The organism is Streptomyces sp. TRM70350 (assembly GCF_019219825.1).
GTDB lineage: Bacteria > Actinomycetota > Actinomycetes > Streptomycetales > Streptomycetaceae > Streptomyces.
Genome location: NZ_JAHUXH010000008.1, coordinates 113,735 through 294,125 on the forward strand (window position 1 = coordinate 113,735; position 180,391 = coordinate 294,125).

The following is a 180,391-nucleotide window of genomic DNA, read 5'->3' on the forward strand; positions in this document are numbered from 1 at the left end:
TCCAGATCCACCCGCTCGTGTGCACCGCGTTCAACGCGGACTTCGACGGTGACCAGATGGCCGTACACCTGCCGCTGTCCGCGGAGGCGCAGGCCGAGGCCCGCATCCTGATGCTGTCCTCGAACAACATCCTCAAGCCGGCCGACGGCCGTCCGGTGACGATGCCGACCCAGGACATGGTGCTGGGCCTGTACTTCCTCACCACGGACGACGAGGGCCGCGCCATCAAGGGCGCCGGCCGTCCGTTCTCCTCGGTCGCCGAGGCGATCATGGCGTTCGACGCCGGCGAGCTGTCGCTGCAGGCGCGGGTCGACATCCGCTTCCCGGTGGGCACCATCCCGCCGCGTGGCTGGGTGCCGCCGGTCCGTGAGGAGGGCGAGCCGGAGTGGCAGCAGGGTGACAGCTTCACGCTGAAGACCACGCTGGGTCGTGCGCTCTTCAACGAGCTGCTGCCCGAGGACTACCCGTTCGTCGACTACGAGGTCGGCAAGAAGCAGCTCTCGCAGATCGTCAACGACCTGGCCGAGCGCTACCCGAAGGTCATCGTGGCGGCCACGCTCGACAACCTGAAGGCGGCCGGCTTCTACTGGGCCACCCGTTCCGGTGTCACCGTCTCGATCTCCGACGTCGTCGTCCCCGAGGCGAAGAAGGAGATCGTCGCCAAGTGGGAGGCGGCGGACGAGAAGGTCCAGAAGCAGTACGAGCGCGGTCTGATCACCAAGGACGAGCGCACCCAGGAGCTCATCGGCATCTGGACCAACGCGACCAACGAGGTCGCCGAGGCCATGACGGGCAACTTCCCGAAGACCAACCCGATCTTCATGATGGTCAACTCGGGTGCCCGAGGAAACATGATGCAGATGCGTCAGATCGCCGGTATGCGCGGTCTGGTGTCCAACGCCAAGAACGAGACCATCCCGCGGCCCATCAAGGCGTCGTTCCGTGAGGGTCTGTCCGTGCTGGAGTACTTCATCTCCACGCACGGTGCCCGTAAGGGTCTGGCGGACACCGCTCTGCGTACCGCCGACTCGGGTTACCTCACCCGTCGTCTGGTCGACGTCTCGCAGGACGTCATCATCCGCGAGGAGGACTGCGGCACCGACCGCGGTCTGCGGCTGAAGATCGCCACGCGGGGCGCCGACGGTGCGCTGCTCAAGGCGGAGGACGTCGAGACGTCCGTGTACGCGCGCTGCCTCGCCGAGGACATCGTCGTGGACGGCAAGGTGCTGGCCCCGGCCGGTACCGACCTGGGCGACGTGCTCATCGACGAGCTGATCCTGCACGGGGTCTCCGAGGTCAAGACCCGCTCGGTCCTCACCTGCGAGTCCGCCGTCGGCACCTGCGCCATGTGCTACGGCCGCTCGCTGGCCACCGGCAAGCTGGTCGACATCGGTGAGGCGGTCGGCATCATCGCCGCCCAGTCCATCGGTGAGCCCGGTACGCAGCTGACGATGCGTACCTTCCACACCGGTGGTGTGGCCGGTGACGACATCACCCAGGGTCTGCCGCGTGTCGTCGAGCTCTTCGAGGCCCGTACCCCGAAGGGTGTCGCCCCGATCTCCGAGGCCACCGGCCGCGTCCGGATCGAGGAGACCGAGAAGACCAAGAAGATCGTCGTCACCCCGGACGACGGCAGCGACGAGACGGCGTACCCGATCTCGAAGCGCGCCCGGCTCCTGGTCAGCGAGGGCGAGCACGTGGAGGTGGGCCAGAAGCTCACCGTGGGTGCCACCAACCCGCACGACGTGCTGCGCATCCTGGGCCAGCGTGCCGTCCAGGTCCACCTGGTCGGCGAGGTCCAGAAGGTGTACAACTCGCAGGGTGTGTCGATCCACGACAAGCACATCGAGATCATCATCCGGCAGATGCTGCGCCGTGTGACGATCATCGAGTCCGGCGACGCCGAGCTGCTGCCCGGTGAGCTGGTCGAGCGTTCGCGCTTCGAGCACGAGAACCGTCGTGTGGTCCAGGAGGGCGGTCACCCGGCCTCCGGTCGTCCGCAGCTCATGGGTATCACCAAGGCCTCGCTGGCGACCGAGTCCTGGCTGTCGGCGGCGTCCTTCCAGGAGACGACCAGGGTCCTCACGGACGCGGCGATCAACGCCAAGTCCGACTCCCTGATCGGCCTCAAGGAGAACGTCATCATCGGTAAGCTCATCCCGGCCGGTACGGGTCTGTCCCGCTACCGCAACATCCGGGTCGAGCCGACCGAGGAGGCCAAGGCCGCGATGTACTCGGCCGTGGGCTACGACGACATCGACTACTCGCCGTTCGGCACGGGCTCCGGCCAGGCCGTGCCGCTGGAGGACTACGACTACGGTCCGTACAACCAGTAAGCGAGTCGCTCGAACCGAGGGGCGGTCCCTTTCCGGGGGCCGCCCCTCGGCGTGTGCTCAGCGACCGGTCAGCTCCACGACGGTCACGGCAGCGGTGGTGAGCGCGGCCACGGCGCCGATGCTGGCGAGGGGCCAGCGGGAGCGTTCCAACGAGTCGAGGCGCTGCTCGTGGTCGGCGAGCTGCTTGTCGGTCTGGTCGCTGCGTTGGACGAGGAGCGCGAGGGATCCGTCGACCCGGGCGAAGCCGGCCTCCAGGGAACCGCGCAGGCGTTCCAGTTCGAGGGCGATGGTGAGTGGGTCGTTCGGGTCAGGGTCGGTCATCGGCACCTCCAGTGCGCAGCCAGGCCGGGAGCAGGGCCTGTACGGCGGGCAGGGCCATGGCCCGCGCCAGCGCCCCGGCGGTGGTCAGGGCTCCGGCGGCCCAGGGGAGGGCCTGGGGGAGGTCGGACGCGTCGACGGTGGCGGGGAGCAGGACACCGAGGGCGGCGGCGGTCTGCACGACGGTGCGCAGGGTCCGCTTGGCAGCTTCCGACATGGGTGTTCCTCCTTTCGGGAGCTGTTCAGGAGCAGTTCAGGAGCTGTACGGGACTTTCAGCGCCGCCCACGACTTCTTGCCCGGCCAGCCGTCGGCGTCGGCGCCCGTGTAGCCGAGCCTGCGCTGCCACTTCGCGTAGCTGCGGCGGTCGGCCTCGGTCCACTGGGGGCCGGGGCCGGAGGCGTACGCGGAGCAGCCGACGGCGACCAGGCGTCTGCCCATGGCGGTGACGACGGGGGACTTGGGGTGCTTCTTGAACCAGGCCGTGCCCGGGAAGGGCTGGTAGCGGGGGGTCGAGGGCTTGGGGCTCGTGGGCTTGCTGCCGAGGCGGTCGGCTATCCGGGCGCGCAGCGAGGCCATGGTGAAGCCCCGGGGGTCGATCTTCGCGCTGGTCCACTCCTTGTGGCCGATGACCGAGGCCGCGCTCCAGCCGTGTGCTCGGCACAGCGCGGCCGACGCCCGGACGATGGCGTCGAGCTGGGCCTCGGGCCAGGGGTCCTTGCCGTCGCCGAGGTTGACGCACTCGAAGCCGTAGAAGCGGGCGTTGCCGTCGGTGGTGCGCTGGTCGGGGGCGGGGAGCCGGGTGCGTTCGGCGGTGACCGCGGCGAGGACGTCCGGGTCGCCGGCGCCCGCGTGGTTGGCGCGGCCGTGGCCGACGAGATGGACGGTGCCGTCCTTGGCGATGACGGCGTGGCAGAGCGGGCCGGGCAGGCCGGAGTGGCCCTTGAAGCAGAGGGCGACGGTGGCGGTGGTGCCGGTCGTGACGGTGTGGTGGATCATCACGCCGTTCACCGGGCCCCAGGCGCCCTTGCGGTTGCGGTTGTTGGTGCGCCAGCCGGGATGTTCGACGACGACGACGCCCTCGGCCCGCAGGGCGGACACGAGGGCGTCGGCGGTGAGGGGGTTGGCCATGGGCGGTGCCTTTCGGGGCCTGAGTCGGGGCATGAGAAAACCCCGGCCGGTGGTGGCGCGGGGTGCGGGGTGCGGGGTGCTGGATGGGTCGCGGATCAGCCGGGGGGCGTTTCCTCGCCGGGAACGGCGGGAACGGCGGGGTCAGCGGGGTTAGCAGGGTCTGCGTTTGGGGGGCGCCGGGAGCCGCGGGGTCACAGGTCGGCGGGGTCCGCGGGAACGGCGGGGTCGCCGGGAGTGGTGGGGTCCAGGGGGTCGGCAATGGCCGGGAGCCGTGGGGTCACGGGTCGGCGGGGTCGCCGGGAGTGGTGGGGTCCAGGGGGTCGGTAATGGCCGGGAGCCGCGGGGTCACAGGTCGGCGGGGTCCGCGGGAACGGCGGGGTCGCCGGGAGTGGTGGGGTCCAGGGGGTCGGCAATGGCCGGGAACCGCGGGGTCACGGGTCGGCGGGGTCCTCGGGAACGGCGGGGTCGGCGGGGGTCGGCGGTGTCGTCCAGGCCGCGCACAGGGCGGCGTACGCCGCTGTGTTCGCCTGGAAGTCGGCTGTCGCCGCGGCCACCGCCCGCTGGATGGCGGTCGCGTCCGGTGTGACCGGTTCGGTGCCGGTGGGCTGGACACCGACCTGCCCGTAGCCGCGCAGGACGACGTTGTTCTCGCCGGTTTCGGTGAACTGGGCGGTGACGTAGACGGTCGGGTAGCGGCCGGTGACCGAGTCGGGCTCGATGACTGTGCTGAGGCTGGTGTCGGTGATGTTGACGTGGATGATGTGGCCGTCCTCGACGACGGTGGCGCGGCCCGCGTAGTCGATCGCGGCGCCCCAGGGCTGGGTCGGGTCGATGTCCATGAGTGCGTTCCTTCCTCAGGACTTGTCAGGTCTGGCGGCCGTACATGAGGACCGGGTTCGCGTAGACGGTGCCGGAGCTGCTGGTCACCATGGCCTGAAGCTCGAACCTGACCGTGGTGCCCTGGATCGAGGCGAAGTCGGTGCTGATCAGGGCCGTGTGGTCCCAGTCCGAGCCGGCGGTGATGGTGCTGCCCCACTGGGCTCCGGCCACCAGGACCCGGACCTGGCCGGTGGCGCCGGAGCTGACGCGGGTGTTCAGCATGAGCCGCATCTTCGGCTGCCAGACCGGGTTGTGCGACACCGCGATCGTCGTCCACGAGGTCGCCGTGGTCTGCGGCCAGCGCGTCATCCCGGTGTCCTGCGGGGGCAGCATGACCAGCCAGGGCCGGGCCAGGCCGCCGGTGGAGATGTCGTCGGAGATGATCTCGCGGCCCTGCGGGTCGTAGATCCGCAGCGGCTGCTGCGAGGTGCTGGTGCCGTCGCCGTTGTAGAGGCTCATGGCGAGCGCACCGGTCTGCCGGCGGATGGCGAGGCCGTACTCCGCGCCCTCCCAGGCGCCGACCGCGAAGACCGCGGGGCCCCCGCCCGGCGGCCGGACGGCGAGGTACCCGCCGTCGGTGATCTCCACCCCGCCCCCGGACACCTTGTTCAGCGCGGGCCGGGAGTTGACGGCGGTGGACAGCTGCTGGATCCGGCGTTCCATGGCGGTCAGCCGGTCGATGATGTCCTCGGGGAGCTGGGGCATCAGGAGGCCTCCTCCAGATAGAGCTCGGCGGTGTCGGGGCGGCCGCGCTGCGCCGGGCTGACCTTCACGCCGATGATCCGGTAGCGGGCGTCCAGGCCCTCGGTCCACCACTCGTCGGTGATGCGCAGGCGGACGGTACGGCCGAGGAGCGCGGGCGGGACCAGGTCGTCGATGCGGATGCTGATCTCGGGGATCACCACCGCGCCGGTCGCCGCGGCGAGTTCGGCGGCGGCCAGCGAGTTCAGGGTGGCCTTGTCGGTGATCGAGTTGTGGTCCGAGGACAGGTCGATGCGCGGATAGCCGTCGGCGATCAGCCGGTCGGCCACCTGGACGTCGCTGCACTCCGGGCGGGACTCCGCCGCCTGGTTGTCGTTCTTCGACGCCCCGCGCGCCCGGGCGGTGGTGCCGCCGCGGGTGGCGTCGCGGGGGAAGGAGTACGCCAGGATGCTGCCCGGGCGGTCCAGCACCAGGTCGGTGGTGCCGGTGAGGATCTTCGGGCTGCCCAGGCGGAGCTGCCGGATCCGGGCGCCGGTGGCCGGGTCGCGGTAGACGGAGATGTGGTGCTCGAAGCCGTTGTCCATGGCGGCGAGGGTGTCGATGGCCTCGGAGTAGAGGGTCTCGTCGCCGTCCCGGTAGGCGATGGTGCGGGTCTGCGGGGAGCTCTCGGTCCCCTCACCGACCCGGATGTCGCCGCCGGGCAGGCTCTGCAGGTCGCGCCAGAGTTCCCGTACGACCTGAAGCTGGTCCTTGTTCGTGTACGTCAGGTCCGCCCGGATCCGGCGCCTGCCCGCGTACGAGTCGAAGGTCGCCGCCTGGATGCCGAGCGTGAGCACGCCGCGGTCGCTGCTGTGCAGGGTGCTGGTCCAGATGATGCCGCCCCACCACAGGTCGCCGCCGCGCTCCAGGTAGACGGCGGTGCGGCCCTCCTCGATGCGGCGGGCGCGGGCCGCCATCGCGGCGTCGGGGACGGGCACGGTGCCGGAGAGGGAGCCGGCCTTGCCTATGTAGTCGTCGACGGTGACGTCGCGCAGGGGGAGGATGTCGATGGTGCTGTCGGTGCGCAGATCGCAGAAGATCGCGCGGTACGGGGTGGTCGTGGTCATACGGCGGTCAGCTCCTTGTCGGACGGGACGTCACAGCACGTAGGTGCCACTGACGCGCAGCTGGCTGCCGGTGGCGATCACCCCGCCGGGCGTCCAGCTGCGCAGCTGGACCGAACCGTCGGGAAGGAGCCGGGCGCTGCCGTCGGCCGTGCCGTTGGCGGCGAGGGCGTCCATGTCGGCCGCCGGACGCCAGCCGGAGGGCAGGGTGCAGATCACCTCGTCGATGATGTTGCCCGCCGTGGCGGTGCCGCCGGTGAGGTCGGCGCCGGTGCGGGAGACGATCACGAGGAACGTGCAGACACCGTGGGCGCGCCGGGCGCTGAAGGACACCAGCGACCAGTTGGTGGCCGCGGCGGCCCCCGTGGTCGTGGTCTCCACGGCGACCGGCGGCTGGTAGGTGGACCAGGCGGAGCCGTTCCAGCGCTGGAGGGTGCCGTTGACGTCGCGGTACTGGCCGGGGTAGGCGCCGATCGAGGTGTCGGTGGTGACCGGCAGGATGCCGCCGATGGCGACCGTGGCGGTACGGCGGCCCGTGAGGGCGGTGTCCCAGTCGATACCGCCGGAGCCCGCGCCGGCTCCCGCCGGGACGCGGACCTCGTACAGCACGATGGCCAGGGCGGGGGTGGCGGGCACCGCCGGGGTCGCGGCCGGGGTGCCCTGGACGATCTCCAGCGCGGCCTCGGTGCGGCCGGAGCCGTCGTAGGCGTCGTCGTAGACCCGCAGGACGACCAGGTCGATCCGGTCGTACTGGGCGTCACCGTCGGCGAACGTGAGGGTGACGAGGTCGGACAGGGCGACCGGGTAGGCGCCCTGGGTGTCCGCGCCCTGGATGATGGCCCGGCCCGGGTACACGGTCGCGGTCATGGAACCCGGCGAGCCGGTGACCGTGAAGCCGGAGATGCGCCACTGGCCGTCGTCGGAGCCGGGCAGGATGCCGGAGCGGGTGGCGACGGGGGAGGTGGGGGTGAGCGCGCCGAGCGCGGTGAGGCGGGTGTCGGTGCGGGTCTGGCCGTCCGGGGACAGCCACCCGAAGTGCAGGGGCATGGGCAACTCCTTTCAGGAGGAGGAGTTCAGGCGCTCGCTTCGACCCGCACGAAGAGGTTGTCGAACGAGCAGGTCACCGCGGCGTCGCTGGAGCGGTGCATCGCGGTGACCGTGTAGCTCGCGCCCGCGGTCAGCCCGTACAGCCGCATCTGGGTCGACACGGACGCGGCCACCGCACCGCCGTAGACCACGGCGGTCTCGTCGCTCGGGGGCAGGATCACGGTGCCGCCCTGGGTGATCTGCGGGGACATGAACCCGCTGGCGGTGTTGCTGTTCCCGGTCTGAATGCGCGCGCCCATGCTGAGCAGGACCGCGCCCGTGGGCGGGGCGGTGAAGGCGAGGGTCAGGGCCGCGACGGCGGTGTCCGTCAGGGCGGCCGTGTACGTCGTCGACGCGGTCTTCCCGGCGTCGTTGGACTGGGTGAACGCCGGAGGTGTCGTCGCCGTCAGCCACGCCGTGCCGTTCCAGCGCTGGAGGATGCCGTTCACGTCGCGGTACTGGCCGGGGTACGCGCCGGGCGTGGTGTCGCCGGGCAGGGCGGGCAGGATGCCGCCGACCGCGACGGTGGTAGGGCGCAGGTCGGTGAGGGCCGAGCCCCAGGGGATGCCGCCGGTGCCGGCGGAGGTGGCCGCGGCGACGGCCACCCGGAACAGCGGGAGGGACACCTCCGGCGCGGCCGGCGCGGCCGGGGTCGCGGCGGGGGTGCCCTGGACGATCTCGACGGCGGCCTCGGCGCGGCCGGAGCCGTCGTAGGCGTCGTCGTAGACGCGCAGGACGACCAGGTCGATCCGGCCGTACTGGGGGTCGCCGTCCGCGAAGGTCAGCGGTACCCCGTCGGTGAGGGCGACCGGGTAGGCGCCGCGGGACTCGGCGGCCTGGACGACGGCGCGGCCGGAGCTGACCGTCGCCGTCATGGTGCCGTCGACGCCGGCCAGCCAGAAGCCGGAGACGCGGTACTGGCCGTCGTAGGAGCCGGGCAGGATGCCCGAGCGGGTGGCGACCGGTGAGGCGGGGGTGAGGGTGCCGAGCGGGGCGACCCGGGTGTCCTCCAGGGTCTGGCTGTCGGCGGACAGCCACACGGAGCGTGCGTTCATGGGGATCCTTCCGAGCTGATCAGGACGCGGACTCGTAGGTGCCGTGGACGGACAGCACGTCCCCGGTGGCCCAGGCGAACGGGTGGCCCTTGTCCCAGATGTCGTTGGTGAGGGCCATGCCGTCGCGCAGGGACACGGCCGTGCCGCCGTTGGCGGTCGACAGCAGCGCGCTGCCCTGGTAGCTGAGCGCCGCGGAGGCGTCGAAGGCGATCGCGGTCAGCACGCGCCCGTCCAGCTTCCAGCTCGTGGACACCGGCGGGACGGGCAGCGAGAACGACCAGTTGCCGTTGGCGGCCAGGGCCGCCAGGTTGGTCGTCGAGCCGATCCTGAGGTAGATCCGGACGTGGACGACGGTGCCCGTCTTCACGTACGAGCCCGCCAGCTGGCCGTTGCCGACGCTCGGCGCCGTACCCGTGTCGGTGCGCCAGACCGGCGTGTAGTCGGTCCAGGCGGGGACCTGCTGGTACGACACCCAGGCCGAGCCGTTCCAGCGCTGCAGGACACCGGCGGAACTGTCCCGGTACTGGCCCGTGTAGCTGGCGGTCGTCACCGTGCCCGCCGGGGCGATGCCGCCCAGCGCGCTCGGATAGGCGACCCACGCGGAGCCGTCCCAGCGCTGCAGGGAGCCGCCCGAGTCGCGGTACTGGCCGGGGTAGGCGCCGTTGCCGGTGTCGCCGTACGCCGGGAGGATGCCGCCGATCGCGACGACGGACGTGCGCAGGTCCTCGACGTCGTCGTTCCAGTTGATGCCGCCGGTGCCGGCGCTGGTGCCGGCCCGCACGGTGACCCGGTAGATCGGCAGCGCGATGTCCGGCAGCGCGGGGTCGGCGGGGGTGACGGCCGGGGTGCCCCGGATGATCTCGACGGCCGCCTTGGTGAAGCCGGAGTCGTCGTACAGGTCGTCGTAGACGCGCAGGACGACCAGGTCGACGCGGCTGTTCGAGGCGTCGCCGTCGGCGAAGGTGAGGCTCAGGGTCTCGGGCAGGGTGACCGGGTAGGCGCCCTGGTTGCTGTCGGCCTGGATGACCGCCCGGCCCTCGTGGACGGTGGCCTGCATGGTGCCGCCGGCGCCCTCCATCCAGAAGCCGGAGACGCGGTACTGGCCGTCGTAGGAGCCGGGCAGGATGCCGGAGCGGACCTGGATCGGGTTGCTCGGGGTGGTTGCGCCGAGCTGGGTGAGGCGGGTGTCCTCGCGGGTCTGGCCGGTCTCGGCCACCCAGGAGCTGCGCAGGTTCACGGGTGTTCTCCTCTTTCTGGCTCGGGCGTCGTCACCACTCGGCGTCGCGCCAGCGGACGGTCATCAGGGCGCCGGCCGCGTAGGTGTCCGGGCGGAACGCGAGCTGGGCGCGGCCCGGTTCGAAGGCGAACAGTTCCTCGGGGCCGGAGTCGGCGGCCGCGGTGTGGCGGCGGGAGGCGGTGCCGTTGAGGGTGACCGTGCCGGCCGCGGTGTCGACGACCAGCTCGTCACCGGCGGCGAGGGTGATCTCGTAGCGCAGGCGGCGGGCGGAGGTGCGGTCGGTGACGGTCGGGTTGGCGCACGGGCCGGTGAAGGTGAGCTGGGGGTGGGTGGGCGCCGAGCCGCCGTTGGTGGCGGTGACGTCGCCGGTGGAGGCCGCCTCGCCCCAGTACAGCGGCCAGGTCAGCGGCCAGGTGAGGCCGCTCTCCGGCTGCGGGGCGCCGGTGACCGCGGTGTGCTCGGTGACCGAGTAGCGGCGCGGGTCGGTGGCGTACCACTGCACGGACGCGCGGGAGACGCCCTGGGTGGCGTACGTCCGGTCGGCGGTCAGCACGCGCTGGCTGATCCGGGCCCGGACGGCCAGCGTCTCGCCGTGCAGCCGAACCGCGAGCCAGCGCTCCTCGTCGCCGAGCAGCAGGGCCTGGCGCAGGATCCTGGTCGCGGTGAGGGAGGCGTCGGCGCCGTTCGCCGACGGCACGGTGTGCACGGTGCCGCCGACCTTGCGGGGCTTGGCGTAGCGGGCGCCGGGCCAGGCGCCGTGCGCGGTCGGGTGGTCGGCGTCCCCGGTGTCGTACTCCGGCAGGTCCTCCCAGCCCGTCAGGCCGCCGCGGTCGATCTCGTAGGGCGTGCCGGGGCCCAGCAGCAGTCCGGCCCACTGCATCTGCCCGTCGCGGGTGATGAGTGAGCCGGGGGGAAGGTCCTCGGTGTATGCGGTTGTGGTCAGTTCGGCCATGGGGCCGTCACCTCACTCTCGGGTTCAGGTGCATGCGTGTGCCGACGCGAGGAAGAGCAGGTCCTCGGCGGTGCTGCGGGCGCCCGACGTCTCGTGGAACGCGCGGATGCGGTGCGGGTGCCGGGGGCGTTTGCTCGTCAGGGCCCGCTGCCGTTCGAGGGCGGTGAGCGGGAGCACCCTGCCCGCGCGGCGCGCGATGCCGGGGACGGCGACGCCGCCCTCCGCCAGCATCGGGATCTTGTCCAGGTCGACGCCGAACTTCTTGCCGAGGAGGGAGAAGCTGAGGCTGTTGAGCCCGTCGATGACCCAGTTGGCGAAGGCGATCAGGCCCTGGATCGGGCCCTTGACCACCCCGGCGACGGTCTGGGCGCCGGTGGTGACGAACTGGCCGATGCCGCGCAGGGTGCCCGCGGTCGCCTCCTTGATCCGGGTGAACATCCGCGGGATGTCCCGGGTGATCCACTGCACGACGGGCCGGACCGCGTCCTTGAACCCCCGCCACACCGCGGACACCCTGCCCCTCAGCGCCCGGGTGTCGCCGGTGGTGAGCGCCCTCAGGACGGCGAAGCCCGTGCTGACGACCGCGCCGATACCGGTGATCACCCCCTTGATCAGGGCGAGACAGCCCTTGAAGTACGTCGACACCACCGACCGCACGGTCTTCATCACCGGCCCGATGACCGCCAGGTAGCCCTCGACGTACTTCAGTACGAGGGTGGCGAGCTGCCGCATGAGGCGTTGCCCGGTCTCGGAGTTGAGGGCGAGGCCGAGCAGCCAGCCGGCGACGGGGAGGAGCAGGCCGAGGACGAAGCCGAGGGGGTTGGCGCGGGTGAGGACGTTGATGGTCGTCATCACGACGGCGCCGATGGTCATGGCGGTGCCAAAGGTGCCGAGGAGGGTGCCGACGACACCGGCGGCCGCGATGAATCCGCCGATCAGGGAGAGCAAGCCGTTGTTCTTCAGCCTGCCCAGGGCGCGGGAGGCGGCCCGTGCCTTGCCGCCGACGGACTTCACGCCGGTGGCGGTGCCCTGCCTCAGCTTTCCCACGGACCGGGCGGCGGCCTCGGCGTTCGCCTTGAGCTGCCGCAGGGCCGTGCCGCCCTGGGCGGCGGTGCGGATGCGGTCGGTGGCGCCGGCGGCGCCCTTGACGCGGGCGGTGAGGGACTGGAGCGCGCCGGCGCCCTGGCCGAGGCCGCTGCGGAAGGCGCGGAGGGCGGGGGCGACGCCGGCGAGCGGGTTGACTGCCGCTGCCGCACTCATCCGCGCCACCCACGTGCCTTGGCCAGGTACATCAGGGCGTCGGCGGTGCGCTGCGGGCTGCTGGACTCGGTGGCGTAGTAGTTCTCGATGTGCAGGGCGCCGCCGGCGAAGGCGGGCGTCGGCCCGTACGCCGAGCCGCGTGCCGCCGCGCTGCGCAGCAGCCGGTCGAGCTTGCTGAGCGGCAGTACGGCCTCCGCCTCACCGGCCTCGGCGAGGATCGCGGGGACACCGCCGGAGCGGGGCATCACGACACCGCCGGCCGCGAGGGCGGGGATACGGGGCAGGTTGACGCCGAAGGACTTGCCGCCGACGCGGGGGACCCAGCCGGGGATGGACACCTTGATGCCGTTCAGGGCGCCGATCGCGCGGTTGATGATGCCGATGACGCCGTTGATCGGGCCCCTCACCGCGCTCTTGATGCCGTTGAAGGCACGACCGGCGATGCCCTTCAGGCCGCCCCAGATGCTGGACAGCCTGTCCTTCACGGCACGGAAGGCGTTGGGGATCGCCGACTTGACCCAGTTGACGACGGGTGAGATGACGGCCTTGATGCCCCGCCACACGCTGCTGACGACGCTCTTGATGGCCTTCAGCGCGGTGGTGATGACCTTCTTCCAGAGGTTGACGTAGGTCCGGATGACGGTGGCCACGGCCTTCACCACGGCGGAGATCGCGCTCTTGATGCCGTTCCAGACGGACCTGATGAGCTTGGCCGCGTTCTTCATGATCGGCCCGATGGCCTTCATGACCTTGCTGATCACGGACTTGATGGCGTTGAAGGCCGTCTTGAGGACCTTCTGCATCGTCTTCGACCTGGTCGCCATCTCGACGACTTTCTCGATGAGCGGCGCGAGCAGGTCCATGAGCATGCCGAAGAAGTTGCCCTTCATCGACTTGTTCATCTTGTTCTGGCCCTTGGCGGCCTTGGTGGCGCCGGACTCGTACTTGCCGAGGTTCTTGCCGGCGGTGGAGGCGGTCCTGCCGGTTTTACCGATGGACTTCTCGGCCTGGCCGGATGCGGTCTTGAGGTCTTTCAGTTCTTTTTCCGCGTCCTGAGCGGCGCTCTTGAGGCGCTTGACCTCACCCGCGCTGGAACCGGCCTTGCTCTTCAGGGCGTCGACCCCGCGGCCGGCTCCGTCCGCCTGGTCCTTGAATCTCTTGAGTGCCGAGGACGTGTTCTGCAGTGAACTGGAGAGGGACATGAATACGAAACTCCCTGCTGTCGGCGGTCAGATGGTGGCGATCGGACGAGGGACCGGGGCTATCCGAGGGTGCGCACCAGGGCCTGGACGCGCAGTTGGAGCCGTCGCACATCGGCATCCGCGCCGGAGAGGCCCCCGAGGGACGTCGAGCGGGCCGAACCGTCGTTGGTCCGTAGCGCGCGTCGGGTCTCGGCCGCCTTCCGCTGGAGTTCGTCGATCCGCTTGTTGGTGTTGCTGATCCGGACGTGCGCGTCGTTGGCCCGGTTCTGCAGATGACCCGCGGCGGTGTCGAGGCGGCCGAGCCGGGTCTCGATGCGCACGAGCCGCCGTTCGGCGTCGCCCTCGGGGTTGTTCCACCCGCGCCGGTCCTGCAGCCGGCCGATGGCCTCGTTGACCCGGTCGACCCACCGCGGGGTGAACAGCGGCTTGAACTCGATCTTGAACAGACTCCAGGACAACTCGACCGCGACGAGTGACGCGGCGATGACGTTGACGGCCGCGTTGAGGCCGTTGATTTCCTCCTTGGCGATGTTCCATTCCGACTTCTGACCGGAGCCCGCCGTCGGGGAGTACCAGTCGGGATCGTCGAATACCTTCCCGTTCTTCTCGCTCTGCTCCTTGTCCTGGGCCGCCTTCAACTGCTTTTCGAAGTCGCCGGCCGACAGCTTCGTTCTGATGTCCGCGGTCAGGGAGTCGATCTGCTTCTGCTGGTCTGTCTGTGTTTCTTTGAGCTGAGCGATCTGCTCGGCCGGTGTGGTCACGGAGTTCTCCTCGTTTCGATTCCGGACTGAACCCGGGGCCCCACCAACTCGGTGTTGTCCCAGGGGGGTTGTGGAATGCTGTGGAGTGAGCGCCGCAGCCCGCAGACGTCCGGAAAGAGGTAGTCATGCCCCGTGGGTCCGAGTCGTCCCCGCTTCCGTCGATCACGCTCCGGGGATACGGCGACAGCATCTGGCTGGAAGGCAGGGCCCTCCTGCTGGAGCAGAAGGGGTCACGTCGGCGGATACCGATCGCGGCGGTCGAGGAGGCCCGGGTCACGGGCCGCGGCGGCCGGTCGGTCGAGGTGGTGCTGTGGGGCGAAGGCGGGGTTCCCGGGCCGGTGTTCGCGGTGCAGGGGCGGGACGCGGAGGCCGCCCTGCGGCTCGTGGAGGTGGTCAACCGGGCGCGGCCGGAGACGGGGCCCCCGCAGGGCGGGGCGGCTCTGGTCGACGTGCTGGCGGTGGGACCGGCGGAGGCCAGGCGCGGCAACCGGCGCAGGCGCGCCCTCGATTTCGCCGTTCTCGCGGTCTACCTCGGCGGTATCGCCGGGCTGGCCATGGCGGGGAGACCGTTTCGGGCCCTGCTGTGGGCGACCGGGGTGCTGCCCCTCGCCCTCGGCCTCCTCCTCGTCGGGCCGGCCCTCGTCGCGGCGCGCCGGCGGTGGGTGCTGAGGAAGCGGGGGGTCGCGGTCGTGGCGGTGTTCGCCCACGGCGGCGGCCAGAAGAAGTACTACCGGTACAACGATCTGGCGGGCGGTGTGCACGAGATCCGGGCCGACTACGCGGCGCGGGGGATCGGCGGCGACTCCGGGCGTATCGAAGTCGTCTACGACCCGGAGGACCCCGGCACGGCCGTCTGTTCGCTGGCTGTCGCGACCCTGGTCTTCAGGACGGCGGGGGTGGTCCTGCTCGGGGTACCGCTGGTGCTGCTCGGGATCGCCATGACCGTGGGCCAGGCGCTGGGCCTGCTCTTCTGACGACTCCGGTCGCGCCTGGCGCCCTCGCTCGGAAAGCCGCGTGGCCGTGCCGGGCCCGGGCCCTACGGCCGTCGTGGGCGGCCGGCGACCCGTCCGGCCTCCGTCAGGGCGTCGGCCCAGCCGGCCGCGTAGGCGCGGGACTCGCGGGTGAGGAGTTCCTCGTACAGCCGGTCCAGCAGTGCCTCGCGGTTGGGGGCGGGGGTGTGCAGGAGGCTGGCGAGGCGGGTGTAGGAGTCGGTCGGCTGCTGCGGGGAGTCACTCGTGCGAGTCGCCATGTCGGCCTGCTTTCCGGGATCCATCGGGCTGGTGGTACAGGTGGCGCCTGCGGGGGTGTTCGGTGCCTCTGTTCGAACAAGTGTACGAGTAATCCTGTGGAGCCCGTCGGTGTTTGTCGAGAGCTTTCGGTCGTGTACTGGTCCGGACCTGCGGGGACGTGCGTGTGTGATGGAGGGCGGGTGAAGGTGTCGGCAGGTCGCTCGACTAAGATCCCGCTTCGTACTGCCGTCGTGACGCACAAGTGAACAGGCGGGCGCCCACCAGTGACCACGGGCCCTGGCCGGCGACGGTGGACGGCTACGGCGGCCGTCCTCGCGCGGGGGGCGCGCAAGGGCAGGGGACGAGAGCAAGGCCAATGGGGTGGAAGCGGACGCTGGTAACGCGCGGCATGAACATGAACATGAACGTGATCGTGATCGTGCTCGGCTGATCGACTGGCTCGAACAGTCACCCGACCTGCCCCATCTCATCGCCCGCGTCTCCGAGATCGTCCACCGGCTCGGCTACGCGCCCGAGGACCTGGTCGTCCTGCCCCGGCGCGAACTCGACCGGCGCGAGCTCGCCGCCTACAGCGCCGGCTGGGCCGACGTCGTCGCCGAGCAACTCCCTCCGATACGGAAGGCGTACGAGGAGCGGATCACCGCTGCCTACCTCCAGGGCCAGGAGGACGCCCGCACCGGCCGCCGCCCTCGACGGGCCCGGCGAGCCGAGGGCGTGGGGGGTGGCGAGGGTGACGTCATACCGCTCCCGTATGTTCCGCTGCTCGATCCGCCCCGCGTGATGACGCGAGTAGAGGAACGGGGGGAGCGGGAACGGACGTTGGCCGAGGGCGGGGACCGGATCGAGGGCGGGCGTGGCGCCGAAGGAGGGCGTGGCGCCGGTGACAGGGACCGGACCGGGGCCGGGCGTGGCGCCGAGGGCGGGGACCGGATCGGGGCCGGGCGTGGCGCCGACGGCGGGGTCCCAGCCGAAGGAGGGCGTGGCGCCGAGGGCGGGGACCGGATCGGGGCCGGGCGTGGCGCCGAGGGCGGGGACCGGATCGGGGCCGGGCGTGGCGCCGAGGGCGGGGGCCGGATCGAGGGCGGGCGTGGCGCCGAGGGCGGGGACCGGATCGGGGCCGGGCGTGGCGCCGACGGCGGGGTCCCAGCCGAAGGAGGGCGTGGCGCCGAGGGCGGGGACCGGATCGGGGCCGGGCGTGGCGCCGACGGCGGGGTCCCAGCCGAAGGAGGGCGTGGCGCCGAGGGCGAGGACCGGATCGAGGGCGGGCGTGGCGCCGACGGCGGGGGCCGAGCCGAAGGAGGGCGTGGCGCCGACGGCGCCGGTTCCGGTAAGGGACCCGAGGCCGACATCCTCGTCTCGGCCCGCGATGTGCGGGACCGGCAGCAGCCGGTCAGGCCCGATCGGCGCAAGGTCGTACGGCGGAACGGGCGGCCGAGTGTGCCTCCGCTCGCCAGGCCCGGCGAACCGGCCAGTGGTGCGCGCGAGCGGGTGCGGACGGAGGGGCCGGAGCCACAGGACCCCGACCGGCCGCGGCTGTCGGAGAAGGCGCGTGCTCTCGCCGACGAATTCGAAGGCAGGGCCGCGGCGACGGCGCGGGGCAAGGACGAGAAGCCTGGAGCAGATCCCGGCTCGCGTTGAGCCCGACCAGGTCCCAGGTGGCGGCGGGTGTGTGGCCGTACGGTGCGCGGATGACCGTACGGCCCACCCCCGGCCGGCGCTGCTCAGCCGAAGAACCGGGCGAGCTGAGCCGGTGACGGCGCCGCTGCCGTGCTGTCCTCCCGGCCCGCTCCGGACTCCTGACCCTCCGTCGGCGCGTCGTCGCCCGGACGCGGCACCGGCACCGGAGGATCGGGCAGGTCGCCCTCCTCCGCCGTGTTGACGCAGGCGAACATCCAGTTGGCGGCGGCCAGATGGTCCACGACGGCGGCGAGGAGATGGTCGGTCACCGACCACTCCGCGGCCTCGCCGTGCAGCTCGCGGTTGAGCGCGCTGTCGCGCGGCAGGTGCTTGATGAGCACCGCGAGCCGCCGGGAGGAGAGTCGTTCGCGGTGCCAGTCGAGCAGGTCGGTGCCGTAGTAGCGGAGCAGGTCCGCTTCGAGGGCCTCGGCGTGTTCGTCGACGAACCCGACGAGGCTCAGCCTTCCCCCAGGCCGAGCCCGGTCTCCTTGCCGTAGGCCTCCAGGATGGCGGCGATGTCCTGCATGGTGACCTCGTGCTGCTCGAAGCGGGCGAACTGCTGCTCACCCATGAGCAGCCGGAGCAGCCCGTCCACGTCGTTGTCGTCGAGGCCCCGCAGGGCGCGGGCGGTGGCGCGGGTCAGCTCGGTGGGCAGGGTGAAGGTCTCGTCGTCCAGGTCGAAGGACCAGGTGCGGCCGAGGGCTTCGAGGCGCTGGGCGCGGGCGGCGTTGACGTCGAAACGGGTCATGTGGGGCGTACTCCTCTGCGACAGGGAACGATGGGGAACGCGGGAAGTGGTACGGGGCGGGGCGGCGGGTCGCCGCCCCGCCCTTGGGGGATCAGCCCGCCGCGTAGGAGCTGTCCTTCATGACGAAGCTCGCCAGCGGGGAGCCGTCCGGGGTGGCCATGGCCGTGAAGGTGATGCCGAGCTGGGCCGGCGCCTTGCGGGCCAGCTTGATGTCGTCGGCCGCGGTGACCTGGCCGCGCGGGATGCCGAAGCGGTACGTCACGTCGGTGCTGCCCGACTTGTCGGTGAACTCCAGGCCGAGGGCGCGGGCGTCGGCGTACGGGCGGTCCGCGATGTCGTACTTGTAGACACCGGTGGGCGTGGTACCGCCCAGGGCGCTGACGGCGCCGCCGCCCATGAAGAACGGCAGCGTGTCCTCGTTGAACTGCAGCAGGGAGAACTTCAGCGTCAGGTCCCGGTCGGAGTAGACGAAGTGCACCGGGCTGACCGCCTGCCAGACGTCGACCGGCTCCAGCTTGTCCTTCTTGCTGAAGGTGACGCCCTCGCCGGAGGTGTAGCCGAGGTCCTTCCAGTCGGCGCCCCAGTCGGCGGCGGTGTTGCCGTCGGTGACGGTCTCCGGTACGGCGGTCCCGGCGGCGGCGACGTAGAGCCGGCCGACGCCGGCGAGGCGGATCTCGGAGGTGTTGGTGCCTGCCATGGTTCGTGCTCCTTGTGGAGAGAGGGTGGTGAGGTGCCGTGCGCGGGGGCCTTGGCCGTTTCCGGGCACGACGAAGGCCCCGCCGGGTGACGGGGCCTTCGGTCTCTGGGGTGGTGCGGTGTGGTGCGGTCGCGGTCAGTGGACGGTGACCGCGACCTTGAGGACGCAGACGTAACGGTTGGCCGCTGCGTACAGGTAGTCGGGCAGCCAGCGCGGGCCGTCCTGCTCGACCACGTCGGTGATGAGGTTCGTGCCGTACGTCCGGCCGGCCGCGGCCAGCAGCGCGCGCCGGCCGGCGTTGGCCAGGGTGTGTGCGGTGGCCTTGTCCGGGCCGTACACCTCCAGCTCGATCAGCGGCTCGTCGACGTGCAGCTCACCGACCCAGGCACCGCCGCGCCGGTTGACCAGCACGGCGGCGGTGGTGCCGTTGAAGTCGGAGGGCGGTTCCACCGCGACGAGCGCGGTGGACAGGGCCGAGTCGGCCTCCAGGATGTCGACGACCAGCCTCTCGACTTCGAGGAAGGCGCTCGGGGGAGGTACGGGTGTGGTCATGCCGGTTCACCTCGTAGGCGGCGGGGCGCACGGGGCGCCGGGATGCAGACGTCGGCGGAGCCGCCGCCCGCCCTGCGGGCACAGCTCCGCCGCTGCACCAACTGTGACAGATATCGTGCGCGCACGCAACTAATGAGGTGGGCGGGCTTCGGGATTCCGCTGGGGTAGAGGTGTCCGCAGGCGCCCTGCCCGCCGTACGCCGACCCTGGCGCCGCACGGGGGAGACGCCGGGCGCCGCATGCAGAAGGGGCGCCCCGCGATGTCGATGGGCGCCGCATGCAGAAGGGGCGCCCCGCGATGTCGATGGGCGCCGCATGCAGAAGAGGCGCCCCGCGATGTCGCTGGCGCCCTGGTGGTACCGGCGGTCGGCCCGCCGCCGCATCCGCTGAGGGTCCGCTCCGGGTCAGCCGGAGACGAGTGACGGCTCCTCGGCGGTGGCGTTCTCGGTCGCGGGCGTCCGGCGTCGCCGCCCGCCGCCCTGTCCGCCCTGCCCGGCCTCCGGCGTCTCCTCGTCCCCCTCCGCCGGCAGGAACTGCTCCACCACCCGCACGAACATCTCCCGCCGGTCCGCCGGCACCCCCAGCAGTTCGGCGACCTCCTCCAGGGTGGGCCTGCGCCCCGGGTCGGGCCGGACGGGGTCGGAGGTCAGGTAGGCGTGCGGGTCGGCCAGTTCCTCCGCGGTCAGCCGGCCGGAGCGGATCAGCATGTCGCGGACGGGCACGCCGAGCACGCGGGCGAGCCGGCGGGTGGTCTCCAGGTCGGGCATGCTCTGCCGCTGCAACAGCCGGGTGACGGCGGCGCGGTGCACGCCCGCCTCGTCCGCGATGCGCGACTTGCCGCCGCCGCGCGGGCTGTCGATGTCGTAACCGCGGCTGCGCATCAGGTCCTCGACCCATGCTGCGAACGCATCCAGTTCGGGGGTGGTCATGTCTGCTCTCGCTCTCTGTGGGTGACGGAAAGTTTAGCGTGCTTGCGCACGCGGAATTACGTGCTTTCGTGCAAGCAATGAGGGGGTTCGGTGCTGACGTGCGACGGGGAGGCCGCCGCTGATCGTTTTTAGTTGCGGGCGCGCACGCAATCTGTCAGGGTGTGAGCCCCGTTCGTGAAACGACCTTGGAGGCTCCCTTGCCCGACCGGCCGACCGCACAAGCGGCCCTGTGGATCGGCGTGCTGGCCCAGCAGTTCCCGGAACTGTCCGAGGAACTGGCCCCCGGCCGCACCTCGGCGGCACACGCCCCGACCCCACCGCCCGCCGACCTCGGCGCCCGGCTCCGCCAGGAGCGCGAGGAGGCGCTGCTGCTGCAACAGCGGCACGGCCTCACCGCCCCCGGCCACAGCGCGGCCCCGCTCCGCCTGCATGTCTCCGACGCCATCCGGGACATCACGGACGGCGTGGTGGAGCTGGAGGAGGCGGTACGGGACCGGCTCGGCCTGCCCCGGGCACGGCGTGCCCCGGTGCCGGAACGGCTGCGGCGCATCGCGGCCCTGCTCGACGACATCGCGGGGGACGCCGTACTCGCCGCGCACGTACGGGACGAGACCCGCCGTATGGCACGGCGGTGCGCCCGTGCGCTGGGCGACACCGAGACGGTCGTACGCGTCCTTGGCCGCTGCCCCTGGTGCGACTCGGTCTCGCTGCGTGCCTTCCCCGACCGCCGCGCGGTGCTGTGCATCAACCCGGCCTGCCGCTGCGCCGACCCCGACTGCGGCTGCCGCGACGACCCCGCCTACCGGCACATGTGGGACGAGACGGAGTGGTCCCGCACGCAGCAGGAGGCGGGCCGATGAGCATCCCGGAACGCCCGACCCTCATTCCCGGCCCGCTGGCCGCCCGTGAGGTCGGTGTGGCCCCGGCGACCATCCGCAAGTGGGTCCAGCTCGGACACCTCAGACCGGCGGGCAGGGCCGGGCGTGCCCAGCTCTTCCGCCTGGAGGACGTGTTCGCGGCGGAACGCGCGGCACGCGGCGCGACGGACGACGGCAGGGCCCGGCGCACCACCCGCCGGGCGGCCGACGGCGACGTCTACGGAACGCCCAGCTCGAACAGCACGTAGTGCGCGTACCACCCCGACGCCGGTGCCGCGATCGCGAAGAAGACCGTCAGGGTCGGCCACCCGAGCCTGCTCATCGCGGCGGCCGGGGCGAGGAGGAGCGGGAAGCAGGGGAGCAGGTAGCGGGAGGTGTTGCCGAAGATCTGCTGGGTGCCCAGGACGCTGACGATGCTCGCCAGCGTGTAGGCGACCAGCACCAGCGGCGGCCGCTTGCGCAGCATCAGCGCGATCAGGAACGGCAGTGCCAGCACCAGCTGGACGGCGAGCAGGTCGGGGACGGAGAAGGCGAAGGCGTAGCCGTGCTCCCCGACGGCGGTGTTGGCCAGCACGTCGAGGGTGTAGGAGCCGAAGTCGAAGAAGTGCGCCCACCCCTCGCGCTGGAGCGTGAAGTACGCCGTCAGCTCGCCCATGCTGAGCCCGACCCAGACGACGTAGGTGAGCAGGCCGAGCGGCGCGGTGATCATGGCGTAGACCGGCCCCGCCACGCCGTGCTTGCGCCGGCTCTCCCGCCGCGCCAGCGTGACCAGCGCTGCGAGCCCCACGGCGCCGATGAGCGCGGCGGACGTGGGCCGGTTGAGGCCGGCCACGAAGGCGAGCAGCCCGGCGGCCACCCAGCGGCCCTTCATCACGCAGTAGCAGCACCAGGCGGCGATCGCCACGAACACGGACTCCGAGTACACCGCCCACTCGACGCCCGCACCCGGCGCCACCGCCCACAGCCCGGCGGCGATGGTGCCCGCGCGGGCGCCCGCGAGCAGCGAGATCACAGCGTAGATACCGGCGGCCGCGACGAAGGACGCGATCACCGAGACAAGGATCCCGGACCCGTACAGCCCGAGCCCGGTCACCTCGGAGGTGCCCCGGATCAGGCCGGGATAGAGCGGGAAGAACGCGACGGAGTTCTGTTCGACCGTGAACATGCCGCCGGGATCGAGCCGCCGCAGCGGCCCGGGTTCGTACCCCTTCTCCGCGATCTGGAGGTACCACCAGCCGTCCCAGGTCGCGAGGACGTCCCACCAGTGCGCGCCGCCGCCGAAGCGGGGGTTCTTCTCCCGGTAGCTCCCGGAGGCCATCAGCAGGGCGGCGAAGACGACGGTCCCGACGAGCTTGACGGCGCCGTAGAGGAGCAGGGGATCGGCGTACGGCCGCAGCCCGTCCGGCACCCTGGGGCGCCGTACCCAGCGGGGCCGCTCCGCGCCCTGGTCGTCGGACACGGCGGAATCCGTCGCCGTGGAACTGGCAGCCGTACCCATGCCTGTGGTCCCCCCTCGGCCCGATCACCGGGGCCCGGGCGGGGCATCACAGTCCGGGTGATCGTGAAACATCTGTCATAAGATCCCCACAGCGTCGCACATGTGTGCAAGGCTGCGGGGGCGGGGTCCGGCCGGGATCGGCCGAACAGGAGATTTTGACGCGGCAGGCGCCGCCCGGTCGGCGCCGGGCATTTGTTTTGACCGCAGCGTATGCGGTAGGTACGCTCAGACCTTGTGCCTGGGGTGTGCCCTGGCTCTCGTGCGTGCCTTCGACCGCATGGGGAGTCCGAGAGCGGCCACCGTAATCTGCGCTTCTTTCTGCCTTGCGGCGGGAGTCCGCGGGATTCGACACACCCGACCGCGTGGGTCGGCGACGTTCCAGGTTAGCTGTACCCATCGGCACACAGAAACCGGAGAAGTAGTGCCTACGATCCAGCAGCTGGTCCGCAAGGGCCGGCAGGACAAGGTCGAGAAGAACAAGACGCCCGCACTCGAGGGTTCCCCTCAGCGTCGCGGCGTCTGCACGCGTGTGTTCACGACCACCCCGAAGAAGCCGAACTCGGCCCTGCGTAAGGTCGCGCGTGTGCGTCTGACCAGCGGGATCGAGGTCACCGCTTACATTCCGGGTGAGGGACACAACCTGCAGGAGCACTCCATCGTGCTCGTGCGCGGCGGCCGTGTGAAGGACCTGCCGGGTGTTCGCTACAAGATCATCCGTGGCTCGCTCGACACCCAGGGTGTCAAGAACCGCAAGCAGGCCCGCAGCCGCTACGGCGCCAAGAAGGAGAAGTAAGAATGCCTCGTAAGGGCCCCGCCCCGAAGCGCCCGGTCATCATCGACCCGGTTTACGGCTCCCCCCTGGTGACCTCCCTGATCAACAAGGTGCTGCTGAACGGCAAGCGCTCCACCGCCGAGCGCATCGTCTACGGCGCCATGGAGGGCCTGCGCGAGAAGACCGGCAACGACCCGGTCATCACGCTCAAGCGCGCTCTGGAGAACATCAAGCCGACCCTCGAGGTCAAGTCCCGCCGTGTCGGTGGCGCCACCTACCAGGTCCCGGTCGAGGTCAAGCCCGGCCGTGCCAACACCCTGGCGCTGCGCTGGCTGGTCGGTTACTCCCGCGCCCGTCGCGAGAAGACCATGACCGAGCGTCTGCTCAACGAGCTCCTCGACGCGTCCAACGGCCTCGGTGCCGCTGTGAAGAAGCGCGAGGACACGCACAAGATGGCCGAGTCCAACAAGGCCTTCGCGCACTACCGCTGGTAGTCGCTACCCCATCGAGAACCGAGAGAAGACTGAAGCCTTATGGCTACCACTTCGCTTGACCTGGCCAGGGTGCGCAACATCGGCATCATGGCCCACATCGACGCGGGCAAGACGACCACCACCGAGCGGATCCTGTTCTACACCGGTGTGTCCTACAAGATCGGTGAGGTCCACGACGGCGCTGCCACCATGGACTGGATGGAGCAGGAGCAGGAGCGTGGCATCACGATCACCTCGGCTGCCACCACCTGCCACTGGCCGCTGGAGAACGTCGACCACACCATCAACATCATCGACACCCCGGGGCACGTCGACTTCACCGTTGAGGTGGAGCGCTCCCTGCGTGTGCTCGACGGTGCCGTGACGGTGTTCGACGGCGTTGCCGGCGTCGAGCCCCAGTCCGAGACGGTGTGGCGTCAGGCGGACCGCTACGGCGTTCCGCGCATCTGCTTCGTCAACAAGCTCGACCGCACCGGTGCCGAGTTCCACCGCTGTGTCGACATGATCTCCGACCGCCTGGGCGCGCAGCCGCTGGTCATGCAGCTGCCGATCGGTGCCGAGGCGGACTTCAAGGGCGTCGTCGACCTGGTGAAGATGAAGGCCCTGGTGTGGTCCGCCGAGGCCACCAAGGGCGAGATGTACGACATCGTCGACATCCCGGCCACGCACACCGAGGCCGCCGAGGAGTGGCGCGGCAAGCTCCTTGAGGCCGTCGCGGAGAACGACGAGGAGATGATGGAGCTGTACCTGGAGGGCGAGGAGCCCTCCGAGGAGCAGCTGTACGCGGCGATCCGCCGTATCACCATCGCCTCCGGCAAGGGCCAGGGCACCACGGTGACCCCCGTGTTCTGCGGCACCGCCTTCAAGAACAAGGGTGTCCAGCCGCTGCTCGACGCGGTCGTGCGCTACCTGCCGTCCCCGGTCGACATCGAGGCCATCGAGGGCCACGACGTCAAGGACCCGGAGACGGTCATCAAGCGCAAGCCGTCCGACGAGGAGCCCCTCGCCGCGCTGGCGTTCAAGATCATGAGCGACCCGCACCTCGGCAAGCTCACCTTCGTCCGCGTGTACTCCGGCCGCCTGGAGTCCGGCACCGCCGTGCTGAACTCCGTCAAGGGCAAGAAGGAGCGCATCGGCAAGATCTACCGCATGCACGCCAACAAGCGTGAGGAGATCGAGTCGGTGGGCGCCGGCGACATCGTCGCGGTCATGGGTCTGAAGCAGACCACGACCGGTGAGACGCTGTGCGACGACAAGGACCCGGTCATCCTGGAGTCCATGGACTTCCCGGCGCCGGTGATCGAGGTCGCCATCGAGCCGAAGTCGAAGGGCGACCAGGAGAAGCTGGGCGTCGCGATCCAGCGCCTGGCCGAGGAGGACCCGTCCTTCAAGGTCTACTCGGACGAGGAGACCGGCCAGACCATCATCGGTGGCATGGGCGAGCTTCACCTCGAAGTGCTCGTGGACCGCATGAAGCGCGAGTTCAAGGTCGAGGCCAACGTCGGCAAGCCGCAGGTCGCGTACCGCGAGACGATCCGCAAGTCGGTCGAGAAGGTCGAGTACACCCACAAGAAGCAGACCGGTGGTACCGGTCAGTTCGGTAGGGTCATCATCTCGGTCGAGCCGATCGAGGGCGGCGACGCGTCCTACGAGTTCGTCAACCAGGTCACCGGTGGTCGTATCCCGAAGGAGTACATCCCCTCGGTCGACGCCGGCTGCCAGGAGGCCATGCAGTTCGGCATCCTCGCCGGTTACGAGATGACCGGTGTGCGTGTGACGCTGCTCGACGGTGCCTACCACGAGGTCGACTCCTCCGAGCTCGCGTTCAAGATCGCCGGTTCGCAGGCCTTCAAGGAGGCCGCGCGCAAGGCTTCGCCCGTGCTCCTCGAACCGATGATGGCCGTCGAGGTCACCACGCCCGAGGACTACATGGGTGAGGTCATCGGCGACATCAACTCCCGCCGTGGCCAGATCCAGGCCATGGAGGAGCGGGCCGGTGCCCGCGTCGTGAAGGGCCTCGTGCCCCTGTCGGAGATGTTCGGCTACGTCGGAGACCTCCGCAGCAAGACGTCGGGTCGCGCAAGCTACTCGATGCAGTTCGACTCCTACGCCGAGGTTCCGCGGAACGTCGCCGAGGAGATCATCGCGAAGGCCAAGGGCGAGTAACGCACCGCGTTCACACGCCGTAGGCTTGACTCCGGAGCCTCACGGGGCATTCCCCCGCATTCCCGGGTGAATGCCCCGGGTTCCGGGTTTTGACAGCAAAGATCACCTGGCGCCGATGAAGTAAGGCGTACAGAACCACTCCACAGGAGGACCCCAGTGGCGAAGGCGAAGTTCGAGCGGACTAAGCCGCACGTCAACATCGGCACCATCGGTCACATCGACCACGGTAAGACCACCCTCACGGCGGCCATTACCAAGGTGCTGCACGACGCGTACCCGGACCTGAACGAGGCCACCCCGTTCGACAACATCGACAAGGCGCCGGAAGAGCGTCAGCGCGGTATCACCATCTCCATCGCGCACGTCGAGTACCAGACCGAGGCGCGTCACTACGCCCACGTCGACTGCCCGGGTCACGCGGACTACATCAAGAACATGATCACCGGTGCCGCCCAGATGGACGGCGCGATCCTGGTGGTCGCCGCCACCGACGGCCCGATGCCGCAGACCAAGGAGCACGTGCTCCTGGCCCGCCAGGTCGGCGTGCCGTACATCGTGGTCGCCCTGAACAAGGCCGACATGGTGGACGACGAGGAGATCATGGAGCTCGTCGAGCTGGAGGTCCGTGAGCTCCTCTCCGAGTACGAGTTCCCGGGCGACGACCTGCCGGTCGTCCGCGTCTCCGCGCTCAAGGCCCTGGAGGGCGAGCAGGAGTGGGTCGACTCGGTCCTCAACCTGATGAAGGCTGTCGACGAGTCCATCCCGCAGCCGGAGCGTGACGTCGACAAGCCGTTCCTGATGCCGATCGAGGACGTCTTCACGATCACCGGTCGCGGTACGGTCGTCACCGGCCGTATCGAGCGTGGTGTCCTCAAGGTCAACGAGAACGTCGACATCATCGGCATCAAGCCGGAGAAGACCTCCACCACGGTCACCGGCATCGAGATGTTCCGCAAGCTGCTCGACGAGGGCCAGGCCGGTGAGAACGTCGGTCTGCTGCTCCGCGGCATCAAGCGCGAGGACGTCGAGCGCGGCCAGTGCATCATCAAGCCGGGCTCGGTCACCCCGCACACCGAGTTCGAGGCGCAGGCCTACATCCTCTCCAAGGACGAGGGTGGCCGCCACACGCCGTTCTTCAACAACTACCGTCCGCAGTTCTACTTCCGTACGACTGACGTGACCGGTGTCGTGCACCTCCCCGAGGGCACCGAGATGGTCATGCCGGGCGACAACACCGAGATGCGCGTCGAGCTGATCCAGCCCGTCGCCATGGAGGAGGGCCTGAAGTTCGCCATCCGTGAGGGTGGCCGGACCGTGGGCGCCGGCCAGGTCACCAAGATCCTCAAGTAAGTGACCTGGTAGCTCCAGCCGTGAGCTCCTGAAGGGGCCCGTACGACTTCGGTCGTACGGGCCCCTTCGCCATACCCGGCGGCATTCGAAAACACTGGTGGTTGTGTCGATCCCAAGTGAAAACTGGTCGAACGTTGTGCGGCGGATTGGCGAGAGTTGCGTCAACATTCCTGTGCGTGCGGGGGGATTGTTCTTGTCTGTCCTCGTGGGGCGGAACGTGTCGACGTAGCGTGAACCGTCGATCAGTGGCCGTCGGGCCCCGAGTCTCTCCCGAGGATGGCTAGGTCTCCTGATGCAGGGTGTGCGCAGCGGATTGTCGATACCCATGCCGGTCGCGGTGGCCGAACGCCCACCGCAGCCGCTGGGTGCACCGAAGGCCGCCACCTCTGCCCGCGCCTCCCGGCAGCGTCCGCGGCTGTACGTCGTCGACGGCATCCGCCTCGTCGCCGCCCTGATGGTCGTCCTGCACCACTTCGTCGGCACCCGCCGGGCCAATGAGCCGGGCAACATCATCTGGGACCGCCCGGTGTCGGAGATCATGCCGACGGTGTTCCGTGTCGCCTCCTTCGGCTGGATCGGCGTCGAGATCTTCTTCGTGATCAGCGGCTTCGTGATCTGTATGTCGTGCTGGGGGCGTACGCCGAAGGACTTCTTCGTCTCGCGGGTGATCCGCCTCTACCCCGCGTACTGGTTCGCCGTCTTCTTCACCACGGCCGTGCTGGTGCTGCTGCCGGGTGTGCAGGAGCGGCTGCGGCTGCGGGAGATCCTGTTCAACCTGACGATGCTGCAGGCCGGCTCCGACGTCCCGAACGTCGACCCCGTGTACTGGACGCTCTGGTCGGAGCTCCGCTTCTACCTGCTCTTCCTGGTCGTGGTCGCCATGGGGCTGACATACCGTCGGGTGATCGTCTTCTGCTGTATCTGGGGTGCGGCGGCGATGCTGGCGCCGATCTCCAAGTTCCCGCTGCTGACGCTGGTCGCCGATCCGAGTGCCGCCTGGTACTTCATCGCCGGTCTCGCCCTCTACCTCATGCACCGCTTCGGCCAGGACCTGCTGCTGTGGGGCATCCTCGCGATGTCCTGGCTGATGGGGCAGCTGGAGCTGGGGGAGCGGGTCGAGTACGAGCAGGTCAGCAGCTGGCGTGGCGCGGTCGTCATCTTCACCGCCTTCATGCTGCTGATGGTCGCCATCGCCCTCGGCCACACCGACCGCATCCGCTGGAAGTGGCTGGTGACGGCGGGCTGCCTGACGTATCCGCTCTACCTGATGCACTACCTCGCCGGCATCGTCTTCATCCACCACCTCCGCGGCACCATGGACCCCCGCCTCCTGGTCGCGCTGCTGGTCGCCGGGTTCCTGGCGCTGAGCTGGCTGGTGCACCGGTTTGTGGAACGGCCGGTGGCGCGGGCGCTGAAGGAGGGGCTGGAGTCGTCGTTCGTGCGGTTGCGGAGGTTTCAGCGGGCGGTCTGATGAGCTCAAAAGCGGCTACAGCGGCGGCAATGACGGCACCTGGCAGGCCCCCGCCCCTGACGCGTCGCTCAGTGCGGCAGCGCGATGCCGAAGGCGTCGCCGTTGCCCCCGGTTCCACCGCCCAGGCTGCTCTGCGAGACGGCCGTCGCCGACTCGAGCGTTGCGGGTTTGACCTTGAGAATGGTGACCGTTCCGGTGCCGTAGCCGGGCGCGCCCACCAGAGGTTCCACGCGGCCGTCGCCGTTGGTGTCGAGGGCGCCGACGGTCCAGCCGAAGTGGTTGCCGATGGCCACGGCGCCCGGCACTCCCTCAACGTCCTGATGGACCGTCACGAGTCCGGTTGTCGTGATGCCCTTGCCGCTGCTGCCGAACAGCACCGCCGAGGAGCCGGAGCCGGTCGCCGATCCGAGGGCCTCGCTGCGCATGCCGACGATCAGGTCGTCGATTCCGTCTCCGTCGAAGTCACCAGTGGCGAGTGACCCCGCGAAGTAGTCCTCCGGTTCGGGGGTGGCGTTGATGCCGGGAGTCATCTGGTCGAACACCTTGACGCGGTCGTAGGACAGGCCGTCCTCGTCCGCGTAGAGCACGGCGAGTCGGCCTGCCGCACCGTCGTCTCCGACAAGCTGGTCGGAGACGCCGACCGCGACGTCCAGGTAGGGGTCGCCGTTGAAGTCCCCTACGGCCAGGGACGTACCAGAGAACTCGCTCACGCCATCCACGTAGGTGGAGCCGATGTACTCGCCCCCGGAAGGGCTGTCACCGAACGGGCCGAAGAGGACGATGATCGAGCCTCGGTCCGAGCTGCCGGTTATCTGCTCGCCGACACTCGACACGACGAGGTCGTTGTCACCGTCGCCGTTGATGTCGCCGATCGCGACCTGCTCCCCGAAGCGGTCGCCCACCTCCGGGCCTCCGGGCACGTGGGGGCTGTCCTGGTCGAGCCACACCGCGGAGTCGGCGGTGAGGCCGGCGGCGGAGCCGAACAGCAGGCGGACGGAACCGGCCGCCGAACGTCCGCCGGCGGAGTCCAAAGGCTGTCCGACCGCGAGGTCGGCATAGCCGTCACCGTTGAGGTCGCCGGATGCCAGGGCGTATCCGAAGATGCGATCTATTCCGGCCTCACCGGGAATTCCCGGAACGTCCTCATGGAAGACGTCCGTCTCCGAGCCGGAGAGCCCGCCGGACGCACCGTAGTGCACGGTGATCGACCCGGCGCCCGTCATGGTGCCGAGCGCCTCCATCGGAGTACTGACGGCAAGGTCGGCGTAGCCGTCCTTGTCGAAGTCCGCGCTGGTGAAGGTCTGGCCGAAGTTGTCGTCGGCCTCCGCCGCGCCGGACAACCCCGCCGCGTTCTGGCTCAGCTGCACGGAGCTGGTCGCGGGGCCGGTGGTGGTGCCGTTGGCGACGGTGACCGAGCCGGCGCGCGGGTTCCCGTCGATGGTGTCGCCCGGAACGCCGACGGTGAGGTCCGGCTTGCCGTCGCCGTTGAAGTCGTACGGCTTGGCGGAGGTACCGGATCCGGCCACGAGGGCGACGGTGGTCACCAAGCCGGCACAGACCACCAGGGCCACGGCGGCGTGCCAGGCCCTCAGCCGACGCTTGGTTGCCTTCTCTGCGGCCATGACCGTCCTTCGCTCATCAGACCTGGTCAGCGTGATTGACGAGGCACATTAGCCAGATGATCGTCTCGAATTGATCACGGCCTGTGAGTTCCTCTGTGGTCCGCCTGGAAGGTGGCTGAAAATGATTGGCGCTGGTCAGTGGGGGTGGCGGGACCTGTGCAGGCGCCGTGACAAGCCTGTGTGGGGTGGTCATACTGCATGATCTCGTTACCAACCTGTTGTCATGGGCACGATCTCGTGCGTCTCTGATCATCTACGGTGTACGCCCATCCGGGTTATGCCGTGCCCAGGCGTTCGGCGTACCTGGCTTCTCTGCTTCCGGCCGGTCGCCCCGCGCGTATGTCCGTGCGGGCGATCGGCTTTGTGGTGTGAAGGAGTTCCGTGTCCAGCCGCCCCCGTCACCGCTCGTTCGCGGGTCTCCTACGACACCGCTCCGGGCATTCCGCGCGTGCCGTCGCGCTGACGTCCGGCAGTGTGCTGCTGGCCCTGTGCGCCACCCTGCTGCCGATGCCCGCGCTGACGCCGTTCGTCCAGGAGGCCCAGGCCGCTTCCTGGTCCGACAGCACTCCGCCCGAGCAGCAAGCCGGCACTGCGGCCGGCCGGGAGCACGAGGTCGACACCGCACTCACGGACGCCAATGGGGACAACAACGCCGACCCTGCCGACCTGCCTGGGGGCCAGGGCGCCCTGCCGCTGTACGACGCCGGTACCGGTTTCACGACTGTCGAACCCGAGTTGCAGACGACAGAAATCCAGTCGCAGACGACCGAAGGCGGGGGTCACGGCGGCTACGACCCCGAGCTGAGTACCGAGCTTCCCGGTGAACGCACAGCCACCACCAAGGAGTTCAGCAACCCCGACGGCACACGCACCACTCGCGTCTACAGCGAGCCGGTGCACTTCCAGGACGCCTCCGGCGCGTGGAAAAACGTCGACACCTCGCTGGTCCCGGCCGACTCCACCGGCGACAGATTGGCACCCGCGGCCGACGACACCGACCTCACGCTGGCCCTGCGCGGAGACGATCCTGTCCTGGCCGAGCTGAGTGTCGACGACGGCCGCCACGAGGTCGGCTTCGGTATCGCCGGGGCCGCGAGCGCCGCCGCCGAGGTCAACGGCGATGCCGCTCGCTACCAGGATGTACGCCCTGACTCCGACGTGGTCCTGCAGGCCGTGCATGGCGCGGTCAAGGAGACCATCGTCCTCAACTCGCCCGACGCGCCGCGCGAGTGGACCTTCCCGCTCGATCTCGGCGAGCTCACCCCGTCGCTCGACGCGCACGGGGCCGTCGTGCTGAAGGACGCGGCGGGCACGGTGCAGGCCGTCATCCCCAAGGGATGGATGGAGGACTCCTCCCATGACCCCACGACTGGCGGTCCGGCGCTCTCCGGCGGCGTCGACTACCGGCTCACGCACAGCAGTGACCGCTGGTCGCTGACAGTGGTGCTCGACGATGCCTGGCTGTCCGCACCGGAGCGCGTGTATCCGGTGAAGGTCGATCCCAGCGTCACCGACGTGGACACCAACGGCGACTCGTTCGTCCAGGACTCCTGGCCTGACAGCAACTTCTCCAGTGACGACGAGCTGAAGATCGGCAGCTACGACGCCGGCGTCAACCGAGCGATCAGCTACCTACGATTCGACAACGTCACCAGTCAGCTGAAGAACCGTTACGTCCTCAACGCCGACCTGGGCCTGTACAACGTCTGGTCCTCCAGCTGCACGGCGCAGGAGATGCTGGTCAAACAGGTCACCGGCTCGTGGAGTTCCAGCACCGTCACCTGGAACAACCGTCCGGCGAGCTCCACCGACGTGATCGCCGGCGACTCCTTCGCATACGGCGAGAACTGCGGTGGTTCCAAGTGGCGTGTGATTGACCTCGGCAAGAAGGGCACCGACCTCGTCGAGGGCTGGGTCAACGGTTCGGTCGCCAACCACGGCCTGTCCATCTGGGCCGACTTCGCTTCCTCCGGCCCCTGGAAGCGGTTCGGCAGCAACAACTCGGTCAACAAGCCGTACCTGGCCGTCACCCACAGCGCATACGGCGCGCAGTACACCGTCGGCGAGCAGACCGAGCCGCTGACCGGAGGACAGGGCGGCGAGGTCACCCTCACCGTGAAGAACCTCGGCGACTTCACCTGGGAGCCGCTCGGCTGGAATGACGTCCGCCTGGGCGCCCGGGTGCGCAACCACAGCATCGGCGCGCTGATGAACCAGGTCGCCTTCACTCGACTCAACGAGCGCGTCACGCCCGGCGACGACACCGTCCTGAGCGCCCGCATACCCTCGCTGCCGCCGGGCCAATACAAGATCAACTTCGACATGCAGCTGCTGCGTGATCAGAGGTGGTTCTCCAGCCAGGACGTTCCCGTCGCCACGGTCACCGTCACCTCGCAGGACATCGGCCCTCGCATTACCAGCGTCTACCCGCACCCAGGCGGCCAGGTCGGCAGCCTGACCCCGGCCCTGTTCATGGCCACCGAGTCCATCGACCGCTACCCGGCCGGCGCGGCGATCGACTCCTACTTCCAGGTCTGCGAGGGCACCTCCGCCGCGCCCGTGAACTGCGTCAGCTCCGGCTGGCAGAGCAAGCGCATCTGGAACGTCCCCGCCGGCAAGCTCGCCTGGGGCAAGCAGTACATCTGGCGAGTGATGGCCCGTGAGAACGGCCTGGCGACCCCGCTCAGCCCCTTCTACACCTTCACCACCGCTGTCGAGCAGCCCGCGATCACCTCGCACCTCGGCGGTCAGGGCCTGGACGGCACCGGCCGCGAGATCGACCCCGGCATCGGCAACTACACCACCACCGACACCGACGCGAGCGTCGCCACGGTCGGCCCCGGCCTGACCGTCACCCGCACCTACAACAGCCGCGACCCGCGTTCCGACAACGCCTTCGGTTCCGGCTGGTCCACCCGATACGACATGCGGATCACGCCGGACGGCGACGGCACCGGCAACGTCGTGGCCACCCTGGCGACGGGCCGTCAGGTCCGCTTCGGCAAGAACCCCGACGGCAGCTACGCACCCCCGTACGGCAGCTTCTCCACCCTCACCGCCGTCACCGGCGGCGGCTGGAAGCTGACCGACAAGGAACAGACGACCTACGTCTTCGACGCAAGCGGTCGCCTCACCCAGGTCACCGACTACCGGGGCCGCGCCCAGACGCTCACGTACGACGCGACGACGGGCAAGCTGACCACGGCCACCGCCACGGGCGGTCGCACCCTGCACTTCACCTGGTCCGGCGGCCACGTCACCTCCGTCACCACCGACGCCCCCAAGACCGGCACCGACCCTCTCACCTGGACCTACACCTACTCCGGAGACCGGCTCACCCAGGTCTGCGGCCCCGAGGACGCCCCCGGCGCGTGCACCGCATACGGCTACGGCGACGGCTCCCACTACCGCACCGTCGTCCGGGACGCCGGGCCGTTCTCCTACTGGCGGCTGGACGAGGCGGCCGGTGCCGACGATGCGGTGAGTGACCTGCCTCTGGACCGGAAGGACCACTACGGCGGCTACCACGGTGTCCAGCTCGGCACCGTCGGCGCCCTGCCCGGCAGCACGGACACCGCGGCGACTTTCAACGGCAGTTCGGCGTACATGGACCTGCCCGACCAGCTGCTGACCGACAGCCCGTTCCTCACTGTCGAGATGTGGTTCAGGACAACCGAGCCAGGCGTCCTCGCCACGCTGCAGAACACCACCGTGGGTACCCAGCCCACGCAGTTCAGCCCGTTCCTGAACGTCGACGCGAACGGAAAACTGCGCGGGCAGTTCTACACGTCCGAGTACTACGGGACCAAGCCGATCGTCTCAAGCCAGGCCGTCACCGACGGCGCCTGGCACCACGTCGCCCTGACCGGTGCCGGCAACACCCAGACCCTCTACCTGGACGGCACCGCCGTCGGCAGCCTCACCGGCACGATCGTGATGCGCGACGGCCAGTCCGCCTTCGTCGGCGGCGGCTGGAGCAGCCCAGGCTGGATGGGCGTCACCGCAGGCACCCACTACTTCGCCGGCGACATCGACGAGGTCGCCGTCTACACCCGCCCGCTCGGCGCTCGAACCATTGCCGAGCACCACGCCGCCGGCACGATCGCCCAGCAGCTGACCAAGGTGACGCTGCCCAGCGGCCGGGTGCACGCCGAGGTCGCCTACGACACCGTGCACGACCGTGTTTCGTCGTACACCGACGCCAACGGCGGCACCTACCAGCTCTCCGACCTCGCCGTGACCGGCACCGCCGACCAGCCCGCCGGTGACAACGAACCGGCCGTCGCCGGCACAACCACCCTCACGGTCACGGTCACCGACCCCGACCAGCGCAAGTCGAGCTACACCTACGACCCGCTGCAGGGCAACCGGCTCATCAGCCAGACCGACGCGGCGGGCCACACCGGCACCTTCGACTACGACACCGGCGGCTACCTGGCGGCCACAACCGGCCCCGACGGCACGGTCACCCGCTTCGGCAACGACGCACGCGGCAACAAGATCTCCCAGACCACGTGCCGCGACACGGCGAACAGCGCCACCTGCCACACCGCGCACTACAGCTACTACCTGAACGCCGCCGACCCGCTCGACCCGCGCAACGACCAGCTCACCGCCGTACGCGACGCCCGCTCGGCGAGCGCGACCGACGACACGTACAAGACGTCGTACGGCTACAACACCTACGGCGACCGGACTTCCACCACCTCCCCGGCCACCGCGGACTTCCCGTCCGGCCGCACCGAGTCCTTCACCTTCACCGACGGCACGGAAGCCGCGGTCGGCGGCGGCACCACCCCGGCGGGCCTGCTCGCCACCAGCACAGACACACGCGGCGCCGTGACCGCACGGCAGTACACCGCGGTCGGCGACCTCGCGAAGGTCACCGACCCGGCGGGTGTCGTCACCGAGTACACCTACGACGCGCTCGGCCGCGAGACCGGCAGCAAGGTCGTCTCCGACGCACACGCCGACGGCGTCACGACCACCACCACCTACGACGGCGAGTCCCGCCCGCTGACGGTCACCGGCCCGGTCACCACCAACGAGGTCACCGGCACCGACCACCAGGCGCGCACCACGTACACGTACGACGTCGACGGCAAGGTCCTGACCGAGTCCGTCGCCGACCTCCTCGGAAGCGACACCACCCGCACCACCCGGCGCACCTACGACACGCACGGCCGCCTGGCCACGCTCACCGACCCCGAGGGCGGGCAGGAGACGTACACCCACGACGTCCACGGCCGCCAGACCAGCCGCACCCTGCCCGGCCGGGGCACCTTCCGCTACGCCTACACGGCGCTCGGCCACCTCGCGACGGTGACGCTCACCGGCTACACCGGCGACCCGAACAACCCGTCCACCGCCGAGGACGTGGTGCTGGACTCCTACGCGTACGACCCGGCCGGCCGCCTGGCCGAGCACACCGACGCGATGGGCCGCACCACCCGAAACACCTACTACGACGACGGCCTGAAGGCCCAGGAGATCCTCGCCGGCTTCCGTGACCCGGACGGCTCCACCCGCGACCTGGTACTGAGCGACCGCACCTACGACGCCACGGGGCATCTCGTCCGCAAGACCACCGGCAACGGCAAGGTCACCACCGCCTACGAGGTGGACGCCGCCGGCCGCACCACCGCCGAGGTCCTGGACCCGACGGGCCTGGCCCGCCGTACCGCCTACACCTACGACGCGGGCGGCGCCGTCATCGCCGTGACCGCCACGGGCGCGGGCGGCACCCGTACCGAGAAGGTCAGCTACCAGCGCAACGCCACCGGTGACATCACCCGCGAGACGGTGGAGAACGGCACCGACGACCTCGTCACCACCTACGAGGTCGACGACCGCGGCCTGGTCGTCGCCGTGACATCCCCGCGCGGCAACGCCACCGGCGCCGACCCGGCCGCCCACACCACCGACCACCGCTACGACGCGCTCGGCCGCCTGGTCGAGACCCACCAGGCCCCGGTGACGGCCCAGACCCGGCAGTCCCCGGCGGCCACCGTCCGCCCGACCGTCACCGTCGGCTACAACACCTTCGGCGAGGCGACCGACGTCCGCGACCCCAACGGCCACGTCACGCGCACCGTGTACGACCGCCTGGGCCGGGCGACGAGCACGACGCTGCCCGACTACACCTCGCCCGGCGCCACGGCCCCGCTGACGTCGAAGGCCACCCGGACCTACGACGCGGCCGGCAACCTGGCGAGCGAGACCGACGCTCTCGGCCGGACCACGACCTACGGCTACGACCAGCTCGGCAACCTGGCCAGGGTGACGCTGCCGGCGCCCGAGGACGGCGCCGCCGCCCCGGTGTCGACGTTCACCCACGACCTGCTGGGCGAGCGCCTGTCGGCCACCGGTCCGACCGGCGCCCGCACCGAGGCGACGTACGACGACCTGGGCCGCCAGATCACCTCGACGGTCCTCGAACGCCGCCCGGCGCAGGGCGCGTTCACCACCACGTACGCCTACGACGACGCGGGCAACCTGCTGTCGACGACTAGCCCGACCGGTCTGACGGCCTCCGGCACCTTCAACGCCGCGGGCGACCCGCTCACCAGGACGGACTCGGCGGGCGGCGTCACGACGTACACCTACGGGCCCACCGGCCTGCCCGCGTCGGTGACGACCCCGCAGGGCCGCACCACCCGCACCGTCCACGACCTGGCGGGCCGGGTCACCGAGGTTCGGGACGAGGACCGCGCGGGCACGGTGCTACGCACCACGTCCTCAGCCCACGACGCGGACGGCAACCCGGTCGCGGTCACCGACGCGCTGGGCCACACGGTCCGGCAGACGTTCGACGCGCTGGGCCGCCTGACCGAGCTGGCCGAGCCGGTCGACGCGGACGCGTCAATCACTACCACGTACGGCTACGACGCGGCGGGCCACCGCACCCGCCTGACGGACGGCAGGGGCAACACCACCTGGTACGACTTCACCGGCCGCGGCAGCCTGGAGTCGGTGGTGGAGCCCTCCACCCAGGCCCACCCGGACGCGGCGGACCGCACCTGGACGACGGTGTACGACGCGGCCGGGCACCCGGTGAGGGAACTCCAGCCGGGCGGCGTGACCGTCGAGCGCACCTTCGACGCGCTGGGCCGCATCACGCGGGCCGCAGGCTCGGGCGCCGAGGCGGCCACGGTCCCCGACACCTTCGGCTACGACGCGGTGGGCCGCCTCACCTCGGCGAGCGCGCCGGGCGGCACCAACACCTACACCTACGACGACCGCGGCAACCTGCTGTCGTCCGACGGGCCGTCCGGCACGGCCTCCTTCTCCTACGACGAGGAGGGCCGCCTCACCGCACGCACGGACGCGGCGGGCCGGGCCACCTTCGGCTACGACGGCGCCGGCCGGCTGCGGACGGCGGCCGACCCGCTGACGCAGGCGACCCTGACGTACGGCTACGACACGGCCTCCCGACTGACGTCGGTGGCCTACGGCGGCACCGGTGCGACCCGCACGCTGGGCTACGACGCCCTGGACCGGCCGACCTCGGACGCCCTGAAGGCACCGGGCGGCACGACGACGGCATCGGTCGCGTACGGCTACGACAAGGCCTCCAACCTGGTCGAGAAGACGACGACCGGCACGGCGGGCGCGGGCACCCAGACCTACGGCTACGACCGGGCGGGCCGCCTGACCAGCTGGACCGGCGCCGACGGCACGGTCACCGGCTACACCTGGGACGCGGCGGGCAACCGCACGGGCTCGGGCGGCGAGGCGGCGACGTACGACGCGCGCAACCGCCTGCTGACGTCCGGGGACGTGACGTACACGTACTCGGCGCGCGGCACCCGCACGGGCAGCGGCGACGCGAGCGGCAGCCACGCCTACGCCTTCGACGCGCTGGGCCGGATGGTGTCGGCGGACGGGACGGCGTACGGGTACGACGCGCTGGGGCGCCTGGTACGGCAGGGCGACGACACGCTGACGTACGCGGACGAGTCCAACAACCCGGTCGCCACGGCCGCCGGCCTGATCGTCCGCGACCCCTCCGGCGAGGCCCTGTCCTCGGCGAACCCGGACGGCACCAACCCGACGGCGCTGCTGTCGGACCTGCACGGCGACGTCATCGGCGCCTTCACCGCGGCCACCGGCACGGTCTCCGGCTCGACGGGCTACTCGCCCTTCGGCAAGCCGACGGCGACCTCGGGCAGCACCGGCCCGCTGGGCTACCAGGGCGAGTACACCGACCCGGCCACCGGCCAGGTCAACATGCACGCCCGCTGGTACGACCCGACGACGGGCGGCTTCTCCTCCCGGGACTCCTGGAACCTGGAGCCGGTCCCGTCGATCCGGGCGAACCGGTACGGATACGCGGGCGGCAGCCCGCTGGTGAACACGGACCCGACCGGCCACTGCTTCTGGGACGCCTGCGTCCTGGAGGTGACGGGAGCCGTCATCGTGGCCGTCGCGGTGGGCGCCGCGGCCCAGGCCGCCATCGACAACAGCTCCTCCTGGAACTGGGACTGGGACTGGAGCTGGGGAGGCAGTTCGTCCTCCTCCTCTTCCTCCGGTGGGTACAGCTCCGGCTGGGGCAACTCGCTGTCGCAGTCGGGCAAGTCGGCGGCCGCCGCGCTCGCCGCCTACGCCGCGGCTCTGTCGGCGTCGGCCGCGGACACCAACGTGTCGAGCGGTTGCCGCGGCGGCTGCCGGGGCCGGGGCGGCGACGGCAGCCCGAACAAGGGCAGCGGCCCGGGCGGCGGCAACAACCCGTGGTACCCGCGCGTGGACCCGCCCCGCGGCGGCCCGAACGGGCCGTGGAAGCCCCCGCCCCCGCCGCCGTGGCCGCTGCTCATCAAGCAGGCCCTCAGCGACACCGCGCCGCGCGCGGCCTCGGAGGCCGAGACCGACACCGAGCACCAGCGGTTCGTGGACGACGCCTTCACCAAGGCGCAGAAGGACCTGAAGTTCGACCTGGCGGAACTGCGCGGCTACTTCAAGGCGTTCCCGAACCAGGTGCCCGGGGAGAACGCGACCGCGCTGCCCTCTCCCGCCCCGAGCCCCTCGGGCACGGGAGGCGGGGGCGACGACACCGATGACAACCCGTGCGACCGTCCGCGCTCGCAGCGGTTCCGATACGGTCCGACCGTCGGCGGCGCGCCGACCGGTGCCTCGGCGCTGATCTGCCCCCAGGACCTGAAGAAGAACAACCGCACGCCACGCCCGAGGGACTTCCCGGATCCGCCGCACTGGAAGTCCGAGCGCGACGGAAAGGCCTGGAAGTACCACCGCACCCACATCATCGGTGACCGATTCGGTGGTGAGTGGGTGGCCGGTAACGTATTCACCGGATATCGACAGATGAACGACCCGGGTATGAAGCGGTGTGAGAACCGGATGGCAGCGGCCCTGGAGAAGAAGCAACCCGTTCTGTACTCTGGCGTGCTGGAATACGGAAATGGGCCCGGCAAGATGCCGACCGGCATCACGATGACCGCCAGGACGCCGACGGGCCCGCTCTTCACGTCCGTTTATGTGGCGAACAAGTCAGGAACGCAGGTGACCTGTTGACACTGCGAGACCTTGAAGCGGCCCTGCCCGCGCTTCGTGAGTTCCGGTTGCCGGTGCCGCGAGGGATCGACTGGTCGCGGATCGAGCGAGAACTGGGATTGCGCCCGCCGGCGGATTTCATGGAACTCTCCGAGCACTACTCCCTGCTCGTGCTCGATGAATTCCTCTCGGTGCACATCCCCGACCCGGGGACGGAAGAGGAATTCATCTCGGTCGCCGGAGAATTCCTGTCCGACCTCGACAGCCTCCGTGCGGCCGGCATGTCGCACGGCTACGTCCCGCACCCCGCCGACGGCGGCCTCTTCCCCTGGGCGGACTCCGTCGAGGGCGACACCTGGTACTGGAAGACCGGTGGCCCGGACCCGGACACCTGGCCCGTCGTCGTCAGCGGTCACAATGACGACTGGTTCGAGGTCGACGCGGGCCTGACGGCGTATCTGGCGGGCCTGGTGCGCGGCACGATCCCCCCGGACGGCCTCCCGCCGGACTTCCCCGGCCGAACCCCCACCGTGGAGGCACAGCTGTGAGACCCTCCGATCACCGATGAGAGCGAGCCCGTGAGTACTGCCCCGCCCCCCGAGCACCCGGACGACGCGTCCGGCGGATCATCCTCCTCCTCTTCCTCCTCCATCCGACGAGCAGCTGGAGTCGTTCCTGCGCGAGGCCGCCGAAGGCGGCGGCGCGCCGGCGCCCAAGGAGCCGTCGGCGCGGGCGCGGATGGTGGCTCGGCGGTTGCGGGAGTAGGACGAGGCGGCGCGGCGTGCGCCGGGCGGGGGGCGCCGGCGGTGGTCGCGCCGCAAGCGGGAGACGCCGCCGGGCACGCCGCCCGGTTGGCGCACCGGCCCGGCGTGGCAGGAGATGAACGGCACCCGCAGCCGCCGCCGCAAGGCCGGCGCGGTCCTCGGCGTGACCCTGGCCGTGGCGCTCGCCGTGGTCGCCGTACGCCCCTCGCTGGTGCTGGACCGGATACCCGGGCGGGAAGCCGAAGCAGCCGCATCCCGACGCCGCTGCCCGCCGAGACGGCGCTGCCCACCAGCGCCCCCGGCCAGGTCGACGCCGCACTGCCCACCCGCGAGCATCCGTTCCGCGGCTCGCCCGCCGAGCGTTGGGCCGACGGCGCCGATGCCATCGAGTTGCCGGAGGCGAAGGCCGTCGCCGGGCTGACCGAGGCGGACGTGGAGCTGGCGCTGCGGAACACCAAGGAGTTCCTGGTGGCCAGCAACCTGGACCCGGCCGTGCTGCGCGGCGAGCAGCCCGAACGGGCACTGGACCTGCTGGAGCCCAAGCAGTCGGCCCTGCTGTCCGAGCTGCGCCGGGCGCTGCGCGAGCCGACCCGGAAGAACGATCCCCTCAGGCTCTTCACCCGCTTCGACCCGGACGAGGTGCGCCTGGCCGGTGACGTGATCAAGGTGCGCGGCCACATGACCTTCGCCGCCTCGCGGCCGGGCGAGCTGAAGGTGCACGCGGACTACACGTTCGTCTACCCGCTGGTCCGCGCGCACGGGGACGGGGACCAGGTGGCCCGCACGATCGTCCGCCGCGACCTGACGCTGACGATGGCCGACCCGGGCCGGTGGGCGGCCACCAAGGGCAAACTCCTGCCCGAGAGCTACACGGCCGACTACGCCAACTCCGACTGCGACGCCCACGACGGCTACCTGCACCCGGCCTTCCCGGACGAACTCCAGGGGCCCGCGCCGACCGGCCCCGCCGAGGACCCCTACGACCGGAGCCGTCCGTTGACCGACGGTGAACGTGACGTGGAGGTCTGCGGGGTGGCCATGCGCACCTGACCGGGCTGGCCTGGCCGGGGCAGCACGCACGGCGACGGCCCGCGCGTGACGAGCACGCCGTGTGCCTGACGAGTCCGGGGCGTGGCAGGAATTCAATGTGAGGCGTCGGTCCTGCCACTGTCGCGGGCAGCGGCGCGCGGCGAGGCTGAGTGCATGAACAGCACCTTCGACACGGCCGTCCAGGTCGTCATCGCTCTCGCCGTGCTCACTGTCGCGGTGGTCCCCGCGGTCGCCGGTGCCTTCCGGGACCGCCGTATCGACGTCCAGTTGAGGGACGCGGCGGAAGGCCGGGACCGGCGCACCGGCGTCCTCGTCGTCTTCGACCTCGCCTACGGGCCGCACGAGGAGCGGGTGTTCCGCGCCCACGCGAGTCGTGAGCACGCCTGAACCCCGGGGACGGCATGGCCGGGCCCGGGTGCCGGTCGGCGCACACCCGGGCCCGGCCCCACACCCCCGTCGGGTGGTCAGTGGGTCACAAGCGCTGCCACAGCGCCGGGACGTTCGGCGGCTCCCAGCCGACCTGGGCCTGGTGGCCCTGGAGGCAGCGGTAGGTGGCGCCGCCGTAGGTGACGGTGTCGCCCGCCTGGTAGACGGTGCCGGGCGCCCAGGTGCCGCCCGGGTCACCGGGGTCGCCCGGGTCGCCGGGGTCCGTGGTCGTCCTCAGGGCGAGGCCGTAGTTCTGGAGCAGCGGGTTGATCGGCTGGTAGAACGTCGTACCGCCGCTGCGGCAGTTGCCCGAGCCGCCCGACGTCACGCCCTGCGCCTGGCTGCCGGAGATGTACGAGCCGCCGGAGTCGCCGGGCTCGGCGCACACCGTGGTGCGGGTGACGCCGGTGATGGTGCCCTCGGGGTAGGTGACGCTGGTGTTGTGCTGCTGGATGGTGCCGCAGTGCCAGCCGGTGGTCGAGCCGGAGCGGCACACGGACGCGCCGACGGGCGCCTGGGCGGACCCGGTGACCTGGACGTTCTTGCCGCCGGCGCCCCGGACGTACGGCGTCGCCGTCCACTGGGAGTTGGTCGCCACCCACGCCATGTCGCGGCCCGGGAAGATCGAGCCCTGGAAGGTGCCCTGCGCGACGCGGTTGTAGCCGCTGGTGCTCGCCCCGGTCCGGCCGCAGTGCCCGGCCGTGGCGTAGCCCTCCTGGCCGCCCCGGGTGACCGGGAAGCCGATCGAGCAGCGCCCGCTGTTGTTGATGTAGTACGCCTCGCCGCCGCGCAGGTCGTACAGCGCGCGGGGCCTCTCGGCGGTCCTCTCCACCCGGGCGAGGGAGGCGTCGACACCGGCCGCGTCCAGCAGGGCGCGGGCGGCGGACGGGCGTACCGCCTGCACCACGACGCGGTTCGTGGTGACGTCGACGTACCAGACCGGCGCGTCGGTGGTGTCCTCGTGCGCCGCCGCCCGGTCCAGGCGGGCCTTGGCGGCGTCCAGGTCGGCGAGGGAGTGGCGGACGATCGTGGCCTTCGCGCCCTGCGCCTCGATCGCGCGTACGTCCGTGGCGTCCGTGGTCGCAACGGTGAGGGTGCCGGAGTCGGCGCCGCGCACCCAGGCGCCCGCGAAGTCGCCGCCGAGCGCGGCCCGCAGGCGGCCCGCGGTGGCCCCGGCCTCCGCCTCGTTGGCCAGGCGCCGCTCCGCCTGCCGCCGGTCCAGGCCGAGGTCGCGCTCCATGGCGCGGAGCAGGGCGGGGGGAGCGGTGTCGGTGCGGAGGGTCTCGGCGGCCGAGGGGACGGTGGGGGCCGTGGGGGAGGCGGGTACGTCGGTGGCGGCCGCCCGCGCGCTCGTGGCGCCGCTGAGCCCGGCCACGAGCAGGGCGGCCGTCGCCGCCACGGCGGCACCCGCGGCTCTGGCTCGGGTGTGTCGCTGGGGCATGGGGATCTCCTCGGTCTCGGTCTCGCTCGGTGGGGAGTGCCGAAACCGTAGGGAGGGACAACAGGCGTACATAAGACGTCGGTTGACCCTCTCCCCGGCGTTATGGAAGGCGGTGTGGAGGGCGGTGTGGAAGACGTTGTGGCACACGCGTCAGGGCACGCGCCGCGACGCCAGCCACTCGGTGTAGCTCTCGCTGCGCGCCGCCACGCCCGCGTGCGCCCTGCGGGCCTGCGCGAGAACGGTGGCGGCGGTGGCGGCGTTGTCTGCGTCATCCCTGTTATCCGTGTACTGCGCCACCGCATGCCGGCCGAGCAGGTGCCGCCAGGTCAGCGGCGTGCCGCGCAGCGGTCGGGTGACGATCCCCGGCGTGGTCGGGAACGTCGCCCGGCACAACCCCACCGCCCGTCCCACCTGCACCAGATGGACGAGGGACGAGGTGTCCGTCTCGTACATCCGGCGCGGTGCGAACCCGGCACGCGCGCAGGAGGCCGTGAAGCAGTCCCCGAAACACCCGTCGCCGGGCACGCACGCCCACTCCTCGTCGGCCAGTTCGGTCAGCGCGACCTCGTGCGCGGCGGCGACGGCATGCCCCTCGGGGACCATGACGAACACCGGGTCCACGGCGACTTCCTGCCAGAGCAGTTCCTCGGCGCCGGGCGGGGCCGCCGACCCGCAGGTCCCGGCGAGCGCGAAGTCCAGCCGCCCCTCGGTGAGCAGTTCGGCCAACTGCCGCTCGGACCAGGAGGTACAGGTCGTCACGCGGGTGTCGGGCACCACGTCCGCCAGCCGGTCCACCAGCGCGCCGAGCAGCGGACCGTGGGTGCCGCCCAGCCGTAAGCAGGCCGTGGGGCGCGGGGAGCGGGCGAACCGCGCCGCCTCCTGCTGCAGTCCGGTCACCGCGGGCAGCACGACACGGGCGCGCTCCAGTACCAGCTCGCCGAGCGCCGTGGCCCGCACTCCATGCCGACCACGCTCGAACAACTCACCCCCCAGGGCCCGTTCGATGCGCTTGAGCTGTGCGCTCAACGCAGGCTGTGCAAGCCCGAGCGCCGTCGCCGCCCTGGTGAGACTCCCGGCGTCGGCAATGGCCCGGACCGTCTTGAGATGCCGCAACTCCAGCTCCATGAGCCGAGCTTGCGGCGGGGGAGGGGCGGGAGCAAGGGGTTGGTACAGACCAGTTGGGGCCGACCGTGCGCCCGCAGGGTCAGATGCGGTGGACCGTGTGCAGCGTGGTGGCGTAGAGGCCCGTGCCGTCCAGAAGTGACGCGCCGCCCAGGTCGGACATGGTCGGGCCGTTGACCGTCTTGCGGCTGGAGAGGAAGCGGCGTCTGCCTGTTGTGTCCTTGCCGAGGTAGATGCCGACGTGGTCCACCGTGACCGTCGCGTTGTCGTCGCCCGAGTCGGCGTTGAAGAGGACCAGGTCGCCGGGCTGGAGCAGGGGTGCGGCGGGCGGGTTCGTGCCGTCGGTGCGGGCGATGCGTACGCCGGGGGCGTACTCGGCCATGTCGCGGGACTTGCGGGGTATCCGCGTGCCGGAGGTGTCCTGGCCCGCGGCCATCGGTACGCCCATGTGGTAGCCGTACACCATCCGCGTGTAGCCCGAGCAGTCCAGGTTGCCGACCTGCTTGCTGGACGGGCCCGTGTAGGCGCCGTCGGGGAAGGTCCAGCCGAGGTTCATGTACTCGTGGAAGTCGGCGCCCTCGTAGCGGTAGCCCTGCGGGTCCAGGTAGCCGTACCCGGACTCGCCCAGGACCTGCTTGTCCTCGGCCGGTCCGGAACCGGCGACGACGGCGGGCGCACCGGCGAGGAACATCGCCGCGTGGGCGAGGACGTCCGGCGCGGTGGAGCCGGACCAGCCGCGCACGATCCCTTCGAGCTCCGGGGTCCAGGTGCCGTCGAAGGGCTCCGGCAGTACGCGCACCCAGTCGCCGTGGGTGACGGTGGGCGGCGTCGCCCAGTTCGCGGCGCTCACCTCGAAGTGACTGACGAGCAGTCTGACCGGCAGGTTGGTGCAGCCGTCGTTGGCGAGCGCGCGCAGGCCGACGCGTCCCTTGCCGAAGGCGGTGTCGGTGACGTCGACGGCCCAGGCGGACGGTTCCGTGGTGGCCGAGCGCCAGGCCTTGACCCGGATACGGGTGCCCTCGCGGCGGACCCGGATCGTCCAGTCGGTGCCCGCCGGCACGTCGGTGGCGAGGGTGGTGGCGGACGTCAGCTGGGTGACCGCGTCGGCGACCTCCTTCTCCACCCGCAGCTGGACGTCGCCGCCGGTGGTGAAGGACAGCCGGGCCCGGTAGTTGTTGTGGGTGTCCTGGTAGCCGAAGGACAGCGCGTAGGAGCAGGCCTGCCCGGTGGGCACCTTGTCGAACCGGGCCACGGACCGGACGTCCACGTCCGTGATCTCCCCGTCCCGGACGCTGGCGTGGCGGCTGGCGTAGTCGGTGGTGAGGGCGATGACGCCGGTGCCGGGCGCTACCGAGTAGTCCGTGTCGGCGGGCCCGAGGGTGGACCAGCTTCCGCCGCCGGGGGAGCTGCCCCAGGTGTCCGCCAGCGTGCGCTGGAAGTCGTCGGCGAAGGGCTTCTTGTTCTCCGTGAAGGTCCGCTCCGGGCCGGGCAGTACGACGGTCCGGGCCCCGTGGGTCAGCAGGGCGACGCGGCGGCCGCCCGAGGTGACCTCGGTGCGGGCCGGGGTGCCCGGCAGCACGGTCGCGGTGAGCGGTGTGCTCAGGGTCACCTGCGTGAAGTAGGAGGCGTTCAGCGGCGGCAGCGTCACCGAGGAGCGGGCCGAGGTGAGACCGGCGGAAGCGGCGAACGGCTCGACGGCGTGCACCGACCCGGCGGCGCGCGCCGGAGCGGCGGCCAGGCCACTGAAGGGGACGGAGGCGGCGGAGGCCGCGAAGACGGCGAGCAGGCTGCGCCGGGAGGTGATCGACATGCCGACCATGATCGGGGCAGGCGGGCGGCGGAAGATAGCCGTCCGCTGAGGGGCGGGGGCGAGGGCGGGGGCGGGAGCTGGTGGGGCGGGCGGCGGCCGGTGGGTGTGGGGCCCGGGGTGGGGTGGTGTCTTGTGGCTGGGGGTGTGGGCTGGCGGTGTTTGTGGCTGTGGGGCCGGTGTGAGTGGCGGTGCCTGGTGGCTGTGGGCCGGGGCGGTTGGGGCGCCGGGGCTGTGGGCCGGGGTGGTCGGTGGCGTCAGGGGTGCTGGCCGGGGAGCTGGGGTGTGTGGTGGCTGTGGGGTCGGTGGGTAGCGGTGCCTGGCGGATGTTGCTGCCCGGGCGGTTCACCGGGGCTCCCGGCACCGGGCGGCTGGTGGCGTGAGGGGTGCTGGCCCGGGGACTGGGGTGTGGTGGCTCTGGGGTGGGTGTGGGTAGCGGTGCCGGGTGGATGTTGCTGCCGGGGCCGTTGGGGGTCGCCGGGGCTGTGGGCTGAGGCGGTTGGTGGGGTCAGGGGTGCGGGCCAGGGGATCGGCGTACCTGGTGGTTGGGCGGCCGGGGCGGTTGGGGGTCGCCGGAGCTGTGGGGCGAGGTGGTCGGTGGCGTCAGGGGTGCGTCCCCGGGGCTGGAGTGCGTGGTGGCTGTGGGGCGGCTGTGGGTAGCGGTGCCTGGCGGATGTTGCTGCCGGGGCCGTTGGGGGTCGCCGGGGTTGTGGGCGGGGCGGTTGGTGGGGTCAGGGGTGCTGGCCAGGGGATCGGCGTGCCTGGTGGCTGTGGGCCGGGGCGGGCAATGGTGCCTGGCGGATGCTGTGCGGGCGCCGTACCTGATCGGCGTAGTGGCGCGCGGCAGTGGCGGGTGGGCGGATCGGTCGCGGTTTAGGGTCCCCGTTATGAAGAGGGTCCCCGCATGAAGCCCAGGGCGGGCGTCGCCCTCACCTCGGTCATGGTGGTGCTCACGCTGACGACCGGCGTGATCGAGGCCGTCAGCTTTCTCGTGCTGGGCCCGGTGTTCACGGCGGTGCAGACCGGGAACCTCCTCTTCCTCGGCTTCGCGCTCACCGGCGCGCCCGGCCTCTCCCCGGTCGCGGCCGGGATCTCCTGCGCCGCTTTCGCGGTGGGCGCGCTGTTCGGCTCCCGGTTCGAGTCGATCGTGGACACCCACGGCCGCCGCTGGTTCGTGCCCGGCCTGATCGTCGAGGCGCTGCTGCTGGGACTCGGCGCTCTGGTCGCCTGGCGCACCGGCGTCGACGAACCGGACGTAGCCCCCACCGGTCACCACTTCGCCGTGATCGCCCTGGTGGCCGCGGCCATGGGCGTACGCAACGTCACCACCCTGCGGGTGCCGGTCCCGGACGTGCCCACCACCCTGTCCACCCGTGCCCTGACCGCCCTCCTCAGCGGCCTGTCCCCGGTCCCCGACACCCGCATCGGCTCGGGCCTTCTCCGCGAGGGCCGCCGCCTCGCCTCGGTCGGCGCGATGTTCGCGGGCGGCCTTCTGGGGGGCTGGCTGCTCCATGAGGCGGTGCGTCCGGCGGTGGTCCTGCTGGTGCCCGCCGCGCTGGTGCTGCTGCTGGGCCTGGTGTTCTGGGCGGCGCCGCGGGAGCGGACGTCGGAGCCGGGGTGAGGTGCTCCGGCTTTCGTGGCCTGCTGCATCCGCGGCCTGCTCCAGCAGGGCGCGGGCCTTGGCCGTCCCTGGGGCAAGGCGTCGGCGGCACCGCCGAGTTCGTGGCGTACCGGATCAGTGACCGACGTCGTGGTCGCCCGCTTCGACGAGGCCGCTCTCGTAGGCGAAGATCACGATCTGGATGCGGTCGCGCAGCCCGAGCTTGGTGAGGATGTTCGACACATGCGACTTGACCGTGGCGGCGCCGATGACGAGTTGCTCGGCGATCTCCGCGTTGCTCGCGCCTCGGGCGACGGCGGTCATGATCTCGCGCTCGCGGCCCGTGAGCCGTTCCAGCCGGCCCGCGACGGCGGTGTTGGCGACCTGGCGCGGGGCGAAGCGGTCGATGAAGCGCCGGGTGATCGACGGGGCCAGCAGCGTCCCGCCCTCGGCCACGGTACGTACGGCGGTGGCCAGTTGCTCGGGCGGAATGTCCTTCAGGACGAACGCGCTGGCGCCGGAGCGCAGCGCCTTGTAGACGTACTCGTCCGGGTCGAACGTGGTCAGGATCAGCACTCGGGGGCCCCAGTCGGCCTCCTGAAGGATTCGCGACGTCGCTTCGAGGCCGTCCATCTCGGGCATGCGGATGTCCATGAGGATGACGTCCGGGCGGTGCAGGCGCGCCGCGTCGACCGCCTCCACGCCGGTGCCCGCCTCGGCCACCACCTCGATGTCCGGGTGGACCCGGAGGATCATCGCGAAGCCCCGCCGTACCAGCGCCTGGTCGTCGGCCACGACGACACGGATGCTCACCGGGGCTCTCCCTTGGGCTCTCCCCTGGGTGTCCCCGTGACGGGCTCTCCCGTGACAGGCTCTCCCGTGACGGGAAGCCGGGCGGTGAGCCGAAATCCGCCGCCGGGACGGGGCCCGGCGTCGAGGCCGCCGCCGAGCAGGACTGCTCTCTCCCGCATACCGACGATGCCATGGCCGGGCATGCCCCCGTGGGCGCCCGACATCGACCGGACTGCGGCGCCGCGGCCGTCGTCCAGGATCTCGATGGTGAGGCCGTCGCCCTCGCCGCGCAGACGCACCTCGGTGCGGGTGCCCGGTCCGCTGTGCTTGAGCACGTTGGTCAGCGCCTCCTGGACGATGCGGTACGCCGAGAGATCCACGCGGGCCGGCAGCGGCGCCCGGACGCCGTCCGTGACCGTGACGTCCAGACCCGCCTCGCGGACCTCGGCCACGAGCCGGGGCAGATCGGCCAGGCCCGGCTGGGGGCCCAGACCGTCGCCCTCCGCCTCCGGCCGCAACACTCCCAGCAGGTGCCGCAGTTCGTCCAGTGCCTGGCGTCCCGCTTCCTCCACCGCCGCCATCGCCTCCAGGGCGCCCCGCGGATCCTCGGCGGCCACCATCCGGGCCGCCCCGGCCTGCACGGTCATCATGCTCACCCGGTGGGCGACCACGTCGTGCAGCTCCCGGGCGATGTGAGAGCGCTCCTCGGTCACGATCCGCCGTGCCTCGGCGACCTGCTCCTGGCGCAGCCGGGCGGCACGCCCCGCCCGTAGCCGCAGCCGGCGACCGAGGTACCAGGCCCCGGACATGACGACGGCGCCGAAGCCGATGTCCCCCCACGGGACGGGGCGCAGCAGGCCGTCGACGGTGACCGCGGCGACGGCGGCGACGACGCCGAGCGGTCCCCACCGGGTGTCGTCGGTGTGCCGCCCGACGGCGTACAGCGCGACGATCACGATGCCGCCCATCGTGGAGTAGCTGCTGCCCAGCGTCGGGGCCCATGCGGCGAGCGTCACCCACAGGACCGCGACGGGGCTGCGCCGACGCCGGTAGAGCGCCGCGCCCGCCACCACGAAGAGCGGCAGGGCGGGGGAGAGGACGCGGGTGAGCGGGCGTACGGCCATCGCGTCCCCGGGAGCGTCCTCCAGGACCACCGCCGCCAGGAACATCGCGGTCGCGAGGACGGCGTCCGCGGTGCGCGGCCAGCGGGTGAACGGGCCGCGGAACCGGCCCGGCACACGGCGGCCCGGAGTCTCGGCATGCGGCACCGTGCGGTTCATCGTCGCTCCCACCAGAGGCGTCCGGTGCCCAGGCGCGGGCCGTCGGGGCGCACCGGGCACGTCATCGTAAGTCCGGCTCCGAGACACCGTCACCCGCCTGCGGACGGACGTGGTCCTCCGTCGCCGGGCGGAGCAGGCGTCCTGTTCCTCCCGCCGCGCGGGGGAGCTTCGAACCCATCGGGCGGCGGGAGACCGCGCCGGTGCCGGCGCCCACGATGGAACCGCTCAAGCCTCTTGCCGACGGAACCGCTCAAGCCTCGTGCCGGTCGCCGCCGGTCGCCGACCAGCGCCGCCGGTCGGCCGCCCACCCGCGCCCGACCGAACCCCCCCCGCTGGTCGGCACCCGTCCCAGCCCCCGTCCCACAGGAGCCTCAGCCATGAAGCGACTCACACGCCGTATCGGCGACGCGAGCGCCCGCCGACCGTGGGTGACCATCGCCGCCTGGGTGGCCGCCCTGGCCCTCGTACTGCCGCTGGCCGGGGTGGCCGGCGGCGCGTTCGCCGACGATCTCGTCGCCCCCGGCAGTCAGAGCGAGGAGGCGATGGAACTCCTGGAGGAGCGCTTCCCCGAAGCGTCCGGTGGCACGGCCATGGCCGTTTTCGCCGCCCCGGAGGGGGACCGGATAGAGCGCCACCGGCCCGCCGTCGAGGCGGCGGTGGCCCGGATCGCCGACGTGGAGCACGTCGCCACGGTCACCGACCCCTTCCGCGCGGGCACGGTCTCGCAGGACGGGCGGATCGGCTTCGCCCACGTCGCCTTCGCCCTACCGCCGATGGACGTGAACCCCGAGCAGATCGACGCACTGGACGGCGCGATCGAGCCCGCACGCGACGCCGGTCTCGTCGCCGAACTCGGCGGCGACACCGTCTTCATCAACGCCGAGACACCGACCTCGGGCGCCGAGGCGGCGGGCCTGCTGGCCGCGCTGGTCGTCCTGGTGGTCGCGTTCGGCACGATCGTCGTCGCGCTGGTCCCGATCGCGCTCGCGCTGGTCGCCGTCGCCGCCGGCCTGGGCAGCATCACGCTGCTGGCCCACGCCATGGACGTCTCCACCGCCGCCCCCACGATCGGCGCGATGATCGGCCTCGGCGTCGGCATCGACTACGCCCTGTTCATCGTCGCCCGCTGCCGGGAGAACCGTACGGCCGGACAGGACGCCGCCACCGCGCTGTCGAACGCCATGGCGTCGTCCGGCGCGGCCGTCCTGTTCGCCGGCAGCACCGTCGTCGTGGCGATGGCCGCGCTGGCACTGACCGGTCTGGGCTTTCTGACCTCGATCGGCCTGAGCACCTCGCTGGTCGTGCTGTTCGCCGTCGCGACCGCCCTGACGCTGCTGCCCGCGCTGCTGTCCCTGCTGGGCGACCGCATCCACCACAGGCGCCGCCGGGTCTCCCGGACCCGTCGCACGAAGAACCCTGAGAACACGGTGTGGTGGCGGTTCGCGCACCGCGTCTCCGCCCGGCCGTGGCGCCACCTGATCGCCGCGTCCGCGGTGCTGCTCGCCCTGGCCGCCCCCGCGCTGCGCATGGAGACCGGCTTCCCCGACGCGGGCGACGACGCGACCACCACCACGCACCGCCGCGCCTACGACCTGCTGGCCGAGGGCTTCGGGCCCGGCTTCAACGCCCCGCTGCTGATCGTCGCCGACCTGCGCGGCCCCGGCGTGGACGCCGAAGGCATCCCCGAGCTGTCCCGGAGCCTGGCCGCCGACCCCGGCATCGCGTCGGTCGGCGAGCCCCGGACGTCCGCGGCGGGGGACACCGTCGTCCTGCCCGCCCTCCCCACCACGGCCCCGGCGGACGCCGCGACCTCCGCCACCCTCGCACGCGTCCGCGACGCGGTGCCCGACAACGTCGCCGTCTCCGGCCTCACCGCCATGACCGACGACCTCACCCGCCAGCTCACCCACACCCTGCCGCTGTTCATCGCCGCGATCATCCTGGTGTCGTGCCTGCTGCTGATGCTGGTGTTCCGCTCCGTCGCGGTGCCGCTGAAGGCGGCCGTGATGAACCTGCTGTCCATCGGTGGCGCGTACGGGGTCGTGGTGGCCGTCTTCCAGTGGGGCTGGCTCGGGGGCCTGTTCCACCTCGACGAGACCCTGCCGATCGCCTCGCCCCTGCCGACGATCTTCTTCGCGGTCCTCTTCGGCCTCTCCATGGACTACGAGGTGTTCCTGCTGTCCCGGGTGCGGGAGGAGTACGACGCCACGGGCGACCCGGCCGAGTCGGTGGCGCGCGGCATGGCGGTCACCGGCCGCGTGATCACCTCCGCCGCGCTGATCATGACGGTGGTCTTCCTCAGCTTCGTCGCCAACCCGTCGCCGCTGGTCAAGATGATGGGCCTGGGCCTGGCGACCGCTATCGTGCTCGACGCCACGATCGTCCGCATGGTGCTGGTCCCCGCGGCCATGGCCCTGCTGGGCCGCGCCGCCTGGTGGCTCCCCCGCGCCCTCGACCGGCGGCTGCCCCGCATCGGCACGGAGGGCCCGGCTGCCCCACCGCCACCGGCCGAGACCGCGCTCGCTCCCACCGGTCCCCGGAGCGGCTGAGGTCCACCGCGGGCCCGTGGCCGGTCACCGCGTCAAGTGGCGGCCGGCCAGCTCCCGGATCCGGTCCACGTCGGCGGCGTCCCGCACGGCCCGCTTCGGCAGCACGCACATGCCGCCCACCGTGTCGTCGAGCGACAGCACGAACAGGCCGGGGGTCTCCCGACAGTCCCGGAAACCGTGCCAGTGGTGGGTGGCCGTCGAGACGGGCGTCCGGGTGTGTATGCCCTCGTCGTCCATGCGGATCGTGTACGGCCGCTGCGACTCGTCCCAGCGAAGGAGCATCCCCGCCCGGCGGCGCAGGCGCATCCTGTCGTAGAGCGAGCCCAGCAGCGTTCCCACCAGCGGGGCCAGCAGCATCCACGCCACCGGCCGCAGCCCGGACGGAAGGACCACCGCCAGGCAGACCACCACCGCGGACGTTCCCAGAAGGGGCTTCCACCAGGCGTCGCTGTTCCAGCGCGAGCGCAGGCGCAGCGCTTCCACCAGGTCCGCCAGAGTCGTCTCGCCCCGCAGTTCGACCGCCTGGTCCGCGGGGCTCTGTCTCGGGGTGTCGTCCATGGCAGGAGCGTAGTCGCCATCGGAGTTTGACCTGCGTCACCCCCGGGGTATTCTCTCCGGCTCGATTGGCCAGCCCCCCGCCCCATATGGCAGACTGTCCGAGTTGCTCGGTCGAGTGTTGATGCTGCGCGCCTCCCGCCGGGAGGACCGGAAGCGAGTCCCACAGTACTCGTCGTCCCTGATCAGGGGCGGACGTACGGGAATCTTCCGGGAAGCGTGGGCGCGGCACCGGCCAGGCGCCCGGTGGGCTTCTCGCCCCCGGTTCACGGTTCGGCAGGGCCGTGTGCAATCCCGCGGGGATGTTCGGACAAGGGACATCCGTGTCAGCGGGAGTGCGACACGCCCGACCGCGTGGGTCGGAGGAGAGCAAGGGAACACCGGGTTCCAGAGCTGTAGAGAGACAGGACTACGAAGTAGCCATGGCGGGACAGAAGATCCGCATCCGGCTCAAGGCCTACGACCACGAGGTCATCGACTCCTCGGCGAAGAAGATCGTCGAGACGGTGACCCGTACCGGTGCGTCGGTCGCGGGCCCGGTGCCGCTGCCCACTGAGAAGAACGTGTACTGCGTCATCAAGTCGCCGCACAAGTACAAGGACTCGCGCGAGCACTTCGAGATGCGCACGCACAAGCGCCTGATCGACATCCTCGACCCGACCCCCAAGACCGTTGACTCTCTGATGCGACTCGACCTCCCGGCCGGCGTCGACATCGAGATCAAGCTCTGAGGCCGGTGATCTGAAGATGGCTAAGCAGATCAAGGGCATCCTGGGCGAGAAGCTCGGTATGACGCAGGTGTGGGACGAGAACAACCGTGTTGTTCCGGTCACCGTCGTCAAGGCCGGGCCCAACGTCGTCACCCAGGTCCGCACGAACGACGTCGACGGCTACGAGTCCGTCCAGATCGCCTTCGGCGAGATCGACCCGCGCAAGGTGAACAAGCCCCTCAAGGGCCACTTCGCCAAGGCCGACGTCACCCCCCGTCGTCACCTCGTCGAGATCCGCACGTCGGACGCCTCCGAGTACACGCTCGGCCAGGAGATCACCGCTGAGGTGTTCGAGGCCGGCGTCAAGGTCGACGTGACCGGCAAGAGCAAGGGCAAGGGCTTCGCCGGTGTCATGAAGCGCCACAACTTCGGTGGCCTCGGCGCCGGACACGGCACCCAGCGCAAGCACCGCTCCCCCGGTTCCATCGGTGGCTGCGCCACCCCGGGCCGTGTGTTCAAGGGCCTCCGCATGGCGGGTCGCATGGGCAACGAGCGGGTCACCACCCAGAACCTGACCGTCCACGCCGTTGACGCGGAGAAGGGTCTGCTGCTCATCAAGGGCGCGGTTCCCGGTCCGAACGGCGGCCTCGTCCTGGTCCGCACCGCGGCCAAGGGGGCCTGAGGTAACCGATGAGCACTGTTGACATCCTTTCGCCGGCGGGCGACAAGGCCGGTACCGTCGAGCTCCCCGCGGAGATCTTCGACGTTGAGAAGGTCAGCATTCCGCTGATCCACCAGGTCGTCGTCGCACAGCTGGCCGCCGCCCGTCAGGGCACGCACAAGACCAAGACCCGTGGCGAGGTCCGCGGCGGTGGCAAGAAGCCGTACCGCCAGAAGGGCACCGGTCGCGCCCGTCAGGGTTCGACCCGCGCGCCGCAGTTCGCCGGTGGTGGCGTCGTGCACGGTCCCGTGCCGCGCGACTACTCGCAGCGGACCCCGAAGAAGATGAAGGCGGCCGCCCTGCGGCACGCCCTCACCGACCGGGCCCGCCACAACCGCATCCACGTCGTCTCCGGCGTCGTCGAGGGCGAGACCCCGTCGACGAAGGCCGCCAGGACGCTGTTCGGCAAGATCTCGGAGCGCAAGAACCTGCTCCTGGTCGTCGACCGCGCCGACGAGGCCGCGTGGCTGTCCGCCCGCAACCTGCCCCAGGTCCACATCCTGGAGCCGGGCCAGCTGAACACGTACGACGTTCTCGTCTCGGACGACGTGGTCTTCACCAAGGCCGCTTTCGAGTCCTTCGTGTCCGGCGCGCCTTCCGCCGAGCGGAGCAATGACACCGAAGGGAGCGAGGCCTGATGGCTATCCGTCACCCCGCCATTGCCTCGAAGGCCGCCAAGGCCGCCAAGGCCGCTCGCGTCGCCAAGGCGCGTCGCCACGCCACCGAGGGCAAGAACACCGTCGAGACGCCGCTGAGCAAGTCGTACACGGACCCCCGTGACGTCCTGCTGAAGCCGGTCGTCTCCGAGAAGAGCTACGCGCTGCTCGACGAGAACAAGTACACGTTCGTCGTCGACCCGCGGGCCAACAAGACCCAGATCAAGGAGGCCGTGCAGTCGGTCTTCCAGGTCAAGGTCACCGGGGTCAACACGATCAACCGCCAGGGCAAGCGCAAGCGGACCCGCACCGGCTTCGGCCAGCGCGCCGCCACCAAGCGCGCGATCGTGACCCTCGCCGAGGGCGACCGTATCGACATCTTCGGCGGTCCGACCTCCTGACCGGAGGTCCGGATCGTTCGATATCGGACGAGGACTGAGAAATGGGTATCCGCAAGTACAAGCCGACGACTCCTGGCCGTCGTGGCGCCAGCGTCGCCGACTTCGTCGAGGTCACGCGGTCCACGCCGGAGAAGTCGCTGGTCCGTCCCCTGCACAGCAAGGGCGGCCGTAACAATTCCGGTCGTGTGACCGTTCGCCACCAGGGTGGCGGACACAAGCGCGCCTACCGCGTGATCGACTTCCGTCGTCACGACAAGGACGGCGTGCCGGCGAAGGTCGCGCACATCGAGTACGACCCCAACCGCACCGCGCGTATCGCGCTGCTGCACTACGCCGACGGCGAGAAGCGCTACATCCTCGCGCCGCGCGGCCTGCAGCAGGGCGACCGCATCGAGAACGGTCCCGGGGCCGACATCAAGCCGGGCAACAACCTGGCCCTCCGCAACATCCCGGTCGGTACCACGATCCACGCGATCGAGCTCCGTCCCGGTGGCGGTGCCAAGTTCGCCCGCTCCGCCGGTGCCTCCGTGCAGCTGCTCGCGAAGGAGGGCTCCATGGCCCACCTGCGCATGCCGTCCGGAGAGATCCGCCTGGTCGACGTGCGCTGCCGCGCCACCGTCGGCGAGGTCGGCAACGCCGAGCAGTCGAACATCAACTGGGGTAAGGCCGGCCGCAAGCGCTGGCTGGGCGTTCGCCCGACCGTGCGTGGTGTGGTCATGAACCCGGTCGACCACCCGCACGGTGGTGGTGAGGGCCGTACCTCCGGTGGCCGCCACCCGGTTTCCCCGTGGGGCAAGAAGGAAGGCCGTACTCGTTCGCCCAAGAAGGCGTCGAACAAGTACATCGTCCGCCGCCGCAAGACGAACAAGAAGCGCTAAGGACGGGTTGAGATGCCTCGTAGCTTGAAGAAGGGGCCCTTCGTCGACGACCACCTGATGAAGAAGGTGGACGCCCAGAACGAAGCCGGCACCAAGAACGTCATCAAGACCTGGTCCCGTCGCTCGATGATCGTGCCGGCCATGCTCGGCCACACGCTCGCGGTGCACAACGGCAAGACCCACATCCCGGTGTTCGTCACCGAGTCGATGGTCGGCCACAAGCTCGGCGAGTTCTCGCCGACGCGCACCTTCCGGGGCCACGTCAAGGAAGACCGGAAGTCGAAGCGCCGCTAGGCGCGGATCGCAACAGACAGTAAGTAACTGAAGGGACAACCATGGAAGCCAGGGCCCAGGCGCGGTACATCCGCGTCACGCCCATGAAGGCCCGCCGCGTGGTGGACCTCATCCGTGGCATGGACGCCACGGAGGCCCAGGCGGTCCTGCGATTCGCTCCGCAGGCTGCCTCGGTTCCGGTGGGCAAGGTGCTCGACAGCGCCATCGCCAACGCCGCGCACAACTACGACCACACCGATGTCGACAGCCTCTTCATCTCCGAGGCCTACGTCGACGAGGGCCCGACCCTGAAGCGGTTCCGTCCGCGCGCCCAGGGCCGTGCCTACCGGATCCGCAAGCGGACCAGCCACATCACCGTGGTCGTCAGCAGCAAGGAAGGAACCCGGTAATGGGCCAGAAGGTAAACCCGCACGGGTTCCGGCTCGGTGTCACCACCGACTTCAAGTCGCGCTGGTACGCCGACAAGCTGTACAAGGACTACGTCAAGGAAGACGTCGCCATCCGTCGGATGATGACGTCCGGCATGGAGCGCGCCGGTATTTCCAAGGTGGAGATCGAGCGCACCCGTGACCGCGTCCGCGTCGACATCCACACCGCTCGCCCGGGCATCGTCATCGGCCGCCGCGGCGCCGAGGCCGACCGCATCCGCGGTGACCTGGAGAAGCTGACCGGCAAGCAGGTCCAGCTGAACATCCTCGAGGTCAAGAACCCGGAGACGGACGCTCAGCTGGTGGCCCAGGCCGTCGCCGAGCAGCTGTCCTCCCGCGTCTCCTTCCGCCGTGCCATGCGCAAGAGCATGCAGTCGGCGATGAAGGCGGGCGCCAAGGGCATCAAGATCCAGTGCGGTGGCCGTCTCGGCGGCGCCGAGATGTCCCGCTCGGAGTTCTACCGCGAGGGCCGGGTGCCCCTGCACACGCTCCGCGCGAACGTGGACTACGGCTTCTTCGAGGCCAAGACGACCTTCGGCCGCATCGGTGTGAAGGTCTGGATCTACAAGGGCGACGTCAAGAACATCGCCGAGGTCCGCGCCGAGAACGCCGCCGCCCGTGCGGGCAACCGCCCGGCCCGCGGTGGCGGTTCCGACCGCCCGGCCCGTGGTGGCCGCGGTGGCGAGCGGCGCGGTCGCAAGCCGCAGCAGTCCGCCGCGGCGGCCGAGGCCCAGACGGCCGAGACGCCCGCGGGTGCCGCCGCCGAGCCCAGCGCTGCTGGAAAGGAGAGCTGACCCATGCTGATCCCCCGTAGGGTCAAGCACCGCAAGCAGCACCACCCGAAGCGCAGCGGTATGTCCAAGGGTGGGACGCAGGTTGCGTTCGGCGAGTACGGCATCCAGGCGCTGACCCCGGCGTACGTGACGAACCGCCAGATCGAGGCGGCTCGTATCGCCATGACCCGTCACATCAAGCGTGGCGGCAAGGTCTGGATCAACATCTACCCCGACCGCCCGCTCACCAAGAAGCCGGCCGAGACCCGCATGGGTTCCGGTAAGGGTTCGCCGGAGTGGTGGGTCGCCAACGTCAAGCCCGGACGCGTGATGTTCGAGCTGTCGTACCCCAACGAGAAGATCGCCCGTGAGGCGCTGACGCGTGCGGCCCACAAGCTGCCGATGAAGTGCCGGATCGTCAAGCGCGAGGCAGGTGAAGCGTGATGTCGGCCGGTACCAAGGCGTCCGAGCTGCGCGAGCTGGGCAACGAGGAGCTTCTGGCGAAGCTTCGCGAGGCCAAGGAAGAGCTGTTCAACCTCCGCTTCCAGGCGGCGACGGGCCAGCTCGAGAACCACGGCCGTCTGAAGGCGGTCCGCAAGGACATCGCCCGGATCTACACCCTCATGCGTGAGCGTGAGCTCGGCATTGAGACGGTGGAGAACGCCTGATGAGCGAGAACAACGTGACTGACCAGAACACTGAGGCGCGCGGCTTCCGCAAGACCCGTGAGGGCTACGTCGTCAGCGACAAGATGGACAAGACCGTCGTCGTCGCCGTCGAGGACCGCGTCAAGCACGCCCTGTACGGCAAGGTCATCCGCCGTACGAACAAGCTCAAGGCGCACGACGAGCAGAACGCCGCGGGTGTCGGCGACCGCGTCCTCCTGATGGAGACCCGGCCGCTGTCCGCGACCAAGCGCTGGCGCGTCGTCGAGATCCTCGAGAAGGCCAAGTAATCCCTGCGGGGCTTCCCGCAGGACAGAACCGCCGCCTCGGCTGGGGTCCGTGAAACGACGTGCGGACCCCAGACGGGAAACCGGCTGAGCTGCGTACATCACCAGCGCGAGAAGCGCGAGTGTTTTACGGAGCCCGCTGGGCGGCCCCGTAATTCCTGCGGGATTCGCTCGCAGGACAGTTCCGCCAGGCTCGGGGCGGAGTCACCTGTGTAAGTGTGACTGCGCCCCGGGAACCGGCAGACAACCAGGAGATAGACGTGATCCAGCAGGAGTCGCGACTGCGTGTCGCCGACAACACTGGTGCGAAGGAGATCCTTTGCATCCGTGTGCTCGGTGGCTCCGGTCGCCGCTACGCGGGTATCGGTGACGTCATCGTCGCCACCGTCAAGGACGCGATCCCCGGTGGCAACGTGAAGAAGGGTGACGTCGTCAAGGCGGTCATCGTTCGCACCGTCAAGGAGCGCCGCCGTCCGGACGGCTCGTACATCCGCTTCGACGAGAACGCCGCCGTCATTCTGAAGAACGACGGCGACCCTCGCGGCACCCGTATCTTCGGCCCCGTCGGCCGTGAGCTGCGCGAGAAGAAGTTCATGAAGATCATCTCCCTCGCGCCGGAGGTGCTGTGAGCATGAAGATCAAGAAGGGCGACCTGGTCCAGGTCATCACCGGCAAGGACAAGGGCAAGCAGGGCAAGGTCATTGCCGCTTACCCGCGCGAGGAGCGCGTCCTGGTCGAGGGTGTCAACCGGGTCAAGAAGCACACCAAGGCCGGTCCCACGGCTCGCGGCTCGCAGGCCGGTGGCATCGTCACGACCGAGGCGCCGATCCACGTCTCCAACGTCCAGCTGATCGTGGAGAAGGACGGCAAGAAGGTCGTGACCCGCGTCGGCTACCGCTTCGACGAAGAGGGCAACAAGATCCGCGTTGCCAAGCGGACGGGTGAGGACATCTGATGACGACCACCACCACTCCGCGCCTGAAGACGAAGTACCGCGAGGAGATCGTCGGCAAGCTGCGTGACGAGTTCAAGTACGAGAACGTCATGCAGGTTCCGGGCCTCGTCAAGATCGTGGTCAACATGGGTGTGGGCGACGCCGCCCGCGACTCCAAGCTGATCGAGGGCGCCATCCGCGACCTCACCACGATCACCGGTCAGAAGCCGGCCGTCACCAAGGCCCGCAAGTCCATCGCGCAGTTCAAGCTGCGTGAGGGCCAGCCGATCGGTGCCCACGTCACGCTCCGTGGCGACCGCATGTGGGAGTTTTTGGACCGCACCCTGTCGCTCGCGCTGCCGCGCATCCGCGACTTCCGCGGCCTGTCCCCCAAGCAGTTCGACGGCCGTGGCAACTACACCTTCGGTCTCACGGAGCAGGTCATGTTCCACGAGATCGACCAGGACAAGATCGACCGCGTCCGGGGTATGGACATCACCGTGGTCACCACGGCGACCAACGACGCTGAGGGCCGCGCGCTCCTTCGTCACCTCGGCTTCCCCTTCAAGGAGGCGTGAGCGAGATGGCGAAGAAGGCTCTGATTGCCAAGGCTGCTCGCAAGCCCAAGTTCGGTGTGCGCGCGTACACCCGCTGCCAGCGCTGCGGCCGTCCGCACTCCGTGTACCGCAAGTTCGGCCTGTGCCGCGTGTGCCTTCGTGAGATGGCTCACCGTGGCGAGCTGCCGGGCGTGACCAAGAGCTCCTGGTAATCCCGGTAATCAGGGATTCCCAAGGCTCTCGGTAAGCATCTAGGGGCGGTCAGACGCCCAGCTCACATACCTTAGGCTTGTGGGGTTGGGCGTCTGTCGCCGCCCGTACGACTTACTACGCCGTAGGTCCACCGCGCCGCACCCGTCCCGTCTCGGATCGGGGAGAGGGATGGCGCACCAGGAAACCCCGGCGAGAGAGGCCGAAGGCCAATTCATGACCATGACTGATCCGATCGCAGACATGCTTACGCGTCTGCGGAACGCGAACTCGGCGTACCACGACACCGTGGCGATGCCGCACTCGAAGATCAAGTCGCACATCGCGGAGATCCTCCAGCAGGAGGGCTTCATCACGGGCTGGCGCGTCGAGGACGCCGAGGTCGGCAAGAACCTCGTCCTGGAGCTGAAGTTCGGCCCCAACCGTGAGCGCTCCATCGCGGGCATCAAGCGGATCTCCAAGCCCGGTCTCCGGGTGTACGCGAAGTCCACCAACCTGCCGAAGGTGCTCGGCGGCCTCGGCGTGGCGATCATCTCCACGTCCCACGGGCTCCTCACCGACAAGCAGGCCGGCAAGAAGGGCGTAGGCGGAGAAGTTCTCGCCTACGTCTGGTAACGGAAGGGAACGGAGGAAACAGCTATGTCGCGCATCGGCAAGCTCCCCATCGCGGTTCCCGCCGGCGTGGACGTCACCATCGACGGCCGTACGGTCAAGGTCAAGGGCCCCAAGGGCGAGCTGACCCACACCGTCTCGGCACCGATCGAGGTCGTCAAGGGCGAGGACAGCACCCTGCAGGTGACCCGCCCGAACGACGAGCGTCAGAACAAGGCCCTGCACGGCCTGTCCCGCACGCTGGTGGCGAACATGATCACCGGCGTGACCCAGGGTTACGTGAAGAAGCTCGAAATCAGCGGTGTCGGTTACCGCGTGCAGGCCAAGGGCTCGAACCTGGAGTTCGCGCTCGGCTACAGCCACCCGATCACCGTCGAGGCGCCCGAGGGCATCACCTTCAAGGTGGAGACCCCGACCCGTTTCTCGGTCGAGGGCATCGACAAGCAGAAGGTCGGCGAGGTCGCGGCCAACATCCGCAAGCTGCGCAAGCCCGACCCGTACAAGGCCAAGGGCGTCAAGTACGAGGGCGAAGTCATCCGCCGCAAGGTCGGAAAGGCGGGTAAGTAAGCCATGGCATACGGGCAGAAGATCCTGAAGGGCGACGCCTACAAGCGCGCCGCGATCAAGCGCCGTCACATCCGGATCCGCAAGCGGATCAACGGTACGGCGGAGCGTCCCCGTCTGGTCGTGACCCGCTCCAACCGTCACATCGTGGCGCAGGTGATCGACGACCTGAAGGGCCACACCCTGGCGTCGGCGTCCACCCTGGACGCCTCGATCCGCGGTGGCGAGGGCGACAAGTCCGCGCAGGCCAAGCAGGTCGGTGCCCTGGTCGCCGAGCGCGCCAAGGCCGCCGGTGTCGAGGCCGTCGTGTTCGACCGTGGTGGTAACCAGTACGCGGGGCGCATCGCCGCCCTGGCGGACGCCGCCCGCGAGGCCGGACTCAAGTTCTGAGTCGGTTCCGTAGCTAGCGGAAACAGAGAGAGGTAATTCCAATGGCTGGACCCCAGCGCCGCGGTGGCGGTGCCGGTGGCGGCGAGCGGCGGGACCGGAAGGGCCGTGACGGCGGCGCTGCTGCCGCCGAGAAGACCGCGTACGTTGAGCGCGTCGTCGCGATCAACCGCGTCGCCAAGGTTGTGAAGGGTGGTCGTCGCTTCAGCTTCACCGCGCTGGTCGTGGTGGGCGACGGTGACGGCACCGTGGGTGTCGGATACGGCAAGGCCAAGGAGGTGCCGGCCGCCATCGCCAAGGGCGTTGAGGAGGCCAAGAAGCACTTCTTCAAGGTCCCCCGGATCCAGGGCACCATCCCGCACCCGATCCAGGGTGAGAAGGCTGCCGGTGTCGTGCTCCTGAAGCCGGCGTCGCCGGGTACCGGTGTGATCGCCGGTGGTCCGGTGCGTGCCGTGCTGGAGTGCGCCGGTATCCACGACGTGCTGTCGAAGTCGCTCGGCTCCGACAACGCCATCAACATCGTGCACGCGACCGTGGAGGCCCTGAAGGGCCTGCAGCGTCCCGAGGAGATCGCGGCCCGCCGCGGTCTGCCGCTGGAGGACGTCGCCCCCGCGGCTCTGCTGCGTGCGCGTGCCGGGGTGGGTGCGTAATCATGGCGCAGCTCAAGATCACGCAGGTCAAGTCCTACATCGGCAGCAAGCAGAACCACCGTGACACTCTGCGGTCGCTTGGTCTCAAGGGGATCAACACCGTGGTCGTCAAGGAGGACCGCCCCGAGTTCCGCGGCATGGTGCACACCGTCCGCCACCTCGTGACGGTCGAGGAGGTCGACTGATCATGGCGGAGAACAACCCGCTCAAGATCCACAACCTCCGTCCCGCCCCGGGCGCCAAGACCGCCAAGACCCGTGTCGGTCGTGGTGAGGCGTCGAAGGGTAAGACGGCCGGTCGTGGTACCAAGGGCACCAAGGCCCGCTACCAGGTTCCGGAGCGCTTCGAGGGTGGCCAGATGCCGCTGCACATGCGCCTCCCGAAGCTGAAGGGCTTCAAGAACCCGTTCAAGACCGAGTACCAGGTCGTGAACCTCGACAAGCTGGCCGCGCTCTACCCGGAGGGTGGCGAGGTCACCGTCGAGTCGCTGGTGGCCAAGGGTGCCGTTCGCAAGAACAGCCTCGTCAAGGTCCTCGGCCAGGGCGAGATCTCCGTGGCGCTGCAGGTGACGGTCGACGCCGTCTCCGGCTCCGCCAAGGAGAAGATCACCGCCGCCGGCGGTACCGTCACCGAGCTGGTCTGAACACTTCAGGCGTCTCGATGACTTGAGCGATCCCGACCGGGGATGCCCCACAAATGGGGTATCCCCGGTTGGTCGTTCCAAGGGGGGCAGTCCCGCGGGTAAGGTGGCCTGCACTGCCAACTTTCACAGCTGCCGCACCTCGGGCACTTTGAGCGGCAGTTGACCGTTACCCATGTCGTTGTTCTATTGGAACCTCAAGACCGTCACCCTTGACGCAGATGCGCGGGGGTCGCAGGAGGCACCGTGCTCACCGCGTTCGCCCGGGCGTTCAAGACGCCCGACCTGCGCAAGAAGCTGCTCTTCACGCTCGGCATCATCGTGGTGTACCGGATCGGCACGCACATCCCGATTCCGGGCGTCGACTACCAGAACGTCCAGACCTGCATCGACGTAGCCAAGGGCAACCAGGGTCTGTTCGGTCTGGTCAACATGTTCAGCGGCGGCGCCCTGCTGCAGATCACGATCTTCGCGCTCGGCATCATGCCGTACATCACCGCGAGCATCATCCTGCAACTGCTGACGGTGGTGATCCCCCGCCTCGAAGCCCTCAAGAAGGAGGGCCAGGCCGGTACGGCGAAGATCACGCAGTACACCCGCTACCTGACCGTGGCGCTCGCCGTCCTGCAGGGCACCGGCCTGGTCGCCACCGCCCGCAGCGGCGCCCTCTTCTCCGGCTGCCCGGTCGCCAACCAGATCGTCCCCGACCAGTCGATCTTCGTCACGATCACCATGGTCATCGTGATGACCGCCGGTACGGCCGTCGTGATGTGGCTCGGTGAGCTCATCACCGACCGCGGCATCGGCAACGGCATGTCGATCCTGATGTTCATCTCGATCGCCGCCACCTTCCCGGCCGCCCTGTGGGCCATCAAGCAGCAGGGCTCGCTGGCCGACGGCTGGATCGAGTTCGGCACGGTCATCCTCGTCGGCCTGTTCATGGTCGGCCTGGTGGTCTTCGTCGAGCAGGCCCAGCGCCGTATCCCGGTGCAGTACGCCAAGCGCATGATCGGCCGCCGGGCCTACGGCGGTACGTCCACATACATCCCGCTCAAGGTGAACCAGGCGGGTGTGATTCCCGTCATCTTCGCCTCGTCGCTGCTCTACATCCCGGCGCTGATCGCGCAGTTCTCCAGCGGCAACTCGGGCTGGAAGACCTGGATCGAGGCTCACCTCGTCCAGGGCGATCACCCGATTTACATCAGTCTGTACTTCTTGCTGATTGTTTTCTTCGCGTTCTTCTACGTGGCGATCTCCTTCAACCCCGAGGAAGTCGCCGACAACATGAAGAAGTATGGTGGCTTCATCCCGGGCATCCGGGCTGGCCGACCGACCGCTGAGTACCTGAGCTACGTACTCAACCGGATCACCTGGCCGGGTTCGCTGTATCTGGGTCTGATCGCTCTCGTTCCGACAATGGCGTTGGTTGGTTTCGGGGCAAACCAGAACTTCCCGTTCGGCGGTACCAGCATCCTGATCATCGTGGGTGTCGGTCTGGAGACGGTGAAGCAGATTGAGAGCCAGCTCCAGCAGCGCAATTACGAAGGGTTCCTCCGCTGATGCGAATCGTCCTCGTCGGGCCGCCGGGTGCCGGTAAGGGTACGCAGGCCACGCGCCTTGCCGAGAAGCTGTCGATCCCGCACATCTCCACGGGCGACCTGTTCCGCGCCAACATCAGTCGGCAGACGGAGCTCGGCAAGCTGGCGAAGTCGTACATGGACGCCGGCAACCTGGTGCCGGACGAGGTCACCATCGCCATGGCGAAGGACCGCATGGAGCAGCCGGACGCCGAGAACGGCTTCCTGCTGGACGGCTTCCCGCGCAATGTCTCGCAGGCCGAGGCGCTGGACGAACTGCTCCGGTCCGAGGGCATCGAGCTGGACGCGGTGCTGGACCTGGAGGCCCCCGAGGACGAGGTCGTCAAGCGGATCGCCGGACGGCGGATCTGCCGCAAGGACTCCGCGCACGTGTTCCACGTGACGTACAGCGCGCCGAAGAAGGAGGGCGTCTGCGACGTCTGCGGCGGTGAGCTGTACCAGCGGGACGACGACTCCGAGGAGACGGTGCGCAAGCGGCTGGAGGTCTACCACACGCAGACCGAGCCGATCATCGACTACTACAAGGCGCAGGGGCTGGTCGTCACCATCTCGGCGATGGGTGCGGTCGACGAGGTCACGGGCCGGGCGCTGGAGGCGCTCAAGCGCGAGGACGACGCCCAGTAGTCGTTTGTACGTAGTCGGCGGCCGCGGTCCCTGGTGAAGGGGCCGCGGCCGCTGCGTGGGTGGGCCGGTGTGGCGGCCCCGTATCGTGGAAGCAGTCCGTCCCCTCCCGGTCCAAGAAAGGCCGTCGTCCTCATGGTGCAGATCAAGAGTCCCGAGCAGATCGCCAAGATGCGTGAGGCCGGGTTGGTCGTCGCCGCCATCCACGCGGCCACGCGTGCGGCCGCGGTGCCCGGGGCCAGTACGAAGGATCTGGACGAGGTCGCGCGCAAGGTGCTCGCGGAGCACGGTGCGAAGTCGAACTTCCTGGGGTACGGGGGCTTCCCCGCGACCATCTGCACCTCGGTGAACGAGGTCGTCGTCCATGGCATCCCGTCCGAGGACGTCGTGCTCAAGGACGGGGACATCATCTCCATCGACTGCGGCGCGATCGTCGACGGCTGGCACGGTGACGCCGCCTACACGGCCTTCGTCGGCTCCGGGCACGCTCCGGAGCTGGTCGAGCTCTCGCGGGTGACCGAGGAGTCGATGTGGGCCGGTATCGCGGCCATGAAGCCGGGCAACCGGCTGGTCGACATCTCCCGGGCCATCGAGACGTACATCCGCCGCCAGCCGAAGCCGGGCGGTGGCCGCTACGGCATCATCGAGGACTACGGCGGCCACGGCATCGGCTCCGAGATGCACATGGACCCGCACCTGCTGAACTACGTCGACCGGCGCCGCGGCAAGGGCCCGAAGCTGGTCCCCGGCTTCTGCCTCGCCATCGAGCCGATGGTCTCCCTGGGCACCCCCAAGACGGAGGTCCTGGAGGACAACTGGACGGTCATCACGACCGACGGCACCTGGTCCTCGCACTGGGAGCACTCGGTGGCGCTGACCGAGCGGGGCCCGCTGGTCCTGACGGCTCCGGACGGGGGCAGGGCGAAGCTGGCCGAGTACGGGGTCACGGCCGCACCGGATCCGCTCGCATAGTGATCTTCAGGGTGGGGCAGACTGCCTCGATTCGTGTTTCCGGGTGCGCTGACGTAGACTGACTCGTCGGCTCTTGTGTACCCGCATGTCTGCATGCGCTCGCAATGAGTCGATCAAGGTAGTCGATTCCGAAGGGCGAAGCGTGGCCAAGAAGCAAGGTGCCATCGAGATCGAGGGCACTGTCGTCGAGTCTCTGCCGAACGCCATGTTCAAGGTCGAGCTCCAGAACGGCCACCAGGTCCTGGCACACATCAGCGGCAAGATGCGTATGCACTACATCCGCATCCTCCCTGACGACCGGGTCGTGGTGGAGCTGTCTCCGTACGACCTGACGCGTGGCCGGATCGTCTACCGGTACAAGTAGATCTTGCCCGCGCCCCGGGCCTCCCCGAGGCGATGGCACTGACCCGGAGAACCTCACCCCATGAAGGTCAAGCCGAGCGTCAAGAAGATCTGCGACAAGTGCAGGGTGATCCGCCGTCACGGCCGGGTCATGGTCATCTGCGAGAACCCGCGCCACAAGCAGCGCCAGGGCTGACCGTACGACCTTCCCTCCGCACCGCCATCGCAGAGATTCGCGCGACGCGAGCTGAATTTGTTCATACGCAGGGCCCGAGCCGCGCGACGGCTTGACACCCCCGGTCGGAGGCCGGGGACCCAGTCCGTACCTGATACGGCGGCTGGGAACCGGTCCTGTGGAAGACCTCCGAAGATCACCAGGAGCCATTGAATGGCACGCGTTTCCGGTGTCGACATCCCGCGCGAAAAGCGCGTGGAGGTCGCCCTCACCTACGTGTTCGGCATCGGCCGGACCCTTTCGCAGCAGACGCTGGCTGCCACCGGCGTCGACCCGAACACCCGCGTTCGCGACCTCTCCGAGGAGCAGCTCGTCGCGATCCGCGAGTACGTCGACAACAACATCAAGACCGAGGGTGACCTCCGTCGCGAGATCCAGGCCGACATCCGCCGCAAGGTCGAGATCGGCTGCTACCAGGGTCTGCGGCACCGCCGTGGCCTGCCCGTCCGCGGTCAGCGCACCAGCACCAACGCCCGCACCCGCAAGGGCCCGCGTCGCGCCATCGCCGGCAAGAAGAAGCCGGGCAAGAAGTAGTCCGCAGCGGACCACCGTCCACGGTCTTCGCTGTAGGACCGACCACCTCCGTAGGAGTTAAGAGATGCCCCCCAAGGGACGTCAGGGCGCTGCCAAGAAGGTGCGCCGCAAGGAAAAGAAGAACGTCGCTCACGGCCACGCGCACATCAAGAGCACGTTCAACAACACGATCGTCTCCATCACGGACCCGTCCGGCAACGTGATCTCCTGGGCCTCCGCCGGCCACGTCGGCTTCAAGGGCTCCCGGAAGTCCACGCCGTTCGCCGCGCAGATGGCCGCCGAGTCGGCCGCCCGCCGCGCCCAGGAGCACGGCATGCGCAAGGTCGACGTGTTCGTCAAGGGCCCGGGTTCCGGTCGTGAGACCGCCATCCGTTCGCTCCAGGCGACCGGTCTTGAGGTCGGCTCCATCCAGGACGTCACCCCGACCCCGCACAACGGCTGCCGTCCGCCCAAGCGCCGCCGCGTCTGACGCACGGCCGCTTGGTCCGAGGTTTTCGGGCGGTACGGCTCCTTACCGGGGTCGTATCGCCCGTACCCTTGCAGTACCCGTGTCGTGCATGCGGCGCGGTTTGGTCGGGCGTCATATAGCGGGCGCCCACGACTGAAGGATCTGATCCACACATGCTGATCGCTCAGCGTCCCTCGTTGACCGAAGAGGTCGTCGACGAGTTCCGCTCCCGGTTCGTGATCGAGCCGCTGGAGCCGGGCTTCGGCTACACCCTCGGCAACTCCCTCCGCCGTACGCTCCTGTCGTCGATCCCCGGTGCCGCGGTCACCAGCATCCGGATCGACGGTGTCCTGCACGAGTTCACCACCGTGCCGGGCGTCAAGGAGGACGTCACCGACCTGATCCTCAACATCAAGCAGCTGGTCGTGAGCAGTGAGCACGACGAGCCGGTCGTGATGTACCTGCGCAAGCAGGGTCCGGGTCTGGTCACCGCCGCCGACATCGCGCCCCCGGCCGGTGTCGAGGTGCACAACCCCGACCTCGTCCTCGCCACGCTCAACGGCAAGGGCAAGCTGGAGATGGAGCTGACGGTCGAGCGTGGCCGCGGTTACGTCTCCGCCGTGCAGAACAAGCAGGTGGGCCAGGAGATCGGTCGTATCCCGGTCGACTCCATCTACTCGCCGGTGCTCAAGGTCACGTACAAGGTCGAGGCCACGCGTGTCGAGCAGCGCACCGACTTCGACAAGCTGATCGTCGACGTCGAGACCAAGCAGGCCATGCGGCCGCGCGACGCCATGGCGTCCGCCGGTAAGACGCTGGTCGAGCTGTTCGGTCTCGCCCGTGAGCTGAACATCGACGCCGAGGGCATCGACATGGGTCCGTCCCCGACGGACGCCGCCCTCGCCGCCGACCTGGCGCTGCCGATCGAGGAGCTGGAGCTCACGGTCCGCTCCTACAACTGCCTCAAGCGCGAGGGCATCCACAGCGTGGGTGAGCTCGTGGCTCGTTCCGAGGCCGACCTCCTCGACATCCGTAACTTCGGTGCGAAGTCGATCGACGAGGTCAAGGCGAAGCTGGCCGGGATGGGTCTCGCCCTGAAGGACAGCCCGCCCGGATTCGACCCGACCGCCGCCGCGGACGCCTTCGGCGCCGACGACGACGCGGACGCGGGTTTCGTGGAGACCGAGCAGTACTGATCGGTCGTTGCCGGTGAGCATCCGCTCATCGGGTTCCTGACCCCGGTACCTGATACGGCCGGGGCAGACACACAGGAGAAGAACCATGCCGAAGCCCACCAAGGGTGCCCGTCTGGGCGGCAGTGCCGCGCACGAGAAGCTGATGCTCGCGAACCTCGCGAAGTCGCTGTTCGAGCACGGCCGTATCACCACAACCGAGGCGAAGGCCCGCCGCCTGCGCCCGTACGCCGAGCGTCTGATCACCAAGGCGAAGAAGGGCGACCTTCACAACCGCCGTCAGGTGCTCCAGGTCATCACGGACAAGAGCATCGTCCACACGCTCTTCACCGAGATCGGCCCGCGCTACGAGAACCGCCCGGGTGGCTACACCCGTATCACCAAGATCGGTAACCGCCGTGGCGACAACGCGCCCATGGCTGTCATCGAGCTGGTCGAGGCGCTGACCGTTGCGCAGCAGGCCACGGGTGAGGCCGAGGCCGCCACCAAGCGTGCGGTCAAGGAGGCCGAGGCCGCGGAGGCTACGGAGGCTGCCGAGTCCAAGGTCGACGTGACCAAGGCCGAGGACGCCGCCGAGGAGTCGAAGGACGCGTAAGCGTTCTGCAGAGGGCTGTTCGGTTGCGGGTGCGGCTTTCGCCGTGGCTTGTCGCGCCCACGCGGCGGAGCCGCATATCGATGCAGTCCCGCGCCCCTTGAAGGCGTTGCGGGCCCGTTCCTTTTCAAGGAGCGGGCCCGCTCTTGTGTTGCTGAGAGGATCTGTACGTGAGTGATGAAGCAGCGCCCGGTTACGTGCGTGTCCGCCTCGACCTGTCGTACGACGGGAGCGCCTTCCACGGCTGGGCCAAGCAGGCCGGTGGGAAGCGGACCGTGCAGGGGGAGGTCGAGGACGCGCTGCGTACGGTCACCCGGTCCCGGGAGACGTACGAGCTGACCGTGGCCGGGCGGACCGACGCCGGGGTGCACGCGCGGGGGCAGGTCGCGCATGTCGATCTGCCGCGGGAGGTGTGGGCGGAGCACCACCAGAAGCTGCTCAAGCGGCTCGCCGGGCGGCTGCCCAAGGATGTGCGGGTGTGGGCCCTGCGGGAGGCCCCGGCCGGTTTCAACGCCCGCTTCTCGGCGGTCTGGCGCCGGTACGCCTACCGCGTCACCGACAACCCGGGCGGCGTGGACCCGCTGCTGCGGGGCCACGTTCTCTGGCACGACTGGCCGCTCGACGTCGACGCGATGAACGAGGCGGCTCGGGGGCTGCTGGGGGAGCACGACTTCGCCGCCTACTGCAAGCGGCGGGAGGGGGCCACGACCATCCGGACGTTGCAGGAACTGAGCCTCGTGCGCGGCGGCGACGGGATCATCACCGCGACCGTGCGGGCCGACGCCTTCTGTCACAACATGGTGCGCTCGCTGATCGGCGCCCTGCTGTTCGTGGGCGACGGGCACCGCCCGCCGGACTGGCCGGGCAAGGTGCTCGCGGCCGGCGTACGGGATTCGGCCGTGCACGTCGTACGACCGCACGGCCTGACGCTGGAGGAGGTCGGCTACCCGGCGGACGATCTGCTGGCCGCGCGCAACAAGGAGGCGCGCAACAAGCGGTCGCTGCCGGGTACCGCGGGGTGCTGCTGACCCGTCCTACTCGTTCGCCGCAGCCGACGCCTGGGCCTCGCCGCGCCTGCGGATCTGGCGGAAGGTGAACTCGGCCAGGTCGTCGCCGGTGGCGAAGACCGCCGTGTCCTTGGTGGTCACGTCGTTGCCGTTGGTGAAGCCGGCGAGGGTGAAGTAGGCGTAGCGCCCGTAGGAGTTGGTCGTGGAGCGGCACACGGCGGCGTTGCAGAAGGCCTTGACGCCACCGCCGGACAGGGACTCCACGATGCTCTTGCTGTCGGCCTGTTGCTTGGCCTTGGCGGCCTGCGCCTCGGTGTCGAAGACGGCCACGCCGACCGTCACCGCTATGCCGTCCCTGGTGTAGGTGACGCGCATCATGCGGGTGCAGTCGTTGTCGGTGAGGACCTTGGGGAGGGTGCCCGCGGCGGCCGTGGCGCAGCTCCTGGTGTCGGCCGTCGGGCCCTTCTTGTAGACCGTCTCGCCCATGGTCAGCTGGGTGCCGGGGAAGAGGCCGGTCACGCTGAGCGGGGCGGTGTCCTTGGTCTTGCTGGAGATGAAGTCCATCGGGTCCAGCGGCGGCGGGGCGCTGGTCGGCGCGAAGGACGGCGTCGGGGCGGTGGACTCGCTCGGGATGTCGGCGGTCGCGGGCAGCTGGGAGGTCGGGTTGTTCGACGCCTGGCTGTTGCCGTTCGCGGAGACGACGGCCACCGCGACGGCCGTGCCGACCGCGACGGTCGCGAGCGCGCCGCCGCCGATGAACAGCAACCGGCGCCGCTTGTTGCGCGCCTCGGACGCCTCGGCGAGCGCGGCCCAGTCCGGCGTCCGGTCGTTGCCGCCGCTGTTCCAGGGCTGCTGCGAATGCGGTTTCCAGGGATCCCACTGGGACTGGGGTCCCCCCTGCCCATAGCTCATGGGGCGCAGTTTAGACGGGCCGAGGGGTGTGCTGGTCCCTCTCAACCGGCCCTGGAACCCCTAGCGTTCGCTCCATGAGCGCGGGCAAATACGGCATCTGTGGGTGGTTGGTACGAAGGGTCGCGGGCGGCCTGTGGGGAGTGCTCGCCGAGATCGCGGTGGGCATGGTGCTCTCGGGCACGCGGGTCGTGGGTCCGTCGTACGACCTTCTGCTGCTGGTCGTGCCGCGTTGCTGCTCGGTGCGGGTGCGCCGGCGGGCGCGGCGGGCGCTCGCGTTCTGTGTGGCGGCCGTGACCGTGCGGGGTGGGCGGGCGAGGCTGTGAAGGTGAGCCGTGCGGCGGCTCTGAAAGTGAGCCGTAAAATGGGGCGGGCAGCGGGTTCCCCGCCGTAGTCCACCCGTTTTGACCGTGTGGACACGCCGCGGGTATCCTGCTTCTTCGTTGTGTATTGGCTTGCTCATTCTCACGGGACGGGCCCTTACACCGGTCCACCGGGCCGATGACCAGCGACCAGCACGCGGTTTGCGTCACCGCTGTGCGGTCAAGGCTGTCGTGATCGTTTCGGTGACCTTGTCTAGGACCATTCACTCGAAGCGAAGGCTACGAACCGTGCGTACGTACAGCCCCAAGCCCGGCGATGTGACGCGCCAGTGGCACGTCATTGACGCTCAGGACGTCGTCCTGGGCCGACTCGCCACCACTGCCGCCACCCTCCTCCGGGGCAAGCACAAGCCGATCTACGCGCCGCACGTCGACGCTGGTGACTTCGTCATCATCATCAACGCCGACAAGGTGCACCTCTCCGGCAACAAGCGGACCCAGAAGATGGCGTACCGCCACTCCGGCTACCCGGGTGGTCTGCGCTCCGTCCGTTACGACGAGCTGCTCGACAAGAACCCGGAGAAGGCCATCGAGAAGGCCGTCAAGGGCATGCTCCCCAAGAACACCCTGGGCCGTCAGATGCTCTCCAAGCTGAAGGTCTACCGCGGCGAGAACCACCCCCACGCTGCCCAGCAGCCGGTTCCGTTCGAGATCACCCAGGTCGCGCAGTAAGTCCGGCCACCCCCTAAGACTGAAGAGAATCTGAGGAGAATCGTGGCCGAGACCACTGCCGAGCAGCCGCTCGAAGAGCTTGACATCGACAGCTACACCACCGAGTCCGAGGTCCCCGTCGAGGGCGAGTACACCTCGGAGTCCATGGCCTCCCGCTTCGGCGAGCCGCAGCCGGCCGCCGGCCTGGGCCGCCGCAAGAACGCCATTGCCCGCGTCCGGATCGTTCCGGGCTCCGGCAAGTGGAAGATCAACGGTCGCACCCTTGAGGACTACTTCCCGAACAAGGTGCACCAGCAGGAGGTCAACGAGCCCTTCAAGGTGCTGGAGCTCGAAGGCCGCTACGACGTCATCGCCCGTATCGCCGGTGGCGGTGTCTCCGGTCAGGCCGGTGCGCTCCGTCTCGGTGTCGCCCGCGCGCTGAACGAGGCCGACGTCGACAACAACCGCGGTCCGCTGAAGAAGGCGGGCTTCCTGCGCCGCGACGACCGTGCGGTCGAGCGCAAGAAGGCCGGTCTGAAGAAGGCCCGCAAGGCTCCGCAGTACAGCAAGCGCTAATCGAGGGCTGTACTCCGAACGCCCCGACGGCACGCCACTGTGCCGCCGGGGCGTTCGTTTATCAACAGACACAGGCGTATAACGGCACAAGACGCTCAAAGTTTTGTGTGATCGGATGGTCAGGCATCGTATGCCTGGGACACCGGAGCCGCATGCGCGGGCCGCGCCCGTACGGCTACCGGACTGACGTTTCCTCAGGAGGACAAGTGGGACGACTCTTCGGCACGGACGGCGTGCGTGGTGTCGCCAACGCGGATCTGACGGCCGAGATGGCGCTCGGTCTGTCCGTCGCGGCGGCCCACGTGCTGGCCGAGGCGGGCACCTTCGCGGGCCACCGGCCGACGGCGGTGGTCGGGCGTGACCCGCGCGCGTCCGGGGAGTTCCTGGAGGCCGCGGTGGTCGCCGGCCTCGCCAGCGCGGGCGTGGACGTCCTGCGCGTCGGTGTGCTGCCGACGCCGGCGGTGGCGCATCTCACCGGCGCGCTCGGGGCCGACCTCGGCGTCATGCTCTCCGCCAGCCACAACGCCATGCCGGACAACGGCATCAAGTTCTTCGCGCGCGGTGGGCACAAGCTGCCGGACGACATCGAGGACCGGATCGAGTCCGTCTACGAGGAGCACCGGCGCGGTGAGCCCTGGGAGCGGCCGACCGGCGCCGGGGTGGGGCGGGTGCGGGAGTACGAGGAGGGCTTCGACCAGTACGTTGCGCATCTGCTGGGCGTTCTCCCGAACCGGCTGGACGGGCTGAAGATCGTCCTTGACGAGGCGCACGGAGCCGCGTCACGGGTGTCGCCGGAGGCCTTCACCCGGGCCGGGGCCGAGGTCGTCACGATCGGGGCCGAGCCGGACGGTCTGAACATCAACGACGGGTGCGGCTCGACGCACCTGGAGCAGCTGAAGGCCGCGGTGGTCGAACACGGGGCGGACCTCGGTGTCGCGCACGACGGTGACGCGGACCGGTGCCTCGCCGTGGACCACACCGGTGAGGAGGTGGACGGCGACCAGATCCTGGCCGTGCTCGCGCTGGCGATGCGGGAGCGTTCCGCACTGCGCTCCGGCACCGTTGTCGCGACCGTGATGTCGAATCTGGGCTTCAAGCTGGCCATGGAGCGCGAGGGCATCCGGCTGGTCCAGACCGCGGTGGGGGACCGGTACGTCCTGGAGGAGATGAAGGAGCACGGCTACGCCCTCGGCGGTGAGCAGTCCGGGCACGTGATCGTCCTCGACCACGCGACGACCGGGGACGGCACGCTCACCGGGCTGCTGCTGGCGGCGCGGGTCGCGGAGAGCGGGCGGTCCCTGCGGGAGCTGGCCGGTGTGATGGAGCGGCTGCCGCAGGTGCTGATCAATGTGCCGGACGTGGACAAGTCCCGGGTCGGGAACTCGGCCGAGCTTGCTGTTGCCGTTGCTGAGGCGGAGCGGGAGCTTGGGGCTACGGGGCGGGTGTTGCTGCGGCCTTCGGGGACCGAGCCGTTGGTGCGGGTGATGGTTGAGGCCGCTGATATTGATCAGGCTCGGTCTGTGGCGGGGCGGTTGGCTGATGCGGTGAAGTCGGCGTTGGGCTGAGAGCGGGGCGGGTTCGGGGTGGGGGGTTCTGCATGGTGCGGGCTGCGGCGCCGTCGTGGCTTGTCGCGCAGTTCCCCGCGCCCCTAAGGGGTCCTTGCACTATGAGCGTCCGACCCGGGCGGGCATAGTGCAAGGACCCCTAATCGGCGTTGCTCCGACGGCGTCGTTGGGTTGACCAGAGCCATTTCTGGGCCAGCAGGGTGAGGGTGCCTGCCAGCAGGATGCCGAGCAGGTTGAGCAGGAGTTGCTCGATGGAGCCCACGGTCTGCTCGGTGTCGCCGTAGCTCAGGGCCACGGCCGCGTTCGCCGCGGCCGGGATCGTGGTCACGGAGATCGCGACACCGACCAGGGCGCCCGACTTCGACGACGTCAGCGAGAGGGTGCCCGCGGTGCCCGCCAGGACCGCTACGACGAAGGAGAACCAGTCGGGAGCCCAGACGAACCCGGTCTGCGGCCGGGGACCCTCCAACCGGCCCTCGGTGAACAGGCCGACCGCGTCCATGAAGAGGCTGAAGAGCACCGTCGCCGCCATCGCCACCGCGAAGCCCACGAGCAGCGCGATCAGTGAGCGCAGCGCCAGACGGGGGTGGCGCTGCACCACCGCCGTGGAGATGCCCGTCAGCGGGCCGAACTCCGGGCCGACCGCCATCGCGCCCACGATCAGGATCGCGTTGTCGAGGACGACACCGCAGGCCGCGATCATGGTGGCGAGTGTGATGAACGCGAGGTAGGTGACCGAGAGGGTCGACTCGTCGTGCGTGGCGTCGGTCAGGTGTTCCCACAGGACCGCGTCGGCGGCCTCGCCCGGGGCCTCCCTCTCGGCTTTCCGGGCGCGCTCGGACAGTGACAGGTCGATGTCCTCCACGGCGATCGAGCCGCTCTTTTCCAGGTCCAACTCCTGGAGCGCGCTGATGAGTTCGTCACCCGCCTCGCGCGCCACGTCGCACATCACGACGTCCCCCGAGGGGTTGCGGGCGGCACCCGGTATGACGACGAGGTGCGCGGTGCCGACCGTCCTCTCGATCAGTCGCACCACGGCGTCCGTCGTGTCGGCCGGGGTGATCAGGCGCAGATGCAGCATGACGCCCTTTTTAACAGCCCCGTTCAACAGCCCCGCGTTACAGCTTGCGCAGGCGCAGGCGCTGGACCTTGTGGTCCGGGCCCTTGCGGAGGATGAGGGTGGCGCGGCCGCGGGTGGGGGCGACGTTCTCCATGAGGTTGGGGCGGTTGATCGTGCGCCAGGTGGTGCGGGCGTAGTCGAGGGCCTCCTCCTCGGAGACCTGGGTGTACTTGCGGAAGTACGAGGACGGGTTCTGGAAGGCCGTTGCGCGCAGTTTCCGGAAGCGGTTCAGGTACCAGCGCTCGATGTCCTCGGGGCGGGCGTCGACGTACACGCTGAAGTCGAAGTAGTCGGCGAGGCCGACCCGGGTGCGGCCGTCCTTGCCGGGGAGGGCGGGCTGGAGGACGTTCAGGCCCTCGACGATGAGGATGTCGGGGCGGCGTACGACGAGCCGTTCGCCGGGGACGATGTCGTAGATGAGGTGGGAGTAGACGGGGGCGGTGACCTCGTCCTTGCCCGCCTTGATGTCGGCGACGAAGCGGGTGAGCGCGCGGCGGTCGTACGACTCGGGGAAACCTTTCCGCGACATCAGGCCGCGGGCTTCCAGTTCCTTGGTGGGGAGCAGGAAGCCGTCGGTGGTGACCAGCTCGACGCGCGGGTGCTCGGGCCAGCGGGAGAGCAGGGCCTGGAGGAGGCGGGCGACGGTGGACTTGCCGACCGCCACCGAGCCGGCGACGCCTATGACGAAGGGGGTGCCGGACTGGGAGCCCTGTTCGCCGAGGAAGGTGTTGAGCGCGCCTCTGAGGCCGTCGGTGGCGGCGACGTAGAGATTGAGCAGCCGGGAGAGCGGGAGGTAGATGTCCCGCACCTCGTCGAGGTCGATGACGTCACCGAGGCCGCGCAGCCTCTCGACCTCCTCCGCCGTCAGCGGCAGCGGGGTCTTGTTGCGCAGCGCGCTCCACTCGGCGCGGGTGAGGTCGACGTAGGGAGTCGCCTCCGGCCGGGGCCGGTGGGCGCTCCGCATCGGGGAGACCGGAGAGATCACAGTCCATTGTTACGGGAGTCTGAAGGGGTGGTGGGGTGGGATGCGTCACGCGGCTGATTCTGGGGCGAACTTGAGTGAAAGGGACGTACAGGAACGGCCGGTGGCCGACCGGAGGGTGAGGGCCGTGGAAGTCCCGGCCGGTACGTTCGTACCCTCGTGGGAATTTCCGATTTCGGGCACGCGGAAGCCTTTTCGGGTCGCTGTCGGGCCGTAGGCTGCCGGTCATGTGCGGAATCGTGGGATACGTGGGGTCGCAGTCGGCGCTCGGAGTCGTGATGGCCGGGCTGAAGCGGCTGGAGTACCGGGGGTACGACTCGGCGGGCGTCGCCGTGCTCGCGGACGGTGGGCTGGCGGCGGCGAAGCGGGCCGGGAAGCTGGTCAACCTGGAGAAGGAGCTGGCGGAGCGGCCGCTGCCGACCGGTTCGACGGGGATCGGGCACACGCGGTGGGCCACGCACGGCGGTCCCACGGATGCGAACGCGCATCCGCATCTGGACAACGCCGGGCGGGTCGCCGTCGTCCACAACGGGATCATCGAGAACTTCGCGTGCCTGCGCGCCGAACTGGCGGAGCGGGGCCACGACCTGGCGTCCGAGACCGACACCGAGGTCGTCGCTCATCTGCTCGCCGAGGAGTTCTCGTCGTGCGCGGACCTCGCGGAGGCGATGCGGCTGGTGTGCCGACGGCTGGAGGGGGCGTTCACGCTGGTCGCGGTGCACGCGGACGAGCCGGATGTGGTCGTGGGGGCGCGGCGGAACTCGCCGCTCGTGGTGGGCGTTGGAGAGGGCGAGGCCTTTCTCGCCTCGGACGTCGCCGCGTTCATCGCCCACACGCGGTCGGCGATCGAGCTGGGTCAGGACCAGGTGGTGGAGCTGCGCCGGGACGGCGTGACGGTGACCGGCTTCGACGGCCGGCCGGCGGACGTGCGCTCGTACCACATCGACTGGGACGCGTCGGCCGCGGAAAAGGGGGGTTATGACTACTTCATGCTCAAGGAGATCGCCGAGCAGCCCAAGGCGGTCGCCGATACGTTGCTGGGGCGCATCGACGCGTCCGGCTCGCTGACGCTGGACGAGGTGCGGATCCCCGCGGGAGCGTTGCGGGAGGTCGACAAGGTCGTCATCGTCGCGTGCGGTACGGCCTTCCACGCGGGGTTGATCGCGAAGTACGCCATCGAGCACTGGACGCGGATCCCGTGCGAGGTGGAGCTGGCGAGCGAGTTCCGGTACCGGGATCCGATCCTGGACCCGCAGACGCTGGTCATCGCCATCTCCCAGTCCGGCGAGACCATGGACACCCTGATGGCGCTGCGGCACGCCCGTGAGCAGGGCTCCAGGGTGCTGGCGATCTGCAACACCAACGGCTCGACGATCCCGCGCGAGTCCGACGCGGTGCTGTACACGCACGCCGGGCCGGAGGTCGCGGTGGCGTCCACGAAGGCGTTCCTGACGCAGCTCGTGGCCTGCTACCTCGTCGCGCTGTATCTGGGCCAGGTGCGGGGCACCAAGTGGGGGGACGAGATCCAGGCCGTGATCCGGGATCTGTCGCACATCTCCGGTGCGGTGGAGCGGGTCCTGGAGACCATGGAGCCGGTACGGGAGCTGGCGCGCACGCTCGCCGACAAGAAGACGGTGCTCTTCCTGGGGCGGCATGTGGGTTACCCGGTGGCTCTGGAGGGCGCGCTCAAGCTGAAGGAGCTCGCCTACATGCACGCCGAGGGCTTCGCGGCGGGTGAGCTCAAGCACGGGCCGATCGCGCTGATCGAGGAGGATCTGCCGGTGGTGGTCGTCGTGCCCTCGCCGCGGGGGCGGTCCGTGATCCACGACAAGATCGTGTCCAACATCCAGGAGATCCGGGCCCGGGGCGCGCGGACGATCGTGATCGCGGAGGAGGGGGACGAGGCGGTGGTGCCGTACGCGGACCATCTCGTGCGGATCCCGGCGACGCCGACGCTGCTGCAGCCGCTGGTGGCGACGGTGCCGTTGCAGGTGTTCGCCTGCGAGTTGGCGACGGCGCGGGGGAATGAGGTGGATCAGCCTCGGAATTTGGCGAAATCCGTGACGGTGGAGTGAGGTGAGGACGGGCGGCGGTGAACGGCGTGGCGACGCGCCCCAACTGGCCGACCCAGGCAGCGTTTCATCGCGCCGCGGGGGCTGTCGTAATCTTCGTGACTTCGTGACCTGTGCGGCTGGGGGAAGGGGGAACCACGGGTGATTCACGTGGTTGTTGTGGATGACGAGCCGTTGGTCCGATCCGGTCTGCGGGCGATCCTCGGCTCCGCCACGGACATCGGCGTGGTGGCCGACTGCGGGGGAGCCGAGGCGGTCATGACAGTCGCGAGGCATCGCCCGGAGGTGGTGCTGCTCGACATCCGCATGCCCGATGTGGACGGCCTGACCGTACTGACGGGCCTTGCCGCCATGACACCGCCCCCGGCGGTCGCGATGCTGACGACGTTCGACGCGGGGGAGTACGTCGACCGGGCACTGCGCGCGGGAGCGGCGGGCTTCCTGATGAAGAACGCGTCCCCTGAGCAGTTGCTGCATGCGGTACGGGTACTTGCCGGTGGGGGCAAGGTTCTCGCGCCCGAGGCCGCGGGCCCTGTCATCGGGGCCTATCTGACCTCGGCACCGGCGGATGACGCGGCCCGACTGGTGTCGGCCCTGACCGAGCGGGAACGGCATGTGCTGGCTCTGGTGGGCCGGGGCATGTCCAACCGGGCCATCGCCGGGCGGCTGCACCTGGCCCACGGCACCGTCAAAGACCACGTCAGCGCGCTGCTGGCGAAGCTTGGCGGTATCAACCGGGTCCAGGCGGCGGTGATCGCCGAACGCGCCGGGATGCTCGACCCGTCTCCCGGGGCCCGGCGGTGACGGGCCCCGGGACGGCACGGACACCGCGGACCGCCCCGCATGCGGGGAAGAGGCCCGTCGCCGCCGTCGGACGGCCTCGGTCCGCTGCCCTCGCCGGTGCCGTTGCCGAGCGGCTGCGGCGCCTGGGTCCGGCCACCCTTCCGGTGTGCGTCGCCGCAGCGGACGGACTGGTCGTCAACGGCCCCCACGCCGGGCCCGCGCTGTGGCTCGCGCTCGCCGCCGCGGCCGCTCTCGTGCTGCGCCACCGCCTGCCCGAGGCGGCGCTGGCCATCGGACTCCCGGGTCTCTACCTCGGCCACCTCGCCTTCGCGCCGCTGATCGCCCTGTACTGCCTGGCCGCGAAGCGCCGTAGCGCACTGGTGGGAGGCGTCGGCGCGACCCTGGTCGCGCTGGCGCAGTTTCTCCCCCACCCGCCCGGCGACGTGGCCCTGCTCGGCCTCGACCAGGAGACGCTGCTGACCGCGCTCGACTCCTGCGCGCTCGGCGCCGGAGCCTTCGTCCTCGGACGGTCGACCCGTCAGCGGCGTGACCGGCTGCGCGAGGTCGCCGAGAGCCGGGAACGCGAGCACCGGCTGCTGGCGGAGCGCACCCTGGCCACCGAAAGGGCCCGGCTGGCACGGGAGATGCATGACGTCGTCGCCCACAAGGTCAGCCTCATCAGCCTGCAGGCGGGGGCGTTGCAGGTCACCGAGCCGGACGCGTCCGAGGTCCGGGAGACCGCGGGCTTGATCCGCGAACTGTCGGTCACCACTCTGACCGAACTCCAGCACCTCGTGGGGGTGCTGCGCGCAGGCGGCGGCACGGTCGGCGAACTCGCCCCACAACCCCGTATCGCCGACCTGCACACGCTGGTCGACGGCAGCGCCCTGCCGGTCGGACTCCGCCTCGGGGACCTCCCGGCCGACCTGCCCGAGACCGTCGAACGCGCCGCCTATCGCACGGTCCAGGAGGCGCTCACCAACGTCCGCAAGCATGCTCCCGGAGCCGACACCGACGTGCGCGTGTGGTTCGACGCCGGGACCTTGCACGTCGAGGTGCGCAACACGGCCGCCGACCGGACGACCGCTCCCCTCGGGCTGCCCGACGGCGGGCACGGCCTGGTCGGTCTGCGGGAACGGGCAGAGCTGCTCGGCGGCTCGTTCAGCGCGGCCCCGCTGCCCGACGGAGGATTCCTGGTCCGCGCCGGGTTCCCCGTCCGGCCGCGCGGTGCCACGGAGTGCGTACCCGTGGCCGCTGCGCCGGACGGGGAACCCGGCGGCCCCGCCACACGGCGCCCGCCCATCGAGGCCGGGGCCGAAGCCGGGGCGGAGGCCGGTGCCGGGCCATGGCCCCGGAGCGGGGGCACGGCCGGAGTCCGGACGAAAACCTAGGCGCGGGGCGCCTCCCGGCTGAGGAGTTCGGCCGGGAGGGCGGCCCGGGCGCCGATGACCTCGATGCCGAGCAGACGCCCCGACTGGTCGAAGTCGAGGGTCAGATCCGCCTCTCCACCCGGTGTCTCGACCGCGACCTGCCGGACGGCGGCCCCGTCCGCGATGCGCGCGACGAGGCAGACGTACGCGGTGTCGTTCTCCTGGTCGTACTCGATGTGCATGGCTTCGCTCCCCGGGAGTTCCAGTCAGTTGCGGCCGACGGAGACGACGTTCCCGGCCTTGTTGATCACGACCCAGATCTTTCCGCTGGTGTACTTCCAGGTGCCGGCCGTCTTGCCCCTGGACTTCTTCCCATTCTTCACGGCATTCGCGACCATCTCCTGGCTGATGCCCCGCTGCGCCATCCGCTGCGCCGCGTGCCGGGAGATGCTCTTCACGCCGGTGGACAGCAGCAGGCGCCCGGCGACGATGGCCAGGGGGATGAACCACGCCGGGTCGGCCACCACCGGGAAGGCGGTGTTCGGCCCGGTGCGCACCGTCTGCACCAGAGCGCCGCCCTCGATCCGGTAGTCGGTCGGCACGGCCTCGCCGTTCGCGTCCTTCGCCCACGGCGCGTCGAAGGTCCCCAGGTACTCGTCGCCTCGGCTGACCAGGACGCTGCCGTCCTCCAACTGCTCGGTCACCGCGTCGGCGGGCAGGCCGAGTGGGAAGCGGTACTCGGTCGGGGCGTCCGCGTCCCTGAGCGTGATCAGGGTACGCACGCCGTCCCGGTTGGGCTGGACGGCGAGGTCGTAGCCGTCGGCCGCGTCGGCGTACACCACGGTGCCACTGGCGCTGGCCGAAGCAGGGGCGTGGGCGGTGCCGGGCAGACCGAGCCGGACGACGTCGTCGCCGTAGGAGGACTCCACCGCACCGGCCGCGGTGGCGGGCGCGGTGATCCGCGCGGTGTGCAGGTCGGTGGGCACCTCGGCGCGGGTGGCGCCGTTACCCAGTGCGGTCCCCGCGACGAGGTCCGCGGTGCCGGTGACGCGTTCCACCACCTCGGCCGCCTGCGTGACGCGGCCGACGGGCGCGGTGCGAGTGTCTGCTTGGGCGACCGCGGCGGTGAGCAGTACGGATCCGGCGGTGCATCCCGCGACGAGTATCCGGGCCGTGACCCGGTGACGTCGGGGGAATCGGTTCATGGTGCGAGGCATGTGCGTCCTTGCTGACGGCCCGGAACGGGCCCGTGGTGAACAACAACGCCCGCAAGCCTGGCGATCGCCGCGCGCCACGGGTATCCGTCCGTCGGCGTGAAGTACCCCCGCCGATCAGCGGGTCAGGGCGTGGGGGTGTTCTTGAGGGCGCGTATGAAGGTGGCGAAGGCTTCGGTCGGGAAGGTGAGGGTTGCCCTGGTCGGGGCCTTGGAGTCGCGGATGGCTGTGCGGGTGGGGGAGTTTGCGATCTCCACGCAGGCGTTGCCGTCGCCCTCGCCCGAGTAGGACGACTTCCGCCAGTTGTCGGGGGTGGTCATGGAGTGCCTCACAGCTCTTTCGCCAGCTCGTGGATGAAGTCACGCGACCGTTCGGGATCGAGTGATACAGCTTCTACCTTACGGAAGCGCGTTCGATAGGCGTTGAGTTGAGCCTCGGAATCGAGGAAGACCGAGCCGTGGGGCGCGTCGCGTACCACTGTGTCCAGCCTGAGATGGGGGCCACCCACGTATGTCATCGTGCTTGAGGCTGTTGCGAAGCCATCCAGGTCGAAGGGGATGACGCGCACGGTGATGTTGTCCGCGTCGGAGAGTTCCAGGACCTTGGCCAGCTGAGCTTGGGAGGCGGTGCGGTCGCTGACCCTGAACCGTAGGGCCGACTCGTGGATCACAAACTCGTACGGGCGGGTGACCTGCTGGCGCCTCAGTCGGTGGCAAACGCGCAACTCAAGTTCCTCGTGGGTGAGTTCGGGGATTCTTGAAGAGAAGACCGCCCGGGCGTAATCCTCCGTCTGCAGCAGGCCCGGTACGTACAGGATCGCCACCTCGTGCAGGAAGGTGGCGTGGTATTCGAGTTCGGCGAGGTCCAGGAACGGCGTCGGCAACAGACCCCGGTACTCCTCCCACCAGCCGCGTGTCCGGTCGGTGGCCTTGGCGACCAAGGCGTCGATGAACTTCTCGTCCGTGCACGCGTAGTGGGACGCGAGGCGGCGGAGCCGCTCCTCGCTCACGCCCGTGAGTCCGGATTCGATGTGGCTGATCTGCACACGGCCCGTCCCGAGCAGTGCTGCCGCCTCGCGGGCGGTGAGTCCTGCTGCCTCACGGAGTTTGCGCAACTCGACACCCAGGCGCACCTGGCGTGCCGTTGGTTCACGCCTCAGGACCATCGATTGCTCCTCGGGTTCAACCCGCTTGACACTGTGGCTCGTTCGGCGTCAGGTTACGCGATCAGGTTGCTTGGGATGACAGGTTAGCCCTACCGTCAGTGGCGCGGCGCACACACTGCGGAACGCCGGGGTGCCGGAAGCGCACCGCTTCGTCCTGCCATGACGGACGCGGCAATGACACCGCCCCCCACGACGACCCCTCTCCCGCCGAACGGAGTTGACTCATGCCCGAAAACGAGTCCTGGGAGTACTCCCTCCACATCCCGAACGACCTGCGTGCGGTCACCGTCAGCCGACGTACCCTTCGGCTGATCCTCACCCTGCACGGCCTGATCCGGCTCGTCGACGTCGCCGAGCTGCTGGCGACCGAGCTGGTCTCCAACGCCGTACGTCACACCAAGGGGCCCGCTGCCCTACGGGTGCGCTGGTCGGACGGTGTGCTGTGGATCGGGGCGTGGGACGCCGACCCTGAACCGCCCGAACCCCCGCGGCCCTTCGAAGAGGTCGCCGAGTTGGAGGACGGCCGGGGGCTGGCGCTCGTCCGGGCCTGTGCCGATGTGTGGGGGTGGCAGCCGCTGGCCAGGGACGGGAACCGGGGCAAGTTCGTGTGGTGCGAGCTGGCCTCGGCGGCGTGAACGTCTTGTCGCTGCCCGAAAGGGTGAACGATCCCGATCGCCCGGCAATCCGCTCCTTCGGCCCAGCAAGGTTGCGCACATGGTCACATCAGCTCACGAGGGCATGCACCGCATCTTCCAGGAGCGGCCCGAGATCCTCACGCCCATCTTTCAGCTGCTCGGCATCGAGTTACCCGAGAAGCCGACGGTGGACGCGATCGTCTCCGACGTGACGGAGGCCAAGCCGATGGCCCGCTACGTCGACACGGTGCTGCGGGTCAGCCCCGCCGACGGGGACGCCTTCCTCCTGGCTATCGAGTCCCAGGAAAAGCGCAACCCCAAGAAGGAGCTGAGCTGGCCGTACTACGTCGCGTACCTCCAGTCCAAGTACGGACTGCCGGTACTGCTGATCGTGGCCTGCCGGGACCGGGCCACGGCGAAGTGGGCTGCGGGCCCGTTCGACTGCGCGGCCCGTGGCTGGACCGTCCAGCGGACGTATCCCTTGGTCGTGGGCCCGGACAACGTTCCGGTGATCACGGACGAGAGAACGGCCGCAGAGAAGCCTGCCATGGCGGCGTTCTCCGCGCTGACACACGCCAACAGCCCTCATGTCGAGGCCATACTGGAGGCACTGGCCCGTGGCTCCAAGGGGCTGTCTCCTGAGGACTCGGACTTCATCGTCCAGTTCATGGACGCTGTCCTGGCTGGTACTCCCGCCGGAGAAAAATGGAGGAAAATCATCATGACGTTCGTCAACTACTTTCCTGGCCGGGGCACCGTCATGGAGCGGGCCTACCTCGACGGCAAAGCCGAGGGCGAGGCCAAGGGCGAGGCCAAGGGAATTCTGCGCGTGCTGGAAGTGCGCGGGCTCGCTGTCTCCGATGAGGTTCGCGAACGCATCAGCACCTGTACCGACCTCGACCGCCTCAACGACTGGCTCGACCGGGCCGGCACCGTGGAGCATGCGGAAGACCTGTTCGACGCGGCCCCGGAGGCTCCCCCGAGCGCTCCTGAACGTGGTTGACCAGTGGACGGTTCCCAGCCGGTGAGGCCCGGGACGCGCAGTCGGGTCCGATCCTGCGGGTGTCGAACGGGTCGTAGGGTGCCCAGGTGAGCATTATCGGGGTCGGTATTGATGTCGCGGAGATCGACCGGTTCCAGGCGGCGTTGGAGCGTACGCCCGGGCTGGCCGATCGGCTGTTTCTGGAGAGCGAGTTGTTGCTGCCCAGCGGGGAGCGGCGCGGGATCGCCTCCCTCGCCGTGCGGTTCGCGGCCAAGGAGGCCCTCGCCAAGGCGCTCGGCGCTCCGGCCGGGCTGCACTGGACCGACGCCGAGGTCTATGTCGAGGGCAGCGGGCAGCCGCGGCTCCGGGTGACCGGGACCGTGGCCGCCCGCGCGGCCGAGCTGGGTGTGCGGTCATGGCATGTGTCGCTCAGCCATGACGCCGGGGTGGCTTCGGCTGTCGTCATCGCCGAGGGGTGAAACGGCCCTCGGCGGCAGGCGTCAGCAGATCGACTGGCTGCTGTTCACCAGTCTGTTGTTGCGGAAGGTCGTGTTCTGGCCGCAGGGGCTTTCCCGTATCGCCGAGTTGGTCACCGTCAGGTTCTGGATGGTGATGTCCCTGTTGTTCGGGAACTCCGAGCGGGCGGCCAGGCGGATCTCGCCGCCGCCCGTGACGCTGCCGCTCCGGGCCGCGAGGTTGACGTTGTAGCAGTTCTCGATCAGGACCGAGTTGTTGCCGGTGTTGGAGATCGTGACCCGGTCGATCACCGCGCCGCCGCTCTCCGAGACGCAGAAGACGCCGCGGCCGCCGCCTCGGGCCACGACTTCGCCCACGCGGATGTTCGTGGGGTAGCCGCTGCCCACGCGGCCGTTGCGGTTGGCCATGCGGAAGGCCGCGTAGCCGGTGCCGGTGCCCGCGTTCTCCGCGTCGACCTTGGTGACGGTGGCGTTGATCGTCTGGTTGAGGAGGAGGCCCGACTCGCCGACGTTGCGGGCGGTGACCGTGCCGATGGTGAGGCCGTCGACGCCGTACGTCTCCACCGCGTGACTGGACGCGCCGGAGACGTACACGTTGTCGATGCGGACGTTGCGCGTCCATTGGGACGTGTTGCCGCGGTTGTCGATGCGGATGCCCAGGCCGCGCGACAGGCGCATGTCGATCTGACCGAGGATCACGTTCTGCACATTGCGCATGAAGACGCCGTAGAGGGGAGTGCCGGTGACGTTGAGGTGCTGGACCTCCACGTCCCTGGTGCCGCGGGAGTAGATCGGGGCCTGGTCGCCGCTGCCGCTGCCGGTGACGTTGATGGTGCCGCAGACGTCGAGGGTCGTGTAGCTCGGGAGCGAGATGCGGGAACCGGCCGACATCGTGCCCGAGCCGCGTACCACTACGCGCTCCTTGCTCGTGCGGCCGGCCCTCAGGCTGTTGACGGCCGCCTGGACCGCGGAGCGCAGGTCGGTGCCGGTGTAGACCGTCGTGCTGCCTCGGCGGGCGGTCCAGGTGCTGCCGTTCCGGACGGCCTCGGCGTGGTACGAGCCCTCGCCGCACGCGGCTGCGGGGGCGGTTGTGGCGGCCTTTGCCGGGGCCGTCAGGGCGCCTGCGGTGGTGAGGAGGGCGATGGCGGCCGCGGCGGTGGCTATCGCTGCGGGCCTTCGTGTGAGGAGTGCGGGGAGTGCGGCTCTGCGTCCCATGGGGGGTTGGTCCTCCGCTCGTGTGGGGTTGCTGAAGCGATTCGGGTGTCGAGAGTGGGTGCCTTCAGGTCAACAGGTCGTTGTCGAAGGCGTTCGACTGAATCGATTCATCCTGTGGGGGTGGTGAGTTTGGCAATGGGGTGGCAAAGCGTCAATGGGTGCGACGGTGTCTTGGGGTGTGCGGGAGACTCGGGCGTATGCGTACTGCGTACAACGTGGAGACGGTCCGGGCAGCTGAGCGGGAGTTGATGGCGCGGCTTCCGGAGGGGGCGTTGATGCAGCGGGCCGCGGCCGGGCTCGCCGCTGCCTGCGCGGAGTTGCTGGGGCGGGTGTACGGCAGCCGGGTGGTGCTGCTGGTCGGGAGCGGCGACAACGGGGGCGACGCGCTCTACGCCGGGGCGCGGTTGGCTCGGCGGGGGGCGGGGGTGACGGCTGTGCTGCTGTCGCCGGAGCGGGCTCATGGGGGTGGGCTCGGTGCGCTGCGGCGGGCGGGGGGCTCCGTTGTGGGGGCGGCGGGTGCTGAGGGGTTGATTGCGCGGGCTGATCTGGTCGTTGACGGGATCGTGGGGATCGGGGGGAAGGGCGGGCTGCGGGCCGAGGCCGTGCCGTTGGCGGAGGCTGCTGCTCGGGCGCGGGCGGCTGTGGTCGCGGTCGATCTGCCGAGTGGTGTCGATGTCGATACGGGGGAAGTGCGGGGGGCGGCTGTCCGGGCGGATCTGACGGTGACGTTCGGGACGCACAAGCCGGGGTTGCTGGTGGATCCTGCGCGGGAGTACGCCGGGTCGGTGCGGCTTGTCGACATCGGGCTGGAGTTGCCGGGTGGGGGCGCCGAGTTGGAGGCCCTGCAGCATGCGGATGTGGCCGCGCTGTTGCCGGTGCCCGCTCCTGAGAGTGACAAGTATCGGCGGGGGGTGGTCGGGATCGCCGCCGGGTCGGCTCGGTATCCGGGGGCCGCTGTACTGGCCGTTGCGGGGGCGTTGCGGGGTGGGGCGGGGGCCGTGCGGTACGTGGGGCCCGCCGGGGATGCGGTGATCGCGCGGTTTCCCGAGACGCTGGTGTCGGATCAGGGGCCTCGGCGGGCGGGGCGTGTGCAGGCGTGGGTCGTGGGGCCGGGGGCCGGGGACGACGCGGGCACGGTGGGCGAGGTGTTGCGGGCCGATGTGCCGGTGCTGGTGGACGCGGACGGGTTGCGGTTGGCGGAGGTCGGGGCTGTGCGGGGGCGGAGTGCGCCGACGTTGATGACTCCGCACGCGGGGGAGGCCGCGGCGTTGCTGGGGGTGAGCCGGGAGGAGGTCGAGGGCGCTCGGCTCGCTGCGGTGCGGGAGTTGGCGGGGCGGTATGGGGCGACCGTGCTGCTGAAGGGGTCTACAACGTTGGTGGCTGAGGCGGGGGGTGGGGTGCCCGTACGGGTGAATGCGACCGGGACGGGGTGGCTGGCCACGGCCGGGAGTGGGGACGTGTTGTCGGGGCTTGCGGGGTCGTTGCTGGCGGCGGGGCTTTCGGCTCGGGATGCGGGGAGCGTGGGGGCGTATCTGCACGGGCTGGCCGGGAGGTTCGCCGCGGACGGGGCGCCGGTGGGGGCGCTGGATGTGGCGGGGGCGATTCCGGGGGCGTGGCGGGATGCCGTGAGCGTGTAAGCGTGTAGGTGCCGGGCCGGTGGGGGTGCGGGGCCGTTGGGCGTGCGCGGATGCGGTGCGGGTGCGGGTGCGGTGGGGATGCGGGTCTGAGGGGTTCGCCCCCGCCGCCCCTATCCGTCCCGTCCCTGGGGGTGCCGCCCCCAGACCCCCGCTTCGGCCTGGACGGCCTCGTCCTCAAGCGCCGGACGGGCTGATTGCGTCGGCCGGTACCGCGCGGCACCGAAGGCGGTGGGGAGGAGGCGGCGCTGACTGCGAGGGGGTCGGTGTCGAAGGGATGTCCGACCCCTCTGAGACACTGTGCGCGATGAGTACCACTGCACCGCTGCCGAGCACCAACCCGCTGCGCGCTCGCGCCGAGATCGATCTTGCCGCGCTGCGCGCCAATGTGCGGACGCTGCGTGCCCATGCGCCCGGCGCGGCCCTGATGGCCGTGGTGAAGTCCGAGGCGTACGGCCACGGGGCGCTGCCGTGCGCGCGTGCGGCCGTGGAGGCGGGGGCCGACTGGTTGGGCACCGCCACGCCCGAGGAGGCCCTGGCGCTGCGCGGGGCCGAGGGGATTCCGGCGGATGTCCGGATCATGTGCTGGCTGTGGACGCCCGGCGGGCCCTGGCGGGAGGCCATCGAGGCCGATCTCGATGTCTCCGTGAGCGGTATGTGGGCCCTGCGTGAGGTCGCCGAGGCCGCCCGGCGGGCGGGGCGGCCCGCGCGCGTGCAGCTCAAGGCCGACACCGGGCTCGGGCGCAACGGCTGCCAGCCCGGCGACGACTGGGCCGAGCTCGTGGCGCAGGCGGCGCGGGCGGAGGGCGAGGGGCTGGTCCGGGTCACGGGGCTGTGGTCGCACTTCGCCTGCGCCGACGAGCCGGGGCATCCGTCCATCGCCGTGCAGCTCGGCCGCTTCCGGGAGATGGTGTCGTATGCCGAGGGGGAGGGCCTCAGCCCCGAGGTGCGGCACATCGCCAACTCGCCCGCCACCCTCACCCTCCCCGAGGCCCACTTCGATCTCGTACGTACGGGAATCGCGCTCTACGGGATCTCGCCCAGCCCCGAGATCGGCACCCCGGCCGACTTCGGGCTGCGGCCGGTGATGACGTTGTCGGCGTCGTTGGCGCTGGTCAAGCATGTGCCCGGGGGGCACGGCGTCAGTTACGGCCATCGGTACACCACCGCCGGGGAGACCACCCTCGGCCTCGTCCCGCTCGGTTACGCCGACGGCGTCCCGCGGCACGCCTCGGGGACCGGGCCGGTGCTGATCGGCGGGAAGTGGCGGACCGTGGCCGGGCGGATCGCGATGGACCAGTTCGTCGTCGACCTGGGGGGAGACGAGCCGCCGCCGGGAGCGGAGGCCGTGCTCTTCGGGCCCGGTGACCGGGGGGAGCCCACCGCCGAGGACTGGGCGCAGGCGGCGGGGACGATCGCGTACGAAATCGTGACCCGGATCGGAACGCGCGTTCCGCGCGTCTATGTCGATGAGGAGTCGATGAGGAGCGGGCCGGCGGCCGGGGGACCGAGGTCGGCCGGGAACCGCCCCTCGGGGGATAGGTGAACGGGGAACAAGACGGGTAACCCGCCCCGGGGATCCGGGACCCGACAGCACCGACTGATCCCATCCGGGAACAGCAGAGACCGCAGAAACCGCAGAAACCGTAGAAACAGCAGCACCCGCAGCACCAGCTGACCCACCGACGAACGACAACAATCCGGCGAAGAGGAGCGGTACGTGAGCGAGAGCAGTGCGGAGGGCGTCGTCAGCGCCGCCGCGGCCGTCGCTTCCGCCACGGGGGTGGCCGGAAACTGGCGCAAGGTGACCGGTATCGCCGGCGCCGCCATAGGGGTGATCGCCGCGGGCGCGGCCGCCGGGGTCGCGATAGAGCGGATGACCGTCGGCCGGGGGATGCGCAAAAAGGCCCGGCTCGCCCTCGACTCGACGGGGCCGTACGGCGCGCTGCGCGGCACGCCCGGGCGGGCGTCCGCCGACGACGGCACGGAGCTGTACTACGAGGTCGACGAGGTCGAGACCGAGGCGGGCGTGTCGCCGCGGCGGCGCCGGTTGTTCGGCCGCAAGGCGCCCGCGCCGGTCACCGTCGTCTTCAGCCACGGCTACTGCCTCAGCCAGGACTCCTGGCACTTCCAGCGGGCGGCGCTGCGCGGTGTCGTACGGACCGTGCACTGGGACCAGCGCAGCCACGGCCGGTCCGAGCGCGGGATGGCGCAGGTCCAGGAGGGTGCGCCGATCACCATCGACCAGCTCGGCCGGGATCTGAAGGCGGTGATCGACGCGGCCGTGCCCGAGGGACCGATCGTGCTGGTCGGGCACTCCATGGGCGGCATGACGATGATGGCGCTGGCCGCGCAGTATCCGGAGCTGATCCGGGAGCGGGTGGTCGCGGTCGCGCTCGTCGGTACGTCGTCGGGGCGGCTCGGCGAGGTCAACTTCGGGTTGCCCGTCGCCGGTGTCAACGCGGTGCGGCGGGTGCTGCCCGGCGTGCTGTGGGCGCTGGGGCAGCAGGCGGAGCTGGTGGAGAAGGGGCGGCGGGCGGTCGCCGATCTGTTCGCCGGGATCATCAAGCGGTACTCGTTCGCCTCCTGGGACATCGACCCGGCCGTCGCGCGGTTCGCCGAGCGGATGATCGAGGGCACGCCGATCGACGTGGTCGCCGAGTTCTATCCGGCGTTCACCGACCACGACAAGACCGAGGCGCTCGCCCACTTCGCGGGGATGCCGGTGCTGGTGCTGGCCGGGCTGAAGGACCTCGTCACGCCGAGCGAGCACAGTGAGGCCATCGCCGATCTGCTGCCGGACGCGGAACTGGTCCTCGTACCCGACGCGGGGCATCTGGTGATGCTGGAGCACCCGGAAGTGGTCACCGACCGGCTCGCCGACCTGCTCACCCGCGCCGGTGCCGTGCCGGCAGGAGCTACCGTGGGTGGCTATGGAAGCACCAGCGGCACCGCACAACCCGGCTGAGACCGAGCTGATCGTCCACTCGCCCGAGCAGATGCGTGACCTCGGCCGCCGGATCGCCAAACTGCTGCGCGCCGGCGACCTGGTCATGCTCAGTGGCGAGCTCGGCGCGGGCAAGACCACACTGACCCGGGGGCTCGGCGAGGGGCTCGGCGTGCGCGGGGCGGTCACCTCGCCGACGTTCGTGATCGCCCGCGTCCATCCGTCCCTCGGGGACGGGCCGCCGCTCCTCCATGTCGACGCCTACCGCCTGGACGGCGGGCTGGACGAGATGGAGGACCTCGACCTCGACGTCTCGCTGCCCGAGTCGGTGGTCGTGGTGGAGTGGGGCGAGGGCAAGATCGAGGAGCTGACCGAGGACCGGCTGCACGTCACGATCCACCGGGCCGTGGGGGACACGACGGACGAGGTACGGCACGTGACGCTCACCGGCGTCGGCGAGCGCTGGTCGGCGGTGGATCTGGGCTCGCTGTCGGCGTGAAGCGGGTGCCCGGTCGGAGAGGTGGACAGACCGGCCCGGTTTTCGACGAACGTTCCGACATGACGTCGGCAAGATATTGCGTCCGCGCGTCGGACGTGGTCACATGGTATCCAGCCGGTAGTTAGGTGTACCTAAGTGACGCCCGACCACCTCCGCCCCGGCCCTCAGGAGGCGTCCATGTCGACCACGGACCGCACGCCGCAGCCGCGGCCCAGCGCGCCCGCCGGGGTGTCCATGCGCGATCTGCTGGCGTCCTGCGCCGCCGCGAAGGTGATCTCCACCCCGCCGCGCCCGCCGGAGCCCCCGGCTCCCGAACAGCGCGTCGACCACCGCGAGGCCGCCTAGTAGGCGTAGTGATCACGAGCGTTGTTGCGCCTGTCCGGCGGATCATGCCCGCGTCGCGGACAGGCCCTGGCACGGGCTAGCGGATGACGACGACCTTCTGCCCGATCGTCGCGAACTGCCACATCGCGTTCCCGTCCTCCCGTGTCTCCCGGATGCCGCCCGTGCGTACCGCCGGGTCGGGCGGCGGGGCCGAGCCGTCCACCGCCGCGCTGAAGCCGATGACCACGCCGTCCACGCTGGTGAAGCGGACGACATGCTCCACGGGTGTGCCGTCCGAGCCGGTGGTCGTGCCCGAGCGGGACGTCACCGCGTAGGTGCCCGGCGCCGGGTCGACCGGGCTGGGCATGACCTTGAAGGTGCGCAGGACCCTGTTGCGCGGGCCGACCAGCCACACCCGGTCGTCGTCGAGCGAGTACACGACCCGTTCGCCGGTGCCGGAGCCGCTGGGCAGGGCGGTGGGGTGCCGTTTGTCGCGGGGGGCCTTGGACGCGGTCGCCGCGGGGGAGCCGCCGGGGCTGTTCGGCGACGCGCTCAGCTCGGCCGGCACGGTCGCCGCCGCCTGGTAGGCGAGGAACCCGACCGCCGCGAGGGCGGCCGCCGTCAGCCCGGTCACGATTCCGGCGCTGGTGCTGGCCACGGCGCCCACCTCCGCGTCGTATGTCTTGTATGTCCTGGCATGCGGTTACGGTAGGTGACGGTAGCAGCACGGGAGGCGGGGACCCGGGCGGCTGTGCCCGCCGTCGGGCACCGTGTCGGAGCTTCCGAGGCCCACGGGCGCCACGGCGTCCGCCACCGGCCATCAGGAGCCGTACGCTGTTTGCGTGCTCTTGCTCGCTCTGGATACCGCCACCCCCGCCGTGACCGTCGCCCTGCACGACGGCACGGACGTCATCGCCTCGTCCAGCCAGCTGGACGCCCGTCGGCACGGTGAGCTGCTGCTTCCGGCCGTCGACCGCCTCCTGACGGACGCCGGGCTGAAACTGGACGCCGTCACCGGGATCGTCGTAGGGACCGGCCCGGGGCCCTACACCGGGCTGCGCGTCGGGCTGATGACCGCCGACACCTTCGGGCTCGCCCTCGGTGTGCCCGTGCACGGCGTGTGCACGCTGGACGGCCTCGCCTACGCGGCCGACATGGAGGGCCCCTTCGTCGTGGCGACCGACGCCCGGCGCAAGGAGGTCTACTGGGCGCGGTACGCCGACTCCCGCACCCGCGTCACCGACCCGGCAGTCGACCGGCCCGCCGACATCGCCGAGCAGGTCAAGGACCTGCCCGCGATCGGCGCGGGCGCGCTGCTGTACCCGGACACCTTCCCGGTCGCGCACGAGCCCGAGCACGTGTCCGCCGCCGCACTCGCCCGGCTGGCCGTCGAGCGGCTGGACAAGGGCGAGGAGCTGCCGCCCGCGCGGCCGCTGTATCTGCGCCGCCCGGACGCCCAGGTGCCCAAGAACTACAAGGTGGTCACCCCGAAGTGACCGAGCCCGTGACGCCCGTGCTGCGCGAGATGCGCTGGTGGGACATCGATCCCGTGGTGGAACTGGAGCGGGACCTGTTCCCCGACGACGCCTGGTCGCGAGGCATGTTCTGGTCCGAGCTCGCCCACGCACGCGGCCCCGGGGCGACCCGGCGGTACGTCGTCGCCCAGGACGGCGACCGGATCGCCGGGTACGCCGGGCTCGCCGCCGCCGGTGACATCGCCGACGTCCAGACGATCGCCGTCGCCCGCGACTACTGGGGCACCGGCCTCGGCGGGCGGCTGCTGACCGAACTGCTGCGGGCGGCGACCGCGTTCGAGTGCACCGAGGTGATGCTCGAATGCCGGGTCGACAACGTCCGCGCCCAGAAGCTCTACGAGCGCTTCGGCTTCGAGGCCATCGGCTTCCGGCGTGGCTACTACCAGCCCGGCAACGTGGACGCCCTGGTGATGCGCCTGACCGACCCAGCAACCTCTGTACAAGGAACCGAGATCCAACATGGCTGACGAACCCCTGGTCCTGGGGATCGAGACCTCCTGCGACGAGACCGGTGTCGGCGTGGTCCGCGGCACCACGCTGCTGGCGGACGCCGTCGCCTCCAGCGTCGACGAGCACGCCCGCTTCGGCGGTGTGGTGCCGGAGGTCGCGTCCCGCGCGCACCTGGAGGCGATGATCCCGACCATCGACCGGGCGCTGAAGGAGGCCGGGGTCGGCGCGAAGGACCTCGACGGCATCGCGGTGACGGCCGGTCCGGGACTGGCGGGCGCGCTGCTGGTCGGCGTCTCGGCGGCGAAGGCGTACGCGTACGCGCTCGGCAAGCCGCTCTACGGCGTCAACCACCTCGCCTCGCACATCTGCGTCGACCAGCTGGAACACGGGGCGCTGCCCGAGCCGACCATGGCGCTGCTGGTGTCCGGCGGCCACTCGTCGTTGCTCCTGTCCTCCGACATCACCTCCGACGTACGGCCCATGGGCGCCACCATCGACGACGCGGCCGGCGAGGCCTTCGACAAGATCGCCCGGGTGCTGAACCTGGGCTTCCCCGGCGGTCCGGTCATCGACCGGTACGCGCGCGAGGGCGACCCGGAGGCGATCGCGTTCCCGCGCGGCCTGACCGGGCCGCGGGACCCGGCGTACGACTTCTCCTTCTCGGGCCTGAAGACGGCCGTGGCCCGCTGGATCGAGGCCAAGCGGGCGGCCGGGGAGGAGGTGCCGGTGCGGGACGTGGCGGCGTCCTTCCAGGAGGCGGTCGTGGACGTCCTCACTCGGAAGGCCGTACGGGCCTGTCGCGACGAGGGCGTCGACCACCTGATGATCGGCGGTGGCGTCGCCGCCAACTCCCGGCTGCGCGCCCTCGCCCAGGAGCGCTGCGAGGCGGCCGGCATCCGGCTGCGGGTGCCCCGGCCCAAGCTGTGCACCGACAACGGGGCGATGGTCGCGGCGCTGGGCGCGGAGATGGTGGCGCGGGGGCGCGCGGCGTCGAGCTGGGACCTGTCCGCGGACTCGTCGCTGCCGGTGACGGACCCGCACGTGCCCGGGCACTCCCACGACCATGTGCACGAGGTCAGCAAGGGGAACCTGTCCTCGTGACGGTCGCGTTGATGTGGGAGGCGCGGGCGGTGCCGGGGCGGGGGGAGGAACTGCTGGCGTGGGCGCGCGAGCAGCGGCTGGAGCCCGGCCCGCTGCGCCGGGAGACCTTTCGCGCGCCGCAGGACCGGGTGCTGGTCATCACGTGGTGGGACGCGGCGTATGACGCCGTACTGCCGGAACTGCCGGAGCCGCAGGGGGAGTTGGTGACTCGGGCGGTGCATCGGTGGCGGTTCGAGTCGGTGGGGGCCGCATAGCCGCCCGTCGCCACGGCTACGGCTGCGGCTGTGGTGCCGAGAGGGTCCAGGCCGACGCGGACAGCGTTCCGAGGGCCAGGGCGAAACCGACGACGGAGGTCGGGGTGCCCTCGGCCACGAGAAAGGCCAGGACGACGCCGGTCCCGGTGCCGTACGCGGCGGCCAGCGCGCCCGGACGCCATCCGGGGCGGGCCGGGCGCGGGACGGCACCGGCGGGGAGGACGAAGTAGTCCCCGGGGCCGGGGCGTACGGCCTCGTCGGCGTCGAGGAGTTCACCGGCCGGCCGGTGGTCGCGCAGTCGGCCGAGGGGGACCAGCCGGGTGCCGTCGGCGAGTTCCACCACGACCGGACGGCGGCGACGACCGTACCCGCGGACGGTCACCGGGACCGGACCGGAGCAGTCGTCCAGCGCCGGATGCCACATGACGCGCTGCCAGCGGGTCGCCGTCCCGCCCGCGCCGTCGGGTCCGGTCAGGACCAGCCAGGTAGTGGTCGTCTCGCGGGCGAGTGCCACAAGGCGCTCCACGGTCCGCACGGTCGCCGTCATGGCATGCCCCGGACGCCGTGTCGTCAGCCGGAAGCGCAGGCCGCGCCAGGCCCACACGCACACGAGCGACAGGGCGACGACGCCGGCGAGGAAGACGGGGACCAGCAGGTCGTCCTCGGCCGCGGTTTCCTCGGGATCGGCCGGGAAGCCCCGGGGGGCCGACGTGGCGGGGTCGTAGGCGACCGGGAACCGCTCGCCCTCGACGTAACGGTCGGTGTCGTAGATCCCGAAGCGCTGCACGTGCACGTGGCCGGCCGCGTCGCTCCACCGCACGCGGATGTCGCCCTCGTCGCCGATGCCGTCCTCGACGACGACACCGGAGGCCGTCGCCGTGGCCCGGTCGCGGGCGGTGACGTAGCCGTGGGCGTGCACACCGAGCCAGCCGGCGAACAGGGTGTAGCCGAGCAGCGTCACGGCCACGCCCAGCAGGGCGACGCGAAGGGCGGGGCGAGGCGCCGGGTTCATGCGGCCGCCTCCTTCCGCGTCTTCGCGGCCGCCGTCAGCAGCGCCCGCAGCGGCGCCGGATCGCCGGCGCGTACGGCCTGCGCGGCCAGCTCGTGGAGGTCGGTCACCGTGCCGTCGGGCGTGGTGAGCACGGTGGCCAGCCAGCGGTGCGCGCGGGTCCAGCCGGCCGGGCGCAGCACGGCGTGCAGCGTCTGGGCGAGCGCGGCGGTCAGTACCGCGTGGGCGACCGTCGTGCGGGCGGCGGCGGGCATCCGGCGCAGACCGGGCTCCAGCAGCCCGGCCAGCCGCGGCCAGGTGCCGTCGGCGAGGGCGTCCAGGGCGGCGGACAGCGCCCGCTCGGGGGATTCCTCGCCGGTTGCGAGCAGCAGGAGGTCCTTGCCTGTTTCGTCGCCGAGGTCGTGGAGCTGGTCCGGTGCCATGTCGAGGAGCCGTACGGGGCGCGGTTCGTCGTCGAGGTCGGGGTCGTCCAGCCCGGCCAGTCGGCCGAGGCACCAGCGCTCGATCGACGCGGCGGCGCGCAACGTGACGGGTTCGGCGCCGTACGCGGCGGCAGCCACGGCGTCGGGCGGCAGCGCGGCGAGGCGCTGTTCGGCGGGCGGGTGGTCGGCCGTGGCGTACGGGTCGACGGCGTCGTCCTCGGCCACGCCACGGGCGGCGCGGGCCGCGACGTAAGGGTCGCGCACGGCGGTTTCGAGGGCGTCGTAGAAGTCCACGGGGTACGTGTCCTCCTCGGCGAGTGCGGACCACCACGTGCTGCCGAGCCCCTCGAACGCCTCGTGCAGGAGCCCGGTCCGCCGCAGCGCCTGAGCGGTCGCCGCGCTTCCGGTGACCCGGGCGGCGTCGGCGTCGGCGGCCAGCTCCGCCTGCCACATCGGCGGCTGGGAGGCCCGCAGCAGTGGTGCGGCCAGTGCGGCGAGCGGGCGGAAACGGCGGTCCATGCGGTCCGCGAGCACGTGGCGCGCGAGGCGCAGCGCGGCGGTACGGCGGTCGCGTAGATGCTGTGCGTGCGCCAGCTCGTGCGCCACCACCGACGCCAGCTGGTCCGCGCTCAGCATGCGCAGCAGCGGGTGGCCGAGGAGCAGGGTGTAGGCGCGTCCCCCGGCGGCCCTGGTGGGCGCGAGCGACGCGTCGACGGTCGGAACGACCCGGACGAGGAGCGGTTCCCGGAAGCCGACCCGCCCCGCCACGCCCCGCACCAGTGCCGCCAACTCCGGCTCGTCATCGGGGCGGAGGGCCTTCCCCGGGAGCCGTTCGCGCCGCATGGCCCCGCTGACGAACCCGGCCACGAACAGCGTCAGCGGCACCAGCACGACCGCGTGCGGCGCCCACGCCAGCCCGGCGAGGACCAGCGCCACGCCGACGACGGCCGTCGGCAGCCAGGCCACGACCAGCATGGCGGCGGCGAGCATCCACGCACGCAGGGGTGACGTTCGTATGTCCATGCTGGTCCCGTGAAGTTCGCGCCAGGTGGGGCTGAGGTGTCGAGGGATTGTGTCACGGGGGACGGATGTGAGGAGGGGGTGGACAGGATGTTGCGGATGTGTTCGTCAGCCCTCCGCCGAAGTGGGGCACAGCAACCGCCGGTCCCGCCCCAGCACCCGTGCCGGACCCGTCAGTCGCACCAGCGCCGTGTGCCGTACGTCCGCGCTGGACGCCGCCAACCGCAGCTCCAGTGCGCCCGGTTCGACGACCCGGCGGCCCGTGCGGTCGGTGAACGACGACAGGTCGGCGTGGAAGTGGAAGGTCACCCGGCGGGATTCGCCAGGCTCCAGTTCCAGTCGCTCGTAGCCGATCAGGCGGACGTCCGGGCGCGTGACCGACGCCACCGGGTCGTGGAGGTACAGCTGGACGACCTCCGCGCCCGCGCGGGCGCCCGTGTTGCGGACGGTGACGGAGAGGTCGTAGGTGCCGTCCGTGGGGATCTCCGGGGTGCCGTCGGTCATGCCCTCCCACGCGAACGTCGTGTACGAGCGCCCGTGCCCGAAGGGATACAGCGGCGTCGGATCCAGGTTGCTGACCTCGCCCGCCAGGCCCAGTGGCGGCTGGAGGTACGTCCACGGCTGGCCGCCGGGTGCCTGCGGCACGCTCACCGGGAGGCGGCCCGACGGGTTGACGCGGCCGGAGAGGACGCCCGCGACCGCCGGGCCGCCCTCCTCACCGGGGAAGAACGCCTGCACCACCGCTCCCAGGCGGCCGTGCCAGCGGCCCAGCGCGTACGGGCGGCCGGTGAGCAGGACCAGGACCACCGGGACGCCCGTCGCCACCAGGGCGTCCAGCAGGTCGGGCTGGACCCCGGGGAGTTGCAGGTCCGTCGCGTCGCAGCCCTCGCCCGACGTGCCGCGGCCGAAGAGGCCCGCCCGGTCGCCCAGCACCGCCACGCACACATCCGCCTCCGCCGCCCGCGCCACCGCCTCCTCGATGCCGGACGGGTCCGGGTCCGCGACCCCGCAGCCCTCCGCGAACGTCACCTTCGCGTCCGGGAGTTCCGTGCGCAGGGCATCGAGGAGCGGGGGGATCTCGATGCCGGTCGGCGTCCCGGGGTGGCGGGGGAGGACGTGGGAAGGGAAGGAGTAGCAGCCGAGCATCGCCAGCGGGTCCGCCGCGCGGGGGCCCACCACGGCGATTCGGGTGTCGGGGGCGAGGGGCAGTACGCCGTCCCGGTTGTCCAGCAGGACCACCGACTCCTCCGCCAGGCGGCGGGCCAGGGCTCGGCTCGCCGTCGAGTCCAGGTCGATCCGCCGCTCCGTCGGCTCCGGCTGCCAGTCCTCGTCCAGCAGGCCCAGTTCACACTTCTGGAGCAGGACCCTCCGCGCCGCCCGGTCCACCAGCGACTCCGGTACCTCGCCCGCCCTCACCGCTTCCACCAGCGGCTGTCCGTAGCACTTCAGGGTCGGCAGCTCCACGTCGATCCCGGCCGCCAGCGCCGCGTGCGCGGCCTCGGCGGGGGTGCCCGCCACGCGGTGCAGGGTCTGGAGGAAGCCGATGCCGAAGTAGTCCGAGACGACCGTGCCGCTGAAGTTCCATTCGGTGCGGAGGAGTTCGGTCAGCAATGCCGGGTCCGCCGAGGCCGGGACTCCGTCCGTCTCCGTGTACGCCGCCATCACCGAGCGGGCGCCGCCCTCGCGCAGCGCCAGTTCGAAGGGGGGCAGGGTGACGTCCGCGAGCTCGCGGGTCCCGGCTCGTACGGGAGCGAGGTTGCGGGCGCCGACGGAAGAGGCGTAACCGGCGAAGTGCTTCAGCGTCGCCACGATCCCGGCCGACTCCAGGCCCCGTACGTACGCCGCGCCGATCGTGCCCACCAGGTACGGGTCCTCGCCGATCGTCTCCTCGACCCGTCCCCACCGCGGGTCGCGGACCACGTCCAGCACGGGCGCCAGGCCCTGGTGCACACCGACCGAGCGCAGGTCGGCGCCGATCCGCCGGGCCATCTCCTCCACCAGCGCCGGATCGAAGGTGGCGCCCCAGGCGAGCGGGACCGGGTACGCCGTCGCCCGCCACGCCGTGAAGCCGGCGAGGCACTCCTCGTGGGCGATCGCCGGGATGCCGAAGCGGCCGGACGCGGCGATCCGGCGCTGGGCGCGGGCCAGGGAGCGGGCGCCGGACTCCGGGTCGACGGGGGCGGTGCCGAAGGGGCGGGTGAGCTGGCCGAGGCCGTGCCGGATCAGCTCGTCGAAGTCGTGGTCGGCGGTCATGTCGTGCTGGTGGGGGGCCACTCCGTCGCCGTCCGCGGTGGCGCCCACCCACACGCCGTACAGCTGGGCGGTCTTCTCTTCGAGGGTCATCCGGGAGAGCAGGTCCGTGACGCGGACGTCTGCGGGGAGGCTGCGGTCACGCCAAGGGGCGGTGGTCATGGAACTCCTGTCGTTGAACGCCTACGAAGAGCGCTACTTGCCGCCGACGCCCATCAGGCCGCCCACCAGCGCCCGCCGCGCCACCAGGTAGACGGCGAAGATCGGGACGCCCGAGAGGACGACCGAGGCGAGCAGGGCGGGGATGTTCACGCCGAACTGGCTGACGTAGTTGAACAGGCCGAGCGTGAGGACGCGCGGGCCGTCGGACTGGGTGAAGATCAGCGGGAAGAGGAAGCCGTTCCAGGCCTGCAGGGCGGCGTAGATGACGACCGTGCTGATGCCGCCCTTGGCCAGCGGGATCGTCAGCTGGAACAGCATCCGCAGCGGGGAGGCGCCGTCCAGCGCCATCGCCTCGTACAAATCCTCCGACACATCCCGCAGGGTGCCGACCAGCACCAGCACGGAGACGGGCATCGTGAAGGCCGCCGTGGGGAGGATGACGGCGAGCAGGGTGTCGTACAGATCGAGCTGGGCGATCAGCAGATAGAGCGGCACGACGACCGCCTGGGCCGGGATCGCCACGCCGAGCAGGAACAGCCGGAACGCGGCGCCGGACCAGCGGTCGCGGGTGCGGACGGCCACGTAGGCGAGGGGGATCGAGAGGACCAGGACGATGGCGACGACCGCCACCGCCACGATGGCCGTGTTGCTGAGCAGATGGCCGAAGCCGGTGTTCAGGACGGTGTTGTAGTTGTCGAGGGTGGGGTCGGTGGGCGGGCTCAGGGGGTTGCCGGTGAGGGCGCGGTCCTGCGGGGTGAGGGAGGCCGACAGCATCGCGTAGACGGGGATGATGACGATCGCCAGCCAGAGGACCGAGCCGAGGCCCGCCACCGGGTTGGCGCGTTTCGTCCAGTGCCGTCGGCGGCGCTTCGGTGGCGGGGGCGGGGTCGTACGGCTGCTCGTCGTCCTCGTCGGGTGGGGCAGGGTGTCGTGGGTCATGAGAGCCGTCACATCCCTTCCCGCGTGCTGCGCATGGCGCCGAAGCCGGACAGCCGCACGAGGAGGAGGGACAGACCCGTCGCCGCCAGGACCAGGAAGGACGCGATGGCGCTGGCGTAGCCGAAGTCGTAGGTCTTGAAGCCCGCCTCGTACATCAGGTACGGCAGGATCGCCGTGTCCGTGCCGGGGCCGCCCTTGGTGAGGATCAGAACCGTCTCGAAGTACGTCAGTGAGCCGACGACGATCAGCACGGTGGACGTGATGACGGTGTTGCGCAGTTGCGGCAGGGTGATCGAGAAGAACCGGCGGTAGCGGCCGGCGCCGTCGATGGCCGCCGCCTGGTAGAGGACCTGCGGGATCTGGCGGGCCCCGCCCTGGTAGATGAGGGTGTGGAAGGGGATGAACTGCCAGCCGCCGACGAAGACGATCGCGAGGAACGCGCCGCTGGACGAGCCGAGGACGTCCTTCTGGATGATGCCGAAGTTCGGGTCGAGGAGGGCGTAGAAGAGCAGGGCGACGGCGGTGGAGGAGAGCAGGAGCGGGACGAAGAAGATCGCGGAGAGGACGGCGCGGTTGCGTTGCGGGCCCGCGGCCCAGACGCCGAGGAGCAGCGCCACGACCGTCTGGAAGGCCCAGCTCGCGGCGGTGAGAAGGATCGTCAGCCACAGGGACTGGGTCATGCGTGGGTCGTCGAGGAGCTTCTGCCAGTTGGCCAGGCCCACGGGCTGCGGGTCGCCCAGGCCGTCCCAGGTCGTGAAGGAGAGGTAGAAGGCGAGGGCCATCGGGACGACCGCGAAGAAGGCGAAGAAGAGGACGCCGGGCAGGGCCCAGACGGCGTGCGGGCGGCCCACCCTGGTCCGGGTGCTCACTTCTTCAGCTCCTTGCAGGCCGCCACGAACTCGGTCGGCGACGACTTCCCCGCGAACAGCTTCCCGATCTCCGTGTGCATCGGGGTGCCCAGCTCGCCGAGCGCCTGGTCCCAGGAGAGCGTGAACGCGGGGGCCTGCTGCACCATGTCGTACTGGAACCTGGCGTACTGCGGGTTGGGGGCCGAGTCGAGGAGCTGGGCCGCGTTCGAGGTCGTCGGGACGTCTCCGAGGTCGATCAGGTCCTTGGCGTACGCCTCCGAGGCGGCCTCCTTGAGGAACGCGATCGCCAGGTCCTTGTTGCGGGTACGGGCGTTGACGGACCAGTAGTTGGTCGGGTTGCCGACGACGTTGCGCACGTCACCGCTGCCGCCCTCGATCTCCGGGAAGGCCGCCCAGCCCAGGTGCCGCTTGGCGAAGTCGGGGAACTTGCCGAGCTGCGTCGAGTACTCCCAGGAGCCCATCAGGTGCATCGCGGCCCTGCCCTTGGCGAAGACCGCGGGGGCGCCGCCGTTGACGTAGGACACGGACGTGAACTTGTCGCCGAAGGCGCCGTCGTCGACCAGTTCCTTCACCATCTCGGCCGCCTTCAGGACCGCCGGGTCGCCCCAGCCCTCCGCGTCGCCGTCCTGGATGCGCTGGAAGACCTCGGGGCCGCCGATGCGGTCGACCAGGTACTCCAGCCACATCAGCTCGGGCCAGATGTCGGAGCCGCCGAGCGCGAAGGGCGTGATGTTCGCCTTCTTCAGCTTGGCGTTGACGTCGAGGAGCTGGTCCCAGGTGGTGGGCGGTTGCAGCTTGTGCTCGGCGAAGACGGACTTGTTGTAGAAGAGGATCACGGGCTGCATGCCGCGCATCGGGATGCCGTAGTGGCGGCCCTTGAGGTCGCCGGCCGCGAGGACGGAGGGCAGGAAACCGTCCTTGAGCACGGGGTCGTTGTTGATCGTGTCGGTGAGGTCGAGAAGCTTGCCCGCCTCCTCGTACGCCCGGATGGAGCCGCCGCCCCAGTTGAAGAAGACGTCCGGGGCGCTGGGCGAGCCCATGGCCGTCCGCAGCTTGGGGGAGTAGTCGGAGCCGGGGACCTTCTCCAGCTTCACCGTGCCGCCCGCCTCCTTGGCGGCCGCCGACTTGTTGAAGCGCTCCACGGCCGCCTGCTGGACCTTCACCGCGTCGTCGCCGTACACGAAGGCGGTGATCGCGCCGCCGTCGCCGCCGCCCGCGCCGCCTCCGGAGCCGCAGGCGGTGAGGCCGGGGAGGCCGGTGGTGAGCAGGGTGGTGGCGCCGGCGCCGAGTATCCAGCGCCTGCTGAACGTGCGCCCGCCGGTGGACGACGTGGTGGACCCCATGAGACAGCACCTCTCGGGAGGACGTGCGTGTGGACAGGCCGGTCGGTAGGTCGGTCGGCGAATGTTTCGGGGAGTAACTCGAATGTTCCGGGAACGTAGAGTGCCGCAAGGGGTCCGTCAAGAGGTCGCGCAGGGATACGATCGCCGCCATGACTCCCCCGGAACGCCCGCAAACCCAGACGGCACGGCGGTCCGCGCAGACCGCGACCCTCGCCGAGATCGCCCGCGAGGCCGGGGTCTCCGCGCCGACTGTTTCGAAGGTGCTCAACGGCCGGGCCGATGTCGCCCCGGCCACCCGCAACCGCGTCGAGGAGCTGCTGCGCACCCACGGCTACCGGCGGCGCCGGGCCGAGGCCACCCGCTCGCCCTTGATCGACCTGGTCTTCCACGAGCTGGAGAGCGCCTGGGCGCTGGAGGTCATCCGGGGCGTGGAGAACGTGGCGCGGCAGTCCGGGCTGAGCGTCGTGCTCTCCGAGAGCGCGGGGCGGCTGACGCCCGGGCGGACCTGGGCCGACCAGGTCGCCGCCCGCCGTCCGCACGGTGTGATCCTGGTGCTGAGCGAGCTCGACGAGGCCCAGCGGGCGCTGCTGACCAGCCGGTCCATCCCGTTCGTGGTGATGGACCCGGCCGGTGACCCGGGCACCGACGTGCCCTCGATCGGCGCCACCAACTGGCAGGGGGGCCTCGCCGCCACCCGGCATCTGGTCGAGCTGGGACACACCCGCATCGGCGCGATCACCGGGCCGTCGCGGATGCTGTGCAGCCGCGCCCGGGTGGACGGCTACCGGGCGGCGCTGGAGACCGCCGGGCTGCCGGTGGACGACGGGTTGATCAAGGCCGGGGACTTCCACCACGAGTCCGGCTACCGGCTCGGCCTTCAGCTCCTGCGCCGCCCGGACCGGCCGACCGCCGTCTTCGCCGGCAACGACCTCCAGGCGCTCGGGCTGTACGAGGCGGCACGCGAGCTGGGGCTGCGGGTGCCGGACGACGTGAGCGTGGTGGGGTTCGACGATCTGCCGGTGGCGCGCTGGGTGGGGCCGCCGCTGACGACCGTACGGCAGCCGCTGACGGAGATGGCGGAGGCGGCGGCCCGGCTGGTGCTGGAGCTGGGGCGCGGCGACGGGGCCGCCGCCGCGACGCGGGTGGAGCTGGCCACGAGCCTGGTGGTGCGCAGCAGTACGGCGGCGCCGGGGGTGGCCGAAAGCTGACGTATTGACGGGTGGGCCCGGCGCCTCAACACTCCTCCGAAGTCAATCGGATGCACCACCGAAACTTTCGGAGGCACCCGCACATGATCCCGTACACGAGATCCACGCGAGGGGCGTCGGGGTTCACCGGCGTCGCCGCCCTCGGCGCCCTGCTGCTCGCCGCCCTCGCCGCCCTGCTGCTCGCCGCCCCCTCCGCGCACGCCGCCGACCCGCCGCTGCGCGACCTCGCCGCCGCCAAGGGGAAGATCATCGGCACCGCGGTCACCGGAGGCAAGCTCACCGGCACCTACGGCGACATCGCGGGCCGGGAGTTCAACTCCCTCACGCCCGGCAACGCCATGAAGTGGGAGTCGGTCGAGCCGAGCCGGGGCACGTACAACTGGGCCGAGGCCGACCGGATCGTCGACTTCGCCGAGGCGCACGGCCAGCAGGTACGCGGCCACACCCTGGTCTGGCACAGCCAGAACCCGGGCTGGCTGACAGGCGGGTCCTGGACCCCGGCCCAGTTCAGCGCGATCGTCCAGGACCACATCACCACCGAGGTCGGCCGCTACCGGGGTCGCGTCGACGCCTGGGACGTGGTCAACGAGCCCTTCAACGAGGACGGCACCTACCGCCAGAGCCTCTTCTACAACCACCTCGGCCAGGACTACATCGCCCAGGCCCTGACCTGGGCACGGGCCGCCGACCCGGCCGCCAAGCTCTACATCAACGACTACAACGTCGAGGGCGTCAACGCGAAGAGCACCGCTCTCTACGACCTGGTCAAGTCCCTGAAGGAGCGCGGGGTCCCGATCGACGGCGTCGGTCTGCAGGCCCACTTCATCCTCGGCCAGGTCCCGTCGACGCTCCAGCAGAACATCCAGCGCTTCGCCGACCTCGGGGTCGACGTCGCGATCACGGAGCTGGACATCCGCATGCAGGTCCCGGCCACCGACGCCAAGCTCTCCCAGCAGGCCGCCGACTACAGGGCCGTCATGAACGCCTGCCTGGCCGTCAGCCGCTGCACCGGCGTCACCGTCTGGGGCTTCACCGACTCCGACTCCTGGATCCCGGACTTCTTCGAGGGATACGGGGCGGCGACACCGTACGACGAGAACTTCGCGCCGAAACCGGCGTACTACGCGATCGCGCAGTCGCTGGGCGGCACGGGTGACGGCGGCGGTGGCGGCGAGCCCACGGACGGCTGTACGGCGACGTATCGCGTCGTGAACCAGTGGAACACCGGCTTCACCGGCGAGGTCAGGGTCTCCTGCGCGGGCGCCTCGCTCTCGTCGTGGAAGGTCGACTGGACGTACAGCGCGGGTCAGCGGATCACCCAGGCCTGGAACGCGCACTGCACGCAGACCGGTGCGGCGGTCAGCTGCTCCAACGCCTCCTACAACGGGGCGGTGCCGGAGGGAAGTTCGGTGACCTTCGGCTTCAACGGCTCATGGAGCGGCAGCAATCCGGTACCAACGGTGACGCTGGGTTGAGAAGTCTTAGATTTTCGGAAGAAAACCGGGTTCGCGCCCCCGCTCGTAATAATTCGGACGTACGTTCCTGTCCGTGACGGGACACATAACGGACCACAACGGGAGTGGGGACGAGGGCCCAAGAGGGGGAGGCCGGCGGCCGGGAGCGCTCAAGGTCACCGGTCTCACCCTCGCCGCCGTCCTGGCGCTCGGCGGCGCCGGGGCGGGCTGGGTCTACTGGCAGCTGAACGACAACATCAACAGCGTCGACATCAACAGCGCCCTCGGCGACGACCGCCCGGCGAAACCGACGCCCTCCACCGCCGCGTCCGCCTCGACGCCGCCCGGAGAGGCGTTGAACATCCTGGTGCTGGGCTCGGACTCACGCAGCGGCGCCGAGAACCGGGCCCTCGGGGGCGGCGACAGCGCCGGCGCCCGGTCCGACACGGCGATGGTGGTGCACCTGAACGCCGGGCGCACCGAGGCCACCGTGGTCAGCATCCCGCGCGACACCCTCGTCACCCGCCCGTCCTGTCCGCTGGAGTCGGGGGGCGAGTCGGCCGAGGCCTACAACGTCATGTTCAACAGCGCCTACTCGGTGGGCGGCCCGGTGTGCGCGGTGAAGACCGTCGAGTCGATGACCAACGTCCGTATGGACCACTACATCGAGATCGACTTCGCCGGGTTCGCCGGGCTGGTGGACGCGCTCGGCGGGGTCACCGTCACCACCGAGGAGGACATCGACGACGAGGACAGCCACCTGACCCTGCCGGCCGGCACCCATCACCTCGACGGCGAACAGGCCCTGGGCCTGGCCCGCACCCGGTACGGCATCGGGGACGGCAGCGATCTGGGGCGCATAGGCCTGCAGCACCAGCTGGTGAAGGCGCTGATGCAACAGATCGCGTCGACCAGCCTGCTCTCGGACCCGACCCGCCTGTACGAGGTCGCGGACGCGGTGACCGGCAGCCTGACGACCGACACCGGCCTCGACTCGCTGACGGAGCTGGTGGGACTCGGGCAGAGCCTGCAGGGCCTGTCGGCGGACGCCATGGAGACGGTGACGATGCCCGTGGTCCCGGCGGCCTCGGACCGGAACCGGGTGGTGGCCGAGGAGCCGGAGGCGGGGCAGTTGTGGGCGTCGTTGCGGTAGAGGTCTCCACGGACACCTGTTCGACGTAGAAAAAAACTCGGAGATGTCCGGCAGGTGTGTCGATCCGGGCGGGTGCCGTTCGACGCATGGATGAGAGGCACCGACCACCCACTACCGAGGGAGCCCCCATGCCCCGCTACCTGTCACTCATCCGGATCGACGAGAAGAACGCCCCCGCCGAAGGCCCCAGCCCCGAGCTCATGCAGCGGATGGGTGAGCTGATCGAGGAGATGACCAAGGCCGGCGTGCTGCTCGACACCGCCGGGCTGACCCCGACCGAGCAGGGCACCCGGGTGCACTACGAGGGCGGGGGGATCTCCGTCACCGACGGGCCGTTCACCGAGACCAAGGAGGTCGTCGGCGGGTACGCCCTGATCCAGGCCAAGGACAAGGCCGAGGCGATCGAGTGGACCAAGCGGTTCCTGAAGGTGCACGAGCCGCACTGGACGGTGACCTGCGAGGTGCGCGAGGTCATGGAGGGCTGAGTCCGGCCCTGTTTGGCCCGCGGCCGCGTGAGGTGTTCGATGGTGGGCCGTGGAACCACAGCCCACCGCCGACCCGGGCGGCCCCGCGGACGCCGCCCGGCACACCGTCGAGACCGTCTTCCGTATCGAGTCGCCCCGGATCATCGCCGCCGTCACCCGCATCGTCCGGGACGTCGGCATCGCCGAGGAGCTCGCACAGGACGCGCTGGTCGCCGCGCTGGAGCAGTGGCCGCGCGACGGTGTGCCCGACAACCCGGGCGCCTGGCTCATGACCAGCGCCCGGCACCGCGCCGTCGACCTGGTCCGGCGCCGGGAGAACTACGCCCGCAAGCTCCAGGAGATCGGCCGGGACCTGTCGAGCGTGGCCCCGCCGGAGGAACCGGCCGACCCGGACGACATCGACGACGACCTGCTGAGGCTGGTCTTCACGGCCTGTCACCCGGTGCTGTCCCCCGAGGCCCGTATCGCCCTCACCCTGCGCCTGCTCGGCGGCCTGACCACGGCCGAGACCGCCCGCGCGTTCCTGGTCCCGGAGTCGACGGTCGCCCAGCGCATCGTCCGCGCCAAGCGCACGCTGGCCAGGAAGAACGTCGCCTTCGAGGTGCCGTACGGCCCCGACCGTGAGGCCCGCCTGGGCTCCGTACTGGACGTCATCTACCTGATCTTCAACGAGGGGTACGCCGCCACGGCCGGTGACGATCTGCTGAGGCCCGGCCTCTGCGAGGACGCCCTGCGCCTGGCGCGTGTGCTGTCCGCCCTGATGCCCAAGGAGCCCGAGGTGCACGGCCTGACCGCTCTTCTCGAGTTCCAGGCGTCCCGCATGGCCGCCCGCACCGGCCCGAACGGCGAACCCGTCCTCCTCAAGGACCAGGACCGCAGCCGCTGGAACCGCCTCCTCATCGCCCGCGGCATGACCTCCCTGACCCGCGCCGACGCCACGGCCACCGGCGCCCCGGGCCCGTACGTCCTCCAGGCCGCCATCGCCGCCTGCCACGCGCACGCGTACCCGTACGAGGAGACCGACTGGCAGCGCATCGCCACCCTGTACGGCCTGCTCGCCGCCCGCGCCCCGTCCCCCGTCGTCGAACTCAACCGCGCGGTGGCCGTCTCCATGGCCGAAGGCCCGGCCCCGGCGCTGGACATCGTCGACGCCCTGTCCGCCGTACCCGCCCTGCGCGACTACCACCTGCTGCCGAGCGTCCGCGGCGATCTGCTCGCCCGCCTCGGCCGTACGACGGAGGCCCGCGCGGAGTTCGAACGCGCGGCGGCGTTGGCCCGCAACGAACGCGAGCGGGAGCTGCTGGAGGCACGGGCGCGGGAATGCGGTTGACCGATGGGGCGCGATCACGCGTTCGGCTGATCGGCATTGGTTACGGCCCGTCAGGAGCCGCGCTTCCGTAGCTTCGCGGTGTTGCTTGTGCCGCAGTGGCGCCCGCGCCCACACTTGAAGGAGGAGGTGCTTCACGATGACCGCTCTCGCAGAAGAGGTGGCCCCGGTGGTGGCAGACAAGCCGGTTTCCGAGCCGGTTTCCGACCTGGACGAGGTCCTGTGGCAGGCGTGGAAGGCCATGGATCTCCCCGAGGGCTACCGCGCCGAGATCATCGAGGGGACCATCGAGTTGTCGCCTACCGGTCGTCGTCGTCATACCGTGCTCATGGGCCGACTCCACAGGGCGCTCGACGCGCACCTCGCTGGTAGCGGATACGCAGTGCACCGTGACGGCAACGTCATCCATCGCCACAAATGCTGGATCCCCGACCTCTTCGTAGCCCCCCTCGATCTCGACGAGATCCCCGACGAGGAAGGCCTCGGTGTCGACGCCGCCGGGGTCAAGATGGTCGTCGAGGTCACCTCGCCCGGACACCGCAACCTCCAGCGCGACCGTGCCCGCAAGCGCCGTGAGTACGCCCGGGCGGGCATCCCCGTGTACGTGATCGTCGACGACTTCGACGACGAGGGAGCCGTCGTCGTGCTGACCTCCCCCGACCCGAAGAAGGCCAAGTACACCGACGAGCACCGCGTTCCCTACGGCACCGACGCGGTGGTCCCGGAAGGACCGGCCAAGGGCTTCGCCATCGGCAAGGCGATCGTCGCGTCCTGACACCGGTCAGCCCGTCGGCCGCCCCACCAGCATCGTCGGTGCCCCCGCCACCCGCGTCAGAAACACCGTCGCGGAGTTCGGCCCCTGAGGCTTCACCTTCTTGCGCAGCTCCTCCGGCTCCACCGCCGACCCCCGCTTCTTCACGGTCAGGATCCCCACCTGACGCTCCCGCAACAGCGCCTTCAACTTCTTGACGTTGAAGGGCAGTTGGTCGGTGATCTCGTAGGCGGAGGCGTACGGAGTGGGGCGGAGTTCGTCGGCCGTGACGTACGCGATCGTCTCGTCGAGCAGACCGCCGTCGACCTCGGCGGCCACCTCGGCGACCAGGTGGGCGCGGATGACGGCGCCGTCGGGCTCGTAGAGGAAGCGCCCGACGGGGCGTACCGCCGGATTCGGCAGGCCGCGGGAGCGCAGTGTGCGGGGGCCGGGCAGGAGGGTCGCGCGCACCAGGCCGGGCTCGGTGCCGAACCACAGCACCGCCTCCTTCACCTCCCCGCCGTCCGAGATCCACTCGGCCTCGGCGACGTCGGGCACGGCCTCGTGCGGAACGCCGGGCGCGACCTTGAGGGCGGCGTGCGGGGCGCTCGTAGCCACCTGGACGGCCCAGGAGAGCGGGGGCGAGTAGGCCTCCGGGTCGAAGATCCGGCCCCGGCCGCCCCGGCGCGCCGGGTCCACGAAGACCGCGTCGTACGCCGACACGTCCACCTCCGTGACATCCGCCTCGCGCACCTCGATCAGGTCGGCCAGGCCCAGCGCCTCGGCGTTCGCCCGCGCGGCGGCCGCGGTCAGCGGGTCGCGGTCCACGGCGAGGACGCGGATCCCGGCGCGGGCGAGGGCGATCGCGTCCCCGCCGATCCCGCAGCACAGGTCGGCCACGGAGGTCACGCCCAGCTCGCCGAACCGCCGTGCGCGATACGTCGCCACGCTCGCCCGCGTCGACTGCTCGACCCCGTGGGGCGTGAAGTACATCCGCTCGGCGTCCGCCGCTCCGAACTTGGCCACCGCCCGTTGCCGCAGCCGCGCCTGGCCGAGCGCCGCCGACACCAGTTCGGCCGGGTGGTCGCGGCGCAGCCGGGTGGCGACGGCGAGTTCCTGGGCGGGGTCGGTGCCGCGCACCTCGTCGAGGAGGGCCCGGCCTTCGGGGGTGAGGAGAGGGGCGAGGTCGTTCACCAGGTCATTGTCGGCCAGTCGGTGGATGGTGTGCGTCCGGCGGCGGTGTCGGCGGGGGTTCGGGGGTGGGGCCTGGGAGGATCCGGCTCCATGCGAGTAGTAGTACAAAATGACAAAATTAGGACACGTCGGCTTCGGCGGGCTACGGCGATCAGAGCCGGAATCGCCGTCCTGACCGCCGCCGCCATCGCCTCGGGCTGCACGCGCGGCGACGACGAGGCGCCCCCGCCCCTCAAGGCGCCGCCTGCCCGCGCCCTGGACGACTACGCCGCCAAACTCCGCGCCGACCACGCCGCCCGGGTCGCCGCCGCGCAACGCTGGGGCCTGAAGGAGACCCCGCTCCGGCCGCCGTCCCCGCCCGCGAAGAAACCGACGATCACCACCCGGGCGGGCTTCGAGGTGGACGAACACGAGGAGCAGGGCCTCCCGCCGGTCTTCACCACCGTCCCCACCGACCAGAAGGTCGTCTTCCTCACCATCGACGACGGTGCCGAGAAGGACCCGGCGTTCCTGCGGATGATGACCGACCTGCGCATCCCGTACACCGCGTTCCTCAGCGACTACCTGATCAAGGAGGACTACGGCTACTTCCAGCAGATGCAGGCCAGGGGAGTGGTCCTGAACAACCACACCCTCAACCACCCCTACCTGCCCGACCTCTCCTACAGCGACCAGAAGCACGAGATCTGCGGCATGCAGGACGTCATCGAGAAGCGCTACGGCACCCGCCCGCTGCTGTTCCGCCCGCCCTACGGCAACTACAACTCCGACACCCTGCGCGCCGCCAAGGACTGCGGCATCAAGTACGTCCCGCTGTGGAACGAGGAGGTCTTCGTCGACCACTGGGACTACCGCGAGTGGGACCGCGACATCCACCCCGGCGACATCGTCCTGAGCCACTTCCGGGGCACGGACGACTGGGCGGGCGGGATGCCCGACATGATCCGCGTCTTCCTCGACAAGGTCACGGCGAAGGGATACGCGGTGGGCCGCCTGGAGGACTACCTGTGACTCGGCGCGGACGGACGGCCGGGGCCGCGATGCTCCTGGTCCTGCTCACCGGCTGCGCCCTGCCCGACGCCCCGCCTTCGCGCTCCGTCGAGGTGGGGGCGGCACCCGGCCCGGCCGCCTCACAGCTCCCGCCCCACCAACGCTGGGGCCTGCCCTCGCCGCTCTCCCCGGCCCCCTCGCCGCCACGCCACCCCACGCGACCGGCGGACGGGCTCCCGCCGGTCCTGGACCACGTCCCCACCCCCCACAAGGTCGTCTTCCTCACCTACGACGACGGCGCCGAGAAGGACCCGCGCTTCGTCGACATGGTCCGCGAGCTACGGCTGCCGGTCAGCATGTTCCTCACCGACAGTGTCGTCGGCCCCGGCTACGGCCACTTCGCGCGCCTGCGCTCGGTCGGCGCGAGCATCCAGAACCACACCCTCGACCACGCCGCCCTGCGCGGGCTGCCCTACGCCGGTCAACGCGCCGAGATCTGCGGGCAGCAGCACAAACTCCGCACCCGCTTCGGCATCCGCCCGCACCTCTTCCGCCCGCCCTACGGCACCTACGACACGACGACCCGCCGGGCGGCCGCGGACTGCGGCATCAGGGCGATCGTGCTCTGGCGCGCCACGATGAACGCGGACGACCTCACCTTCACGAAGGGCCCCGCCCAGCTCCGCCCCGGCGACATCATCTCGATCCCCTCGACCGAGGCCCCGAAGCCGATGCTCCGCGAGCGCACGACCCACCTGCTGCGCCGGGTGCAGGAGGCGGGGCTGACGGTGGGGCGACTGGAGGACTATCTCTGAACGCGTGAGGCTTTGGACGTGTGAGGCTCTGAACGCGCGAGGCTTTGGATGCGCGAGGCTTTGGACGCCGGTCCGCACTCTCGGCCCGTCCGGCGTTCGAGGACGAGGCCCGTGCACCCCCGCCGTACGGCGACGCGCCGCAGGCAATTGGCACTCCGCTTGACCGAGTGCTAACCGCAGTCATAGTCTCGGCTCTGGCACTCCCCCCTGGAGAGTGCCAAACAAGCGACGGGCAGGTCCGGCACCCGCGACGACGGATCGACCTGGTCGCCACCTCAGACAGTTAACCCCGTGAGATCTCCGAAGGGGGAGGTCGGATCGTGACGACCGCCAGCTCCAAGGTTGCCATCAAGCCGCTCGAGGACCGCATCGTGGTCCAGCCGCTGGACGCCGAGCAGACCACGGCCTCTGGCCTGGTCATCCCGGACACCGCGAAGGAGAAGCCCCAGGAGGGCGTCGTCCTGGCCGTGGGCCCGGGCCGCATCGAGGACGGCAAGCGCGTCGAGCTCGACGTCAAGGTCGGCGACGTCGTGCTCTACAGCAAGTACGGCGGCACCGAGGTGAAGTACAACAACGAGGAGTACCTCGTCCTCTCGGCTCGCGACGTCCTCGCGATCATCGAGAAGTAATCACCTCACGCAACACACCGTTTTGAGCTGCGCCCCTGGCCCCTGCGACCGATAACGAAGCCGGGCGCCCGGGGCGCAGTTCTTTACCCCAGACTTTCCTTTCCGAGAGGGCTCCCGCTGCCATGGCGAAGATCCTGAAGTTCGACGAGGACGCCCGTCGCGCCCTCGAGCGCGGCGTCAACAAGCTTGCCGACACGGTCAAGGTGACGATCGGCCCCAAGGGCCGCAACGTCGTGATCGACAAGAAGTTCGGCGCCCCCACCATCACCAACGACGGCGTCACCATCGCCCGCGAGGTCGAGGTCGAGGACCCGTACGAGAACCTCGGCGCCCAGCTGGTCAAGGAGGTGGCGACCAAGACCAACGACATCGCGGGTGACGGTACGACCACCGCGACCGTGCTGGCCCAGGCGCTGGTCCGCGAGGGCCTGAAGAACGTCGCCGCCGGTGCCTCCCCGGCCGCCCTGAAGAAGGGCATCGACGCCGCTGTCGCCGCCGTCTCCGAGGACCTGCTGGCCTCCGCCCGGCCGATCGACGAGAAGTCCGACATCGCCGCCGTCGCCGCGCTGTCCGCCCAGGACCAGCAGGTCGGCGAGCTGATCGCCGAGGCGATGGACAAGGTCGGCAAGGACGGTGTCATCACCGTCGAGGAGTCCAACACCTTCGGTCTGGAGCTGGACTTCACCGAGGGCATGGCCTTCGACAAGGGCTACCTGTCGCCGTACTTCGTGACGGACCAGGAGCGCATGGAGGCCGTCCTCGACGAGCCGTACATCCTCATCCACCAGGGCAAGATCTCCGCCATCGCGGATATGCTGCCGCTGCTGGAGAAGATCATCCAGTCCAACTCCTCCAAGCCGCTGCTGATCATCGCCGAGGACGTCGAGGGCGAGGCCCTCTCCACCCTCGTCGTGAACAAGATCCGCGGCACCTTCAACGCCGTCGCCGTCAAGGCCCCCGGCTTCGGCGACCGCCGCAAGGCGATGCTCCAGGACATGGCGGTCCTCACCGGCGCCACGGTCATCTCCGAGGAGGTCGGCCTCAAGCTCGACCAGGTCGGTCTGGACGTCCTCGGCACCGCCCGCCGCGTCACCGTCACCAAGGACGACACCACGCTCGTCGACGGCGCCGGCAAGAAGGAGGACGTCGAGGGCCGCGTCGCGCAGATCAAGGCCGAGATCGAGGCCACGGACTCCGACTGGGACCGCGAGAAGCTCCAGGAGCGCCTCGCGAAGCTGGCCGGCGGCGTGTGCGTGATCAAGGTCGGCGCCGCCACCGAGGTGGAGCTGAAGGAGAAGAAGCACCGTCTGGAGGACGCCATCTCCGCGACCCGCGCCGCGGTCGAGGAGGGCATCGTCTCCGGTGGCGGCTCCGCGCTCGTCCACGCCGTGAAGGTGCTGGAGGACAACCTCGGCAAGGAGGGCGACGAGGCCACCGGTGTCGCCGTCGTCCGCAAGGCCGCCGTCGAGCCGCTGCGCTGGATCGCCGAGAACGCCGGCCTGGAGGGCTACGTCATCGTCTCCAAGGTCGCCGAGCTGGAGAAGGGCAGCGGCTACAACGCCGCCACCGGCGAGTACGGCGACCTGATCAAGTCCGGCGTCATCGACCCGGTCAAGGTCACCCGCTCCGCCCTGGAGAACGCCGCCTCCATCGCCTCCCTGCTGCTGACGACCGAGACCCTGGTCGTCGAGAAGAAGGAAGAGGAGCCGGAGAGCGCCGGCCACGGCCACGGTCACGGCCACGCGCACTGACGCAGCGCCGTAGCAGGCAGTAGGGGAGGCCCGGCACCGAGGGTGCCGGGCCTCCCTGTATCCCCTCGCGGGTCAATGCACCCAGGGCCTGTTGCAGGCGCTAGCGCTCCATCTCCTCGAAGACGCCCAGCTGCTCCATCAGCCCCAGCCGGTCGTACTCCCACCAGCCCTCGAGGAGCTTCCCGTCCCGACCGCACCGGAAGACGGTCACACCGCTCATCGACACTTCCTTCCCGGTGGCCGGAATCCCCAGGAACTCGCCCTTGTGCGTGCCCTTCCAGAACCAGCGCGCGCACACCTTGTCGCCCTCGGCGATCAGATCCTCGATGCTGAACGTGAAGTCGAACCCGTCCCGCCAGACACGGATCTCGCGCCGGACATGATCCATCCCGATCACATCCTGCTCGTTCGCCGGGTTGTGATCGTGATAGTGCTCGCCCATCACCTCATCGAGCGGCGGCAGCTCCCCGGGCGTCGCCACCAGCTCGAAGAACCGCCGCACCGTGGCACTGAACAACTGCTCGTCCCGCACCACGTCCAGATCCGTGAACGTCGGCATCTCGTCGCACAGCGCGACCATCTCGTGGAAGATCCGATCGGTCTCCGGAAGATTCGAATTTCGCATCGCCTCTTCGTACGACGGGAACTCCACGATCTCGATGAAGTGCGACGCGTCGGACCGGTCCTTCCCGATCACACTGTGCGTCGCCGTCCGCTTCCCCTTGGTCTGCTCGACCCACGCGTCCATCAGCCGGTCCAACTCCTCGAACCGACTGGTCTTGCAGTCGATGACCTGTACAAACGTCATGGCGCCACCTCCGGCCCCCCTGGGTCCGGTCGAACAGCTCCATTTTCCTACGAGGGCGTCGTTCGGCACCCGCTACTGAGGTCCGTACTTCCGCCCAGCCCGCGACGAGACCCCGCCCAGCAGTCCCCGCGGCGCCACCTTCACCACGCCCATGATGGCCTTGTACCGCGGGTCCGGAATGGACAGCGTCTTGCCCCGCCCCAGGTCCGAAAGCGCCGTCGCCACCAGCTTGTCCGCGTCGAGCCACATCCAGCCCGGGATGTTGTCCGTGCCCATGCCGGCCCGCTGGTGGAACTCGGTGCGGACAAAACCGGGGCACAGGGCCATCATCCGTACGCCGGTGCCCGCCAGGTCGCGGGCGGCGCCCTGGGTGAACTGGACGACCCAGGCCTTGGACGCGCCGTACGTCCCACGGGGGAGGAAGGCCGCGACCGAGGCGACGTTCACGACGCCCCCGCGGCCCCGTTCCCGCATCGCCTCCGTCGCCGCCGACGTCAGCCGCAGCACCGCCTCGCAGTGCACCTTGAGCATCTTCAGCTCGTCGGCCATGGGCACGTCGAGATAGCGGCCCTTGTTGCCGAAGCCGGCGTTGTTGATCAGCAGGTCGACGGGGTTCCTGCGGTCGCCCAGCCGGGCGGCGACCGCCTCGATGCCGTCGTCCGTCGCCAGGTCCGCCGCCAGCACCTCCGCCTCGATGCCGTGCCGGTCGTGCAACTCGGTCGCCTGCTCCCGCAGCCGCTTGGTGTCCCGGGCCACCAACACCAGGTTGTGCCCGTCAGCCGCCAGCCGCCGCGCGAACGCGGCGCCGATTCCCGCGGTCGATCCCGTAATCAGAGCCGTTGTCATGGGCCAAGGGTAGTGACCCGGACTGTGCGCGGCCGATCTCCGTAGGGGGGATCGCCGGGGGAAACGCCGGGGAGTTCGGGAGGACTTGGCGTGGGGCCGGTGGACGGGGCTCTGCAGGGGGACCCGGAGAAGCGCTCGCTCAGCCGTGCTCGTGGTCACGCGCATGGCCGTTCCCGGGCCCCGCGTGCCCCGACGGCGCGCCCGCCCGCTGTCCCCTCTCCACCACCACGAACTGGCCCATCATCCCTTCGTCCTCGTGGTACAGCAGATGGCAGTGGTACATGTACGGCGTGTCGGGATCGGCCGGTCCGGTGAAGCGCAACGCCAGCTTCATGGTCGTCCCGTGCGGCACGAACACCGTGTCCTTGGGCCCGCGCAGGGCCGGCGGCGGCGCAGCGCCGTTCACCTCCAGCACCCTGAACTGCACGTCGTGCACATGGAAGTTGTGCGGCATCCCGTTGTCGTTGCGGACCGTCCACACCTCCGTGGTCCCGCGCGTGACCGTCTCGTCCACCCGCCCCATGTCCATCGCCCGCCCGTTGATCCCGGACCGCTTCAACTCGAAGAACCGCCCCCGCACCGCGTTGGCGCCGTCGGGTATCTCCAACTTTCCCAGCACAGCAGGCAGTTCGGGAGACGGTCGCAGCCGCCCGGCCGCCCGCAGCTCCAGTACGTCGAAGGAGTCGTCCCCTCCGCCGAACCGCCGCTGCCAGCCGTCCCCGTAGTTGTCCTGCGGAAAGCTGCGCAGCATCACCCGCTCACCCGCCCGCATCCGCACCACGATCTCGGCCCGCTCGCCCGGCGACAACTGCACCCGCTTGTGGGACACCGGCCGCTCAAGCAGCCCCCCGTCCGTGCCGACCAGGGAGAAGGAACGGTCGTCCGGGAAGCCGAAGGCGTAGGTGCGGGCCGTGGAGGCGTTGAGCAGCCGCAGCCGTATCAGCTCGTCGGCGACCTCACGGTAGGGACGCAGCGTGCCGTTGACCATCGTCCGGTCGCCGAGAAAACCCACGTTCTGCAGGAAGCCGCGCCCCCCGTCGAGCCGGGCGCCGTCGAAGCGCACGTCCTGCACGACGACGGGCAGGTCGTCCACGCCGTACCGCTTCGGCAGCCCAAGGCGCGCCGACCGCTCGTCGTCGAGGATGAACATGCCCGCCAGCCCCCGCCGGACATGGTCCTCGGTCGCGCCGTGCGGGTGGGGGTGGTACCAGAGCGTCGCGGCCGGCTGGTCCACCGTCCACTGCGGGCTCCAGGTGCCGCCGGCGGCGATCTCCTGATGCGGGCCCCCGTCCATCTCCGCGGGCAGGTGCATGCCGTGCCAGTGCACGCTCGACGCCTCGTCCAGCCCGTTCCGTATGCGTACGCGGACCTTCTCGCCGCGTTCCGCGCGCAGAGTCGGGCCCAGATAGGTGCCGTTGAAGCCCCACGTCGGGGTCTTCCGCCCCGCCTCGAACTCGGTCTCGCCCGCCCGCATGCGCAGGTCGAAGACGCGCGTGCCGTCCTTGTCGACGTGCGACTCGGCCAGTGGCGGTATCGCGAGCGCGTTGTCGAACGGCGCCTTGCCGACCGTACTGACCGGGGCGTCGGTCCACAGCCATGCGAACAACCCGCCGATCGTCACGGCGAACACGGTCACGACCGTGCCGAGGACGACAAGCACCCGCTTGAGACGAGACGCACGCCGAGGCGTGCCACCAGACCTGCGACGATTCATGCTTCGAGCGTCCTCGCCGCGCCCCCGCGAAACATCGGGGACGCCCCCCGCCCCACCCCGACCCGCCCCTGGTCCGCCCTCCGGGAATTTCCCCTAGGAGGCGTGCGGCGCCTGGGCGAAAGGCGGTTGACCGCCCGTCAGGAGCCGTACGTCTCCACGTACTTCCGTGCCGCTTCCCACGACTCCGGATGCAACGCCCCGCCCGCCGCCAGCAGCCGCGGCAGCAGCGCCCGCTCCGTGGTGACCGCCCGGAACTGCAGGGCCACCGTCACGTCGTGGTCCGGACGGTGCACGATCTCGATCGGGTCGCTCGCCCGGACCTCACCCGGCGCGATCACCCGCAGATACGCTCCCGGCGCACCCCGTTGCGTGAACCGCTTGACCCAGCCCGGCTCACCGAGATGGCTCTGGAAGGTCCGGCAGGGAATCCGTCCGGAGGTGACCTCCAGAACGACATCAGGGCCGATCCGCCAGCGCTCGCCGATCAGTGCGCCGGAGACGTCGACACCCGACGTCGTGAGGTTCTCCCCGAAGGAGCCGTTGGTCAGCGAACGCCCCAGCTCGCGCTCCCACGCGTCGAGGTCCTCGCGGGCCACCGCGTACACGGCCTGGTCGTCGCCGCCGTGGTGACGTGTGTGGCACACCGCGTCCCCGGCCAGCCCGCTCGCCCCGATGCCCTTCGGCCCGGGCGCCGTCACCCGAACGGGCTCGTCGACCGGGCGCTTGTCGATGCCGGTCACGCCGTCGGGGTGGTCCGTGTAGGGAACGGCCTTCGCGCGGCCCAGATTCACAGAGAGAAGCCTCATGGCGGCACGGTAGGCGACAAGAACCAAAGTGTCGACGCATTATTCGGCGCCCTACCCAAGGCTCGCTTATGCTTGGAGGGTGATCGAAGCCCGTCATCTGCGCGTCCTGCGCGCCGTCGCCGCCACCGGCTCCTTCTCCGCGGCGGGGCGCGAACTCGGCTGCACCCAGCCCGCCGTCAGCCAGCAGATGAAGGCGCTGGAGGCGTCCGTGGGGACGCCCCTCCTGGTGCGCACCGGACGCGAGATGCGGCTGACGCAGGCCGGCGAGGCACTCGTACGGCATGCCTCGGGCATCCTCGCCGGACTCACCGCCGCCGAGGAGGAGGTCGCCGCGATCGCCGGACTGCGCGCCGGGCGGGTGCGGCTGGTGTCCTTCCCCAGCGGCAGCTCCACCCTTGTGCCGACCGCCCTCGCCGCCCTGCGCGCCGCCCACCCCGGCACCCGCGTCTCCCTGGAGGAGGCCGAGCCGCCGCAGTCCGTCGACAAGCTGCGGGCCGGCGACTGCGATGTCGCGCTCGCCTTCCGTTACGAGGGGGCGGCGGGCGCCGAGGAGTGGGACGACCTGGTCGTACGGCCGCTGCTGACCGACCGGTTGGTGGGGCTCGTGCCCGAACGGCACCGGCTCGCGCGGTCCCGGTCCGTCGCCATCGGCGAACTCGCCGGCGAACCGTGGATCGCGGGCTGCCCGCGCTGCCGCGGCCAGTTGATCGAGGTGTGCGCCGGGGCCGGATTCACGCCCCGCATCGACTTCGCCACCGACGACTATCCGGCGGTGGTCGGGTTGGTGGGCGCGGGGCTCGGGGTGGCGGTGCTGCCCCAGCTGGCGATCGAGTCCGTACGGCCCCGGGGTGCGCGGGCGGTGACCTTGGAGCCCGCGGTGCGGCGGGAGATCGTCGCGTTGACGCTGCCCGATCTGGCGCAGGTGCCGGCGGTGCGGGCGACGCTGGAGCAGCTGGCGCGGGCGGCGGCCCGGTAGTCACGCCCTGTAGTCACGCTGTGTAGTCACGCCTTGTAGTTCTCGGCTGGGCCTCGGCTGGGCCTCGGCTGGTTCTCCTCGGCCGAAAGTGGCCCCCGTAGGCAAAGGCAAGGGCACGCGTGTGCGTGCCTGTCGGAGAAACGTTCCTTCAGGTGTTCGGGGTGGCGTTCCCGCCAGTCGTCGACGCCGACACCAGCCGGTGGCGCGCCCGCCCCATGAGTTCCTCGCGCTCGTCCTCGGTCAACCCGCCCCACACGCCGTACGGTTCGCGCACCGCCAGCGCGTGTGCCGCGCACTGTGCGCGGACCGGGCACCTCATACAGACCTCCTTGGCCGAGTTCTCGCGAGCACTCCGAGCCGCCCCGCGCTCGCCCTCCGGATGAAAGAAGAGCGAACTGTCCACCCCGCGACAGGCGGCCAGGAGCTGCCAGTCCCACAGGTCCGCGTTCGGTCCGGGAAGGCGGGAGAAATCTGCCATTGCGTGACCCCTTGTAGCCGTTCTGAGCGGATACGGTGCCCACGACCGTACATCTACGGTCTAAGGAGATGAAAATATGACTCATTGCGAATCTAGCCTCAGACACCAGCGGATGGGAAGAAATGGGTCTAAATGGGGCATAGGTTGTGATGAAAGCTTGAGGGTCTGTTGCGCATGTCTGCACCGTGTCCGCACCCTCACGTAGAGTGCCGAAGAGGGCACACAGCCCCGTAACTCTTTCGAGTGACCGTCGTTGAGAGTGCGGAGGCGGTTGAAAACACAAGCGCTCGGGCAGGCGTCCGAGACGGTCGACCGCACAGGTGACGATTTCGTACCAGCCTGGAGGCTCAAGGTGACGCGCATCAGCTGCGGAGGGCGGCCATGACTTCCGTCCTCGTCTGCGACGACTCCCCGCTTGCCCGAGAGGCGCTCCGCCGCGCGGTCGCGACCGTGCCCGGTGTCGAGCGTGTGACGACGGCGGCCAACGGCGAGGAAGTCCTCCGCCGCTGGGGCGCCGACCGCTCGGACCTCATCCTGATGGACGTACGCATGCCCGGACTGGGCGGCGTCGAGACCGTGCGGCGGCTGCTGTCCGCCGACCCCGGTGCGCGCATCATCATGCTCACCGTCGCCGAGGACCTCGACGGCGTGGCCCTCGCGGTGGCCGCCGGCGCCCGGGGTTACCTGCACAAGGACGCCTCCCGCGCGGAGTTGCGCGCGACGGTCACGCAGGCGCTCGCCGACCCGACCTGGCGGCTCGCGCCGCGGCGGCTGCGCTCCGCCGAGATGGGGGCCGCGCCGACGCTCACCGCGCGTGAGATCCAGGTGCTCGAAGGCATGAGCCACGGCCGCTCCAACGCCGAGATCGGCCGCGAGCTGTTCCTCTCCGAGGACACCGTGAAAACCCACGCCCGCCGCCTGTTCAAGAAGCTCGGCGCCTCGGACCGGGCGCACGCGGTGGCGCTCGGCTTCCGCTGGGGCCTGGTGCGCTGACGCTGCCGCGTCGGTGCTGCCGCGTGTCCCGGCGAGCGGGGGCGGCGATGAGCCCCCGCTCGGGTGGGGGGAGGAGGCGACACGATGGGGGTACCTCCCTGCCGGGCCTGGGCGGGACCGACGCACAACGGCGCCCGCGACGGACGCATGGGAGAGCCGACGACCGGCGGCCTCTGCATCGGGCGCCCCGGGGATCCGATCCGCGTCGGACGCACGGCGGAGCCGACGGGGGGTCCGGTCTGTGCCGCGTGCACGGCGGAGTCGACGGTGTGTCCGGTCTGTGCCGGAGGCGTGGGTGGGTCGGCGGGCGGTGGTGTTCCGGCCGGAGGGGCTGGGGAGCCGACGCTCGGTGGTGTCCGCGTCGGGCGTGGGTGGAATCCGGCAGCTCACAGGGTTTGTGTGGGGGGCTTGGAGGGGCCTGCGGCCTGTCCGGTCTGTGCCGGGTGCAAGGGGGAGTCGCTGGCTTGTCCGGTCTGTGCCGGGCGCGTGTGGAAGCCGGTGGCCTGTGGATATTGCGTGGGGCGCTCGGCGGAGCCGATGGCCTGTTCGGTCTGTGCCGGGTGCAAGGGGGAGCCGCTGGCTTGTCCGGTCTGTGTCGGGCGCGTGTGGAAGCCGGTGGCCTGTGGATATTGCGTGGGGCGCTCGGCGGAGCCGATGGCCTGTTCGGTCTGTGCCGGGTGCAAGGGGGAGCCGCTGGCCTGTTCGGTTTGTGCCGGGCCCGTGTGGAAGCCGACTGTCTGTGGACATCGTGCCGGGCCCTCAGGGGGGCCGACGGCTGGTCGGCTTTGCGCCGGGTGCCGGGAAGGGGTGGCGGTCGGTGGACGCTGCGCCCGGTGCCGGGAAGGGCTGGCGGCAGGTCGGCTCTGTGCCGGGTGCCGGGAAGGGGCGGCGGCCGGTCGGCTCTGCGGTGGGCGTTCGGGTCGGCCGATGGTCGGGGCTGAGGTCCGCGTGCCCGGTGGTTTCAGGGGGCGTGGGCCAGATTTCGGGTATTCGTGTGAGCACGCCCACTGGAGTGCTGTCGTGCGTGGTCACAGGGGGCGTACGAGGGTCCCGGAACCGGCGGTGGACCGCGCGGTGGGCCGGGAGCGGGGGATGGTCGCTGCTCGTTTCGGCGCGGATGCCGCATCCTTGAGGTGTGGAGTTCCTCGGGGACGAGTCGGTCGAGCGGAAGGGGAGGGCGCAGGGGATGACTTCCGGCGCACCTGCTCATAACGCTTCGGTGCACAACAACGGAGGCAGTGCCGCGGAGCATCCGGCCGCAGGGCACCATGGACCGATGCGTGACGACGAGGCGGCCACTGCCCCAGGGGCGATCGGTGCGCTCGTCCACCGCGCGGTCCACGGGGACGAACAGGCCACGCACGACCTGCTCGCCCATGTCCACCCACTGGCGCTGCGCTACTGCCGCACCCGGCTGTCCCGCCTCCCGGGGGACGCGCGCCACTTCGTCGAGGACCTGGCCCAGGAGGTCTGCGTCGCCGTCCTGCTCGCGCTGCCGCGCTACAAGGACACCGGGCGCCCCTTCGAGGCCTTCGTCTTCGCCATCGCCGCGCACAAGGTCGCCGATCTGCAGCGGGCGGCCATGCGGCACCCCGGCTCGACGGCGGTCCCGTCCGACGAGATGCCCGAGCGGCCGGACGACTCACTCGGCCCCGAGGAGCGGGCGCTGCTCAGCAGTGACGCCGAGTGGGCCAAGAAGCTGCTGGCCAACCTCCCCGAGAACCAGCGCGAGCTGCTCCTGCTGCGCATCGCGGTGGGCCTCACAGCGGAGGAGACCGGCCAGATGTTGGGAATGTCGCCAGGGGCGGTACGGGTGGCCCAGCACCGCGCGCTGAGCAGACTGCGGGCGCTGGCCGAACAGTAGGCGGTGCCCGCGGATGAACAGGTGTGCGCGGTGTTCCGTACGAACATACGAAGCCGTCAGCAGTCCACAACCGTGGAATTTGAGAGCCATGCTTCCCGTTAGCATGGACATCCGCACCGAGCAAGGCCATTTGGGGAAGGTGTCATGACTGCCAACGTCGACGGAGTGCCCGAAAAATTCGCGACCCTCGGGCTGACCTACGACGACGTGCTGCTGCTGCCGGGCGCATCCGAGGTGCTCCCCAACGCAGTCGACACCTCGTCCCTCATTTCCCGCAACATCCGGGTGAACATCCCGCTGCTCTCGGCGGCGATGGACAAGGTGACCGAGTCGCGCATGGCGATCGCCATGGCCCGCCAGGGCGGCGTCGGCGTGCTGCACCGCAACCTCTCCATCGAGGACCAGGTCAACCAGGTCGACCTCGTCAAGAGGTCCGAGTCCGGCATGGTCACCGACCCGATCACGGTGCATCCGGAGGCCACGCTGGCCGAGGCGGACGCCCTGTGCGCCAAGTTCCGTATCAGCGGTGTCCCGGTCACCGACCAGGCGGGCAAGCTGCTCGGCATCGTCACCAACCGTGACATGGCCTTCGAGTCCGACCGTACGCGCCAGGTGCGCGAGGTCATGACGCCGATGCCGCTGGTCACCGGCAAGGTCGGCATCTCCGGTGTGGACGCCATGGAGCTGCTGCGCCGCCACAAGATCGAGAAGCTTCCGCTGGTCGACGACGCGGGCGTCCTCAAGGGCCTCATCACGGTCAAGGACTTCGTCAAGGCCGAGCAGTATCCCCACGCCGCCAAGGACGCCGAGGGCCGGCTGCTGGTCGGTGCCGCCGTCGGCGCCAGCCCCGAGGCCCTGGAGCGCGCCCAGGCCCTGGCCGCGGCGGGCGTCGACTTCCTGGTCGTCGACACCTCGCACGGGCACAACAGCAACGCCCTGAGCTGGATGTCGAAGATCAAGTCGAGCGTCGGTGTGGACGTGATCGGTGGCAACGTCGCGACCCGCGACGGCGCACAGGCCCTGATCGACGCGGGCGTCGACGGCATCAAGGTCGGTATCGGCCCCGGCTCGATCTGTACCACCCGTGTCGTCGCCGGCATCGGCGTCCCGCAGGTCACCGCCATCTATGAGGCCTCCCTCGCGGCACGGCCGGCCGGCATCCCGCTGATCGGTGACGGTGGCCTGCAGTACTCGGGCGACATCGGCAAGGCGCTCGCCGCGGGTGCCGACACGGTGATGCTCGGCAGCCTGCTCGCGGGCTGCGAGGAGTCGCCGGGCGAGCTGCAGTTCATCAACGGCAAGCAGTTCAAGTCGTACCGGGGCATGGGCTCGCTGGGCGCCATGCAGTCCCGCGGCCAGGGCAGGTCGTACTCGAAGGACCGCTACTTCCAGGCCGAGGTGGCGGCCGACGACAAGCTCGTTCCCGAGGGCATCGAGGGCCAGGTGCCCTACCGCGGCCCGCTCGCCAATGTGCTGCACCAGCTCGTCGGCGGTCTGCGCCAGACCATGGGCTACGTGGGGGCCGCGACCATCGCGGAGATGGAGTCGAAGGGCCGCTTCGTGCGGATCACCTCCGCCGGTCTGAAGGAGAGCCACCCGCACGACATCCAGATGACGGTCGAGGCGCCGAACTACAGCCGCACATGACGCGCACGCGCGCGTGAGGCGTGCTCAGGGGCGGTCCCGGGTTCCGGGGCCGCCCTTGTCGTACCCGTCGGGGATACTGGAAGGCGCTGCAACGCATCAGGGAAAGGCCACACACGTGACTGAGATCGAGATCGGGCGCGGCAAGCGCGGCCGCCGGGCGTACGCCTTCGACGACATCGCCGTCGTCCCCAGCCGCCGTACGCGGGACCCGAAGGAGGTCTCGATCGCCTGGCAGATCGACGCCTACCGCTTCGAGCTGCCCTTCCTGGCCGCCCCCATGGACTCCGTCGTCTCCCCGGCCACGGCGATCCGCATCGGTGAGCTCGGCGGCCTCGGCGTGCTGAACCTCGAAGGCCTGTGGACGCGGTACGAGGACCCGCAGCCGCTGCTCGACGAGATCGTCGGCCTGCCGGTCGAGGCCGCCACCCGCCGCCTCCAGGAGATCTACGCCGCGCCGATCAAGGAGGAGCTGATCGGGCAGCGCATCAAGGAGGTGCGCGACTCGGGCGTGGTCACCGCGGCCGCGCTCTCCCCGCAGCGCACGGCGCAGTTCTCCAAGGCCGTGGTGGACGCGGGCGTGGACATCTTCGTCATCCGCGGTACGACCGTGTCGGCGGAGCACGTCTCGTCCTCGCACGAGCCGCTGAACCTGAAGCAGTTCATCTACGAGCTCGACGTCCCGGTGATCGTCGGCGGCTGCGCCACCTACACCGCCGCCCTGCACCTGATGCGCAGTGGCGCGGCGGGCGTCCTGGTCGGCTTCGGCGGCGGCGCCGCGCACACCACACGCAACGTGCTCGGCATCCAGGTGCCGATGGCCACCGCGGTGGCGGACGTGGCCGCCGCCCGCCGGGACTACATGGACGAGTCCGGCGGCCGCTATGTGCACGTGATCGCGGACGGCGGTGTCGGCTGGTCCGGCGACCTGCCCAAGGCGATCGCCTGCGGCGCCGACGCCGTGATGATGGGCTCCCCGCTCGCGCGCGCGACGGACGGCCCGGGCAAGGGCCACCACTGGGGCATGGAGGCCGTCAACGAGGAACTGCCGCGCGGCAAGAAGGTCGACCTCGGCACGGTCGGCACCATCGAGGAGATCCTCACCGGCCCGTCCCACACCCCGGACGGCTCGATGAACTTCTTCGGCGCCCTGCGCCGCGCCATGGCCACCACCGGCTACAGCGAGCTGAAGGAGTTCCAGCGGGTCGAGGTGACGGTGGCGGACTCGCAGCACCGGCGGTAGCCCTACGGCGGCGGAAGGGCCGGTCATCCCGGGTGGGTGACCGGCTCTTTTGCGTGCCGTGAGGCCCTTGTTGGGGGCACATTGTGCGGGAGGGGGCGTGTGGTTGCGTCCAACGTGCTGCCCACCGGGCCAATGGGTGGCGTACTTCACCCGCTCCCCTTCACAACCGATGCGCCGCCCCCGTAGGCGTAGCCCCCCGCGTGTCCAGCAGCAGCTGTGCCTTCACCGACAGGCCCTGCAGGTCGTAGGTGCGGTGGTTCTGGAGCAGGATCGTGAGGTCGGCCTCGGCCGCCGCCTCGTAGAGGGAGTCGGCGCGGGGGACCGGGCGGTCGAGGATGCTCCAGGACGGGATGTGCGGGTCGTGGTAGCTGACGGCGGCGCCGAGTTCCATCAGACGGAACGCGATCTCCTGCGCCGGGGTGGCCTGCTGGTCGGCCAGGTCGGGCTTGTAGGTGACGCCGAGCAGCAGCACGCGCGCGCCGCGGGCCGACTTGCCGTGCTCGTTGAGGAGGGCGGCGGCGCGCTGGACGACGTACCGGGGCATCCGGCTGTTGACCTGCTGGGCCAGTTCCACCATGCGCAGGCCGCGGCCCGCGCGGCCGGTCAGGTCCTGCGGGACGGCGTGGCCGCCGACGCCGGGGCCGGGGCGGAAGGCCTGGAAGCCGAACGGCTTGGTCTCCGCGCAGCGGATGACGTCCCACAGGTCGACGCCCAAGTCATGGCACAGGACGGCCATTTCGTTGACCAGGGCGATGTTGACGTGCCGGTAGTTGGTCTCCAGGAGCTGCACGGTCTCGGCCTCGCGGGGGCCACGCGCGCGTACGACCTTGTCGGTGAGGCGGCCGTAGAAGGCGGCGGCCGACTCGGTGCAGGCGGGCGTGAGGCCGCCGATCACCTTGGGCGTGTTGGCGGGGATGAAGTCGCGGTTGCCGGGGTCGACGCGGCTGGGCGAGTAGGCGAGGTGGAAGTCGCGGCCGGCGCGCAGCCGTGAGACCTCTTCGAGCAGCGGGCGGAGGAATTCCTCGGTCGTGCCCGGGTACACGGGCGACTCCAGGATGACCGTGGTGTGCGGGCGCAGTCGTGCGGCCAGGGTGCGGGCAGCCGCCTCCACCTGGCTCAGGTCCAGCCCGCCGTCCGTGCTTCTGGCGGTCGGGGCGCAGATGACCGCGGTGCGCACCCGGCCGAGTTCGCTCGGGCCCGCGGCGTGCCGGAAGCCCCCCGAGAGCATCCGGCGCAGTTCGGCGGGGCTGAGCGAGCCGGGCTCGGGACCGGTCTTGTAGCCGACGGTGGGGATACCGGCGGCGACAGCGGCCTGGGCCAGCGGCAGGCCGAGCGGGCCGAGTCCGATGACGGCGAGATCTGCGGGCATGGCGTGGTGGCCGTCCTTCCCAGTAACCGAAGCGGGACAGGTGCGCAAGCCCTGTGGACAGGATGAGCCAGCGCAATGTCACACTAGGAGTAAATATGACCGTTTTGCGGTATTGCCCGCGCCCGTGTCCGCGCTCGTGTCCCGTCCTGGCCGCCGGTGTCCGTACTGGTTATCCACAGGCTGGAGGTGTGTGGTGGCTGAAGTCGGACGACACGGTCAGACTTTGAGCGTGGGGGATGTGGACCGGGTCTCGCCCGAGGGGTGTGGCCTGCGCGAGGCGATGAGCGGGAGGCAGCGGTGAGGACAGGGACACTGGGGCCGGCGCAGCGCGCCGTGTCGCTCGCGGCGATGGCCGAGCGGGAGCTGGACGTGCTGGTCGTGGGCGGTGGAGTGGTCGGCGCGGGCACCGCGCTGGACGCCGTGACCCGCGGCCTGTCGACGGGCCTGGTCGAGGCGCGTGACTGGGCGTCGGGCACGTCGAGCCGGTCCAGCAAGCTGATCCACGGCGGTCTGCGCTATCTGGAGATGCTCGACTTCTCCCTCGTCCGCGAGGCGCTGAAGGAGCGCGGCCTGCTGCTGGAGCGGCTGGCCCCGCATCTGGTGAAACCGGTGCCCTTCCTCTACCCCTTGCAGCACAAGGGCTGGGAGCGGCTGTACGCCGGTTCGGGCGTGGCGCTCTACGACGCCATGTCGATGGCCCGCGGGCACGGACGCGGCCTGCCGATACACCGGCACCTGAGCCGCCGTCAGGCACTGCGTGTGGCACCGGCGCTGAAGAAGGACGCGCTGGTCGGCGCGTTGCAGTACTACGACGCCCAGATGGACGACGCCCGCTTCGTCGCCACGCTGGTGCGCACGGCGGTGTCGTACGGGGCGAAGGCGGCCAACCGCGCACGGGTGACCGGTTTCCTGCGCGAGGGCGAGCGGGTGGTCGGGGCCCGGGTGCAGGACGTCGAGGGCGGCGGGGAGTACGAGATCCACGCCAAACAGATCGTCAACGCGACCGGCGTGTGGACGGACGACACGCAGGCCATGGTGGGGGAGCGGGGGCAGTTCCACGTCCGGGCGTCCAAGGGCATCCACCTGGTCGTGCCGAAGGACCGCATCCACTCCACCACCGGGCTGATCCTGCGCACCGAAAAATCCGTGCTGTTCGTCATCCCCTGGGGCCGGCACTGGATCATCGGCACCACCGACACCGACTGGGACCTCGACAAGGCGCACCCCGCCGCGTCCAGCGCCGACATCGACTATCTGCTGGAGCATGTGAACTCGGTGCTCGCGGTGCCGCTGACACGGGACGACGTCGAGGGTGTGTACGCCGGTCTGCGGCCGCTGCTCGCCGGGGAGTCGGACGCCACCAGCAAGCTGTCCCGCGAGCACACCGTCGCGCACCCGGTGCCGGGGCTGGTCGTGGTGGCGGGCGGCAAGTACACGACGTACCGGGTGATGGCCAAGGACGCGGTGGACGAGGCGGTGCACGGCCTCGATCTGCGGGTCGCCGAGTGCGTCACCGAGGACATACCGCTGCTCGGCGCGGAGGGATACCGGGCGCTGTGGAACGCGCGGGCGCGGACAGCGGCGCGCACCGGCCTCCATGTGGTGCGCGTGGAGCACCTGCTGAACCGGTACGGGTCACTGTCGGAGGAGCTGTTCGAACTCATCGCCGACAACTCCTCACTGGGCGAGCCGCTCACCGGCGCCGACGACTATCTGCGCGCCGAGATCGTGTACGCCGCCTCGCACGAGGGCGCCCGGCACCTGGACGACGTCCTGACGCGGCGCACCCGCATCTCCATCGAGACCTTCGACCGGGGCACCCGCTGCGCCCGTGAGGCCGCCGAGTTGATGGCGCCGGTGCTCGGCTGGGACAAGGACCGGATCGAGCGGGAGGTCCAGCACTACGAGAAGCGGGTGGAGGCCGAGCGGGAGTCGCAGCGCCAGCCGGACGACCTGACGGCGGACGCGGCCAGACTGGGGGCGCCGGACATCGTGCCGTTGTAGGAGCGTGGGGACACCCTGGGCGTGAGCCGCTTGTCGGGTGAGGGACAATGGAGGCTCTGTCAGGGCGGGTTGCATGAGGGGACGCATGTCGGAGGCGGAGCGGGCGGGGACATCCCGTCAGGACACTCGTCAGGACAAGAGCGAGCGTCTTCTCGCCGGGCGGTATCGGCTGGGGGACGTGCTCGGCCGCGGCGGCATGGGCACGGTGTGGCGTGCCGAGGACGAGACCCTCGGCCGGACGGTCGCCGTCAAGGAACTGCGGTTCCCGGCCAACATCGACGAGGACGAGAAGCGCCGACTCATCACGCGCACCCTGCGCGAGGCCAAGGCCATCGCGCGGATCCGCAACACCAGCGCGGTGACGGTCTTCGACGTGGTCGACGAGGACGACCGGCCGTGGATCGTGATGGAACTCGTCGAGGGCAAGTCCCTCGCCGAGGTCATCCGTGAGGACGGCGTGCTGCAGCCCCGGCGCGCCGCCGAAGTCGGCCTCGCCGTCCTCGACGTGCTGCGCTCCGCGCACCGCGAGGGCATCCTGCACCGCGATGTGAAGCCGTCGAACGTGCTGATCGCCGAGGACGGCCGGGTCGTGCTCACCGACTTCGGCATCGCCCAGGTCGAGGGCGACCCGTCCATCACCTCCACGGGCATGCTCGTCGGCGCGCCCTCCTACATCTCTCCGGAGCGCGCTCGCGGCCACAAGCCCGGCCCGGCCGCCGACCTGTGGTCGCTCGGCGGTCTGCTGTACGCGGCGGTCGAGGGCGTCCCGCCGTACGACAAGGGCTCCGCGATCGCCACCCTCACCGCGGTGATGACCGAGTCGCTGGAGGAGCCGAAGAACGCCGGTCCGCTCAAGGACGTCATCCACGGGCTGCTCACCAAGGACCCCCAGATGCGCCTCGACGACGCCGGCGCCCGCGCCATGCTCAAGGCCGTGATCGACGCACCCGACCGGAAGACGGCCGAGCCGGCGGACGCGACCAAGGTCGTACCGCTGCCCCCGCAGCCGGACATGCCTGTGAGGGGCGGGGGTTCGGCGGGCGGCGCGGGCCGGGAAGGTGCAGACCGGCTGCGCGGGGCGCTGCGGTCGGCTCGCAAGGCGGCCGTGGCGACGGGTGCGGCGGCGGGGCCCCGTACGACGTCCGGGACCGGGGGCGGTTCGGGCGCAGACGCGGGGCGTACGACCTCTGTGGCGGCGTCGGACTCCGGTGCGCAGGGCGCCAACGGCGCGTCGGGCGGCCGGAGTTCCGGTTGGCCCGTGATGACGCCGCCGGACCTGCCGCCGCGGCCGGTGCCGAGGGCGCCGCTCACCGATGTGGTGCCCCGGCGGACGCTGGTGGTCGTCGCGGTGGTCGTGGTGCTCGCCGTGCTCGGTGTCGTGCTGGCCGTGGCGCTCAACTCGGGCGACGACGGGTCCAGCCAGTCCCAGGGCGGGGGCGACAAGACGGCCGCCGAGGCGAGCAGGAGCGCCGACACCAAGTCCGACGGCGGTGGGATCCACACGGACGGTACGGCGTCGGCCTCGACGGGGTCCGCGCCGGGCAACACACCCAGCGCGAGTGGCGGGGCGGCGGCCGGGGACGGCGACGAGGAGTCGGACAGCTCCTCGGACGGGCAGGATCCCTCGGACGGCACCGCCGCGGACGAGACGTACCAGGGCGGCCAGGGCTACTCCATAGGACTGCCCAAGGGCTGGAAGTACGGGTCGTCGGACGCGGCGGGTGACCGGTTCACCGGGCCCGATGGGCAGAAGCTGCTGATCGCCTGGACCTCCACGCCCAAGGACGATCCCGTCCGGGACTGGAAGAACCAGGAGCGCTCCATGACGCGCTCGCAGTACGACCGGATCCGGATAGTGGAGGTGGACTACCGCGGCTGGAAAACGGCCGACTGGGAGTTCACCTATGTCGACAGGGGCACGAAGTACCGGACGATCGACCGCGGGTTCGTCGTCAACGACCATCAGGGCTATGCGTTGATGTACACGGCGAAGGCCGCCGCGTGGGACGGCGAGTTGCGCAGGTCCACGTGGCGGACGCTGACCGGCACCTTCAAGCCGAAGGCTTGATCGGGCCGGGGAGCGGGTTCGGGACATCAGGTCCCGTGAGGTCTCATGAGATGCCGTGAGATCCTGTGAGATCTTCCCATCCCTCCGTGCGGGTTGCCTCAGGCACGTATCGTGAGTGGTTGCGAACCGTACGCATCGGGAACGCATCCGGAACGGGGCGCCACACGAACGGAATTGACCACCGGGCGGCCGGGGGAGGCAACGTGGACGACTATGCGGGGCGGGTACTCGCCGACCGCTACCGCCTGCCGCTGCCGCCCTCCGACGAGTACGAACTCACGGAGAGCCGGGCCTTCGACACCTACAGCGGGCAGGAAGTCCTGGTGCGGCAGGTGCCGTTGCCGGAGGTCGTCGAGGCGGAGGTGCTCGACGCGGAGGGACTGCCCGAGGGGTTCACGGCGCGTGACCGTGCGGCGCGGCGGCCCTCGACCGGGCGGGCGGGGGCGGTGCGACGGCCCACGGATCCTGCGGTACGGCGTGCGGTGGAGGCCGCCCAGGCGGCTGCCGCGATCCCGGATCATCCGCGGCTCGACCAGGTCTTCGACGTGTTCGCCGAGGGCGGGTCGCTGTGGGTGGTGAGCGAGCTGGTGGCCGCGCGACCGCTGGCCGCGCTGCTCGCCGAGCAGCCGCTGACGCCGTACCGGGCGGCCGAGGTCGCCTCCGACGTGCTGATGGCGCTGCGGGTGCTGCACGCGCACGGCTGGGTGCATCGGAACATCACCGCGCGGACGGTGCTGGTCTGCGACGACGGGCGGGTCATGCTGACCGGCCTGGCGGTGGGGGCGGCGGAGGAGGCGTTGTGCGGGTACGACCCGGTGCCCGCACCTCTGTACGACGACGGTGGTGACGGCGGTGGGGCTGCTGAAGGGGTGGGGACGTTCGGGGCGGCTGAAGGCCGTGGGCTGAACGGCGTGAGCGGCCCCGGCGCCGGTGGTCTCAGTGGCGGCGATCCCGAGGCCGCCCGGCGGGCGGCCATCGAGGCGCGGGCGGCCGGGGGGCTGCCGGTGCCCGGGGGGGACGCTGCGGGTGGAGGCTCGGCCGGGTCGGCCCGCAGGGCGCAGCAGGAGTCCGGCGGGGACGTCCGGGCGGCGCGGGCCGGGGCGATCGCCGCGTACCGGGCGGGGGCACGGGCCGCCGCACGGGTCCAGGAAGCCCAACAGGGCGGGCACGCTGCGCTGCCCGGCGCCCGCCCCGCATCCGAGGGCGGCACAGAGCAGCGCGGACCCGAGAGCAGCCCACCGGGTCGGATAGCCGACCCGTACGGCGTACGCGGCACGCCCTGGCATGGCGCGGGGCCGCGCAACACCGGCTCCGGGCACAACGGGCAGTCCCAGGCCAACGGCGTGGCCCAGCCGGGCTCGCCCGACGGCCCCGGTCTGGACCAGCCGGGCGTGCCGCCGCACGGCCCCGGCCCTGCCCAGCCGGGCGTATCGCCGCACGGCCCTGGTTTTGCCCAGCCGGGCGTGCCGTCCCACGGCCCTGGTCTTGCGCAGCCGGGCGTGCCGTCCCACGGCCCCGGTCTCGCCCAGCCGGGCTCGCCCCACGGCAACGCCCTCGCCCAGCCCGGCGTGCCGCCGCACGGCCCTGGTCTTGCGCAGCCGGGCGTGCCGTCCCACGGCCCCGGTCTCGCCCAGCCGGGCTCGCCCCACGGCAACGCCCTCGCCCAGCCCGGCTCGCCCCACGGCAACGCCCTCGCCCAGCCCGGCGTATCGCCGCACGGCCCCGGCCCCGCCCAGCCCGGCGTATCGCCCCACGGCCCCAGCCTCACCCGACCCGGCGTGCCCCCCCAAGCCGACGGCCTCGCCCGACCCGGCATTCAGCCCCCCGCGCGCGGCAGCGGTGTCGTTCGTCCCGCCGTGTCCGTCCCTGCTCAGGAGGCGGCACGCCCAGCCCGTACCGGCACCCGCTGGGACGACCTCGTGGCCGGAAGCCCCGCGGCCCGCCGCGGCCCCGCGACCGCCTTGGCGGCGGAGCGGGCGCGGCAGGCGCGGATGGCTGTGGTGGGGCCCGTGACCGAGCGGTGGGCGCCTGAGCAGGCCGGACCAGTGCACGAGAACTGGCAGCTCGCACCGCCCATCGGCCCCGCCACCGACCTGTGGGCGCTGGGGGCGCTGCTCTTCCGGGCCGTACAGGGGCATGCGCCCTACCCGGAGGAGTCGACGGCGGAGCTGGTGCAGTTGGTGTGCGCCGAGCCGCCCGCCTTCGCCGAGGAGTGCGGGCCGCTGCGGCCGGTCGTGGAGTCGCTGCTGCGTCAGGACCCCACCGAGCGGCTCGACTTCGAGGAACTGCGCGGCTGGCTGCGTTCGCTGGTGCGGTCCGCGCCCGAGCCGGAGGCGGGCGTGCATGTCGTCCCGGCGCCGCCGCCCGACGCGAGCCGACTGCCGATCGTGCGCCGCAAGGGCGAGCTGGTGCGCAGGCGGCGTGCCGGGCTGCCCGCGCGGCACGGGCGGCACAAGCGGGGGAAGGAGAGGACGCGTTCGCCACGCAGCCTCGGCCGCACCCTGCTCCTGCTGATACTGCTCGCGCTGGCGGGTGCGATCGCGTACGCCATGCTGTTCATGCCGAAGGCCGACCGGACCGGCGAGGGCAGCGGCAGCGGTGCGACCCCCGGCCGGACCGGCGCCGCCGGGCAGGTCAGCCAGGCGCCCGCGCCGACGCCGGAGGCGAGCAGCGAGCCGCGCCCCGACCAGAACTCGCCGGACGACGACCCGACCGGGACGCAGACCGAGGTCGCCGACGGCTTCACCCTGCACGACGACCCGGAGGGCTTCCGGGTCGCCGTCGCCGAGGGCTGGCAGCGCGCGCCCAAGAACGGCAGCGGGCAGGTCGTCTACTCCCAGGGCGACTTCGAGCTGATCGTCGTACCGGGAAGGGACAGCGCGGAGGAGTACGGCAGCGATCCGATGACGTACCAGAAGGAGCGGGAGCCCGAGCTGCGGCCGTACCGGGAGTCCAGCTGGGCCACCTCCACCGGTCTGAAGACCATCGAGGTGGGCGGGCGGACCATGGCCGAGGGGCAGTTCACCTGGAGTGACGACGACGGCCGCGACCTGTTCGTGCGCAACCTCGCGATGCTGCTCGACGGGCGCTACCACGTGCTCCAGGTGCGCGGACCGGAGGCCGAGCGGGACGAGGTGACCCGGCTGTACGAGCAGGCGGCGGCCACCTACCAGGCCACCGGCTGAGCCCGTCAGGGGCAGTTGGCCCGATGGTTGCGTCTCGTCACCGAAAGCGACAACCGTCACAGTGCGGTTTCCTTGGTGCCCCCGTTGTTCCCCGTTCGCGGGCCGGTCCTTACGCTGACCCTGTCAAGAACATTGCGGGGAAACGTGAACCAGATGCAGGGCCTGCTCATCGGGGGCCGCTACCGGCTCACCGACGCCATCGGCAGCGGGGGCATGGGCCGGGTGTGGCGTGCCCATGACGAGGTGTTGCACCGGGCCGTCGCGATCAAGGAGCTGACCGCCGCGCTCTACGTCTCCGACAGCGACCAGGCCGTCCTGCTGGCCCGCACCCGGGCGGAGGCGCGCGCGGCCGCGCGGATCAACCACTCGGCCGTCGTCACCGTCCACGACGTACTCGAACACGACGGCCGGCCATGGATCGTGATGGAGCTGGTCGAGGGCCGCTCGCTCGCCGACGCGGTCAAGGAGCGGGGCCGTATCGAGCCGGTCGAGGCCGCCCGGATCGGTATGTGGGTGCTGCGCGCCCTGCGGGCCGCGCACACCGCCGGTGTGCTGCACCGGGACGTCAAGCCCGGCAACGTCCTGCTCGCCGACGACGGCCGCGTCCTGCTCACCGACTTCGGCATCGCGCAGATCGACGGCGACACGACGATCACCCGCACCGGCGAGGTCGTCGGCTCCGTCGACTACCTCGCCCCCGAGCGGATCCGCGGGCACGACCCGGGACCGGCCGCCGACCTGTGGGCGCTCGGCGCGACGCTGTACACGGCGGTGGAGGGCACCTCGCCGTTCCGCCGCACCTCGCCGCTGGGCACCATGCAGGCCGTCGTCGAGGAGCACCCCGCCGAGCCCCGGTACGCCGGTCCGCTCGGGCCCGTCATCAGCGCGCTGTTGCGCAAGGAACCGGCCGCGCGGCCCGCCTCCGACGAGGCGGAGCGGCTGCTCGCCGAGGTGGCGGACGGGCGCCGGCCGCGGGTGACCGAGGTGTACGTGCCTCCCGCACGGCAGCCGGAAGCGGGCCCGGCGCGGCACGAGACGCGGGAGCACTCCCGGCCGTACCCGGTCGGCCCCGCCCCGGCGCCCGGTGGGTCCAGACGGCGGCTGCGCACGATGGCCCTCGTGGTGGCCATGGCGGCGGTCGTCGGCGGGGCCAGTGCGGTGGTGGTGCAGCATTGGGACGAGAGCCACGCCCGGGACGGCGCGTCGGCCATGTCGTCCGTCACGCCCTCCGCCTCCACCTCACCGAGCCCGGAGGAGTCCGTCCCGGCCACCTGGGTGCGCAAGGACGACCCGGCGGGTTTCAGCCTCTCGCTGCCCAGCGATCGCTGGCAGCGGAAGGTGTACGGCGTCCAGGGCGACCTCACGCAGATCGACTACACCCCCGACGGCGGCACACACCTCATCCGCATCGCCGTCGACACCTCACCGGACTTCGACGACCCCTACGAGCACCAGCGGGACCTGGAGGAGCAGCTCCAGCGGCTGGCGCAGTACCAGCGCGTGACCATGAAGGAGAAGACCTACCGGGACCGCAAGAGTTCCCTGTGGGAGTACACCTGGACCGCGCTGGAGTCCGACCCCGGCGACTACGCGGGGCCGCGCCGGGCGATCGAGGAGATGTACATCGCCCGGGACGGCGTCGAGTACGCGATCTACATGTCGGGGCCCGCGGCGGACTGGGAGACCACGCGGGAACAGTTCGACACGCTGCTGCGGGGGTGGCGGCCGGGACAGCCGTCCTGAGGACGTAGTTCTCCGGGGCATGGTCGTTTGTCGGCCACGCCACCCGTTCGGCCCGGAGCGGCCCGCTCCTGCTGGGGCATGATGTGCTCATGGGGAGCCAGGGGTCCGACGAGCGGGTCATCGCGGGCCGTTACCGGCTCGAGGCGGCGCTCGGGCGGGGCGGCATGGGTGTCGTCTGGCGGGCCACCGACCAGCTGCTCGGCCGCCAGGTGGCCGTCAAGGAACTCGTCCCGGACGACTCCCCGTCGGCGGCCCGCGTCCGCTCCTCACGCGACCGCACACTGCGCGAGGCCCGTGCGCTCGCTCAGTTGCGGCACCCGCACATCAGCGTCGTCCACGACGTCGTCGAGCACGACGAACGTCTCTACATCGTCATGGAGTTGATCGACGGCGGCTCCCTCGCCGACCGGATCGCCGCGCACGGCCCGGTCGACGCCCGCGAGGCCGCCCGGATCGGCATCGCCCTGCTCGGCGCGCTGCGCGCGGCGCACCAGGACGGTGTCCTGCACCGCGACCTCAAGCCGGCGAACGTCCTCATCGAGTCCGGCACCGGCCGCGTCGTCCTCACCGACTTCGGCGTCGCCCAGGTCGAGGGCGCCACCACGCTCACCGAGTCGGGGACGTTCGTCGGCTCGCCCGAGTACACCGCGCCGGAGCGGATGTCGGGGTCCGGCACCGGCCCGGCCTCCGACCTGTGGTCGCTCGGCGTGCTGCTGTGCACGGCGGTCAGCGGAGAATCGCCGTTCCACCGGGACTCGTTGGGTGGTGTCCTGCACGCCGTGGTCGCCGCGCCGATCCGGCCGCCCGCGCAGGTCGGGCCGCTGCTGCCCGTCGTACGCGGGCTGTTGGAGCGCGACCCGGACCGGCGGCTGGACGCGGCGCAGGCCGAGCGGATGCTGCGGGACTTCCTGGAGACGGGCCGTACGGCGGAGCCGACCCGCCTGCAACGCACCCCGCGGGACCGGCTGGTGATCGCGCTGCTGGTGGCCGCGATGGTGGCGGCGGGGGTGTCGGCGGCGGCGCTGCTCGTGAACGGCGGTGCCGGGGAGGGCGGGGACACGCCGGTGAGCCCGGCGCCGAGCACGTCCTTGAGCACGTCCGCGTCGCCGTCGCCCAGCGGCGCCAACAGCCCACCCGAATAGGAGACAAGCGACGGCCTCGGTCACGGGTCTGTGACTGGTGAGCCTTCGTGGTGGATGCAGAAGCGCTTGCCGCGATATGCATGAACGCATGAGCAGCAACGGGGGAGCCCGCTACGGGTCCGACGAGCCAACGAGTTTCGGTCTGCAACCGCCGGTTCAGCCGGTCGCCGTACCGCATCCGAACAACCCGTACGCATCGCCCACCCAGGTCGTGCCGCAGCAGGCACCTCAGCAGCCCGCGCATTCCGGCCGGCCGCAGTCCGCCGACCGGCCCCCGCAGGACCCCGGCGCCGGGCGGCTCATCGCGGGCCGCTACCGGCTGCTCGCGAAGCTCGGGCACGGCGGCATGGGCACGGTGTGGCGCGCGAAGGACGAGACGGTGGACCGGGAGGTCGCGGTCAAGGAACCCCGTGTTCCGGACCACCTTCCCGAGCGCGAACGCGCCAACGCCTTCGAGCGGATGCGCCGAGAGGCCCGCGCCGCGGCCCGGCTCGACCACCCGGCGGTGGTGAACGTGCACGACGTCGCCGTGGTGGACGATCGGCCGTGGATCGTGATGGAGCTGGTGCAGGGACGTTCCCTCGGTGACGCGCTCCAGGAGGGCACCCTGTCCGCCCGCGAGGCGGCGAAGGTCGGCCTGGAGGTGCTCGGCGCGCTGGAGGCCGCGCACGCCGCCGGCATCCTGCATCGGGACGTCAAGCCGGACAACGTCCTGCTGGGCCGTCATGACCGCGTCGTCCTCACCGATTTCGGCATCGCGCAGATCGAGGGCGAGACGAACCTGACCGACACCGGCGGTTTCGTCGGCTCGCCCGAGTACATCGCCCCGGAGCGGGTCCTCGGCCGGCGCCCCGGCCCGGCGTCGGACCTCTGGTCGCTGGGCGTCGTGCTCTACGCGGCCACGGAGGGCGTGTCCCCCTTCCGCCGCAGCAACACCCCGGCCACCCTGCAGTCCGTCCTCAACGCCACGCCCGCGCCGCCCGCCTCGGCCTCCGGCCCGCTCGCCGAGGTCATCAACGGCCTGCTCCAGAAGGACCCGGCGCGCCGCCCGAACGCCGCCCGGGTCCGCTCCCTGCTGGAGGCGGCCGCCGACCCGCCCGCGCCGGTGCCCACACACGTCGTGACGGTGGGCGGCGGCAGCGGACGGGGCGGCGGCGTCCGGCTCGGGCGCAGGACGCTGCTGGGGCTGGGCGCGGCGGTCGTCGCGGTGGCGGTGGCGGCGTACCTGGTGATCGCCGACCCGTTCGCGGGCCCGCTGCCCGAGGGCTGGACGACGAAGGCCGAGAGGGACGTCGCCGCGACCGTCGCGTATCCCGAGGGCTACGAGCGGACCGTGCCCGAGGACTCCGACGACGGCCACTGGGTGACGTACACCGACCCGAGCGGAAGCATCTGGATGGGCCTGCGCCTCGACAAGAAGTCCGAGGACACGAGCAACTCCATCCAGGGGTCCGCGGCCGCCGAGATGTACGAGGACAACGGGGTCTTCGAGGAGAGCGGCAGCTACGACTTCGGCATGCCGGAGAACCCGAGGACCGAGCCGGACGACGAGATCAAGTACAAGGGCGAGGACGCCGCGCACAACACCATCGCGTACGACACGACCGACAGTCAGAATCCGCGCCCCCGTGAGGTGCAGATCTTCTACTACAGGAACGCCGACCGGGACATGTACAAGCTCACCGTCAGCTACCCCGGCAAGGGCGACTTCACCGAGCGCGGTCGCGAGGTGGCCCGGATCGCGATCGCGAACCTGGACATCGACAGGCTCTGACCCGCGTCGACAAAGTCGCGTTCCGCAGGGTAGGCATGGGACATGAGTGACGGCGGCGAACACCAGCGCGACGGACGTCTGGTCGGCGGGCGCTACCGGTTGATCGAGCGCATCGGCTCCGGCGGCATGGGCACCGTCTGGCGGGCGCGCGACGAACTGGTCGAGCGCGAAGTCGCCGTCAAGCAGCCCCGTCTGCCGGGCGACCCGGAGGACGAGACCCACCGCCGGGCCGCCCACCGCCTGTACCGCGAGGCCCGGGCCGCCGCCCGCGTCGACCATCCGTCCGCCGTCACCATCCACGACGTCGTGGTGGAGGACGCAATCCCCTGGATCGTCATGGAGCTGATCCGGGGCGAGTCCCTCCACGAGGCCCTCCAGCGTGGCCCGGTGGACGCCCCCGAGACGGCCCGCATCGGCCTCGCCGTCCTCGGCGCCCTGCGCGCCGCGCACGCGGTCGGCATCGTGCACCGGGACGTCAAACCCGCCAACGTCCTGCTCGGCGCCCATGGCCGCGTCGTCCTCACCGACTTCGGCATCGCCCACGTCCAGGGCGAGGAGTCCCTCACCATGAGCGGCGAGTTCGTCGGCTCACTGGAGTTCATCGCCCCCGAACGCATGTCCGGCCGCGGCGCGGGCCCCGCCTCCGACCTGTGGTCCCTGGGGGTCCTGCTGTACGCCGCCGTCGAGGGCTGGTCCCCTTTCCGCCGTACGACGCTGGAGTCGACGCTCGCCGCGATCCTCGCCGCGGATCCGCCCGAACCGAAGCAGGCCGGCCCACTGGGGCCGCTGCTCGTCCGGCTCCTGGCGAAGGATCCCGAGCAGCGACCGGGTGCGGAGGAGGTCGCCGTGGGGTTGAAGGCGGTGGCGGAGGGCTGGCCGGAGGTGCCGGACGGTGCGGCGACGGCCGCTCAGGAGGCCTCCGGGCTGGACGGGTTCGCGGACGACGCCGGGACGGTACGGCTACGGGGGCAGGCCGCGGCTGCGCCGGAGCCGCCGACGGCCGTACCGGACCCCACCGAACAGCCCACGAAACCCACACGTCACCCCCTCCGCCACCCGATCCCCGCCGTCCTGCTCGGCATCCTCGTCACCGGCGGCGTCTGGCTCGCCACCTCCTCCTTCCGCCCCGACCCCGATCCCGCCCCCGGCGCCGCGGCGAACACGGAGCGGACCGCCACCTCCGGCTCGGCCCCCGGCGTCGTCGCGTCCCCCACCCCCACCTGGACCACTCACCGCGAGAAGGACCTGGCCGCCGTCCTCTCCCTCCCCGGCGACTACAAGGAAGCCGCCCGTGAGGGCAGCGCCGGCGATCCGCCCCGCCTGGTCGTCTACGACCTCGGCAACACCATCCAGGTCCGCCTCACCCGGTGGGACGAGGCACCCGGCTCCCCGATGACCCGGGCCCGTCAGGCGCACGCCACCTGGGACAGCTACAACGGCGACGCCCGCACGCAGTACACCCCCACCAGCTTCGGCGGCCGGGAAGCCGTCCTCGCCGACACCACCTACAACATGGATCAGGACCCGACCCGCGTCATGCAGCTGGTGATCCTCACCGACGACGGCCGGATGTACGAGTTGCGCGTCGACATGCCCAAGGGCACGCCCGACGAGAAGAAGGGCACCGCCGTGTTCAAGGGCGCCCGCGACCGACTCCTGATCGAAGCCGACCGAGCCTCGCCAACGCCCTGATCAGCACGTTCGTTGCCAGTGATCACTGGCGGCATGTGTGTACTCCGTGAATCCCGATTACCGACGGGTACACAAAGCCTTCGGCGCGGCATACCCTGCGGCTCATGACGGACTCGCAGGCCCTGGAACAGGCCACGCACACCACCGGCACGAATCCCCTCGCCCCCTCCCCCGAGGGCGCCCGCACCGCCGCGGACGTGGTCACCCCCGAGCTGATCGCCCAGCTCACGCGGGGCGTGGCCGGTTCCGGCCGGACCGCCAACCACACGCCGTTCACCGGCGAGAAGCTGGCCGACCTGCCCGAGTCCACGCCGGAGGACGTGCAGAAGGCGTTCGCGGCGGCCCGTACCGCACAGGCGGTGTGGGCGAAAGAGCCGGTACGGCAGCGCGCGGCCGTGCTGCTCCGCTTCCACGACCTGGTCCTTGAGCGCCAGGCCGAGGTTCTCGACCTGATCCAGCTGGAGACCGGCAAGGCCCGGCTGCACGCCCACGAGGAGGTGCAGGCCGTCGCCGTCGCGGCCCGGTACTACGGCCGCAGGGCCGCCGCCTATCTGAAGCCCAAGCGGCACACCGGCGCCGTCCCGGCCCTCACCAAGGTCACCGAACTGCGCCACCCGCGGGGCGTGGTCGGCCAGATCGCCCCCTGGAACTACCCGCTGGAGCTGTCGGTCGGCGACGCGCTCCCCGCGTTCGTCGCGGGCAACGCGGTGGTGATGAAGCCGGACACGGAGACCTGCCTCACCGCGCTCTGGGCGCGCGACCTGCTGATCGAGGCCGGGCTGCCCGCCGACGTCTTCCAGGTCGTCCTCGGTGAGGGCCCGGTCGTCGGCCCCGAGGTCGTCAAGCACGCCGACTACGTCTCGTTCACCGGCTCCACCCGCACCGGCCGGGAGGTCGCCCAGGGCGCCGCCGCCCGGCTGGTCGGCGTCTCCCTCGAACTGGGCGGCAAGAACGCCATGCTGGTCCTGGAGGACGCGGACGTGGAGAAGGCCGCCGCCGGCGCCGTCCGGGCGTGCTTCTCCTCCGCCGGCCAACTGTGCATCTCCATCGAGCGGTTGTACGTCCACGAGTCGGTCGCGGACGCCTTCGTGGAGCGCTTCGCCGCCCGCACGAAGGCCATGCGGCTCGGCACGTCCCTCGCGTACGGCGCCGACATGGGCTCACTGGTGGGCGAACGCCAGCTGGAAACCGTCCAACGGCATGTGGAGGAGGCGGTGGCCAAGGGCGCGAAGGTCGTCGCGGGCGGGGTGGCGCGGCCCGACATCGGCCCGTACTTCTTCGAGCCGACGATCCTCGACGGCGTCGAGCCGGCGATGACCGTCTGCACCGAGGAGACCTTCGGCCCGGTCGTCTCCGTCTACCGTTTCAAGACCGACGACGAGGCGATCGAGCACGCCAACTCCACGCCGTACGGCCTGAACTCCTCGGTCTGGACGACGAACGCCCGGCGCGGCCGCGAGGTCGCCGCCCGCCTGCGCACCGGCACCGTCAACATCAACGAGGGCTACGCGCCGGCGTACGGCAGCGTCCAGTCCCCGATGGGCGGCATGAAGGACTCCGGCCTGGGCCGCCGCCACGGCTCCGAGGGCATCCTCAAGTACACGGAGGCCCAGACGATCGCCCACCAGCGCCTGCTGCCGATGGCCCCGTCCCTGGGCATGGACGACGAGAAGTACGCGGCGTTCATGAGCCGCAGCCTGAGGGTGATGAAGGCACTGAGGTTCCGCTGAAGCCCCGGCCCCACCCATCCCCACTGTTCTCAACGAGGAGAGCACGTGCCCAAGGACGTGTACGACTACGACGTCATCGTGGTCGGCTCCGGCTTCGGCGGCTCGGTAACCGCCCTGCGCCTGACCGAGAAGGGCTACCGCGTAGGCGTCCTGGAGGCCGGTCGCCGCTTCACCCGAGCCACCCTCCCCAAGAACTCCTGGGACCTGAGGAACTACCTCTGGGCCCCCAGGCTCGGCATGTACGGCCTGCAGCGCATCCACCTGCTCGGCAACGTCATGGTCCTGGCGGGCGCAGGCGTGGGCGGCGGCTCGCTCAACTACGCCAACACCCTCTACGTACCGCCGAAGCCCTTCTTCGAGGACCCCCAGTGGGGCCACATCACCGACTGGCAGGAGGAGCTGGCACCGTACTACGACCAGGCCCAGCGCATGCTCGGCGTACGGCTGAACCCGACGATGACCCCCTCCGACGTCCACCTGAAGGCCGCCGCGCAGCGGATGGGCGTCGGCGACACCTTCCACATGGCGCCGGTCGGAGTCTTCTTCGGCGACGGCAAGGACGCCGACCGCACGGTCAGGGCGCGCCCCGGCGAGGAGGTGGCCGACCCGTACTTCGGCGGCGCCGGTCCGGCCCGCCGCGCCTGTGCCGAGTGCGGCGAGTGCATGACCGGCTGCCGCCACGGCGCCAAGAACACCCTCAACGAGAACTACCTCCACCTCGCCGAGCAGGGCGGCGCGGTCATCCACCCCATGACGACGGTCGTCTCCCTCACCGACGACTCACAGGGGGGGTACGCCGTCACCACCCTGCCCACCGACCAGGGCAGGAAGGGCAACGGCCGCACCTTCCGCGCCCGCCACGTCGTCCTGGCGGCCGGTACCTACGGCACCCAGACCCTGCTGCACCGGATGAAGGCCACCGGCCGGCTGCCGTACCTCTCCGACCGTCTCGGCGAGCTCACCCGCACCAACTCCGAGGCCCTGGTCGGCGCCCAGACCACCAACCGCCGCTACCGCAAGGTCACCGGCGAACGGAGGGTCGACTTCACCCGCGGCGTCGCCATCACGTCCTCCATCCACCCGGACGCCCACACCCATATCGAGCCGGTCCGCTACGGCAAGGGCTCCAACTCGATGGGCGGCATGGCGATCCTCCAGATCCCGTACGCGGAGGGCTCCTCCCGCCTGCTGGCCTTCCTGCGCAACGCCGCCCGCCACCCCCTCCTGCTGCTCCGTTCCCTCAACAACCACCGCTGGTCGGAACGGACCATCATCGGCCTGGTGATGCAGTCGCTGGACAACTCGCTGACGACCTATCTGAAACCGGACGGCGTCGGCAAGGGCCTGCTGACCGCCCGGCAGGGGCACGGCGCGCCCAACCCCAAGCAGATCAGGGCCGCCTCGGAGGGCGCGTCGGCGATCGCCGCCGAGATCAACGGCTTCGCCGGCAGCAACATCGGCGAACTGATGGGCACCCCGCTCACCGCGCACTTCCTCGGCGGCTGCCCGATCGGCGACTCACGCGAGACCGGCGTGATCGACCCCTACCACCGGCTGTACGGCCACCCGGGCATCTCCGTCGTCGACGGCGCGGCCGTCTCCGCCAACCTGGGCGTCAACCCGTCCCTCACCATCACGGCACAGGCCGAGCGCGCGATGTCGTACTGGCCCAACAAGGGTGAGGCCGACCCGCGCCCGCCGCAGGGAGCGGCGTACGAACGCCTGAAGCCGGTCGAGCCGAAGTCCCCGGCGGTCCCGGCGGACGCGTTCGGCGCGCTGCGGCTGCCGTTCCTGGGGATGCCGACGGTGCCGCCGAAGTCCTGACGACAGCAAGAGAGAGGGAGCTGCGCCCCCCTCCGAGCGCAGCTCCCTCTCTCTTTGTCCAGGGCTCAGGCGTGCTTACGCCTCCGCACCGGCCTTCTTGCGCCGGACGACGAACACCGCACCCGCACCGGCGACGACGGCGACACCGCCGACGAGGCCGATCATGGGGAGCGCGGAGCTGGAACCGGTGTTGGCCAGGCTGCCCGTGGCGTCCACGTCGTTGATGTCGTCGAGGTCGGCCATCCCGCCCTGCGGCTTGGCGTCCCCCGGCTTACCGGCGTCCGAGCCCGCGGCGAGGATGTCGAAGAAGTAGATCCAGCCGTTCGGGTCGTCGGCCATCCAGCAGCCCTCGGCGTCCGAGTACTGCGCGAAGCCGCCGGTCAGGCCGATGGCGTCGGGCACCTTGCCGTTGACGCTCAGCCGCAGCTGGTACGAGGTGGACTGACCCGCGCCGAGGCTGAACGGGGTGAAGGTCGCGCCTTCACCGGCCGCGTCCGCGAGCGTGGTCCAGCCACCCTTGGCCTTGTCGAACACCTGGACGGTGATCTGGCCGGAGTAGTCCTTCCCGTCGTCCCAGCCGAGCGCGGCGACGCCGATCAGCGGCTTGATGTTCTTGATGTCCTCGTCGCCGCTGTTGGTGACGTCGAAGGAGAACTCGGTCCAGCCGCTGCCGGCCACGATCGTCTCGGGCAGCCCCGACAGACCGCTGGTCAGCTCCTCGCTGAGGCCGACCTCGTCCTCCGCGGTCTCGCAGAAGTCCTCCTCCGGCGCGCTGGCGCTCGGGCTGGGGCTGACGGAAGCGGTGGCGGAGGGCGAGCCGGGGGTGGTCGGCGTGCCGGGGGCCGTCTCGGTGGCGGACTCCGACGCGGTCGGGTCCGTGGTCGGGGACTGGCTGCCGGACTGGGACGGGTCGACCGAGGCGGTCGCGGTGGCCGACTGGCTCTCGGACGCGCTCGGGCTGACGGTCGCCGTCTCGGTGGCGGACTCCGACGCGGTCGGGCTCGCGGACGGGTTGTCCGTCGCGGAGGCGGCCGGTGCCGCGAGCAGCGCCATCGGGGCTATCGCGGCCGTCACGGCGGCGGCTGCCAGGGCGCGGCGAAGCTTCATGAAGACCTACCTGCTGAGTCGGAAGGGCTCCGCGTACGGCGTACGGGTGTGGCCCTTGGTTCAGCAGGTTTGATCAACGAAGCCCGAGGATGGTTGTCCGCCCTTCACACAGTTTTTATGTGACGTGAGTCACTTGGTGTGGCGGTGTGCGGGCCATGAGAAGGGCCCCGCGGGGCGGAGCCGCGGGGCCCTTCTTTCGTCAGCACCGGCGTCAGGGCAGCGCCGGTGCCTGGGAAGCGGCGCCGGGGGGTTGCGCCGCTTGCCTCCGGATGGTCTCGGCCTCTGGCGGTGCGCCGTCGCACCACCGGGGTGCGCCGTACCGCACTGGAATATGGACACTTCCGCCGGTCGGCCCCGGGCGTCCCCGGAGCCGACCGTTCTCTTGGTGACCGGGCTGCTGTCCCCTGCCGTCCGGTCACTTCCCTGGAGCGAGGTCCCACGACGCACGGTGCGATCCGTACGTCTCATCGCTCCAGCGAGCCACGCGTGGTTCGTTCGGGCCCGCCCCTGGCTGGCACGGACACCGGGACCAACGAAGCGCGGCGGGCGGCGGTCACGCGCCGTACGGGTGAGAGGGGTGCGAACTCAGATGCGACCCCTGCACAGTTCGAGGAGCGTCATGGCGAGGGCGGTGCCCGGCTTGCCGAGCTCCTGCCGGTAGCGGCCGAGCACCTCCATCTCCCGGGAGAGGTTCACGCGGCGGCCGCCGGAGGTGATGCGGGCCTGCTGGATCACGGCGGACACGGCCATCCGTTCCTGGATCAGGCCGATGATCCGGTCGTCGAGCGCGTCGATGCGTTCGCGCGCGCCGGTGATCAGCTCGGCGGCCTCGTCGGTGCGGGCGCCGGTCTTGTCGGTCGCCGTGGGGGTCTTGTCGGTGGCGGTGGGGGTCATGATGGGGGCTCCTCAATTCGGACGCGGCCCCGGCCCGGACAAGGTCCCCGGAACGCCAGGCGCCCCGGACCTTGTCGGCCCGGGGCGCCTGGGAAGTCGCTTGTCAGTTGCTCAAGCAGCACCACCATGGCAGCCGGCGGGCCGGTTGCCATAGGTAAAGAGGAAGGTCGGGTGCGTGAGCATGCGGTCAGTATGCCGTGGCCTTCGGTGACGGCCAACCCGGTTCGCATCCTGAGACGGCGGTCACGTACGGCAGCCCCGTTAGAATCGGTGCTACAGCCCTTTTACAAGCCGCCGGAAGGCAACCCGTGTCATCAGCGACCCCAGCCGCCCCCGACACCGTCCTGGTCGTCGACTTCGGTGCGCAGTACGCCCAGCTCATCGCCCGACGCGTCCGCGAGGCCCGGGTCTACAGCGAGATCGTGCCGAGCACCATGCCGGTCCAGGAGATGCTCGCCAAGAACCCGGCGGCGATCATCCTCTCCGGCGGTCCCTCGTCGGTGTACGAGGAGGGCGCGCCCCGCCTGGACCGCGAGATCTTCGAGTCCGGCGTCCCGGTCTTCGGCATGTGCTACGGCTTCCAGCTGATGGCGCAGGCCCTCGGCGGCACGGTGGACAACACCGGCGCCCGCGAGTACGGCCGTACGCCGCTGCACGTCTCCAAGCCGTCCTCCACCCTCTTCGAGGGCACCCCGGACGAGCAGGCCGTGTGGATGTCGCACGGCGACGCCTGCTCCGCCGCCCCCGAGGGCTTCAGCGTCACGGCCTCCACGGACGTCGTCCCGGTCGCCGCGTTCGAGAACGACGAGAAGAAGCTGTACGGCGTCCAGTACCACCCCGAGGTCATGCACTCCACGTACGGCCAGCAGGTGCTGGAGCACTTCCTGTACCGGGGCGCGGGCCTGAGCCCCTCCTGGACCACCGGCAACGTCATCGAGGAGCAGGTCGAGGCGATCCGCGCCCAGGTCGGCGACAAGCGCGCGATCTGCGGGCTGTCCGGCGGCGTGGACTCCGCCGTCGCCGCCGCCCTCGTGCAGAAGGCCATCGGCTCCCAGCTGACCTGTGTGTACGTGGACCACGGCCTGATGCGCAAGGGCGAGACCGAGCAGGTCGAGAAGGACTTCGTGGCCGCGACCGGCGTGCAGCTGAAGGTCGTGGACGCGAGTGAGCGGTTCCTGTCCGCTCTGAAGGGGGTCTCCGACCCGGAGGAGAAGCGGAAGATCATCGGCCGGGAGTTCATCCGGGTCTTCGAGCAGGCGCAGGCCGAGATCATCGCGGACGAGGGTCCGGCGGTGGAGTTCCTGGTCCAGGGCACGCTGTACCCGGACGTGGTGGAGTCCGGCGGCGGCACCGGCACCGCCAACATCAAGTCTCACCACAACGTCGGCGGCCTCCCCGAGGACCTCGAGTTCAAGCTGATCGAGCCGCTGCGCAAGCTCTTCAAGGACGAGGTCCGGATGGTCGGCCAGGAGCTCGGCCTGCCGGAGGAGATCGTCCAGCGCCAGCCGTTCCCGGGACCGGGACTGGGCATCCGTATCGTCGGCGAAGTGACGAAGGAACGGCTCGACCTGCTCCGCGAGGCCGACGCCATCGCCCGCGAGGAGCTGACGGCGGCCGGCCTCGACCGGGACATCTGGCAGTGCCCGGTGGTGCTGCTCGCGGACGTCCGGTCCGTCGGCGTCCAGGGCGACGGCCGGACGTACGGCCACCCGATCGTGCTGCGCCCGGTCTCCTCCGAGGACGCCATGACGGCCGACTGGTCGCGCCTGCCGTACGACGTCCTCGCCCGGATCTCCACCCGGATCACCAACGAGGTGCGGGACGTCAACCGGGTCGTCCTCGACGTGACGTCGAAGCCGCCGGGGACGATCGAGTGGGAGTGAGCCCTCCCTCTGGGCTCAGGTCCGCTTGAGCGTGCGCACCGGCGCTCCGGGCTTCCAGAGCTGGACGACCAGATACGTGTCGTCCTCGACGTAGGTCCGTACGACCTCCGTCAACTCGGCGCGGAAGAGGTGGAACGGCTCCGGCGGCTCCACCTCTCCGCCGTACCCGGCCTTGGTCTCCGCGTCCTCGACCTCGATCGCCCGGCCGGAGATCCGTACGTCGCCGCCGCCCATCGACGTGCCCTCCCCGGGGTTCGCCTGGAGCGCGAAGCGCGGGTCGCGGCGCAGGTCGAGCGCCTTGCGCGAGTCCGGCATCATGCCGAGCCACAGCTCGCCGTTGAGAAACCGCACCTCGATCCCCGTGGTGCGCGGCGAGCCGTCCTTGCGCAGGGTCGCGAGGACGTGGTGGATGTGGGTGCCGAAGCGTCCCTCGACGGTCTTCGCGAGATCGGGTTCGGCGGCGGTGAAGGATGCCCAGTTTGCTGCCATACGACGAGTGTGGCGGCGAAACCGGACATCTTCTGTCGGGTATGCGCTGTGCGGGTGTGTCACGCATGTCGCCGAGGCCTTGTTCTCCTGTCTCCTGCGAAGGCCTGTTCTCCTGTACTGACCGGGGGTAACTTCCGCTCCGTACCGGAACCCAGCGCCGGAGGACCCATGCCCGCGCCCACCCCGCCCCAGCCCGTGCCCACCGACCGGCTGCAGTTCGCGATGCCGCCGATGTACGAATCGGTCGACGACGAGCGCCGGCACCGCAAGGAACGGCTCGCGGCGGCGCTGCGGATCTTCGGGCGGTACGGCCTGGAGGACGGCGTCTCCGGGCACATCACCGCCCGCGACCCGGAGTACACGAACTGCTTCTGGGTCAATCCGTTCGGGATGCCGTTCCAGCACGTCACGGTGAGCGACCTGGTGCTGGTCAACCAGGACGGGCAGGTCATCGAGGGCCGCTACCACGTCAACCAGGCCGCCTTCACCGTGCACGCCCAGGTGCACGCCGCCCGCCCCGACGTCGTCGCCGTCGCCCACTGTCACTCCGTGCACGGCCGCGCCCTGTCCGCGCTCGGCGACCTGCTCGACCCGATCACCCAGGAGAGCTGCGCCTTCTACGAGGACCACGCGCTGTACGACGCCTACACCGGCGTCTCCGTCAACGCCGAGGAGGGCCGCCGCATCGCCGCCGCGCTCGGCTCCCGCAAGGCGCTGGTGCTGCGCAACCACGGCCTGCTGACCGTCGGCGACTCGGTGGACGCGGCGGCCTGGTGGTTTCTGTCCATGGAGCGTTCCTGCCAGGTGCAGCTGACCGCGAAGGCGGCGGGGCGGCCGATCCTGATCGACCACAAGCAGGCGGTGGCGACGCGGGAACAGCTGGGCGGCGATCTGGTCGCGTGGATCAACTACCAGCCGCTGTGGCAGGACATCACGCGCCGAGAGCCCGACCTGCTGTCTTAGGGGTCCTTGCACTATGCCCGCCCGGGTCGCGCGCTCATAGTGCAAGGACCCCGTAGGGGCTGATGGTCGGAGGGCCGGGGTGCTGTGGGTCTCGGGTGCGGTGGGTCTCGGGGCGGTGGGCAGGTCGCGTTGGGCAGGTCGCAGCGGGTGCTGCCCCACGGGTCGAGGGCGTACGGGACCTTCTCGGGCGGTCCTCTCGCAGCCGGGTCAACACGGCGACCGTCCGTTCACCCGCACCGACAGAGCTGCCCGGACCTGCCGGACGTGTACCGGGTGTCGTAGGGCACAATTCGCTGACGTCGCGGGGGAGTTGTACAGCGTTACGGCGGCTCCCGGACGAGTCGGGCAGCCGAGTGGGGCACGAGGATGTGCGGAAGGCGGGCGTCGGGCGTGGCGGTGCAGGAGGCGAGACAGGGCGCGGAGGCGCGCACGGGCGCGTTCGGGAGCGCTCATGGCGGTGGCTGCACCTGCGGGGACTGTCCGCACGGCGCGCGGGCGGGGCACCGGCGTGCCGTGGCCGAATTCCTGCTGAGGCGGGACGAGTTCGCGGCCGGGCAGGGCCTGCCGGCGGCCGTGGCCCACTCGGCGTCGGCCTCCCGCCAGTGGGTCTCCGACGAACTGACCCAGTCCGCGGCGGCGGTCGCCGAACGCGCCCGCGTCGAGGGCGAGGCCTGGCTGTCCCGTCTGTGGCGCCGCACGGCGTGCGCGGTGTGGGCGCTGGTCCTGCTGTTGCTGCTGGTGCAGTCGCTGACCGCGATCGGCACCGGCTGGACGACGGCCCGTACCGCCGGCCTGCTCGCGGCGCTGCTGGTCGCGGCGGCCCTGACGGCGGCCTCCTTCTTCCACCGGGCGCGGGGTGGCGTACTGGCCCCGGTCATCGGCGAGGACAACCGGCTGTCGACGTCCCGTGCCGTCGCGGCGATGTGGGTGCTGTTCGTGGCGTACTCGGTCCTGGTCCTGGCGGGGCAGCTGGCGGCCGTCTCCTCACCCGGCGCCCGCGACGAGCTGATCGCGGGCCTCGAACTCGCCCGTGGCGCCGGGCTGGTGACCGTCCTCGCCGTGGCCTGCGGGATAGCCGTGCTGGTCCGGCGGGTGGTCGGCCTGCGTGTCATCGGGCAACGGCTGCAGAAGGTCCGCGCGGACCGGCCGAGGGCGGCCGATCTGCTGACGGACGATTCGGGGCGGGGCACCTTCGCCGACATCCAGTACGTCGTGATCAGCGCCGTCGCCCTGGTGTTCGCGGCGGTGCGGCTGGCGCGCCGGCCCGACCAGCTGCCCGACCTGCCGTGGGGGCTGGCGGTGGTGGTCCTGGTGTCGGCGGCCACCTACCTCGCCGGCAAGTACGCCGAGGGTGGCCGCCCCGTCGTCCTCTCCGTCGTCCGCGCCCGCGAGGCCGGTGACCTGGACGCGCCCATCCGCACCGGGGAGGACATCGAGATCCGCGGCGCGGGCTTCGTCCCACCGGGTGCCGGTACCGCCGACCGCCTCTCCCGCATGGTCGTCCGCATCGGGCCCGTCCACGTCCATGTCCCCCTGGTCCCGATCACCGGCGGCTTCAGCAACCCGACGGACACCCTGCTGACCGTGCCGGTACCGGCGGAGGTGGAGCCCGGGCGGCTGGAGGTGCGGGTGGTCACGGCGGCGGGGGTGGAGACGAACGCGTATGCGATCGAGGTGACGGAGTGAGGGCTGAAGGGGCTGAGGGGGCTGACGGGGCTGCTTGGGTTTCCGTCGACCTTGGAAGGGTCGGCTTGGCCTGCCTGGGCTGACCTGGCCTCAGGGGCTGGACTCGGGCGGGAACGCCGACCTTTGCCACATCCGGCCGGTACGAATGAGCGGGTCCTTCCTTTCGTACGTATGGTCTTCTGAGGGGCTCCGGCACGGCGTGCGAGAGGCGGCTATGCAGCGATGACTCAGGGTATTCGTACAGAGGTGCACAGCTCCCACTACAGCGGCGGCCGCGCCGACTGGCGGGACACCGCCACCCGCTACGCCCTCCTTCCCCTCCGTGTCTTCCTCGGCGTCACCTTCGTCTACGCCGGCCTCGACAAGCTCACCGACAGCGCGTTCATGCAGGAAGCCGGTGCCGGTTCCATCGGCGACACGATGCGCACCGTCCGGGACTCCTCGGCCATCCCGGCCCTGGTCGACCTGGCCCTGGAGAACCCCGTCGCCTTCGGCTACGCCATCGCCGGCGGCGAACTCGCCGTCGGCGTCGGTATCCTCCTCGGCCTCCTCTCCCGCCTCGCCGCCCTCGGCGGCGCGCTGATCTCCCTCAGCCTCTGGCTGACCGTGAGCTGGGCCTCCGACCCGTACTACTACGGCAACGACCTCGCCTACCTGATGGCCTGGCTCCCCCTCGTCCTCGCCGGCGCCCCGCTCCTCTCCCTCGACGCAGCCCTTCGCTCCCGACGGCGACAGCGGGGGTATCGCTAGCGCGGGGGAGGGGCGGCTGGGCGGCTGGCGGTTGGGTGCGGTTGCCTTTTGGGGTGGTTGGGCTGGGTGGGCTGGGTTGGCTTGCCTGTTGGGCGGTTGGAGTAGGTCTTGGCCCTGGGCCTCGCCTTCGACTCCGCGCCCCACGGCGGGGACCGCACAGCCCCTGCCCCTTGGCCTTCGCGTCTGCGCCCCACGCCGGTCCGGGCTCTGACCCTCGTCCTGGCCTCCCCGGCTTGTCCGACGGCGGCTCGGGTAGGCCCTGGCCCTCGCCTTCGCGTCCGTGCCCGACGGCGGCTCGGGTAGGTCCTGCCCCTGGCCCTCGCCTTCGCGCCTGTCCCCCACGCCGACCTGGGCGCGGCCCTAGCCCCCGCCCTCGCCTTCCCGGCATACCCCCCGGCGGCGTATGCCCCGGCCCAGCATCCCCGCCACCGCGGCCAGACACAGTCCGCCCACCATCATGGGGAACGCCACGAACCACGGGGTCTCCCAGGTGCCGCCCGCGTCGCCGGTGTACAGGACGCCGACCGCGGTGACGACGGCGCCGGCCACCAGCCTTCCCGGCTGGAACTCATGACGCAGCACGGCTCACCTCCACCTGACCGACGCCCACCTTGAGGTCGAGATCGACCGTGCCGGCGCCCTTCACACCCGACGCCGGAGCCAGCGTCACCTCCCGGTACTTGCCCGGCTCCACATCCACGTCCTGCTTCTGCTCGCCCGGCAATTGGATGTCACCCACCCCCACGTCGATGTTCGCCTTCACTGTCACGTCCGGCGGCACGATCACCAGCAGTCGGCCCACACCCACCTCGGCGTCCATGGACACCGTCTGGCCCTGGGCCGGGTTCAGCCGGGTCAGATCCAGAGTGCCGACGCCGGTGCCGAGGTCGTACTTCCGCTCCACGTCGGCCACCGCGGCCGGCTGCCACGTCGTGCGTATCCACTCCGTGCCGATGTCCTTGGGCAGCGCCGCCGCCCCGGCGAGCAGCCCCGCCGCGAGCACGGCCAGGAAGATCGACCCCGCTCCCGTACGGCCCAGGAACGCGCTGATGGTGATGCCCAGCCCGATGACGACGAGCGCGCAGGCGAGGCCGGTCTGCAGGCTGGTGCCGAGCGGTTGCTCCTGCCAGGTCGCCCGTGTGCCGATGGCGCCCGCGAGAAGCGCGAGCAGGAAGACCCAGCCGCCTATCCAGCGCGGGCCACGCGGCTTGGGCGGCGCGGTGCGCTGGGTGAGGGGGGCCTGGGGGCCGGTGTCCGTACCGAGGCTGATGTTGACGGCCGCCGCGATGTCCCGGTCGCGGGAGTCGCTGGGACCCCACAGATAGCCGGTGCCGCCGACGTGCGTGCCGTCCTTGACGATCGGGTCCCGCCACCAGGAGGGGTAGGCGGCGGGGACCGGCGGCGCCTGGGCCTCCGGCGGGGCGTCGGCGACGGCCTGCGCCGCCAGCGGATCGGGGTCGGGGGCGCCCCGGCGCTGCGACCAATAGCCGGCGCCCGCGAGGAGGAGAGAGAGGATGACCGCGAAGGTCAGCACACCGCCGTTGTTCAGCAGTGTCAGGAAGACACCGCAGCCGACCAGCGCGAACAGCACGGCGGTGAGGGCCTGCCCGTCGACGCGGCCGGTCAGGAGCTTGCGGACCTCGTTCTCGTCCTCGTCGTCGTACGGGACGAAGAGCCAGGCGAAGCCGTAGAAGATGAGACCGATACCGCCGGTCGCGGAGAGCACGGCGAGGGTGATCCGGAAGATCACCGGATCCATGTCGCACTGCCGCCCCAGCCCGGCGCACACCCCGGCGAACATCTTGTGCCGCCGATCCCGCCGGAACCTGTGCGGAGGCTCCAGCGTCCTGGGCCCATCGGGCGCTCGGGGCTCGCCGGGTGCTCCGGGCTCGCTGTGGACTCCTGGTCCGCCGGGCATGCCCGGGGCTCCGGGGACGCCGGAGTCACCAGGGACGCCGGGATTACCGGGGGCGCCGGAGTCACGGGGCACGCCGGAATTGCCGGGCACGTCGGGACCACCGGGCAGGCCAGGGTCACCGGGCACGCCTGCTCCGCTCCCGGCGCTCGTGCTGCTCTGTCCGTGCGCGCCCGCGCCCCCGTGCGCGCGGTTCCTCACCTGCGGCGGTCACGGCCGCAGCGTCGGACGCGGTGCCCGCGTCGGGCACGGCATCCGCGGCGTGCTGGTGATCAGTCATGGGTCCATGGTGACGGCCGAGCCGCCGCCGCGGGAGTCGGAATGACCCTGGCCGGACCCTGATATCGCCCCTGAGCCAGGCCGGGGGAAGCGTTCGACGGACCGGCCCGTCGAAGATCAGGGGAGTCTCGGGGGTCGACCCTGATGCTCCGGCCCGCCGGCCGTGTGACCATCAATGGCATGCCGGAAGCCGCAACCGCAGCAGCGCCACTCGACGAACCGCGGCCGCCGCGCAAGCTCTACCGCAGCAGTGACGGACGCTGGCTCGGTGGCGTGGCGCGGGGGCTCGCCGGGCATCTCGGCCTGCCCGTGATCTGGGTGCGCCTGGTGTTCGTCGGCCTGTTCATGGCCGACGGCCTCGGCGCGCTGCTCTACGCCGCCTTCTGGTTCTTCGTGCCGCTCGGCGTCGGCGGCGTCGAGGCACAGAAGCCGCCGTCCCTGGTCATCACCGAGACCTCTCCCGACGGCCGCAGGAGACTCGTGGCCCGCAAGCCGGACAAGGGCCAGATCGTCGCCCTGCTCCTCATGGTCGTCGTGGCCATGGTCTTCGTGGGCAATGTGAACCTGGGCGGTGGCGCCCAGGCCTATCTCGTCCCGGCCGTGCTGGCCGGTGCGGGTGTCGCCCTGGTCTGGCGCCAGGCGGACAACGCCCGCCGGGCCCGCTGGGTCGAGGTCGGCCGCCGCAAGCGCACCCTCACCCTGCTGCGCGCGGTGGCCGGCGTCCTGCTGGTCACGGCCGGCGTCACCGGCGTCTTGGTGCTGCAGGGCTCCGCCGCCCACCTCGGCTCAGTCCTGCAGGCGGCCCTCGCCGTGCTCGTGGGCATAACGCTCCTCGCCGGTCCCTACCTGGTCCGTATGACCCAGGACCTGTCCGAGGAGCGCCTGATGCGCATCCGCGCCCAGGAGCGCGCGGAGGTCGCGGCGCACGTCCACGACTCGGTGCTGCACACTCTGACGCTGATACAGCGCAACGCGGACAACCCCAACGAGGTCCGCCGCCTCGCCCGCGCGCAGGAGCGCGACCTGCGGACCTGGCTCTACAAACCCGAGGGCACCGGCAAGGACGAGGCCGACGAGCCGACCACCCTCGCCGACGCGGTACGGCGCAACGCCGCGGAGGTGGAGGACAAGCACGGCGTCCCCATAGAGGTCGTCGTGGTCGGCGACTGCCCGCTCGACGAGAAGATCGGCGCACAGATGCAGGCCGCGCGCGAGGCGATGGTGAACGCCGCCAAGTACGGTGGCGAGGGCGGCGCCGTGCAGGTCTACGCCGAGGTCGAGGGAAAGACGGTCTTCGTGTCCGTCCGGGACCGCGGTCCCGGCTTCGACCTCGACTCGATACCCGCCGACCGCATGGGCGTCAGAGAATCGATCATCGGCCGCATGGAGCGCAACGGCGGCACGGCCCGGCTGCGGGCGGTGCCGGGCGGCGGCACGGAGGTCGAGCTGGAGATGGAGAGGGCGGAGAAGACGTCATGAGCGACCCGACCGAGGCGAACGGGACGGCGGGAGCGGAGCAGGCGGCCGAGCCCGCACAGACGCCGGGCGGCGGCGCGGAACGGCGGCACGTGCGCGTGGTGCTCGTCGACGACCACCGGATGTTCCGTACGGGAGTGCAGGCCGAGATCGGCCAGACCGAGCAGACCGGCGTCGAAGTCGTCGGGGAGGCCGCGGACGTCGACCAGGCGGTCACGGTCATCACCGCAACCCGGCCCGAGGTGGTACTCCTCGACGTGCACCTCCCGGGTGGCGGCGGGGTCGAAGTGCTGCGCCGCTGCGCCGCGTTCATGGCCGACGCCGAGCAGCCGGTCCGGTTCCTCGCCCTGTCCGTCTCGGATGCGGCGGAGGACGTGATCGGTGTGATCCGCGGCGGCGCGCGAGGGTACGTCACCAAGACGATCACCGGCACGGACCTGGTCGACTCGATCTTCCGGGTCCAGGAGGGCGACGCGGTCTTCTCACCGCGTCTGGCCGGCTTCGTCCTCGACGCCTTCGCCTCCACCGACGCCCCGCCGGTCGACGAGGACCTGGACCGTCTCACCCAGCGGGAGCGGGAGGTCCTGCGCCTCATCGCCCGTGGCTACGCGTACAAGGAGATCGCCAAGCAGCTGTACATCTCCGTGAAGACGGTCGAGTCCCATGTCTCGGCGGTCCTGAGGAAGCTCCAGCTCTCCAACCGGCACGAGCTGACCCGGTGGGCGACGGCCCGACGGCTGGTGTGAGGCCCGCGCGTCAGACCACCCGGGTCGCGCCTGCGAACGGCATCTCGTCGATCGGGGCCACGCGGACCGGGGCCGAGGGGTTGGGCGCGTGGATCATCTGGCCGTTGCCGACGTAGAGACCGACGTGGCTGATGCCGGAGTAGAAGAACACCAGGTCTCCGGGGAGCAGTTCGGAGCGTGAGACGCGGCGGCCGGCGTCGATCTGGGCGTAGGTGGTGCGGGGCAGGGAGACCCCGGCGGAGCGGTACGCGGCCTGGATCAGGCCCGAGCAGTCGAAGGCGTCGGGGCCGGTGGCACCCCAGACGTAGGGGCTGCCGAGCTTCTGGTAGGCGTACGAGACGGCGGCCGCGGCACGGGAGTTGGGTGCCGTCGCCGCGGCGGCCCCGGGCGCCTGGAGGCGGTCGCGGCCGGGCGTCGAGGCGCGCGAGGCGCGGTCGGTGCCGTCGCCCTGCGCGAGCCGGGCCCGCTCCTCGGCCGTCAGCCGGGACAGCAGCCGCCGTGCCTCGTCCAGCTTGCCGGTGACGGTCTTCTTGTGCCGGTTCAGTTCGGCCTGCCGTGACTGGAGCGAGGCCAGTTCGACGCGTGCGGCGCCGCGCAGCTGCTCGATCTCCCGCAGCTGCCGGCGTACGCGTGCGACGGCGGCCGCCTGCCGGTCGCCGACGCGTTCGGCGAAGGCGGCGCCGTCGAGGTACTGGTCGGGGTCCTCGGAGAGGGCGAGCCGCAGGGCGGGGTCGAGCCCGCCCTCCCGGTACTGGGCGGCGGCGTACGAGCCCAGCGCGTCCCGGACGGAGTTGAGCCGGTCCTCCTTGCGGGCCGCCTCGTCCTGCAGCGCGTCCAGCCGTTTCTGTGACGCTCTGGCTTGCTCCTTCGCGCCGTTGTACTTCTCGGTGGCGACCTCCGCCTCCTGGTACAGCTGGTCCACCTTGGCCCTGACCTGCCCCGGCGTCAGCTGGGGCTCGGCGTGGCCGGTCCCGTCGAGGCCCGTGGCGGTCGCCGCGCCCGCGAGGGCGATCGTCGCCGCCGTGCGGGCCTTGGTGCCGTGGGCCGAGCGTTGTCGGGGCTTGCGGTGCGCTGCCACGTGGACTGCACGTCCTTTCCTGCGACTCGGGGACCGCCGTGTCCGTACGGCCACCGGGTGGACGTACGGCCGCCCGGGGCGGCTTACGCGTCCGGTGGCGCCCCGCACAGGGGATGCGGGGCGCCGCCGGACCTTCTCGGCGGTGGTGCCCGGCTGCCGCCCCTGGCCAGAGGCGGCGGTGGGGAGCCGGTCACCTGGTGGAGGACGCTAAACCCAGGCGCGTCGGCGCGGTGACGCCTTGTGCGGAAGTGACGACAGGGGACCGGTGCGTGACCGTATGTGATCGTGATCCTGGTTCGGGGACATCGTCTTCACGCAGTGCGATGACCGATGCGGCGATTCCGGACCGGCCGTGAGGGCCGGAGTGCTATGGCGCGCATATATGCAGTCACCGTGCGTTCCGTGGCGGCCCGGTGTCGGGTGGCCCGGAACCCCCTGATTAGGCTCCGGCCCCATGGACGTACTCATCCACCTCTTCGTCGGCCTGCACATCATTGGCATCGCCTCCCTGCTCGGTGGTTTCCTCACCCAGATGAAGGCGATGGGCCAGGGCACCGCACGATTCGTCCCGGCGATGCTGCACGGCGCGCTGACCATGCTGGTCACCGGCGTGATCCTGGTCGGCCTCAACCAGGCCGACGACCAGCCCGTCAACAACATCAAGATCGGCGTGAAGCTGGCCCTGCTGATCGTGATCCTCGGCCTCGTCTATGTGAAACGGGACGACGAGAAGGTGGACAAGGGCATGTTCGGGCTGGTGGGCCTGCTGACCACGGCGAACATCTTCATCGCCGTGCTCTGGACCTGACGTCCCGCCGCACGCGCGCGTACCACGGAAACCGCCGCACGCGCGCGTGCCCTTCGGTCGCCCGCAGGCGACCGCGTGTCAGGCCGGGCGGACGACGCTGTGGATGGAGGACTCGCCGTCGTAGTAGACCGATTCCTCACGGACGTACGCGCCCGGCTTCGGGGCGTGGATCATCATGCCGTTGCCGATGTAGAGACCGACGTGGGTGACGTCGTCGTAGAAGAAGATCAGGTCACCCGGCCGGGCGGCGGCGATGGAGACCGTCGTACCGGCGTTGACCTGGTCGTAGGTGGTGCGGGGCAGGCTGACGCCGGCGGCCTTCCACGCGGCCTGGGTGAGGCCGGAGCAGTCGTAGGAGTCGGGGCCGGTGGCGCCCCAGACGTACGGCTTGCCGATCTGCGCGCGGGCGAAGGCCAGCGCCTTCTCGGCCTTGGTGGCGTACGAGGAGTCCGCCACGGAGGTGCCGGAGCCGGACTCGCTGCCGGTGCCGGCTGAGGAACCGCCGCCGGCCGACTCCTGCTCCTGCTGCGCCGCCTCCTGGCGTTGCTGCTCCTCCGCCTGCTGCCGGGCGAGTTCGGCGGCCTTGCGCTCGGCCTCCTCCTGCTTCTTCTTCTCGATCGCCGCGAGGCGGGCCTTCTCCTCGGCGGTCAGCTGCGACAGCAGCTCACGCGCGTCGGCGAGCTTCTTCTGGACGGCGGCCTTGGCCGTCTGCAGGTCGCTCTGCGACTCGGTGAGTACCGCCAGGCTCTCGGTGGCCTCCTGGCGCTTCTTCATCGTCGCCGACTGCTCGGTGAAGTACTCGTCGACCGCGTCCTTCTGGCGGCTGGTCAGCCGACCCATCAGCTGGGTCTGGTCCAAGTAGTCCTGCGGGGAGTCGGCGAGCAGGAAGGTGGCGGTGTCGGGGAGGGACGCGCCGGTGCGGTACTGGGCGGCGGCGTACGTCCCCAGCTCCTCACGCGCCTCGTTGAGCTTCTGCGTGCGCTGGGCCACGTCGTCCAGGAGGGTGTCGACGCGCTTGCGCTGCTTCGCGGTCTTCTCCTTGGCCGCGTTGTACTTCTGGGTCGCCGACTCCGCCTGGCGGTAGAGGTCGTCGACCTTCTTCTCGACCTCTTCGAGACTGGGCTTGTCGTCGGCCGAGGGCGCGGCGTCGGCGGTCTGGGAGAGCAGGGCCACGGAGGTCAGGGCAGCGGTGGCAAGAGCGGGGGTCCGTATGCCTGCTACGCGCGCGCCCGTGGGGCGCGACTTGCGGTGCGACGCCAAAGGAGGCGACTCCTTCCATGTGCCGCCTACCGGGTTAGCTGTCGGGTTCGGGCGGGTGGTTCGGAAGGGTTGCCCTACGGTCCGTTCCCGGGAAGGGATTCGGGCCGATTCACCCCAAGTTCGGTTGGGTCCCCGGCTCCGGCTGCCTCAGGCGCACCGGACTCGGCGGAGGCCGCGCGGCCCGGCGTCGTTCGCCGGTGGAGGTCGTGCGGCCTGACCGGCACGGTAGCCAACTCGTGTAGCCCCTGTGAAGGTTGGTGGGTGATATGCCCGATACATTTTCGTGACCTTTAGTCAGCCATTACGGCCCGCGTGAGATCGTGTTCGGACGGTGAGCGCTGGTCGGTGCGGGGGTCCGGGCGATGCGGGGAGGGTGTGATCGTCGGCTTTCCTGGCCGGGATTCCCGGGGCGGCCGCGGGTTGTCAGTGGGGCGCCCTAGACTCGGAGAGCGATGAGCAGCCTCTTTGACGACAGCTTCCTGGCGGACCTCCAGGCCCCGCGGGCCCACGAGGAGCCTCCGCCGCCGCCCGACGACGATCACGCTCCGGAGCCGATCCCGGACGATCTGTTCGGCGGGAAGTTCGACGTGCCCCCGGACCGGGACGCCTACTACCGCGACGGCGCCGCGCGCCCCGCCGTGGACTCGGCCGCGCTCCTGGAGGGGCTGAACGACAACCAGCGCGCCGCCGTCGTCCACTCCGGCTCGCCCCTGCTCATCGTGGCCGGTGCCGGTTCCGGCAAGACGCGGGTGCTCACCCACCGCATCGCGTACCTGCTGGCCGAGCGGGGTGTGCACCCGGGCCAGATCCTCGCGATCACCTTCACCAACAAGGCCGCGGGCGAGATGAAGGAGCGCGTGGAGCAGCTCGTCGGCCCGCGCGCGAACGCGATGTGGGTGATGACCTTCCACAGCGCCTGCGTGCGCATCCTGCGCCGGGAGTCCAAGAAGCTCGGCTTCACCTCGTCCTTCTCGATCTACGACGCCGCCGACAGCAAGCGCCTGATGGCCCTGGTCTGCCGCGACCTGGACCTCGACCCCAAGCGCTACCCGCCCAAGTCCTTCAGCGCCAAGATCAGCAACCTCAAGAACGAGCTGATCGACGAGGAGGACTTCGCCGCCCAGGCCGCCGACGGCTTCGAGAAGACCCTCGCCCAGGCGTACGCGCTGTACCAGTCACGCCTGCGCGAGGCGAACGCCCTCGACTTCGACGACCTGATCATGACGACGGTCAACCTGCTCCGCGCCTTCCCGGACGTCGCCGAGCACTACCGCCGCCGCTTCCGGCACGTCCTGGTCGATGAGTACCAGGACACCAACCACGCCCAGTACGCCCTCGTCCGCGAGCTCGTCGGCACCGGCGAGCGTGCCGCTGAGGACGTCGACGTACCGCCCGGCGAGGACGACCTCCAGCCCGCCGAGCTGTGTGTGGTGGGTGACGCCGACCAGTCGATCTACGCCTTCCGCGGCGCGACCATCCGCAACATCCTCCAGTTCGAGGAGGACTACCCGGACGCGACGACGATCCTGCTGGAGCAGAACTACCGCTCCACGCAGACGATCCTCTCCGCGGCCAACGCGGTCATCGAGCGCAACGAGTCCCGCCGCCCCAAGAACCTGTGGACCAACGCGGGCGCGGGCGCGCGCATCACCGGCTATGTCGCCGACACCGAGCACGACGAGGCCCAGTTCGTCGCCGACGAGATAGACCGCCTCACGGACGCGGGCGAGGCGAAGGCCGGGGACGTCGCCGTCTTCTACCGGACGAACGCCCAGTCCCGTGTCTTCGAGGAGGTCTTCATCCGCGTCGGCCTGCCCTACAAGGTCGTCGGCGGCGTCCGCTTCTACGAGCGCAAGGAGGTCCGGGACGTCCTGGCCTACCTGCGGGTGCTGGCCAACCCGGAGGACTCGGTCCCGCTGCGCCGGATCCTCAACGTGCCCAAGCGGGGCATCGGCGACCGCGCCGAGGCGATGATCGACGCCCTCGCCCAGCGCGAGAAGATCAGCTTCCCGCAGGCGCTCAAGCGGGTCGACGAGGCGTACGGCATGGCCGCGCGGTCGACGAACGCCGTGAAGCGGTTCAACACGCTGATGGAGGACCTCCGTACGATCGTCGAGTCCGGCGTGGGCCCGGCGACGATCCTGGAGGCCGTGCTCGAACGTACTGGCTACCTCGCCGAGTTGCAGTCCTCCACCGACCCGCAGGACGAGACCCGGATCGAGAACCTCCAGGAACTCGCCGCGGTCGCCCTGGAGTTCGAGCAGGAGCGCGGCGAAGGTGAGGCGGGCACGCTGGCCGACTTCCTGGAGCAGGTCGCCCTGGTCGCCGACTCCGACCAGATCCCGGACGAGGAGGAGGGCGACGGCGTCATCACACTGATGACCCTGCACACCGCCAAGGGCCTGGAGTTCCCGGTCGTCTTCCTCACCGGCATGGAGGACGGCGTCTTCCCGCACATGCGCGCCCTCGGTCAGACCAAGGAGCTGGAGGAGGAGCGGCGCCTGGCGTACGTCGGCATCACGCGCGCGCGGGAGCGGTTGTACCTCACGCGGTCGGTGATGCGCAGCGCCTGGGGCCAGCCGCAGTACAACCCCCCGTCCCGCTTCCTGGAGGAGATCCCCGCGGCGCACGTGGACTGGAAGCGGACGGGCGCCTCCGCGGCCCCCGCCGGCCCGGTCTCGGGCGTGGCGGCCTCCCTGTCCTCGTCCCGCTCGCGCTCCTCGGCGTCGGGCGCGTCCGGGTTCGCCACGCGGCGGACGGCCGAGCAGCCGGTGGCCGCGCTGGCGGTGGGGGACCGGGTGACGCACGACCAGTTCGGGCTCGGCACCGTCGTGGCGGTGAAGGGCACGGGCGCGAACGCCGAGGCGACGATCGACTTCGGGGACGCGAAGCCGAAGCGGCTGCTGCTGCGGTACGCGCCGGTGGAGAAGCTGTAGCCGTACGGGACCGGGGCTGGGGGTCTCGCGCAGAGGCCCCGCTCACCCTGGCGCTTGTTTACGTCGGGTCGAGTCCGTGGCTGCGCAGCCAGGCCAGCGGGTCGACCGCCGCGCCGCCGCCCGGGCGCACCTCGAAGTGGAGGTGCGGGCCGGTCGAGTTGCCCGAGTTGCCGGAGAACGCGATCGGGTCGCCGGCCTTGACGGTCGTACCGGAGGCGACCTGGTAGCTGGAGAGGTGGCAGTACCACGTCTCGGTGCCGTCCATCGCCGTCACGATCATCATGTTGCCGTACGCGCTGTTCCACTCCGTACGGACCGTGCCGTCCGTCGCGGCCACCACCGTCGTGCCGTACGAGACGGGGAAGTCGATGCCGGTGTGCACGGACATCCAGTTGATGCCGGCCTGGCCGTAGTAGGCGCTGAGCCCGTGCTGCGCGACCGGAAGCGCGAACTTCGGGCGCAGCCGCTCCTTGCGGGCCGCCTCCTCCGCCGCCCTCTTCTTCTCCGCCGCCTGCTGTGCCTTGAGGTCGATGCGCTCCTGCGTACGGCTGACCCGGTCGCCGAAGTCCTGGGCTTCCGCGGTGAGGCTTTCGAGCTGAGTGTTCAGCTGCTGGTTGGCGGCGGATGGTTTCACCGCCTGCGCGTCCGCGGCCATTGTCGAGGTGTCCTGGTCGTCTCCGGAGAGGGTGCCGACGGAGGCGGCGGCGATACCCGCCACGCCCATCACACAGGCCGAGGGCACGGCGACGGTCAGCAGCGCGGAGCGTTTGGCGGGCGTACGGCGACGGGAGCGGGCGGCGTTGCGCGCGGCCGCGCGGCCGGTCGGGGCGGGGGCGACCTCCTCCTGGTCGTCGAGGAGGGGGGCCGCGGCGGGCGTCTCGCCGGTGGTGTCCGGCTGGCCGTCGCCGTGGGTGGTCTCGCCGAGGTCGACCTGCTCGAAGGTGGCCGTCGCCTGCTGGTCGAAGGGCTCGGCGTGCTGGGTGAATTCGTAGGCCTCGGTGTGTTGTTCGTACTCGTCAGGGGTCTGGCCGGTGCTCTGGCCGCCGTCGGAGTTCCACTGCGTGGCGTCGTACGCGCCCGTGTCGAAGGCCTGCGTGCCCCATTCCCACTGCTGGGTCTGGTCGGCCGGGCCGCCCTGCTCGGGCTGGAGCCATGCGTTCGCGTCCCACTGGCCGCTGGCGTCCACCGCGCCGGCCTGCTGCGGGATGAGCGGGACCTGCTGGTGGTCGGCGGTCCAGGTGGTCGTGTCGTAGGCGCCGGTGTCGTAGGCGGTGTGGTGCTGGGCCGCGTACGGGTCGTAGTCGACGGTCTGATGGCTGCCGGTGGACCACTGGGAGGCGTCGTACGCGCCGGTGCCGTGGCCGCTGCCCGCGAGGTCGCCGAAGAGGGGATCGGTCTCGAAGGTCGTGGTGGCGGTCGGAGCGGCCGTCGTGGCGTGGCTGCCGGTGTCAAATCCGTTGGCGGGACAGTCGGCGTATGTGGTGAAGTCGCCGTACTGGGCTTCCTGGGTGCCGTACGACGCGTAATGCGCCGAGGCGGCTTCGGAAGCCGGAGCCGGGGTGGTCATGGTCCCCGACGGGTGACGGTCGTTCACCAACTTCTCTTTCGCCTCGACAACAGGGGCTGGCAGAGCAGTGCGGCGACTGTACCCGGCGGTACGCGGGCACGACAATCTTCTGCAGGTTTCGCGCGCACAGGAAACGGGCATTCGGCCGTGTTTCGGCGGACTGCGGGCGCGGGTTTGGGTTTGTGTTCGAAGGCTGTTCGGGTGTCGACGGCTGTTTCGAGGCGATGATGTCGCTGTGTAGCCCCGGTGCGGACGGGTGACCAAGGAATGACCGGCCGGGGCGGGTGGGTGACGCGTGGGTAACTCGGCGGTGACCTGCGGGGACTGGTCAGGCCACGGTGAGGCTGCCGTTGGGCGTGGCGGGCTGGGCACCCTCCGTGCTGCTGTGGTAGGCGCCTTCGAGGCCCTGGCGTATGCCGGAGGCGACAGCGGGGTGCACGGGGAGGGCCAGGTGGCCGATGCCGCTCACCCGGATGTTCTGCGCCAGCAGGTCGGGGTGCTCCAGGCAGGCCGTCTCCAGTGGGTCCATCAGGTGGTCCAGGTCGCTCCAGAAGCTCACGAACCGCGTACGGCAGCCGGGCGCGGGCAGCGCGAGCTCCTTGATGACGGCGGAGCCGGGGCGCATCTGGCGCACTATGGGGTGCGCGTTCGCCAGCGGCGCGACCCGTGTGCCGGCGTGGGGTGTGCCGAGCGTGACGAGCGTCCTGACGCGGGTGTCACCGGCGAGTCGCTGCACGTAGTAGCGGGCGATCAGCCCGCCGAGGCTGTGGCCCACGATGTCGACCTGGTCGCTGTCCGTGCGCTCGCAGATCTCCTCGATGTGCCGGCCGAGCAGCTTGGCGGCTGTACGGATGTCGCAGGTCAGCGGGGAGTAGTTCAGCGAGACGACCTGGTGCCTGCCGTGCTGGGCAAGGGAGCGGCGCAGGAGCAGGAAGACCGAGCGGTTGTCGATGAAGCCGTGCAGCAGGACGACCGGGGGCTTGGCCTCCGTGGGGAGCCGGGCGGCGCCCTCCTCGGCGGGGCTCCGGGGAGCCGGCGTACGGCGCTCCTGGATGATGCCGGAGGGGTAGAGGATCAGGTGCCCGGCCAGGATCGCGATCTCCAGGGCGGTGGCTTTCAGGAGGGCCAGTGAGAGTCCCGCGAGGCTGCTCGGGATCGGGAGCAGGTGCCGGTAGAGCGGTTGAAAGGGCAGTAGCGCCCTGGTGACCTGCGTGACCTTCATGGCCGACCTCCCGTCGGCACACGGTGGACGGCTCTGTCCCGTGTGCGCCCGTGGGAGTCGCGGTGGAGGGTTTACGGGGCGCGAAGGGTGGGGTGTGGCGCGCGGGGGGTGTCTGGTGGTGCGGTGTGTGCTTGGTACCGGGTGGTGCTGTGTCGTGCTGTCTGGGCCTGTCTGGTGCTGAGTGGCGCCGGGTGGTGCAGGTTGTGGTGCTGGTCGCGCGATGTGGTCTGCGCCGCCTGTCTGCTGTTGTGCCTGCTGTTCGGGGTTGCGCTGGTGTGCGAGGCCTCATGTGTGCTGTGAGGCTGCTGTGGTGTCGGTGACGGACTGTGTTCCCCGCGCTATTGCCGTTGGTGCCCTTCGTGCCTGCGTCGAATGTGCCTCACCGCCCGCGACGCGGCCTGCGGCGCGGGACGTGGGGCGGCCTCGTTGCGGCTCCCGTTGCGCGGGTTCCGTGGAACTCCGCGCGTTCGAATGTGTCCCACTATGTGATTTCCCCCTCGGTCCGCACCGTAAAACTGCCGGTTGCGGGCCGCTGGCGATAACGTTCGTTCACTTCCTCGGAGGGAGCGCGGCCCGGCGAGCGTGCGGTGGCCGTGGGCGCGGGTGGCGCGCCGCGCGTACGGGCATGAGGGATCTGTGCGGTACTTGTCGGTACGGATGGATGTATTCGCTTCATGGAGGCAGTGATGGGTGTGGCAGCCGGTCCGATCCGCGTGGTGGTGGCCAAGCCGGGGCTCGACGGCCACGATCGCGGGGCCAAGGTGATCGCACGTGCGCTGCGGGATGCCGGTATGGAGGTCATCTACACGGGGCTCCACCAGACGCCCGAGCAGATCGTCGACACCGCGATTCAGGAGGACGCCGACGCCATCGGGCTGTCGATCCTGTCCGGGGCGCACAACACGCTCTTCGCCGCCGTGATCGACCTCCTCAAGGAGCGCGACGCGGAGGACATCCTGGTCTTCGGCGGCGGCATCATTCCCGAGGGGGACATCGCTCCGCTGAAGGAGAAGGGTGTCGCCGAGATCTTCACGCCCGGGGCGACGACCGCGTCGATCGTGGAGTGGGTGCGGGCGAACGTGCGGCAGCCGGCGGAGGCGTGAGCCCTGCGATTGCGCGGTGGGGCGGGCGTGCCTTCGGCGCGGCGCTGCGTTTCAGGTGAACAGGTAAAGCCCAGGTGCGTGCTCCGCGGCCGTCGTGGCGGCCGGTGAGGTCGGGAGCTGTGCCTGTTCCTGCGGCGGGGCAGGTGAGGCCCGGGGCGGTGGCCGCTCCCGCGATGCGGTCGGCGAGGCCTGGTGCCCGGTTCCGGTCCGGGTTCCGGTTCCGGTTCCGGTTCCGGTTCCGTCAAGGGTTCAGCTCCTCGGCCATCGCCGCTCGTAGGCGCAGGGTCGTGACCAGGCGCTGGAAGGCCTCCGCCCAGTAGCCGCCTGCTCCTGGTGATGCGTCCTCCGGTTCCTCGGGTATCGCCAGGAGGCCGTCGAGGCGGTTGGCCTCGGACGGGTGGAGACAGCGTTCGGCCAGGCCCATCACTCCACTGAAGCTCCATGGATAACTCCCTGCGTCCCGCGCGATGTTGAGCGCGTCGACCACCGCCCGTCCGAGGGGCGCCGACCACGGCACCGCACAGACCCCCAGCAACTGGAACGCCTCGGACAGACCGTGCGTGGCGATGAACCCCGCAACCCACTCGGCTCGCTCGTCGGCGCCGAGGGTTTCCAGCAGCTTGGCCCGCTCGGCCAGCGACACCGCGCCGGGGCCGCCCGCCTCCGGGGCAGTGGGCGTGCCCAGCAGGGCGCGGGCCCAGTCGGCGTTCCGCTGTCTGACCGCCGCTCGGCACCAGGCCGCGTGCAGTTCGGCCTGCCAGTCGTCGGCCACCGGGAGTGCCACGATCTCCGGGGGCGTACGACCGCCCAGCCGAGCCTGCCAGGTCGTGAGGGGCGCCGCCTCCACCAACTGGCCCAACCACCAGGAGCGCTCGCCGCGCCCGGCCGGGGCCTTGGCGACCACGCCGTCCCGCTCCATGCTCGCGTCGCATTCGTGCGGTGCCTCAACGTTGATCGTCGGGGTGTCCCTGGTGTGGTCCACGGCCACACACGCCCCGGCCCGGACCGCCATCCGTGCGGCCAGTGCCGAACCGGGCAGTGCCGAGAGCAACTCGGCCGCGGTGGCCCGCACGTTGCGGCTCCGGTCGGCCAGGGCCTGCTCCAGGAACGGCTCGTCCTCGGCGGTGAGGTTCCTACGGAGGGAGTCGAGGAACATCAGGCGGTCCTCGGCTCGTTCCGTCGCCCAGGTCGAGGCGAGCAGTTCCCGTGCGGTGGTGGGTGTCTGGGCGCGGAGTGCGGCCAGGAGGGACACGCGTTCGGAGAACAGGCCCTCCTCCCAGAGCTGTTGGACCTTCTCCGTGTCTTCGAGGTGCGGCAGCGTCGTGCCTCCGCCCGGGGTCGCGCGCAGGGCGAAGCGCCATTCCGGGTTGAGGCGGGCCAGCCACAGAGCGCGCGGACCGGCGAAGGCCAGCGTGGCGGGCCGGAGGTCCGTACGGCCCCGGGCCGCGTCCAGGAGGGCGGGCAGCGCCTCCGGGGGTGCCGCGTAGTGGTGGGCGTTGGCCAGCGCGAGCCACTGCGGGAGCAGCTCCATGAGGTCCGGTGCCGTGCCTCTGCGGCCGCCGCCGGATGCGCCGGGGCGGTCGGCCAGCAGCAGGGCGAGTCTGCGCGCCGCGGCGGCCGGGAGGGGCGGACGCGGGTCGTCCGGGGCGGGGTCCGGGCGGGGCGCCGGGCGTGCGGGGCGCAGGCCGGCCCGGCGCCGTACGGTCTCCGTGGCCGCGGCGTCCAGCAGGGCCATGGGTGCTTCCCGGCCCGCAGCGGAGAGCGAGGGCGGCGGCGTGCGCCGGTCCGTGCCGAGCAGGGCGCTGGTGACCAGGTCCTCCCAGGTGGTGGTGCCCGCGTGACCGTGGCCGGTGGAGGCGCCCGGTGCGGGCGGCTCCACAGGAGTTGCGGTCCTGTTCACGAGAGTCCTTTCGGTGTCACGAGAGTCCGTTTGGTTTCGAGCGAGAGTGCCTTCGGTTTCGGGTGAAAGTTCCTTCGGTTTCGAGAGAGTCGCCTCGGTTTCCAGAGAGTCCCTTCGGTTGTGAGAGGGTCCCGTCTTCACGAGACTCCCCTCGGCGCGCTGTTCCGGCCGTCCGGGACGTACGGCGGTGAAGGGCGGGTTCAGCACAGCGATATCGCCACGTCCGCTCCCTGCGACCAGGCCGTCAACGGGGTGAAGCCCTGGTGGCCGCACTCGCCGAAGACCTTGACGGGGGCGCCGCCCGAGAGGGCGACGAGCCGCCAGAGGCCCGGGCGGGAGCGGGCGGCCGGGGTGAGGGGCAGCGCCGCCTCCTCGTCGGCGTCGGCCAGCTGCCAGGAGTCGCCGTCCGGGGTCGGTATGACCCGGTCCAGGGTCACTGGGACGGAGTCGAGCCACGGGTCGGCGCGGAGCGCCTCGCCGTAGTGGACGGCGGCTTGGGTCGCCGTCATGCCCGGAGGCCGGATCGGCGCCGGTGCGGGCGGCGCGAACTGCTCGCCGAGGGCCGCGCGCGACTGGCCCGCGCCCGGGTAGGCGGACACCTCCGCCTCCAGGGTCAGGCCGACCGGCAGCGCGAGCTCCGGAGCCCGGCCGGCCGCGCCGTAGGAAAGGAGAAGCGCGGTCCGGCCGGAGTCGGCGCCGTACAGCCAGATCCGGCGTGTCGTCAGCCGGGCGTCCGCCGTGTCGTACTGGGCGAGGACCAGCCAGCGGTCGCGCACCGGCGGGCCGTCCGCCGAGGCGGGCAGACCGATACGGGAACGGACCGTCGCCGCCAGGCTCTCCGGCAGCCGGTCGCGGCGCAGCCAGCCCTGGTCGAGGAGGTGGAGCAGCGCGCACTCCTCCAACAGTCGCACGGGCCAGCCCGGACCGGATGCCGGGATAGCCCCCAACTCCCTTACGCGCGCGGCCAGCCCGGGCGCCTGGGCGTCGACCATGCGGGCCGCTGTCTCCTCCCACAGCCCGTACCCCGTCTGCTCGGCGGCGGCCAGGCCGCCGCGCAGGAGGTCCGCCAGGCGCTGCTCCAGCTCGGTCGCACCCGCCGTGACCCGCTCAGCACGGCGCTCCGCACGGCGCCGCGCCGCCTCCGGATCAGCGGCGGCGGCCGGCGAACCCGTCGCGCCCGGCGTTCGTTTCTCCGCGGCGCGCTGCCGTCTGTCCGCTGTCCACTGCTCGGCCCAGTCCGGCGCCCGACCCGGCGGCACCGCCCCGTCGCCGCCCGACCAGAGCAACAGCAGCCCGAGCGCGTGCTTGCACGGGAACTTGCGGCTCGGACAACTGCACTTGTACGCGGGGCCGGATGCGTCCGCGACGTCGATGACCGTCTGATACGGCTTGCTGCCGCTGCCCTTGCACAGTCCCCATACCGTCCCCTCGTCGGAACTCCCCGTCTCGGACCACGGCCCGGCCGCTCCGAGTTTGCTTCCCGCCTTGCGTGACGCGGCGTCAGGTGCCAGTGCCAGCACCTGGTCCGCAGTCCAGCGCACCCCCTGCTGAGTCATGCCATCGAAGGTAGATCCCACCACTGACAATCGGCCCGGCGGGCGCGTTTTCGCAGGTCAGGACGCATTGTCAGTGGCGTGGTGCAACGTGGATGCCAGATCCGAACCGGCCGAGCTGGAGGGGGACTCAGCCATGCCTGTGTCCGTGGAACCGACGTTCGTCGACGAGACCGACCACACGTCCGTGCAGGAAGAATCCGACAACGCGTCCGCGCAGGAAGAAGCGGAGGTGCTGCGGCCGCACGCCGAGGACGCCTTCGCGGATGAACTCGCGGCGCTGGCCGCGCAGGACGACCGGCCGCGCCCGGTTCGCTGGAAGCTGTCGCCGTGGGCCGTAGCCACGTACCTGCTCGGCGGGACGCTGCCCGACGGCACGGTGATCACACCCAAATACGTGGGACCGCGCCGCATCATCGAGGTCGCCGTCACCACGCTGGCCACCGACCGCGCCCTGCTCCTGCTCGGCGTGCCCGGCACCGCCAAGACATGGGTGTCCGAGCACCTGGCCGCGGCGGTCAGCGGGGACTCGACGCTGCTCGTGCAGGGCACCGCCGGCACACCGGAGGAAGCGATCCGATACGGCTGGAACTACGCGCAGCTGCTCGCCCACGGCCCCAGCCGGAACGCACTCGTGCCCAGCCCCGTCATGCGGGCCATGGCCGAGGGCATGACGGCGCGCATCGAGGAACTGACCCGGATCCCGGCCGATGTCCAGGACACGCTCATCACGATCCTGTCGGAGAAGACGCTGCCCATACCGGAGTTGGGTCAGGAGGTGCAGGCCGTCCGCAGCTTCAACCTGATCGCCACGGCCAACGACCGCGACCGCGGGGTCAACGACCTGTCCAGCGCCCTGCGCCGCCGCTTCAACACGGTGGTGCTGCCGCTCCCGGACAGCGTCGAGGCCGAGGTCGACATCGTCTCGCGCCGCGTCGACCAGATCGGCCGCTCGCTCGACCTGCCGACCGTGCCCGACGGCGTCGACGAGATCCGGCGAGTGGTGACCGTGTTCCGTGAGCTGCGGGACGGGATCACGGCCGACGGCCGTACGAAGGTCAAGTCGCCCAGCGGCACGCTGTCCACCGCCGAGGCGATCTCCGTCGTCACCAACGGCCTTGCACTGGCCGCCCACTTCGGCGACGGCGTGCTGCGGCCGAGCGATGTCGCCGCGGGCATTCTCGGGGCGGTCGTCCGGGATCCGGCGGCGGACCGGGTCGTCTGGCAGGAGTACCTGGAGGCGGTCGTACGGGAGCGGGACGGCTGGAAGGACTTCTACCGGGCCTGCCGAGAGGTGAGCGCATGAGCGTCAACGGGTGGGGCGCGGCGGTCGTGGCGTGCTTCGGCGCGATGGATGACGACGACTTGGGATGGCCTCGGAGGCGAGGGGGACGGTGTGACGGGCGTTGAGGGCGCCGGGAGCAGCGGAGGGATCGGCGCGGAGCCGCTGCTGCTCGGCGTACGGCATCACGGGCCGGGGTCGGCCCGGGCCGTGCGGGCGGCGTTGGACGTGGCCCGGCCGCGGGTGGTGTTGATCGAGGGGCCGCCGGAAGCCGACGCGCTGATTCCGCTGGCCGCCGACGAGGACATGCGGCCGCCGGTCGCCCTGCTCGCCCATGCCGTGGACGAGCCCGGGCGTTCGGCGTTCTGGCCGCTGGCCGAGTTCTCGCCGGAGTGGGTGGCCATTCGGTGGGCCCTGGAGCAGGGGGTTCCGGCCCGCTTCATCGACCTGCCGGCCACGCACACGCTGGTGTGGGGGAGCGGGGCGGAGGGGGCGTCGGCTGGGGACGGCGGGGGTGGTGGGGGCGGTGCGGCTGGGCCCCACGCCGACGTCGGCAGCGATGTCCCGGTTGACGCGGACACTGGCACCGATGTCCCCGTTGACGCTGGAATCGACGCCAACGCCAACGCCAACGCAGACGCCGACGCCGACACCGCCCCCAACACCGGCGTTGATGGCGGCCCCGACCCCGACCCCGACGTCGATGCCGACGCTGCCCCCCAGTCCGATGTGCGAGTCGATCCGCTGGGCGTGCTCGCCGAGGCCGCTGGTTATGACGACGCCGAGCGCTGGTGGGAGGACGTCGTCGAGCACAGGGGGCTCGGTAAGGGGGACGCGTTCGCTCCGTTCGCCGTGGTCGAGGAGGCGATGGGTGCGCTGCGGGAGGTGTACGGGAGCGGGGGACATGACCGGGACCTCGTGCGGGAGGCCTATATGCGGCTTCAGGTGCGGGCTGCCCAGCGGGAGTTCGGGAACGGTGTGGCCGTGGTGTGCGGGGCGTGGCATGTGCCCGCGCTGCGGCAGAAGGTGACCGTCGCGGCGGACCGGGCGCTGGTGAAGGGGCTGCCCAAGGTCAAGGTTGACATGACGTGGGTGCCGTGGACGCATCGCAGGCTGGCGCGGGCGAGCGGATACGGGGCGGGGATCGACTCGCCGGGGTGGTACGGGCATCTGTTCTCGGCGCCGGACCGGCCGGTCGAGCGGTGGATGACCAAGGTGGCGGGGCTGCTGCGGGCCGAGGACCGGGCCGTCTCCTCGGCGCACGTCATCGAGGCGGTGCGGCTGGCCGAGACGCTCGCCGCGATGCGCGGGCGTCCGCTGGCCGGACTCGGTGAGACGACCGACGCCGTGCGGGCGGTGATGGGTGAGGGGTCGGACGTGCCGCTGGCGCTGGTGCACGACCGGCTGGTCGTGGGGGACGTGCTGGGGGAGGTGCCGGAAGCGGCGCCGGCGGTGCCGTTGCAGCGGGACCTCGCCCGGCTGCAGCGGCGGCTGCGGCTGAAGCCGGAGGCGCTGGAGCGGGAGCTGGAGCTCGATCTGCGCAAGGAGACCGATGCCGGGCGCAGCAGGTTGCTGCATCGGCTGCGGTTGCTGGGCGTGGCGTGGGGCGAGCCGGTGGTGTCGCGGGGCAGTACGGGGACGTTCCGGGAGACCTGGCGGCTGCGTTGGGAGCCGGAGCTGTCGGTGCGGGTCGCCGAGGCGGGCGTGTGGGGGACGACCGTGCTCGCCGCCGCGACCGCCAAGGCGGAGGCCGATGCCACGGCGGCGCAGGGCCTCGCCGAGGTCACCGCGCTCGCCGAGCGCTGCCTGCTGGCCGAACTGCCGGACGCCCTCCCGGCGGTGATGCGGATCCTCGCCGACCGGGCGGCCCTTGACACCGACGTCGGCCACCTCGCCCAGGCGCTGCCCGCCCTGGTCCGTTCGCTGCGCTACGGCGACGTGCGCGGCACGGACACCGGCGCCCTGGCGGAAGTCGCCGCGGGCCTGGCCGAGCGGATCTTCGTCGGGTTGCCGCCCGCCTGCGCCGCGCTCGACACGGATGCGGCCGAGGAGATGCGGCGTCATGTGGACGCGGTGAACACGGCGGTGGGGCTGCTCGGCGAGGTTCCGGCCGCGGGACACGGTGATTTGCGGGGCCGGTGGCACGCGGTGCTGCGGGTGCTCTCCGCGCGGGACACCGTGCCCGGCGTGATCCGCGGGCGTGCGGTGCGGCTGCTGCTGGACGACGGGGGGTTGGCGCAGGACGAGGCGGCGCGGTTGATGGGGCTGGTGCTCTCGCCGGGGACGCCGCCGGGGGACGCGGCGGCGTGGATCGAGGGGTTCGTCGGCGGTGGCGGCGGGATGCTGCTGGTGCACGACGAGCGGCTGCTGGGGCTGGTCGACGGTTGGCTGACCGGGGTGCCGGCGGAGGCGTTCGCGGACGTACTGCCGCTGCTGCGGCGCACCTTCTCGGCGTACGAGCCGGGGGTGCGCAGAACGCTGGGGGAGCTGGTGCGGCGGGGGCCCGGGCAGCGGGGGAGCGCGGCGGCCGTGGGCTCGGGGACACCGGGCTTCGGGGCGGGGCTCGACGTCGAGCGTGCCGATGCCGTGCTGCCGGTGGTGCGGTTGCTGTTGGGCCTGGACGGGGCGGGAGACGAGGAGAGTGCCGAGCTGGCGGGGGTGGCGTGATGAGGAGATCTGTGGGGCTCGTGGGGAGGAGGACGTATGACTGCGGAAGCCACGGGCGGGGCTGAGCTGGACGACGCCGGGCGGGAGCGGTTGCGGCGGTGGCGGCTGGTGCTGGGGGGTGACGCGGCGGACGGCACCGGGTGTGCGCTCGGTGGGCGGGATGCCGCGATGGACGGGGCGCTGGCCGCGCTCTACGGGAAGGGGGACAAGCCGCTGACGGGGAGGGAGCGTTCGGCGGGGCTGGGGGCGTCGGCGCCGACCGTGGCGCGCTGGCTCGGCGACATCCGGACGTACTTCCCGTCGTCCGTCGTGCAGGTCATGCAGCGGGACGCCATCGACCGGCTGGGACTGTCCGCGCTGTTGCTGGAGCCGGAGATGCTGGAGGCGGTGGAAGCCGACGTGCATCTCGTCGGCACGCTGCTGTCGCTGAACAAGGCGATGCCGGAGACGACGAAGGAGACGGCACGGGCCGTCGTGCGCAAGGTCGTCGAGGACCTGGAGAAGCGGCTCGCGACCCGTACCCGGGCCACCCTCAGCGGGGCGCTCGACCGTAGCGCGCGCATCAACCGGCCGCGCCACCACGACATCGACTGGAACCGCACGATCGCGGCCAACCTCAAGCACTACCTGCCGGAGTACCGAACGGTCGTACCGGAGCGGCTGATCGGTTACGGGCGGGCGTCCCAGTCAGTGAAGAAGGAGGTCATCCTCTGTATCGACCAGTCGGGATCCATGGCGGCGTCGGTGGTGTACGCGTCGGTGTTCGGGGCGGTGCTGGCGTCCATGCGGACGATCAACACGCGACTCGTGGTGTTCGACACGGCGGTCGTCGATCTCACCGACCAGCTTGACGACCCGGTCGACGTGCTCTTCGGTACGCAGCTCGGCGGCGGTACGGACATCAACCGGGCGCTGGCGTACTGCCAGTCGCAGATCACCCGTCCCATGGAGACCGTGGTCGTGCTGATCAGCGATCTGTATGAAGGGGGGATACGGAACGAGATGCTCAAGCGGGTGGCGGCGATGAAGGGGTCGGGGGTGCAGTTCGTGACACTGCTCGCGCTGTCGGACGAGGGGGCGCCCGCCTACGACCGGGAGCACGCGGCAGCGCTGGCGGCGCTCGGGGCGCCGGCCTTCGCCTGTACGCCGGACCTGTTCCCGGAGGTGATGGCGGCGGCCATCGAGAAGCGTCCGCTGCCGATACCGGACACCGCGTGACGACCAGGGGAGGAACGGATGAGTCCTGTTCGAAAGGGGATATGACTACCCATCGGTAACGCGGGGCTTGCGCGACCTCGGGAGTCACGTGCAAGGATCGACGCCTCATGGGCGGGGCGGTGCGCTCCGCTTGCCCGTACCGCGTAGTCGTCGATCCGTGACTTGTTCCGCCGCATGGGAGGAACCTCCCCCTCTTGATCTGGTCAGCCGTACTGTCCGGCGCCGCCGCGCGTGTGTCGCGCGGGGCGGCGGGGCGGCGTGCGCTGCAGCTGGTCCTGCTGATGGGTGGGTTGTTTGTGCTGGGCGTGCTGTGCGGGGAGCGGGCGAACGCGGCTGAAGCCCCGGAACCGGGGGCTTTGGCGCGGGTGGCTGCGCCGGTGGCTGAGATGCCGGGTGAGCGCACGGGCGGCGAGGGTCGTTTCGACGGCTCCCCGGGCGGTGTGGTCGACTCGGGTGGGGCGGCCGAACCGGCCGTTGGGCGGCCCGTCGTTGAGGATGTCGGGCGGTCCACCGGTGCGAGGTTCGTGCCGCCGGTCGGGGGTGTCGTGGAGACGGGGACCGGTCGGTCGGTGGAGGCGGAGGTGGAGGCGGAGGGCGGCCGGGGGTCGGCGATGCCCGGTTTGCCTTCGCGGCCGGAGACGCCTTCGCTGCCCGGGGGCGCTCCTGGCTTGCCTGAGCTGTCTGACCGGCCTGCTCTGCCTGACCGGCCGGGTTCGCCTGTTCGTCCCGATCTGCCCGACCTGGCTGATCTGCCGGGCCTTTCGGAGCGGCCCGGGGGACTGTCTGAGGTGCCCGGGCTGCCCGATCTGCCTGGGTTTCCCGGGCTTCCTGGCGCCCCCGCGTTCCCTGACGCACCCGCATCCCCCGCATTCCCTGAGGCACCGGCATCCCCCGCATTCCCTGACGCACCCGCATTCCCCGCCTTCCCTGGCGCACCCGCGTTCCCTGGCGCCCCCGCGTTTCCTGAAGCACCGGCGTTCCCCGAGTTCCCCGCAGTGCCGGGGGTTCCTGAGCTTCCCGGGGTTTCCGAGCTTCCGGGGCTGACCTTGCCCCTGCCCGGCGCGGTGGTGCCGCTGCCGGGTGGGGGCGGGGAATCGGCTTCTCATGACGCTGGTTCGGAGGCGCGGGGCCGTGCGGCCGCGGGGGCGGCTCGTGTTCATGGCCCGGGGCTTGGCATGCCGGTCGGTGGCGTGGGTGCCGCGGTGGACCGAGACGAGGTTCGGCAGCGTGGTGGCGTCGGTGAGGAGTACGCGCCCGGGCATCAGGCGCCGACCGGTCGTGGCGATGGGGCGCTCGGCAGTCGGTCGGCGGCGGACAGTGGTTCGTCGCGGCATGGTGACGCGCACGCGGTGACGGTGAGTCAGCGGGCGCCGTTGTGGCTGATGCACGGCGCGGCCGCATGCGTCGAGGTGGACGGGACGCGGGACCGGCACCGGGACATCCCCGTTTTCCCCGGCTAGGGCAGGCCTTTCCCCCGCCTTAGACCTGTCGCGCGGGGGCGGAACAGGTCTGCCCGACCGTCCGGACCTTTCCTGGTCGACGGACGGAAGCCGCCGGCGTCGTATCCGAAGCGCTCATTGGTCCCGAGTCCCGGGATCGCGGTTCGGAGACCGTGCCGGAAGGTCCCCAAGTCCCTTGGTGGGAGCCCCGGCCCGAGGTCGCCGTTTTTCTCGGTGATCCGGCTGGGTGGGCTCGTGCCTCGGACGTCCGGTTTCCCGGACGTCCATTCCCGAAGGATCAGACGCACGCAATGAACAAGAACATCCGTCGTTCCATCGTCATAGCCGCTGGGGTCACCGGCGCGTGGGCGCTCGGTTCCGCTGCCGCGAGCGCCGATGAACTGCCCGCTTCCTCCCTCTCCGTGTCGGATACGACCGTGGATGCCGAGGGTTCGCTCGGCGAGGTCACCGGTGCGGTTGACGGGGTTGTCTCCGAGGTGACGGAGACGGTTTCCGGGGTTGCCGACCGGGCAACGAACAGCGCCGGGAGGGCCACCGGAAAGACCCAGAACAGCACCGAAAGCAGCACCGAGAACACCGTCGGGAAGACCACCACGAAGACCGGGAAGGCGGTCGGGGTGGCGGCGTCGGCCGGGGGTGGTGCCGCGGAGCAGGCGCGTCGGTATGTCGATGCCGACGTGACGGTCCCGAAGGCGGCGCAGGTCCGGGGCGCGCAGGCCATTCAGGGGGCGCAGGCCGCTCGGGCGGCTGCGCGGGCCGAGGCCGGGGCCGCGGCCGAGGCTGCGGTGCCCGACGCCGGTGCGGGCGCCTCGCAGGACGTGGTCGACTACCTGTTCGGTCCGCTCTCCGCGTTCGCGCCCGAGCTCGAGCAGGCGCTGGCCGGGGTGCAGACGCGGCTGCAGGGAGCGCAGACGGCGGTTCGGGCGCAGGCGCAGCGGGCCGAGGGGGTCGTACGGACGAAGGCGCAGTGCGCGGTCGCGGGTGCGGGGCGTACGGCGGCGGGTGTGGACGCCGTGACGCAGGCTGCGGTTGCCGGGGCCGATGGGCGGGCCGGGGGGCTGGTCGGCACCGCCCGGGGTGAGGTCGGTGTGGCGGCAGGGGGCGCTCAGGGGAGCGTCGCCGGGGTGCCGGGGCATGTGACGGGCGCCGTTGCCGGGGCGTCGGGGCATGTCACCGGCGCGGTCGCCGGGGTGCCGGGGACCGTCGCGTCGGTGGTCGCGGAGACGGGGGCCGCCGTGGTGCCGCCGGCGGTCGGGTCTGCCGTGGGCGGGGCGGGGCCGGTCGCCGAGGGGGCCGTGGCCGGGGCGGTGCCCGTCGCCGGTGAGGCGGTGGCCGGGGTGACGCCGGTCGCGGGCGGCGCTGTGTGGGGTGTGGCGCCCGTCGGCACAGGGGTTGTGGCAGGAGTGACGCCGGTTGCGGAGGGTGCCGTGCACGGGGTTGCGCCCGTGGTCACCGACGCGGTGTACGGCGTGACGCCGGTCGTCGGCGGGGCCGTGGCCGGTCTCGCGCCGATCGCCGGGCATGCGGTGGGCGCCGCGGCCGCGCTGGCGTACGGGGTGGTCGCCGATGCGCAGCCCGTCGTCGGCGGGGTCGTGCAGGGCGTGCAGCCGGTCGCCGGTGCGGCGGTGGCGGACGTGCAGGCTGTCGTGGGCGGTGCGGTGGCCGGGGTGGGGCCGGTTGCCGGTGAGGCCGTGACGGATGTGCGGGGCGTGGCCGGAGGCACGGTGGGTGAGGTGCGGACGGTGGCCGAGGGCGCTGCCGCGGACGTACCTCCGTATGCGCAGGGTGTCGTCGCCGACGTGCCCCCGTACGCCGCCGGGCTCGCCGGCGAGGTCACCCAGGGCGGCTCGGACGCCGTACTGCCGCCGGTCGCGAACACCGCCGTGCGGGGCGTCGTGCCCGTCGCCGGGCAGGCCGTCGCGGACGCGGGCGGGCTGGCGTACGGCGTCGCCGGGGACGTCGAGGGCTTCGCGGGCGGGGTCGCCGGGGGCGTACCGCCGCTGGCGTACGGCGTGGCGGGGCAGGCCGGTGGGTTTGCCGAGGGTGTGACGGGCGAGGTGCCGGGGTTCGTGTACGGCGTCACCGGTGCGGTCCAGCCGCTCGTGGACACCGTCACCGAGACCGTGCGGCCGGTCGCCGAGGGCGTGGGCGGCAGCGCGACGACGCTGGCGTACGGCGTGACGGGCGAGGTCGCTCCCTTCGCGGGCGGCGTGGTCGGCGAGGCCACCCCGTACGCGCACGGTGTCGCGGGCGGTATCGCGCCCTTCGCGCAGGACCTGACCGGCACCGTCCAGTCCACCGGCGGCTTGCTGACCGGCCACGCCGTCACCGGCGCGCAGGACGTCGCCGAGTCGCTCACGCCGGGCTACGCCCAGGGCCACGTGCAGGACGTTCAGGGCATTCAGGGCATTCAGGACGTGCGTCAGGGTGGCACGTACCGCGTCTGACCCAGAGCCCGCCTGCGCGCGCTGCGCGCACCGGAACCCGCACGCCCCCCTCAGGGCGTGCTCCCGACCCCGCAGGCACCCGGCGCGGGCGGCCGAAAACCGTCGGCTCGTCCGGGCGGAACCCTGCGGACGGGGTCCGGCGGCCCCCATTGGGGTGGGGACCGCCGGACCGAAGCCCCGCGGGAAGGACCGACCGTTGGTCCCCCACCGGGGCAGTTGCCCAAGGGGCCTCACCGGGCCAACCCCAGCCCGGTGAGGCCC

162 protein-coding genes, 2 pseudogenes and 1 riboswitch (1 of these 165 only partly in view) are annotated in these 180,391 nt (G+C 71.0%); of the genes and pseudogenes, 104 read left to right on the forward strand and 60 right to left on the reverse strand.

Translation table 11 applies throughout. The annotated features are described in order from the left end of the window. Positions 1-2,336, forward strand: the 3' portion of a protein-coding gene (locus KWI83_RS15420) for a DNA-directed RNA polymerase subunit beta' (protein ID WP_218514933.1). Its footprint begins 1,564 nt before the window's first position; 2,336 of the gene's 3,900 nt are visible here — the last part of the coding sequence; its start codon lies off the left edge, out of view; the stop codon is at positions 2,334-2,336. A gap of 57 nt (positions 2,337-2,393) precedes the next feature. Here KWI83_RS15420 and KWI83_RS15425 read toward each other — a convergent pair whose 3' ends face one another. The 13 genes from KWI83_RS15425 to KWI83_RS15485 form a co-directional block, all read right to left on the reverse strand. Further along, a complete protein-coding gene (locus KWI83_RS15425) occupies positions 2,394-2,657 on the reverse strand; it encodes a hypothetical protein (RefSeq protein ID WP_218514934.1) in 264 nt (87 codons plus the stop codon). After that, the gene (locus KWI83_RS15430) at positions 2,644-2,871 is read right to left on the reverse strand and encodes a hypothetical protein (protein WP_218514935.1); all 228 of its coding nucleotides are present in this window, start codon (positions 2,869-2,871) and stop codon (positions 2,644-2,646) included. The genes KWI83_RS15425 and KWI83_RS15430 overlap by 14 nt, the downstream gene beginning before the upstream one ends. Before the next feature lie 36 nt (positions 2,872-2,907). Then, positions 2,908-3,783 carry a peptidoglycan-binding protein gene (locus KWI83_RS15435; RefSeq protein ID WP_218514936.1) on the reverse strand — a complete coding sequence of 292 codons (876 nt, stop codon included), beginning with the start codon at positions 3,781-3,783 and terminating at the stop codon, positions 2,908-2,910. Positions 3,784-4,214: 431 nt separating this feature from the next. Continuing rightward, the gene (locus KWI83_RS15440; RefSeq protein ID WP_218514937.1) at positions 4,215-4,622 is read right to left on the reverse strand and encodes an ATP-binding protein; all 408 of its coding nucleotides are present in this window, start codon (positions 4,620-4,622) and stop codon (positions 4,215-4,217) included. Positions 4,623-4,647: 25 nt separating this feature from the next. Continuing rightward, complete coding sequence (locus tag KWI83_RS15445; RefSeq protein ID WP_218514938.1) at positions 4,648-5,367, reverse strand: hypothetical protein; 720 nt, start codon at positions 5,365-5,367, stop codon at positions 4,648-4,650. Continuing rightward, positions 5,367-6,470 (reverse strand): hypothetical protein, encoded by a 1,104-nt coding sequence (locus KWI83_RS15450; protein WP_218514939.1) that lies wholly within the window; start codon positions 6,468-6,470, stop codon positions 5,367-5,369. Before KWI83_RS15450 ends, KWI83_RS15445 begins: the two co-directional genes overlap by 1 nt. Before the next feature lie 30 nt (positions 6,471-6,500). Continuing rightward, entirely contained in the window at positions 6,501-7,514 is a 1,014-nt protein-coding gene (locus tag KWI83_RS15455) for a hypothetical protein (RefSeq protein WP_218514940.1), read from the reverse strand. Between the two features lie 26 nt (positions 7,515-7,540). Further along, entirely contained in the window at positions 7,541-8,608 is a 1,068-nt protein-coding gene (locus tag KWI83_RS15460; RefSeq protein WP_218514941.1) for a hypothetical protein, read from the reverse strand. Positions 8,609-8,627: 19 nt separating this feature from the next. Beyond that, on the reverse strand, positions 8,628-9,845 hold the full coding sequence (locus KWI83_RS15465; protein WP_218514942.1) for a hypothetical protein: 1,218 nt from the start codon (positions 9,843-9,845) through the stop codon (positions 8,628-8,630). Between the two features lie 31 nt (positions 9,846-9,876). Further along, positions 9,877-10,797 (reverse strand): phage tail domain-containing protein, encoded by a 921-nt coding sequence (locus KWI83_RS15470; RefSeq protein ID WP_218514943.1) that lies wholly within the window; start codon positions 10,795-10,797, stop codon positions 9,877-9,879. Positions 10,798-10,821: 24 nt separating this feature from the next. Then, entirely contained in the window at positions 10,822-12,057 is a 1,236-nt protein-coding gene (locus KWI83_RS15475) for a tape-measure protein (protein ID WP_218514944.1), read from the reverse strand. Continuing rightward, a complete protein-coding gene (locus KWI83_RS15480) occupies positions 12,054-13,259 on the reverse strand; it encodes a phage tail protein (protein ID WP_218514945.1) in 1,206 nt (401 codons plus the stop codon). The genes KWI83_RS15475 and KWI83_RS15480 overlap by 4 nt, the downstream gene beginning before the upstream one ends. 59 nt (positions 13,260-13,318) lie before the next feature. Continuing rightward, entirely contained in the window at positions 13,319-14,020 is a 702-nt protein-coding gene (locus tag KWI83_RS15485; protein WP_218514946.1) for a hypothetical protein, read from the reverse strand. Between the two features lie 125 nt (positions 14,021-14,145). On the opposite strand from KWI83_RS15485, the gene KWI83_RS15490 reads away from it, so the two are divergent. Continuing rightward, positions 14,146-14,994: a hypothetical protein gene (locus KWI83_RS15490; RefSeq protein WP_218514947.1), complete on the forward strand. Its 849-nt coding sequence runs from the start codon at positions 14,146-14,148 to the stop codon at positions 14,992-14,994. 62 nt (positions 14,995-15,056) lie between these two features. Here KWI83_RS15490 and KWI83_RS15495 read toward each other — a convergent pair whose 3' ends face one another. Next, on the reverse strand, positions 15,057-15,269 hold the full coding sequence (locus KWI83_RS15495) for a hypothetical protein (RefSeq protein ID WP_218514948.1): 213 nt from the start codon (positions 15,267-15,269) through the stop codon (positions 15,057-15,059). A 361-nt stretch (positions 15,270-15,630) separates the two neighbouring features. On the opposite strand from KWI83_RS15495, the gene KWI83_RS15500 reads away from it, so the two are divergent. Then, positions 15,631-16,908: a hypothetical protein gene (locus KWI83_RS15500; RefSeq protein WP_218514949.1), complete on the forward strand. Its 1,278-nt coding sequence runs from the start codon at positions 15,631-15,633 to the stop codon at positions 16,906-16,908. A gap of 83 nt (positions 16,909-16,991) precedes the next feature. On the opposite strand, the gene KWI83_RS15505 is transcribed toward KWI83_RS15500, so the two are convergent. The 5 genes from KWI83_RS15505 to KWI83_RS39765 all read right to left on the reverse strand — a co-directional run bounded on the left by KWI83_RS15505 (position 16,992) and on the right by KWI83_RS39765 (position 19,872). Further along, positions 16,992-17,288, reverse strand: coding sequence for a hypothetical protein (locus tag KWI83_RS15505; RefSeq protein WP_308122062.1), 297 nt, complete (start codon positions 17,286-17,288; stop codon positions 16,992-16,994). 116 nt (positions 17,289-17,404) lie between these two features. After that, the gene (locus KWI83_RS15510; protein ID WP_218514950.1) at positions 17,405-17,695 is read right to left on the reverse strand and encodes a hypothetical protein; all 291 of its coding nucleotides are present in this window, start codon (positions 17,693-17,695) and stop codon (positions 17,405-17,407) included. A gap of 91 nt (positions 17,696-17,786) precedes the next feature. Next, positions 17,787-18,392: a phage tail protein gene (locus tag KWI83_RS15515; protein ID WP_218514951.1), complete on the reverse strand. Its 606-nt coding sequence runs from the start codon at positions 18,390-18,392 to the stop codon at positions 17,787-17,789. Positions 18,393-18,527: 135 nt separating this feature from the next. Further along, a complete protein-coding gene (locus tag KWI83_RS15520) occupies positions 18,528-18,944 on the reverse strand; it encodes a hypothetical protein (RefSeq protein ID WP_218514952.1) in 417 nt (138 codons plus the stop codon). Positions 18,945-19,347: 403 nt separating this feature from the next. Then, positions 19,348-19,872: a helix-turn-helix transcriptional regulator gene (locus KWI83_RS39765; protein ID WP_218514953.1), complete on the reverse strand. Its 525-nt coding sequence runs from the start codon at positions 19,870-19,872 to the stop codon at positions 19,348-19,350. Positions 19,873-20,069: 197 nt separating this feature from the next. On the opposite strand from KWI83_RS39765, the gene KWI83_RS15530 reads away from it, so the two are divergent. Next, positions 20,070-20,732 carry a hypothetical protein gene (locus KWI83_RS15530; protein ID WP_256362306.1) on the forward strand — a complete coding sequence of 221 codons (663 nt, stop codon included), beginning with the start codon at positions 20,070-20,072 and terminating at the stop codon, positions 20,730-20,732. Beyond that, positions 20,729-20,908 (forward strand): annotated as a pseudogene (locus tag KWI83_RS15535) (hypothetical protein); the annotation flags it as partial. The gene KWI83_RS15530 and the pseudogene KWI83_RS15535, both read left to right, overlap by 4 nt. A 59-nt stretch (positions 20,909-20,967) precedes the next feature. Here the strand turns inward: KWI83_RS15535 and KWI83_RS15540 are convergent. Further along, positions 20,968-22,248 carry a glycosyltransferase family 39 protein gene (locus KWI83_RS15540; protein ID WP_218514955.1) on the reverse strand — a complete coding sequence of 427 codons (1,281 nt, stop codon included), beginning with the start codon at positions 22,246-22,248 and terminating at the stop codon, positions 20,968-20,970. Between the two features lie 421 nt (positions 22,249-22,669). On the opposite strand from KWI83_RS15540, the gene rpsL reads away from it, so the two are divergent. From rpsL to KWI83_RS15565, 5 genes are all read left to right on the forward strand, one after another. Then, positions 22,670-23,041 (forward strand): 30S ribosomal protein S12, encoded by a 372-nt coding sequence (rpsL, locus tag KWI83_RS15545; RefSeq protein WP_003948652.1) that lies wholly within the window; start codon positions 22,670-22,672, stop codon positions 23,039-23,041. 2 nt (positions 23,042-23,043) lie between these two features. Continuing rightward, on the forward strand, positions 23,044-23,514 hold the full coding sequence (gene rpsG, locus KWI83_RS15550; RefSeq protein ID WP_003998848.1) for a 30S ribosomal protein S7: 471 nt from the start codon (positions 23,044-23,046) through the stop codon (positions 23,512-23,514). Between the two features lie 39 nt (positions 23,515-23,553). Then, on the forward strand, positions 23,554-25,680 hold the full coding sequence (gene fusA, locus KWI83_RS15555) for an elongation factor G (RefSeq protein WP_218514956.1): 2,127 nt from the start codon (positions 23,554-23,556) through the stop codon (positions 25,678-25,680). A gap of 156 nt (positions 25,681-25,836) precedes the next feature. Continuing rightward, complete coding sequence (gene tuf, locus KWI83_RS15560) at positions 25,837-27,030, forward strand: elongation factor Tu (protein WP_218514957.1); 1,194 nt, start codon at positions 25,837-25,839, stop codon at positions 27,028-27,030. 292 nt (positions 27,031-27,322) lie between these two features. Next, positions 27,323-28,501: an acyltransferase family protein gene (locus KWI83_RS15565; RefSeq protein WP_374106304.1), complete on the forward strand. Its 1,179-nt coding sequence runs from the start codon at positions 27,323-27,325 to the stop codon at positions 28,499-28,501. Between the two features lie 68 nt (positions 28,502-28,569). Here the strand turns inward: KWI83_RS15565 and KWI83_RS15570 are convergent, their stop codons facing one another. Continuing rightward, entirely contained in the window at positions 28,570-30,123 is a 1,554-nt protein-coding gene (locus tag KWI83_RS15570; RefSeq protein ID WP_218514958.1) for an FG-GAP-like repeat-containing protein, read from the reverse strand. A gap of 381 nt (positions 30,124-30,504) precedes the next feature. Between KWI83_RS15570 and KWI83_RS15575 the strand changes: the two genes are divergently transcribed. From KWI83_RS15575 to KWI83_RS15590, 4 genes are all read left to right on the forward strand, one after another. Then, positions 30,505-39,651, forward strand: coding sequence for a DNRLRE domain-containing protein (locus tag KWI83_RS15575; protein WP_218514959.1), 9,147 nt, complete (start codon positions 30,505-30,507; stop codon positions 39,649-39,651). Beyond that, positions 39,648-40,178: an SMI1/KNR4 family protein gene (locus tag KWI83_RS15580; RefSeq protein WP_218514960.1), complete on the forward strand. Its 531-nt coding sequence runs from the start codon at positions 39,648-39,650 to the stop codon at positions 40,176-40,178. Before KWI83_RS15575 ends, KWI83_RS15580 begins: the two co-directional genes overlap by 4 nt. A gap of 321 nt (positions 40,179-40,499) precedes the next feature. Further along, on the forward strand, positions 40,500-41,444 hold the full coding sequence (locus tag KWI83_RS15585) for a hypothetical protein (protein ID WP_256362308.1): 945 nt from the start codon (positions 40,500-40,502) through the stop codon (positions 41,442-41,444). A 153-nt stretch (positions 41,445-41,597) separates the two neighbouring features. Further along, on the forward strand, positions 41,598-41,831 hold the full coding sequence (locus KWI83_RS15590) for a hypothetical protein (protein WP_218514961.1): 234 nt from the start codon (positions 41,598-41,600) through the stop codon (positions 41,829-41,831). 85 nt (positions 41,832-41,916) lie between these two features. Here the strand turns inward: KWI83_RS15590 and KWI83_RS15595 are convergent, their stop codons facing one another. The 3 genes from KWI83_RS15595 to KWI83_RS15605 form a co-directional block, all read right to left on the reverse strand. After that, the gene (locus KWI83_RS15595) at positions 41,917-43,311 is read right to left on the reverse strand and encodes a carbohydrate-binding protein (protein ID WP_218514962.1); all 1,395 of its coding nucleotides are present in this window, start codon (positions 43,309-43,311) and stop codon (positions 41,917-41,919) included. A gap of 150 nt (positions 43,312-43,461) precedes the next feature. Continuing rightward, on the reverse strand, positions 43,462-44,436 hold the full coding sequence (locus KWI83_RS15600; protein WP_218514963.1) for a LysR family transcriptional regulator: 975 nt from the start codon (positions 44,434-44,436) through the stop codon (positions 43,462-43,464). A 79-nt stretch (positions 44,437-44,515) separates the two neighbouring features. Further along, positions 44,516-46,243 (reverse strand): NlpC/P60 family protein, encoded by a 1,728-nt coding sequence (locus KWI83_RS15605; RefSeq protein WP_218514964.1) that lies wholly within the window; start codon positions 46,241-46,243, stop codon positions 44,516-44,518. A 901-nt stretch (positions 46,244-47,144) separates the two neighbouring features. Here KWI83_RS15605 and KWI83_RS15610 point away from each other — a divergent pair. Continuing rightward, positions 47,145-47,861 (forward strand): YoaK family protein, encoded by a 717-nt coding sequence (locus KWI83_RS15610; RefSeq protein WP_218514965.1) that lies wholly within the window; start codon positions 47,145-47,147, stop codon positions 47,859-47,861. Between the two features lie 114 nt (positions 47,862-47,975). On the opposite strand, the gene KWI83_RS15615 is transcribed toward KWI83_RS15610, so the two are convergent. Both KWI83_RS15615 and KWI83_RS39980 read right to left on the reverse strand, forming a co-directional pair. Then, positions 47,976-48,653, reverse strand: coding sequence for a response regulator transcription factor (locus KWI83_RS15615; RefSeq protein ID WP_218514966.1), 678 nt, complete (start codon positions 48,651-48,653; stop codon positions 47,976-47,978). Beyond that, entirely contained in the window at positions 48,650-49,912 is a 1,263-nt protein-coding gene (locus KWI83_RS39980; protein WP_218514967.1) for a sensor histidine kinase, read from the reverse strand. The genes KWI83_RS15615 and KWI83_RS39980 overlap by 4 nt, the downstream gene beginning before the upstream one ends. 377 nt (positions 49,913-50,289) lie before the next feature. On the opposite strand from KWI83_RS39980, the gene KWI83_RS15625 reads away from it, so the two are divergent. Next, positions 50,290-52,461, forward strand: coding sequence for an MMPL family transporter (locus KWI83_RS15625; protein ID WP_218514968.1), 2,172 nt, complete (start codon positions 50,290-50,292; stop codon positions 52,459-52,461). A gap of 24 nt (positions 52,462-52,485) precedes the next feature. Here the strand turns inward: KWI83_RS15625 and KWI83_RS15630 are convergent, their stop codons facing one another. Continuing rightward, positions 52,486-53,019: a YcxB family protein gene (locus tag KWI83_RS15630; RefSeq protein WP_218514969.1), complete on the reverse strand. Its 534-nt coding sequence runs from the start codon at positions 53,017-53,019 to the stop codon at positions 52,486-52,488. A 419-nt stretch (positions 53,020-53,438) separates the two neighbouring features. On the opposite strand from KWI83_RS15630, the gene rpsJ reads away from it, so the two are divergent. The 31 genes from rpsJ to truA all read left to right on the forward strand — a co-directional run bounded on the left by rpsJ (position 53,439) and on the right by truA (position 70,946). After that, the gene (rpsJ, locus tag KWI83_RS15635; RefSeq protein WP_003948644.1) at positions 53,439-53,747 is read left to right on the forward strand and encodes a 30S ribosomal protein S10; all 309 of its coding nucleotides are present in this window, start codon (positions 53,439-53,441) and stop codon (positions 53,745-53,747) included. 16 nt (positions 53,748-53,763) lie between these two features. Beyond that, positions 53,764-54,408 (forward strand): 50S ribosomal protein L3, encoded by a 645-nt coding sequence (gene rplC / locus KWI83_RS15640; protein ID WP_218514970.1) that lies wholly within the window; start codon positions 53,764-53,766, stop codon positions 54,406-54,408. Positions 54,409-54,416: 8 nt separating this feature from the next. Then, entirely contained in the window at positions 54,417-55,085 is a 669-nt protein-coding gene (rplD, locus tag KWI83_RS15645) for a 50S ribosomal protein L4 (RefSeq protein ID WP_218514971.1), read from the forward strand. Next, positions 55,085-55,504: a 50S ribosomal protein L23 gene (gene rplW / locus KWI83_RS15650; RefSeq protein WP_218514972.1), complete on the forward strand. Its 420-nt coding sequence runs from the start codon at positions 55,085-55,087 to the stop codon at positions 55,502-55,504. The genes rplD and rplW overlap by 1 nt, the downstream gene beginning before the upstream one ends. A 41-nt stretch (positions 55,505-55,545) precedes the next feature. After that, positions 55,546-56,382, forward strand: a complete 837-nt coding sequence (gene rplB / locus KWI83_RS15655; protein WP_171114344.1) for a 50S ribosomal protein L2 — start codon at positions 55,546-55,548, stop codon at positions 56,380-56,382. Positions 56,383-56,394: 12 nt separating this feature from the next. Further along, on the forward strand, positions 56,395-56,676 hold the full coding sequence (rpsS, locus tag KWI83_RS15660; RefSeq protein ID WP_030233885.1) for a 30S ribosomal protein S19: 282 nt from the start codon (positions 56,395-56,397) through the stop codon (positions 56,674-56,676). 41 nt (positions 56,677-56,717) lie between these two features. After that, positions 56,718-57,065, forward strand: a complete 348-nt coding sequence (gene rplV, locus KWI83_RS15665; protein WP_006130776.1) for a 50S ribosomal protein L22 — start codon at positions 56,718-56,720, stop codon at positions 57,063-57,065. Continuing rightward, a complete protein-coding gene (rpsC, locus tag KWI83_RS15670; RefSeq protein ID WP_218514973.1) occupies positions 57,065-57,898 on the forward strand; it encodes a 30S ribosomal protein S3 in 834 nt (277 codons plus the stop codon). The genes rplV and rpsC overlap by 1 nt, the downstream gene beginning before the upstream one ends. A 3-nt stretch (positions 57,899-57,901) precedes the next feature. Next, on the forward strand, positions 57,902-58,321 hold the full coding sequence (rplP, locus tag KWI83_RS15675) for a 50S ribosomal protein L16 (protein WP_093613754.1): 420 nt from the start codon (positions 57,902-57,904) through the stop codon (positions 58,319-58,321). Then, positions 58,321-58,545: a 50S ribosomal protein L29 gene (gene rpmC, locus KWI83_RS15680; RefSeq protein WP_007494763.1), complete on the forward strand. Its 225-nt coding sequence runs from the start codon at positions 58,321-58,323 to the stop codon at positions 58,543-58,545. Before rplP ends, rpmC begins: the two co-directional genes overlap by 1 nt. After that, positions 58,545-58,832, forward strand: coding sequence for a 30S ribosomal protein S17 (gene rpsQ, locus KWI83_RS15685; protein ID WP_141309628.1), 288 nt, complete (start codon positions 58,545-58,547; stop codon positions 58,830-58,832). The genes rpmC and rpsQ overlap by 1 nt, the downstream gene beginning before the upstream one ends. 257 nt (positions 58,833-59,089) lie before the next feature. Beyond that, a complete protein-coding gene (rplN, locus tag KWI83_RS15690) occupies positions 59,090-59,458 on the forward strand; it encodes a 50S ribosomal protein L14 (RefSeq protein ID WP_003998823.1) in 369 nt (122 codons plus the stop codon). A 2-nt stretch (positions 59,459-59,460) separates the two neighbouring features. Further along, positions 59,461-59,784 (forward strand): 50S ribosomal protein L24, encoded by a 324-nt coding sequence (rplX, locus tag KWI83_RS15695; protein WP_218514974.1) that lies wholly within the window; start codon positions 59,461-59,463, stop codon positions 59,782-59,784. Then, positions 59,784-60,341, forward strand: coding sequence for a 50S ribosomal protein L5 (rplE, locus tag KWI83_RS15700; RefSeq protein WP_141309629.1), 558 nt, complete (start codon positions 59,784-59,786; stop codon positions 60,339-60,341). The genes rplX and rplE overlap by 1 nt, the downstream gene beginning before the upstream one ends. 5 nt (positions 60,342-60,346) lie before the next feature. Continuing rightward, positions 60,347-60,532, forward strand: coding sequence for a type Z 30S ribosomal protein S14 (locus tag KWI83_RS15705; RefSeq protein ID WP_003956452.1), 186 nt, complete (start codon positions 60,347-60,349; stop codon positions 60,530-60,532). A gap of 214 nt (positions 60,533-60,746) precedes the next feature. Further along, complete coding sequence (gene rpsH / locus KWI83_RS15710) at positions 60,747-61,145, forward strand: 30S ribosomal protein S8 (RefSeq protein ID WP_129799270.1); 399 nt, start codon at positions 60,747-60,749, stop codon at positions 61,143-61,145. A 24-nt stretch (positions 61,146-61,169) separates the two neighbouring features. Continuing rightward, complete coding sequence (gene rplF / locus KWI83_RS15715; protein ID WP_218514975.1) at positions 61,170-61,709, forward strand: 50S ribosomal protein L6; 540 nt, start codon at positions 61,170-61,172, stop codon at positions 61,707-61,709. 3 nt (positions 61,710-61,712) lie between these two features. After that, complete coding sequence (rplR, locus tag KWI83_RS15720) at positions 61,713-62,096, forward strand: 50S ribosomal protein L18 (RefSeq protein WP_031118787.1); 384 nt, start codon at positions 61,713-61,715, stop codon at positions 62,094-62,096. 41 nt (positions 62,097-62,137) lie between these two features. Further along, positions 62,138-62,743: a 30S ribosomal protein S5 gene (gene rpsE, locus KWI83_RS15725; protein ID WP_003998815.1), complete on the forward strand. Its 606-nt coding sequence runs from the start codon at positions 62,138-62,140 to the stop codon at positions 62,741-62,743. A gap of 2 nt (positions 62,744-62,745) precedes the next feature. Further along, complete coding sequence (rpmD, locus tag KWI83_RS15730; RefSeq protein ID WP_003998814.1) at positions 62,746-62,928, forward strand: 50S ribosomal protein L30; 183 nt, start codon at positions 62,746-62,748, stop codon at positions 62,926-62,928. A 2-nt stretch (positions 62,929-62,930) separates the two neighbouring features. After that, complete coding sequence (rplO, locus tag KWI83_RS15735; protein WP_030601181.1) at positions 62,931-63,386, forward strand: 50S ribosomal protein L15; 456 nt, start codon at positions 62,931-62,933, stop codon at positions 63,384-63,386. Positions 63,387-63,629: 243 nt separating this feature from the next. After that, positions 63,630-64,943: a preprotein translocase subunit SecY gene (gene secY / locus KWI83_RS15740; RefSeq protein WP_218514976.1), complete on the forward strand. Its 1,314-nt coding sequence runs from the start codon at positions 63,630-63,632 to the stop codon at positions 64,941-64,943. Then, on the forward strand, positions 64,943-65,605 hold the full coding sequence (locus KWI83_RS15745; protein ID WP_218514977.1) for an adenylate kinase: 663 nt from the start codon (positions 64,943-64,945) through the stop codon (positions 65,603-65,605). The genes secY and KWI83_RS15745 overlap by 1 nt, the downstream gene beginning before the upstream one ends. A 132-nt stretch (positions 65,606-65,737) precedes the next feature. Then, complete coding sequence (map, locus tag KWI83_RS15750) at positions 65,738-66,574, forward strand: type I methionyl aminopeptidase (RefSeq protein ID WP_218514978.1); 837 nt, start codon at positions 65,738-65,740, stop codon at positions 66,572-66,574. Positions 66,575-66,716: 142 nt separating this feature from the next. Further along, positions 66,717-66,938: a translation initiation factor IF-1 gene (gene infA / locus KWI83_RS15755; RefSeq protein WP_003948620.1), complete on the forward strand. Its 222-nt coding sequence runs from the start codon at positions 66,717-66,719 to the stop codon at positions 66,936-66,938. 60 nt (positions 66,939-66,998) lie between these two features. Continuing rightward, entirely contained in the window at positions 66,999-67,112 is a 114-nt protein-coding gene (gene rpmJ, locus KWI83_RS15760) for a 50S ribosomal protein L36 (RefSeq protein WP_003998809.1), read from the forward strand. Positions 67,113-67,304: 192 nt separating this feature from the next. Further along, on the forward strand, positions 67,305-67,685 hold the full coding sequence (rpsM, locus tag KWI83_RS15765) for a 30S ribosomal protein S13 (RefSeq protein WP_037858429.1): 381 nt from the start codon (positions 67,305-67,307) through the stop codon (positions 67,683-67,685). Positions 67,686-67,749: 64 nt separating this feature from the next. Continuing rightward, positions 67,750-68,154, forward strand: a complete 405-nt coding sequence (gene rpsK / locus KWI83_RS15770; protein WP_003956432.1) for a 30S ribosomal protein S11 — start codon at positions 67,750-67,752, stop codon at positions 68,152-68,154. 152 nt (positions 68,155-68,306) lie between these two features. Further along, positions 68,307-69,329 carry a DNA-directed RNA polymerase subunit alpha gene (locus tag KWI83_RS15775; RefSeq protein WP_003966937.1) on the forward strand — a complete coding sequence of 341 codons (1,023 nt, stop codon included), beginning with the start codon at positions 68,307-68,309 and terminating at the stop codon, positions 69,327-69,329. Positions 69,330-69,414: 85 nt separating this feature from the next. Continuing rightward, positions 69,415-69,921 (forward strand): 50S ribosomal protein L17, encoded by a 507-nt coding sequence (gene rplQ / locus KWI83_RS15780; protein ID WP_218514979.1) that lies wholly within the window; start codon positions 69,415-69,417, stop codon positions 69,919-69,921. Between the two features lie 167 nt (positions 69,922-70,088). Continuing rightward, complete coding sequence (truA, locus tag KWI83_RS15785; RefSeq protein WP_218514980.1) at positions 70,089-70,946, forward strand: tRNA pseudouridine(38-40) synthase TruA; 858 nt, start codon at positions 70,089-70,091, stop codon at positions 70,944-70,946. A gap of 6 nt (positions 70,947-70,952) precedes the next feature. Here truA and KWI83_RS15790 read toward each other — a convergent pair whose 3' ends face one another. Next, positions 70,953-71,837 (reverse strand): hypothetical protein, encoded by an 885-nt coding sequence (locus tag KWI83_RS15790; RefSeq protein WP_218514981.1) that lies wholly within the window; start codon positions 71,835-71,837, stop codon positions 70,953-70,955. 74 nt (positions 71,838-71,911) lie between these two features. Here KWI83_RS15790 and KWI83_RS15795 point away from each other — a divergent pair, with 74 nt between their 5' ends. From KWI83_RS15795 to glmM, 4 genes are all read left to right on the forward strand, one after another. Beyond that, on the forward strand, positions 71,912-72,160 hold the full coding sequence (locus tag KWI83_RS15795) for a hypothetical protein (protein WP_218514982.1): 249 nt from the start codon (positions 71,912-71,914) through the stop codon (positions 72,158-72,160). A 285-nt stretch (positions 72,161-72,445) separates the two neighbouring features. Further along, positions 72,446-72,889 (forward strand): 50S ribosomal protein L13, encoded by a 444-nt coding sequence (gene rplM / locus KWI83_RS15800; RefSeq protein ID WP_076087999.1) that lies wholly within the window; start codon positions 72,446-72,448, stop codon positions 72,887-72,889. 42 nt (positions 72,890-72,931) lie between these two features. Next, on the forward strand, positions 72,932-73,444 hold the full coding sequence (gene rpsI / locus KWI83_RS15805) for a 30S ribosomal protein S9 (protein ID WP_129799256.1): 513 nt from the start codon (positions 72,932-72,934) through the stop codon (positions 73,442-73,444). A gap of 206 nt (positions 73,445-73,650) precedes the next feature. Beyond that, on the forward strand, positions 73,651-75,009 hold the full coding sequence (gene glmM / locus KWI83_RS15810) for a phosphoglucosamine mutase (RefSeq protein ID WP_218514983.1): 1,359 nt from the start codon (positions 73,651-73,653) through the stop codon (positions 75,007-75,009). A gap of 139 nt (positions 75,010-75,148) precedes the next feature. Here the strand turns inward: glmM and KWI83_RS15815 are convergent, their stop codons facing one another. Continuing rightward, positions 75,149-76,090, reverse strand: a complete 942-nt coding sequence (locus tag KWI83_RS15815) for a DUF389 domain-containing protein (RefSeq protein WP_218514984.1) — start codon at positions 76,088-76,090, stop codon at positions 75,149-75,151. A 37-nt stretch (positions 76,091-76,127) separates the two neighbouring features. Further along, positions 76,128-77,114, reverse strand: coding sequence for a type I pantothenate kinase (gene coaA, locus KWI83_RS15820; protein WP_218514985.1), 987 nt, complete (start codon positions 77,112-77,114; stop codon positions 76,128-76,130). A 224-nt stretch (positions 77,115-77,338) separates the two neighbouring features. On the opposite strand from coaA, the gene glmS reads away from it, so the two are divergent. The 3 genes from glmS (at position 77,339) to KWI83_RS39770 (ending at position 81,357) form a co-directional block, all read left to right on the forward strand. Beyond that, positions 77,339-79,186 carry a glutamine--fructose-6-phosphate transaminase (isomerizing) gene (gene glmS, locus KWI83_RS15825; protein ID WP_218514986.1) on the forward strand — a complete coding sequence of 616 codons (1,848 nt, stop codon included), beginning with the start codon at positions 77,339-77,341 and terminating at the stop codon, positions 79,184-79,186. 147 nt (positions 79,187-79,333) lie between these two features. Continuing rightward, on the forward strand, positions 79,334-79,987 hold the full coding sequence (locus KWI83_RS15830) for a response regulator (RefSeq protein WP_374106305.1): 654 nt from the start codon (positions 79,334-79,336) through the stop codon (positions 79,985-79,987). A gap of 143 nt (positions 79,988-80,130) precedes the next feature. After that, a complete protein-coding gene (locus KWI83_RS39770) occupies positions 80,131-81,357 on the forward strand; it encodes a histidine kinase (RefSeq protein WP_308122063.1) in 1,227 nt (408 codons plus the stop codon). Here the strand turns inward: KWI83_RS39770 and KWI83_RS15840 are convergent. The 4 genes from KWI83_RS15840 to KWI83_RS15855 form a co-directional block, all read right to left on the reverse strand. Continuing rightward, entirely contained in the window at positions 81,354-81,578 is a 225-nt protein-coding gene (locus KWI83_RS15840; RefSeq protein ID WP_218514989.1) for a DUF2283 domain-containing protein, read from the reverse strand. The two genes, KWI83_RS39770 and KWI83_RS15840, sit on opposite strands and share 4 nt — an antisense overlap. Before the next feature lie 24 nt (positions 81,579-81,602). After that, entirely contained in the window at positions 81,603-82,541 is a 939-nt protein-coding gene (locus KWI83_RS15845; RefSeq protein ID WP_218514990.1) for a DUF4258 domain-containing protein, read from the reverse strand. Between the two features lie 134 nt (positions 82,542-82,675). Then, on the reverse strand, positions 82,676-82,870 hold the full coding sequence (locus KWI83_RS15850; RefSeq protein ID WP_218514991.1) for a DUF397 domain-containing protein: 195 nt from the start codon (positions 82,868-82,870) through the stop codon (positions 82,676-82,678). A gap of 8 nt (positions 82,871-82,878) precedes the next feature. Beyond that, entirely contained in the window at positions 82,879-83,715 is an 837-nt protein-coding gene (locus KWI83_RS15855) for a helix-turn-helix transcriptional regulator (RefSeq protein WP_218514992.1), read from the reverse strand. A 224-nt stretch (positions 83,716-83,939) separates the two neighbouring features. On the opposite strand from KWI83_RS15855, the gene KWI83_RS15860 reads away from it, so the two are divergent. From KWI83_RS15860 to KWI83_RS15870, 3 genes are all read left to right on the forward strand, one after another. Beyond that, positions 83,940-84,350, forward strand: coding sequence for an ATP-binding protein (locus KWI83_RS15860; RefSeq protein WP_218514993.1), 411 nt, complete (start codon positions 83,940-83,942; stop codon positions 84,348-84,350). A 103-nt stretch (positions 84,351-84,453) separates the two neighbouring features. Beyond that, entirely contained in the window at positions 84,454-85,353 is a 900-nt protein-coding gene (locus KWI83_RS15865; protein WP_218514994.1) for a hypothetical protein, read from the forward strand. A gap of 86 nt (positions 85,354-85,439) precedes the next feature. After that, the gene (locus tag KWI83_RS15870; protein WP_218514995.1) at positions 85,440-85,811 is read left to right on the forward strand and encodes a holo-ACP synthase; all 372 of its coding nucleotides are present in this window, start codon (positions 85,440-85,442) and stop codon (positions 85,809-85,811) included. Positions 85,812-85,832: 21 nt separating this feature from the next. Here the strand turns inward: KWI83_RS15870 and KWI83_RS15875 are convergent, their stop codons facing one another. Further along, positions 85,833-87,023 carry a hypothetical protein gene (locus KWI83_RS15875; protein WP_218514996.1) on the reverse strand — a complete coding sequence of 397 codons (1,191 nt, stop codon included), beginning with the start codon at positions 87,021-87,023 and terminating at the stop codon, positions 85,833-85,835. Between the two features lie 197 nt (positions 87,024-87,220). Between KWI83_RS15875 and KWI83_RS15880 the strand changes: the two genes are divergently transcribed. The 6 genes and pseudogenes from KWI83_RS15880 to KWI83_RS15900 all read left to right on the forward strand — a co-directional run bounded on the left by KWI83_RS15880 (position 87,221) and on the right by KWI83_RS15900 (position 92,448). Continuing rightward, the gene (locus tag KWI83_RS15880) at positions 87,221-88,660 is read left to right on the forward strand and encodes an NAD(P)H-hydrate dehydratase (protein WP_218514997.1); all 1,440 of its coding nucleotides are present in this window, start codon (positions 87,221-87,223) and stop codon (positions 88,658-88,660) included. 35 nt (positions 88,661-88,695) lie between these two features. Further along, positions 88,696-88,853: pseudogene (locus tag KWI83_RS40270) on the forward strand (cobyrinic acid a,c-diamide synthase); the annotation flags it as partial. Between the two features lie 111 nt (positions 88,854-88,964). Then, complete coding sequence (gene alr / locus KWI83_RS15885; RefSeq protein WP_218515064.1) at positions 88,965-90,203, forward strand: alanine racemase; 1,239 nt, start codon at positions 88,965-88,967, stop codon at positions 90,201-90,203. Between the two features lie 174 nt (positions 90,204-90,377). After that, complete coding sequence (locus KWI83_RS15890) at positions 90,378-91,625, forward strand: alpha/beta fold hydrolase (RefSeq protein WP_218514998.1); 1,248 nt, start codon at positions 90,378-90,380, stop codon at positions 91,623-91,625. Further along, complete coding sequence (gene tsaE / locus KWI83_RS15895) at positions 91,591-92,103, forward strand: tRNA (adenosine(37)-N6)-threonylcarbamoyltransferase complex ATPase subunit type 1 TsaE (RefSeq protein WP_218514999.1); 513 nt, start codon at positions 91,591-91,593, stop codon at positions 92,101-92,103. The genes KWI83_RS15890 and tsaE overlap by 35 nt, the downstream gene beginning before the upstream one ends. Before the next feature lie 177 nt (positions 92,104-92,280). After that, a complete protein-coding gene (locus tag KWI83_RS15900) occupies positions 92,281-92,448 on the forward strand; it encodes a hypothetical protein (protein WP_218515000.1) in 168 nt (55 codons plus the stop codon). Between the two features lie 76 nt (positions 92,449-92,524). Here KWI83_RS15900 and KWI83_RS15905 read toward each other — a convergent pair whose 3' ends face one another. Continuing rightward, entirely contained in the window at positions 92,525-93,085 is a 561-nt protein-coding gene (locus KWI83_RS15905) for a hypothetical protein (protein ID WP_218515001.1), read from the reverse strand. 184 nt (positions 93,086-93,269) lie between these two features. Between KWI83_RS15905 and tsaB the strand changes: the two genes are divergently transcribed. The 4 genes from tsaB to KWI83_RS15925 are packed head-to-tail and all read left to right on the forward strand — an operon-like array spanning position 93,270 to position 95,767. Beyond that, positions 93,270-93,923 carry a tRNA (adenosine(37)-N6)-threonylcarbamoyltransferase complex dimerization subunit type 1 TsaB gene (gene tsaB / locus KWI83_RS15910; RefSeq protein ID WP_218515002.1) on the forward strand — a complete coding sequence of 218 codons (654 nt, stop codon included), beginning with the start codon at positions 93,270-93,272 and terminating at the stop codon, positions 93,921-93,923. After that, a complete protein-coding gene (gene rimI / locus KWI83_RS15915) occupies positions 93,920-94,429 on the forward strand; it encodes a ribosomal protein S18-alanine N-acetyltransferase (protein ID WP_308122064.1) in 510 nt (169 codons plus the stop codon). Before tsaB ends, rimI begins: the two co-directional genes overlap by 4 nt. Then, positions 94,422-95,513 (forward strand): tRNA (adenosine(37)-N6)-threonylcarbamoyltransferase complex transferase subunit TsaD, encoded by a 1,092-nt coding sequence (tsaD, locus tag KWI83_RS15920; protein ID WP_218515003.1) that lies wholly within the window; start codon positions 94,422-94,424, stop codon positions 95,511-95,513. The genes rimI and tsaD overlap by 8 nt, the downstream gene beginning before the upstream one ends. Continuing rightward, positions 95,510-95,767 (forward strand): hypothetical protein, encoded by a 258-nt coding sequence (locus tag KWI83_RS15925; protein ID WP_218515004.1) that lies wholly within the window; start codon positions 95,510-95,512, stop codon positions 95,765-95,767. Before tsaD ends, KWI83_RS15925 begins: the two co-directional genes overlap by 4 nt. A 16-nt stretch (positions 95,768-95,783) precedes the next feature. On the opposite strand, the gene KWI83_RS15930 is transcribed toward KWI83_RS15925, so the two are convergent. The 6 genes from KWI83_RS15930 to KWI83_RS15955 form a co-directional block, all read right to left on the reverse strand. Continuing rightward, positions 95,784-96,779 (reverse strand): hypothetical protein, encoded by a 996-nt coding sequence (locus KWI83_RS15930; protein ID WP_218515005.1) that lies wholly within the window; start codon positions 96,777-96,779, stop codon positions 95,784-95,786. Further along, positions 96,776-98,221 carry a M48 family metallopeptidase gene (locus KWI83_RS15935; RefSeq protein WP_218515006.1) on the reverse strand — a complete coding sequence of 482 codons (1,446 nt, stop codon included), beginning with the start codon at positions 98,219-98,221 and terminating at the stop codon, positions 96,776-96,778. The genes KWI83_RS15930 and KWI83_RS15935 overlap by 4 nt, the downstream gene beginning before the upstream one ends. A 105-nt stretch (positions 98,222-98,326) precedes the next feature. Next, on the reverse strand, positions 98,327-100,630 hold the full coding sequence (locus KWI83_RS15940) for a glycoside hydrolase family 3 N-terminal domain-containing protein (RefSeq protein ID WP_218515007.1): 2,304 nt from the start codon (positions 100,628-100,630) through the stop codon (positions 98,327-98,329). Between the two features lie 33 nt (positions 100,631-100,663). After that, a complete protein-coding gene (locus tag KWI83_RS15945) occupies positions 100,664-101,569 on the reverse strand; it encodes a carbohydrate ABC transporter permease (RefSeq protein ID WP_218515008.1) in 906 nt (301 codons plus the stop codon). A gap of 8 nt (positions 101,570-101,577) precedes the next feature. After that, the gene (locus KWI83_RS15950) at positions 101,578-102,438 is read right to left on the reverse strand and encodes a sugar ABC transporter permease (RefSeq protein WP_308122065.1); all 861 of its coding nucleotides are present in this window, start codon (positions 102,436-102,438) and stop codon (positions 101,578-101,580) included. Then, positions 102,435-103,781, reverse strand: coding sequence for an ABC transporter substrate-binding protein (locus KWI83_RS15955; protein ID WP_218515009.1), 1,347 nt, complete (start codon positions 103,779-103,781; stop codon positions 102,435-102,437). Before KWI83_RS15955 ends, KWI83_RS15950 begins: the two co-directional genes overlap by 4 nt. A 149-nt stretch (positions 103,782-103,930) precedes the next feature. Here KWI83_RS15955 and KWI83_RS15960 point away from each other — a divergent pair, with 149 nt between their 5' ends. The 6 genes from KWI83_RS15960 (at position 103,931) to KWI83_RS15985 (ending at position 110,183) form a co-directional block, all read left to right on the forward strand. Next, a complete protein-coding gene (locus KWI83_RS15960) occupies positions 103,931-104,989 on the forward strand; it encodes a LacI family DNA-binding transcriptional regulator (RefSeq protein ID WP_218515010.1) in 1,059 nt (352 codons plus the stop codon). An 83-nt stretch (positions 104,990-105,072) separates the two neighbouring features. After that, the gene (locus KWI83_RS15965) at positions 105,073-106,464 is read left to right on the forward strand and encodes an endo-1,4-beta-xylanase (RefSeq protein WP_218515011.1); all 1,392 of its coding nucleotides are present in this window, start codon (positions 105,073-105,075) and stop codon (positions 106,462-106,464) included. Positions 106,465-106,531: 67 nt separating this feature from the next. Further along, positions 106,532-107,596 (forward strand): LCP family protein, encoded by a 1,065-nt coding sequence (locus KWI83_RS15970; RefSeq protein ID WP_374106308.1) that lies wholly within the window; start codon positions 106,532-106,534, stop codon positions 107,594-107,596. Positions 107,597-107,724: 128 nt separating this feature from the next. Continuing rightward, complete coding sequence (locus KWI83_RS15975; protein ID WP_218515012.1) at positions 107,725-108,081, forward strand: YciI family protein; 357 nt, start codon at positions 107,725-107,727, stop codon at positions 108,079-108,081. 49 nt (positions 108,082-108,130) lie between these two features. Beyond that, entirely contained in the window at positions 108,131-109,411 is a 1,281-nt protein-coding gene (locus tag KWI83_RS15980) for an RNA polymerase sigma factor (protein ID WP_218515013.1), read from the forward strand. 136 nt (positions 109,412-109,547) lie between these two features. After that, a complete protein-coding gene (locus KWI83_RS15985; RefSeq protein ID WP_218515014.1) occupies positions 109,548-110,183 on the forward strand; it encodes a Uma2 family endonuclease in 636 nt (211 codons plus the stop codon). A 6-nt stretch (positions 110,184-110,189) separates the two neighbouring features. On the opposite strand, the gene KWI83_RS15990 is transcribed toward KWI83_RS15985, so the two are convergent. Next, positions 110,190-111,461: a methyltransferase domain-containing protein gene (locus KWI83_RS15990; protein ID WP_218515015.1), complete on the reverse strand. Its 1,272-nt coding sequence runs from the start codon at positions 111,459-111,461 to the stop codon at positions 110,190-110,192. On the opposite strand from KWI83_RS15990, the gene KWI83_RS15995 reads away from it, so the two are divergent. The 4 genes from KWI83_RS15995 (at position 111,444) to groL (ending at position 115,538) form a co-directional block, all read left to right on the forward strand. Continuing rightward, the gene (locus KWI83_RS15995; RefSeq protein WP_218515016.1) at positions 111,444-112,364 is read left to right on the forward strand and encodes a polysaccharide deacetylase family protein; all 921 of its coding nucleotides are present in this window, start codon (positions 111,444-111,446) and stop codon (positions 112,362-112,364) included. The genes KWI83_RS15990 and KWI83_RS15995 overlap by 18 nt on opposite strands. Before the next feature lie 29 nt (positions 112,365-112,393). Then, complete coding sequence (locus tag KWI83_RS16000; RefSeq protein ID WP_218515068.1) at positions 112,394-113,158, forward strand: polysaccharide deacetylase family protein; 765 nt, start codon at positions 112,394-112,396, stop codon at positions 113,156-113,158. 320 nt (positions 113,159-113,478) lie between these two features. After that, positions 113,479-113,787: a co-chaperone GroES gene (gene groES, locus KWI83_RS16005; RefSeq protein ID WP_071364926.1), complete on the forward strand. Its 309-nt coding sequence runs from the start codon at positions 113,479-113,481 to the stop codon at positions 113,785-113,787. Between the two features lie 122 nt (positions 113,788-113,909). Then, complete coding sequence (groL, locus tag KWI83_RS16010; RefSeq protein WP_218515017.1) at positions 113,910-115,538, forward strand: chaperonin GroEL; 1,629 nt, start codon at positions 113,910-113,912, stop codon at positions 115,536-115,538. Positions 115,539-115,638: 100 nt separating this feature from the next. Here groL and KWI83_RS16015 read toward each other — a convergent pair whose 3' ends face one another. The 4 genes from KWI83_RS16015 to KWI83_RS16030 all read right to left on the reverse strand — a co-directional run bounded on the left by KWI83_RS16015 (position 115,639) and on the right by KWI83_RS16030 (position 119,712). After that, on the reverse strand, positions 115,639-116,346 hold the full coding sequence (locus KWI83_RS16015; RefSeq protein ID WP_218515018.1) for an ester cyclase: 708 nt from the start codon (positions 116,344-116,346) through the stop codon (positions 115,639-115,641). Positions 116,347-116,418: 72 nt separating this feature from the next. Next, entirely contained in the window at positions 116,419-117,192 is a 774-nt protein-coding gene (locus tag KWI83_RS16020) for an SDR family oxidoreductase (RefSeq protein WP_218515019.1), read from the reverse strand. Positions 117,193-117,331: 139 nt separating this feature from the next. Next, positions 117,332-118,906 (reverse strand): multicopper oxidase domain-containing protein, encoded by a 1,575-nt coding sequence (locus KWI83_RS16025; RefSeq protein WP_218515020.1) that lies wholly within the window; start codon positions 118,904-118,906, stop codon positions 117,332-117,334. Positions 118,907-119,043: 137 nt separating this feature from the next. Next, positions 119,044-119,712 carry an MOSC domain-containing protein gene (locus KWI83_RS16030; RefSeq protein ID WP_218515021.1) on the reverse strand — a complete coding sequence of 223 codons (669 nt, stop codon included), beginning with the start codon at positions 119,710-119,712 and terminating at the stop codon, positions 119,044-119,046. Positions 119,713-119,791: 79 nt separating this feature from the next. Here KWI83_RS16030 and KWI83_RS16035 point away from each other — a divergent pair, with 79 nt between their 5' ends. Next, entirely contained in the window at positions 119,792-120,688 is an 897-nt protein-coding gene (locus tag KWI83_RS16035; RefSeq protein WP_218515022.1) for a LysR family transcriptional regulator, read from the forward strand. A 148-nt stretch (positions 120,689-120,836) separates the two neighbouring features. On the opposite strand, the gene KWI83_RS16040 is transcribed toward KWI83_RS16035, so the two are convergent. Further along, positions 120,837-121,166: a WhiB family transcriptional regulator gene (locus tag KWI83_RS16040; protein WP_218515023.1), complete on the reverse strand. Its 330-nt coding sequence runs from the start codon at positions 121,164-121,166 to the stop codon at positions 120,837-120,839. 381 nt (positions 121,167-121,547) lie between these two features. Here KWI83_RS16040 and KWI83_RS16045 point away from each other — a divergent pair, with 381 nt between their 5' ends. The 4 genes from KWI83_RS16045 to KWI83_RS16060 all read left to right on the forward strand — a co-directional run bounded on the left by KWI83_RS16045 (position 121,548) and on the right by KWI83_RS16060 (position 126,910). Next, positions 121,548-122,159 (forward strand): response regulator transcription factor, encoded by a 612-nt coding sequence (locus tag KWI83_RS16045; RefSeq protein ID WP_003948568.1) that lies wholly within the window; start codon positions 121,548-121,550, stop codon positions 122,157-122,159. A gap of 1,276 nt (positions 122,160-123,435) precedes the next feature. Next, positions 123,436-124,023: a sigma-70 family RNA polymerase sigma factor gene (locus KWI83_RS16050; protein WP_218515024.1), complete on the forward strand. Its 588-nt coding sequence runs from the start codon at positions 123,436-123,438 to the stop codon at positions 124,021-124,023. Positions 124,024-124,167: 144 nt separating this feature from the next. After that, positions 124,168-125,670, forward strand: coding sequence for an IMP dehydrogenase (gene guaB, locus KWI83_RS16055; RefSeq protein ID WP_218515025.1), 1,503 nt, complete (start codon positions 124,168-124,170; stop codon positions 125,668-125,670). Between the two features lie 115 nt (positions 125,671-125,785). Then, positions 125,786-126,910, forward strand: coding sequence for a GuaB3 family IMP dehydrogenase-related protein (locus tag KWI83_RS16060; protein WP_218515026.1), 1,125 nt, complete (start codon positions 125,786-125,788; stop codon positions 126,908-126,910). A gap of 160 nt (positions 126,911-127,070) precedes the next feature. Here KWI83_RS16060 and KWI83_RS16065 read toward each other — a convergent pair whose 3' ends face one another. Continuing rightward, a complete protein-coding gene (locus tag KWI83_RS16065; RefSeq protein WP_218515027.1) occupies positions 127,071-128,279 on the reverse strand; it encodes a nucleotide sugar dehydrogenase in 1,209 nt (402 codons plus the stop codon). Positions 128,280-128,576: 297 nt separating this feature from the next. Between KWI83_RS16065 and KWI83_RS16070 the strand changes: the two genes are divergently transcribed. The 9 genes from KWI83_RS16070 (at position 128,577) to KWI83_RS16110 (ending at position 145,441) form a co-directional block, all read left to right on the forward strand. Next, on the forward strand, positions 128,577-130,283 hold the full coding sequence (locus KWI83_RS16070) for a glycerol-3-phosphate dehydrogenase/oxidase (protein ID WP_218515028.1): 1,707 nt from the start codon (positions 128,577-128,579) through the stop codon (positions 130,281-130,283). Positions 130,284-130,368: 85 nt separating this feature from the next. Next, positions 130,369-132,351 carry a serine/threonine-protein kinase gene (locus KWI83_RS16075; protein WP_218515069.1) on the forward strand — a complete coding sequence of 661 codons (1,983 nt, stop codon included), beginning with the start codon at positions 130,369-130,371 and terminating at the stop codon, positions 132,349-132,351. Positions 132,352-132,554: 203 nt separating this feature from the next. Beyond that, a complete protein-coding gene (locus KWI83_RS16080) occupies positions 132,555-135,536 on the forward strand; it encodes a protein kinase (RefSeq protein ID WP_218515029.1) in 2,982 nt (993 codons plus the stop codon). Between the two features lie 153 nt (positions 135,537-135,689). Continuing rightward, positions 135,690-137,279: a serine/threonine-protein kinase gene (locus KWI83_RS16085; RefSeq protein WP_218515070.1), complete on the forward strand. Its 1,590-nt coding sequence runs from the start codon at positions 135,690-135,692 to the stop codon at positions 137,277-137,279. Positions 137,280-137,368: 89 nt separating this feature from the next. Then, the gene (locus KWI83_RS16090) at positions 137,369-138,421 is read left to right on the forward strand and encodes a serine/threonine-protein kinase (protein WP_218515030.1); all 1,053 of its coding nucleotides are present in this window, start codon (positions 137,369-137,371) and stop codon (positions 138,419-138,421) included. Positions 138,422-138,509: 88 nt separating this feature from the next. Continuing rightward, a complete protein-coding gene (locus KWI83_RS16095; protein ID WP_218515031.1) occupies positions 138,510-140,195 on the forward strand; it encodes a serine/threonine-protein kinase in 1,686 nt (561 codons plus the stop codon). 42 nt (positions 140,196-140,237) lie between these two features. After that, positions 140,238-141,887 carry a serine/threonine-protein kinase gene (locus tag KWI83_RS16100; RefSeq protein WP_218515032.1) on the forward strand — a complete coding sequence of 550 codons (1,650 nt, stop codon included), beginning with the start codon at positions 140,238-140,240 and terminating at the stop codon, positions 141,885-141,887. Positions 141,888-141,991: 104 nt separating this feature from the next. After that, the gene (locus KWI83_RS16105; protein ID WP_218515033.1) at positions 141,992-143,617 is read left to right on the forward strand and encodes a succinic semialdehyde dehydrogenase; all 1,626 of its coding nucleotides are present in this window, start codon (positions 141,992-141,994) and stop codon (positions 143,615-143,617) included. A 45-nt stretch (positions 143,618-143,662) separates the two neighbouring features. Continuing rightward, positions 143,663-145,441, forward strand: coding sequence for a GMC oxidoreductase (locus tag KWI83_RS16110; RefSeq protein ID WP_218515034.1), 1,779 nt, complete (start codon positions 143,663-143,665; stop codon positions 145,439-145,441). 75 nt (positions 145,442-145,516) lie between these two features. Here KWI83_RS16110 and KWI83_RS16115 read toward each other — a convergent pair whose 3' ends face one another. Then, positions 145,517-146,548, reverse strand: coding sequence for an LAETG motif-containing sortase-dependent surface protein (locus KWI83_RS16115; protein ID WP_218515035.1), 1,032 nt, complete (start codon positions 146,546-146,548; stop codon positions 145,517-145,519). A 585-nt stretch (positions 146,549-147,133) separates the two neighbouring features. Then, on the reverse strand, positions 147,134-147,442 hold the full coding sequence (locus KWI83_RS16120; RefSeq protein ID WP_218515036.1) for a chorismate mutase: 309 nt from the start codon (positions 147,440-147,442) through the stop codon (positions 147,134-147,136). 308 nt (positions 147,443-147,750) lie between these two features. Between KWI83_RS16120 and guaA the strand changes: the two genes are divergently transcribed. Then, positions 147,751-149,325 carry a glutamine-hydrolyzing GMP synthase gene (gene guaA / locus KWI83_RS16125; protein WP_218515037.1) on the forward strand — a complete coding sequence of 525 codons (1,575 nt, stop codon included), beginning with the start codon at positions 147,751-147,753 and terminating at the stop codon, positions 149,323-149,325. Positions 149,326-149,340: 15 nt separating this feature from the next. On the opposite strand, the gene KWI83_RS16130 is transcribed toward guaA, so the two are convergent. Further along, complete coding sequence (locus KWI83_RS16130; RefSeq protein ID WP_218515038.1) at positions 149,341-149,814, reverse strand: pyridoxamine 5'-phosphate oxidase family protein; 474 nt, start codon at positions 149,812-149,814, stop codon at positions 149,341-149,343. A gap of 168 nt (positions 149,815-149,982) precedes the next feature. Between KWI83_RS16130 and KWI83_RS16135 the strand changes: the two genes are divergently transcribed. The 3 genes from KWI83_RS16135 to KWI83_RS16145 all read left to right on the forward strand — a co-directional run bounded on the left by KWI83_RS16135 (position 149,983) and on the right by KWI83_RS16145 (position 153,213). Continuing rightward, positions 149,983-150,777 carry a class II aldolase/adducin family protein gene (locus KWI83_RS16135; protein WP_218515039.1) on the forward strand — a complete coding sequence of 265 codons (795 nt, stop codon included), beginning with the start codon at positions 149,983-149,985 and terminating at the stop codon, positions 150,775-150,777. Positions 150,778-151,167: 390 nt separating this feature from the next. Beyond that, the gene (locus KWI83_RS16140) at positions 151,168-152,463 is read left to right on the forward strand and encodes a hypothetical protein (RefSeq protein WP_218515040.1); all 1,296 of its coding nucleotides are present in this window, start codon (positions 151,168-151,170) and stop codon (positions 152,461-152,463) included. A 222-nt stretch (positions 152,464-152,685) separates the two neighbouring features. Then, positions 152,686-153,213 carry a DoxX family protein gene (locus KWI83_RS16145; RefSeq protein WP_218515041.1) on the forward strand — a complete coding sequence of 176 codons (528 nt, stop codon included), beginning with the start codon at positions 152,686-152,688 and terminating at the stop codon, positions 153,211-153,213. Positions 153,214-153,573: 360 nt separating this feature from the next. On the opposite strand, the gene KWI83_RS16150 is transcribed toward KWI83_RS16145, so the two are convergent. Together KWI83_RS16150 and KWI83_RS16155 are read right to left on the reverse strand one after the other, a co-directional pair. After that, entirely contained in the window at positions 153,574-153,795 is a 222-nt protein-coding gene (locus KWI83_RS16150; protein WP_218515042.1) for a hypothetical protein, read from the reverse strand. After that, positions 153,782-155,131 (reverse strand): PspC domain-containing protein, encoded by a 1,350-nt coding sequence (locus KWI83_RS16155; protein WP_218515043.1) that lies wholly within the window; start codon positions 155,129-155,131, stop codon positions 153,782-153,784. Before KWI83_RS16155 ends, KWI83_RS16150 begins: the two co-directional genes overlap by 14 nt. A 420-nt stretch (positions 155,132-155,551) precedes the next feature. Here KWI83_RS16155 and KWI83_RS16160 point away from each other — a divergent pair, with 420 nt between their 5' ends. Next, positions 155,552-156,886, forward strand: a complete 1,335-nt coding sequence (locus KWI83_RS16160; protein WP_218515044.1) for an ATP-binding protein — start codon at positions 155,552-155,554, stop codon at positions 156,884-156,886. After that, positions 156,883-157,629, forward strand: a complete 747-nt coding sequence (locus tag KWI83_RS16165; RefSeq protein ID WP_218515045.1) for a response regulator transcription factor — start codon at positions 156,883-156,885, stop codon at positions 157,627-157,629. Before KWI83_RS16160 ends, KWI83_RS16165 begins: the two co-directional genes overlap by 4 nt. Positions 157,630-157,639: 10 nt before the next feature. Here KWI83_RS16165 and KWI83_RS16170 read toward each other — a convergent pair whose 3' ends face one another. After that, positions 157,640-158,707 (reverse strand): C40 family peptidase, encoded by a 1,068-nt coding sequence (locus KWI83_RS16170; RefSeq protein WP_218515046.1) that lies wholly within the window; start codon positions 158,705-158,707, stop codon positions 157,640-157,642. Positions 158,708-159,161: 454 nt separating this feature from the next. Between KWI83_RS16170 and KWI83_RS16175 the strand changes: the two genes are divergently transcribed. Next, complete coding sequence (locus KWI83_RS16175; protein WP_218515047.1) at positions 159,162-159,515, forward strand: hypothetical protein; 354 nt, start codon at positions 159,162-159,164, stop codon at positions 159,513-159,515. Positions 159,516-159,593: 78 nt separating this feature from the next. Here the strand turns inward: KWI83_RS16175 and KWI83_RS16180 are convergent, their stop codons facing one another. After that, on the reverse strand, positions 159,594-160,775 hold the full coding sequence (locus KWI83_RS16180) for a C40 family peptidase (RefSeq protein ID WP_218515048.1): 1,182 nt from the start codon (positions 160,773-160,775) through the stop codon (positions 159,594-159,596). A 7-nt stretch (positions 160,776-160,782) separates the two neighbouring features. Then, positions 160,783-160,953: riboswitch (cyclic di-AMP (ydaO/yuaA leader) on the reverse strand. A 274-nt stretch (positions 160,954-161,227) separates the two neighbouring features. Here KWI83_RS16180 and pcrA point away from each other — a divergent pair. Further along, complete coding sequence (gene pcrA, locus KWI83_RS16185) at positions 161,228-163,711, forward strand: DNA helicase PcrA (RefSeq protein WP_218515049.1); 2,484 nt, start codon at positions 161,228-161,230, stop codon at positions 163,709-163,711. Between the two features lie 58 nt (positions 163,712-163,769). Here pcrA and KWI83_RS16190 read toward each other — a convergent pair whose 3' ends face one another. Next, positions 163,770-165,419: a M23 family metallopeptidase gene (locus KWI83_RS16190; RefSeq protein ID WP_218515050.1), complete on the reverse strand. Its 1,650-nt coding sequence runs from the start codon at positions 165,417-165,419 to the stop codon at positions 163,770-163,772. 187 nt (positions 165,420-165,606) lie between these two features. Further along, positions 165,607-166,500: a triacylglycerol lipase gene (locus KWI83_RS16195; protein WP_218515051.1), complete on the reverse strand. Its 894-nt coding sequence runs from the start codon at positions 166,498-166,500 to the stop codon at positions 165,607-165,609. A gap of 686 nt (positions 166,501-167,186) precedes the next feature. Here KWI83_RS16195 and KWI83_RS16200 point away from each other — a divergent pair. Further along, positions 167,187-167,603 (forward strand): cobalamin B12-binding domain-containing protein, encoded by a 417-nt coding sequence (locus KWI83_RS16200; protein ID WP_196460198.1) that lies wholly within the window; start codon positions 167,187-167,189, stop codon positions 167,601-167,603. Between the two features lie 241 nt (positions 167,604-167,844). Here KWI83_RS16200 and KWI83_RS16205 read toward each other — a convergent pair whose 3' ends face one another. Further along, the gene (locus KWI83_RS16205) at positions 167,845-169,503 is read right to left on the reverse strand and encodes a DUF5691 domain-containing protein (protein ID WP_374106306.1); all 1,659 of its coding nucleotides are present in this window, start codon (positions 169,501-169,503) and stop codon (positions 167,845-167,847) included. A 200-nt stretch (positions 169,504-169,703) separates the two neighbouring features. Further along, the gene (locus KWI83_RS16210) at positions 169,704-171,059 is read right to left on the reverse strand and encodes an SWIM zinc finger family protein (protein ID WP_218515052.1); all 1,356 of its coding nucleotides are present in this window, start codon (positions 171,057-171,059) and stop codon (positions 169,704-169,706) included. A 133-nt stretch (positions 171,060-171,192) separates the two neighbouring features. Here KWI83_RS16210 and KWI83_RS16215 point away from each other — a divergent pair, with 133 nt between their 5' ends. From KWI83_RS16215 to KWI83_RS16230, 4 genes are all read left to right on the forward strand, one after another. Beyond that, the gene (locus KWI83_RS16215) at positions 171,193-172,362 is read left to right on the forward strand and encodes an AAA family ATPase (protein WP_218515053.1); all 1,170 of its coding nucleotides are present in this window, start codon (positions 171,193-171,195) and stop codon (positions 172,360-172,362) included. A 48-nt stretch (positions 172,363-172,410) separates the two neighbouring features. Beyond that, the gene (locus KWI83_RS16220; RefSeq protein ID WP_218515054.1) at positions 172,411-175,005 is read left to right on the forward strand and encodes a DUF5682 family protein; all 2,595 of its coding nucleotides are present in this window, start codon (positions 172,411-172,413) and stop codon (positions 175,003-175,005) included. Between the two features lie 36 nt (positions 175,006-175,041). After that, complete coding sequence (locus tag KWI83_RS16225) at positions 175,042-176,223, forward strand: VWA domain-containing protein (RefSeq protein WP_218515055.1); 1,182 nt, start codon at positions 175,042-175,044, stop codon at positions 176,221-176,223. Between the two features lie 1,750 nt (positions 176,224-177,973). Then, positions 177,974-180,130, forward strand: coding sequence for a hypothetical protein (locus tag KWI83_RS16230; RefSeq protein ID WP_218515056.1), 2,157 nt, complete (start codon positions 177,974-177,976; stop codon positions 180,128-180,130). The last annotated feature ends 261 nt before the right edge of the window (positions 180,131-180,391 follow it).

Bases quoted from the DNA above. Each gene is read 5' to 3' on its own strand.
- rpsH (WP_129799270.1), top strand. From the start codon at position 60,747: ATGACCATGACTGATCCGATCGCAGACATGCTTACGCGTCTGCGGAAC.
- KWI83_RS15440 (WP_218514937.1), bottom strand. From the start codon at position 4,622: ATGGACATCGACCCGACCCAGCCCTGGGGCGCCGCGATCGACTACGCG.
- KWI83_RS15455 (WP_218514940.1), bottom strand. From the start codon at position 7,514: ATGCCCCTGCACTTCGGGTGGCTGTCCCCGGACGGCCAGACCCGCACC.
- KWI83_RS15510 (WP_218514950.1), bottom strand. From the start codon at position 17,695: ATGACCCGTTTCGACGTCAACGCCGCCCGCGCCCAGCGCCTCGAAGCC.
- KWI83_RS16015 (WP_218515018.1), bottom strand. From the start codon at position 116,346: ATGACGTTTGTACAGGTCATCGACTGCAAGACCAGTCGGTTCGAGGAG.
- KWI83_RS39980 (WP_218514967.1), bottom strand. From the start codon at position 49,912: ATGAACCGCACGGTGCCGCATGCCGAGACTCCGGGCCGCCGTGTGCCG.
- KWI83_RS15520 (WP_218514952.1), bottom strand. From the start codon at position 18,944: ATGACCACACCCGTACCTCCCCCGAGCGCCTTCCTCGAAGTCGAGAGG.
- rplF (WP_218514975.1), top strand. From the start codon at position 61,170: ATGTCGCGCATCGGCAAGCTCCCCATCGCGGTTCCCGCCGGCGTGGAC.
- rplQ (WP_218514979.1), top strand. From the start codon at position 69,415: ATGCCGAAGCCCACCAAGGGTGCCCGTCTGGGCGGCAGTGCCGCGCAC.
- KWI83_RS15875 (WP_218514996.1), bottom strand. From the start codon at position 87,023: ATGGGACGCAGAGCCGCACTCCCCGCACTCCTCACACGAAGGCCCGCA.
- pcrA (WP_218515049.1), top strand. From the start codon at position 161,228: ATGAGCAGCCTCTTTGACGACAGCTTCCTGGCGGACCTCCAGGCCCCG.
- KWI83_RS15445 (WP_218514938.1), bottom strand. From the start codon at position 5,367: ATGCCCCAGCTCCCCGAGGACATCATCGACCGGCTGACCGCCATGGAA.
- KWI83_RS16220 (WP_218515054.1), top strand. From the start codon at position 172,411: ATGACGACGACTTGGGATGGCCTCGGAGGCGAGGGGGACGGTGTGACG.
- KWI83_RS16195 (WP_218515051.1), bottom strand. From the start codon at position 166,500: ATGAAGGTCACGCAGGTCACCAGGGCGCTACTGCCCTTTCAACCGCTC.
- KWI83_RS16050 (WP_218515024.1), top strand. From the start codon at position 123,436: ATGCGTGACGACGAGGCGGCCACTGCCCCAGGGGCGATCGGTGCGCTC.
- rplB (WP_171114344.1), top strand. From the start codon at position 55,546: ATGGGTATCCGCAAGTACAAGCCGACGACTCCTGGCCGTCGTGGCGCC.
- rpmD (WP_003998814.1), top strand. From the start codon at position 62,746: ATGGCGCAGCTCAAGATCACGCAGGTCAAGTCCTACATCGGCAGCAAG.
- KWI83_RS15605 (WP_218514964.1), bottom strand. From the start codon at position 46,243: ATGTCGATCACCTCCCGGCGCAGCCTGCTCGCCGTCTTCGCGGCCTCC.
- KWI83_RS15790 (WP_218514981.1), bottom strand. From the start codon at position 71,837: ATGAGCTATGGGCAGGGGGGACCCCAGTCCCAGTGGGATCCCTGGAAA.
- KWI83_RS16090 (WP_218515030.1), top strand. From the start codon at position 137,369: ATGGGGAGCCAGGGGTCCGACGAGCGGGTCATCGCGGGCCGTTACCGG.
- KWI83_RS15600 (WP_218514963.1), bottom strand. From the start codon at position 44,436: ATGGAGCTGGAGTTGCGGCATCTCAAGACGGTCCGGGCCATTGCCGAC.
- KWI83_RS15985 (WP_218515014.1), top strand. From the start codon at position 109,548: ATGACCGCTCTCGCAGAAGAGGTGGCCCCGGTGGTGGCAGACAAGCCG.
- KWI83_RS15865 (WP_218514994.1), top strand. From the start codon at position 84,454: ATGCACCGCATCTTCCAGGAGCGGCCCGAGATCCTCACGCCCATCTTT.
- rplE (WP_141309629.1), top strand. From the start codon at position 59,784: ATGACGACCACCACCACTCCGCGCCTGAAGACGAAGTACCGCGAGGAG.
- rpsG (WP_003998848.1), top strand. From the start codon at position 23,044: ATGCCTCGTAAGGGCCCCGCCCCGAAGCGCCCGGTCATCATCGACCCG.
- KWI83_RS15815 (WP_218514984.1), bottom strand. From the start codon at position 76,090: ATGCTGCATCTGCGCCTGATCACCCCGGCCGACACGACGGACGCCGTG.
- KWI83_RS15515 (WP_218514951.1), bottom strand. From the start codon at position 18,392: ATGGCAGGCACCAACACCTCCGAGATCCGCCTCGCCGGCGTCGGCCGG.
- rpsC (WP_218514973.1), top strand. From the start codon at position 57,065: ATGGGCCAGAAGGTAAACCCGCACGGGTTCCGGCTCGGTGTCACCACC.
- KWI83_RS15975 (WP_218515012.1), top strand. From the start codon at position 107,725: ATGCCCCGCTACCTGTCACTCATCCGGATCGACGAGAAGAACGCCCCC.
- KWI83_RS15940 (WP_218515007.1), bottom strand. From the start codon at position 100,630: ATGACCACCGCCCCTTGGCGTGACCGCAGCCTCCCCGCAGACGTCCGC.
- KWI83_RS15795 (WP_218514982.1), top strand. From the start codon at position 71,912: ATGAGCGCGGGCAAATACGGCATCTGTGGGTGGTTGGTACGAAGGGTC.
- map (WP_218514978.1), top strand. From the start codon at position 65,738: ATGGTGCAGATCAAGAGTCCCGAGCAGATCGCCAAGATGCGTGAGGCC.
- KWI83_RS15595 (WP_218514962.1), bottom strand. From the start codon at position 43,311: ATGCCCCAGCGACACACCCGAGCCAGAGCCGCGGGTGCCGCCGTGGCG.
- rpsS (WP_030233885.1), top strand. From the start codon at position 56,395: ATGCCTCGTAGCTTGAAGAAGGGGCCCTTCGTCGACGACCACCTGATG.
- KWI83_RS16025 (WP_218515020.1), bottom strand. From the start codon at position 118,906: ATGAATCGTCGCAGGTCTGGTGGCACGCCTCGGCGTGCGTCTCGTCTC.
- KWI83_RS15425 (WP_218514934.1), bottom strand. From the start codon at position 2,657: ATGACCGACCCTGACCCGAACGACCCACTCACCATCGCCCTCGAACTG.
- KWI83_RS15490 (WP_218514947.1), top strand. From the start codon at position 14,146: ATGCCCCGTGGGTCCGAGTCGTCCCCGCTTCCGTCGATCACGCTCCGG.
- KWI83_RS15610 (WP_218514965.1), top strand. From the start codon at position 47,145: ATGAAGCCCAGGGCGGGCGTCGCCCTCACCTCGGTCATGGTGGTGCTC.
- rplX (WP_218514974.1), top strand. From the start codon at position 59,461: ATGAAGATCAAGAAGGGCGACCTGGTCCAGGTCATCACCGGCAAGGAC.
- alr (WP_218515064.1), top strand. From the start codon at position 88,965: ATGAGTACCACTGCACCGCTGCCGAGCACCAACCCGCTGCGCGCTCGC.
- KWI83_RS15995 (WP_218515016.1), top strand. From the start codon at position 111,444: ATGCGAGTAGTAGTACAAAATGACAAAATTAGGACACGTCGGCTTCGG.
- KWI83_RS16165 (WP_218515045.1), top strand. From the start codon at position 156,883: ATGAGCGACCCGACCGAGGCGAACGGGACGGCGGGAGCGGAGCAGGCG.
- rpsE (WP_003998815.1), top strand. From the start codon at position 62,138: ATGGCTGGACCCCAGCGCCGCGGTGGCGGTGCCGGTGGCGGCGAGCGG.
- KWI83_RS15540 (WP_218514955.1), bottom strand. From the start codon at position 22,248: ATGGGTACGGCTGCCAGTTCCACGGCGACGGATTCCGCCGTGTCCGAC.
- KWI83_RS16030 (WP_218515021.1), bottom strand. From the start codon at position 119,712: ATGAGGCTTCTCTCTGTGAATCTGGGCCGCGCGAAGGCCGTTCCCTAC.
- KWI83_RS15775 (WP_003966937.1), top strand. From the start codon at position 68,307: ATGCTGATCGCTCAGCGTCCCTCGTTGACCGAAGAGGTCGTCGACGAG.
- KWI83_RS15625 (WP_218514968.1), top strand. From the start codon at position 50,290: ATGAAGCGACTCACACGCCGTATCGGCGACGCGAGCGCCCGCCGACCG.
- KWI83_RS15630 (WP_218514969.1), bottom strand. From the start codon at position 53,019: ATGGACGACACCCCGAGACAGAGCCCCGCGGACCAGGCGGTCGAACTG.
- KWI83_RS16115 (WP_218515035.1), bottom strand. From the start codon at position 146,548: ATGAAGCTTCGCCGCGCCCTGGCAGCCGCCGCCGTGACGGCCGCGATA.
- KWI83_RS16200 (WP_196460198.1), top strand. From the start codon at position 167,187: ATGGGTGTGGCAGCCGGTCCGATCCGCGTGGTGGTGGCCAAGCCGGGG.
- glmS (WP_218514986.1), top strand. From the start codon at position 77,339: ATGTGCGGAATCGTGGGATACGTGGGGTCGCAGTCGGCGCTCGGAGTC.
- KWI83_RS15935 (WP_218515006.1), bottom strand. From the start codon at position 98,221: ATGGACATACGAACGTCACCCCTGCGTGCGTGGATGCTCGCCGCCGCC.
- KWI83_RS15840 (WP_218514989.1), bottom strand. From the start codon at position 81,578: ATGCACATCGAGTACGACCAGGAGAACGACACCGCGTACGTCTGCCTC.
- KWI83_RS15590 (WP_218514961.1), top strand. From the start codon at position 41,598: ATGAACAGCACCTTCGACACGGCCGTCCAGGTCGTCATCGCTCTCGCC.
- rpmC (WP_007494763.1), top strand. From the start codon at position 58,321: ATGTCGGCCGGTACCAAGGCGTCCGAGCTGCGCGAGCTGGGCAACGAG.
- KWI83_RS15850 (WP_218514991.1), bottom strand. From the start codon at position 82,870: ATGACCACCCCCGACAACTGGCGGAAGTCGTCCTACTCGGGCGAGGGC.
- KWI83_RS16120 (WP_218515036.1), bottom strand. From the start codon at position 147,442: ATGACCCCCACCGCCACCGACAAGACCCCCACGGCGACCGACAAGACC.
- KWI83_RS15955 (WP_218515009.1), bottom strand. From the start codon at position 103,781: ATGGGGTCCACCACGTCGTCCACCGGCGGGCGCACGTTCAGCAGGCGC.
- KWI83_RS16230 (WP_218515056.1), top strand. From the start codon at position 177,974: ATGAACAAGAACATCCGTCGTTCCATCGTCATAGCCGCTGGGGTCACC.
- rplP (WP_093613754.1), top strand. From the start codon at position 57,902: ATGCTGATCCCCCGTAGGGTCAAGCACCGCAAGCAGCACCACCCGAAG.
- KWI83_RS15435 (WP_218514936.1), bottom strand. From the start codon at position 3,783: ATGGCCAACCCCCTCACCGCCGACGCCCTCGTGTCCGCCCTGCGGGCC.
- rpsJ (WP_003948644.1), top strand. From the start codon at position 53,439: ATGGCGGGACAGAAGATCCGCATCCGGCTCAAGGCCTACGACCACGAG.
- rplR (WP_031118787.1), top strand. From the start codon at position 61,713: ATGGCATACGGGCAGAAGATCCTGAAGGGCGACGCCTACAAGCGCGCC.
- KWI83_RS15860 (WP_218514993.1), top strand. From the start codon at position 83,940: ATGCCCGAAAACGAGTCCTGGGAGTACTCCCTCCACATCCCGAACGAC.
- KWI83_RS16065 (WP_218515027.1), bottom strand. From the start codon at position 128,279: ATGCCCGCAGATCTCGCCGTCATCGGACTCGGCCCGCTCGGCCTGCCG.
- KWI83_RS15965 (WP_218515011.1), top strand. From the start codon at position 105,073: ATGATCCCGTACACGAGATCCACGCGAGGGGCGTCGGGGTTCACCGGC.
- KWI83_RS15880 (WP_218514997.1), top strand. From the start codon at position 87,221: ATGCGTACTGCGTACAACGTGGAGACGGTCCGGGCAGCTGAGCGGGAG.
- rpsM (WP_037858429.1), top strand. From the start codon at position 67,305: ATGGCACGCGTTTCCGGTGTCGACATCCCGCGCGAAAAGCGCGTGGAG.
- rpsK (WP_003956432.1), top strand. From the start codon at position 67,750: ATGCCCCCCAAGGGACGTCAGGGCGCTGCCAAGAAGGTGCGCCGCAAG.
- rplV (WP_006130776.1), top strand. From the start codon at position 56,718: ATGGAAGCCAGGGCCCAGGCGCGGTACATCCGCGTCACGCCCATGAAG.
- KWI83_RS15565 (WP_374106304.1), top strand. From the start codon at position 27,323: ATGCAGGGTGTGCGCAGCGGATTGTCGATACCCATGCCGGTCGCGGTG.
- KWI83_RS16210 (WP_218515052.1), bottom strand. From the start codon at position 171,059: ATGACTCAGCAGGGGGTGCGCTGGACTGCGGACCAGGTGCTGGCACTG.
- KWI83_RS16020 (WP_218515019.1), bottom strand. From the start codon at position 117,192: ATGACAACGGCTCTGATTACGGGATCGACCGCGGGAATCGGCGCCGCG.
- KWI83_RS15845 (WP_218514990.1), bottom strand. From the start codon at position 82,541: ATGAACCGATTCCCCCGACGTCACCGGGTCACGGCCCGGATACTCGTC.
- KWI83_RS15430 (WP_218514935.1), bottom strand. From the start codon at position 2,871: ATGTCGGAAGCTGCCAAGCGGACCCTGCGCACCGTCGTGCAGACCGCC.
- KWI83_RS16045 (WP_003948568.1), top strand. From the start codon at position 121,548: ATGACTTCCGTCCTCGTCTGCGACGACTCCCCGCTTGCCCGAGAGGCG.
- KWI83_RS16000 (WP_218515068.1), top strand. From the start codon at position 112,394: ATGCTCCTGGTCCTGCTCACCGGCTGCGCCCTGCCCGACGCCCCGCCT.
- KWI83_RS16135 (WP_218515039.1), top strand. From the start codon at position 149,983: ATGCCCGCGCCCACCCCGCCCCAGCCCGTGCCCACCGACCGGCTGCAG.
- rpsQ (WP_141309628.1), top strand. From the start codon at position 58,545: ATGAGCGAGAACAACGTGACTGACCAGAACACTGAGGCGCGCGGCTTC.
- KWI83_RS15570 (WP_218514958.1), bottom strand. From the start codon at position 30,123: ATGGCCGCAGAGAAGGCAACCAAGCGTCGGCTGAGGGCCTGGCACGCC.
- KWI83_RS16040 (WP_218515023.1), bottom strand. From the start codon at position 121,166: ATGGCAGATTTCTCCCGCCTTCCCGGACCGAACGCGGACCTGTGGGAC.
- tsaD (WP_218515003.1), top strand. From the start codon at position 94,422: ATGGCTGACGAACCCCTGGTCCTGGGGATCGAGACCTCCTGCGACGAG.
- KWI83_RS15945 (WP_218515008.1), bottom strand. From the start codon at position 101,569: ATGACCCACGACACCCTGCCCCACCCGACGAGGACGACGAGCAGCCGT.
- KWI83_RS16215 (WP_218515053.1), top strand. From the start codon at position 171,193: ATGCCTGTGTCCGTGGAACCGACGTTCGTCGACGAGACCGACCACACG.
- groL (WP_218515017.1), top strand. From the start codon at position 113,910: ATGGCGAAGATCCTGAAGTTCGACGAGGACGCCCGTCGCGCCCTCGAG.
- KWI83_RS15475 (WP_218514944.1), bottom strand. From the start codon at position 12,057: ATGAGTGCGGCAGCGGCAGTCAACCCGCTCGCCGGCGTCGCCCCCGCC.
- KWI83_RS16225 (WP_218515055.1), top strand. From the start codon at position 175,042: ATGACTGCGGAAGCCACGGGCGGGGCTGAGCTGGACGACGCCGGGCGG.
- fusA (WP_218514956.1), top strand. From the start codon at position 23,554: ATGGCTACCACTTCGCTTGACCTGGCCAGGGTGCGCAACATCGGCATC.
- rpmJ (WP_003998809.1), top strand. From the start codon at position 66,999: ATGAAGGTCAAGCCGAGCGTCAAGAAGATCTGCGACAAGTGCAGGGTG.
- KWI83_RS15855 (WP_218514992.1), bottom strand. From the start codon at position 83,715: ATGGTCCTGAGGCGTGAACCAACGGCACGCCAGGTGCGCCTGGGTGTC.
- rplW (WP_218514972.1), top strand. From the start codon at position 55,085: ATGGCTATCCGTCACCCCGCCATTGCCTCGAAGGCCGCCAAGGCCGCC.
- KWI83_RS39765 (WP_218514953.1), bottom strand. From the start codon at position 19,872: ATGACCACCCCCGAACTGGATGCGTTCGCAGCATGGGTCGAGGACCTG.
- KWI83_RS15450 (WP_218514939.1), bottom strand. From the start codon at position 6,470: ATGACCACGACCACCCCGTACCGCGCGATCTTCTGCGATCTGCGCACC.
- KWI83_RS15705 (WP_003956452.1), top strand. From the start codon at position 60,347: ATGGCGAAGAAGGCTCTGATTGCCAAGGCTGCTCGCAAGCCCAAGTTC.
- KWI83_RS15960 (WP_218515010.1), top strand. From the start codon at position 103,931: ATGACTCCCCCGGAACGCCCGCAAACCCAGACGGCACGGCGGTCCGCG.
- KWI83_RS16175 (WP_218515047.1), top strand. From the start codon at position 159,162: ATGGACGTACTCATCCACCTCTTCGTCGGCCTGCACATCATTGGCATC.
- KWI83_RS15930 (WP_218515005.1), bottom strand. From the start codon at position 96,779: ATGAACCCGGCGCCTCGCCCCGCCCTTCGCGTCGCCCTGCTGGGCGTG.
- KWI83_RS16105 (WP_218515033.1), top strand. From the start codon at position 141,992: ATGACGGACTCGCAGGCCCTGGAACAGGCCACGCACACCACCGGCACG.
- KWI83_RS16095 (WP_218515031.1), top strand. From the start codon at position 138,510: ATGAGCAGCAACGGGGGAGCCCGCTACGGGTCCGACGAGCCAACGAGT.
- KWI83_RS15480 (WP_218514945.1), bottom strand. From the start codon at position 13,259: ATGTCCCTCTCCAGTTCACTGCAGAACACGTCCTCGGCACTCAAGAGA.
- KWI83_RS16145 (WP_218515041.1), top strand. From the start codon at position 152,686: ATGACTCAGGGTATTCGTACAGAGGTGCACAGCTCCCACTACAGCGGC.
- KWI83_RS16130 (WP_218515038.1), bottom strand. From the start codon at position 149,814: ATGGCAGCAAACTGGGCATCCTTCACCGCCGCCGAACCCGATCTCGCG.
- KWI83_RS15900 (WP_218515000.1), top strand. From the start codon at position 92,281: ATGTCGACCACGGACCGCACGCCGCAGCCGCGGCCCAGCGCGCCCGCC.
- KWI83_RS16155 (WP_218515043.1), bottom strand. From the start codon at position 155,131: ATGCCCGGCGGACCAGGAGTCCACAGCGAGCCCGGAGCACCCGGCGAG.
- rplD (WP_218514971.1), top strand. From the start codon at position 54,417: ATGAGCACTGTTGACATCCTTTCGCCGGCGGGCGACAAGGCCGGTACC.
- KWI83_RS15470 (WP_218514943.1), bottom strand. From the start codon at position 10,797: ATGGCCGAACTGACCACAACCGCATACACCGAGGACCTTCCCCCCGGC.
- rplC (WP_218514970.1), top strand. From the start codon at position 53,764: ATGGCTAAGCAGATCAAGGGCATCCTGGGCGAGAAGCTCGGTATGACG.
- KWI83_RS16100 (WP_218515032.1), top strand. From the start codon at position 140,238: ATGAGTGACGGCGGCGAACACCAGCGCGACGGACGTCTGGTCGGCGGG.
- KWI83_RS16190 (WP_218515050.1), bottom strand. From the start codon at position 165,419: ATGCCCGTTTCCTGTGCGCGCGAAACCTGCAGAAGATTGTCGTGCCCG.
- KWI83_RS16160 (WP_218515044.1), top strand. From the start codon at position 155,552: ATGCTCCGGCCCGCCGGCCGTGTGACCATCAATGGCATGCCGGAAGCC.
- rplO (WP_030601181.1), top strand. From the start codon at position 62,931: ATGGCGGAGAACAACCCGCTCAAGATCCACAACCTCCGTCCCGCCCCG.
- guaB (WP_218515025.1), top strand. From the start codon at position 124,168: ATGACTGCCAACGTCGACGGAGTGCCCGAAAAATTCGCGACCCTCGGG.
- KWI83_RS15460 (WP_218514941.1), bottom strand. From the start codon at position 8,608: ATGAACGCACGCTCCGTGTGGCTGTCCGCCGACAGCCAGACCCTGGAG.
- tsaE (WP_218514999.1), top strand. From the start codon at position 91,591: ATGGAAGCACCAGCGGCACCGCACAACCCGGCTGAGACCGAGCTGATC.
- KWI83_RS15745 (WP_218514977.1), top strand. From the start codon at position 64,943: ATGCGAATCGTCCTCGTCGGGCCGCCGGGTGCCGGTAAGGGTACGCAG.
- KWI83_RS15495 (WP_218514948.1), bottom strand. From the start codon at position 15,269: ATGGCGACTCGCACGAGTGACTCCCCGCAGCAGCCGACCGACTCCTAC.
- KWI83_RS16075 (WP_218515069.1), top strand. From the start codon at position 130,369: ATGTCGGAGGCGGAGCGGGCGGGGACATCCCGTCAGGACACTCGTCAG.
- KWI83_RS16085 (WP_218515070.1), top strand. From the start codon at position 135,690: ATGCAGGGCCTGCTCATCGGGGGCCGCTACCGGCTCACCGACGCCATC.